At 63.3% G+C, this 230,686-nt stretch carries 204 protein-coding genes, 1 tRNA gene and 5 pseudogenes (2 of these 210 cut by a window edge); 79 read left to right on the forward strand and 131 right to left on the reverse strand.

The genetic code is table 11. The features are described from left to right. The 5 genes from LDZ23_RS26700 to LDZ23_RS26720 form a co-directional block, all read right to left on the reverse strand. Positions 1 to 1,107 carry the 5' portion of an ATPase domain-containing protein gene (locus LDZ23_RS26700; RefSeq protein ID WP_008346736.1) on the reverse strand. Its footprint begins 333 nt before the window's first position, so only the first 1,107 of its 1,440 coding nucleotides appear in the window; the start codon lies at positions 1,105 to 1,107; its stop codon lies off the left edge, out of view. A gap of 168 nt (positions 1,108 to 1,275) precedes the next feature. Next, the gene (locus LDZ23_RS26705; RefSeq protein ID WP_008346738.1) at positions 1,276 to 2,946 is read right to left on the reverse strand and encodes an ATP-binding protein; all 1,671 of its coding nucleotides are present in this window, start codon (positions 2,944 to 2,946) and stop codon (positions 1,276 to 1,278) included. Next, positions 2,943 to 4,442: an ATPase domain-containing protein gene (locus tag LDZ23_RS26710; protein ID WP_008346739.1), complete on the reverse strand. Its 1,500-nt coding sequence runs from the start codon at positions 4,440 to 4,442 to the stop codon at positions 2,943 to 2,945. Before LDZ23_RS26710 ends, LDZ23_RS26705 begins: the two co-directional genes overlap by 4 nt. A gap of 115 nt (positions 4,443 to 4,557) precedes the next feature. After that, entirely contained in the window at positions 4,558 to 5,349 is a 792-nt protein-coding gene (locus LDZ23_RS26715) for an EAL domain-containing protein (RefSeq protein WP_008346742.1), read from the reverse strand. A gap of 136 nt (positions 5,350 to 5,485) precedes the next feature. Continuing rightward, a complete protein-coding gene (locus tag LDZ23_RS26720; protein WP_008346743.1) occupies positions 5,486 to 6,073 on the reverse strand; it encodes a nitroreductase family protein in 588 nt (195 codons plus the stop codon). 248 nt (positions 6,074 to 6,321) lie between these two features. Here LDZ23_RS26720 and LDZ23_RS26725 point away from each other — a divergent pair, with 248 nt between their 5' ends. After that, positions 6,322 to 6,960, forward strand: a complete 639-nt coding sequence (locus tag LDZ23_RS26725; RefSeq protein ID WP_033535800.1) for an NADPH-dependent FMN reductase — start codon at positions 6,322 to 6,324, stop codon at positions 6,958 to 6,960. Between the two features lie 97 nt (positions 6,961 to 7,057). On the opposite strand, the gene LDZ23_RS26730 is transcribed toward LDZ23_RS26725, so the two are convergent. After that, positions 7,058 to 8,389, reverse strand: a complete 1,332-nt coding sequence (locus LDZ23_RS26730) for an LLM class flavin-dependent oxidoreductase (RefSeq protein ID WP_008346746.1) — start codon at positions 8,387 to 8,389, stop codon at positions 7,058 to 7,060. A 183-nt stretch (positions 8,390 to 8,572) separates the two neighbouring features. On the opposite strand from LDZ23_RS26730, the gene LDZ23_RS26735 reads away from it, so the two are divergent. Then, the gene (locus tag LDZ23_RS26735) at positions 8,573 to 9,400 is read left to right on the forward strand and encodes a MetQ/NlpA family lipoprotein (RefSeq protein WP_008346747.1); all 828 of its coding nucleotides are present in this window, start codon (positions 8,573 to 8,575) and stop codon (positions 9,398 to 9,400) included. A gap of 69 nt (positions 9,401 to 9,469) precedes the next feature. On the opposite strand, the gene LDZ23_RS26740 is transcribed toward LDZ23_RS26735, so the two are convergent. Further along, positions 9,470 to 10,111, reverse strand: coding sequence for a peroxidase-related enzyme (locus LDZ23_RS26740; protein WP_008346750.1), 642 nt, complete (start codon positions 10,109 to 10,111; stop codon positions 9,470 to 9,472). 209 nt (positions 10,112 to 10,320) lie between these two features. Here LDZ23_RS26740 and LDZ23_RS26745 point away from each other — a divergent pair, with 209 nt between their 5' ends. Continuing rightward, the gene (locus tag LDZ23_RS26745; RefSeq protein WP_008346752.1) at positions 10,321 to 10,896 is read left to right on the forward strand and encodes a peroxidase-related enzyme; all 576 of its coding nucleotides are present in this window, start codon (positions 10,321 to 10,323) and stop codon (positions 10,894 to 10,896) included. 34 nt (positions 10,897 to 10,930) lie between these two features. Then, complete coding sequence (locus LDZ23_RS26750; protein ID WP_244808296.1) at positions 10,931 to 12,133, forward strand: acyl-CoA dehydrogenase family protein; 1,203 nt, start codon at positions 10,931 to 10,933, stop codon at positions 12,131 to 12,133. Positions 12,134 to 12,216: 83 nt separating this feature from the next. Here the strand turns inward: LDZ23_RS26750 and epsC are convergent, their stop codons facing one another. The 5 genes from epsC to LDZ23_RS26775 form a co-directional block, all read right to left on the reverse strand. Then, positions 12,217 to 13,152, reverse strand: coding sequence for a serine O-acetyltransferase EpsC (epsC, locus tag LDZ23_RS26755; protein ID WP_008346756.1), 936 nt, complete (start codon positions 13,150 to 13,152; stop codon positions 12,217 to 12,219). 75 nt (positions 13,153 to 13,227) lie between these two features. Continuing rightward, positions 13,228 to 13,530: a hypothetical protein gene (locus LDZ23_RS26760; RefSeq protein WP_008346758.1), complete on the reverse strand. Its 303-nt coding sequence runs from the start codon at positions 13,528 to 13,530 to the stop codon at positions 13,228 to 13,230. Between the two features lie 53 nt (positions 13,531 to 13,583). Continuing rightward, positions 13,584 to 14,315 carry an amino acid ABC transporter permease gene (locus LDZ23_RS26765; protein ID WP_008346760.1) on the reverse strand — a complete coding sequence of 244 codons (732 nt, stop codon included), beginning with the start codon at positions 14,313 to 14,315 and terminating at the stop codon, positions 13,584 to 13,586. Next, a complete protein-coding gene (locus LDZ23_RS26770) occupies positions 14,312 to 15,043 on the reverse strand; it encodes an amino acid ABC transporter permease (RefSeq protein ID WP_008346762.1) in 732 nt (243 codons plus the stop codon). Before LDZ23_RS26770 ends, LDZ23_RS26765 begins: the two co-directional genes overlap by 4 nt. A 12-nt stretch (positions 15,044 to 15,055) precedes the next feature. Beyond that, a complete protein-coding gene (locus tag LDZ23_RS26775) occupies positions 15,056 to 15,877 on the reverse strand; it encodes an ABC transporter substrate-binding protein (protein WP_008346764.1) in 822 nt (273 codons plus the stop codon). Positions 15,878 to 16,143: 266 nt separating this feature from the next. Here LDZ23_RS26775 and LDZ23_RS26780 point away from each other — a divergent pair, with 266 nt between their 5' ends. After that, entirely contained in the window at positions 16,144 to 17,130 is a 987-nt protein-coding gene (locus LDZ23_RS26780; RefSeq protein ID WP_008346766.1) for a sulfonate ABC transporter substrate-binding protein, read from the forward strand. Between the two features lie 66 nt (positions 17,131 to 17,196). On the opposite strand, the gene LDZ23_RS26785 is transcribed toward LDZ23_RS26780, so the two are convergent. The 6 genes and pseudogenes from LDZ23_RS26785 to LDZ23_RS26810 form a co-directional block, all read right to left on the reverse strand. Next, on the reverse strand, positions 17,197 to 18,399 hold the full coding sequence (locus LDZ23_RS26785; protein ID WP_008346768.1) for an acyl-CoA dehydrogenase family protein: 1,203 nt from the start codon (positions 18,397 to 18,399) through the stop codon (positions 17,197 to 17,199). A gap of 34 nt (positions 18,400 to 18,433) precedes the next feature. Continuing rightward, on the reverse strand, positions 18,434 to 20,122 hold the full coding sequence (locus LDZ23_RS26790; protein ID WP_008346770.1) for an ABC transporter ATP-binding protein: 1,689 nt from the start codon (positions 20,120 to 20,122) through the stop codon (positions 18,434 to 18,436). 14 nt (positions 20,123 to 20,136) lie between these two features. Next, positions 20,137 to 21,090 carry an ABC transporter permease gene (locus LDZ23_RS26795; RefSeq protein ID WP_008346771.1) on the reverse strand — a complete coding sequence of 318 codons (954 nt, stop codon included), beginning with the start codon at positions 21,088 to 21,090 and terminating at the stop codon, positions 20,137 to 20,139. Between the two features lie 20 nt (positions 21,091 to 21,110). Beyond that, complete coding sequence (locus LDZ23_RS26800) at positions 21,111 to 22,091, reverse strand: ABC transporter permease (protein ID WP_008346772.1); 981 nt, start codon at positions 22,089 to 22,091, stop codon at positions 21,111 to 21,113. 12 nt (positions 22,092 to 22,103) lie between these two features. Next, positions 22,104 to 23,702 carry an ABC transporter substrate-binding protein gene (locus LDZ23_RS26805; RefSeq protein WP_008346773.1) on the reverse strand — a complete coding sequence of 533 codons (1,599 nt, stop codon included), beginning with the start codon at positions 23,700 to 23,702 and terminating at the stop codon, positions 22,104 to 22,106. A gap of 167 nt (positions 23,703 to 23,869) precedes the next feature. Then, positions 23,870 to 24,058 (reverse strand): annotated as a pseudogene (locus tag LDZ23_RS26810) (IS5-like element ISCARN85 family transposase); the annotation flags it as partial. A gap of 165 nt (positions 24,059 to 24,223) precedes the next feature. On the opposite strand from LDZ23_RS26810, the gene LDZ23_RS26815 reads away from it, so the two are divergent. The 3 genes from LDZ23_RS26815 (at position 24,224) to LDZ23_RS26825 (ending at position 25,842) form a co-directional block, all read left to right on the forward strand. Further along, positions 24,224 to 24,772: a PAAR domain-containing protein gene (locus LDZ23_RS26815; protein WP_008346775.1), complete on the forward strand. Its 549-nt coding sequence runs from the start codon at positions 24,224 to 24,226 to the stop codon at positions 24,770 to 24,772. After that, a complete protein-coding gene (locus LDZ23_RS26820; protein ID WP_008346776.1) occupies positions 24,772 to 25,326 on the forward strand; it encodes a M35 family metalloendopeptidase in 555 nt (184 codons plus the stop codon). The genes LDZ23_RS26815 and LDZ23_RS26820 overlap by 1 nt, the downstream gene beginning before the upstream one ends. Positions 25,327 to 25,401: 75 nt before the next feature. After that, positions 25,402 to 25,842 (forward strand): OmpA family protein, encoded by a 441-nt coding sequence (locus LDZ23_RS26825; protein WP_160172872.1) that lies wholly within the window; start codon positions 25,402 to 25,404, stop codon positions 25,840 to 25,842. A 42-nt stretch (positions 25,843 to 25,884) separates the two neighbouring features. On the opposite strand, the gene LDZ23_RS26830 is transcribed toward LDZ23_RS26825, so the two are convergent. The 8 genes from LDZ23_RS26830 to LDZ23_RS26865 form a co-directional block, all read right to left on the reverse strand. Next, the gene (locus tag LDZ23_RS26830; RefSeq protein ID WP_008346778.1) at positions 25,885 to 27,222 is read right to left on the reverse strand and encodes an LLM class flavin-dependent oxidoreductase; all 1,338 of its coding nucleotides are present in this window, start codon (positions 27,220 to 27,222) and stop codon (positions 25,885 to 25,887) included. A gap of 131 nt (positions 27,223 to 27,353) precedes the next feature. Next, a complete protein-coding gene (locus tag LDZ23_RS26835; RefSeq protein WP_008346779.1) occupies positions 27,354 to 28,307 on the reverse strand; it encodes an aliphatic sulfonate ABC transporter substrate-binding protein in 954 nt (317 codons plus the stop codon). After that, positions 28,307 to 29,635, reverse strand: a complete 1,329-nt coding sequence (locus tag LDZ23_RS26840; RefSeq protein WP_008346780.1) for an LLM class flavin-dependent oxidoreductase — start codon at positions 29,633 to 29,635, stop codon at positions 28,307 to 28,309. The genes LDZ23_RS26835 and LDZ23_RS26840 overlap by 1 nt, the downstream gene beginning before the upstream one ends. Positions 29,636 to 29,659: 24 nt before the next feature. Next, a complete protein-coding gene (locus tag LDZ23_RS26845) occupies positions 29,660 to 30,010 on the reverse strand; it encodes a DUF3088 domain-containing protein (RefSeq protein WP_033535827.1) in 351 nt (116 codons plus the stop codon). 165 nt (positions 30,011 to 30,175) lie between these two features. After that, entirely contained in the window at positions 30,176 to 30,397 is a 222-nt protein-coding gene (locus LDZ23_RS26850) for a DUF6566 family protein (RefSeq protein WP_033535802.1), read from the reverse strand. A 141-nt stretch (positions 30,398 to 30,538) separates the two neighbouring features. Further along, on the reverse strand, positions 30,539 to 31,132 hold the full coding sequence (locus LDZ23_RS26855) for a c-type cytochrome (RefSeq protein WP_008346784.1): 594 nt from the start codon (positions 31,130 to 31,132) through the stop codon (positions 30,539 to 30,541). A 25-nt stretch (positions 31,133 to 31,157) separates the two neighbouring features. Next, entirely contained in the window at positions 31,158 to 32,378 is a 1,221-nt protein-coding gene (soxC, locus tag LDZ23_RS26860; RefSeq protein WP_033535828.1) for a sulfite dehydrogenase, read from the reverse strand. 243 nt (positions 32,379 to 32,621) lie between these two features. Beyond that, on the reverse strand, positions 32,622 to 33,089 hold the full coding sequence (locus LDZ23_RS26865; RefSeq protein WP_008346786.1) for a RidA family protein: 468 nt from the start codon (positions 33,087 to 33,089) through the stop codon (positions 32,622 to 32,624). Between the two features lie 288 nt (positions 33,090 to 33,377). On the opposite strand from LDZ23_RS26865, the gene LDZ23_RS26870 reads away from it, so the two are divergent. From LDZ23_RS26870 to LDZ23_RS26920, 11 genes are all read left to right on the forward strand, one after another. Further along, entirely contained in the window at positions 33,378 to 34,571 is a 1,194-nt protein-coding gene (locus LDZ23_RS26870; RefSeq protein WP_008346788.1) for a porin, read from the forward strand. A 288-nt stretch (positions 34,572 to 34,859) separates the two neighbouring features. Continuing rightward, positions 34,860 to 36,800, forward strand: coding sequence for an arylsulfatase (locus LDZ23_RS26875; RefSeq protein ID WP_008346790.1), 1,941 nt, complete (start codon positions 34,860 to 34,862; stop codon positions 36,798 to 36,800). A 7-nt stretch (positions 36,801 to 36,807) separates the two neighbouring features. After that, positions 36,808 to 37,848 (forward strand): formylglycine-generating enzyme family protein, encoded by a 1,041-nt coding sequence (locus LDZ23_RS26880; protein ID WP_033535804.1) that lies wholly within the window; start codon positions 36,808 to 36,810, stop codon positions 37,846 to 37,848. Beyond that, complete coding sequence (locus tag LDZ23_RS26885) at positions 37,848 to 38,636, forward strand: MetQ/NlpA family ABC transporter substrate-binding protein (RefSeq protein ID WP_244808297.1); 789 nt, start codon at positions 37,848 to 37,850, stop codon at positions 38,634 to 38,636. Before LDZ23_RS26880 ends, LDZ23_RS26885 begins: the two co-directional genes overlap by 1 nt. Before the next feature lie 56 nt (positions 38,637 to 38,692). Beyond that, positions 38,693 to 39,496: a hypothetical protein gene (locus tag LDZ23_RS26890; RefSeq protein WP_244808298.1), complete on the forward strand. Its 804-nt coding sequence runs from the start codon at positions 38,693 to 38,695 to the stop codon at positions 39,494 to 39,496. 313 nt (positions 39,497 to 39,809) lie between these two features. Continuing rightward, positions 39,810 to 40,901 carry an ABC transporter ATP-binding protein gene (locus tag LDZ23_RS26895; RefSeq protein WP_008346796.1) on the forward strand — a complete coding sequence of 364 codons (1,092 nt, stop codon included), beginning with the start codon at positions 39,810 to 39,812 and terminating at the stop codon, positions 40,899 to 40,901. After that, complete coding sequence (locus LDZ23_RS26900; protein WP_008346798.1) at positions 40,888 to 42,012, forward strand: ABC transporter ATP-binding protein; 1,125 nt, start codon at positions 40,888 to 40,890, stop codon at positions 42,010 to 42,012. The genes LDZ23_RS26895 and LDZ23_RS26900 overlap by 14 nt, the downstream gene beginning before the upstream one ends. Continuing rightward, entirely contained in the window at positions 42,009 to 42,902 is an 894-nt protein-coding gene (locus tag LDZ23_RS26905) for a carbohydrate ABC transporter permease (protein WP_008346800.1), read from the forward strand. Before LDZ23_RS26900 ends, LDZ23_RS26905 begins: the two co-directional genes overlap by 4 nt. Then, on the forward strand, positions 42,892 to 43,704 hold the full coding sequence (locus LDZ23_RS26910; RefSeq protein WP_008346802.1) for a carbohydrate ABC transporter permease: 813 nt from the start codon (positions 42,892 to 42,894) through the stop codon (positions 43,702 to 43,704). Before LDZ23_RS26905 ends, LDZ23_RS26910 begins: the two co-directional genes overlap by 11 nt. After that, entirely contained in the window at positions 43,704 to 43,985 is a 282-nt protein-coding gene (locus LDZ23_RS26915) for a DUF2160 domain-containing protein (RefSeq protein WP_008346804.1), read from the forward strand. The genes LDZ23_RS26910 and LDZ23_RS26915 overlap by 1 nt, the downstream gene beginning before the upstream one ends. 102 nt (positions 43,986 to 44,087) lie before the next feature. Then, positions 44,088 to 45,827, forward strand: a complete 1,740-nt coding sequence (locus LDZ23_RS26920) for an ABC transporter substrate-binding protein (RefSeq protein WP_244808299.1) — start codon at positions 44,088 to 44,090, stop codon at positions 45,825 to 45,827. A 383-nt stretch (positions 45,828 to 46,210) separates the two neighbouring features. On the opposite strand, the gene LDZ23_RS26925 is transcribed toward LDZ23_RS26920, so the two are convergent. Together LDZ23_RS26925 and LDZ23_RS26930 are read right to left on the reverse strand one after the other, a co-directional pair. Further along, a complete protein-coding gene (locus LDZ23_RS26925) occupies positions 46,211 to 47,371 on the reverse strand; it encodes an L-talarate/galactarate dehydratase (protein WP_033535805.1) in 1,161 nt (386 codons plus the stop codon). A 40-nt stretch (positions 47,372 to 47,411) separates the two neighbouring features. Beyond that, on the reverse strand, positions 47,412 to 48,716 hold the full coding sequence (locus LDZ23_RS26930) for an MFS transporter (protein WP_051078973.1): 1,305 nt from the start codon (positions 48,714 to 48,716) through the stop codon (positions 47,412 to 47,414). A gap of 128 nt (positions 48,717 to 48,844) precedes the next feature. Here LDZ23_RS26930 and LDZ23_RS26935 point away from each other — a divergent pair, with 128 nt between their 5' ends. The 3 genes from LDZ23_RS26935 (at position 48,845) to dctA (ending at position 52,843) form a co-directional block, all read left to right on the forward strand. Then, the gene (locus LDZ23_RS26935) at positions 48,845 to 50,038 is read left to right on the forward strand and encodes a LacI family DNA-binding transcriptional regulator (RefSeq protein ID WP_235366154.1); all 1,194 of its coding nucleotides are present in this window, start codon (positions 48,845 to 48,847) and stop codon (positions 50,036 to 50,038) included. A 532-nt stretch (positions 50,039 to 50,570) separates the two neighbouring features. Beyond that, positions 50,571 to 51,536: a LysR family transcriptional regulator gene (locus tag LDZ23_RS26940; RefSeq protein ID WP_008346814.1), complete on the forward strand. Its 966-nt coding sequence runs from the start codon at positions 50,571 to 50,573 to the stop codon at positions 51,534 to 51,536. Continuing rightward, positions 51,533 to 52,843 carry a C4-dicarboxylate transporter DctA gene (gene dctA / locus LDZ23_RS26945; protein WP_033535806.1) on the forward strand — a complete coding sequence of 437 codons (1,311 nt, stop codon included), beginning with the start codon at positions 51,533 to 51,535 and terminating at the stop codon, positions 52,841 to 52,843. Before LDZ23_RS26940 ends, dctA begins: the two co-directional genes overlap by 4 nt. A gap of 14 nt (positions 52,844 to 52,857) precedes the next feature. Here the strand turns inward: dctA and LDZ23_RS26950 are convergent, their stop codons facing one another. The 8 genes from LDZ23_RS26950 to LDZ23_RS26985 all read right to left on the reverse strand — a co-directional run bounded on the left by LDZ23_RS26950 (position 52,858) and on the right by LDZ23_RS26985 (position 64,193). Next, positions 52,858 to 53,640 (reverse strand): substrate-binding domain-containing protein, encoded by a 783-nt coding sequence (locus LDZ23_RS26950; protein WP_008346818.1) that lies wholly within the window; start codon positions 53,638 to 53,640, stop codon positions 52,858 to 52,860. 50 nt (positions 53,641 to 53,690) lie between these two features. Beyond that, on the reverse strand, positions 53,691 to 54,989 hold the full coding sequence (gene tcuC, locus LDZ23_RS26955) for an MFS transporter (RefSeq protein WP_008346820.1): 1,299 nt from the start codon (positions 54,987 to 54,989) through the stop codon (positions 53,691 to 53,693). Positions 54,990 to 55,157: 168 nt separating this feature from the next. After that, complete coding sequence (locus LDZ23_RS26960; protein ID WP_034470200.1) at positions 55,158 to 57,857, reverse strand: CoA-binding protein; 2,700 nt, start codon at positions 57,855 to 57,857, stop codon at positions 55,158 to 55,160. 11 nt (positions 57,858 to 57,868) lie between these two features. Further along, positions 57,869 to 59,167 (reverse strand): ATP citrate lyase citrate-binding domain-containing protein, encoded by a 1,299-nt coding sequence (locus LDZ23_RS26965; protein WP_008346824.1) that lies wholly within the window; start codon positions 59,165 to 59,167, stop codon positions 57,869 to 57,871. Positions 59,168 to 59,616: 449 nt separating this feature from the next. Next, entirely contained in the window at positions 59,617 to 60,405 is a 789-nt protein-coding gene (locus tag LDZ23_RS26970) for an SDR family oxidoreductase (RefSeq protein WP_008346826.1), read from the reverse strand. Between the two features lie 18 nt (positions 60,406 to 60,423). Next, positions 60,424 to 61,626 carry an alpha-hydroxy acid oxidase gene (locus LDZ23_RS26975; protein ID WP_081851806.1) on the reverse strand — a complete coding sequence of 401 codons (1,203 nt, stop codon included), beginning with the start codon at positions 61,624 to 61,626 and terminating at the stop codon, positions 60,424 to 60,426. 63 nt (positions 61,627 to 61,689) lie between these two features. Then, positions 61,690 to 62,994, reverse strand: coding sequence for an MFS transporter (locus tag LDZ23_RS26980; protein ID WP_008346830.1), 1,305 nt, complete (start codon positions 62,992 to 62,994; stop codon positions 61,690 to 61,692). Positions 62,995 to 63,053: 59 nt separating this feature from the next. After that, positions 63,054 to 64,193 carry a 4-hydroxybutyrate dehydrogenase gene (locus tag LDZ23_RS26985; protein ID WP_008346832.1) on the reverse strand — a complete coding sequence of 380 codons (1,140 nt, stop codon included), beginning with the start codon at positions 64,191 to 64,193 and terminating at the stop codon, positions 63,054 to 63,056. A gap of 178 nt (positions 64,194 to 64,371) precedes the next feature. On the opposite strand from LDZ23_RS26985, the gene LDZ23_RS26990 reads away from it, so the two are divergent. The 6 genes from LDZ23_RS26990 to LDZ23_RS27015 all read left to right on the forward strand — a co-directional run bounded on the left by LDZ23_RS26990 (position 64,372) and on the right by LDZ23_RS27015 (position 71,402). Then, positions 64,372 to 65,310: a LysR family transcriptional regulator gene (locus LDZ23_RS26990; RefSeq protein WP_033535808.1), complete on the forward strand. Its 939-nt coding sequence runs from the start codon at positions 64,372 to 64,374 to the stop codon at positions 65,308 to 65,310. 238 nt (positions 65,311 to 65,548) lie between these two features. Then, positions 65,549 to 66,589 carry a TRAP transporter substrate-binding protein gene (locus LDZ23_RS26995; RefSeq protein ID WP_008346836.1) on the forward strand — a complete coding sequence of 347 codons (1,041 nt, stop codon included), beginning with the start codon at positions 65,549 to 65,551 and terminating at the stop codon, positions 66,587 to 66,589. Between the two features lie 32 nt (positions 66,590 to 66,621). After that, on the forward strand, positions 66,622 to 68,517 hold the full coding sequence (locus tag LDZ23_RS27000; protein WP_008346838.1) for a TRAP transporter large permease: 1,896 nt from the start codon (positions 66,622 to 66,624) through the stop codon (positions 68,515 to 68,517). Between the two features lie 19 nt (positions 68,518 to 68,536). Then, entirely contained in the window at positions 68,537 to 69,598 is a 1,062-nt protein-coding gene (locus LDZ23_RS27005; protein ID WP_008346840.1) for a LacI family DNA-binding transcriptional regulator, read from the forward strand. Continuing rightward, entirely contained in the window at positions 69,595 to 70,602 is a 1,008-nt protein-coding gene (locus LDZ23_RS27010) for a hydroxyacid dehydrogenase (RefSeq protein ID WP_008346842.1), read from the forward strand. Before LDZ23_RS27005 ends, LDZ23_RS27010 begins: the two co-directional genes overlap by 4 nt. Then, a complete protein-coding gene (locus tag LDZ23_RS27015) occupies positions 70,599 to 71,402 on the forward strand; it encodes an amidohydrolase family protein (RefSeq protein ID WP_008346845.1) in 804 nt (267 codons plus the stop codon). The genes LDZ23_RS27010 and LDZ23_RS27015 overlap by 4 nt, the downstream gene beginning before the upstream one ends. Positions 71,403 to 71,408: 6 nt before the next feature. On the opposite strand, the gene LDZ23_RS27020 is transcribed toward LDZ23_RS27015, so the two are convergent. Both LDZ23_RS27020 and LDZ23_RS27025 read right to left on the reverse strand, forming a co-directional pair. Further along, the gene (locus tag LDZ23_RS27020; RefSeq protein WP_008346847.1) at positions 71,409 to 72,398 is read right to left on the reverse strand and encodes a D-2-hydroxyacid dehydrogenase family protein; all 990 of its coding nucleotides are present in this window, start codon (positions 72,396 to 72,398) and stop codon (positions 71,409 to 71,411) included. A 5-nt stretch (positions 72,399 to 72,403) separates the two neighbouring features. After that, on the reverse strand, positions 72,404 to 73,792 hold the full coding sequence (locus tag LDZ23_RS27025; protein ID WP_008346849.1) for an MFS transporter: 1,389 nt from the start codon (positions 73,790 to 73,792) through the stop codon (positions 72,404 to 72,406). 325 nt (positions 73,793 to 74,117) lie between these two features. Between LDZ23_RS27025 and LDZ23_RS27030 the strand changes: the two genes are divergently transcribed. Then, positions 74,118 to 74,771 (forward strand): alpha/beta fold hydrolase, encoded by a 654-nt coding sequence (locus tag LDZ23_RS27030; RefSeq protein ID WP_244808310.1) that lies wholly within the window; start codon positions 74,118 to 74,120, stop codon positions 74,769 to 74,771. Positions 74,772 to 74,785: 14 nt separating this feature from the next. Here the strand turns inward: LDZ23_RS27030 and LDZ23_RS27035 are convergent, their stop codons facing one another. Genes LDZ23_RS27035 through LDZ23_RS27060 form a run of 6 tightly spaced genes read right to left on the reverse strand, consistent with a single transcriptional unit; the run spans position 74,786 to position 82,887 of the window. Further along, positions 74,786 to 75,721 (reverse strand): hydroxymethylglutaryl-CoA lyase, encoded by a 936-nt coding sequence (locus tag LDZ23_RS27035; RefSeq protein WP_008346853.1) that lies wholly within the window; start codon positions 75,719 to 75,721, stop codon positions 74,786 to 74,788. A gap of 13 nt (positions 75,722 to 75,734) precedes the next feature. Further along, entirely contained in the window at positions 75,735 to 77,096 is a 1,362-nt protein-coding gene (locus LDZ23_RS27040; RefSeq protein ID WP_008346855.1) for an MFS transporter, read from the reverse strand. 32 nt (positions 77,097 to 77,128) lie between these two features. Next, entirely contained in the window at positions 77,129 to 77,941 is an 813-nt protein-coding gene (locus LDZ23_RS27045; RefSeq protein WP_008346858.1) for an enoyl-CoA hydratase-related protein, read from the reverse strand. Further along, positions 77,938 to 79,107: a CaiB/BaiF CoA transferase family protein gene (locus tag LDZ23_RS27050; protein WP_008346859.1), complete on the reverse strand. Its 1,170-nt coding sequence runs from the start codon at positions 79,105 to 79,107 to the stop codon at positions 77,938 to 77,940. The genes LDZ23_RS27045 and LDZ23_RS27050 overlap by 4 nt, the downstream gene beginning before the upstream one ends. Continuing rightward, the gene (locus LDZ23_RS27055; protein ID WP_033535809.1) at positions 79,104 to 80,837 is read right to left on the reverse strand and encodes a hydantoinase B/oxoprolinase family protein; all 1,734 of its coding nucleotides are present in this window, start codon (positions 80,835 to 80,837) and stop codon (positions 79,104 to 79,106) included. The genes LDZ23_RS27050 and LDZ23_RS27055 overlap by 4 nt, the downstream gene beginning before the upstream one ends. Positions 80,838 to 80,841: 4 nt before the next feature. After that, a complete protein-coding gene (locus LDZ23_RS27060) occupies positions 80,842 to 82,887 on the reverse strand; it encodes a hydantoinase/oxoprolinase family protein (protein WP_008346862.1) in 2,046 nt (681 codons plus the stop codon). A 185-nt stretch (positions 82,888 to 83,072) separates the two neighbouring features. On the opposite strand from LDZ23_RS27060, the gene LDZ23_RS27065 reads away from it, so the two are divergent. Beyond that, a complete protein-coding gene (locus LDZ23_RS27065) occupies positions 83,073 to 84,026 on the forward strand; it encodes a LysR family transcriptional regulator (RefSeq protein ID WP_033535810.1) in 954 nt (317 codons plus the stop codon). 14 nt (positions 84,027 to 84,040) lie between these two features. On the opposite strand, the gene LDZ23_RS27070 is transcribed toward LDZ23_RS27065, so the two are convergent. Continuing rightward, positions 84,041 to 85,021, reverse strand: a complete 981-nt coding sequence (locus LDZ23_RS27070; RefSeq protein ID WP_008346866.1) for an AraC family transcriptional regulator — start codon at positions 85,019 to 85,021, stop codon at positions 84,041 to 84,043. A 125-nt stretch (positions 85,022 to 85,146) separates the two neighbouring features. Here LDZ23_RS27070 and LDZ23_RS27075 point away from each other — a divergent pair, with 125 nt between their 5' ends. Further along, positions 85,147 to 86,523: an NAD-dependent succinate-semialdehyde dehydrogenase gene (locus LDZ23_RS27075; RefSeq protein ID WP_008346868.1), complete on the forward strand. Its 1,377-nt coding sequence runs from the start codon at positions 85,147 to 85,149 to the stop codon at positions 86,521 to 86,523. Between the two features lie 49 nt (positions 86,524 to 86,572). Here LDZ23_RS27075 and LDZ23_RS27080 read toward each other — a convergent pair whose 3' ends face one another. The 5 genes from LDZ23_RS27080 to LDZ23_RS27100 all read right to left on the reverse strand — a co-directional run bounded on the left by LDZ23_RS27080 (position 86,573) and on the right by LDZ23_RS27100 (position 91,899). After that, on the reverse strand, positions 86,573 to 87,946 hold the full coding sequence (locus tag LDZ23_RS27080; RefSeq protein ID WP_008346869.1) for an MFS transporter: 1,374 nt from the start codon (positions 87,944 to 87,946) through the stop codon (positions 86,573 to 86,575). A 63-nt stretch (positions 87,947 to 88,009) separates the two neighbouring features. Then, entirely contained in the window at positions 88,010 to 88,831 is an 822-nt protein-coding gene (locus LDZ23_RS27085; protein ID WP_008346870.1) for an enoyl-CoA hydratase-related protein, read from the reverse strand. Positions 88,832 to 88,861: 30 nt separating this feature from the next. After that, positions 88,862 to 89,638 carry an enoyl-CoA hydratase-related protein gene (locus tag LDZ23_RS27090; RefSeq protein WP_008346871.1) on the reverse strand — a complete coding sequence of 259 codons (777 nt, stop codon included), beginning with the start codon at positions 89,636 to 89,638 and terminating at the stop codon, positions 88,862 to 88,864. Then, a complete protein-coding gene (locus LDZ23_RS27095; RefSeq protein ID WP_008346872.1) occupies positions 89,635 to 90,876 on the reverse strand; it encodes a CaiB/BaiF CoA transferase family protein in 1,242 nt (413 codons plus the stop codon). The genes LDZ23_RS27090 and LDZ23_RS27095 overlap by 4 nt, the downstream gene beginning before the upstream one ends. A gap of 138 nt (positions 90,877 to 91,014) precedes the next feature. Continuing rightward, on the reverse strand, positions 91,015 to 91,899 hold the full coding sequence (locus LDZ23_RS27100) for a LysR substrate-binding domain-containing protein (protein WP_008346873.1): 885 nt from the start codon (positions 91,897 to 91,899) through the stop codon (positions 91,015 to 91,017). 325 nt (positions 91,900 to 92,224) lie between these two features. On the opposite strand from LDZ23_RS27100, the gene flhD reads away from it, so the two are divergent. Together flhD and flhC are read left to right on the forward strand one after the other, a co-directional pair. Further along, positions 92,225 to 92,542 carry a flagellar transcriptional regulator FlhD gene (flhD, locus tag LDZ23_RS27105; RefSeq protein ID WP_008346874.1) on the forward strand — a complete coding sequence of 106 codons (318 nt, stop codon included), beginning with the start codon at positions 92,225 to 92,227 and terminating at the stop codon, positions 92,540 to 92,542. Between the two features lie 22 nt (positions 92,543 to 92,564). Then, positions 92,565 to 93,173 (forward strand): flagellar transcriptional regulator FlhC, encoded by a 609-nt coding sequence (gene flhC / locus LDZ23_RS27110; protein WP_033535835.1) that lies wholly within the window; start codon positions 92,565 to 92,567, stop codon positions 93,171 to 93,173. A gap of 9 nt (positions 93,174 to 93,182) precedes the next feature. Here the strand turns inward: flhC and LDZ23_RS27115 are convergent, their stop codons facing one another. From LDZ23_RS27115 to LDZ23_RS27170, 12 genes are all read right to left on the reverse strand, one after another. Then, positions 93,183 to 94,655, reverse strand: a complete 1,473-nt coding sequence (locus LDZ23_RS27115; RefSeq protein ID WP_033535811.1) for a mechanosensitive ion channel family protein — start codon at positions 94,653 to 94,655, stop codon at positions 93,183 to 93,185. Between the two features lie 82 nt (positions 94,656 to 94,737). Continuing rightward, positions 94,738 to 95,262: a DUF2889 domain-containing protein gene (locus LDZ23_RS27120; protein ID WP_008346878.1), complete on the reverse strand. Its 525-nt coding sequence runs from the start codon at positions 95,260 to 95,262 to the stop codon at positions 94,738 to 94,740. 2 nt (positions 95,263 to 95,264) lie between these two features. Continuing rightward, entirely contained in the window at positions 95,265 to 96,197 is a 933-nt protein-coding gene (locus LDZ23_RS27125) for an electron transfer flavoprotein subunit alpha/FixB family protein (protein WP_008346880.1), read from the reverse strand. Between the two features lie 2 nt (positions 96,198 to 96,199). Beyond that, positions 96,200 to 96,949, reverse strand: a complete 750-nt coding sequence (locus tag LDZ23_RS27130) for an electron transfer flavoprotein subunit beta/FixA family protein (protein ID WP_008346882.1) — start codon at positions 96,947 to 96,949, stop codon at positions 96,200 to 96,202. Between the two features lie 25 nt (positions 96,950 to 96,974). Further along, on the reverse strand, positions 96,975 to 97,769 hold the full coding sequence (locus tag LDZ23_RS27135) for an HpcH/HpaI aldolase/citrate lyase family protein (protein WP_008346884.1): 795 nt from the start codon (positions 97,767 to 97,769) through the stop codon (positions 96,975 to 96,977). Positions 97,770 to 97,788: 19 nt separating this feature from the next. After that, positions 97,789 to 98,538, reverse strand: coding sequence for a GntR family transcriptional regulator (locus LDZ23_RS27140; protein WP_051078976.1), 750 nt, complete (start codon positions 98,536 to 98,538; stop codon positions 97,789 to 97,791). Between the two features lie 71 nt (positions 98,539 to 98,609). Continuing rightward, on the reverse strand, positions 98,610 to 99,800 hold the full coding sequence (locus LDZ23_RS27145) for a CaiB/BaiF CoA transferase family protein (protein ID WP_008346888.1): 1,191 nt from the start codon (positions 99,798 to 99,800) through the stop codon (positions 98,610 to 98,612). Beyond that, complete coding sequence (locus LDZ23_RS27150; protein ID WP_008346890.1) at positions 99,797 to 100,981, reverse strand: acyl-CoA dehydrogenase family protein; 1,185 nt, start codon at positions 100,979 to 100,981, stop codon at positions 99,797 to 99,799. Before LDZ23_RS27150 ends, LDZ23_RS27145 begins: the two co-directional genes overlap by 4 nt. A 27-nt stretch (positions 100,982 to 101,008) precedes the next feature. Beyond that, on the reverse strand, positions 101,009 to 102,406 hold the full coding sequence (locus LDZ23_RS27155) for an MmgE/PrpD family protein (RefSeq protein ID WP_008346892.1): 1,398 nt from the start codon (positions 102,404 to 102,406) through the stop codon (positions 101,009 to 101,011). After that, positions 102,403 to 103,749, reverse strand: a complete 1,347-nt coding sequence (locus LDZ23_RS27160; protein WP_008346894.1) for an MFS transporter — start codon at positions 103,747 to 103,749, stop codon at positions 102,403 to 102,405. The genes LDZ23_RS27155 and LDZ23_RS27160 overlap by 4 nt, the downstream gene beginning before the upstream one ends. Positions 103,750 to 103,923: 174 nt before the next feature. Next, positions 103,924 to 104,427, reverse strand: coding sequence for a MaoC family dehydratase (locus tag LDZ23_RS27165; RefSeq protein ID WP_008346896.1), 504 nt, complete (start codon positions 104,425 to 104,427; stop codon positions 103,924 to 103,926). A 99-nt stretch (positions 104,428 to 104,526) separates the two neighbouring features. Then, on the reverse strand, positions 104,527 to 104,928 hold the full coding sequence (locus LDZ23_RS27170) for a hypothetical protein (protein ID WP_008346898.1): 402 nt from the start codon (positions 104,926 to 104,928) through the stop codon (positions 104,527 to 104,529). A 193-nt stretch (positions 104,929 to 105,121) separates the two neighbouring features. On the opposite strand from LDZ23_RS27170, the gene LDZ23_RS27175 reads away from it, so the two are divergent. The 3 genes from LDZ23_RS27175 (at position 105,122) to LDZ23_RS27185 (ending at position 108,571) form a co-directional block, all read left to right on the forward strand. After that, on the forward strand, positions 105,122 to 106,159 hold the full coding sequence (locus LDZ23_RS27175) for an amino acid ABC transporter substrate-binding protein (protein ID WP_008346900.1): 1,038 nt from the start codon (positions 105,122 to 105,124) through the stop codon (positions 106,157 to 106,159). Positions 106,160 to 106,177: 18 nt separating this feature from the next. Further along, positions 106,178 to 107,518, forward strand: a complete 1,341-nt coding sequence (locus LDZ23_RS27180; RefSeq protein WP_008346901.1) for an ArsB/NhaD family transporter — start codon at positions 106,178 to 106,180, stop codon at positions 107,516 to 107,518. A gap of 216 nt (positions 107,519 to 107,734) precedes the next feature. Further along, a complete protein-coding gene (locus LDZ23_RS27185) occupies positions 107,735 to 108,571 on the forward strand; it encodes a bifunctional allantoicase/(S)-ureidoglycine aminohydrolase (RefSeq protein WP_008346903.1) in 837 nt (278 codons plus the stop codon). A gap of 3 nt (positions 108,572 to 108,574) precedes the next feature. On the opposite strand, the gene LDZ23_RS27190 is transcribed toward LDZ23_RS27185, so the two are convergent. Beyond that, positions 108,575 to 109,774, reverse strand: a complete 1,200-nt coding sequence (locus LDZ23_RS27190; protein ID WP_008346905.1) for an amidohydrolase family protein — start codon at positions 109,772 to 109,774, stop codon at positions 108,575 to 108,577. 113 nt (positions 109,775 to 109,887) lie between these two features. On the opposite strand from LDZ23_RS27190, the gene LDZ23_RS27195 reads away from it, so the two are divergent. Continuing rightward, positions 109,888 to 110,769 carry a LysR family transcriptional regulator gene (locus LDZ23_RS27195; protein WP_008346906.1) on the forward strand — a complete coding sequence of 294 codons (882 nt, stop codon included), beginning with the start codon at positions 109,888 to 109,890 and terminating at the stop codon, positions 110,767 to 110,769. A 46-nt stretch (positions 110,770 to 110,815) separates the two neighbouring features. Here LDZ23_RS27195 and LDZ23_RS27200 read toward each other — a convergent pair whose 3' ends face one another. Next, on the reverse strand, positions 110,816 to 111,745 hold the full coding sequence (locus LDZ23_RS27200) for a LysR family transcriptional regulator (protein WP_008346907.1): 930 nt from the start codon (positions 111,743 to 111,745) through the stop codon (positions 110,816 to 110,818). Positions 111,746 to 111,802: 57 nt separating this feature from the next. Further along, positions 111,803 to 113,050 carry an MFS transporter gene (locus LDZ23_RS27205; protein WP_008346909.1) on the reverse strand — a complete coding sequence of 416 codons (1,248 nt, stop codon included), beginning with the start codon at positions 113,048 to 113,050 and terminating at the stop codon, positions 111,803 to 111,805. A gap of 238 nt (positions 113,051 to 113,288) precedes the next feature. Here LDZ23_RS27205 and LDZ23_RS27210 point away from each other — a divergent pair, with 238 nt between their 5' ends. Further along, positions 113,289 to 113,585 (forward strand): DUF4148 domain-containing protein, encoded by a 297-nt coding sequence (locus LDZ23_RS27210; protein ID WP_008346912.1) that lies wholly within the window; start codon positions 113,289 to 113,291, stop codon positions 113,583 to 113,585. 50 nt (positions 113,586 to 113,635) lie between these two features. Further along, positions 113,636 to 114,034 carry an FKBP-type peptidyl-prolyl cis-trans isomerase gene (locus tag LDZ23_RS27215; protein ID WP_008346914.1) on the forward strand — a complete coding sequence of 133 codons (399 nt, stop codon included), beginning with the start codon at positions 113,636 to 113,638 and terminating at the stop codon, positions 114,032 to 114,034. Positions 114,035 to 114,070: 36 nt separating this feature from the next. On the opposite strand, the pseudogene LDZ23_RS27220 reads toward LDZ23_RS27215, so the two are convergent. Beyond that, positions 114,071 to 114,781, reverse strand: a pseudogene (locus tag LDZ23_RS27220) (GNAT family N-acetyltransferase); the annotation flags it as partial. Between the two features lie 93 nt (positions 114,782 to 114,874). Between LDZ23_RS27220 and LDZ23_RS27225 the strand changes: the two are divergent. After that, positions 114,875 to 115,093, forward strand: a complete 219-nt coding sequence (locus tag LDZ23_RS27225; RefSeq protein ID WP_404989940.1) for an ATP-binding protein — start codon at positions 114,875 to 114,877, stop codon at positions 115,091 to 115,093. A 64-nt stretch (positions 115,094 to 115,157) separates the two neighbouring features. Beyond that, entirely contained in the window at positions 115,158 to 115,691 is a 534-nt protein-coding gene (locus LDZ23_RS27230; protein WP_008346919.1) for an SRPBCC family protein, read from the forward strand. Between the two features lie 72 nt (positions 115,692 to 115,763). On the opposite strand, the gene LDZ23_RS27235 is transcribed toward LDZ23_RS27230, so the two are convergent. The 4 genes from LDZ23_RS27235 to LDZ23_RS27250 form a co-directional block, all read right to left on the reverse strand. Further along, entirely contained in the window at positions 115,764 to 117,344 is a 1,581-nt protein-coding gene (locus LDZ23_RS27235; protein WP_008346921.1) for an isocitrate lyase, read from the reverse strand. Positions 117,345 to 117,614: 270 nt separating this feature from the next. Continuing rightward, positions 117,615 to 118,424: a DeoR/GlpR family DNA-binding transcription regulator gene (locus tag LDZ23_RS27240; protein ID WP_008346923.1), complete on the reverse strand. Its 810-nt coding sequence runs from the start codon at positions 118,422 to 118,424 to the stop codon at positions 117,615 to 117,617. 54 nt (positions 118,425 to 118,478) lie between these two features. Further along, positions 118,479 to 119,828 carry a GntT/GntP/DsdX family permease gene (locus LDZ23_RS27245; RefSeq protein WP_033537184.1) on the reverse strand — a complete coding sequence of 450 codons (1,350 nt, stop codon included), beginning with the start codon at positions 119,826 to 119,828 and terminating at the stop codon, positions 118,479 to 118,481. Positions 119,829 to 119,887: 59 nt separating this feature from the next. Further along, positions 119,888 to 121,267, reverse strand: a complete 1,380-nt coding sequence (locus tag LDZ23_RS27250; RefSeq protein ID WP_008346927.1) for a homoserine dehydrogenase NAD-binding protein — start codon at positions 121,265 to 121,267, stop codon at positions 119,888 to 119,890. 186 nt (positions 121,268 to 121,453) lie between these two features. On the opposite strand from LDZ23_RS27250, the gene otnK reads away from it, so the two are divergent. Both otnK and otnC read left to right on the forward strand, forming a co-directional pair. Beyond that, positions 121,454 to 122,755, forward strand: a complete 1,302-nt coding sequence (gene otnK, locus LDZ23_RS27255; protein ID WP_034470207.1) for a 3-oxo-tetronate kinase — start codon at positions 121,454 to 121,456, stop codon at positions 122,753 to 122,755. Further along, on the forward strand, positions 122,755 to 123,390 hold the full coding sequence (gene otnC / locus LDZ23_RS27260) for a 3-oxo-tetronate 4-phosphate decarboxylase (protein ID WP_008346930.1): 636 nt from the start codon (positions 122,755 to 122,757) through the stop codon (positions 123,388 to 123,390). Before otnK ends, otnC begins: the two co-directional genes overlap by 1 nt. 132 nt (positions 123,391 to 123,522) lie before the next feature. On the opposite strand, the gene LDZ23_RS27265 is transcribed toward otnC, so the two are convergent. Continuing rightward, positions 123,523 to 124,308, reverse strand: a complete 786-nt coding sequence (locus LDZ23_RS27265) for an IclR family transcriptional regulator (RefSeq protein WP_244808300.1) — start codon at positions 124,306 to 124,308, stop codon at positions 123,523 to 123,525. Between the two features lie 188 nt (positions 124,309 to 124,496). Here LDZ23_RS27265 and LDZ23_RS27270 point away from each other — a divergent pair, with 188 nt between their 5' ends. Continuing rightward, positions 124,497 to 125,780, forward strand: coding sequence for an MFS transporter (locus LDZ23_RS27270; protein ID WP_008346933.1), 1,284 nt, complete (start codon positions 124,497 to 124,499; stop codon positions 125,778 to 125,780). A 4-nt stretch (positions 125,781 to 125,784) separates the two neighbouring features. Further along, positions 125,785 to 126,231, forward strand: coding sequence for a type II 3-dehydroquinate dehydratase (locus LDZ23_RS27275; RefSeq protein ID WP_008346936.1), 447 nt, complete (start codon positions 125,785 to 125,787; stop codon positions 126,229 to 126,231). Here LDZ23_RS27275 and LDZ23_RS27280 read toward each other — a convergent pair. Continuing rightward, positions 126,222 to 126,728, reverse strand: a complete 507-nt coding sequence (locus LDZ23_RS27280; protein ID WP_033537185.1) for an NUDIX domain-containing protein — start codon at positions 126,726 to 126,728, stop codon at positions 126,222 to 126,224. The genes LDZ23_RS27275 and LDZ23_RS27280 overlap by 10 nt on opposite strands. A gap of 55 nt (positions 126,729 to 126,783) precedes the next feature. Continuing rightward, positions 126,784 to 128,331, reverse strand: a complete 1,548-nt coding sequence (locus LDZ23_RS27285) for a methyl-accepting chemotaxis protein (RefSeq protein WP_008346940.1) — start codon at positions 128,329 to 128,331, stop codon at positions 126,784 to 126,786. A 203-nt stretch (positions 128,332 to 128,534) separates the two neighbouring features. Between LDZ23_RS27285 and LDZ23_RS27290 the strand changes: the two genes are divergently transcribed. Together LDZ23_RS27290 and LDZ23_RS27295 are read left to right on the forward strand one after the other, a co-directional pair. Next, positions 128,535 to 128,804, forward strand: coding sequence for a hypothetical protein (locus LDZ23_RS27290; protein ID WP_244808301.1), 270 nt, complete (start codon positions 128,535 to 128,537; stop codon positions 128,802 to 128,804). A gap of 133 nt (positions 128,805 to 128,937) precedes the next feature. Beyond that, positions 128,938 to 129,825: a PTS sugar transporter subunit IIA gene (locus LDZ23_RS27295; protein WP_244808302.1), complete on the forward strand. Its 888-nt coding sequence runs from the start codon at positions 128,938 to 128,940 to the stop codon at positions 129,823 to 129,825. 14 nt (positions 129,826 to 129,839) lie between these two features. Here LDZ23_RS27295 and LDZ23_RS27300 read toward each other — a convergent pair whose 3' ends face one another. Next, entirely contained in the window at positions 129,840 to 130,298 is a 459-nt protein-coding gene (locus tag LDZ23_RS27300) for a septal ring lytic transglycosylase RlpA family protein (RefSeq protein WP_008346944.1), read from the reverse strand. A gap of 125 nt (positions 130,299 to 130,423) precedes the next feature. Here LDZ23_RS27300 and LDZ23_RS27305 point away from each other — a divergent pair, with 125 nt between their 5' ends. Further along, a complete protein-coding gene (locus LDZ23_RS27305) occupies positions 130,424 to 131,017 on the forward strand; it encodes a BPSL1445 family SYLF domain-containing lipoprotein (RefSeq protein WP_008346946.1) in 594 nt (197 codons plus the stop codon). A 6-nt stretch (positions 131,018 to 131,023) separates the two neighbouring features. On the opposite strand, the gene LDZ23_RS27310 is transcribed toward LDZ23_RS27305, so the two are convergent. Then, a complete protein-coding gene (locus LDZ23_RS27310; RefSeq protein WP_008346949.1) occupies positions 131,024 to 133,060 on the reverse strand; it encodes an NADH:flavin oxidoreductase in 2,037 nt (678 codons plus the stop codon). A gap of 122 nt (positions 133,061 to 133,182) precedes the next feature. Here LDZ23_RS27310 and LDZ23_RS27315 point away from each other — a divergent pair, with 122 nt between their 5' ends. Then, on the forward strand, positions 133,183 to 133,806 hold the full coding sequence (locus LDZ23_RS27315; RefSeq protein ID WP_008346950.1) for a TetR/AcrR family transcriptional regulator: 624 nt from the start codon (positions 133,183 to 133,185) through the stop codon (positions 133,804 to 133,806). A gap of 156 nt (positions 133,807 to 133,962) precedes the next feature. Beyond that, the gene (locus tag LDZ23_RS27320; RefSeq protein WP_008346952.1) at positions 133,963 to 134,946 is read left to right on the forward strand and encodes a phytanoyl-CoA dioxygenase family protein; all 984 of its coding nucleotides are present in this window, start codon (positions 133,963 to 133,965) and stop codon (positions 134,944 to 134,946) included. A 46-nt stretch (positions 134,947 to 134,992) separates the two neighbouring features. Here LDZ23_RS27320 and LDZ23_RS27325 read toward each other — a convergent pair whose 3' ends face one another. Then, a complete protein-coding gene (locus LDZ23_RS27325) occupies positions 134,993 to 135,883 on the reverse strand; it encodes a LysR family transcriptional regulator (protein ID WP_008346954.1) in 891 nt (296 codons plus the stop codon). A 97-nt stretch (positions 135,884 to 135,980) separates the two neighbouring features. On the opposite strand from LDZ23_RS27325, the gene LDZ23_RS27330 reads away from it, so the two are divergent. The 11 genes from LDZ23_RS27330 to LDZ23_RS27380 all read left to right on the forward strand — a co-directional run bounded on the left by LDZ23_RS27330 (position 135,981) and on the right by LDZ23_RS27380 (position 148,971). Next, the gene (locus tag LDZ23_RS27330) at positions 135,981 to 137,180 is read left to right on the forward strand and encodes a YbfB/YjiJ family MFS transporter (RefSeq protein WP_008346955.1); all 1,200 of its coding nucleotides are present in this window, start codon (positions 135,981 to 135,983) and stop codon (positions 137,178 to 137,180) included. 74 nt (positions 137,181 to 137,254) lie between these two features. Continuing rightward, a complete protein-coding gene (locus tag LDZ23_RS27335; protein ID WP_034470248.1) occupies positions 137,255 to 138,127 on the forward strand; it encodes a GNAT family N-acetyltransferase in 873 nt (290 codons plus the stop codon). Positions 138,128 to 138,132: 5 nt separating this feature from the next. Continuing rightward, on the forward strand, positions 138,133 to 139,059 hold the full coding sequence (locus LDZ23_RS27340; RefSeq protein ID WP_008346958.1) for a 2-hydroxyacid dehydrogenase: 927 nt from the start codon (positions 138,133 to 138,135) through the stop codon (positions 139,057 to 139,059). 172 nt (positions 139,060 to 139,231) lie between these two features. Continuing rightward, on the forward strand, positions 139,232 to 140,641 hold the full coding sequence (locus LDZ23_RS27345; RefSeq protein WP_008346959.1) for an aspartate aminotransferase family protein: 1,410 nt from the start codon (positions 139,232 to 139,234) through the stop codon (positions 140,639 to 140,641). Between the two features lie 43 nt (positions 140,642 to 140,684). Beyond that, positions 140,685 to 141,182 carry an Lrp/AsnC family transcriptional regulator gene (locus LDZ23_RS27350; protein WP_008346961.1) on the forward strand — a complete coding sequence of 166 codons (498 nt, stop codon included), beginning with the start codon at positions 140,685 to 140,687 and terminating at the stop codon, positions 141,180 to 141,182. Positions 141,183 to 141,277: 95 nt separating this feature from the next. Next, the gene (locus LDZ23_RS27355) at positions 141,278 to 142,342 is read left to right on the forward strand and encodes a tartrate dehydrogenase (RefSeq protein WP_244808303.1); all 1,065 of its coding nucleotides are present in this window, start codon (positions 141,278 to 141,280) and stop codon (positions 142,340 to 142,342) included. A 17-nt stretch (positions 142,343 to 142,359) separates the two neighbouring features. Next, the gene (locus LDZ23_RS27360) at positions 142,360 to 143,832 is read left to right on the forward strand and encodes an NAD-dependent succinate-semialdehyde dehydrogenase (RefSeq protein ID WP_008346965.1); all 1,473 of its coding nucleotides are present in this window, start codon (positions 142,360 to 142,362) and stop codon (positions 143,830 to 143,832) included. Then, the gene (locus tag LDZ23_RS27365; RefSeq protein WP_008346967.1) at positions 143,829 to 144,809 is read left to right on the forward strand and encodes a M14 family metallopeptidase; all 981 of its coding nucleotides are present in this window, start codon (positions 143,829 to 143,831) and stop codon (positions 144,807 to 144,809) included. Before LDZ23_RS27360 ends, LDZ23_RS27365 begins: the two co-directional genes overlap by 4 nt. A gap of 836 nt (positions 144,810 to 145,645) precedes the next feature. Next, the gene (locus LDZ23_RS27370) at positions 145,646 to 145,990 is read left to right on the forward strand and encodes a cupin domain-containing protein (RefSeq protein WP_008346969.1); all 345 of its coding nucleotides are present in this window, start codon (positions 145,646 to 145,648) and stop codon (positions 145,988 to 145,990) included. A 196-nt stretch (positions 145,991 to 146,186) separates the two neighbouring features. Further along, complete coding sequence (locus LDZ23_RS27375) at positions 146,187 to 147,248, forward strand: ABC transporter substrate-binding protein (protein WP_008346971.1); 1,062 nt, start codon at positions 146,187 to 146,189, stop codon at positions 147,246 to 147,248. 7 nt (positions 147,249 to 147,255) lie between these two features. After that, positions 147,256 to 148,971 (forward strand): GMC family oxidoreductase, encoded by a 1,716-nt coding sequence (locus LDZ23_RS27380; RefSeq protein WP_008346972.1) that lies wholly within the window; start codon positions 147,256 to 147,258, stop codon positions 148,969 to 148,971. On the opposite strand, the gene LDZ23_RS27385 is transcribed toward LDZ23_RS27380, so the two are convergent. From LDZ23_RS27385 to LDZ23_RS27410, 6 genes are all read right to left on the reverse strand, one after another. Further along, a complete protein-coding gene (locus LDZ23_RS27385; protein ID WP_008346974.1) occupies positions 148,959 to 150,386 on the reverse strand; it encodes an aldehyde dehydrogenase family protein in 1,428 nt (475 codons plus the stop codon). The genes LDZ23_RS27380 and LDZ23_RS27385 overlap by 13 nt on opposite strands. Positions 150,387 to 150,406: 20 nt before the next feature. After that, on the reverse strand, positions 150,407 to 151,204 hold the full coding sequence (locus LDZ23_RS27390; protein ID WP_008346975.1) for an ABC transporter permease: 798 nt from the start codon (positions 151,202 to 151,204) through the stop codon (positions 150,407 to 150,409). After that, positions 151,201 to 152,112: an ABC transporter permease gene (locus LDZ23_RS27395; RefSeq protein ID WP_008346976.1), complete on the reverse strand. Its 912-nt coding sequence runs from the start codon at positions 152,110 to 152,112 to the stop codon at positions 151,201 to 151,203. Before LDZ23_RS27395 ends, LDZ23_RS27390 begins: the two co-directional genes overlap by 4 nt. Next, on the reverse strand, positions 152,109 to 153,422 hold the full coding sequence (locus LDZ23_RS27400) for an NAD(P)/FAD-dependent oxidoreductase (RefSeq protein WP_008346977.1): 1,314 nt from the start codon (positions 153,420 to 153,422) through the stop codon (positions 152,109 to 152,111). Before LDZ23_RS27400 ends, LDZ23_RS27395 begins: the two co-directional genes overlap by 4 nt. Before the next feature lie 2 nt (positions 153,423 to 153,424). Next, positions 153,425 to 154,138, reverse strand: coding sequence for an HAD-IA family hydrolase (locus LDZ23_RS27405; RefSeq protein WP_008346978.1), 714 nt, complete (start codon positions 154,136 to 154,138; stop codon positions 153,425 to 153,427). 72 nt (positions 154,139 to 154,210) lie between these two features. After that, positions 154,211 to 155,287 (reverse strand): ABC transporter ATP-binding protein, encoded by a 1,077-nt coding sequence (locus LDZ23_RS27410; protein ID WP_008346979.1) that lies wholly within the window; start codon positions 155,285 to 155,287, stop codon positions 154,211 to 154,213. Between the two features lie 100 nt (positions 155,288 to 155,387). On the opposite strand from LDZ23_RS27410, the gene LDZ23_RS27415 reads away from it, so the two are divergent. After that, complete coding sequence (locus tag LDZ23_RS27415) at positions 155,388 to 156,359, forward strand: LysR family transcriptional regulator (protein ID WP_008346980.1); 972 nt, start codon at positions 155,388 to 155,390, stop codon at positions 156,357 to 156,359. Here the strand turns inward: LDZ23_RS27415 and LDZ23_RS27420 are convergent. From LDZ23_RS27420 to LDZ23_RS27470, 11 genes are all read right to left on the reverse strand, one after another. Continuing rightward, complete coding sequence (locus LDZ23_RS27420; RefSeq protein ID WP_008346981.1) at positions 156,273 to 156,689, reverse strand: helix-turn-helix domain-containing protein; 417 nt, start codon at positions 156,687 to 156,689, stop codon at positions 156,273 to 156,275. The two genes, LDZ23_RS27415 and LDZ23_RS27420, sit on opposite strands and share 87 nt — an antisense overlap. Further along, positions 156,686 to 157,855, reverse strand: a complete 1,170-nt coding sequence (locus tag LDZ23_RS27425; protein ID WP_244808304.1) for an NAD(P)/FAD-dependent oxidoreductase — start codon at positions 157,853 to 157,855, stop codon at positions 156,686 to 156,688. The genes LDZ23_RS27420 and LDZ23_RS27425 overlap by 4 nt, the downstream gene beginning before the upstream one ends. Then, a complete protein-coding gene (locus tag LDZ23_RS27430; protein WP_008346983.1) occupies positions 157,852 to 159,240 on the reverse strand; it encodes an FAD/NAD(P)-dependent oxidoreductase in 1,389 nt (462 codons plus the stop codon). The genes LDZ23_RS27425 and LDZ23_RS27430 overlap by 4 nt, the downstream gene beginning before the upstream one ends. After that, complete coding sequence (locus LDZ23_RS27435; RefSeq protein WP_008346985.1) at positions 159,225 to 159,539, reverse strand: (2Fe-2S)-binding protein; 315 nt, start codon at positions 159,537 to 159,539, stop codon at positions 159,225 to 159,227. The genes LDZ23_RS27430 and LDZ23_RS27435 overlap by 16 nt, the downstream gene beginning before the upstream one ends. Next, a complete protein-coding gene (locus tag LDZ23_RS27440; protein WP_008346987.1) occupies positions 159,536 to 161,383 on the reverse strand; it encodes an ABC transporter ATP-binding protein in 1,848 nt (615 codons plus the stop codon). The genes LDZ23_RS27435 and LDZ23_RS27440 overlap by 4 nt, the downstream gene beginning before the upstream one ends. After that, positions 161,380 to 162,312 (reverse strand): ABC transporter permease, encoded by a 933-nt coding sequence (locus LDZ23_RS27445; RefSeq protein ID WP_008346989.1) that lies wholly within the window; start codon positions 162,310 to 162,312, stop codon positions 161,380 to 161,382. Before LDZ23_RS27445 ends, LDZ23_RS27440 begins: the two co-directional genes overlap by 4 nt. Continuing rightward, the gene (locus LDZ23_RS27450) at positions 162,309 to 163,265 is read right to left on the reverse strand and encodes an ABC transporter permease (RefSeq protein ID WP_008346990.1); all 957 of its coding nucleotides are present in this window, start codon (positions 163,263 to 163,265) and stop codon (positions 162,309 to 162,311) included. The genes LDZ23_RS27445 and LDZ23_RS27450 overlap by 4 nt, the downstream gene beginning before the upstream one ends. A gap of 80 nt (positions 163,266 to 163,345) precedes the next feature. Further along, positions 163,346 to 164,968, reverse strand: coding sequence for an ABC transporter substrate-binding protein (locus LDZ23_RS27455; protein ID WP_008346991.1), 1,623 nt, complete (start codon positions 164,966 to 164,968; stop codon positions 163,346 to 163,348). An 80-nt stretch (positions 164,969 to 165,048) separates the two neighbouring features. After that, on the reverse strand, positions 165,049 to 166,323 hold the full coding sequence (locus tag LDZ23_RS27460) for an NAD(P)/FAD-dependent oxidoreductase (RefSeq protein WP_008346993.1): 1,275 nt from the start codon (positions 166,321 to 166,323) through the stop codon (positions 165,049 to 165,051). A 28-nt stretch (positions 166,324 to 166,351) separates the two neighbouring features. After that, entirely contained in the window at positions 166,352 to 167,020 is a 669-nt protein-coding gene (locus LDZ23_RS27465) for a haloacid dehalogenase type II (protein WP_008346995.1), read from the reverse strand. Positions 167,021 to 167,196: 176 nt separating this feature from the next. Continuing rightward, positions 167,197 to 168,675, reverse strand: a complete 1,479-nt coding sequence (locus LDZ23_RS27470) for an aldehyde dehydrogenase family protein (RefSeq protein WP_034470214.1) — start codon at positions 168,673 to 168,675, stop codon at positions 167,197 to 167,199. Between the two features lie 244 nt (positions 168,676 to 168,919). Here LDZ23_RS27470 and LDZ23_RS27475 point away from each other — a divergent pair, with 244 nt between their 5' ends. Beyond that, positions 168,920 to 169,792, forward strand: coding sequence for a GNAT family N-acetyltransferase (locus LDZ23_RS27475; protein ID WP_008346999.1), 873 nt, complete (start codon positions 168,920 to 168,922; stop codon positions 169,790 to 169,792). A 7-nt stretch (positions 169,793 to 169,799) separates the two neighbouring features. On the opposite strand, the gene LDZ23_RS27480 is transcribed toward LDZ23_RS27475, so the two are convergent. Beyond that, positions 169,800 to 171,377: an ABC transporter substrate-binding protein gene (locus LDZ23_RS27480; protein WP_008347001.1), complete on the reverse strand. Its 1,578-nt coding sequence runs from the start codon at positions 171,375 to 171,377 to the stop codon at positions 169,800 to 169,802. Positions 171,378 to 171,428: 51 nt separating this feature from the next. Beyond that, complete coding sequence (locus LDZ23_RS27485; protein ID WP_008347002.1) at positions 171,429 to 173,384, reverse strand: multifunctional alkene reductase/demethylase OYE; 1,956 nt, start codon at positions 173,382 to 173,384, stop codon at positions 171,429 to 171,431. A gap of 168 nt (positions 173,385 to 173,552) precedes the next feature. On the opposite strand from LDZ23_RS27485, the gene LDZ23_RS27490 reads away from it, so the two are divergent. Continuing rightward, positions 173,553 to 174,527, forward strand: a complete 975-nt coding sequence (locus LDZ23_RS27490; protein WP_008347005.1) for a LysR family transcriptional regulator — start codon at positions 173,553 to 173,555, stop codon at positions 174,525 to 174,527. Here LDZ23_RS27490 and LDZ23_RS27495 read toward each other — a convergent pair. After that, positions 174,516 to 175,724 (reverse strand): mechanosensitive ion channel family protein, encoded by a 1,209-nt coding sequence (locus tag LDZ23_RS27495; protein ID WP_034470218.1) that lies wholly within the window; start codon positions 175,722 to 175,724, stop codon positions 174,516 to 174,518. The genes LDZ23_RS27490 and LDZ23_RS27495 overlap by 12 nt on opposite strands. 152 nt (positions 175,725 to 175,876) lie before the next feature. On the opposite strand from LDZ23_RS27495, the gene LDZ23_RS27500 reads away from it, so the two are divergent. Continuing rightward, positions 175,877 to 175,961 (forward strand) — tRNA-Leu (locus tag LDZ23_RS27500). Between the two features lie 50 nt (positions 175,962 to 176,011). Here LDZ23_RS27500 and LDZ23_RS27505 read toward each other — a convergent pair. Then, positions 176,012 to 176,941 (reverse strand): annotated as a pseudogene (locus LDZ23_RS27505) (LysR family transcriptional regulator); the annotation flags it as partial. 112 nt (positions 176,942 to 177,053) lie between these two features. Here LDZ23_RS27505 and LDZ23_RS27510 point away from each other — a divergent pair. Then, positions 177,054 to 178,406: an NAD(P)/FAD-dependent oxidoreductase gene (locus LDZ23_RS27510; RefSeq protein WP_008347009.1), complete on the forward strand. Its 1,353-nt coding sequence runs from the start codon at positions 177,054 to 177,056 to the stop codon at positions 178,404 to 178,406. A 7-nt stretch (positions 178,407 to 178,413) separates the two neighbouring features. Here LDZ23_RS27510 and LDZ23_RS27515 read toward each other — a convergent pair whose 3' ends face one another. After that, positions 178,414 to 178,662: a hypothetical protein gene (locus tag LDZ23_RS27515; protein ID WP_008347012.1), complete on the reverse strand. Its 249-nt coding sequence runs from the start codon at positions 178,660 to 178,662 to the stop codon at positions 178,414 to 178,416. Positions 178,663 to 179,011: 349 nt separating this feature from the next. Between LDZ23_RS27515 and LDZ23_RS27520 the strand changes: the two genes are divergently transcribed. The 3 genes from LDZ23_RS27520 to LDZ23_RS27530 all read left to right on the forward strand — a co-directional run bounded on the left by LDZ23_RS27520 (position 179,012) and on the right by LDZ23_RS27530 (position 182,973). Further along, positions 179,012 to 180,544, forward strand: coding sequence for a complex I subunit 4 family protein (locus LDZ23_RS27520; protein WP_033536446.1), 1,533 nt, complete (start codon positions 179,012 to 179,014; stop codon positions 180,542 to 180,544). 164 nt (positions 180,545 to 180,708) lie between these two features. Continuing rightward, complete coding sequence (locus LDZ23_RS27525) at positions 180,709 to 182,013, forward strand: dicarboxylate/amino acid:cation symporter (protein WP_008347015.1); 1,305 nt, start codon at positions 180,709 to 180,711, stop codon at positions 182,011 to 182,013. A 12-nt stretch (positions 182,014 to 182,025) separates the two neighbouring features. Further along, positions 182,026 to 182,973 carry an amino acid ABC transporter substrate-binding protein gene (locus LDZ23_RS27530; protein WP_008347016.1) on the forward strand — a complete coding sequence of 316 codons (948 nt, stop codon included), beginning with the start codon at positions 182,026 to 182,028 and terminating at the stop codon, positions 182,971 to 182,973. Positions 182,974 to 182,986: 13 nt separating this feature from the next. Here the strand turns inward: LDZ23_RS27530 and LDZ23_RS27535 are convergent, their stop codons facing one another. From LDZ23_RS27535 to LDZ23_RS27555, 5 genes are all read right to left on the reverse strand, one after another. Continuing rightward, complete coding sequence (locus LDZ23_RS27535) at positions 182,987 to 184,639, reverse strand: ATP-binding protein (protein ID WP_008347018.1); 1,653 nt, start codon at positions 184,637 to 184,639, stop codon at positions 182,987 to 182,989. 127 nt (positions 184,640 to 184,766) lie between these two features. Continuing rightward, positions 184,767 to 186,290: a sensor domain-containing diguanylate cyclase gene (locus LDZ23_RS27540; RefSeq protein ID WP_051996395.1), complete on the reverse strand. Its 1,524-nt coding sequence runs from the start codon at positions 186,288 to 186,290 to the stop codon at positions 184,767 to 184,769. Between the two features lie 120 nt (positions 186,291 to 186,410). Continuing rightward, positions 186,411 to 187,550, reverse strand: a complete 1,140-nt coding sequence (locus LDZ23_RS27545) for an acyl-CoA dehydrogenase family protein (protein ID WP_008347021.1) — start codon at positions 187,548 to 187,550, stop codon at positions 186,411 to 186,413. A 12-nt stretch (positions 187,551 to 187,562) separates the two neighbouring features. After that, positions 187,563 to 188,753, reverse strand: coding sequence for an acyl-CoA dehydrogenase family protein (locus LDZ23_RS27550; RefSeq protein ID WP_008347023.1), 1,191 nt, complete (start codon positions 188,751 to 188,753; stop codon positions 187,563 to 187,565). A gap of 35 nt (positions 188,754 to 188,788) precedes the next feature. Further along, positions 188,789 to 190,918, reverse strand: coding sequence for a 3-hydroxyacyl-CoA dehydrogenase NAD-binding domain-containing protein (locus LDZ23_RS27555; RefSeq protein ID WP_008347024.1), 2,130 nt, complete (start codon positions 190,916 to 190,918; stop codon positions 188,789 to 188,791). Positions 190,919 to 191,043: 125 nt separating this feature from the next. On the opposite strand from LDZ23_RS27555, the gene LDZ23_RS27560 reads away from it, so the two are divergent. Further along, a complete protein-coding gene (locus LDZ23_RS27560) occupies positions 191,044 to 191,949 on the forward strand; it encodes a LysR family transcriptional regulator (protein WP_008347026.1) in 906 nt (301 codons plus the stop codon). A 10-nt stretch (positions 191,950 to 191,959) separates the two neighbouring features. On the opposite strand, the gene LDZ23_RS27565 is transcribed toward LDZ23_RS27560, so the two are convergent. Further along, a complete protein-coding gene (locus tag LDZ23_RS27565) occupies positions 191,960 to 192,808 on the reverse strand; it encodes a DMT family transporter (protein ID WP_244808305.1) in 849 nt (282 codons plus the stop codon). A 156-nt stretch (positions 192,809 to 192,964) separates the two neighbouring features. Here LDZ23_RS27565 and LDZ23_RS27570 point away from each other — a divergent pair, with 156 nt between their 5' ends. Next, positions 192,965 to 193,834, forward strand: a complete 870-nt coding sequence (locus LDZ23_RS27570) for a LysR family transcriptional regulator (RefSeq protein WP_008347029.1) — start codon at positions 192,965 to 192,967, stop codon at positions 193,832 to 193,834. Here the strand turns inward: LDZ23_RS27570 and LDZ23_RS27575 are convergent. Then, complete coding sequence (locus tag LDZ23_RS27575; RefSeq protein ID WP_144403714.1) at positions 193,826 to 194,812, reverse strand: FkbO/Hyg5 family chorismatase; 987 nt, start codon at positions 194,810 to 194,812, stop codon at positions 193,826 to 193,828. The genes LDZ23_RS27570 and LDZ23_RS27575 overlap by 9 nt on opposite strands. Before the next feature lie 3 nt (positions 194,813 to 194,815). Beyond that, positions 194,816 to 195,082, reverse strand: a complete 267-nt coding sequence (locus tag LDZ23_RS27580; protein WP_033536447.1) for a YlcI/YnfO family protein — start codon at positions 195,080 to 195,082, stop codon at positions 194,816 to 194,818. Positions 195,083 to 195,253: 171 nt separating this feature from the next. Here LDZ23_RS27580 and LDZ23_RS27585 point away from each other — a divergent pair, with 171 nt between their 5' ends. Beyond that, positions 195,254 to 197,440 carry a hybrid sensor histidine kinase/response regulator family protein gene (locus LDZ23_RS27585; protein WP_144403715.1) on the forward strand — a complete coding sequence of 729 codons (2,187 nt, stop codon included), beginning with the start codon at positions 195,254 to 195,256 and terminating at the stop codon, positions 197,438 to 197,440. A 16-nt stretch (positions 197,441 to 197,456) separates the two neighbouring features. On the opposite strand, the gene LDZ23_RS27590 is transcribed toward LDZ23_RS27585, so the two are convergent. The 4 genes from LDZ23_RS27590 to LDZ23_RS27605 all read right to left on the reverse strand — a co-directional run bounded on the left by LDZ23_RS27590 (position 197,457) and on the right by LDZ23_RS27605 (position 200,754). Then, positions 197,457 to 197,666: a hypothetical protein gene (locus LDZ23_RS27590; RefSeq protein WP_008347038.1), complete on the reverse strand. Its 210-nt coding sequence runs from the start codon at positions 197,664 to 197,666 to the stop codon at positions 197,457 to 197,459. Positions 197,667 to 197,770: 104 nt separating this feature from the next. Then, positions 197,771 to 199,009, reverse strand: a complete 1,239-nt coding sequence (locus LDZ23_RS27595; RefSeq protein ID WP_051078977.1) for a multidrug effflux MFS transporter — start codon at positions 199,007 to 199,009, stop codon at positions 197,771 to 197,773. A 141-nt stretch (positions 199,010 to 199,150) separates the two neighbouring features. Then, positions 199,151 to 199,900, reverse strand: a complete 750-nt coding sequence (locus LDZ23_RS27600) for a DUF2278 family protein (RefSeq protein ID WP_034470221.1) — start codon at positions 199,898 to 199,900, stop codon at positions 199,151 to 199,153. 41 nt (positions 199,901 to 199,941) lie between these two features. Next, positions 199,942 to 200,754, reverse strand: coding sequence for a CHAD domain-containing protein (locus LDZ23_RS27605; protein WP_008347044.1), 813 nt, complete (start codon positions 200,752 to 200,754; stop codon positions 199,942 to 199,944). Between the two features lie 187 nt (positions 200,755 to 200,941). Between LDZ23_RS27605 and LDZ23_RS27610 the strand changes: the two genes are divergently transcribed. Further along, positions 200,942 to 201,304 carry an NUDIX hydrolase gene (locus tag LDZ23_RS27610; protein WP_034470223.1) on the forward strand — a complete coding sequence of 121 codons (363 nt, stop codon included), beginning with the start codon at positions 200,942 to 200,944 and terminating at the stop codon, positions 201,302 to 201,304. 29 nt (positions 201,305 to 201,333) lie between these two features. On the opposite strand, the gene LDZ23_RS27615 is transcribed toward LDZ23_RS27610, so the two are convergent. From LDZ23_RS27615 to LDZ23_RS27625, 3 genes and pseudogenes are all read right to left on the reverse strand, one after another. Next, the gene (locus tag LDZ23_RS27615; RefSeq protein WP_008347047.1) at positions 201,334 to 202,932 is read right to left on the reverse strand and encodes an MFS transporter; all 1,599 of its coding nucleotides are present in this window, start codon (positions 202,930 to 202,932) and stop codon (positions 201,334 to 201,336) included. Positions 202,933 to 202,965: 33 nt separating this feature from the next. Continuing rightward, positions 202,966 to 203,331: a BON domain-containing protein gene (locus tag LDZ23_RS27620; protein ID WP_008347050.1), complete on the reverse strand. Its 366-nt coding sequence runs from the start codon at positions 203,329 to 203,331 to the stop codon at positions 202,966 to 202,968. 92 nt (positions 203,332 to 203,423) lie between these two features. Continuing rightward, positions 203,424 to 203,642 (reverse strand): annotated as a pseudogene (locus tag LDZ23_RS27625) (LysR family transcriptional regulator); the annotation flags it as partial. 151 nt (positions 203,643 to 203,793) lie between these two features. On the opposite strand from LDZ23_RS27625, the pseudogene LDZ23_RS27630 reads away from it, so the two are divergent. After that, a pseudogene (locus LDZ23_RS27630) lies at positions 203,794 to 203,949 on the forward strand (short-chain dehydrogenase/reductase); the annotation flags it as partial. Between the two features lie 9 nt (positions 203,950 to 203,958). Here the strand turns inward: LDZ23_RS27630 and LDZ23_RS27635 are convergent. The 10 genes from LDZ23_RS27635 to LDZ23_RS27680 form a co-directional block, all read right to left on the reverse strand. Further along, positions 203,959 to 204,789 carry a Rossmann-like and DUF2520 domain-containing protein gene (locus LDZ23_RS27635; RefSeq protein ID WP_008347056.1) on the reverse strand — a complete coding sequence of 277 codons (831 nt, stop codon included), beginning with the start codon at positions 204,787 to 204,789 and terminating at the stop codon, positions 203,959 to 203,961. A 23-nt stretch (positions 204,790 to 204,812) separates the two neighbouring features. Beyond that, positions 204,813 to 206,261 (reverse strand): aldehyde dehydrogenase family protein, encoded by a 1,449-nt coding sequence (locus tag LDZ23_RS27640; RefSeq protein ID WP_008347058.1) that lies wholly within the window; start codon positions 206,259 to 206,261, stop codon positions 204,813 to 204,815. A 2-nt stretch (positions 206,262 to 206,263) separates the two neighbouring features. Beyond that, positions 206,264 to 207,367, reverse strand: a complete 1,104-nt coding sequence (locus LDZ23_RS27645; RefSeq protein WP_008347060.1) for a tartrate dehydrogenase — start codon at positions 207,365 to 207,367, stop codon at positions 206,264 to 206,266. A gap of 112 nt (positions 207,368 to 207,479) precedes the next feature. Further along, entirely contained in the window at positions 207,480 to 208,400 is a 921-nt protein-coding gene (locus tag LDZ23_RS27650) for a LysR family transcriptional regulator (protein WP_008347062.1), read from the reverse strand. A gap of 99 nt (positions 208,401 to 208,499) precedes the next feature. Beyond that, complete coding sequence (gene tssF, locus LDZ23_RS27655; protein WP_008347065.1) at positions 208,500 to 210,359, reverse strand: type VI secretion system baseplate subunit TssF; 1,860 nt, start codon at positions 210,357 to 210,359, stop codon at positions 208,500 to 208,502. Then, entirely contained in the window at positions 210,356 to 213,490 is a 3,135-nt protein-coding gene (locus LDZ23_RS27660; RefSeq protein WP_241484845.1) for an ImcF-related family protein, read from the reverse strand. Before LDZ23_RS27660 ends, tssF begins: the two co-directional genes overlap by 4 nt. Continuing rightward, positions 213,454 to 213,870, reverse strand: coding sequence for a hypothetical protein (locus tag LDZ23_RS27665; RefSeq protein ID WP_008347069.1), 417 nt, complete (start codon positions 213,868 to 213,870; stop codon positions 213,454 to 213,456). The genes LDZ23_RS27660 and LDZ23_RS27665 overlap by 37 nt, the downstream gene beginning before the upstream one ends. Next, entirely contained in the window at positions 213,857 to 214,300 is a 444-nt protein-coding gene (locus tag LDZ23_RS27670; protein ID WP_244808306.1) for a hypothetical protein, read from the reverse strand. Before LDZ23_RS27670 ends, LDZ23_RS27665 begins: the two co-directional genes overlap by 14 nt. Positions 214,301 to 214,356: 56 nt before the next feature. Beyond that, the gene (locus LDZ23_RS27675; RefSeq protein ID WP_244808307.1) at positions 214,357 to 215,478 is read right to left on the reverse strand and encodes a M23 family metallopeptidase; all 1,122 of its coding nucleotides are present in this window, start codon (positions 215,476 to 215,478) and stop codon (positions 214,357 to 214,359) included. A 3-nt stretch (positions 215,479 to 215,481) separates the two neighbouring features. Then, on the reverse strand, positions 215,482 to 217,851 hold the full coding sequence (locus tag LDZ23_RS27680) for a type VI secretion system Vgr family protein (RefSeq protein WP_034470226.1): 2,370 nt from the start codon (positions 217,849 to 217,851) through the stop codon (positions 215,482 to 215,484). 504 nt (positions 217,852 to 218,355) lie between these two features. Between LDZ23_RS27680 and LDZ23_RS27685 the strand changes: the two genes are divergently transcribed. Further along, positions 218,356 to 219,684: an MFS transporter gene (locus LDZ23_RS27685; protein WP_008347078.1), complete on the forward strand. Its 1,329-nt coding sequence runs from the start codon at positions 218,356 to 218,358 to the stop codon at positions 219,682 to 219,684. Between the two features lie 41 nt (positions 219,685 to 219,725). Continuing rightward, positions 219,726 to 220,598 (forward strand): NAD(P)-dependent oxidoreductase, encoded by an 873-nt coding sequence (locus tag LDZ23_RS27690; protein ID WP_008347080.1) that lies wholly within the window; start codon positions 219,726 to 219,728, stop codon positions 220,596 to 220,598. 54 nt (positions 220,599 to 220,652) lie between these two features. On the opposite strand, the gene ilvD is transcribed toward LDZ23_RS27690, so the two are convergent. From ilvD to LDZ23_RS27705, 3 genes are all read right to left on the reverse strand, one after another. After that, the gene (gene ilvD, locus LDZ23_RS27695) at positions 220,653 to 222,512 is read right to left on the reverse strand and encodes a dihydroxy-acid dehydratase (protein WP_008347082.1); all 1,860 of its coding nucleotides are present in this window, start codon (positions 222,510 to 222,512) and stop codon (positions 220,653 to 220,655) included. A gap of 106 nt (positions 222,513 to 222,618) precedes the next feature. Then, positions 222,619 to 223,251, reverse strand: coding sequence for a TetR/AcrR family transcriptional regulator (locus LDZ23_RS27700; RefSeq protein ID WP_008347084.1), 633 nt, complete (start codon positions 223,249 to 223,251; stop codon positions 222,619 to 222,621). 1 nt (position 223,252) lies between these two features. After that, entirely contained in the window at positions 223,253 to 223,675 is a 423-nt protein-coding gene (locus tag LDZ23_RS27705) for a nuclear transport factor 2 family protein (protein ID WP_008347086.1), read from the reverse strand. A 237-nt stretch (positions 223,676 to 223,912) separates the two neighbouring features. Here LDZ23_RS27705 and LDZ23_RS27710 point away from each other — a divergent pair. Beyond that, positions 223,913 to 225,021 (forward strand): IS3-like element ISBcen22 family transposase gene (locus LDZ23_RS27710; RefSeq protein ID WP_124633364.1). Its coding sequence is split into 2 segments (ribosomal slippage): positions 223,913 to 224,174 and positions 224,174 to 225,021, totalling 1,110 coding nucleotides; the frame shifts between segments, so codons are not numbered across the junction. A gap of 137 nt (positions 225,022 to 225,158) precedes the next feature. Here the strand turns inward: LDZ23_RS27710 and LDZ23_RS27715 are convergent. The 4 genes from LDZ23_RS27715 to sdhC are packed head-to-tail and all read right to left on the reverse strand — an operon-like array spanning position 225,159 to position 228,445. After that, positions 225,159 to 225,860 carry a succinate dehydrogenase iron-sulfur subunit gene (locus LDZ23_RS27715; protein ID WP_008354056.1) on the reverse strand — a complete coding sequence of 234 codons (702 nt, stop codon included), beginning with the start codon at positions 225,858 to 225,860 and terminating at the stop codon, positions 225,159 to 225,161. 22 nt (positions 225,861 to 225,882) lie between these two features. Then, positions 225,883 to 227,658, reverse strand: a complete 1,776-nt coding sequence (gene sdhA, locus LDZ23_RS27720) for a succinate dehydrogenase flavoprotein subunit (protein WP_008354057.1) — start codon at positions 227,656 to 227,658, stop codon at positions 225,883 to 225,885. Positions 227,659 to 227,663: 5 nt separating this feature from the next. After that, positions 227,664 to 228,032 (reverse strand): succinate dehydrogenase, hydrophobic membrane anchor protein, encoded by a 369-nt coding sequence (gene sdhD / locus LDZ23_RS27725; protein WP_008354058.1) that lies wholly within the window; start codon positions 228,030 to 228,032, stop codon positions 227,664 to 227,666. Between the two features lie 2 nt (positions 228,033 to 228,034). Continuing rightward, entirely contained in the window at positions 228,035 to 228,445 is a 411-nt protein-coding gene (gene sdhC / locus LDZ23_RS27730) for a succinate dehydrogenase, cytochrome b556 subunit (protein ID WP_008354059.1), read from the reverse strand. Positions 228,446 to 228,659: 214 nt separating this feature from the next. On the opposite strand from sdhC, the gene LDZ23_RS27735 reads away from it, so the two are divergent. Continuing rightward, positions 228,660 to 229,556 carry a LysR family transcriptional regulator gene (locus tag LDZ23_RS27735; protein ID WP_008345920.1) on the forward strand — a complete coding sequence of 299 codons (897 nt, stop codon included), beginning with the start codon at positions 228,660 to 228,662 and terminating at the stop codon, positions 229,554 to 229,556. 112 nt (positions 229,557 to 229,668) lie between these two features. Then, on the forward strand, positions 229,669 to 230,418 hold the full coding sequence (locus LDZ23_RS27740) for a carbonic anhydrase family protein (RefSeq protein ID WP_034470037.1): 750 nt from the start codon (positions 229,669 to 229,671) through the stop codon (positions 230,416 to 230,418). Here the strand turns inward: LDZ23_RS27740 and LDZ23_RS27745 are convergent. Continuing rightward, positions 230,415 to 230,686, reverse strand: partial view of an alanine/glycine:cation symporter family protein gene (locus tag LDZ23_RS27745; protein ID WP_008345922.1) — the 3' portion only. The gene runs 1,312 nt beyond the window's last position; 272 of the gene's 1,584 nt are visible here — the last part of the coding sequence; the start codon falls outside the window, past its right edge; its stop codon occupies positions 230,415 to 230,417. The two genes, LDZ23_RS27740 and LDZ23_RS27745, sit on opposite strands and share 4 nt — an antisense overlap.

Consider the following 230,686-nt stretch of genomic DNA (forward strand, 5'->3'; position numbering starts at 1 on the left):
ATGCGGATCGACGGTCGCGCGTTCGAAACCGGCGAGGCCGTCGATGAACAGACGTTCTGCGCGCGTCGTGCGAACCGCGTCGAGCAGCTCGTAGGCGAGCTTGTCGAGAAGATTTTCGGTGAGCGGGCGCCACAACATGCACAGCGCCTTCTTTTCGACGAGCGTTTGCAGATCGAGACCCAGTGCCTTCGCTTTCGCGTACAGCCGCTCCGGCGTTTCATAGAAACCGAAATGCACGGCAGGCCGCTCGACGGTCGCGCAGTTGAGATAGCCGATTCCGAAGGTCGTCTTGCCGCTGCCGGCTGGCCCCACCACGACGGACATCGAGGCGGCAGGCAAACCGCCGCCGAGCCGTTCGTCGAGCCCGCCCGTACCCGTGGCGACCTTCGTCAACCCGACGGTCTCTTGCGTGGACGGTCGAGCGAGAGCGGCTTCGAGGCGAGGGAATACGGCGATGCCGCGCTCCGAAATTTCATAGAGATGCAAGCCGCTCAGCGCACGGCTGCCGCGCGATTTCGCAACGCGAATGTGCCGTACGGTGCGCGACCCGAACAGGTTCTCCTCGAGGTGCAGCACGCCATCGACCATCGTGTGTTCGGGACTGGATTCGTCGATCCGGGCACTGGTCAGGAAGAGAACCGTGCAACCGGTGAACGCAGCATGACCTTGCAATTCCGCGACGAAGGTCTTGATGTCCAGATTGGTTTCGCTGCTTTCGCGGGCATTGAGCAATCCGTCGAGCACGAGAATGCTGGCCTGCGTGCGCGCGAGCTCGGAGCGCAGCAATGCGACCAGCGCATCGAGTCCCTTCTCGCGAAGCGTGCGAAAAAGACTGAGGTAAGTCAGATCCTTGCCGAGGCGGCTTGCATCGTAGAAACTCAGCGCCGATAGCGACTGGAACAGCCGGTCGTGCGATTCCGCGAGCAGCGTGATGTAGAGAACCTTGTGTCCCTGACGGGCTTGCGCAAAGGCAATCTGATTGGCGAGGATGGTTTTTCCCGCTCCCGGCCGTCCCTGCACGATATAAGACGAGCCCGCTATCAGTCCGCCGTCGCAGATATCGTCAAGTCCCGGAACTTCGCTGCGTAGCCGCGCGAGTTTGTCCATTGCGTCGATCCATTATGTTGGGTGGCAAGCCGGGCATCGCTACCCATTTGCCGCCGCCGTTCCGTACCTGTCGGTTCCGATCCCGCCACTTCAGGTCGGCAGTGTACTCGAAATGACAGGGCAAGACGACGCTCCGGACTTCCCGTCTCGCAGGCGACGTCGAGCGCGTCAGTCTTCTGCGTCGATCATGTCGTTGATTTTCAGCACGAGCTCTTCGATCGCAAACGGCTTCGTCAGCAGGTGCGCGCCCTCTTCGACCCTGCCGTTGCCGAACACCGATTTCTCCGCATATCCCGTCATGAAAAGGACCGGCAAGGCAGGTCGCCTGAACCGCGCCCGGTCCACCATCTCCTTCCCGTTCATGCCCGGCATGCCGATGTCGCTGACCAGGATGTCGATCTCCGCGTTCGAATTGAGGATGTCGAGCCCGGACGGACCGTCGCTGGCTTCGATGACATTGAAACCCGCATCCTTCAGCACTTCGGTGCAGCCCAGGCGAATATCGGCTTCGTCATCGACGACGAGCACCGTGCGCTGCTTCCCGACAGCAGGCAGGACGATCGTCGCCGGCAAATCTTCGGCTTCCGGTGTCGAATCCGTCAGTCGCGGCAGATAGATGCTCACCGTCGTGCCCTTGCCGACCTGCGACTCGATCGACACTTTGCCCCCCGACTGACGCGAAAATCCGTACACCATGGACAAGCCCAGGCCCGTGCCCTGCCCCAAGGGCTTCGTGGTGAAGAACGGATCGAACGCCTTGTCGATGATTTCCGCTGCCATGCCGTATCCCGTGTCGGCGACCGCGATCACGACGTAATCGCCATCGCTCAAACCGTGCAGGCGCGCAAGGCGTCCCTTGAAGGAGACGTTGTTCGTGCGGATCGTCAGCGTGCCGCCCGCGGGCATGGCGTCGCGTGCGTTGATGCACAGGTTGAGCACGGCGTTCTCCAGTTGCACCGGGTCGCTCAACGTCGTGTGGAGGGTTTCTTCGAGCCGCGCATTCACTTCGACGGACGGTCCCAAGGTGCGCCTTATCAGATCGAGCATGCCGTCGATCAGGCGGTTCGGCGAGATCGCCTTGGGGTCGAGCGTTTGTCTGCGTGCGAAGGCAAGCAGCCGATGCGTCAGCGCGCCGGCTCGCTGCGTCGCATCGTGCGCGCTTTGGACGAAGCGTTCGATGTCGGCGAAACGGCCCTGGCGCATGCGCAGCTTGGTCAACTCCATGTTGGTGTTGATGACCTGCAGCAGGTTGTTGAAGTCGTGCGCGATGCCGCCCGTGAGCTGACCGATCGCCTCCATCTTTTGTGCTTGCCGAAGCGTTTCTTCGGCCGTCATCAGCTCTTCGGTGCGCTCGGCGACCCGCCGTTCCAGAAGCTGCGCGGCGTCCTTGAGCTCGTCGAGATGCCGTTTCGTCTGAAGCTGCCGTGCGCGCGCGCGAATCAGACCGCGCGCCACGCTTTGAAGCACTTCCGCGGTCAACGGTCGTGCGAGCAACGTGACATTGCCGAGCGCTTCGAAGAGACGCCAGCGTTGCACCGTGCTCGGACGATCGCCCGGCACGGTCAGAATGCAGATAGGAATGTCCGACCACGGCGGCTGTTTTTCGAGGCAGTCGGCAAAATCGCCCGACGGCGCCAGCTCGGAAAGCGACTCTTCGGTCAACAGCAGCCCCGCGATGCTCATGCCGTCGTTTTGCCGAAGCTGTTTGCAGATATCGGCCAATGTGCCGATTTCGAGCGCATCGATGCCGCCGGCGCGCAGCGTCTCGACGATGATCCGCGCATCCTGTCCGACCGGCGCGAGCACCTGCACCGTCGTCGGCGCTTCGTCACGCATCATGACGCGTCAGCCGGTTGGTCGCCCTCGCCGATCAATTCTTCGCGGGCGCCTTCGTAGGTCGGAACGCCGGTGAAAATGCCGCGCAAGGTTTCGAGCGGTGGCCCGACTTCCACGCCAATCGACGAAAGCTGATATTCGTGGATCGCGTTGTCGTGCAGGCCCGTTCGCTGTTTGATGACCGAAAGTGCGCGCCGCAAACGGCCCGCGGCTTCGAAAAAGCGCAGAAGCAACACGGTGTCGCTGAGGAAACTGAGGTCGATCGGGTTCTGGACATCGCCGACCACGCCCTGTTGAGCGAGCACGATGATCGTCACGACGCCGCGCCGATTCAGATAGGTGAGCAACTCATGCAGATGCAGCACGAGCGAACGCTCTTCCGGCATCGTGCTCAGATACGAATTGATGCTATCGATGACGACCACGCGAGCGTTGCGGTCTTCGACATCGCGGCGCACGGCCCACACGAACTCGCCCGGCGAGAGGCGCGACGGGTTCATCCGCCGCCATGAGAATCGCTCGCTCGCCATGGCCTCGTCCGCGCTCAGGCCCAGGCTGTGGCCGCGTCGCAGGAATGTCTCGTAGGTCTCATCGAACGAGAAGTAGGACGCAAACTCGCCGTTGTTCGCGCTCGACAGCGCATAGCTCAAGGCGATCGACGATTTTCCCGCACCCGATGGACCGATCATCATCGTGGTCGTCCCGCGATCGAGTCCGTGGCCGAGAATGCGATCGAGGTCCGCGAAGCCGCTTTCGAGCGGCGCTCCGCCGGGAAGACTCGCATGTTCGTCGGCGATCAGGCTAGGAAACACGAGCACTTCTCCCGGCACGAGCATGTAGTCATGCCATCCGCTCTGGAAGTTCATGCCGCGCATTTTTGCGACCCGCAGCCGCCTGCGCGCGGCGCCGTAGTCGCGCTCGATCAATTGGAGCGTGATGACGCCGTGGACAAAACTATGAAGTTCTCCGTCCTCTCCGCTCAGAAGGTCGTCGAGAAGGATGGCGGTGACCTCCCTTCCCTGCATGAAGCGCTTGAGTTCGAGCATCTGCCGCCGGTAGGCGAGCTTGTTTTGCGCGAGCATGTGCAACTCCGACACGCTGTCGATGACGACCCTCTCGGCGCCTGTCTCCTCCACGCGGCGGATGATCCGTTCGATGGTCCTGTCGAACTCGACCTCCGACGGAAAGAGCACCGTTTGCTGACGCGATGCGTTGGCCTCGTCCGGTATCAGTTCGAAGATATCGATACCGGACATGTCCCAGCCGTGCGTGGCTGCCGCGCTTCGAAGCTCCTGCTCCGACTCCGAAAAGGTGACATACAGGCACTTCGCAGCTTTCTCGACGCCCGCAATGAGGAAGCGCATGCCGATCGTGGTTTTTCCAGTGCCGGGCGCCCCTTCGACGAGATGCAGCCGATGCGTCGGCAGCCCGCCGCGCAGAACGACATCGAGTTCGGGGATTCCTGTCTTCGTGAGCGGCAGTGGAACGATCTCTGGCATAACCGACCTTTGAGTGGTGTTTTTTACCTCCTAGCAATTTTTCGGCCTTGAAGAGTTTGGTCGCCAAGTCAGCTTGCTTTGCGAAAAGCACGGCTGAAACGGCAATTTCGCGCGCTCAGGACTGGACTGTCCAGTCTTCGGTCGGCGCGGGCAGCGAGCGAAACGCGGGCTTCGCGAAGAAATATCCCTGCATCAGCGTGACGCCCTGCGCGAAGAAGAAGTCCCGCTCGCCACGGGTTTCGATGCCTTCGGCGATCACGCGGATGCCGAGATCGCCGCACATGGACAACACGCCCCGCACGATGCTCTGCCGCACCGAATCCGTGTCGATTCCGCGCACCAGTTCCATGTCGAGTTTGATGAAATCTGGCTGGAATTCGGCGAGCAGCGTGAGCCCGGAGTAGCCGGCGCCGAAATCGTCGATGGCGGTCTGAAAGCCGAAGCGTCTGTACGCACGAAATATCTCGACCAGATGCGAGCGGCTGATGACGCTCTCGCCCTCTACGGTCTCGAAGATGATGCGATCGGTCGCGAACTTGAATTTCTCGGCCGCCTCGAACGTGCTGCGGATACACGCTTCAGGCTGATAAACCGCGTTCGGCATGAAATTGATCGACAGGAATCCGCTCATCTCGAGCGACGCGGCCTGTTCGATCGCCACGGTGCGGCAGCGTTGATCGAAATGGTAGCGATTGGCTTCGTCGACCCGCGCGAGCACCGATCCCGCCGATTCGCCGTTCGGGCCGCGCACCAGCGCCTCATGGGCATACGCGACGCCATTGCGCGTATCGACGATAGGCTGGAACGCGAAGGCCAGATCGATGACGTCGCTATCGGGGACGCGGCAACCCGTGCACTTGTGCGACGCATCGCCGTGCGCGAGCTGGATGGCTGGCTTATCTTTCATGAATTTTTCGGATCGCGCACGCGGCGCACGTTTTGACTAGTCTTTATCGACACGAATCGACATGGGCTTTACACCCCGGACGAGAAACCGTGCGCTGCACAGTCGCGCGCCATGTCGCGGCGCGCTCCCGCTTTACTCAGTTCTTCCACCCGCCGAACTGCGCGATGTCGACCACCGGCAGCCGCTTGCGCGGCGCTTGCTCCCGTTCGGCCAACGCGTCGGACAGCACGCCTACATCGCCATGATGCGCAACCGAGATCACGGCGAGCGGCGTGTAGCGCTCCGCGATGCCGAACGCGTCCCGCAAGGCCTTCGCGTCGAAGCCGCTCATCGAATGGGCGGCGAGGCCGCGCGCATGCGCCTCGAGCAGCAGCGCCAGCGCCGCGGCGCCGGTATCGTAGCTCGCGTTCGGATTGACCTCGCCCTTGGCGTTGAGCGTATCCGCGAGCACCGCGATCAGCACTTGCGCGTTCCGGTTCCACGTCTGGTTGAACGGAACCAGCGTGGCGAAGGCGTCCTCGAATGCGGCAGCGTTCCGGGTCTTCTCGAACACGAGAAAGCGCCAGGGCTGCACGTTATACGCCGATGGCGCCCAGCGCGCCGCTTCGAGCAGCGCAAGCACATCGGCGTGCGCGACGGGCTGTTCGCCATAGGCGCGCGGACTCCATCGTCCGGCGAGCAAAGGATGAATGTCGATATCGGTCGGTGCGGGTCGGTGCGTCATGGATTCTGGCGATCGAAATAAAAAAGGGCTTCCAGCATAAGCCGTGCGGCGCGAACGCGATATGACTTCCCGTGCTGATTAAATCGGCGCCGACGATAAGCCGCCTTCCCGCGCCGCGGGCATGTACACGCATATCCTTAGCTCGATTCGTGCTTTCCGCTTGGCGATCCGGGCGACTATCATGGTCAGTCTTAGCCGCCCGCTGAATAGTCGCTGCGCGCTGTTCCGCCTTATCCGGAGTTGTTATCTTGTCCCGTATCGAACCCATTCGCCGGCCGCTCGTGGTCGGCATCGGCGGCACTACGCGCCCTGCATCGTCCACCGAACGCGCGCTGGGCTTCGCGCTCAAAGGCGCGGAAGAATCCGGCGCTCGCGTGCGCCTGTTCGGCGGCGCATTTCTGCACAGCCTGCCCCACTACGCGCCCGAAACGCGCGATCTCACCGACGCCCAGCGCGAACTGATCGAAGCCGTGCGCGACGCCGATGCGCTCGTCATCGCGACGCCCGGTTATCACGGCGGTATCTCCGGGCTCGTGAAGAACGCGCTCGACACACTCGAAGAACTGCGCAACGACGAGCGCCCTTATCTCGACGGCCGCGCGGTCGGCAGCATCGTCACCGCTTATGGCTGGCAGGCGGCGGGCACGGTGCTGACCTCGCTGCGCTCGATCGTGCATGCGCTGCGCGGCTGGCCGACGCCCTTCGGCGCCGCCGTCAACACGCTGGAAACGCGCTTCGAAAGCGCCGACCATTGTTCCGATCCGAAGGTCGTCGAGCAGTTGTTTACCGTCGGACAGCAGGCGTCGAACTTCGCACTCGCGTTCGCTTCGCACCGGCCGGATGCGTGGCATGCAGTGACTCGCGAAGTGGCGCTCGCACAGCGCTGAGGCAGGCAAGACGTCGAAAGCATACGGTCGATCCGTGCGCTTCGACGATGGACGATGCTTGGTATCCCGACGCACGTTCCGCGCGATGCCGAGCGCATCAGCCGCGCGCGAAGAAACGGTTGGCCGGCCTCGGCAAGCCGAGATGCTCACGCAGTGTCGAACCCTCGTAAGCGCGACGGAAAATGCCGCGCCGCTGCAACTCCGGCACCACCTTGGCGACGACATCATCCAGGCCCGCGGGCAGATACGGGAACATCACGTTGAAGCCGTCGCTGCCTTCCTCGACGAGCCACTGTTCCATTTCGTCGGCGATATCCGTCGCGGTGCCGACCATCTGCAAGCCGGAATAGCCGCCGACACGCTGCGCCAGTTGCCGCACGGTGAGCCCCTCCGCGCGCGCCATGTCGATGACGCGTTCGCGCGCACTTCTGCTCGCGTTGGTTTCGGGAATCTCGGGCAACGGGCCGTCCGGATCGAACGACGAGACATCGTGGCCGAGCGCGATCGACAGCGACGCGAAACCGCTGTCGTCATGCACGAAAGTGTCGAGCAATGCGCGCTTTTCCTGCGCTTCGTCACGCGAGTCGCCCACTACGACGAACGCGCCCGGCAGTATCTTCAGATGCTCGCGCGCGCGGCCTGCGCGCTCCATCCGGCCTTTGACATCGGCATAAAAGCGCTTGCCCGCGGCGAGATTCGGCTGCGCGGTGAAGACGGCATCGGCGGTTTCGGCGGCGAGCTGCCTGCCCGCTTCGGACGATCCCGCCTGCACCACGACCGGCCAGCCCTGCACCGGCCGCGCGATGTTCAGCGGCCCGCGCACCGACAGATATTCGCCCTTGTGATCGAGCACGTGCAGCTTGGCGGGATCGAAGAAGAGGCCGCGTTGCGTGTCCTGCACGAAGGCGTCGTCGGCCCAGCTATCCCAGAGACCGGTAACGACATCGTAGAACTCGTGCGCGCGCCGATAGCGCTCGTCGTGCTCCATGTGTTCGTCGCGGCCGAAATTCAGCGCGGCATCCGGGTTCGACGTGGTGACGAGATTCCAGCCCGCGCGCCCTTCGCTCAGATGATCGAGCGATGCGAACCGCCGCGCGATGTGATACGGCTCGTCGAACGTCGTCGATGCAGTAGCGATCAGGCCGATGCGCTCGGTCACCGAAGCGAGCGCGGACAGCAGCGTGAACGGCTCGAACGATGTCGCCGTGTGGCTGCGCTTGAGCGCGTTGACCGGCATGTTCAGCACGGCAAGATGATCGGCCATGAAGAAGGCATCGAAGCATGCTTTCTCCAGCGTCTGAACGAACCGCTTCAGATGTCGAAAGTTGAAGTTCGCATCGGGATACGCGCCGGGATAGCGCCACGCGCCGGTGTGCAGGCTCACCGGACGCATGAATGCGCCGAGATGGAGTTGTCGGGACTGTGGCATCGCGTCGATGAATGAAGGAGTGGCGAACCGCGTCAACTTACTCCAACTCGCGCAAACACGCTCGATCGCGCTGACCATTTGCAAATCATGCGACGGGACATATCCATAGCGCCCGATATTATTTGCCGCGCACGCGCCGCGCCTCTAGCATCGGCTTCTTTCAACCAGCCTGCCTGTCCATTCGTGAAGATCAAGCATTCATTCAAGACTGTCCTGTTCCCGGTCCTGCTCGCGTGCGCCGTCGTGAGCGCGCAGCCGTCGTTCGCGGCGAACCAGACCGTGCGGGTCGGCATCATGTCCGGCGAGGACGAGGATGTCTGGCGCACCGTCGCGGCCAACGCCGCGAAGCGCGGCATCACGGTCAAGGTCACGACCTTCTCCGACTATACGCAGCCCAACGAGGCGCTCGCGCAGCACGATCTCGACGCCAACTCGTTCCAGCACAAGCCTTATCTCGATGCGCAGATCCAGGCGCGCCATTACGACATCGTGCCGGTCGGCTTCACCTATGTGCAGCCGATCGGCCTCTACTCGCGCAAGGTGAAGTCGGTGGACGCGCTGCCGCAGAACGCGTCGATCGGCGTGCCGAACGACCCGAGCAACGAAGGCCGCGCCCTGCTGCTCCTGCAGGCGAACGGCGTCATCAAGCTGCGCGAGAACGTCGGCCTGCTGCCGACCGCTCGTGACATTGCGAGCAACCCGAAGCATGTGCAGATCAAGGAACTGGACGCGGGTATCGTCGGCCGCGCGATCGGCGATGTCGACGCCGCCGTCGTCAATACCGATTGGGCGATCAAGGCGGGCATCCAGATTCCGCAGGAGCGCATCGCGCAGGAAAAGGTGACGAACAATCCGTATCGCAACTTCATCGCGGTGAACGCGAAAGATGCGCAGGCGCCGTGGGTCAAGGCACTGGTCGAGAGCTATCAGCAGGCGAATGTCGCGTCGTCGATTCTTTCCGTGTATCACGGGGCGACGTTGCCGGCGTGGGAAGACGCGCCGCAGCATTGAACGCGACGGCGAAGCATCGCCGATCATCGGGACGCGGGGCCTGTTTTCGGAAGGAAACAGGCCCCGGCTTCATTGTGTCGCCGGATCGCGGCCCGCAAAGAACTGTTCGTCCGGCACCACATTCAACGCGATGGTCAGCCGGTTCGCATAGTTGAAGAACGCCGATATCTCCAGCACTTCGGTCACCGCCTGCTGCGTGAAGCCGATCGAGCGCAGCCATTGCAGATGCTCATCGCGAATGCTGCCCGGCTCGCGCGTGAGGCGCTCCGCGATCTCCGCGAGCGCCGCCTCCTTCACGGACAGGCGCACATGGCGAAAGCCCTGCGCGATGCGCTGCGCACGCACGGTATCGCCCGAGACGGCCGCCAGCGCCTGCGTGTGATTGAAAACGCAATAGCTGCATTCGTTCACGGCCGACGTGACCACCGCGATCAACTCGCGCTCGGCTGCCGTGAGATGGCTGCGGTGCGGATCGAATAGATGCTCGTAGAACGTGACGAGCCGGTACGCGGTATCGGGGTTGACGGAAAGCGCCGCAAGCCAGTTGGGCACGAAGCCATACTGACGGCGAAACTTCGCGTGGATCGCCGCGACGTGCGGCGGCAAGCGGGCCTCGTCGGGCAAGCCGAAACGGGAAACCGGTTCGCGTATTGCATCGGCATCCGAATTCAGCTGATCGGCGAACGGATCTGAAGGTGCAAGAGTGGACATCGTATGGAGTCTCCTGGCGCTATGTTCGGGCATCCAAATTAACGCACTCGCCGACGCGCGGTGTGACTGATTTTTCATAAGCTAATCGGTGTTTGGACACATCGCGCTCGCCGAATTGCAAATCGCAAATCGATATTGGATCGCACGAAAGATCGCTGCGCATAATGAGCCGCAGCTTCTCTTCACTCCTTCCAGGCGAGGCATGTGACATGGCAGAAGTTCTGAGCACTGAGACGCACGTCATCGGACGGCTCGATGTTCCGACGCACGATGCGCTGAGCGACGATCTCCGGCAACTGGTCGAGCAGCACGGCGGCGACAACTGGATTCGGGCGCTGTCCCTGAATGCCGATACCGCGCGCCGCTTCACGCAGTACTTCGAGAAACTTTTCAGCGCGACGGGCGGACGACTGCCGCTCGACGAGCGCGAGCTGATCGCGGTGATCGTGTCGCGCACGAACGGCTGCGGGCTGTGCGCAATCCATCACGCGCATGCGCTCGGCGAGGCGCTCGGCGACCGCGTGCAGGCCCGGCGCATTGCGCTCGACTATCACCTCGCGGATCTGTCCGCGCGGCAACTGGCGCTCGCCGAAATCGCCGAGACCATCACGACATCGCCGCGCGCGATTACCCGTAAGGACTTCGACCGCCTGCGCACGCTCGGCCTCGACGACGCCGATATCCTCGAAGCGATCGAAACCGCGTCGTGGTTCAACCATACGAACCGCATCTTCATCGCGGCCGGCGTCGTGCCCGACGAGAAGTATTTCTCGGCGCTCGCGTAATGCCGATCCCGCATCCGCACACAGGAGAGTTTCGATGAGCGCCGTACTCGAACCCGTCATCGCGTCGCCCGCGCCGGGCGATGCCTCGCATCTGCTGTCCGACGCGCTGCTCGATGCGATCGGCCAGCGCGCCGCCGGTTATGACCGCGAGAATCGCTTCTTCTCCGACGACCTGCGCGATCTTCACGAAGCCGGTTTCCTGCGCGCCACGGTGCCGATCGAATTCGGCGGACTCGGCCTCACGCTGCCGCAACTGCTGCGCGAGCAGGTGCGGCTCGCGGCCCGCGCGCCATCGACGGCGCTTGCGCTGAACATGCATCTGTACTGGGTCGGCGCGGCGCTGCATCTGTATCGGCGCGGCGACAAGTCCGCGCAATGGATTCTCGAGGAAGCGGGCGCGGGCAAGGTGTTCGCGGCAGGCCATGGCGAGCCGCGCAACGATCTCGGTCTCGCGTGGTCGTCGGTGAAGGCGACGCCGTTGCCGGACGGCGGCTATCGCTTCGACGGCCGCAAGATCTTCACCTCGCTCGCGCCCGCATGGGACTGGCTCGGCGTGCATGGCATCGACGACTCCGATCCACAGGCGCCGAAGATCGTGCATGCATTCATCCGGCGTGACGCGGCGGGACATCGCACGGTGCAGACCTGGGATGCGCTCGGCCTGCGCGCGACACGCAGCGACGATACCTGGCTCGAAGGCGCCATCGCGCCGCGCGACAAGGTGATCCGCGTGCTGCCCGCGGGCATTCCCGACGATCCTTTCGTCGATGGCATTCTCGGCGCGGTGCTGCCCGGTCTCGGCGCGGTCTATTACGGCATCGCGAAGCGCGCGTTCGACATCGCGGTGGAATCGGCGAAGCAGCGTGCATCGCCGGCCATCGGCGGCAAGACTTATGCGTACAAGCCGCTGACGCAGCAGGCGGTCGCGCAGGCGGCCATCGAGCTTGCGAGCATCGAGGCGCTCGTCGAGCGCGCGGCCGAGCGCTGGTGGACGGGTTACGGCGAAAGCGAACCGTGGATCGCGCACTTGCTTGCGGCGAAACAGCATGCCGTCGATGGCGCGTTGCGCGTGGTGAACCTCGCGCTGAAGATCGCAGGCGCGGCTTCACTGTCGCGTCATAGCGAGCTGGAACGGCTGTATCGCGATGTGCGCGCGGGCGCGTTTCATCCGCCGAACGCGGATGCGGCGCATGAAGTCATCGGTCAGGCTTGGCTCGGGGTGCTCGGTCAGGCGTGAGCTTCGCGGCGCATGGTTGACTTTTCCATGCGTTGCGCGCTTGAACTTCTGCATTCAGGCTTGCGCTTCGCGAATCATAGTGCTTACCGCGCAACCTCCACTGCGGACGCACGCGCGCCTTCCTCACCGCTTTGCGAAAGCGCCTGCGTCACCGAAGCACCGGGCGCGACGTCGTGCGTGAGCCATACGTTGCCGCCGATCACCGCGCCGCGTCCGAGCGTCACGCGTCCGAGGATCGTCGCGCCCGCATAGATGACGACATCGTCCTCGACGATCGGATGACGCGCGAGGCCCTTCTCCAGATGACCTTCCGCGTCGCGCGGGAAGCGTTTCGCTCCGAGCGTCACCGCCTGATAGACGCGCACGCGATTGCCGATGACCGCCGTCTCGCCGATCACCACGCCCGTGCCGTGATCGATGAAAAAGCCCGAGCCGATGCGCGCGCCCGGATGAATGTCGATGCCTGTTTCCCCATGCGCGAGTTCCGCGACGATGCGCGCGAGCAGCGGCAACCCGAGCCGGTAGAGCTCGTGCGCGACGCGATGGTGAATCATCACGAGAATGCCGGGATAGCAGAGCAGCACTTCATCGACGCTGCCCGCCGCCGGGTCGCCCTGATAGGCCGCGAGGATGTCGCTGTCGAGCAGACTGCGAATGCGCGGCAGGGTTTTCGCGAACGCGCGTATCGCATCGCTCGCGCGCGTTTCGACGGCGTGATCGTCGCGCGGCAGATGACGCGCCTTGTATTGCAGTTCGAGCTTCGCCTGCACGAGCAGCCCTTGCAGCGCGAAGTCGAGCGCGTGGCCGACGTAGAAGTTTTCGCTTTCCTGTCGCAGGTCGGGCGGTCCGAGCCGCATCGGAAAGAGCGCGCCTTTCAGTGCGCCGATGATGTCGCCAAGCGCCTCGCGTGCGGGAAGCTCGCGCCCGCCCGGTTCGAGCGAGCGCTTCTGGGCTTCGCGCCACTGCTGGCGGACTGTCTGAAGCGATTGGACGATGTCGTCGATGTCGAATACAGCCACAGTGCAGTCCTTTCCATGTAATGGGTCAGCTCGCGTGGGCGCGCGATGCGCGAGCGGTAAATTCGTCGCGCGCGCTCATCGATGGGAGCGAGCGGTCGACGCGCCGCCTGCATCGCAGCGAAACAGCGGCGGTTCGACCGGCGGCTGAAACATGTCGACCGCATTGCCCATGTTGAAGTAGCCCGCCTGCGCGAATAACGCGATGTGTTCAAGCCGCTCCGCGCGGCTCGCCTCTCCGTCGCCGCGCGTAGAAGTGCGCGGCGCTTCGCACCCGCACGCATTCATCGCGCGTCTGGCTTCACGCAGAAAGCGGCGCTCGCGCGACCGTTCGAAACGGTTGGACAGCATGTGCCAGCAAGACGTCAGGATATGCGCCATGACTCGCTACCTTCGAATGACGATGACATCAATCTAGGCCCGCGCGACGCGTTTCACAAACGAGCTTTTCTGCGTTGCATTGCAGGCATCGTGCGGACCCGGCTGCGCTCTGCGGAGCGGCGCGAGAGCAGTGCGTGCGCGAGCGCTTGCAGCGCACCGCACAGCATCAGATAGACGAAGCCGACGAACAGGAAGATCTGCGCCGGATAGACCATCAACCGGTTGTTGAGCTGATTGGCGAGGAACGTGAATTCCGGCACGCCGACGATATAGGCAAGCGACGTATCCTTGATGAGCGAGACCCATTGATTGACGAACGACGGCATCATCACGCGCACGGCCTGCGGCAACACGACTTCGCGCAGCGCCTGCCAGCGCGTGAGGCCGAGCGACATCGCCGCCTGCCACTGCCCGTTGCCGATCGACACGATGCCCGCATGGACCGAATGCGACAGATACGCGCCGCCGATCAGCGCGAGCGCGCATACGACGGTCGCGAGGCCCGGCACATTGACGTGCAGCAGAATCGGCATCAGAAAGAAGGTCCAGAAAATCAGCATCAGCACGGGAATCGCGCGAAAGAACGCAACCAGCGCGGTCAGCAGGATCTGCGCGACGCCGCGTGTCATCGAAAGCGCGATGCCGCCCGCGAGCCCGATGATCGCCGCAAGAATCGCGGAGGAAATGGAAAGCGCGAGCGTCAGCGCAACGCCGCCGAGCGGTCCGGAAGGAAACGCGCCCAGCAGGAGATAGCGCAGCGACGCGAACCAGTCGACCTCGTTCATGCGTGGACTCGCCGCAGCGCGCGCACGCCGGTGCGCTGCCACACGACCAGCGCCGCTTCGATGACCGCGATGGTCAGCACATAGAACACCGTGGCCGTGCCGAATGCCTGAAATGTCCTGAAGGACTCGGTATCGACCTGACGCGACATGTACGAAAGCTCCGCGACGCCTACCGCCATCGTCAGCGACGAGTTCTTCACCACGTTCATGTATTGCCCGGCGAGCGGCGGCGTCGCGATGCGCAGCGCCTGCGGCAGGATCACGTAGCGCAGCGCGGCATAGCGGCTCATGCCGAGCGCGGCCGCCGCCTGCTCTTGCGCCGCACTCACGCCACGCATACCCGCACGAAACTCCTCGCCGATGAACGCCGTCGTGTAGCAGGTCAATCCGATCCAGCCCGCGAACAGCTCGAAACTCGGCCAACGCAAAACGAACGGCCCGAACGTCGCGGCATGCGGCGTGTTGAGCCACGTCATCCATTCGGACGGCAGCAACGCGGCCGCCCCGAAATACCAGAACAGCAACTGGACGAGCAGCGGCGAATTGCGAAAGACGAAGACATACGATGCCGCGACGCGTGCGAGCGCCGCATTGCCCGACGTGCGCGCGACGGCCAGCGCGAAGCCGAGCAGCGTCGCGCAGATCGCCGCGCAGGCGGACAACATCAGCGTGACGGCGAAGCCCTGCTCCAGCCACGCGAGATATTTCGGATCGAGCCAGCTATGCATGATCGACGGCGATCAACCGTTCTTCTGCGGATCGCCGATCTTGAAGAGGCGCGGCAGCGGCGCGGCGCTCTTCGGGCCGAACCACTTGTCGTAGATGCGCGTCGCTTCGCCGTCCGTTTCGAGTTTGGTGAGCGTGCCGTTCACGGCGTCGAGCAGGCGCGTCTCGCCCTTCGGCACGCCGACGCCTTCGTAATCGTTGGAGATCGTGAAGGCCGGAATTTCGTAGCTGGCCTTGTCCGGCACGCGCGCGAGCAACGCAACCAGCTTCGGTCCGTCCTGCGTGATCGCCTGCACGTTGCCCGTGCGCAGCGCGGCGAAAGCGAACGGCGTGTCGTCATAGGCGACGATGGTCGCGTTCGGGAATTTCGCCCGCACCTGCTGTTCGTTCGTCGTTCCCTTGTCCGCGCCGATGCGCAGGCTGTTGATCTGATCGGGCGATTTCAGCACGCCCTTCTTCGCGATGAACTGCGTGCCCGATGCGAAGTACGGCGTGCTGAAATCGACTTCCTTTTTGCGCTCGTCGGTGATCGTGAAGTTGGCGAAGACGAGATCGACCTTGCCCGACTTCAGAAACGCGATGCGGTTGGCCGGATTGGTCGGCTGCACTTCCAGCTTGACGCCCAGGCTCTTCGCCACCGCGCGCGCATAGTCGACATCGAGACCGACGAGCTGATTGTCCTTCGGATCGACGAAGCCGAACGGCGGATTGCTGTCGAACGCCGCGACGCGCAGCACGCCGGCTTTCTTGATGTCGTCGAGCCTGTCCGCATGCGCGGCATTCGAAGCCACTGCCAGCAGTGCAGCGAGCACCGCGCCCCAGGTCCTGATTTTCATTGGCGAGTTCCTTGTTCGTTGCGCCGGTGTGCGTCGCCGGGCGGCGGCACGATGGCGAGGCTGGCACTCTATCGGTGCCGCCGCTTCGACGGAACGAAGTTTTTGTCACGAAGAAAGCAGGCGTGGAGATTTGGCGCGACGCCCGCATTGCCGTCGCGTGCACATGCTTATGACTTCCGTTGCCATAGCGATATGTGCATCGCTACGTTGGTCCGAATGGGCGCTCGTCTTAGCATCGGAAGCTTTCGCCAACCAGAGCTTCCGCCATGTCGAAAACAAAAACCACCGATCGCCGCGCTTTTCTCTCCCTGACCGCGCGGGCCGCGACGGGCGCCGCCGCGCTCGCGGTCACGCCGGCATCGTTCGCCCAGCAAGCCGCGCAAGCGCAGCCGCGCGTGTTGCGCATCGGCAATCAGAAAGGCTATCTGAACCTGCTCAAGGGACGTGCAACGCTGGAGAAGCGTCTGGCTCCGCTCAACGTATCCGTGAGCTGGACGGAGTTCTCCGCGGGTCCGGTGCAGCTCGAAGCGCTCAATGTCGGCTCGATCGATTTCGGCGACGTGGGCGAAGCGCCGCCGATCTTCGCGCAGGCGGCCGGCGCGCCGCTCGCCTACGTCGCCGCCACGCCGACGCGGCCGCATTCCGAAGCCGTGCTGGTGCCGGCGCAATCGTCCGTCAAAACGGTGGCGGATTTGAAAGGCAAGCGTATCGCGTTGAACAAGGGCAGCAATGTCCATTACTTCCTCGTGAAGCTGCTGCGCCAACATGGCCTTCAGTATCGCGACGTCGAACTCGCCTATCTCGCGCCCGCCGACGCGCGCGCCGCCTTCGAGCGCGGCTCGATCGATGCGTGGGTCATTTGGGACCCGTACTTCGCCGCCGCGCAGCAGTCGCTGAATTCGCGCGTCGTGGCGGACGCGAGCGGCGTCGTGGGCAACCGCGCCTACTATTTTTCGTCGCAAGACTATGTGGCGAAGAATGCCGACGTGATCCGGATCGTCATCGAGGAGATCAAGGCCGTCGATCAATGGGGCAAGCAGCATCCGGACGAACTCGCGAGCGAACTCGCGCGGCTTTGGGGCCTGCCCAAACCTGTCGTCGATCTCGCGGTGAGCCGGCAGGTCTTCGGTACGGAAGCCATCACGCGGGCGATCATCGCGGAGCAGCAGCAGATCGCCGACACCTTCGTCGAGCTCGGGCTGGTGCCGAAACATGTCGACGTGCTGAGGGCCGCGCCGCCCGGTCTTGCCTGACGGCCGTCGATGCCTTGCGCGCCGCGCCTGAAAGCCGCGGCATCGTGTAGCGATCCGCGCAAGACGTCAGAACACGCGCCCTTCCGTCAGATGCGTCGTCACGCCGTTGAGCGCGTAATCGCCGATCACGCGCGCCTTATGCATCAGCGGATTGTGGCTGAAGATCGTGCGCAGATTGCGCCAGTGGCGATCGAAGTTATGCGCGCGCGCCGTCGCCGATGCGCCGCCCGCTTCGAACATGCGCTCCGCCGCGCTCAACGCGAGCTTGCTGACGACGATCTGCGTGCGCGCCGTCGCGAGCGCGCCTTCCAGCACGAGCGCGTCGGCGCCGGCATCGCCGTTGCGAATCGCTTGCGACGATCGTTCGAGCACGCGCGCGTTGTCGCGCACGAGCGCATCGATCGCGTGACTGTTCGCGCTCAATTCGCCCACGACCTGCTGAATGAACGCATCCTCGCGCGCCGACGGCGCCGCGCTATGCAGCACGGGGCGTCCGTGTTTCAGCACATAGCGCTCCGCATCCGCGACGACGTTGCGTACGATGCCCGCCGCCACCGCCACCAGATGCAACTGACGCAGCGCGCCACCGTGACGGCCCGTGAGCGTCGTCTGCACGCGCGGCGTGACTTCGTCCGCGTACACGATCAGATCGTCGAACTCGAGACTGCCGCTCGCGGTCATGCGCTGCCCCATGCCGTCCCAGTCGTCGAGCACGCGCAGCCCCTCGCGTTGAACCGGCACGACGGCTATGGCGGCCTCGCCGTGTTCGTCCTGCACGTTCAGGCGCGCGTAGTCGGAGAACGCGGTGCCCGTCGCGTAATACTTGCGGCCGCTCAGACGAAAGTGATCGCCTTCGCGCCGAAGTTGCGTCGTGATTTCGCCGGGGCGCGACGTGCCCGCTTCGGTCGATGCGCCGCCGAAGATCGCGCCTTCCGCCACGCGCTTGATCTGCAATGCATTGAACGGCGTGCGCGGCGCAAGCAGCAGCGCTTCGGTCTGGTCGAAGTGAATGCGCAACGCGTGCGCGACGTTGCTTTCGTGCGCGGCAAGCGTTGCGATCACGTCGAAGACGTCTTCGAGCGAGCCGCCGAGTCCGCCCCATTCGAGCGGAAAGCGCAACGTCCCGAGGCCCGATCGACGAAACAGCGCAAAGGCATCGAACGGCAGTTCGCGGCGCACCTCGCGCGCGGCCGCATCTTCGCCGATGGACTGTGCCAGTTCAGGCAGCGCGGCGAGCGCGGCTTCGAGCTTCTGATTTTTATTCGACATATGACGTGACGTTCCTATGGTATTGATGCGTGCTCTACGCGGCCTGCGCGTCGAATCGTTTGCCGGGAATCGCTTCGAGCAGCGTGCGCGTGTACGCATGCTTCGGCGCGCGCCATATCTCGCGATGATCGCCGCTTTCGACGATGCGCCCGCCATGCATCACATGGACGCGGTCGGCGATATAGCGCACCACCGAGAGATCGTGCGAGATGAAGAGATAAGCGAGCCCGAGGTCGCGTTTCAGCTCGACGAGCAGATTGAGTATCTGCGCCTGAATGGACACATCGAGCGCGGAGACGGGTTCGTCGCAGATCAGCAGCGCGGGCTCGAGCACGAGCGCCCGCGCAATGCCGATGCGCTGCCGCTGACCGCCCGAAAACTCGTGCGGATAGCGATCAAGCGCGGCGCTCGGCAAACCGACGCGATCGAGCATCGCGCTTGCGCGTCGGCGGCGTTCGCGCGCATCGGCGATGCCGTTCACGATCATCACCGTATCGAGGATGTCGCCGACGCGGCGGCGTGGATTCAGCGACGCATACGGGTCCTGAAACACCATCTGCACCTGCGCCCGCAGCGGGCGCAACGCGCGTTCGCTCAGGGGCGCCAGATCGACGCCGCGCAGGCGGATCGCGCCACCCGACGCCGGCACGAGACGCAGGATCGCTTTCGAAAGGGTCGACTTGCCGCAGCCGGATTCGCCGACGAGACCCACGGTTTCGCCGCGCGCGATATCGAACGACACGTCGTCGACGGCGCGCAACGCGCCCCTGCCATGCCGATGCACATAATCGACCGTCAGATGTTGCACCGAGAGCAGCGGCGCGTCGTTGTCGAATCGCGTTTCCGGCGCGCTGACGGGCGCAAGCGGCGTCACGTTGAACGCGGGCTTGTCATCGGCGCCTTGCACGTGACGAATCTCCGGCAGCTTCCAGTCGCGGTAATGCAACTCCGTCGCCACGTTCAGCGATGCGCCCAGCAGCCCGCGCGTGTACGCATGCCGCGGCCGCTCGAAGAGTTGACGCACCGGCGCTTCCTCGACCTTTTCGCCCGCGAGCATCACGGCGACGCGATCCGCATGTTCGGCGACGACGCCGAGATCGTGCGTGATGAGCAGCAGCGACATCGACAGATCGCGCCGCAATTCGGCAAGCAGTTCGAGAATGCGCGCCTGAATCGTGACGTCGAGCGCGGTGGTCGGTTCATCCGCGATCAGCAGACGCGGACGGCATGCGACGGCCATCGCGATCATCACGCGCTGGCGCTGTCCGCCCGACAGCTCGTGCGGATAGTCGAAGACGCGTCGATGCGGCTCCGGAATACGCACGAGATCGAGCAGTTCGACGGCGCGCTTCATCGCCGCTGGCTTCGACAGCGCTTCGTGCCGTCGCAAGGTCTCGACGATCTGCGCGCCGACCGTGAGCACCGGATTGAGCGATGTCATCGGCTCCTGAAAAATCATCGAGATGTCGCGGCCGCGCACATCGCGCATTTCACGCGGGCTCAGCGCGAGCACGTCGCGTCCGTCGAAGCGGACGCTGCCCGTCACGCGGCCCGGCTCCGGCACGAGCCGCATGAGCGACAGCGCGGTCGCCGATTTGCCGCAGCCGGACTCGCCGACGAGCGCGAGCGTCTCGCCTTCGGCTATGTCCAGATCGATGCCGCGCACCGCGCGATGCGCGCCGAAACTCACGCGCAGATCGCGCACTTCAAGAAGATTCGCCACGGACAGGTCTCGGGTCAGGAACGTTCGCGCATGCGCGGGTTGAGTGCGTCGTTGAGGCCGTCGCCGAGCAGATTGAGCGCGAGCACCGCGAGCACGATCGCCGCGCCCGGCACGGCGGTCAAATACCACGCGGTGCGCAACGAATCGCGCCCCGCGCCGATCATGCCGCCCCATGTGACGACGTTCGGGTCGCCCATGCCCAGAAACGACAGCGAAGACTCGATCAGGATCGCGCTCGCGACCATCACCGATGCGGTCACGATCACCGGCGGCAGCGCGTTCGGCAAGATCTCGCCGAAAATGATGCGCGCGTCGGAAAAGCCCTGACTGCGCGCGGCGAGCACGAAGTCCGACGAACGCAGCGTGCGGAACTCGGCGCGCACGATACGCGCGACCGTCGGCCACGAAGCGATGCCGATGGCCAGCGCGATCACCGTCACGTTCGGCCGCCCTATCGCGACGATTACGATCACGAGCAGAAACGACGGCACGGTTTGAAACAGCTCGGTGACGCGCACGAGAAGATCGTCGATGACGCCGCCGAAAAAGCCGCCCATCGCGCCGACGAGCGTGCCGATGACGAGCCCGATCGCCGCCGCCGATGCGCCGATCAGCAGCGACACGCGTGTGCCGTGCGCGATGCCGGCGGCGACATCGCGGCCGAGCGAATCGGTGCCGAGGCGATACAGCGGGTCGCTGCCCGGCCATTCGAAGGGCGCGGCGACCATATCGAGCGGATCGCCGGGAAAAAGATACGGCGCACTCAGCGCAAGCGCGATGAACGCAGTCAGCAGCACGATGCCCGCGAGCGCGGACGGATTGCGCAGCAGCGCGCGCCACACGCCGCGCGAGGCGCGAGCGTAAGGCGCACGTTGAGCGCGCCGCGCGCCGAATAGCGCACCGGCGAGCTGGCGCCGCCACGCCGAGCCGTGGCCGGATGAAGCGAGTTCGGTGGAATCGGAAGCCATGCGTTTTCAGGTTCGATGAGTCAGACGATGCGTGGATCGAGCCACGCCTGCAGCAGATCGACCGTCACGTTGGCGACGATCACGAGCAGCGACGAAAGCAGCAACACGCCGAGCAGCACGCTGAAATCGCGCGCCATGACAGCATCGAGCGCAAGACGCCCGAGGCCCGGCCAACTGAACACGGTTTCCGTGACGGCCGCGCCGCCGAGCAGCGTGCCGAAGTGAATGCCGACCATCGTCGTGAGCGGCATCAGCGCGTTGCGCAGCACATGACGCACGGTGACGCGCAGCGGATGCAGCCCCTTCGCGTGCGCAGTACGCACGAAGTCCTGGCGCTTCACTTCGAGCATCGCGGCGCGCGTGAGACGCGCGTAGATGGCGACGAAGAAAGTCGCGAGCGTCACGGCCGGCAGCAGCACATGTTTCGCGACATCGGCGGCATACGCGAAGCCGTGCAAGGACGCGCCGACGGTGATATCGCCGCCGCTCGGCAGCCAGCCGAGATGCACCGAGAACAGCACGATGGCGAGCAGGCCGATCCAGAAGCCGGGCGTCGAATACAGCACGAGCGCGAGCACGGACAGCACGCGATCCGGCCACTTGCCCGCCCAATGCGCCATGACCGCGCCGAGCACGATGCCCGCGGCGATCGCGAGGGCGAGCGCCGTGCCCATCAGCAGCAAGGTGTTCGGCAGCCGCGACAGAATCAGCTGCATGACGGGCGCGTCGTAACGCGGCGAATAGCCGAGACTGCCGTGCGCGAGATGCGACAGATACGCGCCGAGCTGATGCAGCACCGGCTGATCGAGGCCGAACTTCGCGCGCAATGCCTGCAGCGTTTCGGCGGTCGCGGAGCCCGCTTCGCCCGCGAGCACATCGGCGGCGTCGCCGGGCATCAGCTTCAGCAGGAAGAAGTTCAGGACCACGATGGCGAGCATCGTCGGCAGGGCCTGCCATGCGGTGCGCCGCGCGATGGCGGCGAAGCGCGTGCGTCGGTTCATCGGCGTCCGTCCTCAGGCGCTCAGCCACACATCGGCGAGATTGCCTTCCAGCCCCTGCGCCGACACCGTGTGATTGCGCACGCGCCGGTTCGCGAGCGTGACCATGCGCGGCGCGACGAGATTCAGGATCGGCAGGTCGCGATACACGATTTGCTGAAACTGCTGATAGAGCGCCACGCGCTTCTTCTCATCCGTTTCGATCGATGCCGATTCGAGCAGCGTATCGACTTCCGCATTGCTGTAGTGCGGCGCGTTCGAGAACGGCACGCCGGGCCGGATGTTCTTCGACCAGTAGAGACGCTGCACACCCACGCTCGGATCGAACAACGTATTCACGCCGATGCTCGTGAAGTCGAACTGACGGTCCGCATACACGCGCTTGAGGAACGAAGGCAGATCCTGCGAACGCACGGTCACGTCGATGCCCACACGCGCGAGCGCCGACTTCACGTAATCGGCCTGACGCCGGTACATGTCGCCATAAGGCAGGAAATCGTGCGTCAACTGGAAGCGCGGGCCGCCGTTCTTGCGCGGATAACCCGCGGCATCGAGCAGCTTTTCCGCGTTCGCGATATCGAATGCGTAAGGCGCGAGCTTCGCGTCGTGATACGGCGAGGCGGGCGTGATCGGCGTCGGAGAAATGTCGGCGTAACCGTAGGCGATCGTCTTCTGCACGATCTGCGGATTGATCGCATGGGCGATCGCCTGACGCACGCGCACGTCCTTCAGGATCGGATGCGCGAGATTGAAATCGATCTCCGAGAGCGGTTCCAGAAAGCGATAACCGCGCGTTTCCACGGCGAGCTGCGGCAATTGCGTGAGACGCGGCAGATCCGAAAGCGGCACCGGATTCTCGCCGCCGAGATCGAGCGCGCCGGTTTCGAACGCGGCGGAGCGCGCGGCGGCATCGGGAATCACTTTGAACACGAGCGAATCGATATACGGCTTGCCCGCGTCCCAGTAATCCGGGTTGCGCTCGTAGACGATGCTCGCGCCCCGCGTCCACGACTTGAAGCGGAACGGCCCGGTGCCGATGGGCGCGTTGTTATGCGGGTTCGTCAGCGGATCGCCGTTCGCGTAGAGATGCTTCGGCACGATCGGCGATTCGCCCGCCGACAGCGCCTTCAGCAGATACGGCGCGGGCTTCGACAGTTCGATGATCGCGGTGCGCGCATCGGGCGTCGATACGCGCGTCACGTTGGCGAAGGTGCTGCGCCCGCGCGGATGGATCGACTTCAACAAGTCGATGGAAAACGCCACATCCGCCGATGTGAACGGCTCGCCGTCGTGCCACTTCACGTTCTGGCGCAGCGTGAACGTGTACTTGAGACCGTCCGGGCTCACGTTCCACGCGGTCGCGAGCTGCGCCTTCGGCTTCAGATCGAAGTCATAGGCGAGCAGACCTTCGAGCACCTTCGAACTCGCGACGAGCGCGGGGCCCGTCGTCTGGAAGATCGATACGAGCACGGGCGGCTCGGGATTGATCAACATGTTGAGCGTGCCGCCACGCCTGGGTGCCGCTTCCTGCGCGAAGGCGAGCGAAGACAGGCCGGCGGACGCGAGCGCCGCGCCTGATGAGACCAGAAAATCGCGTCGGTTGAAGCCTGCCATGTGATGCCATTCCTCTCTGTTCGTTGTTCGACGGCCGAATATGACGCGCCGCGGCGATCACGATAAAACGGCTGCGCGCGCGCGTGAACGAACGGTTATGCATATGGAAAGCATGGCGGCGCGAAAAGCATGTGACGTCGGGTGCAATGCCGAGAGGCGTGTTCACACTATCGAAGTGTTTCCACGACGAGGGCGAAGTTGATAAAGCCGATGAACATCAGAATGACTTTGTCGAAGCACGAGAAAATCCGACGAAAGCCCTTCAACCGACGGAACAGCCGCGCCACTTCGTTGCGACGTTCGTACATTATCCGGTCGTACTACCAAGGCTCGACGCGCGTGCTTAACGGAGGAATACGTTGAAGTTTGTAGATTCGAAGATTTTTTTACCAGCATCCCGTTGAACTTTTCCAACGAGTTCGTATGCTGACGTCACTACTTCAACCGAGTGGCGTCTTTCCAAAAGCCTGAAAACATATGCCAAAAAGCATGAATAACGAAACAGGTAGCAGGGCCCAATCATGATGCGCCGGTTTGCTGTGGTCGGCGATAAGCTAAGTAACAACGGTGAGATTTGCGATTACAAAGGGCCCTTTTTCACGTTGAGCGGCCATCAAGCCGCGCTTATCAACGGTGCCGCATATTGTCCCGTCTGCAAGACAACCGGCTATATCGCGAAGGAAGGCGGTCGGCGCCGCATGACGTTAGGTGCAAGCGAGATAGCGCTAGAAAATGATGTCGTCATATGCGACTGTCCGGACCATCCGCGCATCTTCGCAAGACTCGCGGGGGAAGCTTGGTACGAAGATCTTGTCGAGAGTCTCGGGGCCATCCGTCATTGCGCGACTGGAAGTGACAACATCGCTGCCGCGCCTTTGGCGTCCGTGTTCGATGAAGCGTACGTTCTTCGCAGCAAGATGAACGGCAAGCCACTCTCTAACGTGGCGTATCGCCTGATTGGCGAAAGCGGAACGCTCATCGAGGGCGTGACCGACGCAGCCGGCAGGACGCAACGCATCAGGACCAATGCGGCCGAGCGTGTGACGGTCGCGGTGGAGGATGTGAAGTAATGGCAAAGGAGTTGTTCGAAGTTCATTCGTCGATGACTAACACGGTCGAGGGTTCGTCCGTGGATGTGTATGTCAACACGGAGCGCATTTGCCCGAATATGACGAATGCGGAATTCAGAAAGATGTTCGCTGCGGCGCAGGACGAAGCAGTTCAGAAGATTGAAATGCGCCTGGCTGCGTTAGATGTCTGGAGCGCCAGCGAAAAGGCTCGTGTATGGCGATGGTTCGGCCGCAACGACGAGGCCACTCATAGGCGGCTTCGAGATGGACTCACGAAAGTCCTTGAGGTAGTGCGCGGCTTCGGGCCCGAAAACGTAGTGCGAAGTGGGAGCGAAGCAGACCATGCAACAGGCTGCCTTCCGAACTCACGCACGGATGGCGTTGCGGCGCACGTATGCGCCCCGGATACCGCCACGCACACAATGGCAATCGATCTGAGCTTTTGCACGATGCGGCCGTGGAGCGGCACAGGTGACTCGCAGGCATCAACTATCATTCATGAGGCGACTCATTTTCTCGACACGATGGCAACGGCGACCCTCAGTACACGATAACTTTCAGGCTAAAGGAATGGGGGCAGGCGCATCCGGATCTTGCAATAGTGAATGCTGACAGCGTGGCGGGGTACTGTGTCTTTTCTGAAAATTAAGCTCCTGATTCCGGCGCTCTTGCTCGCGTGGTTCGGTTCAGCACTGGCCTGTGATGGCCCACAGAATCAACGTGGAGAAAATATCGATGTTCTCTTCGCGCGAAATTCTGCGTCGCTCAGTGTCAAGGAATTGGCACGGCTCTCGGCATGGTCCGCAGAAATGCGAAAGTTTGAATACGCGGACGTTATTCAAGTGGTCGGCCTCGCGGAATCAATCGAGGTTATGCCGAGGAAGCTGGCAGAACAGCGTGCCCAAAAGGTGTGGAGCGCCATGCAGCAGTTCGGCTTACAAAGTTCGCATTTGTGGGTAACTGGGCGCGTTTATACCGTGCGTGAGCCACGAAGGTTTTCCGAGCCGGGTGGGCAGCGGGTGGAAATCACGTTCGGTCCCGGATGCCCGAACAACTGTTGCACGCGCTAGAGGCGATCGCTACGCCACGCGCACCGCTCCCCCACCACCCGCCTAATGCATGTCGAGCACCGCGCCCTCGGGCACCGACAACCCCAGATGGCTGCGCAAGGTCTTGCCCTCATAGGCGCGACGGAAAATGCCGCGCCGCTGAAGTATCGGCACGACGCCTTCCGTGAAGGCTTCGAGACCATCGGGCAGCACGTCGGGCATCAGATTGAAGCCGTCGGCGGCGCCGTTCCTGAACCAGTGCTCGATGTCATCCGCGACTTGCTCGGGCGTGCCGACGATCACGCGATGTCCGCCGCCGCCCGCCAGCGCACGGATGAGCTCGCGCACCGTGTAGCCATGCGTGCGCGCCTGCGCGAGCGTCGCGTTGAAGAACGTGTGATTGCCGTTGCCGCCATTGGGCAGCGGCAAGTCGTCGGGCAAACGCCTGTCGAGCGAAAGCGAATCGACGGGCACGCCGAGCGTGCCAGCGATGCGGTTCAGGCTGTACTGCACCGGAATCAGATCGACGAGTTCGTCACGGCGTCGCAGCGCCTCGCTTTCCGTCGAACCGATGATCGTCGTCAGTCCCGCGAGCACTTTCACCGCGTTCGCGCCGCGTCCGTAACGCGCCGCGCGCGCGTTGAGATCTTCGCGATATGCACGCGATTCATCGAACGATTGCGAGGCCGAAAACACCGCTTCCGCGTGACGCGCGGCAAGCTCGCGTCCGTCGCCCGATGCGCCCGCCTGCACCAGAACCGGATGACCCTGTGCCGAGCGCGGCAGATTCAGCGCGCCGCGCACGCTGAAGAATCGCCCACGATGATCGGCCGGATGCACCTTGTCGAGATCGACGAAGCGCCCGCTCGATTTGTCCGCGATGAATGCGTCGTCATCCCAGCTATTCCACAGCGTCTTGACGAGCGCCGCGAACTCGTCCGCGCGTGCATAGCGCGTTGCATGGTCGGGGACCGTGTCGTGACCGAAGTTGCGCGCAGACGGCAGGTCCGCGGTCGTCACGATGTTCCAGCCCGCGCGCCCGCCGCTGATCAGATCGAGCGTCGCGAATCGGCGTGCGATGTTATACGGCTCGTTGTAACTCGTCGATGCCGTCGCGATCAGCCCAAGATGCGTGGTCGCGGCTGCAATGCTCGTGAGGAGCATCGTCGGTTCGAGCGCCGTGATAGGGCGCATGTCGAGCTGATCGGAGATCGCGGCGCTATCGGCGAGAAAGATTGCATCGAGACACGCGCGTTCCGCCAGCTGCGCCAGGCGCACATAGTGGCTCACGTCGAGGAATACGTTCGGATCCGAATCCGGCAGACGCCATGCCGACGGCACGAATCCGGAATGAAGCGCGTTGATGTTCAGATGCAGTTGGCGCGGGGCATCGCCGCTCATGGAAAGCTCCACAGAAAGGGATAACTCTCCATCTTGTACGGGCGACGCGAACGACGCCACGAACGAATTCGACGAAGCATATGAAAAGCGGCGCTAAACGGATAAGGCTTGCGTAGCGCGCGCGTCGATCCTTACCTGATCTGCAACACCGCCTGGCGCACATCGATGCGGCGCGGAATCACCTTCGTATCGAAAGCCAGATTCGCCGAGTCCTGCTGCGCGCCAAGGACGTCGTCGGGAATCGGATAGCTCGCGCCCCACTCCAGGCGCGAGATCGCCCGGTTCCATACGGCGAGCGGCACGCCCGTATTGGCGGACAAAAAGCGCGCCGTATCCTGCGGATGCGCGAGGCTGTCGTTCGTCTGACGTGCAAGCTGATCGAACAGCAGACGCAGCGCGGCGGGATACTTTTGCGCGAAGTCGCGCGTCGCGATATAGAAGCCGTATTGCGGCACCGACAGATCCCCGATGGTGAGAATGGTCCGCGCGCCGGTGGTCAGTTCGGTGTCCGCGTAACGCGGATCGGGCACGGCCCACGCATCGATGAAGCCGCGCTCGAACGCCGAGCGCGCATCGCCATAGGACAGGTACGTGAACTGCGCGGCGTTCGGGTCCATGTGGGCATCCTGCATCGCCTTCAGCACGAACAGGTGCCCTTGCGAGCCCTTGGCGAAGGCGATCTTTCTGCCCTTCAGATCGCGCAGGTCCTTCACGGGCGAATCCTTCGGCACGACGATCGCATAGCTTTTGACGAGTCTCGGCGCATACGCCACATACACGACCGATGGCGCCGCGCCCGCCTGCGCCATGATCGGCGGCGTCGAGCCGACCGTGCCTACATCGACGTCGCCCGCATTGATGGCTTCGACGAGCGGCGCGCCATACACGAACTCGTGCCACGAAACCTTGACGTGATGCGAAGCGAAGGCCTGCTCCAGCTTGCCCGATGCCCGCAGCGCGACGAGACCGTCGCCCTTCTGGATTCCGATGTTGATCTGCGCGGGATAGCCCTCGTCAGCGTGCGCAGCAAACGCGGCGGCGAAGCAACCGGCGGCGATGATGGATTTCAGGAAGCGGATCGGCATCAAGACTTGAAATAAGGATTGGCGGGACGTGCGAGACCGTAGTGACCGCGCAGCGTGGCGGCTTCGTACTCGCGCCGGAACAGGCCGCGCCTTTGCAGAATCGGCACGACATGCTCGGTGAAGTGCTCGAGCTGCGCGGGCAGTACGGGCGGCATCACGTTGAAGCCATCGGCGGCACGGCTTTCGGTCCAGTCGGCAATGACATCTGCAATCTGTTCGGGCGTGCCGGACAGCGTGAAATGCCCGCGCGCCGCCGCGAGCTTCCTCAACAGGCTGCGCAAGGTCGGACGCTCGCGCGCCACCAGTTGCGTGATGACTGCCGCGCGGCTTTGCGCGGCCTGCACCGTCGACGGGTCCGGAAAGTCATCGACGGACAGCGGCTGATCGAGCGGCAGCGTCGAGAAATCGTAGCCGCCGAAGCGGTTCGACAGGCGGCCGAGTCCCACGCTGACATCGGTGATCGAGTCGAGTTCGTCGAGCAGAGCGCTGGCTTCGGCTTCGGTCGAACCGATCGCCGCGCTGATGCCCGGCAGGATCACGATGTCCTGCTCCGAGCGGCCCGCGGCCCTCGCGCCCGCCTTGAGCTCGGCATAAAAGTCGATCGCGGATTGCTTCGTCAGATGCGCGGTGAAGACGGCTTCCGCATGGCGCGCGGCGAACGCCTTGCCCGTCGCCGACGAGCCCGCCTGCACCAGCACCGGATGCCCCTGTGGCGGGCGCGGCAGATTCAGCGGCCCCGCCACGCGATGAAACTTCCCGCGATAGCCGATCTTGCGCACGCGCGCCGGATCGAGAAAGCGTCCGCTCGACGCGTCATCGATGATGGCGTCATCGGCCCAGCTATCCCACAGTTGCGTGACGACTTCGAGAAACTCGTGCGCGCGTGCGTAGCGCTCCGCATGCTCGATCTGCTGCTCGTAGCCGAAGTTCGGCCCCGCGCCGCCGACCCACGAGGTCACGATGTTCCAGCCGATGCGCCCGCGCGAAATGTGATCCAGCGAAGCGAACTGACGCGCGAGATTGAACGGCTCGGTGTACGTGGTCGATGCCGTCGCGATCAGCCCGATGCGCGAAGTCGCCTGCGAAAGCGCCGCGAGCGTGGTGATCGGTTCGAGCGCGCCGGACGCGACGAATTGCGCGCCATCGCCGAGCGCGAGGGCATCGGCGAAAAACACGGAATCGAACAGGCTTTGCTCGGCCCTGACGGCGAGATCGCGAAAATAGTCGATATCGGTCAGCGCCTGGCGCGTCGCGCCGGAATGACGCCAGCCTGCTTCATGATGGCCGCGTCCGTGAACGAAGAGATTCAGATGTATAGGTCGGGGCATGAGCGAATAGTCTCGTTTGCCGGATCAGTCATGCACTTTGGGAAAACCGTGGCGCTCTGCGAGCAACGCGAGAATGCGGCGCGTATCGGTGACGAAGCGTTTCTCGCCGACGGTTTGCGCGTCGGACGGCGCGGGGTACGCATCGCCCAGCACCAGCACCGGCAGACTTTGATGCGCCTCGCTCAGTGCTTCGACCGCGGCCTTGCGGGGACGCTCGAAGGGCACGCGGCGGATATCGAGGCGCGCGTTGCGCGCCGGATCGCTTGCGAGCAGACCTTCGATCGGCGCACCGTCCGGGCAGATGAACACTTCGCCCGGGCGCTTCGGATCGGTGAAGCCCGGTTCCAGCAGAATGAGTAGATCGCGTTGGGTCATGGTCGGCGTCATGCGTGGTTGAGAGCCGCCACAGCGTAACCATCCCGCGCGGAGATTGGAACGAATTGGATCTGCTAACCAAATCTGCGGCGCGCATGACGAAAGACGGATCGCGGGCGCCTTCCGGACCGACAGCTCATGCGGCTATCCGATGCTTCCTCGACGTTATCCGCGCTTCTTGCGCGCGCTGCGCTGATCGATCCACAGCCGCGCCCAGCGTGCCGCATAGGCGATCGCATGATCGCGCTCGAAGAAGTAATCGAGCGCATCGAAAGTGAAGCTTGCACCGTGCGCGTACCGGCGATGTTCGATCGTCAGGTTGGCCGCATACAAGCCGCTCGGCATGGCCTGAGCGGAGGGTGCAACCTCATAACCTTTGTATTGCATGGAGCGAGTCCTCGCGGCAAATTCAGGCAACATTGCCCGAACCGCTTCATGCTAGGGGCCGACGAACGCATGGCCAACCAATCCTTTTACGTTTGCAAATCACCGGCCGCATCGATTCGTCATTACGTCATGCTATGCATGTCAAAGGCGTCCCGGTCGCGGGTCCGGAACGAATCCATCGCGATTCGGCATGCGGATGGCGGCAAGCGAATGCGCATCGAGGCGGGCGTCGTCGGGAACGATGCCGTTCTGATTCAGGATCCACGCGCTCACGGCATACACCTCGTCCGCGCTCAGCGATTGCGGCGCGTTATAGGGCATCGCGCGGCGAATGTAATCGAACAGTGTCGTCGCGTATGGCCAGTAGCTTCCGACCGTGCGCACCGGCTTCTCGCTCGCGAGCGTGCCACGCCCGCCGATCAGCCGGTCGCCCAGCACGCCCTCGCCTTTCGCGCCGTGACACGAGGCGCACTTGGCCGCGAAGATCCGCGCACCGGTCACCACGTCGCCGCTGCCCGCGGGCAGGCCGCGACCGTCAGGCGCGACATCGATGTTCCACGCGGCGATGTCCGCCGCGCTCACGGGCGTGCCGATCGTGCCGATCGTGCCGATCGTGCCGACAGCCGCGCGATGCGTTGCATCGTCCAACCCGGCCTGCGACGCGCGCCCGTCCCGCCACGGCCCGGAGCAGGCGGTAAGACACAGCGCCGTCAGACCCACGATCAGCGGGCGCACGGCGCGAAGTTGTCGAGTTGATTCCCTATGCATTTTTCACGCTGCCATCGGCGTCGACGCGCCATTGCTGAATGCCGTTGTAGTGGTAGTTCGAGTTCAGCCCGCGCGCGGCGACGAGCGCCTCGCGCGTCGGCTGGATGTATCCGGTCGAATCCGTTGCCCGCGAGAGGATCGTGGCCGGTTCACCGTTCCACACCCATCCCGCATGAAAGCGCGTGAGCGCGCGATCGCCGGGCGTGCCATCGAGCCGCGCCGCTTGCCATGAACGGCCACCATCGACGGATACTTCGACCTGACGGATCGCACCGCGTCCCGACCAGGCGAGCCCCACGATCGGGTAGTAACCGTGAGTCGTCAACTTGTGCCCGGGCGATGGCCGCGTGATGACCGATTTCGCATCCATCTCGAACACGAACTGGCGCGCGCGACCATCGGCCAGCAAGTTCGTGTATTTCGACGTTTCCTCTCGCGTTTCGAGCGGCGCGTCGACGAGCTTCAGCCTGCGCAGCCACTTCACGTTGGTGTTGCCTTCGAAGCCGGGGACCAGAAGCCGCAGCGGATAGCCGTTCTCCGGCCGCAGCCGCTCGCCGTTCTGCGCATACACGACGAACGCGCGATCCAGCACGCGATCGAGCGGCAGGCTGCGCGTCATCGCGGCTGCATCGGCGCCCTCCGCGAGAATCCAGCGCGGCGCGTGGCCGTCGTTCGCAGCGAGCCCGCCGGCCGCCTCGATCAACGTCGAAAGCCGCACGCCGGTCCACTCGCAGCACGACAGAAGCCCGTGCGTGAGCTGAACGGGCAGCCCGCTCGGCCCTTTCCATTCGCTCGCGGTGTTGCCCGAACATTCGAGAAAGTGCACGCGCGACTCGGAAGGCAGCCGCAGCAAATCGTCCATCGTGAAGAGCTTCGGCTCGCGCACGAGGCCATGAATCACGAGCCGGTGCTGGTCCGGGTCGATATCCGGCACACCGGCGTGATGGCGTTCGTAGACAAGCCCGTTCGGTGTGATCGCGCCGTGCAGATCGGCGAGCGGCGTCAGCGACGAAGCCGCTCCCGGCACCGGCCACGCACGCGCCGCGCGACGCACGACCTCCGATTCGCGCGGGGATGGCAGGCCATAGGGATGATCGAGAATCGGCGCGCCAGGCATGCGCGTCCACGGCTCGACGCTGAGCGGCTGCAAGCGTCCGGACGCCGCATTCGCGTGAGGCGCCACGACTGCCGACAGCGCGAGGCCGCCCAGCATCCGGCGTCGCGGCGACGCGGGAGCGTGTTGCTCCGGCTTCGCGGGATCGCCGGGCCGTGTGGCGGAAAACGATGAGAAACGCGGGATTTTCGGCATGCTCGATGAGTCGGGCAGAGAAGACAGGCAGTCGGGCGCCCGATTATAGGTCGCGGTTTCGGGATGCCCAATCGCGATTGCGACTATGCAAATGACAAGGGTTGCTTAAGCGCCATCGTCTAACGCGCTCCTGCGAATGCGATGACATCATGAGTCGCTCACGCCGACGACGGCGCGCAGGATCACCGGCTGCCCGCCGCGCAACGACACGGCGCCGAACACCGAGCGCGCGTGCACGCCGGCATCGCCCAGAACCTCGACCAGCAGATCCGATGCGCCGTCGAGCACCTTCGCGTGGTCTTCGAAGGCGGCGTCGGCGTTCACGAAGCCCTGCACGTCGAGCACCTGCTTCACGCGTTCGAGCGAGCCGAGTTCATCGCGCAGCACGAGCAGCAGTTCCAGTGCCGCCTCGCGTGCGAACGAAACGCCGTCTTCGAGCGTGAGCGTGTCACCCAGCCTGCCTTTGGACGGCTTACCGTCGATGGCGGCGCCCGCCGACTTGCCCGACACGAACACGAGATCGCCCCAGCGGGTGGCATTGCGATAGTTCGCCTTCGGGTTGCTCGAAGTGCGTTCGGGGTCGATCAGACGGTCGAGTCTTTCGTCAGCGCTCATGGTGCTCCTGTCGGTATGAATGCGTGACATCACGCGCAGCCGCTCATGTTATGCAGCAACGGCCGGCGCGCTAACCAACGAAGCCTCATATCGATATGACCGGCCTCGCGCGGCGCGAAGCGTTCGTTGCGCGCCTGCTCGCGATTTCTGCATCGCTTCTCCGATGTAATCCGGAATCCAAATCAGACGCTCCGACCATTACAAACGAAAAATCCTTTGTTGGACTTCGGTAAGCACGACCGTAGTATCCGGCTTCCTCGAACTCATGGTTAATACCTAAGGAAGCGAATGAAACGAGTCGCACTCGCCGGCGCCGCTGGCTTACTGGCCGCCCTTCCGGGCATCGTTCAGGCACAGAGTTCCGTCACCTTGTACGGGATCATCGACGCCGGCCTCGCCTATACGAACAATCAGCGTGGCGCATCCAATGTGCAGGCGACGAGCGGCAAGCTCAACGGCAGCCGCTGGGGCCTCAAAGGCGTCGAAGATCTGGGCGGCGGCTACAAGGCGCTGTTCGCGCTCGAGAGCGGCTATCGCGTCAACGACGGCACACTCGCTCAAGGCGGACGCGAATTCGGGCGGCAAGCTTATGTGGGCGTGGCGAAGACGGGCATCGGCACGCTGACGCTCGGGCGTCAGTACGATCCGAACACGGATCTCGTTGCGCTCTTCGCGGGGCCGGGATTCTGGTCGCCCGCCACGCACGTCGGCGATAACGACAATCTGAATCAGACCTTCCGCATCAACAATGCCGTGAAGTTCAAGAGCGATACCTTCGCGGGCGTGACTGTCGATGCGCTCTACGGGTTCAGCAATCAGGCGAGCAACGGCGCGGGCGCGGGCTTCGGCAACAACCGCGCTTGGGGCGTATCGGCGAGCTACGCCAGCGGGCCGTTGCAACTCGGCGCGGGCTATTTGCTGCTCGATCATCCGAATGTCGCGTCGAACACGAGCGGCGCGGTCGGCGGTGCATCGACCACGTCCGGCGACGACTACAGCGGCGCCTTCTTCTATGGCCTGAACGGCGGCGTCGCGCGGCAGCAAGTGGCGGTCGCGGGCGGCAACTATGCGATCGGATCGGTCGCGACAGTCGGCTTCGCATGGAGCCACACGCAGCTCGACTACAACGATGGCTCGTCGCGCAAGTTCAACAACTACGATGTGAACGGCCGCTACAACATTACGCCGGCGACGACGCTGATCGGCGTGTACACCTTCACCGATGGCCGCGCCAACAGTCTGCCCGGCACCGGCGGCGCGACACTCAAGCCGCGCTGGCATCAGTTCACGCTCGGCGTCGACTATGTATTGTCGAAGCGCACGGACCTCTATCTCTCCGGCGTCTATCAGCTCGCGGCGGGCGATGCCTCGACGCGCGTCGGCAACGGCTATCAGAAGATCGCGGCTATCGCCGACGCGGGCACGCCGTCGTCGACGAACCGGCAAGTGGCGGCGTTCGGCGGCGTGCGCGTGCGCTTCTGAGCTGCGAAGAACCGCATCGAACCGGTGAAAATCCCGCGGCGAAAGCGCGGAACGACACCCTCGATACGCTGCGCTCACACCGTTTCCCTACGCGCCCACGAATCGGGCGCATCCGGAAGGCACGCTCGAAGCCTCGTGCTTCGAGCGTCGCCGAGCGCATTCGCGCGACGCGCAATCGCGGTTCTTTCAAATCTCTGAAGGCGACAAGCAAAGCAGAAATCGATCTTTGGCGGCCTTGAGCCGGTTGCTAAGATCGCCGCTCGCTTTCAACGGACCGCCATAACGACAATGACCTTGCACCGCTCGATCGCTACCCGCCGCGCCGCCGTTGCGCTCGCCGTCGCCAGCCTCTTCGCGCTGGCATCGTGCGGCTCTTCCAGCGACAGCTCGCCGACGACCGCGCCGGTCGCCGCCGCCAAACGGCCGAACATCCTGTACATCATGGCCGACGATCTCGGCTACTCGGATATCCACGCGTTCGGCGGCGAAATCAACACGCCGAATCTCGATGCGCTCGTCGCATCGGGCCGCATCCTCACGAACCATCACACCGGCACGGTCTGCGCGATCACGCGCGCCATGCTGATCTCAGGCACCGACCACCATCTCGTCGGCGAAGGCACGATGGGCACGCCAACCGACGAACGCAAGGGCCTGCCGGGATACGAAGGCTATCTGAACGACCGGGCGCTCTCGGTCGCGCAGTTGCTGAAGGATGGCGGTTATCACACGTACATGGCGGGCAAGTGGCACATCGGCTCGGGAATCGTAGGCAGCACCACAGGCGGCGGGCAAACGCCGGATCAGTGGGGCTTCGAGCATAGCTATGCGCTGCTCGGCGGCGCCGCGACGAATCACTTCGCGCACGAACCCGCAGGCTCGAAAAACTACACGGAAGACGGTCAATACGTTCAGCCGGGACAGCCCGGCCAGCCAGGCGGCGCAGGCGGCAGTCCGAGCGTCTTCTATTCGACCGACTTCTATACGCAGCGCTTGATCTCCTACATCGATTCGAACAAGGGCGACGGCAAGCCCTTCTTCGCCTACGCAGCCTACACGTCGCCGCACTGGCCTTTGCAGGTGCCCGAGCCTTACTTGCACAACTATGCGGGCAAGTACGACGCAGGTTACGACGTCATCCGCAATGCGCGGATTGCCCGGCAGAAGGCGCTCGGCATCATTCCCGCCGATTTCAATCCGTATCAGGGCGCGCCGGAAACGCTGACCTCGTCGCCCGCCACGGCGAACAATGGCACCGCGAACGCGAAATACATCAGCGCCGTGCACAACGCCGCGCAAGGCTACAGCGACTATGGTCCCGGCACGGTCAACAAGTCGTGGAACAGCCTGTCCGCCGCCGAGAAGAAGGCGCAAGCGCGCTACATGGAAATCTATGCCGGCATGGTCGAGAATCTCGATCACAACATCGGCCTGCTGATCCAGCATCTGAAAGACATCGGCGAATACGACAACACGTTCATCCTGTTTCAGTCCGATAACGGCGCGGAAGGCTGGCCGATCGACTCGGGCGCGGATCCGACCGCGACCGATACCGCGAACGCATCCGATGCGGTCTATTCGACGCTCGGCACCGACAACGGTCAGCAGAACGCGCGGCGTCTGCAATACGGCCTGCGCTGGGCCGAAGTCAGCGCGACGCCGTTCCGCCTCACCAAGGGCTACGCGGGCGAAGGCGGCGTATCGACACCGCTCATCGCACATTTGCCCGGACAGACGGCGCAGTTGCCCACCTTGCGCGCCTTCACGCACGTCACCGACAACACCGCGACCTTCCTCGCCGTCGCACAGATCACGCCGCCGACGCAGCCCGCGCCGGCTTCGATCAATACGCTCACGGGCGTCGATTCGAACAAGGGCAAGGTGGTCTATAACAACCGCTACGTCTATCCGGTCACCGGACAGTCGCTGCTCCCGATTCTCAAGGGCGACGGCACCGCGGAAGTGCACACCGCCGCGTTCGGTGACGAAGCCTATGGACGCGGCTATCTGCGCAGCTCCGATGGCCGCTGGAAGGCGCTTTGGACCGAGCCGCCGACCGGTCCCGCCGACGGTCACTGGCAGCTCTTCGACCTGCAGGCCGATCGCGGCGAGAACAACGACGTATCGGCGCAGAATCCGTCGGTCATCGACAGTCTCGTGCAGCAGTGGAACAGCTACATGAGCACGGTGGGCGGCGTCGAACCGCTGCGGCCGCGCGGCTACTATTGAGCGCGCGATGAGTCGTCGATGGACATCCGTTGCAGGCGCCGGCGCCGTGACGCTCGCGTTGTTCGGCGCGGGCTTCGGCGGGGCGCTCGCCGTGAACGCGGAGCACGGCTTCGATCCGCGCAATCTCGCGCGCACGCTGGCGCCGCTCGGCTCCGAGCAGCAATGCGAACGCTATTCGGGCATTCCCGCCAAGTGGCGCGACGATCCGCGCGCGGGCATGGTGCACCTGCGCGGCGGCGAATTCGTCTTCGGCAGCACACTGGGTTATGAGGACGAGCGCCCGATGGGCGATGGCAAGACGAAGGTCGGAGCCTTCTGGATCGACCAGACCGATGTAACCAACGCGCAGTTCGCCGCTTTCGTCGACGCGACGGGCTATGTGACCGAAGCCGAGCGTCAGGGCGGCGCTGTCGTGTTCCATGTCCCGACGCGCGAAGAAATGAACGCACGCGATCTCGCGTGGTGGTCGTGGGTGAAAGGTGCGTCGTGGAAGCATCCCACGGGATCGTCGAGCACATGGAAAGGGCGCGAAAATCGTCCGGTGACGATGGTGACGCTCGCCGACGCCCTCGCCTACGCGCACTGGCTCGGCCGCGATCTGCCGACCGAGGCCGAGTGGGAATACGCGGGCAAGGCCGGGCGGGAAGGCGCGCAGCTCGACGCCGCTCCGCGCGATGCGCGCGGCAAGCCATCGGCGAATTACTGGCAAGGCGTGTTTCCCGTGCTCGACTCCGCCGAAGACGGCCATGCGGGTTTGGCGCCGGTCGGTTGCTATGCGGCGAACGATTTCAGGCTGTACGACATGATCGGCAACGCATGGGAATGGACGAAGGATCCTTACACCGGTCCGCGTCAGCCGCATTCGAACGGCGACACGGCGGCGGTGATCCCAGCGCGCAAGCACGACACGGCCATGGTCATCAAGGGCGGCTCGTTCCTGTGCGCGCAGGATTATTGCGTACGCTACCGGGCGTCGTCGCGCGAGCAGCAGGAAGCGGATTTGCCCGCGTCGCATATCGGCTTTCGCACCGTGCTGAGGGACGGCTGATGCGCGCGCGATTCGTTTTCGCGGGGGCGGTTCTGGCAGCCTCCTTCGTGACGACGGCGCATGCCGCGGAGCAGACGGTTCGCATCGGCGTGATGCCGGGCGAGGAAGCGACGATCGTCGCGCATGTGCGTGAAGTCGCCGCGAAGCAGGGCTTGCCGCTCGCCGTCGTGACTTTCGACGATGCCGCGCGCATCGACGCCGCGCTCGCAAACGGTACGATCGATGCCGCCAGTTTCGAGGACGAAGCCAGCCTCGCCGCCCGCAGCGCGCGCAACGGCTACGCGATCGAAAGCGTCGCCGCGACCGTGACCTTGCCGTTGGCGCTCTACTCGCGCAAGCTCGCATCGATCGCCTACTTGCCGCGCGGCGCGACCGTCGCCGTTCCGGCCGATGCCGCCGGCACCGCGCGCGCATTGATCCTCCTGCAGAACTATGCGCTCATCACGCTGAAGGACGGCGCGGGCCTTCATCCGACGCTCGGGGATATCGCCGGCAATCGCTTCGGTCTGAAGATCCGCCGGGTGGAACGTGCGAAGCTCTACGAAGCGCTCGACACGGCGAGCTTCGTCGCGATGAACGCCGACGACGCCGCGCGCAACAAGCTGAAGCCGGGCCGCGACAGCATCTGCATCGAAGATGCGCGCTCGCCTTATCAGCATGTTCTCGCCGTGCGTACGCGCGACGCGAAGGCCGCCTGGGTCGGGCGACTCGTTCGTGTCTTTCATTCCGACGACGTCGCGCATTTCATCCTCACGCAGTATCAGGATTCCGTGCGCCGGCCTTGGTGAATAGCTACTCGTTCGACTGCACCGCGTGCGGCAAATGCTGCAACAGTCCGCCGGCGATGTCGCTACGCGAACTGTTCGAACACCGCGACGTATTCGTCGGCTGCATCGCGCTCGGACGCATGCCGCGAGGCGCAGACACGCCACTGCACGCGTTTCCCGTCGATGAGGCCAGTGCCATCACCATCGCGACGCTTGCGCTCGATTACCCGTCGCTCGGCCGCTGTTCCGCGCTTGCGCATGACGGGTTGTGCGGCCTTCATGCAAAGGGCAAGCCGGATCAGTGCATCGCGGTGCCGCTCGACCCGCTCGTGCCCGATCACCTGCAACATGCGGTGCTTGCGCAGCGCTCGCATGGCGCGGGATGGATCGGCGCGCAATGCATCCGCCCGGGCGAGCATCCGGGTGCGTTGCTCCTCAGGGCTGGCGAGATCGTGGATGAAGAGGCCAAGGCGGCCGTGCAACGCAGACGGCACGCGCTAGGCATCGAGCGCGAGCTATGGGCCGCGCCGTTGTTCGATGTCCTGAGACGCGACTTCGCCGATCCGCGCCGCGCGCTCGCGATGCTTCCTTCCGACGGTTATCGCACCATTGCGAGCGTGCCGGCGCTCATGGGTATCGGCACGTTATCGACGGCGCTCGCGCGCGCGTGCATCGCCTATATCGATGCGCAGACGGCGCTGATACACCGGAACGTCGCGCAGGCCGTGCAACGCCGCCGCCTCGACGACCGGCCGACGACGCAGACACTGCGCGGTTTCTCCGATGCACTTCAGCATGCACGCGCGCATCTCCGCGCGCTGCCCGAACGCACCGCAGCCTCGCCGCTCGCGAGAGACGCCGAGGCGTGGTTTCTCTTCTGAGGCTCGGCGAATGCGCCGTTCGTGCCGACGGGCAGCATACGAATCCGCCTTTTTGCTACGCAGCAATCGGACCGTCCAACGTGCGTCTAAAGAAATTGAGTCAATGCTCTATTTCAACGTATCTCATGCCGATCGCCCCCAGCCCGCAGCCGGTTTCCGGATTTCATCCTGTCGTAAGGTTTACCCCGATTTAAACGCAAACCAACAAAAGGGACATTCTGCCTGCTGCATGTAATCGAAGCGCAACCCAATTGACGTCATTCTGAAGCGCCAGCTCTGCGGCTGGCGTCGTGCATGCCGAGAGGAGAGCGATTTGGTCCTTGAACTGGAGCGGGTCAGTGTCGTTTCTGGCGGGCAGCCGTATCTGTACGGCGTGGATTTGCGCCTTGTCCCAGGCGCCATCAACGTGCTTCTCGGACCCACGCAGGCCGGCAAAACCACGCTGATGCGCGTGATGGCGGGTCTCGACAGGCCGAACGACGGCCGGGTGCTCGTCGACGGCCAGAACGTGACAGGCGTCAGCGTGCGCCAGCGCAATCTCGCGATGGTCTATCAGCAGTTCATCAACTACCCCGCGATGACGGTGTTCGAGAACATCGCCTCGCCTTTGCGTCTGCAAAAAACCGACCCTGCCGAAATCCGCCGGCGCGTGCACGAAGTCGCGGCCCGACTGCATATCGACCATTTGCTGGAGCGGCGGCCAGGCGAACTGTCGGGCGGACAGCAGCAGCGCTGCGCGCTCGCGCGTGCACTCGTGAAGCGCACGTCGCTGGTGCTGCTCGACGAACCGCTCGTCAATCTCGATTACAAGCTGCGCGAGGAATTGCGCCTCGAACTGGCCACGCTTTTCGCCGACGGCAAGACGACGGTCGTCTACGCGACCACCGAACCGCTCGAAGCGCTGCTGCTGGGCGGCCATACGGCAATCGTCGATAAAGGCCGGGTTCTGCAGTTCGGTCCCACGCTCGATGTCTATAACGCACCGGTCAACGTCGCGGCCGCAGCCGTCTTCAACGACCCGCCGATGAACATGCTGACGAGCGACTGCGGCAACGGCCGCGCGCGTCTGCCGATCGGCGTCGAGGTTCCGGTCCGGCACGGTCTCGCCGCGAACGGCGCATGCCGCATCGGCATCCGGCCGGGGCACGTGCGTCTCGAGGCGAATGCCGCTCATGCGATCGCCGTTGCGTGCCGGCTCGAACTCGCTGAACTGAGCGGCTCGGAAACATACCTGCACTTGCGCACGCTGACCGGCGCGGTCGACCTGGTTGCGCAATTGCAGGGCGTGCATCAGATCGAGCTCGGCACGCAGCTCGATGTTTTCATCGACCCTGACGAACTGTTCGTGTTCGGCGCGGATACCCAACTGGTGTCCAGCCCGGAGGCAGCTCATGGCGTGCATTGAGTTCCAGAATCTCGGGCACGCGTACGGACCGGCCCCCGCGACGCTCGACGACTACGCGCTTCAACCCATGAGCATGGTCTGGGATGACGGCGGCGCTTACGCGTTGCTCGGGCCATCGGGTTGCGGCAAGACCACGCTGCTGAATATCGTGTCGGGGCTCGTCAAGCCGTCGGAGGGCAAGGTGCTGTTCGACGGACGCGACGTGACTGCGCTCGGCGCACGCGAGCGCAACATCGCGCAAGTGTTCCAGTTCCCCGTGGTCTACGACACGATGACCGTGTTCGACAACCTCGCGTTTCCGCTGCGCAATCGGGTGATGTCGACCGCCGAGGTCACGAAGCGCGTGCACGAAGTCGCGGAAATCCTCGATATGACGCGCGATCTGCCGCTCAAGGCGAGCAATCTGGCCGCCGACGCCAAGCAGAAAATATCGCTCGGGCGCGGCCTCGTGCGCAAGGACGTGGCGGCGATTCTCTTCGACGAACCGCTCACCGTGATCGATCCCGCGATGAAGTGGATGCTGCGCCGGCAGTTGAAGAAGATCCATCAGCAACTCAAGCTCACGCTTATCTACGTGACGCACGATCAGGTAGAAGCGCTGACTTTCGCGGATGAAGTCGTGGTCATGACGAATGGCCGCGTCGTTCAGAAAGGCGGAGCCGATGCGCTTTTTCTGCGGCCGGATCACGCTTTTGTCGGCTACTTCATCGGCAGTCCGGGCATGAATCTCTGTCCGATCGAGCTCGACGCAGACGGCGCAAAAATCGGCTCGCAGCGCCTGCCGCTCGACGCGGGCACGCTCGCGACGCTACGGGCCGCGCATCAGCAGACAAACGGCGCGCTCAAGCTGGGGATTCGCCCGGAATTCGTACGGCTTTCGCATGAAGGCGGAGCGGGTGCGCTCAACGCGCGGGTGCTTCGCGCACAGCAACTCGGCAACTATCAACTGGTGACCGCGCAATGCGACGGCCATGTGTTCAATGCGAGGCTCGAACCGCATGTGCGGATTGTCGACGGACCTGCCTGGCTGCATCTGGTTGCGCCTGAGACCGTATTCTTCTGCAACGACGAACGAGTCGAAACACGCATCTCCGAAGAGGCCGCGCGATGAAGCCCGTCAATCAGAAAGCGTGGTTGCTGGTCGTTCCGGTGTTCATCTGCGTCGCGTTCTCCGCGATCCTGCCGCTGATGACCGTGGTCAACTATTCGGTGCAGGACATCATCGGCCCGACGCAGCATGTGTTCGTCGGTACGGAGTGGTTTCGCAACACCATGACCGATCCGGATTTGCGCCAGGCACTCGGCAGACAGGTCATTTTCTCTGCGTGCGTTCTGCTGTTCGAGATTCCATTGGGCGTGGGCCTCGCACTGTCGATGCCGGCTTCGGGATGGCGCGCATCGGCGACGCTCGTCGTGCTCGCCATGCCGTTGCTGATTCCATGGAACGTGGTGGGCACGATCTGGCAAATCTTCGGGCGCCCCGATATCGGACTGCTCGGCTACTGGCTCAATAGTCTCGGCTTCGACTACAACTACACGGCGAGTCCCACCGCCGCATGGCTCACGGTGCTGGTGATGGACATCTGGCACTGGACGCCGCTCGTCGCGCTGCTGTGCTATGCGGGCTTACGCGCGATTCCGGACGCCTTCTATCAGGCCGCGGAGATAGATGGCGCGAGCCGCTTTGCGGTATTCCGCTACATCGAGTTGCCGAAGATGCGCGGCGTGCTGATGATCGCCGTGCTGCTGCGCTTCATGGACAGCTTCATGATCTACACCGAGCCGTTCGTGCTGACAGGCGGCGGACCCGGCGATTCCACGACCTTCCTCAGTCAGTACCTGACGCAAAAAGCGGTCGGCCAGTTCGACCTCGGCCCGGCCGCGGCTTTTTCGCTGATCTATTTCCTGATCATTCTGCTGTTGTGCTTCATTCTCTATAACTGGATGAATCGCGTCGGCAGAGGCGGCCCCGCTGCGCAAGGAGACGACCATGCAGGATAAGCGCCGCTGGATGCGGACGTTGGTGCTCGTCGTCTATATGCTGTTCGCGCTGATTCCGCTTTACTGGATGTTGTCGATCTCCCTGCGCACGAACGAGGAGACCATGTCGACGTTCGCCACGCTGCCGCAGCACGTGACGTTCGACAACTACAAGGTGATCTTCACCGATCCCTCGTGGTACTGGGGCTACATCAATTCGATCATCTACGTGCTGATGAACACGGTGATGTCCGTGCTGGTCGCGCTGCCTGCCGCGTATGCGTTCTCGCGTTATCGCTTTCTCGGCGACAAGCACATGTTCTTCTGGCTGCTCACCAACCGCATGACGCCGCCCGCCGTGTTCCTGCTGCCGTTTTTCCAGCTCTATTCGAGCATCGGCCTGACCGACACGTACATTGCCGTCGCACTCGCGCACATGCTGTTCAACGTGCCGCTTGCCGTATGGATTCTCGAAGGCTTCATGTCGGGCGTCTCGCGCGAGATCGACGAAACCGCGTATATCGACGGTTATACGTTTCCCGCCTTCTTCGTGAAGATCTTTCTGCCGCTCATCAAGTCGGGCGTCGGTGTCACGGCTTTCTTCTGCTTCATGTTCAGCTGGGTCGAACTGCTGCTCGCGCGCACGCTGACTTCGGTCAACGCGAAACCTATCGCTGCCGTGATGACGCGCACCGTGTCGGCCGCCGGCATGGATTGGGGCGTGCTGTCGGCGGCGGGCGTGCTGACGATCGTTCCCGGCGCGCTCGTGATCTACTTCGTGCGCAACTACATCGCGAAGGGCTTCGCGATGGGGAGAGTGTGATGTTCACGTGGATGTACTGGACGCCCGAGGTGGCGATTTTTTTCGGCTGCATCGTCGTGATGCTGGGCGGCATGACGGTATGGGAACTGTGCTCGCCGACTCATGAACGCAAGGGTTTTCTGCCTATCGCGACGACTCGCGGCGATCGCCTTTTCATCGGCCTGTTGACTGCCGCTTATGTGAATCTCGCGTGGCTTGCGATCAGCGCGGAGGGCTCGAGTTCGTGGCCGGGCTTCATAGCCTCGGTGCTGGTGCTGCTCGCGATCATGTGGAAAGGCTAGCAAGCCGACGCATGCAGCGATGACTGACAACTGCCGGTTCCGCTGATGCCCCCAGCGGGCGCCGACAAGATCGAAGGGGCACGGAAGACACAGGAGAAGACCATGCATCAGAGGAGACGGATCGTCGCGCTGGCAGTGGCAAGTATCGTGTCGGGTGCCTTCGCGAACCAGGCTCTGGCGGGAACGCCCGAGGCGCAGAAATGGGTGGACAGCGAGTTTCAACCCAGCACGCTGTCGAAACCGCAGCAGATGGACGAGATGAAATGGTTCATCGATACCGCGGCGAAACTCAAGTCGCAGGGCGTCAAGGAGATTCATGTCGTGTCGGAAACCATCGACACGCACACCTACGAATCGAAAACGCTAGCGAAAGCGTTCAGCGAAATCACCGGCATTCAGGTGAAGCACGACATCATTCAGGAAGGGGACGTCGTCGAGAAATTGCAGACCTCGATGCAATCCGGCCAAAGCATTTACGACGGCTGGATTTCGGACTCGGACCTGATCGGCACGCACTATCGCTATGGCGTGATCGTTCCGCTATCCGATTACATGGCGGGCGAAGGCAAGGAATACACGAACCCCGGTCTTGACCTGAAAGATTTCATCGGCACGAGCTTTACGACCGCGCCGGACAAGAAGCTCTATCAGCTTCCCGACCAGCAGTTCGCGAACCTTTACTGGTTCCGCGCGGACTGGTTCGCACGCAAGGACTTGCAGGACAAGTTCAAGGCGAAATATGGCTACGAACTCGGCGTGCCGGTCAACTGGTCCGCGTATGAAGACATCGCCGAGTTCTTTACGAACGACGTGAAAACCATCGACGGAGAAAAGGTCTACGGCCATATGGATTACGGCAAGAAAGACCCGTCGCTCGGCTGGCGCTTCACGGACGCGTGGCTTTCCATGGCGGGCGAAGCCGACAAGGGCATTCCGAACGGCATGCCCGTCGACGAATGGGGCATCCGCGTGACGCCTGATGGCTGTCATCCGGTAGGCGCGTCGGTATCGCGCGGCGGCGGCACTAATAGCCCGGCAGCGGTCTACGCGACGACCAAATACATCGACTGGCTCAAGAAATACGCGCCACCGGAAGCGTCGGGCATGACCTTCAGCGAAGCGGGCCCGGTGCCCGCGCAGGGACGCATCGCGCAACAGGTGTTCTGGTACACCGCGTTCACGGCGTCGATGCTCAAGCCGGGCAACGTCACGAATGCGGATGGCACGCCGAAGTGGCGCATGGCGCCCTCCCCGCACGGCGCCTACTGGAAGGAGGGCATGCAAAACGGGTATCAGGACGTCGGCTCGTGGACCTTCTTCAAGTCGACGCCGCCGAATCAGCGCGCTGCCGCGTGGCTATACGCGCAGTTCGTGACGTCGAAGAGCGTGTCGCTCAAGAAGTCGATTGTCGGTCTCACGTTCATTCGCGACTCCGACATTCATAGCGACTACTTCACGAAGAACGCGGATAAATACGGCGGCTTGATCGAGTTCTATCGCAGCCCGGCGCGCGTCGCGTGGACGCCGACCGGCAACAACGTGCCCGACTATCCGAAGATGGCGCAACTCTGGTGGAAGAACGTCGGCACTGCTGTCGCCGGTGAGAAGACGCCGCAGGCTGCGATGGATAACCTGGCGAAGGAAATGGACCAGGTGTTGTCCCGTTTGCAGCGGGCGGGGATGAAGGTTTGCGCGCCGGAGCTGAATGCGCAGAGCGATCCGTCGAAGTGGCTGTCCGACCAGCACGCGCCGTGGAAGGCGCTTGCCAATGAGAAGCCGAAGGGGGAAACGGTGAAGTATGAGCAACTGCTGTCCGCGTGGAAGGCGGGTAAGGTGCGGTAGGGGTTTTGATTTTTGGATTGGCGGCACTTGGTTGTGCCGCCTTTTTTGTGGGTTGCTGGACGGGCGCGGTGGGGCTGGAAGCAGCAGCGACGATTCGATGCGGATGCAATCTCTGACGGCCCTTGATGACCATCAGCCGAAATTCGCGGATTACCGCCTCGTTGTTCTGCTACGACCGTGGTCCGAAGGGCTGAAGCCAACCCCTTTCCGCCATTGAGACGGTTGGTCTATGACTGGCTGCTGATGGGCCGGGTACGGCCTATCGTGGAGACCTCGGACGGGTCTTTCGCGCGCTCCTGACAAACTGATCGGGAGCGTCCGAACCTCTGCCAAGCACCTTCCCAGCGACGAGCGGCCATGTCGCCTTGATTGACGGCCTTGCGTCAGCCGCGTATACCGACTTCCGCCTCTTGAGCCGTCCAGCCTGCTACGCGGTCGCTCAGTGTGAGCCCCAGGCCCGGTCGTGTCGGAACCAACATCCGGCCGTCACGCGTCTCCAGCTTCTCGTTGAACAGCGGCTCAAGCCATTCGAAATGTTCGACCCAGGGTTCACGGGAATAACAAGCCGCGAGATGCACGTGCAATTCCATCGCGAAGTGCGGCGCCAGCATCAGCCCCGCGTGATCAGCCAACGTCGCGACCTTCAAGAATGGCGTAATGCCGCCGACACGCGGCGCGTCCGGCATCAGGTAATCCGCGCCGCGCTGACGGATGAACTCCCAGTGCTCGGATACGCTCGTCAACATTTCGCCGGTTGCGATCGGCGTATCGAACTGGGCAGCCAGCGCAGCGTGACCTTCCGCGTCATAGCAATCGAGCGGCTCCTCGATCCAGATCAAATTGAACTGCTCGAAGGTGCGGCACATACGTTGAGCGGTCGGCCGGTCCCACTGCTGATTGGCATCCACCATCAACGGAAAGGCGTCACCCAAATGCTTGCGCACCGTCTGGACCCGGTGAATGTCAATCGCACAGTCTGGTTGCCCGACCTTGAGCTTGATCCCGCCGATCCCCTTCTCGCGCGAGGCGTCGGTGTTGACAAGCAACTGATCGAGTGGCGTGTGAAGGAACCCGCCCGAGGTGTTGTAGCAACGCACCGAATCGCGGTGGGCGCCGAGGAGCTTGGCAAGCGACAGATTCGCGCGTTTGGCCTTCAGGTCCCACATGGCAACGTCGAACGCGCCGATCGCCTGTGCCGCCATGCCACTGCGCCCTACCGATGCCCCTGCCCACGCCAGCTTGTCCCACAATCGAGCGATGTCACTCGGGTCTTCGCCGATGAGCACAGGAGCGATCTCCTTCGCATGCGCGAACTGGCCAGGGCCACCGGCACGCTTTGAATAACTGAAGCCGAGCCCGCGATGACCGTCTGCCGTCTCGATTTCGACAAACAGAATGGCGATCTCTGTCATCGGCTTCTGCCGACCCGTCAGGACTTTGGCGTCGCTGATCGGGTTGGCGAGCGGAAGAAACGTGGATGCAACGCGAATCCACTTGATCGAGTCGTTCGACGGTCCAGCGATGAGCGAAGATGTGGCATTCATGGGAGGGGCTCCTTGCGATAAGGTGTTGGGAGGCGGCGACTCAGTGGCCGTGGCGCGGTTTGAGGGAGGCGGTGGCGCTCTTGCGCGATCCGTCGCCTTCGTCGTCGGTTTCCAGACGCTGGAGTTTTCCGACGATCAGCAGGTATGAGCACGCGCCAAGCAGCGACAGCGCACCGATGTAAGTCAGCGCGACTTCAAACGACCCGGTGCTCTTGATCATCCAGCCGATCGCAAGCGGCGTAACGATGCTCGCGAGATTGCCGCACAGGTTGAAGATTCCGCCGCTGATGCCCATCGCGCGCTTGGGTGAAACGTCGCCGACAATGCACCAGCCCAAATTGCCGACGCCCTTGGCGAAGAACGCAATCGACATGACGAGAATCACAATCGTCGTCGAATGCACATAGTTGGCAACCACGATCGTGCTCGACAGAACGAGGCCGCAGATGATCGGGGTCTTCCGAGAGGCGGTGAGACTGAAACCGCGTTTAAGCATCCAGTCGGACCAGAGGCCACCGACAAGCCCGCCCACGCAACCTGCCACTGCCGGCAGCGCCGCCACCATGCCGACCTTAAGGATCGACATGCCTTTCGCTTCGATCAGGTAGGTCGGGAACCACGTCAGGAAGAACCAGGTGATCGACGTCAGACAGAACTGGCCGATATAGATGCCTATCATCATGCGGTTCGCAGCGATTGCCCTCACCTGTTTCCACTTGAACGGCTGCGGGCTGTCGCCGATGGTCGGCAGACCACCGCCTGCCGCGATGTACTCAAGTTCGGCCGCACTCACGCGATGATCGCGCTGTGGTTCCCGCACCGACCTGAGCCACCAGAATCCTAGAAGAACGCCCACAGCGCCGGTCGTGTAGAAGACGTAATGCCAACCCCACATGCTCACGGTGTACGTCATGACCGGCGTGAACACTGCGAGCGCGAAGTACTGTGCCAATTGGAACACCGACGTCGCGAGACCGCGCTCGGCGCTCGGGAACCACATGACGGTAAGACGACTGTTGCACGGGAACGCCGGCGATTCCGCGATTCCCATCAGGAAGCGCAAGGCAAAGAGCGCCACGAATGCTGACGCAAACAGATGAACGAAACCCTGGGCGAACGTCAGTGCCGACCACAGAATCAGACTGATGCCGAGCACGGTCCGGGCGCCGAAACGGTCAAGAATGAGACCGCCGGGAATCTGCATCGCGGTGTAGGCCCAGCCGAACGCCGAGAAGGCAACGCCCATTGTCAACGCGTCGAAACCGAGGTCGTGGCGCATGCTCGGCGCGGCGATCGATAACGTCGCGCGGTCTACATAGTTGAAAACCGTAACGATGAAAATCATCGCGAGAATGAACCACCGCACTCGCGTGCGCTTGCCATTGTCTGGAATGCTGCTCCGAGTAACCACTGCCGCCTCCGTTTGTCTCGACGGTCGGCGCTCAGTCGCCGCACCGAGCGCCGTGTCTCATCATGATTGCGCAATCATGCTTGCTCATTGATTGCGCAACCATTGTCGTTTACCCTTGCGGCATGGGCCTGCTTGCGTTTCCGCATGGGTTCGATGCGGTTCGTGGTCTAATGCTGTTGCGCACTAATCGTTATATCCAGTACTCTGAAATGGCCAAGAAAAGCGATAACCGGCAAACGACCGAAGCGGGCGTGCTCCAGAGCGTGACGCTTATCGATGTGGCAAGGGTGGCGGGCGTTGCGCCGATGACAGTCTCCCGTGCCCTTCATCGGCCGGAACTCGTTCGTAGCGACACCCAGAAGAAAGTGCTTGAAGCGGTCCAGGCCACCGGGTACGTGCCCAACATGCTTGCGGGCGGACTGGCCAGCAGCAAAAGCCGGCTGGTCGCCATCCTGTTGCCGACCATCGCAAGTTCTATCTTTGCGGAGACCGTGCAGTCGCTCGTCGACAAATTGACCGCGTCGGGTTATCAGACGCTTTTGGGTCTCACCGCTTACTCGACAGCTCGCGAAGAAGCCTTAGTCGAAGCGATTCTCGGCAGGCGGCCTGATGGGATCGTGCTCGCCGGTACAAGCCATACCAAGGCGACAGTCGAGCGGCTCGCCAAAGCCAAGATTCCGGTCGTCGAAATCTGGGATCTCACCAACAAACCGATCGACACCGTCATTGGCTTCTCGCACGAAGAAGTAGGCAAGCAAGTCGCGCGGCACCTTCTCGCGAAAGGTTACAAGCGCTTCGGCGTCGTTTCCATCGATGATCCGCGAGGTTTGCGCCGCTGCAGGAGCCTGATCGCCGAACTCGCGAAACACGGCATTGGCAAAGCTACGTTCGCGATCCTCCCTGCACCGGCCACCGTGCAAGCGGGGCGCGAAGGCGCGGCCCGTCTGTTCGATGAGACGCCGCCGGAAATCGTCGTATGCAGTTCCGATACGCTCGCGCAGGGGGTGCTTGCCGAAGCAGCCAGTCGGAAAATGAGCGTACCTGAGCAGATTGCTGTGATGGGCTTCGGGGATCTAAGCTCTGCCGCGCACATCTATCCTTCTCTTTCGACAGTGCGAGTCGAAGGCGCCGTCATCGGCGTGAAAGCGGCCGAATCATTACTGTCGCGCTTTGCGCAAAGCTCGGCAGCCGGGCATCAGCCTGTGCACGTCAAGATCGATACTGGCTTCACCATAATCGACCGTCAAAGCACCTAGACGTCTACCAGCCGGGGGGAGCCGCATCGCTAACCCTTCCATGGCCGAAAGTCATCCGACGCGCGACGCAATCGTCAAATCCTCTAAAGCGGGCCCCATCGCCCTGGCTTGATGTCGCTAGTCGATGTATTTCGGACGCTGGAATGTCTCGCCGCTTCTGCGAGCGAAGGCCCTTCATGGCCGATAAGCCCCCTTCGAACCAACTTCCGACTCTGATCGACCCGCTTGCTCACTGCACGCTTTTTTGCCCAAACCTCCGCCGTGCGGTCGGGGTTGTAACGATCGACGTCTAGTGCCGAGAGACCCGCCCACCCGCTCCCTGCCGCTTGAAAACGCGCGCCGATCGACAACCGGAAAATAGCATCGAACGCATCAATCGCTATCCGCTCGCCATCATCCCCGGCGCACGGCTTCGCGAAGCCCCACCGCCGCCCTCGTCCGACCAGACCAAGATCACAACCCGCCCCCACAATTAGCCGCCCCCCTCGGCGTAATGCACAATATCGGCATCTAAGAACGCGGAGAATGGCCCGTGGGCGTCAACTTCGACCTCAACGACTTGCAGGCATTCAGAGCCGTGGTGGAACTGGGCAGCTTCCGAAAGGCAGCCGAGGCGGTGAACATATCCCAGCCGGCTTTGAGCCGCCGGATCGACAAGCTGGAGGAAGCGCTCGGCGTGCGTCTCTTCGAACGCACCACGCGCAGCGTGACGCTCACGACTGTGGGCCGCGCCTTCGCGCCGAGCGCGGAGCAGCTGCTGGACGATCTCGATGTCGCCCTGCTCGGCATCCGCGATGTCTCATCGAGCCGATTGGGTCACGTAACCATTGCCTGTGTGCCATCCGTGGCCTACTACTTTCTGCCAAGCGCGGTTGCGAGCTTCCATCGCCGTTTTCCGCGCATCCGGGTGAAACTGCTCGATGCGAGCGCGAACGAAGTGCTTTCCGCCGTCATCAGCGGCGAGGCCGATTTCGGCGTCAGCTTCATGGGAAGCCAGGAGTCCGAGGTAGACTTCAAAGTGCTGCTGCAGGAGCAGTTCGTTGCGGCTTGCCGTCGTGACCACCCGCTCGCGCGCAAGAAACGCGTGACCTGGAACGAGCTCTACGAACACGAATACGTTTCCGTGGACAAGACGTCCGGCAATCGCCTGTTGCTCGATCAGGCTCTTTCGGCCGTATCGCCGCGCGCGCCCAGCGTGTGCGAAACACGTCACGTCACGACCATGCTCGGTCTCGTCGAAGCGGGCCTCGGCGTCGCCGCCGTACCGTCGATGGCCATGCCCGGACGCAATCATCACATCCTCACGAGTGTGCCGCTGGTCGACCCCGTCGTGAAGCGACGAGTGGGAATCGTGAGACGCCGCGGGCGTACGCTGACGCCGGCCGCGCAGGAGTTTCATCAAACGATTCTGGATATGAGAGGCGATGTCAGGAGCAGCGGCACATTAACCGACGACGTCGCTCCAAAAGCGCGCCCGAGCAGGAAGCCCGCGTCGTGAGGGTGGCGAGAACGCTCCGTTTACTCTATGTGCAGGTCGTGCTCGGCATGTTGCTCGGCATGGCGCTCGGGCACTTCTGGCCGCAAGCCGGCTCGCTTCTCAAGCCTCTCAGCGACGGTTTCGTCGGCCTCGTCAGGATGATGATCACGCCGATCGTCTTCTGCACGATCGTATCCGGGATCACGTCTGTCGCGAGCGGAAAAGCCATCGGGCGCGCAATCTTTCGGGCGTTGGGACTCTTCTATTTTCTGACTGCCGTGGCGCTCGCGCTGGGACTCGTCACGGCCTTTCTGATGCGGCCCGGCGCGGGCATGCATATCGACGCCCGAAGTCTCGATACGACGATCCTCGCGCAGTATGTGAAGCAGGCGCATCCGGATGGTCTCGTCGCCTTTGCACTGAACGTCATCCCCGAAACGATGCTCGGCGCCTTCGAGAAGGGCGAGGTGCTGCCGGTGCTGCTGCTCTCGCTGCTATTCGGCTTTGCACTGAATCTGCATCCCGGCGCAGGCAGGCCCGTGCTCGCGCTCATCGATGGCATCGCCCAGGCGCTGTTTCGCATCCTCGCGATGATCATGCGGCTCGCGCCGCTCGGCGCATTCGGCGCGATGGCTTTCACGGTGGGCCGCTTCGGGATTCACTCGGTCGGCTCCCTCGGCATGTTGATGGTGTCGTTCTACGTGGCATGCGTGCTGTTCGTCGCGCTCGTCCTCGCTGCGCTTGCGCGCTTGCACGGCTTCGCGCTTTGGCGGCTCTTGCGTTATCTGCGCGAGGAATTGCTCATCGTACTGGCGACTTCGTCGACGGAACCGGTGTTGCCGCGCCTCATCACCAAGCTGGAGATGCTCGGCTGCGACAAGGGCGTCGTCGGACTCGTGCTGCCCGCGGGCTATTCGTTCAATCTCGACGGCACCGCGATCTATCTGACGCTTGCTTCCATGTTCATCGCGCAGGCGTGCGACGTCTCGCTTTCCGCGCCGCGGATCGCGATGATGCTCGCGGTCATGCTGCTCACGTCCAAAGGCGCGGCGGGCGTGTCCGGGAGCGGCCTCGTGGCGCTCGTCGCGACGCTGACGGTGATTCCGGATCTTCCCGTCGCCGGCGTGGCGCTATTGGTGGGCATCGACCGCTTCATGTCCGAAGCGCGCGCGCTCACGAGCGTCATCAGCAACGCGTGCGCGGTGATCTTCGTTTCGATGTGGGAAGGCGCTTGCGATCGCGCGCGCCTCGCCCGGAGGCTGCGCGCGCCGGCGCCGGGCGACGCCGACGGCGCAGAGGACCACGCGAGCAGCACCTCGAGAAGTTGACGGCGAAGGCTGTATCAATGCGCGGCGACGCTATCGAGTCCCGTCGATTTCACATCTGCCTGAACGCCGGGCGATGCCAGATAGTCGAGGAGCGCCTTCGCTTCCTTCGGATGCTGTGCGCTCACGGGAATGCCAGCGGCAAAACGCGTGACGGACTGCAAAGACTCGGGAATCTTTCCGACGAAGGTCGCGCCCGTGACCGGCAGCAACTCGCTCACCTGCTGAAAGCCGATCTCGTAATCGCCGTTCGCGACGACCGAGGCCACCGGTATGCGCGGGATCATCTTCGCCTTGGGCTTGACCTGATCCTCGATGCCGAGCTTCGTGAACAGCTCCCGCTCGATATAGACACCGCTCGCGCTGTCCGAGTAGGCGATCGACTTGGCATGCAGCAGCGTCTGCCGGAGGCCTTCCGCCGAGCTGATGTCGGGCTTGGCCGCACCGTCGCGCACGACCATGCCGATGCGCGAGTCCGCCAGTTCCACGCGCGATCCGGGCACGACCTTGCCCTGCTTGATCAGCTCGTCGAGCGCGTAACCGACCATGATGACGGCGTCGGCCGGCTCGCCCCGTTCGAGACGGTTGGGAATGGCTTCGGGCGATTTGCCCATCGACGGACCCAGCGCCGTGTCGAGCGTGTTGCCCGTCTCGGACGCGAACCTCGGACCGAGCACCTTGTACGCCGCGGTAAAGCCACCCGAGCTCATGACGTGCAGGTCGGCGGCCTGCACGCTGAACGCAACGGCCGAGGTGGCGATGAGCGCAGCCGCGCATAGTTTCGGAAGCAGATTTTTCATGATCGGAGTCGTGTAGGGTTCGATAGACGCTTGGCGCAACGAGCGACGCGTCAGTGCGCCGGAGTCAGCGTCGCCGCACGCCGGCGATAGAGCGCGAACGTCGCCAGAAGCGCGCAGCCGGCGGCGAAGCTCATCCAGTATCCGGGCGCGGCCTTGTCGCCGGTCATGTGAATGAGCGCCGTCGAGATGGCCGGCGTGAAGCCGCCGAACACCGCCGTCGCAAGGCTGTAAGCAAGCGAAAAGCCCGCCACGCGCACCTGAACCGGCATCACCTCGGTCAGCGCGACGACCATCGCGCCGTTATACATGCCGTACATGAACGAGAGCCAAAGCAGCACGAGCAGCATGTTGATAAAGCTCGGCGCGTGGGCGAGTATCGACAGCGCGGGGTATGCGGTTGCGATAGCGAGCACCGTCATGCCGACGAGCAGCGGCCTGCGGCCGATCTTGTCCGAGAGCGCCCCGCCGATCGGCAGCCACACGAAGTTCGACACGGCCACGCACAAGGTCACGAGCAGACTATCCGCCGTGCTCAGATGCAGGACCGTCTTGCCGAAAGTCGGCGCATAGACCGTGATGAGATAGAAGCTCGAGGTGGTCATCGCCACCAGCATCATGCCGGCGATCACGACGGCCCAGTTCTGGGCCAGCGTGCGGAACACTTCCTTCATGCTCGGGCGATGCTGGCGTGCCTTGAATTCCTGCGTTTCTTCCAGATTGCGACGCAGCATGAAGATGAACGGCACGATCATGCAGCCGACGAAGAACGGCACACGCCATCCCCAACTCGCGATGGCCGTGGTGTCGAGGAATTGGTTGAGCGCGAAGCCGAGCGCCGCGGCCACGACGATCGCGACCTGCTGGCTCGCGGACTGCCAGCTCGTGAAGAAGCCCTTGCGGCCGGGCGTGGCCATCTCAGCGAGATAGACCGATACGCCACCCAGTTCGGCGCCCGCGGAGAACCCCTGCAGCAGACGTCCGACGAGCACGAGCGCGGGGGCCAGAAGACCGATCGTCGCGTATCCCGGCACGAATGCGATCAGGATGGTGCCGCTCGCCATGATGGAAAGCGTGACGATCAGGCCCTTGCGGCGGCCGACATCGTCGATGTACGCGCCGAGCACGATCGCGCCCAGCGGACGCATCAGGAATCCGGCGCCGAAGACCGCGAACGTCATCATCAGCGAAGCGAATTCACTCGATGCCGGAAAGAACACGCCGGCGATTTGCGTCGCGTAGAAGCCGAACAGAAAGAAGTCGAACTGCTCCAGGAAATTGCCGGCCGTTACGCGGAAAACCGCCGCAGCCTTGGAATGTCCCGGCGAAAGGGTGGAAGGTGAGGGATGCATCGATGTGTCTCCTGAAGTCCCGAAATTTGCGGAGTGTCCGCTCTTGTCTTTCGGGAATGATGGCGCGTCGCCATCAAAACGATAAGTGCAATGTTCTGAACGATTGATGTCCTACGGTTATCAATCGCCGGAAACGGTCGGCTCGGCCGACCTCCCGGATGTCGGCGCTCAGGCCACGAAACGGCACTGTGAAGCGGGCGTGCGCGTGTCCATGTTTCGACCGCGGTTCAGGTGATCGTCGATTTCCGCGGCGCAACCGAGCATGCGCGGATACAGAAAGATCGTGAACGCAGCGGTTTCGAGATCCGCCTCGCTGAATGCGCCGCGTTTGAGCGGTTGCCACAGCATTTTCAGCAGCAGCGCGGCGATCACGGCATCGACATTGACGCAGTAGACGTTGCGCGAGACGCCCGCGTCGAACAAGGCCTGCACCAGCGCGCGGTAGTACGCATGAAACGCGTTGTACTCGCCTCGCGCCTCGTACAGATCGGCGATGAACGCCTCGCGCGGATCGTGATTCACCGGCTTGTCCTTGAAAACCGGGTGATTGACGCCCGGCAGCTTGGCGATGTCGAGGCTGCCGGCCTGCTTCTGGCTCGCCTTGTAGCGCGCGTAATGCTCGACGGAACGGCGCGCGAGCGCGTCGAGATCGACGCCGTGATGCGGGTCCGCGGGATCGTCGAGGGCGCTGTCGCGAAACGCATCGTTGAGAAAGGCGATGCCTTCGTAGCCATTGCCGCCGTGCGTATAGCCGGTGTGCGTCAGAAAACCCGTCAACGCCTTGTTCAGTTGCACGCGTTCGGGTGATTCGGGGCCATCGGCGGATACCGCACCCTTTGCGCCTTGCGCCGAGATCGCACCCGGTCCGTTCGTGAGCAGCAATCCGGTCAGCGTCCTGAAAGCGAACAGGTCGTCGGCGGACGGTTCGAGGCCGAGCAGCGCCGCGAACGCAATCTCCGTCAGCGAGCGCTCGCCGAGCAACGCCTCGGTGGAAACATCGCAGAAGCTGTCGGGACGATGGCGCGACGCGTCCGCCGAAGCGCCGATCAGCGTGCCGAACAGCTTCGTCCACCACGGCAGACTCTCCGCCGTCAGACGCGAGATGCGCTTGCGCATGAGCGGGCCCCAGGCGAGTGTCGTCGTGATCGCCGCGAGCACGGCGTCCGCGCGCGGATGGCCCGGGCCGCTGGCAATCCATCGCACGAATACGGAATTCACGCCACGGGCGGCGAGACCGGCGAGCATGGCTTCGGCCTTCGGATCCGGTTCCTCGCAGAACAGTGCCGCGCTGCCCTCGGTGTCGATCGCGTCGATGTCGAAATCGCGATCGAATGCGTCGACGAGTCTTGCTGCGGCGAACCGGTCGATCATCAGCTTGGCCGCCTCGCGCGCCGCGCGCTGGCGATTCGGCCCGACGATGGCGGCAGCAGCCGCGAGCACGGCATTGGGCGCATTGCCGGCCTCGCGCGCCGCCTGCGCCGCCGCCAGTTCGGGCGTGCCGTACAGGTTGACCGCCGCGCCGACCGCGACGTCGATCAGTTTCTCATCGTTCGCGCCGCCGAACTCGTGCAGCAGCGCGAGGCACACGTTCGCTTCGAAGGAATGCGTCGACGCGTCGAGCATCGATACGCCGTGCAGGCTGCTCACCTGAGTCTTCGCATCCATCTGCGAGGCGCCCGATGCGTCCTTCAACGGCTGCCGCGGCGGAATCGCGCCGATCTGGTCGTTCACCCGCGCGACTTGTTCGTCATAGGGCGCGACGGCTTTCACGACCGCAAGCGCGAGATCGTCGGGCAAATCGAGCCCCTGATCGGAGCCGAACCACGGCTTGAGCGCGAGGCTGCCTTCGGGCTCGAAGTCGGGCATCGTCGCGTTCGCCCGCATCACCGCCGTGAGCGCGGCGGGAATATGCGCGATGTTCGTCACCACCGCACCCTTCGCCGAGCAGCATGGATCGCCGGGCGTGAAAAGCCTTTCGACGCCGAATTTATCCTTGAACCAGCGTTCCTTCGCGAGCGCATCGTCGGCGCCGCCCGCCATCGCGCCAGCATGTCCCACCGCGCGCGTCAGACGGCTTTTCCAGCGGCCCACCACGCACGCGACCACGGGCTTCGTGAAGTCCGCGTCGGCTTCGTAATAGCCGCCGGGCTCGCAGTACAGCACGGCAGCCTTGCTGCGCGCATCGTTTGCGAGCGCGAAGGCGAATTCCGGTGCGGCATAGTGGATGTAGACATCCTTCCCGCTGGAAATGACCGTCGAGGTGCCCCAGCCGCTCATGCGCAGGTATTGCGCAATCGTTGTGCTGAAGCCGCCGGAATTCGAGAAGATCGCGATCGATCCCTGGCGCAAGGTCGCGCCCGGATCGTCGCCGCCGAGCGCGCCGCCGATGCGTACGCGTTGCCACGAGTCCGCGACGCCCAGCCCGTTCGCGCCGAAGATGTCGATGCCCGCCTGCTGACCCATCGCGCGAATCTCACGCGCATCGTGCACGGCGATCTTCTCCGTGATGATGAATATCTTGCGCAGATCCGGATTCACGCGGATCAGTTCGGCCACGCCGTCGCGCGCGGCCGAAGGCGGCAGATAGACGACGCCGCAGTTGAACCGATGTCCGGCTTCCAGCCCTTCTCGCACGTTGTTGAAGACCGGAATGTCGCCCGCGGGCGTCGCAAGCATCTGTCCGCCTTTGCCGGGCGCCGTGCCGAAGACGACATTCGCGCCCGAGAAAGCGTGGCTCACCGGCGTCACGTCCGATGATTCGCCGCCCAGGATGTTGAGCACGCAGACGCGGTCTTCGCGCGTCGCGATATCCGCCAGCGACTGTATGCCGACGAAGTATTTGAAACGACTATTGCCTTGCTTGTGCATGTCCGATCTCCTCAAGCCGATGCCGTGTACGATTGCGCGTCGCGCGCGCCGATGCGCGCCGCAACTTGCGCGCGTCCGCCCGATTGCATCCATGTATCGGCACGGCGCGCGTACTGGATCACCTCGCTGATGTCGGAGTCGAAACCGAAAAGGCGATACGGCAGGCCGAGCGAATCGCAGGTGTCGCGCAGCGCGGACATGCCGCGCACGAGGTTCGGGCCGCCGCGTCCGAGCACGACATAGAGCGGCGTCGGTCCGTGCTCGCTGAAGTGCTCGCGCAGCGCATCGGCCATCGCGCGCAGGGTTTCGAAGATGTCGGTGTTGTTGGACTTGCCCCCGATGATGAACAGCACATTCGACTGCTTCAGCCAGTGCCGGAAGCAGATGCGCGCCACTTCCTTCATCTTTTCGTAGGGCGGATTGCCGCCGAAGTCCGACGAGATGATGGCCGCATCGCCGAGCATTTCCGTGACGAGCGAGTTCGCGCCGCCGCCGAAGGTGGGCGCGAGGATCGTGCCCTTGTCGTTGATCACGTAGACATCGCTTTGACCCTGGTGGGTGCGCAACTGGTTGATCTCCTGTTCGAAATCCGAGTAGTCGGCGGCGAACAGATGCGGGGGCAGGCCGAGCCGCGAGAAGCGCGGATCGTCGCGATCGAATCCGCACTTGAAGTCGCACGCGACGGGCGTGAGACGTCCCTTCTTGTCCTCGCGCATGCGGATCGGGTTGAGTTCGAGCGTCGTCATCCCGAAGTCGTGGAACAACTCCCAGAGCTTCGGCAACTGCTGCACGAGCGGCGAGATGATTTCGCGCGGCGCGCCGATCTCGCTCAGCGCATTCGCCACGACGAACGCCTTCAATCCGGTCAGGGCATCGAACGGCACCATCGCGACGTGCTTCGGATCGACTTCCTCGATGTCCATGCCGCCCATGTGCGAAAGCGTCATCGTCGGCGCGCGGAAACGCGTGGAATCGGTGATCGAAAAGTAGACCTCGTGCTTGGCCGGCACGCCCGCTTCGAACGTCACGCCGTTCGCCTTGGCTTTCACATGGCCTACGGCGTGTTCGGCGAAGTACAGTCGTTCCTTTTCGGCGAGCGCCGTCTTGAGATCCGTGGCGCGGCCGAGCAAGCCCGCTTTGCCCTTCTTGCCCACACCGCCCTTGAACACCGGCTTGATGAATATCTGCCCGTGACGGTCGATGAGCGACTTGATCTCTTCTTCGCTGGCGCCCGGGCCCAGCACTTCGCTGGACGGAAAGCCGACGAATTGCAGCAGGCGCGAGCCGTGCAACATTCCGGTGATCTGCATGTGACGTGTCTCCTGATTTGAGCAATGACGAATGAAGCGGATACTGGAAGTGCATCGACTCGCTGCGGCAGGCGCGAGATGCACCGCTGCCGGTAGACGCGCTCGAAAAGCGGCGGCAGGATTCAAGTAGCGAGGTGAGTTACGCGAGATAGGCGTCGATGACTCTTGACGGCAGCCCTGAACGGGCGTGCACCGGGATGCAGCGAAACGCTGTGCTGCGCTTCGTGCCTGTCTCCGACGCGTTCTCTTTTATGAACGTCTTGAGACCAGATACTTGCGCAAGAAGGCTGAAACAAGAAGTGCAATTTTTCGAAGCATTGATGTTCAAACGTTATCAATGCCGAAAAAGGCGGCGACTGGACGACGCGTTGCACGCCGGTAACGCCGCCTGATTTTGGCGCTCGGAGGAGAACGCCCCTCGTGACTGACGGCCGCGATGAAACGATCCGTCAGAACGTCCCGGGAAAAGCGCCCCCATCCATCAGGATGTTTTGACCGGTCAGGTAGCCCGCGTGTCCGCTGCACAGGAAAGCGCACATCGCGCCGAACTCCTGCGCCGTGCCGAATCTCCCTACCGGTATTGCCTGACGTTTCGCTTCGAGCACAGCGTCATATGCCTTGCCCTGCGCGGTAGCGGCCGCTTGGGTGGACTGCTTCAGGCGGTCGGTATCGAACAAGCCCGGCAGCAGATTGTTGATGGTCACGTTATGCTCCGCGATCCGTTTCTGCCGGGCCAGACCCGCGACGAAGCCGGTCAGGCCGGAACGCGCGCCGTTGGACAGCCCGAGCACATCGATGGGCGCCTTCACCGCACCCGACGTGATGTTGACGATCCGGCCGAAGCCTCGCTCGGCCATTGCATCGACGGTGGCGCGCATCAGTTCGATGGCCGTCAGCATGTTCGCATCGAGCGCCGCGATCCAGTCGTCTCGGGTCCAGTCGCGAAAATCGCCCGGCGGCGGGCCGCCCGCATTGTTGATCAGGATGTCGATGCGAGGCGCCGCGCTCAGTGCCCGCTCCCGACCGGCGCTCGTCGTGATATCGCCCGCCACGGCGATCACCTGAACGCGGGGATTCAGTTGCCGAAGCCCGGCTGCCGTCGATTCGAGCGCGTCCTCGCCGCGCGCCGTCACCACGACGTTGACGCCTTCAGCGACCAGCGCTTCGGCGCAGCCCTTCCCCAGCCCCTTGCTCGCGGCGCAAACGAGCGCCCATTTACCCTCGATTTGCAGATCCATTGCGCGTCCAACCTCCAATCAAATGACAGATTCTTCTCGTTGAGTCATGGCCCCGGCCGTGCGCGCGCGGAAAGCCTGTGCAACACGCGGCTCGTGAAAGTTGTGCGGCCCGATCTCCTCGATCGACCGGACGCCGGTCAGCGCCATCGTCACGTCGAGTTCGTTCCGCACAATCTCGAGCATGCGCGCGACGCCGGGTTCGCCCATCGCGCCGAGGGCATACATGAAGGCTCGGCCAACCATCGTGCCCTTCGCGCCCAGCGCGAGCGCCTTCATCACATCCTGGCCGGTGCGGATGCCGCCATCGACCCACACTTCAGTGGCGTCGCCCACGGCATCCACCACGGCGGGCAAGGCCTCGACCGTCGACGGCGCGCCGTCGAGCTGCCGTCCGCCATGATTGCTGACGACGATGGCATCGGCGCCCAGCGAAGCCGCCATGCGCGCATCCTCGGCGCACATGATGCCCTTGAGCACCAGCTTGCCGGGCCAGAGACTGCGGATATGCGCGATGTCGTTCCAGTCGAGGCTCGGATCGAATTGCGATGCGACCCACTTGCTGATCGCGATCACATCGTCACCGCCCTTGATGAAGCCAGCGAGATTGCCGAAGTTGCGTCTGCCCGAAGCGGCGCGCATCACCCAGCCCGGCTTGCGCAGAAAATCAAGCAGGTTCGCCGCCGTCAGGCGAGGCGGCACGGTCATGCCGTTCTTGAGATCCTTGTGACGCTGCCCGTTGATCTGCAGATCGAGCGTGACCACCAGCGCCGAACAACCGGCGGCCTTCGCGCGCTCGATCAACGACTGGTTGAAGCCACGGTCGCGCATGACGTAGAGCTGAAACCAGAACGGCGCCTTCGTATGAGCCGCAACGTCCTCGATCGAACAGATGCTCACGGTCGAGAGCGTGAACGGCACGCCGAAGCGCTCGGCCGCGCGCGCACCCAGGATCTCGCCGTTGGCCCATTGCATGCCCGTCAGTCCGGTCGGTGCGATGGCCACGGGCATTGCGACCCGCTGTCCGAGCATCGTGCTTGCGGTGCTGCGCCCTTCCACGTTCACGCCCACGCGTTGCTTGAGCGTCAGCCGGGCGAACGCGCGACCGTTCTCGCGATAAGTCGATTCGGTGTACGAGCCACTATCGACGTAATCGTAGAACGCCTTGGGCACCCGCTTTTTCGCCATGAGGCGAAGGTCTTCGACACACGTTACTGTTTGCATTGAAGCTCGAACTCCGACAGAAGATCTTTTCAAACGACACGCAACGCCGGCATGGCGAGCGAATCAGGAAAGCGCGCCGACGGCCGTTTCCCCGACGTCTTCGGATACCGCGACTGGCCGGTGCACGAGCAGCAGATACGCCACCGCCGAGAGCAGCGCGATGACCGCGCTCACGATCAGCGAGGCGACGAACGAATGCGTCCGGTCCACGACGATGCCGGTGACGATCGGCGCGGCCGAGCCGGCCAGGAAGCCGCCGAAGTTCTGGATGCCGCCGAGCGAGGCCACCGCCTGACGCGGCGCGGCGATCGAGATCAGCGACCACGCGCCGCCCGATGCCAGATTGATGAAAAACATGGCGCCCGAGATGTAGATCACGGCGAGCGTGGTGGACGGCGTCAGCGCCGCCGGAACGGTGAACGCCGCCGCGCCCACGAGACCGATGCAGATCGGCCACTTGCGGCTCGTGATCGCCTGCAGGCCTCTGCGGTACAGGCGGTCTGCCGTGAAGCCGCTGCTCAGCATGCCGAGCGTGCCGAAGACATAGGGAATCGAGACGACCCAGCCCGCCTTCGCGATGCTCAGGCCGCGTTCGTGTTCGAGATACGCCGGCAGCCATGTGAGGTAGAGCCACACGGTATAGATGACGCCCATGAAGCCGAAGAAGATGCCCCACGTCGTCTTCTGCCGGAACAGGCTGCGCCATTGCGCGCCGCTGAGCGGCTTGCTGTTTTCGTCTTCCTGCGAGTCCTGGTTCAGATAGGCGGTCTCCTCCGCCGCGAGCTTCACTTCGTCGCGATTGCGATAGGCGACATACCAGCCGATCGCCACGATGACGCCGAACACGCCCGTCGCGAAGAACATGTTGCGCCAGCCGAGCGCGAGCATCATGGCGGTGAGGATCGGCGGCGCGATCGCCGGGCCCACGGTCGTCGACGCGACGAAGATGCCGGTCGGCGTGCCGCGGTCGCGCACCGCGAACCACTCGCCGATGACCTTCGCGCCGGCCGGAAACTGCGGCGCCTCGCCGATGCCGAGACACACGCGCGCCAGGAAGAACTGCTGGATATTGCCGACGAGCCCGCAGCAGGCCTGCGCGACCGACCACAGGATCATGCCCCAGCCCAGCATCACGCGCGCGCCGAAACGGTCGAGCATCGCGCCGACCGGTAGTTGCGCGAACGCATAGGCGAGCGAGAAGGCCGACAGCAGCAGGCCCATCTGCGACGCGCTCAGGCCCATCTCGCCGCGAATCACGCTATTCGCAATGGAGAGCGCGCTGCGATCCAGATAGTTGATGCTGCCGGCGAGGGTCAGAAAGAAGATCGAAATGCGCTGGATCCGTACGATCCGTTTGCTCTTGTTCATGCGGTGTCTCCGTCCGTGTCATGCGCGGACGCCTCGTTGGCCGGGCGTCCGTCTCTTCGTCAATACGACGCTTCCAGCAAGCCGAGGTAATCCGCTTCCGATGCTTCGCGCGGATTGGTCTTGTGACTGTGATCCTTGAGCGCGCCCGACACGATGCGCGGAAACATCTCGCGCGTGACGCCCAGCGCCCGAAGGCCGGTCGGCAAGCCGAGGCGTGCCGTCATGTCGCGCAGCGCCGACGAAATCTCCGTGTCCTGACGCAACTGCATGGCGCTCGCCATGCGCTCCATCTTTTCTTCGTCGCGCATGGACGGAGCGCTTCGGTTGAACTCCACGACCGCCGGCAGAAAGATGGCGTTGAGCGTGCCGTGATGCAGTCGCGGGTCGATTCCGCCGAGCGAATGGCTCAGGCTATGGACGCAGCCCAGTCCCTTCTGGAAAGCGAGTGCGCCTTCCATCGAAGCCATCATCATGTTTTCCCGCGCGGTTTGGTCGGTCGGCTCTTTCGTGGCCCGTTCGATATGCGCCCAGGCGCGGCGCAAGCCGTCCAGCGCGATGCCGTCGGCCGGCGGATTGCGCATCGGCGACATGAAGGTTTCCAGACAGTGCGCGATCGCATCCATGCCGGTGGCGGCGGTGAGTTGCGGCGGCAGGCCGACCGTCAGGCCGGGATCGCAGATCGCGACCTTCGGCACGACATGCGGCGAGATCACGCCCACCTTGCGGCCGTCGTCCAGGATCAGGATGGCGCCGCGTCCGACTTCGCTGCCGGTGCCCGCCGTGGTCGGCACCGCGATCACCGGCGCGGTTTTCGCGGTGATCCGGCTCGCGCCGCCCTCGATGACGGCGAAGCTCTGGAGCGGGCCTTCGTGCGTCGCGCAGACGGCCACGCCCTTTGCAAGATCGATCGACGAGCCGCCGCCCACTGCGATGATGCCGTCGCATTCCGCTTGCCTGTACAGCGCGACCGCTTCGCGCACCGCGGCTTCGTTGGGATTCGGCGGGGTGGCGTCGTAGATCATTTCGCCGTCGGCGCGCTCCAGCACCTTCAGCACCGTGTCGAGAATGCCCGCGGCACGAATGCCCCGGTCCGTGACGATCAACGGCCGCCGGATCGAAAGGCGTTCGCATTCGCTCTTCAGCAGGTTCACCGCGCCGAAGTCGAACTGGATCTGCGTAACGTAGTTGATGAGAGACATGATGATGACCTTCCGTTATAGTTTCCGATACTCGACGCGCTGTCGGTTTGCGCTGCCCATCTTCCGGAAATGATCGAGGCGCGCTGTTTTCATGCGTTGTTTCGGCGAAGTATAGAGAGCGGCGCATCGGAGCAAAATTGAGAAGTTCTCATGCTGATATAACTCTCTCTCAAGTCTCATGACACCCAACGTGAATTCGATCGCCTCGCGCCTCCACGTCAGGCAACTCAGGTTGCTTGTTGCGCTGGGCGATCATGGTTCGCTTCTGAAAGCGGCCAATCAAGTCGGCTTGACGCAACCGGGCGCGAGCAAGGCGCTTCAGGAAATCGAAACCACCTTTGGTACAGCGCTGTTCACGCGCACGCGGCGCGGGCTCGAAGCGAATGACGCGGGCCATTGCGCGATCCGGTATGCGCGGCTGATCTACACCGATCTGTCGCACATGCGGGAAGAGATCGCGGGCATCCTGCGGGGACATGGCGGACGTGTCGCGGTCGGCGTCATCATGGGCGCCGTGCCTTTGCTGACCCGGGCCGTGTCCGCGCTGATCGCGCGGCAGCCTGAAATGTCTGTCGAGATCATCGAGGACGCCAGCGAGACGCTGTTGAGTCTCATCGATGCGGGACGGCTGGACCTGGCTATCTGCCGGACCTCGGTCAGCCAGCATCCGGAGATGTACGAGAGCATCAAGCTGCAGGATGAAACGCTCGCGGTCGTGGCGAACGTGCAGCATCCGTTACGCAAGGCGAAGAAAGTGACGCTCAAGGATCTGGCCGCGTACCGTTGGGTGGTCTATCGCGCGAACATGCCCATGCGCGTGCTGCTGGAGCGCGAATTTCAGCAAGCCGCGATTCGCTTTCCGTCGAGCCTGCTGGAGACGACGTCGGCCTTCGCGACGCTGAGCCTGCTTCAGGACAATCCTTCGTTCGTGGCGCTGGTGTCCATTGACGTGGCTCAGTTCTTCGTCAGGCACGAAGCCACGCGCATTTTGCCGCTGTCGTTCACCTCGCGCAGCGAGCCGTATGAGCTCGTGACCACGCGAGGCGCGCCGCTGTCGCCCGGGGCGCGGCTGTTGCGAAACGAACTGGTGGCGGAGAAGGAGGTGTTGGGGGGTTAGAAGCGCTGCCGCGAAAGGATGCGGTGGAGTGCGGTTGCCGCGGCGGTTCGAGTTTCAGCGCTTTCTCCCTCTTCGAACCCACCTCGGCGCGTGATTGCCCGCGGGTATACGCCCATATGACCCACCCACGCTTCCCTTTACTGTATCGATACACTAAATCGATACAGTCGCGCCACGCCTGTCGTGTCGGGCTGCCTATTTCCGCCCGCGCCCAGAGCGGCATCCAGGAGACAACACCATGCAATTCGGTTCAGGCATTTCCCGCCGACGGTTCCTTCAGACGGCCTCGGCGGCAACGCTCGCGGCGGCGGGCGCGGGCTTTCCCGCGATCGTGCGCGCGCAGCCCGCGGCCACGTTGCGGCTGTCGTCATCGATGCCGCCGAACGAAAACGCCGCCCACTACGTCTGGTATCAGAACCTCGCCGCGAACCTGAAGGCGAGCGTCGGCGATCAGATTCGCATCGACTATTTCCCGAACAACCAACTCGGCAAGGAAAGCGACGTCGTCCAGCAGGTGAAAGTCGGCGCGGTCGACATGATGGTGACGGGCTCGTCGATCTGGGCAACCGCGCTGCCCGAGCTCGGCATGCTCGATCTCGGCTATGTGTTCGACAACTTCGATCACGTCGGCCGCGCGATGGACGGTACCGTCGGCAAATCGTTCGATACGCTGCTGCAACAGCGCGCGGGTTGCTCGGTGCTCACGTGGGGCTATTCCTTCGGCGCGCGCAACGTGTTCACCAAGAAGCCCACGCAGTCGCTCGCCGATATCAAAGGCGTGAAGCTGCGCGTGCTGCCCACACCCGCCTTCATGGAAACCTTCAAGCTGATGGGCGCGGTGCCCACGCCGATTCCCATCGGCGAGCTGTATATGGCCGCGCAGACCGGTGTCGTCGATGGCTTCGAACACGATTGCGCAACGGTCCTCGCAAGCAAGTACGACGAAGTCGTGAAGTCGTGCTGGCAGACGCAGCACGTGTTCAGCCCGCTCGTCGTCGTGACGGGCCGCCGCGCGCTCGCGAAGATTCCGGAAAACCTGCGTCCCGCGTTTCAGAAAGCGGCGCAGGACGCGACCGGGAAGCAGCGCGCCGCCGCCATTCAGACCGCCGCCGCCGCCGAGCAGGAACTGAAGAAGAAAGGCATGACCTTCTACCCGATGTCGAAGGCCGATCGCGACACTGCACGCGCTGAAATGCAGTCGCAGCTGTATGCGAGTTTCGCGAAGCAGTATCCGGCGACCGCGCCGCTGTTCACCGCCATCGCCGCCGCGCGCGCTTGAGCGCAGCCAACGACGCCAAAGAGGCCGACACCATGACCACCTTCTCCGCGACGCCCGGACCCGAGGCGCAACTCGCCGCGCCCGGCTTCGGCCATGAGACCGTGCTCGCGCGCGGCCTCGCGCGCCTCATGCACTGGATCGAATACTTCTGCGCGGCCGTGCTCGCGGCCGATGTGATCGTGGTGTTCCTTTCGGTGATCTACCGCTATTTCTTGCACGATCCGTTCGACTGGGCCGAGGAAGTCGCCGGCGCGCTGATGATCGTGCTCGTGTTCTTCGGCGCGGCCACCGTGCTCGGACGCAGCCAGCACGTCGGCGTCGACCTGTTTCGCGGCATGTTGCCGAGGCGCTGGCAACCCGCGCTCGTGCACATCGGACATTGGGTGATCGCGGGCGTCGCGGGCAATCTGTGCGTGTCGTCGTGTCTGCTGCTCGTCGATTCCTACGGCCAGATGACGCCGAGCGGCCTGCCCGCGTGGATCAACGTCTATCCGCTCGTGATCGGCAGCGTCTTCATGACGGTCTTCGCGCTCGCCAACGCGCTGAACGGCGCGCGCAAGACCGTGCTCGGCACCCTCGCCGGCTGCGTGCTGCTCGCGGCAGCCGTGTTCGCGTGGAACGCATTCGTGCCCGCCCACGCGCTCAAGCCCGGCTTTCTGCTGATGGCCGGTTTCATCGGCGGGCTCGTGCTCGGCGTGCCGATCGGCTTCGTGCTCGCGTTCTCGGCCCTGCTCTACTTCCTCGCCGAACCGACCCTGCCGATGCTCGTCTACTCGCAGCAAGTGATGGCCGGCACCGACCACTTCGTGCTGCTCGCGATTCCGTTCTTCGTGCTGGCGGGCTTGCTGATGGAAACCAACGGCATGTCGTCGCGCCTGATCGAATTGCTGCTGCGCATCTTCGGGCGCGTGCGCGGCGGACTCGGCCTCATCACGATCATGGCGACGGCGTTCTTCTCGGGCGTATCCGGCTCCAAGCTCGCGGATATCGCGGCGGTCGGCGGCGTCGTCATGCCTGCCGTGCGCCAGAGCAAGGAAGATCCGAACGAAGCGGCGGCGCTTCTCGCGTGCAGCGCCGTGATGGCGGAGACCATTCCCCCATGCGTGAACATGATCATCATGGGCTTTGTCGCCAACATTTCGATCGCGGGGCTGTTTCTCGCGGGCGTCGTTCCGGCGGCGGTGTTGGCGGTGGCGCTCGCGATCGTCGCGGTGATCTGCGGCCGGCGCATCAATCTCGCCGATGCGCTCACGAACCCGCGCAAGTGGCTGCCGCTCGCCGGCGGCGCGCTGGTCGCGCTCGTCATGATCACGATGATCGGCAAAGGCGTGACCTCGGGCATCGCGACATCGACGGAAGTGTCGGCTTTCGCCGTCGTGTATGCGTTGATCGTCGGCTGGATCGCGTTTCGCGAGCTCACGCCGAAGTCGGTGGCGCGCGTGTTCGTGCGCTCCGCGTCGATGGCGAGCAGCATTCTGTTCATCGTGGCGGCGGCTTCGAGCGTGTCTTTCGCGCTGACCATCGAACAGATTCCCGCGCTCGTGTCCGATTCGATGATCGCCTTCGCGCATCAATACGGCCCGACGATGTTCCTGCTGCTGTCCGTGCTCATCATGATCGTGTTCGGCGCGGTGCTGGAAGGCGCGCCCGCGCTCATCATCTTCGGGCCGCTGCTCACGCCGATCGCGACGCAGCTCGGCATCAACCCGCTGCACTTCGGCACGGTGATCGTCGTCGCAATGGGCCTCGGTCTCTTCTCGCCGCCGGTCGGGCTCGGGCTCTTCGCGACCTGCGCCATCACCGGCACGGAAATGAAAGCCGTCGCGCGTCCTATGCTCAAATATCTGCTGGTGCTGTTCATCGCACTGGTTGCGCTGATTCTGGTGCCGTCGTTTTCGTTGTGGTTGCCGACCCGGCTCGGCCTGTAGCCGGCAGATGTCAAACCTTATGAGCACCATTCAGGATGTCGCCCGCGAGGCCGGTGTGTCCGTAAGCACGGTATCCAACGTGCTGAACGGCCGCACCGACCAGATGCGCCAGGAAACGCTCGCACGCGTGCAGGCCGCGATGAACGCGCTGCAATACCGTCCGAGCACGCTTGCGCGTCAGTTGAAGACAGGGCAGACGCCGATCATCGGACTGCTGGTGCCATCGATCGCCAATCCGATGTACGGCTATATCGCGCGCGAAGTGGAAACGTATGCGCAGGAGCGCTACGGCTATCGCGTGATGATCGGCAACACGTATCGCGATCCGGCGAAGGAAGCGTCGTTCTTCGAGGACTTGCTCTCGCAAGGCGTGCGGCGCGTGATCGTGATCTCGTCGCTCGCGAACGAGCGGCATCTGGAAACCGCCGTCGAGCGCGGCATGGTCGTCGTGAGCTACGACCGGCGCGCGACCGAAGGCGAAGCGACGCGCGTCGAGCACGTCACGCCCGACAACTTCGAAGCGGCGCGCATCGCGACGCGGCATCTCATCGAACATGGCCATAAGCGGCTCGCCTTCGCCACGCTGACCGGCGTGACGATGAGCCGGCGCGACAAGATCAACGGCTTTCTTTCCGCCGCAAACGATGCAGGTCTCGCGCAGACGGCGCGCGTGCTCGATAGCGGCCCGGTGAACGAATACGGCGATTCGATGATCGCCGAAAACGGCCGCGCGCTCGCGCGTCTGCTCGCGCAGGACGATGCGCGCCCGACCGGCATCGTCGCCGTCAACGATCTGATGGCGCTCGGCCTGATGGCGGGTTTGCGCGAGTGCGGCTTGCGCGTGCCGGAAGACGTGTCGATCGTCGGCATGGACGGACATTTTCTGGCGGCGATCTCGAATCCCGCGCTCACGACCGTGCAGCTTCCCGTGCCCGCCATGGCCGCCGCGATGGTCGAGCGCGCGATGCGTCCACACGACGAACCCATGCCGGCATCGGAGCAGGCGCTGTTCACGGATATCACGCTGGTGGAGCGCGAGTCGGTCGCCGCGCCCGCGAAACGAATCAGGACGAGGACATGAACAAGGTATTCGTGAGTCATCCCCGGCACATGCTGGATCATTACTTCGGCGCACGCGCTTCGGCTGCGCTCGCGGCGTTCGCGGACGTCGCGTACAACACTGAAGATCGCGAGCTGACGACCGCCGAACTCGCCGATGCCGCGCGCGATGCCGATGTCATCATCGCGTACCGGCAAACGCCCGCGCCGCGCGCCTTGTTCGAGGCGCTGCCGAAGCTCGCCGCGTTCGTGCGCTGCGCGGTGGATATTCGCACCGTCGATGTCGATGCCGCCAGCGAGCTCGGCGTGCTCGTCACGCAGGCGAGCGCGGGCTTCGTGCCGTCCGTGTCGGAGTGGGTGATCGGCGCCATGCTCGATCTCGCGCGCGGCACGACCGCGTATGCGGAGGCTTATCATCGCCACGAAGCGCCCGCGCCGATGATGGGCCGCGAGTTGCGCGGCAGCACGTTCGGTGTGATCGGCTATGGACAGATTTCGCGCTATCTTTGCGATCTGGCGCTGGCATTCGGCATGCGCGTCGTCGTGTCCGATCCTTACGCGACGATCGACGATACGCGGCTTCATCAAACCGGCTTCGATGACTTGCTCGCGCAGTCGGACTTCGTCGTGTGCCTCGCGCCGGCCAATGCGCAGACGGCGAATCTGATGAACGCGCGCGCCTTCGCCGCGATGAAGCGCGGCGCGTACTTCATCAACGCCGCGCGCGGTGAACTCGTCGATGATGACGCGCTGCTCGATGCGCTCGAGCGCGGCCATCTCGCGGGATGCGCGCTCGATGTCGGACGCGCGGCCGATCAGATGCCCGCGCCGGTGCTCGCGGCGCATCCGCGCGTGATCGCGGCGCCGCATGTCGGCGGGCTGACGCCGGGCGCGATCGAGCATCAATCGATGGAAACGGTCGCACAAACGCAAGCGCTGTTCGAAGGCCGCGTGCCCGCGGGCGCGGTGAACGCGGCGCAAGCGTTCCGTCTCGCCGGTTTCGATGTGCAGGAGCACGCGCGATGAAACTCGAAGGCGCTTGCGACTGCCACATTCACGTCTACGAAGCAGGCTATCCGCTCGCCAAGACCGCGACGTTCGCGCCGCCGCCCGCGCCCGCATCGGCGTATCGGGACGTGCAGCGCACGCTGGGCTTTTCGCGCGCGATCGTCGTGCAGCCGACCGGGTATGGCTTCGACAATCGCTGCACGCTCGCGGCCATCGCGCAACTGGGCGACGGCGCGCGCGGCATCGCGGTGGTCCCGCCGGATATCGGCGATGACGAACTGCAGCGTCTGCACGATGCGGGCATTCGCGGCGTGCGCTTCATGATGCTGCCGGGCGGCGTGCTGCCGTGGGACGCACTCGCGGACATCTCGGCGCGCATTGCACCGCTCGGCTGGAACATCAACCTTCAGCTCGACGGCCACACGCTGCCGCAGCACGAAGCGATGCTCGCGCGTTTGCCGTCGAATCTCGTCATCGATCATCTCGGCAAGTTCCTTGCGCCGGTCACATCGCAAAGCGATGGATTCGCGTCGCTGTGCCGCCTGCTCGACGGGCCGCGTTGCTGGATCAAGCTGTCCGCGCCGTATGAAAGCTCGCGCACCGGCGCGCCCGATTTCGACGACGTGTCCTGGCTCGTGCGCGCGATATCGGCGCGTTTTCCCGAGCGCGGCGTGTGGGCGTCGAACTGGCCGCATCCGAACGTCAAGCCCGTTCCGGACGACGCGCGCATGCTCGACTGGACGATGCGGCTCGTGGAAAGCGACGCGGTTCGCCGCAAGATACTCGTCGATAATCCCGCTGAGTTGTATCGGTTCTAGCGACCGCTATGCGACCCCGCTGACGTAACTGATCTCGCGTTTCTCGGACGTCAGCACGCGAATGGGCGTGCCCGCGATCCATGCGCGAATGTTTTCGACAGACTCGCCGTAGTAGATGCGATAAGAGTCATCGGTGACATAACCGATGTGCGATGTCGCGATCACGTTATCCATCGATCGGAACGGATGATCGGCGGGCAACGGCTCCTGATCGAAAACATCGAGCGCGGCGGCCGCGATTCGTTTCGCGGTCAACGCATCGATCAGCGCGCGTTCGTTGACGATCGGTCCGCGTGCCGTGTTCACGAGCAGCGCGTGCGATTGCATCGTCGCGAGCTCCTTCTCGCCGATGAGATCGCGCGTGCGCTCCGATAGCCGCACATGAATCGAAACGATATCGCTCGATGCGAGCAATTCTTCCTTCGACACGTAGCGCGCGCCGAATTTCGCGGCGGACTCCTGCGTCATGTTCTGACTCCATGCGATGGCGTGCATCCCGAAAGCCTGCGCGACTCGCGCGGTCGCGCCGCCGGTATAGCCGAGTCCTATCAGTCCGATGGTCTTGCCGTGCAGATCGCCGCCCACCGACACCTGCCAGCCTCCCCTTCTGAACGATGCCACTTCGCTCGGGATGTGCCGCGTCGCGGCGAGAATGAGCGCCCATGCAAGCTCGGCGGCGGCCGTCGGCGACGATGCCGTGCCGCATACGGCAATGCCGAGTTCATCGGCGGCTTCGATATCGATGGCTGCATTCCACGGCCCCGTGCTTGCCAGCAATTTCAGATTCGGCAATCGCGAAAGCACGCTGCGCGTGAACCATGTGCGCTCGCGCATCACGCAAAGAATGTCGTAGGGTCGAAGACGTTCGACCAGTTCGTTCTCGTCGCGGATAGGGTCCGTGAAAACGGTAATGTCCGCGTGTTCGCGCAAGCTGTTCCACTCGCCGAAGCGAAGCGCGGTGTTCTGGAAGTCATCGAGAATGGCGATGTTATGCATAGGGTTCACTCTGTTCCTGCCGTCAGCGCGGCGCGCGCCTGCGTTTCGGTATGACGTTTGAAGCCGAGCAGCATCACGAGAATGCCCGCGACGAGTATCGCCGTCATCACGTAGAGGCCGCTGACGAGCGTTCCCGTCGCGGTCTTCAGCCATCCGATGACGAAGGGACTGCAAAAGCCGCTCAACAAGCCGATGCAATTGACGAACGCGATGCTCGTCGCCGCCGCCGGCGATCCGTTCAGATAATCCGCTGCGAGCGACCAGATCAGCACGTTGGTCGCGAAGATGCCGACGCAGGCCACCGTCAGCAACGCAACGGTCAACGCGGGCGAGTTGGTCGGATGCGAAACCATCAACAACGCGGCAGCGCCGATGAAACCCGAGATCGCCGCATGCCAACGGCGTTCGAGCATGCGATCCGAGCTTCGGCTTATCGTGACCATCCCGATCGCGCCCATTCCGTACGGTATGACGGAAAGCCATCCGAGCAGCGAAAGATTCGTAATGCCCGAGTCTTTCATGACGGTCGGAAGCCAGAACGTCACTGAATACGTGCCGCAAACGAAGGCAAAATCGATGAACGCGAGCATATAGACTTTCGGATCCGCGAGCGCCTCGGCGAGCTTCGCGTGACCGTGTTGCCCTGCCCTTCGCTTTCGTTCCATCTCGACATCGAAACCTTGGCGAAGCACGCCCTTCTCCGCTTCGGTGAGCCATTTCGCTTTGTCGATGTTGTCGTCCAGCAGCATCAGCGTGACGAGACCGAGCACGACCGCCGGCAATGCCTCGACGATATAAAGCCATTGCCATCCGGCGAGATGGGCGACGTTCGCGAGGCTCGTCATCGCCCAACCGGAGACCGGACCGCCGACAAGACCCGCGACCGGAAATCCGACCATGAAGCACGCGATGATGACACCGCGCCGTCTCTCCGGAAACCACGAGCTCAGATAGAAGATGACGCCGGGAAAGAAGCCCGCTTCGAACACGCCGAGCAGCAGACGCACGATATAAAACTGCGTGACGTTCGTGACGAACGCGGAGCATGCCCCGACGATGCCCCAGCAGATCATGATGCGCGCGATGGTCTTCTTCGCGCCCATGCGCCGGAGCAGCATCGCGCTCGGCACTTCGAGCAGACAGTACGAGAGAAAGAAGATGCCTGCGCCGAGGCCGTACACGCTGTCGCTGAAACCGAGCGCGTCCTGCATCTGCAACTTCGCAAAGCCGACATTGATGCGATCCAGAAACGCGACGACGTAGCACACGAAAAGCAAGGGCACGATGCGCAGCGTGACGCGCCAGTAGAGCGCCCGCTCATGCGCGAGTGCGGTGGAAGGAACTTGCGAAGAATCGGCTGACGCCGGATCGGATTCCACAACGGACGGGTTCACTCGCGCTCTCCATGATTGACGGCGTGGGCCACGATTCGAGCAATGGAGCCAGTCTAAGAAACATCGATAGACGCGGATAGTGAAAAGATCAGATCAGGTGAGACGCGCGGGTTATATCGGTGATAACCAGTAAGCAGCGGCGATAGTTGCATGCGTAACCGGTTGCGTGGCCGCGCTATCTCTGAGACGATTTGTGCATTCGTGCACATCGATCAGGAGACCGACTTGAAGAGCAGTCCACGGAACGACACGCAGTTCAACTTCGTCCTGATTCACGGCGCATGGGCATGGCGGCTGGGTCTGGCGCTTCGTCGCGGATGAACTGATCGCGCGTGGTCATCGCGTCGTCGCGCCGACCATGACCGGACTCGGCGAGCGCCATCATCTGATTGAGTCGGTCACGTCGCTCGATGTGAACATCGAGGATATCGTCAACGTCATCGAGGCGGAGGAATTGAACGGCGTCGTGCTGGTCGGCCATAGTTATGGCGGACTCGTCGCGTCGGGCGTCGCCGATCGCATCGCGCACACGCTGCGCACCATCGTCTTCCTCGACAGCCTGCTCGCGCAAAGCGGCCAGTCCGCGTTCGATGTGCTGCCCGCAAGCGTCGTCGATGAGCGCATGGCATCGGTCGGCGCAAGCGGCCAGGCAATCGCGATGCCCGTCAACGGACTGAAAGGCACCGGCATTCCGGACGATCATCCGCTTGCCGAGTGGGTTCAACGGCGGCTCACGCCCCATCCGCTCGCGACCTACACCACGCCGCTTCAACTCCAATCGCCGCTCGGCAATGGCCTGCCCTGCACTTACGTGCACTGCGCGAATCCTTCATACGACACGCTCGCGCCGGTGCGCGAGCATGTCAAATCGCAATGCCCGGATTGGGGCTGGGAGCGCATCGACACCGGCCATGACGCGATGGTGCTCGCGCCCGGCCTGCTCGCCGATCTGCTGGAACGGCTCGCGGCGGCATCCTGAGCCGCTGACTGAAGTTACGCGGCGACGGCCTCGCGAGCGACGAAGGTCGCGGGTAGTCCCGCGCGGGCGATCGCGCCCGTGAACGGCTCGCCCGGCAACCATGCGGCGATCGTCTCGCGTATCGCCAGCAGCTTGTTTATCTCGATGCCCGTGCGCAAGCCCTGCGCTTCGAGCATGAACACCGTGTCCTCGGTATTGATGTTGCCCGTCGCGTTGGGCGCGAACGGACAGCCGCCGAGCCCGCCGAGCGATGCATCGAAAGCACGCACGCCTGCATCGAGCGCAGCCATGACATTGGCGAGGCCCAGCCCGCGCGTATCGTGGAAGTGACAGGCGACGGGCACCGCTCCCGCAAGCGACATGACCTGCCGCATCAGCGCGCGCACTTGCGCGGGATTCGCATAGCCGACCGTATCGGCGATGGTGATCTCCTGCGCGCCCGCATCGATGAGCGTCTCGACGAGTTCGAGCACCGTGCGTTCATCGACCTTGCCCGCGATCGTGCAGCCGAACGCGGTCGCCACGCCCGCGCCGAGCACGACATCGCGATTCAGTTCGTCACGCGCCGCCGCGATGCGCTCGAAGTCCGCGACCGATTCCGCCGTGCTGCGCCGCACGTTCTTCAGGTTGTGCTCGTTGCTCGCGGAGAGCACGTAATGCACCTTGTTCAGCCCCACATCGAATGCACGTTGCGCGCCTTTCAGATTCGGCACCAGTGCCGCTGCATGAAGACCGTCGATGGCAAGCGCGCCTGCCGCGACCTCGACCGCATCCGCGAATTGCGGCACGACTTTCGGCGGCACGAACGACGTCACTTCGATATCGACCACGCCCGCATCGACCATGCGCGCGCACCATTCGAGCTTTTGCCCGCTCGTGAGGATCGTTCGCACCATCTGCAAGCCATCGCGCAAGCCCACTTCGCGAATCTGCACGTCTCTTTCTTTCATGTCTGCTCCGGTTTCAGATGGTCGCGTCCGCGACGGCATCGCTGCCTTCATCCGTATGTCCTGCGCCGCTTGCGACCGCCGATGTCGACGGCGCAAGCACCACGGCTGCAATTGCGCCGAGCACCATCAGAAGCGCGATCGCGCCGAGTCCGCCCGCCATGCTGTTCGTCATCGTCTTGATCGAGCCGATGATCATCGGACTCACGAAGCCGCCGAGCAGGCCGACGCAGTTGATCACCGCGACGCCGCCCGCCGCGCCGCTGCCGCGAATGTAATCGGTCGAGATCGCCCAGATCAGCGGATTCGGCGCGAGGATGCCGGCGGTGGCCACCGACAACGCCGCGAGCGACAGCGCAAGGTTGCCCGTCGTGAACGCCGCGACGACGAGACCGGCCGCGCCGAACACCATCGCGATCGCGCAGTGCCAGCGCCGCTCCATCGTGCGATCCGAATGACGGTTCAGCGCGATGAGCGCGATCCAGCTCACGAAGTACGGGATCGCCGAATAGCAGCCGATCTGCAACGCGCCCGACACGCCCGCGCTCTTGATGAGCGTCGGCAGCCAGAAGCCGATCGCGAATACGCCGGCGATCTGCGTGAACCACACGAAGCCCATCACGTAGACGCGAAAGTCCTTCAGCGCGCGGCCGAACGTATGCTCCGCGTGCTTCGTCGAGACGCTCGAACTCTTGCGGATGTCGTCGAGCACGATCGCCTTTTCGTTCTCGGTGAGCCACTTCGCCTGTTGCGGGCCGTCATCGAGAAAGAAGAACGCGATCACGCCGAGCACGCTCGCGGGCAAGCCTTGCACGATGAACATCCACTGCCAGCCGTGCAGGCCGCCATAGCCGTCGAAGTAAGTCATCAGCGCGCCCGACAGCGGCCCGCCGAACAGGCCCGCGATGCCCGTCGCGCAAGTGAAGATGGCGATGACCTTCGCGCGCCGCTCGACCGGATACCAGCGCGTGAGATAGAAGATCACGCCGGGATAAAGCCCCGCTTCCGCGAGCCCGAGAAAGAAGCGCACGGTATAGAGATGCGATGGCAGCGTGACGAACGCCGTGCCCGCCGCGATCAAGCCCCACAGAATCATGATGCGCGAGAACGTGCGCTTCACGCCGATACGCGCGAGCAGCAGATTGCTCGGCACTTCCATCAGCACGTAGCCGAGAAAGAAGATGCCCGCGCCGATGCTGTAAGTGAGATCGCTGAAGCCCACGTCGTGCTTCATGTCGAGTTGCGCGATGCCGATGTTGATGCGATCGAGAAACGCAAACACATAGCACAGGAACAAAAAGGGGATGAGCCTGCGCGTGATCTTGCCGTAGGTCGCTTCGGCCTTGGGTCTGTCGAAGCTGCCGATGTCGGGTGTCATGTCTGTCTCCTCCGGTGAGTCCGGGTTTTGATCTAGCGGCCTTTGAATCGCGGCGCGCGCTTCTCGTTGTAAGCGCTGATGCCTTCGAGACGATCCTCGGTCGGAATCAGCCGGTTATACGCTTCGATTTCCAGATAGAGCCCGGTGCGCAGATCGCCCTGCATGCCGAGGTCGATCGCCTTCTTCGCCTGCGCGACCGAAAGCGGCGCGCTCGTGCAGATGTCGCGCGCGGCGTCGATGGCGTCGGCGAGCACGCGCCCCGGCTCGCACAGCCGGTTGACGACGCCCCACGCGAGCGCTTCCTGCGCCGTGAACTTGCCGCCGCGCAGAATCAGCTCTTTCGCGCGCCGCACGCCGATCGCGCGCGGCAGTTGCTGCGTGCCGCCGCCGCCCGGCATGATGCCGCGTTTCACTTCGGTGAAGCCGAACGTCGCGTGGCTGACGGCATAAGCGAAGTCGCACGCGAGCAGCAGTTCGAGTCCGCCCGCGACCGCCGCGCCGTTGGCCGCGCAGATGACCGGCACCGGGCAATACGTGAGCGCGCGGTTCATGCGCTCGAACAGATAGTGCTGCACGCCGAACTGCTCGTCGGTCATGCCTTCGCGCTGCTTGAGGTCCGCGCCGCCGCAGAACGCGCGTTCGCCCGCGCCCGTCAGGATCACGCAGCGATACAGCGCGGGGTTCGCTTCGAGCGCACCGAATACGCGGATGATCTCGTCGCCCATCGTCGTGCTGATCGCGTTCGAGACTTCCGGACGATTCAGCTTGACGATGAGAATCTGTTCGTCGATTTCTTCGAGCGTCAGCGTGTCGAGCGCGCCGACCAGTTGCGATGCAAGTTTCACGATGTCTCCAGTGTTTTCTTCGCCAGCAGATGATTGTGTTCGCCGAGTTTCGGCGTGACGCCGGTGCGCGCAGGCCGCACGCCGCCGAATGAAATCGGCACGCCGACGACCGTCGCCGCGCCGTCGTCGGTGATGCGCAGCAGATCGAGCGCCTTGGTCTGCTCGTGTTCGACGACCTGATCGATGGTCTGAATCGGTCCGCACGGAATGCCCGCCGTATCGAGCGCTTCCAGCCAGTGCGCGGTGCCCCGCTTGCGGAACTCGATATGCAGCAAGTCGATCAGCGCGACGCGATTGGTCACGCGCGCGCCGTTGGTGACGAAGCGCGCGTCGTCGGCGAGCGCGGCGATATCGAGCACGTCGCACAAGCGGCGGAACAGGCGGTCGTTGCCCGCGGCGACCATGATGGTGCCGTCCGCGCATTCGAAGGCCTGATGCGGCACGATCGCGGCCGTCCCCGATCCCCAGCGTCCCGGCAACACGCCCGACGCGAGATAGTCGGCGATCTGGATGCCCGCCCAACTGATCGCCGTCTCGTACAGCGACACGGACACGATCTCGCCCGCGCCCGTCGTCTGGCGCCGGAAGAGCGCGGCGAGCACGCCGATCGCGGCCCAGAGTCCGGTGCCCATGTCGTTCACCGAAACCGGAATGCGCGACAGCGGCTCGCCCGGCTGACCGAGAAAGCTCATCAGGCCCGAAAGCGCCTGCACGAGCGGATCGTAGCCGGGCTTGTCGCGCAGCGGCCCGGCCGTGCCGAACGCGCCGAGATTGCAATAGACGAGCGACGGCTTCATGCGCAGCATCGCCTCGCCGCCGAGACCGTATTTCTCCGTGCCGCCCGCCTTCAGGTTTTGCAGCACGACATCGGCGCGTTGCGAGATCAGCTCGCGCAACGCCTGTGCTTCGTCCGGATTCGACAGCGACATCGCGATGCTTTTTTTGCCGTGATTCACCGCATGAAACAACGCGGCCGCGCCATCGACGAAAGGCGGGCCCCAATCGCGCGCGTAGTCGCCGTGTTCCGCGCTTTCGATCTTGATGACGTCCGCGCCGAGCGACCCGAGGATCATGCCCGCATACGGCGCGGCGAGACTGTGGCCGATCTCGATCACGCACACGCCCGCGAGCGGCAAAGGCTGGTTCATGGCTTCGCTCGCGCTCATTCGGCGGTGACTTCGAGCGGTGCGTCGATGGTTTCGCGCGTGCGGCCGTAGACTTGCGCGGCGGCATCGGCGCTGATGTAGCCATCGGCGACATCGGCATCGACGCGCTTCTCATCGCGTTCGCGCGGATCGCCATAGCCGCCGCTGCCCGCGGGCTGCACGGTCACGCGATCGCCGCGATACACGACCGTCTGTCCGCCCTTCGCCGCGACCTCCTGCGTGCTGCCGTCCGCGCGTTCGACGACGCACAGAAAGCGCGTGCCGGCCTGCCCGCCGAAGTGACCTTCGGGGGCGGAACGTCCGCGTTCGCCGGACACGGTGAAGGTGGCTTCGTCGTATTCCACGCGATACACGCGCCGCGATGTCAGCCCGCCGCGCTGTCGGCCCGCGCCGCCGCTGTCGGTGACGAGCGACCATTCCTCGACCATCAGCGGCGAAGTCGCTTCGATCATTTCGATCGACTGACTGCCCGCGTTGCCCACGTAGACGCGCACGCCGCTCACGCCGTCCTTCTCCGCGCGCGCGCCCATGCCGCCCGCGTGGACGTCGTGCATGGTGACGAACTCCTGACCGGTTCGGGCGATGCGCGCGGCATCGGTATCGCGTCCGCTGAAAATGCCCGCGCACGACGCGCAGTTGCTTTGTCCGGTGATGCGCTCCGGCACCGCGGGCGCAAGCGCCTTGAGCAGCAGATCGATCACGCGCGGCGAGGTCTCCGTGTTGCCCGACACCACCGACGCCGGATAGCGGCAGTTCAGCACGCTGCCCTCGGGCGCGATGATCGTCACCGGCCGATAGCAGCCCTGGTTGGTCGGAATGCCCGGATCGGTCAGCGCTTTCACGGTGAACCAGGTGCTGTTGCACGTCACCGAAAGCGGACAGTTGATGCCGCCGCGCGCCTGCGGCCCGGTGCCGGTGTAATCGAACGTGATGTGATCGCCCGTCTTCGTGATCTTCACCTTGAGCAGCGGCCGCTCCTGTTTCCAGCCCGGCGCCTCGATCGGATCGAGATACTCCTGCGCTTCGTACACGCCGTCCGGAATGCGTGCGATCTCCGCGCGAATGAGCTTCTCCGAGTGATCGAGACTCTGGCTCATCACGTCGCGCAATGCATCGGCGCCATACTTCGCCACCAGTTCGCCGATGCGCCGGTCGCCGACGAACGTGCCCGCGTATTGCGCCTGAATGTCGAGCAGCAGTTCGTGCGCGTTGCGGCTGTTTCGCGTGAGCAGGTTGAGCATGTCCTGCACCGGCTCGTCGTTACGATACAGAAACACCGGCGGAATGCGGATGCCTTCGGCGAACACGTCCCACGTCGTGACGGTATAGCTGCCCGGCGACTGTCCGCCGATGTCGGTCCAGTGGCCGCGCGTCATCACGAAGGCGACGATCCTGCCGCCCGCGAAAACGGGCCGCGTGAACTGCACGTCCGGTTGATGATTGCCGCCGCCCACATAGGCGTCGTTGCTGACGATGACGTCGCCGGGACGCAGGTTCTCGCGCCCGACCGCTTCCACCGACACGCGCGTCGAGATGACGGCCGAGCCGAGCATCGTCGGGATGTCGTTGCCTTGCGCGACGAGCTGCATGTCGGCGTCGAAAATGGCCGCCGACGAATCGCCGCTCGCGTGCATGAGCGGGCTGCCGGCGGTGCGCATCATCGCGATCTTCATTTCACGGGCGATCGCGAAGAGACTGCTGCGGATGATTTCGTAAGTAACGATGTCCATGAATTCAGGCTGCCAGTTCGATGACGAGATTGAGATCGGGATCGACGCGCGCGACATGCGACGCCTTCAGCACCGCGCAACTGCTGTGTTCTTCGATGACCGCCGGCCCTTCGATCGTCGCGCCGACCGGAATCTGCGTGCGCGCGAACACCGGCAGCGTGCGCGCGTGGCCATCGAAATACACTTCGCGGGTGCGAACCGGCTGCGGCAGCGCGCCACCATCGGCGCTCGCGACCGAGCCGCGCCAGCCGGTCGTCGTCACGAGTTGCAGACGCACGTTGGCGACCACGACCGGCTTGTCCTTGCTGATGAAGTTCCATTGCCGCAGATGCGCGTCCTCGAAGGCTTGCGCGAGCGCCGCGCGGATGCCCACTGCGTCCGCCTGCACTTCGACCGTGATGACATCGGGCTGGCCGGCGTAGCGGCAATCGGCGAGACGCACGACCTTCACGCCCTGCGCTTCGACGCCGTGACGCTGAAGCTCTTCCATGCCAAGCGCTGCCAGTTCATCGAGCGCGGCGTTCAGAGTCGCGTCGTCGATCATCGCGAGATCGCTTTCCAGCGGACGCTGATAGTCGTATTGCTGATCCGCGACCGTCATGCCGAACGCGCTGAAAAGACCCGGCAGCGGCGGAATCACCACGCGCCGGATACCCATTTCGTGGGCGAGATCGACCGCGTGCACCGGCCCCGCGCCGCCGTAGCAGATGTACGAGAACTCGCGCGGGTCGTAGCCGCGCTCGACTGTCATGATGCGGATGGCCTGCGCCATCAACGCGTTCGCGACCGAGCGCACGACCTGCGCGGCTTCGGGCACGGAGACGCCGAGCGGCTGCGCGATGACTTCATCGACGACGCGCCATGCCGCCTGCGCATCGAGCTTGAATTCGCCGCCGAGGAAGCTGTCGGGATCGATATAGCCGAGAACCAGATTGCAGTCCGTGACGGTCGGGCGCGTGCCACCGCGCCCGTAGCACGCCGGTCCGGGATCGGCGCCCGCGCTCTCCGGTCCGATGCGCACGCCGCCGCCCGCGTCGATCCACACGATCGAGCCGCCGCCCGCGCCGACCGAATCGATGTCGATGCTGGGCGAGCGCACGGTGTACGTGTGCAGCAGGCTCTTGTTGCGCAGTTCGGGGCGCGAGTCGCGGATCAGCGAAACATCGAAGGTCGTGCCGCCCATGTCGCCGAGAATCGCGTTCTTCAGCTCGCTCTTCTCGCAGTTGCGGATCGCCGCCGAGACGCCGCCCGCCGGGCCGGATTCGAGCAGCACGATCGGCTTGTCGGCGACCATGGCCGGACTCGCGAGCCCGCCGTTCGACTGCATGAAAAGGAATTTTCCCGCGAAGCCATGCTGCGCCAGCGCGCTGATGAGCCGGCCGATGTAGCGCCCGCAGACCGGACCGAGCATCGCGTTGATGACCGTCGAGCTCGCGCGCTCGTATTCCATCGATTCGGGATTCACTTCGTGCGATGCACACACGAAGCGCTCCGGCAGCAGACGGCGCAGCGTTTCGACGGCTTCGCGTTCGTGCCGCGGATTGACGTGCGCGTGCAGAAAGCACACGGCGACGGCTTCGATATCCGACGCGCGAATCTCTTCGGCGAGCGCTTCGAGCTGCGCGTGATCGAGCGGCGTTTCGATGCTGCCGTCATGGCGCAGGCGCTCGTTCACTTCGAGCCGCCAGCGCCGCTCGACGAGCGGACGCGGATTCTCGAACAGCAGATCGTAAAGATCGGCGCGGTCGTGACGCGACACGCGCCTTAGTTCGAGGATGTCGCGAAAGCCGCGCGTGGTGACGAGCGCGGTCTTCGCGCCGGTGCCCTCGACGACCATGTTGGTCGCCATCGTCGTGCCGTGGCCGATGAACGATACGTCGGCGCTGTCGGTGCCCGAGAGTTCGAGAATCTTGCGAAAGCCTTCAATCGTGCCGATGACGCGATCCTTCGGCGTCGTCGGCACCTTGGTCGACCAGATGCGCCCTGCTTCGTCGTCCACCATCACGACATCGGTGAAGGTGCCGCCGACATCGAGTCCGATTCTTTTCAATTTGCCTCTCTCCTGTGGATGCGTGATTTCTGCTGCGCTTGCCGAGGCCGCGTGAGTTCCGGCATGATCGAGCCGCGCCGTCGAGCGCCCGGCTGTGACGAACATCGACCGAGCCAGTTTAAAGAGGCATCGGCGCGGCCAGATAATGAAACGTTCCGATCAGGTGAGACGTTGGAGTTATATCGGTGATAACCAGTATCGATGCGATATTGAGGCGGCTGCGCGGCAATCACGTCGCGCTTTTGATCGCGCTCGACGACCATGGCTCGCTGCGCAAGGCGGCGCAACAGGTGTCGCTCTCGCAGCCCGCGACGACCAAGTCGCTGCGCGAAATCGAGGCGATGTTCGGCACTGAACTGTTTGCCCGTTCGCCGCGCGGCATCGTGCCGAACGAACTCGGGCGCTGCGTGATTCGTCACGCGCGCGCGGTGCGTTCGGAGATCGGCGCGCTGCGCGACGAGCTTGCGGCCATCATGCGCGGCGGCGGAGGGATGCTTGCCATCGGCGCGGTGATGGGTTCGATGCCCGAGTGGCTCGCGCCCATCCTGCGTGCGCTGCGGCAAGTGCAGCCGGACGTGTCCGTCGAGGTCTGGGAGGACAACAGCGCGCGTTTGCTGTCGATGCTCGATCAGCGTCTGCTCGATCTCGTCATCGGGCGGCCGAGCATCAGCGTTCACCCTGAGGCTTACGATTTCATTCCGCTCGAAGTGGAGGAAGTGTGTCTCGTGGTCGATGGCGCCGATCCGCTCGCGAGCGTGCAGCGCCTGACGCTCGAAGCGCTTGCGGACAATCCGTGGATCGTGCCGCAAGCCGCCCTGCCGATGCGCTCGCTGCTCGAACAGCTTTTCGACGACGCGGAGGTTCCTTTTCCGCGATACGCGATCGAAACGTCATCGACGTTCGCGACGTTGTCGTTATTGCGCGCCAGCGCGGGGACCGTTGCGCTGATGCCACTGAAGGTCGCGCAATACTTTCAGGCGCACGGCATGATGGCGGTGCTGCCGATCCGTATCGAGCGACGTGGCGCGCCGTACGGGATCGCAACGCGTCGCGGCGCTACGCCGACGGCGCCGGTGCAGAGGTTCATCGAGTTATGCAAAGAGAAGCGCGACGAGCAGCTTCGACGCAATGAGCTTTAACGAGGAATGTCGGTTCAATGCGACGACACATAAGGCGACGGCCCCGCCTCCGGCACCGCGAAATGCCGCTTCATTCGTCGTAATTCTTCCGAAGGCGTGCCGCCGAAAAGCCGCTTGAATTCGCGGCTGAACTGCGATGCGCTCTCATAGCCGACTCGCGCGCTCGCCGCCGCAGCCGTCATGCCTTGCCGCGCCATCAATAGCCTCGCCTGATGCAGTCGCGTCGACTTGATGTACTGCAGCGGAGAAGTATTGGTGGCCGCCTTGAAGTGCATATGAAAGGACGGCACGCTCATGGCCGCTTCCCTTGCGAGCGTTTCGATCGTCAGCGCCTCGGCATAGCTCGAATGGATCTTGCGCAGCACCTTGGAAATGCGCCCGAAATGTCCATCGAGGTCGAGCGCGGCGCGCATCGAAGCGCCCTGCTCGCCGATAAACACGCGAAAGTAAATCTCGCGCACCAGCGTCGGCCCCAATAGCGCGGCTTCGAGCGGATCGCGCATTGCGTCGAGAAAGCGCAGCATGGTTTCGCCGAGCGCCAGATCGAGCCGCGTCGTGGCCATGCCGCCCGGCTCGCCGGGCACCACGCCATTGCGCTCGTCGATCTGCAGCAATACATCGGCGGCGAGCGTCGCATCGAGACGCACGTACACCGCGAGCAACGGTTCGTCGGCGGTGGCGTCGGTTTCCATCGAGAACGGCAGCGGCAACGCGACAGCCAGATAGTGCTGCGCATCGTAGACATACACCTTGCTGCCGAGGTAGCCGCGCTTGCGGCCTTGCGCGATGACGACGATACCCGGCTCGTACAGCACCGGCGTACGCGTGAGCGGACGGTTAGATCGCAACAGGCGAATGTCCGGCATCGGCGTCGCGTTATAGCCTTCGTTCGGCGCGAGTTCCAGCAGCCGGCTCACCATCGAAGCGTGCACGCGAGCGAGTGCGGCGGCTTCGGTTTCCATCGTCGGCAATTTGGGCGGGCGGTGCGTTTTCATGCGTCGAGTTCGATAAAGGCGTGTTCATAGAATCGGGCAAGCTTTGCAGACGATCACGCGTTCTCGTCGCGTTGCCATATGCCTAACATTCGATCATGCAAGTCAACTCACCTCGGAGAACAAGCATGATCGATGTACTCAATCCCGCCGACGGCACGCTCGTCGGGCAAGTCGAACATCATTCGGAAGCGCAGGTGCGCGCCGCCATCGACCGCACATGCGCGGCCTTTCCGGCGTGGTCACGCACATTGGCACGCGAACGAAGCGCACTGCTGCGCGCATGGTTCGACCTCGTCAGCGCCGACAAGACCGCGTTCGCCGAACTGATGTGCCGCGAGAACGGCAAGTGCATGTCGGAAGCCTTCGGCGAAATCGACTATGGCCTGGGCTTCGTCGAATGGTACGCGGAGGAAGCGAAACGCGTGTACGGCGATACCATCCCCACGCACGCGAAAGACGCAGCGGTGATCGTCACGAAAGAGCCTGTCGGGCCGGTTGCGTCGATCACGCCGTGGAACTTCCCGTTCATGATGATTACGCGCAAGGTCGCGACCGCGCTCGCGGCGGGTTGCACGATCCTCTTGAAGCCTGCCGAGGAAACGCCGCTGACCGCGTACAAGCTGCTCGAATACGCGCGCCGCGCCGGCATTCCGGAAGGCGTGTTCGAAATGGTGACGGGCGACCCCGTTCAGATCGGCAAACTCATCACCGACGATCCGCGCATTCGCAAGATCTCGTTCACGGGTTCGACCGCGGTCGGCAAGCTGCTCGCCGCGCAGTGCGCCGGCACGCTGAAGAAAATGACGATGGAACTCGGCGGCAACGCGCCCTTCATCGTCTTCGACGATGCCGATCTCGACGAAGCCGCGAAAGCGCTCGTGTCCGCGAAGCTGCGCAACAGCGGACAGGTCTGCATTTCGCCGAACCGCGTGTATGTGCAGGCGAGCATCCACGATGCGTTCGTTCAGCGCGTCAAGGCGCTCGTCGAAGCGATCCCGGTCGATCAAGGGCTGCAGGACCGGTTTGTCGTCGGTCCGCTGATCAATCGTGCGGCCATCGACAAGGTCGGCAAGCTCGTCGACGATTCGCGCGAACGCGGCGCCAAGGCCGTGCTCGGCGGACATGCGCACGCGAAAGGCGGACTCTTCTATGCGCCCACGATTCTCGTCGATGTCGCGGACGATATGCCGATCGCATCGACCGAAATCTTCGGTCCCGTCTTTCCGATCTATCGCTTCTCGACCGAAGCAGAAGTCATCGCACGCAGCAACGACAGCGAATATGGACTCGTCGCCTATGCGTTCACGCGCGATCTGGGCCGCTCGTTCCGGCTGTCGCGCAACATCGAGGCGGGCATGGTGATTCTGAATTCCGGCTCGGTCGGCACGGCTTCGGTGCCGTTCGGCGGCGTGAAGCAATCCGGTTACGGACGCGAAGGCAGTCATCATGGAATCGAGGAATATGTGCATGTGAAATACACGCTGATGGCCGGTCTCGCCTGAACCACGCGAGGCGCGGCATCGCGATGCCGCGCTTCGTGTCATCGCCGATTCAACGTACCGGCAATTGAGCCGTGTCGGCAGGGCTCGCGCACTGCACTTCGTAATGACGCTGACGAATGAGCCGATCCTGCCGCAGTCCCCAAAAATAGGTAACGGCAAGGCAGGGCAACAGCGAAACGATCGAATACCCGACGCCCGCAAGCGGGTTGCCCGTGAGATTGACGAGCGAAAGACTGATGAGCGGAAGAAACCCGCCGAACAGCACATTGCCGAGTTGTTGCGACAATCCGAAGCCCGTGGTCCTGCTTTGCGGTGGAAAACATTCGGCGATAAACGCGGGCAGCGGCGCCATGATCATCGCGGTCAACACGGCGAGCAGCGCGACGAGCAGCGTCACCGTGACCCAGCCGCCCGCGAGCGCATTCGTCCTGATGCCCGCGAATGCCGGATACGCTGCGACTATCCAGAGCACGATGCCGATCAGCATCACGCGCGCCCGGCCGATCGCATCGGACAGACGGCCGAACGCCGGATAAAGCGGCGCGGCCACGACGATAGCGACGCCAAGGCAGAGATTCGCGCGCGACGGATCGACCTTCAACACGTTCTGCAGGAAGTACAGCATGTAGACGATCGACGTATAAAGCGATACCGACGTTCCGCCTTGCGCGCCGAACATCGCGACGAGAATCGCCTTCCACGACGTCGCGCTCGACAACGTGTCCTGCAGCGGCGATTTCGACAGACGGCCCGCCTCTTTCATCTCCGCGAACACGGGCGTTTCCTTCATGCCGAGCCGGATCCATGTCGCCACCGCGACGATCGGCGCCGAGATCAGGAACGGGACGCGCCAGCCCCACGATTCGAATGCGGCTGCATCGAGCGCGAACTTCAGCGCCGACACGATAGCGAGCGCGAGCAAAAGGCCGAGGCTCGCGGTGCTTTGCAGCACGCTCGTCGCCATGCCTTTGCGGCCCGCGGGCGCATGCTCCATGACGTAGACGACCGCGGAGCCATATTCGCCGCCGAGCGCGATGCCCTGCACCACGCGCAGCGCGATGAGGCCGATCGGCGCAAGCAGGCCGGCCATCGCGTAGGTCGGCAGACAGCCGATGCCCACCGTCGCGATACCCATGATCGCGAGCGTGATGACGAAGGTCTTCTTGCGTCCGATGCGGTCGGCCATCGGGCTGAAGATGATCGTGCCGAGCGGCCGCGCGACATACGCGATGCCGAACGTGGCGACGCCCGCCATCGCGGCGACCGTGCGATCCGTCGATGGCAGGAACAAGTGCGTCAGCGTCGATGTCAGCGCGACGTAGACGAAGAAATCGTAGTACTCGAGCATCGTGCCGAGGCTCGATGTCGCGATGATCCGCAGCATGCCGGGCTTTGAATGTCGCGCGCCGGAAGTCGTGGACATGGTCGTCTCCTGTGATTCAGTTCGTGAGGCCCCGCGCGATCGACGCAGTGGCCGTAAGGCGCATCACATGTGCGTGCGCTTCTTCGCCGCTTGCTGCGCGAGAAACCGGTCGACAGCCTCCTTGTGCTCGCGGCCGCACAACAGAATGGCCTGCATGCTCGCCGCCATTTCGAGCGTCGTTTCAAGCGATGCATCGGCCGCTTCGCGCACGAGCCGCTTCGCCATGCGCAGTGCAGTCGGCGGGCTGTGCGCGATGCGTTTCGCCAGCGACAACGCTTCGGTGTCGAGCGCATCCTCCGGCACGACCTTCGAGACGATGCCGAGCTTGAGCGCCGCTTCAGCATCGATGAACTCGCTGGTCAGCGTCAGTTCGAGCGCCTTCGCATAGCCGACGATGCGCGCGAGAAACCACGATCCGCCGATGCCCGACACAAGTCCCAGCCGCAAGAAGCTCTCTGCGAAAACGGCTTTCGTGCTCGCCACGCGGATATCGCACATCAACGCGAGATCGCAGCCCGCTCCGACTGCGGCGCCATTGACCGCGCATACCGAAGGCACATCGAGACCGCTCAATGCGCGCGTGATCCGGTGCAAGCTGCGATGCAAGCGGTCGCGCACGTCTTCGACGCTGCCGCTCATCAGATCGCTGCCGCTTTGCATGTCCTTCACGTTGCCACCCGTGCAGAAATGCCGCGACGACGAACGCAGCAGGACGCAATGCATGTCGCGCCGGTCGTTGATCTCTTCGAGCGCATCCGACAGCGCCTCTGTCATCGCGACGTTCAGCGCGTTGCCGTCGCTTGCGCTGTTGAGCGTGAGCACGAGCACGCCGTCGTCGAGGGATGACTCGACGAGCGAACCCGAATCGTTTGAATAAGCTGACACGACAAAGTCTCCTGATAGTTTCGCCGGCAACTACCGGTTCTGGAATGCGGCCTGACGACGTTCGAGAAACGCGGCCATGCCTTCTTTCTGATCGGCGAGCGCAAAGCCCGCATGAAATAGCCTTCGCTCGAACAACAGACCTTCCGACAGCGAGGACTCGAACGCACGATTGACGGCTTCCTTGATCGCGACGATCACCGGCAGCGAATGACGCGCGATCTGCTCGCCGACGCGCATCGCTTCGTCGATCAAGCGCTCGCGAGCGACGACCATCGACACGAGTCCATATGCCAATGCCTCGCTTGCGTTGAAGGATTCGCCGGTCAGGCACGCGAGCATCGCGGTCGATTTGCCCACCGCGCGCGGCAGACGCTGCGTGCCGCCCGCGCCCGGCACGATGCCGAGCTTGATTTCGGGCTGGCCGAAGAGCGCATCGTCCGCGGCGATGACGATGTCGCACATCATCGCCAGTTCGCAGCCGCCGCCGAGCGCATAGCCGCCTACCGCAGCGATGATCGGCTTGCGGGCCATGCGGATGCGGTCCCAGCTTCGTCCGATGTAGTCATCCGAGAATGCGCTCGCGTAATCGAGCTTCGACATCGCGACGATGTCGGCGCCGGCGGCGAAGGCCTTGTCGGACCCTGTCAGAACGATTGCGTGAATTTGCGGATCGGCTTCGTTGCGCAGCAGGACGTCGATGAGCTGATCCATCAACGCGTCGGTCAGCGGATTGAGCGGGTTATCCGACGCGAGACGCACGAGCGCGACCTGGCCGCGTCGTTCGCTCCGTATCATCGCGGCGCTCATGCGCTCACCTTGCGGTCTTCATCGCAGGTCTCGCGCGTTGCGCGGCCCAGGCGGATCACGCCCGCGTTCAGCAGTTCCGCGATCTCGCTTTGGGCGAAGCCGTATCGCTCCAGCATCTGCAGCGTGTGCTGGCCCGTCAGCGGCGCTGGCACGTCGGGCACGCTTGCGCGGTCGGATGGACCGAGCGCGAAGCCGTGCGTACGCATGATTCCCGCGACCGGATGATCGATCGTCTGCGCCAGTCCGCATTCGGCGTATTCCGCCGTTTCGATGACATCGCCGTAGGTTGCGACGGGCGAACACAGAATGTCCCGCGCTGCGAGCCGTTCCATCCACTCCGCGGTCGGGCGTTCGACGAAACGCGCCGCGAGCATGTGATGCAGCGCCTTGCGATGGCGCACGCGATCGTCGTTGGTGGCGAAGCGCGGATCCGCTGCGAGTGCGGACGATGCGAGCACCTCGCACAGCGCGCGCCATCGTTCCGGATGATAGGCGACGACCATCATCCAGCCGTCCTGCGTCGCGAACGCTTCGTTCGGGCACGCATAAGGCGCGGCGCTGCCGGTTTTTTCCGGCTCGCGGCCGGACGCGAAATACGCAGCGAAGCCGATCTGCTGCAGCATCAGCGTCGCGTTGTAGAGACTCACGTCGAGATGCTGGGCACCGCCGCCCGCGCGAACCTGATGCAGCGCGCCGAGAATCGCGATCGATGCGAGATAGCCGCCCATCATGTCGGCAACGGGAATCGGGACTTTCAGCGGCTCGGCGTTCGTCGTGCCGAGCGTGCTCATCAGACCGCTGACAGCCTGGATCACGCCATCGACGCCCGGCCGCTTGCGATTCGCGCCCGTCTGACCGAAGGCGGAGATCGAGCAGTAGACGAGCCGGGGATTCAACTGACGCAGTGCGTCGAAGTCGAGTCCCATCGATGCCATCACGCCCGGCCGAAAGTTTTCGACGAGCACGTCGGCCTCGCGCAACATGCGGCGAACGGCTTCGCGCCCCGCGTCGGTTTTCAGATCGATCGCGACGCTGTACTTGTTGCGGTTGACGCTGATGAAGGCCGGGCTTTCACCGCTGATCCACGGCGGGCCGATGCGCCGCCCGATCTCGCCGTCGGGCGGCTCGATCTTGACGACGTGCGCGCCGAGATCGGCGAGCGTCATCGAGCAGACCGGACCGGCGAGGACATGCGAGAAATCGATCACCCGCACGCCGTTGAGGCTGTCTCTTGGCATTTGTGATTGTCCTGTCTCGTGACTCGTCACCGCGACGAATCATGCCGACGAGAATAGGTACTCACCGGCCTTCCGGACAATCGACAATTTAGAAACGAGCCTTTGACTTTTTGTTAAAGGGTCGGCGATTCGTGAGCGCTATTCGTTGAGCAACGAGTGCAGCCATCGGCGGAAAATCTTCAGTGCATCGGATTGCGGACGCGCCGTCGGCCACGCGAAGTAGTACGTGTGATTGCCGCGGTCCAGCTCGAATGAAAACGGAGCGACGAGCAGACCGCTTTCGAGTTCGCTGCGCACCAGCGCCTTCTGCGCGATCGCGACGCCGTGCCCTTCGATCGCTGCCTGATACGCGAGCAGCGACGTTTCGTAGCGCATCTCGCGGCGTCGCCCGCTCAATGGAAGGCCCGCAGCCTTCAGCCACAAGGTCCAGTCTTCAGGGCGTGCGAGCGTGTGCAGAAGCGTTTCGCCCTGTAACTGCGAGCGCGCCTTGACCTGTCTCGACGGCGCGGCGACAGGCACCAGTTCGTTCGCGATCAGACGTTGCACGCGCAGACCGGGCCACTTGCCGTCGCCTAGCTGAATGCCGGCGTCGATATCCTCACGCGCGAAATTGAGCGGAGCCGGTGATGTCGTCAGTTGCACGTCGATGTTTTCATGCAGCCGATGAAAGCTCGCGAGACGCGGAATCAGCCAGCGCACCGCGAATGTGGCGGGCGAGCGGATCTTGAGCACGCGGGCGCGCCGTTCCGACGAACGCAGACTGTCGGTGGCTTCGCGCAGCGCTGCGAAGAGCGGCATCAACTCCGCCAGATACCGCGCACCCGCCGAGGTCAGCTCAAGCCGTCCTTTCACACGCTCGAACAGATCGACGCCCAGATAGGCTTCGAGCGTGCGTACCTGCCGGCTGACGGCGGCGGGCGTCACGGCCAATTCGTCGGCGGCCTTGGAAATACTCAGCAGGCGTCCGGTCGCCTCGAACGCCCGGGTCGGATTCAACGGGGGAAGCAGTGCGCGACGTTCCATAGCCTGTCCGTGTGGAAGCATGTCGGGATTGTGGCGCGAAAATGGTCGAGGTTCGGTAGGCGGCCACTCGCCGGATAGTTGAATACTGAAGCGCCGCCGGTATCGACTGCCGCTCGATCATCGTGAGCAAAGCCGCTTTCCTGTGCCGACAAGGCCGCCCCGCAGCGCATATTCCGTTCCCGGAGAACGGGATAACAATCCTTTAACGGTGTTGCTAATCGATTAATTAAAATCAATCTTCTGACGATTGATCCGGTGGAGACGCGCGCCTAGACTGAAATCATTGAAGGCAACGAAAGCCTTGGAGACATCAAGGCCTAAAAAGATGAGCACCTTCGAAATCCAAGAAAGCATTCGAGAGATCAATCTTTCCTATCTCATCCTGGCGCAGCGAATCTTGCGCGAGGACCGCGCGATCGGCATGTTTCGCCTCGGGCTATCCGCCGAGGTTGCCGATCTGCTGATGAGCCTCTCGCTGCCCCAAGTCGTGAAGCTCGCCTCTTCCGATCAGCTGTTATGCGCGTTCCGCTTCAACGATCACATGCTGCTCTCCGCGCTGACGCAACCTCCGAAGCACGCCGACATCGCTTCGACGCATGCTGCCGTTCTATTGGCAGGTCAGCCCGTCAAACTGCTGATCTAAGGCGCCGTCCTCCATGAACCTCATTGCAAAGAAAAGCCTGACCGAAGAAGCGCAAGAGGTGTTTCGCGCAGTCGCGCTCATCGAACTCGGTGCGCGCATGCAGGTCCTCGAAAGCGAACTCACGCTCTCGCGCGAACGTCTCATCCGTCTTTATCGTGAAGTGCGAGGCGTGTCGCCGCCAAAGGGAATGCTGCCTTTCTCCGCGGACTGGTACATGCCGTGGCTTTCGAACATTCACGCGTCGCTATTCTTCAACACTTATCTGTTCCTCAAGAACGAAGCGAGCTGCTCGCACCTCGATGCGCTGACCAAAGGATATCGGCTGTATCTGGAGCACTGCACGCGCAACGACGCCGAACCGGTGCTCGACCTGACGCGCGCCTGGACGCTCGTGCGTTTCTTCGAGGCGGAGATGCTGCAATTGACGCCCTGCTGCCGCTGCACCGGCAAGTTCGTCGCGCACAAGCATGACTTGCAGCACGGCGTCGTGTGCGGCGCCTGCCAGCCGCCGTCGCGTGCGGGCAAGACGAGGAAAGCGGCGGCACGCGCGGCCGTTCAGGCTTTTGCGTCGGTGACTGACGAGAATGTCATCGATCCGGCCGCGCTACCCATCTCCGCTGAAGCAGCTTGAGCCGTATGTTCAATCGCTTCGGGAGTCGTGATTCAGCGAATGCGCGTTCCATACTTTCCCGATCAACCACTGGAACAGCGAGTGGCCTTGTTCGTGCTCGGCGGGCATCGGAGTCGCGAGCTTGCCGAGCTTATCCTGCCGATACGCCAGAAGCTCGCACATTTGCTTCGCTACTTCCGGATGATCTTTGAGAAACGACGTCATGTCGTCCTTGGCCAGCTGAAATAGAACCGATGGCGTGAGCGTCGAGATCGATACTTGCATCGCGATTCCGGCGAGCAATCCCGCTTCCCCGAATGCTTCGCCCGGCCCGATGCGAGCAACCTCGCGAGCGCCTGCCGCTTCGACGACCGCGACCGAGAGCACGCCCGAATGCACGATCGACAAGCTATCGGGCACGGTGTCGGGCGCCAGGATCTGATGATTCGCCTGATATTCGTGTCGCGACAAACGCTTCGCGAGCCGCGTTATTTCCTCGCCTGAAAGGCTGTCGAACAAGTCGACGCGTCTTAACAAGGCTTCTTTTTCATCTCTCGATGCAAGCGCGGGCGCCGCTACGCCCAGCGCGCGCCATGCCACGCCAGCCGCGGTGAGATGGCGGTAGCAGAGGTCGAAGAGCTCGTTGCATACGGCGAGCTTTTTGTTCATGTCGTCGACGAAGGCCACCACTTCATACTGGACCGAGTTCGTCGTCGTGCGCTTCATGCGCGCGTATGGGGCCGGCGTCGCGAGAATCAGATTACAACCGGTAAGCGCGCGCCCGAGTCCGTCCAGCACGGTCTTCGGCCGCGCCTCGGGTTCGATCTCGAGGACGATCGATATGCCGTGGACGTCGCCCGGTCTGCTGTTATTGGTGATTTTCGCCTTCGCCGCGACAGCGTTGGGGACGATGAGCGTATTGCCTTGCCCCGTCAACAGATGTGTCGCGCGCCAGTTCATCTCGACGACCTTGCCCTCGACGTCGTCGATCGTCACCCAGTCACCTATCGCGTAGGGTTCCGTCGTGTTGATGACGATGCCCGCGAATACATCGCTGAGCGTGCTCTGGATAGCGAGGCCCAGCACGATCGCCAGTGCGCCCGATGTCGCAACGAGGCCGCGTACCGGCAGTTCGAGCACGAAGCCAAGCGCCGCCACGGCCGCCGCGAGAAACACCACGGCACCGAAAACGTCCGAGAACAGCCGCTGTTTTCTCCAGGCGCGTGGAAGCAGCAGCGTGTCGAGTGAGAGCGTGAGCAGGCGCGCGCCCATCAACCACCAGATGATTTCGAGAATTTGCCCCGCCCAGTGCAATTCGACGACGTCGGCGAACGGCGCCTGCGTGAACGGACTCAGACCCGACGAAAAGAGTACCCAGCTCAACAGAAAAAAGAGCGCGAGCCGTATGAAGAGCCGGGCCAGGTCATTGTCGGGCAATCGCGCGCGCCACACGATCACGTCGATTGCGACGATGCCGAAGCCCAGAAGCAAGGGGTATTTCACGGATGCTCCTCTCGAGGAACGACTTCGAGAGAATACACATTTGCTGGCAACGCGCGCTAGCCACGGCTCGCACGCCGATGCGTCACAGGCGCTTCGGCGCCTCGTACCACTTCGGATGAAATGCCTTCACGAGCGGACCATCCGTACGAAGCGCGTGACAGCCGTCGAGCTGGAACGGCCGCATGGTGCCGCTCGCGTTGATTTCCTCGCTCATCGTCTGAAATGCGGCGGTGGCCACCGCGCCGATGAGTTCGGTCAGATGCGTGCAGCCGCGCAAGCCGCCGAACACGTTTCTGATTTCGCGCATGAAGCCCGGCGCGAGCTTCATGCCTTCGAGCTTGCGATAGTCGGGCGCGATCGTTTCGCAATGGCCGACATACGGCACGATGATCGATTCGGCCTTCGCCTCGCGGATGACGAAATCGACGCCGATGGTCATGCGCAGCATCATCTCGTGCACCGGATCGCCCGCCTTGACGATCACGCCATGGGAATCGCGATCGTATGACTTCGTGTCGCGCAGATGGCCTTCGATGTCGTAGAGGCCATCCGCGCGTCTGAAGCCTTGCAGCGTGATCTGGCGCGTGTGCAGCGGCACTCGATCCATCGTCACAGCGTGCTCGCGAGATCCGGCACGACCGAGAACAGATCGCCGACGAGACCGTAATCGGCGACGCTGAAGATCGGCGCTTCGGGGTCTTTGTTGATGGCGACGATGACCTTCGAGTCTTTCATGCCGGCCAAGTGCTGAATCGCGCCCGAGATGCCGACTGCAACGTACAGTTGCGGCGCGACGATCTTGCCGGTTTGACCGACCTGAAAGTCGTTCGGGACATAGCCGGCATCGACTGCCGCGCGCGATGCGCCCAGCGCCGCGCCGAGTTTGTCGGCGAGCGGTTCTAGCGTCTTCGTGTAGTTCTCGCCGCTGCCCAGACCACGGCCACCCGACACGATGATGTGCGCGCTCGTCAGTTCCGGACGATCGAGCTTCGTCACTTCACGGCTCACGAACTGCGAGATGCCTGCATCGGTTGCGGCTTCGATCTTTTCGACCGATGCGCTGCCGCCTTCCGCCGCAACCGGATCGAAGCCCGTCGCGCGAACGGTGATGACCTTGATCGGATCGCTCGATTGAACCGTGGCGATGGCGTTGCCTGCGTAGATTGGGCGTTCGAAAGTATCGGCGCTATCGACGGCGGTGATGTCGCTGATTTGCGCGACATCCAAGTGTGCAGCGATACGCGGCGCGATGTTCTTACCGTACGCGGTCGCCGGAGCCAGAATGTGCGAATAATCCTTCGCGATGTTCAACACCGTAGCTTCGACGTTCTCCGCCAAGCCTTCAGCGAGTTGCGGCGCATCGGCGAGGAGCACTTTCGAAACGCCCGCGAGCTTCGCCGCCGCATCCGCCGCGCCCTGCGCGTTCGAGCCCGCGATCAGCACATGCACATCGCCACCAATCTTCGATGCCGCCGCAACCGTGTTCAGCGTCGCTGCCTTGATCGACGCATTGTCGTGTTCTGCAATTACGAGAATCGTCATGTTCAGATCACCTTCGCTTCGGTTTTCAGTTTTTCGACCAGCGTCTTCACGTCGGGCACGGTGATGCCCGCGCTGCGCTTCGGTGGCTCGACGACTTTCAGCGTCTTGAGACGCGGCGCGACATCGACGCCGAGATCGGCGGGCTTCACCGTCGTCAGCGGCTTCTTCTTCGCCTTCATGATGTTCGGCAGCGTCACATAGCGCGGCTCGTTCAGGCGCAGGTCTGTCGTGATTACCGCGGGCAGCTTCAACAAAAGCGTCTCGGCGCCGCCATCGACCTCACGCGATACAGTCGCTCTACCATCGGCGATAACGACCTTCGATGCGAACGTCGCTTGCGGCAAACCCGTCAATGCAGCAAGCATCTGACCGGTCTGATTCGAATCGTCATCGATAGCCTGCTTGCCGAGGATCACGAGTTCAGGCTTCTCCTGATCGACCAATGCCTTCAACAGCTTCGCCACCGCCAACGGCTGCAATTCCTCTGCGCTTTCGATCAGCACAGCGCGATCCGCACCGATAGCCAACGCCGTCCGCAACGTCTCCTGACATTGCGTAACACCACACGACACGGCGATCACTTCCGTAGCGACGCCCGCTTCCTTCAATCGCACCGCTTCCTCAACAGCGATTTCATCGAACGGGTTCATCGACATCTTCACGTTCGCGATATCGACACCCGTGTTATCCGATTTCACGCGGACCTTCACGTTGTAATCGACGACGCGCTTCACTGGAACCAATATCTTCATTCGGTTGTTCTCCGTTGAACCGCGTTCACGCGGCTTGAATTCTTCGCGCGCGATCGACGATCGGCTTGTCGACCAGTTTCCCGTCCACCGAGATCGCGCCGCGCGGATTCGCTTCCAGCGCAGCGAGCACGCGTGCCGCCCATTCGCGTTCGGCGGCGCTCGGTGCGAAGCCGTCATTCACGGCGTCCACCTGCTTCGGATGAATGCATAGCTTGCCGCCGAAACCGAAGCGGCGCGCATCGAGCACGTCGGCGTTGATCGCGTCGAGGTCGCCCGTCGCGAGCGTTACGCCGTCGATCGGCGGCGGCAGGCCCGCAAACCGCGACTCGATCACGAACTGCGAACGCACATAGTCCAGTTCGCGCCCGGTGCCGTCGATGCCCGCGTCCACGCCGAAATCGAACGAGCCGAACGCGAGCCGCGCAACGCGCCCGCATTGCGCGATCTCGCGCATACGCACCACGCCCGCAACGCTCTCAACCAGCGCGATCAACTCGACGTCATCGGCGCAACGTGCCGCGATATCCGCGAGTTGCGCCGCATCTTCGGCCTTCGGCACCATCACGGCGCGCACGTTCGCCGCGCGAATCATCGCGACGTCTTCTTCGTGCCATGGCGTACCGAAAGCGTTGACGCGAATCACGACGCGCTCATGCGTCTCACGTAACCAATGCGCGATCTGCGCGCGAGCTTGCGCCTTGGCATCGACGGCCACGGCATCTTCCAGATCGATGACCACGCGATGCGCGTGCGTCGCCAATGCCTTGTCGAACCGTTCCGGACGATCGCCCGGAACGAACAGAAAACTGCGTGCAATCATGCGGATTTCCTCGAATGCGTCAGGTGCCGCTCCAGCCGCGCTGGAACGTCTCCGAATAACTGAAGCGGTCGGCGGGATGAATGCTGACCGCCGCTTCGACGATCTCGCCGCGCTTGTTGAAGTAGCGGCGCGACAGCCATAGCGCGGGCGAACGCGCCTTCGCGTTGACGAGACGCGCGATGTTCGCGGGCAGCGCCACCGCGCGAATCTCCTGCTCCACGCGCGCGATCTGCTCGCCGAACTGACGCTCGATCATCGTGAAGATCGGCGTGTGTGGATCATCCTCGATGCCTGTCAGCGAACGAAACGCCGGCTGGATATAGACCTCGGTATGACAGATCGGATCGACGCTCTCCGGCGAACGACGAATGCCTTCGAGACGCAACCACGTTTCGCCGGGCTTCGCCTGCAACATCTTGCAGAGCGACGCATCGCTCACTTCGACGGTCTCTTTCTTCAGGACCTCGAGCGCGGTATCGGCGGAATAGCGATGCAGGTCGCTCAACTGCTGCATGACCTGCCGATAGCTGCCTTCCGAATTCACGGCCTTGACGGTCGTGCCGATGCCCGCCTGCCGCACGACCATGCCGAGCTGCACGAGCTGCTTGACTGCCTCGCGCACGGTCGAGCGGCTCGCGCCGAACTGCTCGCAGAGTTCGAATTCGGTGGGAATGGTGGAGCCCACCGGAAAGCGCCCGCTCTGTATTTCGTTAATGAGCGTCTGCGCCAATTGCAGATAGCGCGGCTGCTGACCGAGCACGTTGACCATCTTTTGCACGCACGATGAAGGATTGACGGAGGGATCCGCCTGTCGCGCGACATCATCCGGTGCGAGCATCGTCATTGCACCGCACCGCTCTCGCGCAACCGGGCGATCCGACCAGCATCGTAACCGAGTTCGGCGAAAAGCCTCGCGTTGTCCTGTCCCAGTTCGGGCGCCGAACGCGCGGGCAAGGTCTCGTTCACGCGAACCGGCGCCGCCACGTTGCGCACCTTGCCGAAGCGCGGATGCTCCGCTTCGGTCACGCCTTGCCGCTCCGCGACGAACGGATTGTCGAGCGCCTGCTTGATGTCGTACACCGGCGCGGCGGGCACGCGTCCGCCCAGACGTGCGAGCCATTCGGCGGTCGTCGCGCGCGAAAGCGCCGCATCGAGTTCCTGTTCGACGAGATCGCGATTCGCGAGCCGCGCCTTGAAATTGCAGAAGCGTTCATCGGTGATCCACGAAGGCTTGTCGAGTATCTCCGCCAGCACGCCCCAGAACTTTTCCTTGTTGCACATCAGGAAGATCCAGCCGTCCTTCGTCTTGTACAGCTGGCTCGGCGTCAGCGACGGATGCGCGGAGCGCCGGTCCCGTCCTGTCACCGTGCCGCCGTTCAGATACCAAGTGCCGACATACGCGAGGTTATGCAGCGCGACATCGAAGAGACTCGTGTCCATGTCGCGGCCGATGCCCGTCGTGCGCGCCTGCACGAGACCCGCGAGCAGCGCCATCGCGGCGGTGGTGCCCGTCATCAGATCGATGATCGACAGACCGAAGCGCGCCGGCGGACTGTCCGGCTCGCCAGTGACCGAGAGATAACCCGCTTCCGCCTGCATCAGATAGTCGTAGCCGGGCCACGATGCGCGGCTGCCGGTGCGTCCATATGCCGACAAATGCGCGCATACGATAGCCGGATTCGCGTCCTTCAACTGATCGTAAGTGAGACCCAGCTTCACGGGCAGATCGCCGCGCAGATTGTTGAAGACGGCATCGCTCGACTTGACGAGATCGAGCAGCACGTCGCGCCCTTCGGGCTTCTTCAGATCGAGCGTCAGACTGCACTTGTTGCGATTGAACGCTTCGAAGAAGTGGCTATCGCCTTCGCCGAAAAAATGCGGTCCCACGTTGCGGCCCACATCGCCGCCTTCGCGGAAGTTTTCGATCTTGATGACTTCCGCGCCGAGATCGGCGAGATGTTGGGTCGCGAACGGACCTGCGCCGTATTGTTCTATGGCGACGATGCGTACGCCGGAAAGAGGCAGGCTCATGCAGGGTTCCTCGCAATCAGCATCTTGGCGATGATCAGGCGTTGCATCTCGTTGGTGCCTTCGCCGATGGTCAGAAGCGGCGCATCGCGATACAGCCGCTCGACGTTGTATTCCTTCGAATAGCCATACGCGCCATGAATGCGCATTGCTTCCATGCTGTTCTCGACAGCCGCTTCGGTTGCGAAGTACTTCGCCATGCCCGCTTCCATGTCGCAGCGCAGACCTTTGTCGTATGCGCGCGCGGCCGAGTCCGTCAGAAGGCGCGCGGCTTCCACGCGCGTCGCCATTTCGCCGAGCTTGAGCGCAATCGCCTGATGCTCGCAGATCGGCTTGCCGAAGGTCTTGCGCTGCTGCGAATACGCGACCGCTTCATCGAGCGCGGCTTGCGCAACACCGACCCCGCGCGCGGCGACATTGATGCGGCCCAGCTCCAGCCCGCTCAGAATCTGCTTGAGGCCGAGCCCTTCCTGCCCGCCGATCACGCTCGACACCGGCACGCGAAAATCGGTGAACGTAAGCTCGCACGTATCGATGCCCTTATAGCCGAGCTTTTGCAACTGACGGCTCACTTCGAAGCCCGGTCCCTTCTCGACGATCAGAAGGCTCATGCCCTTGTGACGCGGCTGCGCTTCCGGATCGGTCTTCACGAGCAGCGCGAGGATGTTGCCGTACTTGCTGTTCGTGATCCACGTCTTGCTGCCGTTGACGACATAGTGATCGCCGTCGCGCCTCGCGACCGTGCGGATCGCCTGGAGGTCCGTGCCGCAATCCGGTTCGGTCAGGCCGATGCCGCCGCGCAACTCGCCCGTCGCCATGCGCGGCAGGAACTCGCGCTTCTGCGCTTCGGTGCCGTTGCGCTGGATCGTCATCGCCATGATGAGATGCGAATTGATGATGCCGCTCACCGACATCCATACCGCGGAAATGCGATCGACGATCTTCGCGTACGTCGAAGTCGTGAGACCGAGGCCGCCGTACTCGGGCGAGATCAGGCAGCCGAAGAGTCCCATGTCCTTCATCTTCTCGACGATCTCGTGCGGATACTCGTCCTTCGCATCGAGTTCGTGCACGTAGGGTTTCACTTCCGTCTTGAGGAAGCGGTCGAGCATGTCGAGAATGAGCGTCTCGTTCTCTTCGTAATTGCTCATGTCCTGCTGTTGATCGGCGTCGATGGTGGCCATTGCTTCTCCTGTATTCGTGTGTACGTCTTATGCGAGCGCTTGCGCAAGCGTGCGCGCCGGTCGCGTGTCGAGCGAGAGCACCGCTTCGCAGATGCGCTCGGCGGCATCGCGCGAAACGTTGCGCTGCGCGTTGTCGAAGAACTTCGCGACGATGTCCTCATTCGTGAGCGGCCTGTCGGACGAGCCGCGATTGATCGACTCGCGATGCGTCAGCATGCGGCCGTCCCGCGTATGGACGATCACTTCGCCGGTGTAGTGACGCGGAAACGTCGAGTCCTGATCCGCTTGGTGCGTGACGCGGGCCGCGACGGCGCGCACGGTTTCATCGGCGAGCGCTTCGGCTTCGAGATCGTCGAGCGTGAAGCGGCCGCGCAACAACCCCGTCGCGACGATGTACGGAATGCTGAACTGCGCGTCATAGCTGTTCGACGGCCTTTGCTTCGGCGCGACCGGCTCGCACACGATGGGAATCGTCGGGCCGGGCACGCGCACGATCACACGCTCGATGTCGTCGGCTTGCAAACCATGTGCGCGATGAAGCGCGATGGCCGCATCCGACGAAGCATGCGTGAAGTGACACGCGGGAATCGGCTTCAACGCAACGCCGTCGATCTCCCATGTCTCGCCGAGGCCCGCCGTTGCGATATCGATATCGCCCGCTTCGAGCGGCGTCTTCATGTAAAGCGCATAGAGACCGAAGCGTCCTTCATAAGCCGCGCCCGGACCGATATAACCATGCTTCGCGAGCGTCGCCGAAGTCGCGCCCGCTACCGCCGCCCATCCCGGATGCAGACGCTTGGTCCACGCGCCGTCCTGCAGGAACTCGAGATTGCCCGATGCCATCGACAGCACGATGCCTTGCGCATGCTGCGCCGCTTCGATCGGCAGACCCAGAAGACGCGCCGCGCCGAGCGCGCATCCGAATGCGCCGACGAGTCCCGTCGGATGAAAGCCCGCGTGATGAAAGCCGCTCTTCGCCGCCGAGCCGACGCGCGTCGATACTTCCATCGCGCAGAGATACGCGGTGAGCAGATCCGCGCCGCTCGCGTTCTCGCGCTCGGCGAGATTGAACGCGACCGGAAACGCGCTCGCCGTCGAGTGGATCACGCCGCGTGCATGCGTGTCGTCGAAGTCGAGGCTGTGAATCAGAAGGCCGTTGAGCAGCATCGCATCGCGCAATGCGAGCTTCTGCGTGTGGCCGAACACCGTCGCTTCGCCGCTGCCGAGCTCCTGCATCGCGGCGAGCGTCGAGGTCGCGTACGGCAGTTTCAAGGTCGCATAAGCCAGGCCGATGCTGTCGAGAATCAGATGCTTCGCGCGCTCGCGCACGCTTTGCGGCACGTCGCTCAATTGCAGATGCGTCGAAAACGATGCAAGGCGTTGCGATACGGTTTGCGCCTGCTGCATGTCGTTGCGTGCGTTCATCGCGTGGCTCCCTGATGGTTGAGCGGCAGATCGTCTGCGTTGGCTTCTTCATCGGGCGAGACTTCTTCCAGCGAGAACTGGTTCGCATCCACGCCGAGACTCAGCACGGCGATCACGAGCAGGATCAGAACGCCCGCGACCATGCCGAGCACGCCGAACAGCCCGAGTTGCGCATACAGGATCACGGCGGCATACGACGTGAGCATCGACGCGATACGTCCGCACACGCCCGCCACGCCGGTGCCGCGCAGGCGCAGCGCGGTCGGGAAGAGCTCGGGCACGTAGCCGAAGAGACCCAGCGTGACGATGCCGAAGATGCAACTGACGAGCGTGAAGCCGACGATGGCGATCGCCGCGTTGGCCGTCATCTGCGGATAGACGAAGCCCAGCACGATCGCGATGACGCTATAGAACACGAGACCTTTCGCGCGTCCGAGGCGGTCGGCGGTGAGGTAGCCGAGCACTGCGCCGAACGGTGCGCCGAACGACATCAGCGTCGTGAAGCCGAGCGACGTGACAATATCGCGCCCTTCGTGGACGAAGAACGTCGGCAGCCACGCGACGAAGCCGTACACCGCGACGTTCACCGCGATCGCCGTCAATGCGGCCGTCAGCGTGCGTCCGATCATGCCGCGGCGAAACAGCGCCGACAGCGGCGCGCGCGGCACTTCGAGATTCTGCGTGCGCGCACAGTCGGGCAGCGGTCCCTTCTGATGCGCGACTTCCGCTTCGATCGCGCTCACGGTGTCCTCGGCTTCCTGCGTGCGTCCGACCGATTCGAGCCAGCGCGGCGATTCCGGCATGCGATGACGCAGCGCCCATACGATCACCGCGCCGATGCCCGCGATGCCGAACATCCAGCGCCAGCCGAGATGCGGAATCACCACGTAACCGACACTCGTCGCGAGCACGAGACCCGAATTGACGATGAGACCGAGCAGCGAAATCCAGCGTCCGCGATACGCGGGCGGAATGAACTCGCACAACGTGCCCGCCGCGACGACCAGCTCCGCGCCCAGCCCGATGCCCATGACGAAGCGCGCGCCGATCAGCCACTGGATATTCGGTGCGAACGCGGCGACGAAGGACATCAAACCGAAGAGCGCGAGATTGAACTGATACGACGAGCGGCGTCCGAAGCGATCGCCGAGATAGCCGGACAAGCCCGCGCCGATCACCATGCCGAAAAAGCCCGACGACACGAACAATGCGTTGAGCTGCATCGTCGAGAAACCCGCCTTGAGCATCGCGGCGGATACGCCGCCCGCGAGATAGACGTCGAACGCGTCGAGGCACGCGCCCGCGCTGATGAGGCCCAGAATCTTCCAGTGAAAACGCGACATCGGCAGCCGGTCCAGCCGGGCGCCCGAGCTAACGTAATGACTCACAGTTGTCTCCAGTACTGTGACGATGAACCGTCTCGCCGCCGTGCGCCGATGCATCGATGCAATCGAACGGTCTTGTATGCGAAACGGAAACGGGACGCCGGCGCGCGACAACGCCGGCGATATGTGCGGTCAGTCTTCGGCGGTGCCGTGGCCGCGCTTGGCGATCAGCGCGGTACGGATGAAATCCATGACGGGCTTGCCGTCCTGATTGAACGCGCGCGTGTGCACCGTGACGATGCCCTGCGTCGGGCGCGATTTCGATTCGCGCACTTCGAGCACTTCCGACTCCGCATAAAGCGTATCGCCCGCAAAAACAGGGCCCGTCAGGCGAATTTCCTTCCAGCCGAGATTGGCGATGGCCTTGCCGCTCACGTCGTTCACCGACATGCCGAGCACGATCGCGACCGTGAGGCCGCTGCTCACGAGAAGCTTGCCGAACTCGCTCTTCGAGGCGTGATGCGCGTCGCAGTGCATCGGATGAAAGTTCATCGTCAGCAGCGAGAACTGAATGTTGTCCGCGTCTGTGATCGTGCGGCCCGGGCGATGCTCGTATATATCGCCGACTGTGAAATCCTCCAGATAACGGCCGTAACTCGCCCGATATCGCTGCTTGCCTACTCTGTCCGAATGCATTGCGTCATGCCTCCTGTCTTAAACATCACTTTGTACGGACAAAGTATCAGGCGCAGCGCAGCCGACGTCAAGCAGGAATGGATTGCGGTAAACCCTCGCTTACTTAGCGGGGCTGGCGGGCGGCGGCGGCGGGCACTGCATGTCCGCGCCTTTCGCGCCATCGAGATTCTTCAGCGATACGAGCAGCCTGCTTCCCGTGTTCGCCGTGATGATGTGCCCGTAACTGACGGTCGGGATGAACTTGATATCGGGCGCGACGGCGACGGGCGGAGTCTGCGCGCCATCGACGGTCAGATCGAGTTCGACGGTGATCGAATCGATCGCCACGCCGTAGTTCTGCTTGCGCTCGGCCTGCGTCTTCCGGAAGTTGCACACGCCATCGAGGACGTTCTGAAGCGCCGTGGGTATGTCCACCGATTTGCCCGGCGGAATCGGCGGCGTGTTGCACGCGGCGAGAAGGATCGGCAACGCAAGAACCGGCAGCGAGACGAAGGCGCGCATCGAATTCTCCCAGCCCCTGGCGGGGCAACAGTATCCGGTAAATGACCGCTTGAACTGAATCCGTTTTCGTCTACAACCTTATTGTCACGTGTCTCTTCGAACGGGTAGAAACAAGCAATATCACACGCTCGCCTTTCGAGCATGAACTGCGTGGCAATACGCCGTGAACGGAAGTCTTCAACAAGAGAAGACGATGGCAAACGCATCGGGGAGATTCATCGCGATCGTCGGCGCCGTGCTGCTCGCGCTGCTGACATCGGGCGCGCCCGTCCTCGCGGCGGGATCGGACACGCTCGCGCAAGTCAAGGCGCGCGGCGTTCTGCGATGCGGCGTCAGCGACGGCATCGCGGGCTTTTCACAGCAGGATGCGTCCGGACACTGGTCGGGCATCGACGCGGACTTCTGCCGCGCGGTGGCCGCCGCGACGCTCGGCGACGCGAACAAGGTCGCCTTCGTTCCACTCAGGACGTCCGCGCGTTTTCCGGCGCTCAGGACGGGCCGCGTCGATCTGCTCGCGCGCAACACGACCTGGACGCTGCTGCGCGAAGGCACGCTCGCCGTGCAGTTCGCGGGCGTGCTGTTCTATGACGCTCAGGCGTTCATGGTGCCGGCGAAGAGCGGCATTCGCACGCTCGCGTCGCTCAGGGGCGCCACGGTCTGCGTGCAACGCGAGACCACGAGCGAAAGCAATCTCGCCGGCTATTCGAATGCGAACGCGCTCGACCTGAAGCCGCTCGTGCTCGGCTCGGTGACGGAACTGGAGCACGCGTTCGTCTCCGGCCGATGCGGCGCCGTGACCGCCGATACCTCCCTGCTCGCCACGCTGCGCAGCCGCGCGCCGGGCGGCCCGTCGTCCATGACGATCCTGACCGAGCGAATCTCGAAGCAGCCGCACGCGCCCGCCGTGCGCGGCGACGATCACCGCTGGCTCGTCATCGTCCGCTGGGTGCTCTTCACGCTCATCACCGCCGAAGAAGTCGGCGTGACGCGGAGCAACGAAGCGGAGCGCGTCCGCGATCCGATCGTGGCCCGCGCGCTCGTGCCGGATGCGAGCGTCACCGCGACGCTCGGCATCGACCCCGGCTGGACGATTCGTGCGCTGAAAAGCGCCGGCAATTACGGAGAAATGTTCGACCGCAATCTCGGCACCGGAAGTCCGCTCAAACTCGAACGCGGACTGAACGAACTCTACCGACGCGGCGGCCTGATGTACGCGCCGCCGATGCAATAGCGCCCGCGCGAGCCCATCATGAGCGATTGGCAAATCTATCTCGTAGTCGGCGTGTTCTCGGCGGTGATCCTCGTGATCGCCTTCGATCTGATCGACATGGCCGTCGCCGCGCTCGTCGGTGCAAGCGTGCTGATCGCGCTCGGCATCATCGACGAGCAGGATCTGATCGCGACCGCGCGCACCGCGGCAGGACCGATCAGCCTGCTGTTCGGCGGCATGATCGTCGCGCGGATTCTTTCGACGACGGGTCTCTTCGATCTCGTCGGCGAATACTATCTGCGCGCGACGGCGGGCAGCGGCAAGCGCTTCCTGCTTCTCTTGATCGTGATCGTCGCGCCGCTATGCGCCTTGCTTCCCAACGCGACGACGGTGATCCTGCTCGCGCCGATCATCGTTCGCGTCGCGCGCGCGCTCGAACTCGATATCGTGCCGCCGCTGATCCTCACCGCCCTGCTCAGCAACGCCGCCGGCCTGCTGACGCTCGTCGGCGATCCGGCGACGTTTCTCGTCGGCAGTTCGATCGGCATGAGCTTCGGCGAGTATCTGCGGCGCGCGAGCCTCGGTGGTCTGCTCGCGATCATCGTCGTGATTCCGCTCTTGCCGATCCTCATGCGCGGCATCTGGCGCAGCGTCACGCCGCTACCGCCGCGCAGCCCGGGAACGAAGCTCAAGCGGCCCGTGTACGCGGCGCTCGCCGTCGTCGTGCTCGCGCTGATGATGGTCCTCTTCGTGCTCGGCGAAGAGTTGCCGACGCGCATCGTGCCACCCGTCGTCGCCGTGATCGCGAGTGCGCTCGCGCTGCTCGTCGCGTATGCGTTCAGGGTCGAGCCGACCGATCGCGTGCTGCGCGACGTCGACTGGAAGACGCTGCTGTTCCTCACCTGCATTTTCTGTCTCGTGCAGGGCATGGCCAAGACGGGACTGCTGCAAGTCATGTCGCTCAAGCTGTATGAAGTGTTCGGCACGCGACTCGCGCTCGTCGCGCTCGCGATGATCGGCGGCATCGGCCTGCTCTCTTCCGTGCTCGCGAACGTGCCGGTCGCGGCTGCGTCGATCGTGATGGTCAAGGGCTATCTCGTCACGGCGGAATTCGTGCCGGAGGCCGCGCTCTCCGACCAGTTCACGCAGTGGCCCGACGCGGTGATTCCGGTCTTCATCGGCATGATGTACGGCGCGACGCTCGGCGGCAACGCGACGCTCGTCGGCTCGGCGGCGAACATCGTGGCAGCGGGAATCTGCGCGCAGGAAGGCGCGCCGGTCAGCTTCGGGCGCTTTCTGCGCTATGGATTGCCGTTCACCTTATGTCAGCTTGCGATCACGGCGGTGTATGTGATCGTGCTCGGGCATGTTCTTCGCTGATCTTCGTAAGCGTCTGCATAAAGAATCGTTCGCTGCCCCATTCAGGAAATGGATACCCTGCATTCGAACATTTAATTTGTCGATAGCGCGCATCTCCGATATTTTGTATGTGTTCTGCCGGGTAAATTCGTCGCGCCTGTCATTCGCGTCCGGGAAAGCCGGACGACCAAGGCGTCGAAATCACGACGACGGCGTGAACCTAACGGAGACTTTCGTATGTCAAGCAACACGTACTACGCGCCGCACGGCGGTCATCCATCGCAGACCGAGCTGCTCACCGATCGCGCGATGTTCACTGAAGCGTATGCCGTCATTCCCAAAGGCGTGATGCGCGATATCGTCACGAGTCATCTGCCGTTCTGGGACAAGACGCGTCTCTGGGTGCTCGCGCGTCCGCTTACCGGATTCGCCGAGACGTTCTCGCAATACATCATGGAAGTGGCGCCGGGCGGCGGCAGCGAAAAGCCCGAACAGGACCCGAATGCCGAAGGCGTGCTGTTCGTCGTCGAAGGCGAGATCGAACTGACTTTGCAAGGCACCTTGCATGTTCTGAAGACAGGCGGGTATGCGTTCATTCCGCCCGGCACGAACTGGCAGTTGCGCAATCGTCATAAGGATGCGGCGCGTTTTCACTGGGTTCGCAAGCACTATGAAGCCGTCGATGGCGTGCCGCTTCCCGAAGCGTTCGTCACGAACGAGCAGGACATCGAGCCGATTCCGATGCCGGGCACCGAAGGCCGCTGGGTGACGACGCGTTTCGTCGATACCAGCGACATGCGTCACGACATGCACGTCAACATCGTTACGTTCCAGCCGGGCGGCGTGATTCCGTTCGCAGAAACGCACGTGATGGAGCACGGCCTGTATGTGCTCGAAGGCAAGGCGGTGTATCGGCTGAATCAGGACTGGGTCGAAGTCGAAGCCGGCGACTTCATGTGGCTGCGCGCATTCTGTCCGCAAGCCTGTTATGCGGGCGGACCGAGCCGCTTCCGCTATCTGCTGTACAAGGACGTGAACCGCCATATGAAGCTGACGCTCAACGCACCGCGTTGAGCGTCATGCGCGAGGCGGCGTCAGCACGCCGTCGCGCGCGACGATACGTCCGTTCGCAACGACGAGCTTGCGCACGGGCCGCGTCACGACCGCATGGGCGACGGTCTCGGCATCGACGAGCACGAGATCCGCGCGCGCGCCCACGCGCAGGCCGTAGTCCGCGAAACCGCAGCCGCGCGCTGCCGCATCGCTCACGCAATCGAACGCGATCGTGAGATCGTCGTCGCGCCGCAAGTCGTAGCGCATGCCGATCAGCATCGCGCGTTCGAGCATGTCGGGCACGCCGTACGGCGTCCATGTATCGCGGATGCCGTCGTTGCCGCCGAACATCGTGATGCCCTTCTCGCGGCATAGCTTGAGCGGCGGCACCGTGCACGAAGGCGGCGCGCTCGTCAGCAGCGCCACGCGCAAATCAGCGATGCGATCGAGCAGCACATCGCGCTCGCGCTCCGGCAGCGCGCCAAGACAAAAGCCGTGACTGACGACGACCTGTCCCTGCATGCCCGACGCTTGCACGCGATCCAGCAGCAGTTTCAGCGTGAACGCGCCGATCTCGCCCGGTTCGTGCAGATGGATGTCGATCGGCTTGCGATAGCGTTGCGCGAGCGCCAAGGTCGCGTTCAACGATGCGACCGGATCGCCGTCGATCAACGCGGGATCGAGCGCGCCGAGCACATCGGCGCCTTCTGCGAGCGCTTCGCCGAGCAGCTCGACGGTGCCCGGACGAATCAGCATGCCCGACTGCGGAAACGCGACGATCTGCATGTCGAGCGTATCGCGCATCGTCTGCCGTGTTGCGAGTACGCCTTCGAGATGGCGCAGGCGTGCGTCGGTGTCGATATCGACGTGCGTGCGCAGACGCGTCGTGCCCGCAGCCACGAATGCACGCGACAGCGCGAGCGATTGCGCGGCCGCATCGTGTCCCGATGTCCTGCGCCATTCGCGTTCGTTGCCGATGCGATCGGTGAGCAGCGGGCCGACTTCGTTGCGATACCACGGACGCCCCCAGTTGCTCTTATCGACATGCGTATGACCTTCGACGAAGCCCGGCAGCAGCAACGCGCCGCCGCCGTCTTCGATCTGCGCATCGCGTGGGGCGGCGGCATCTGCGCCGAGCGCGTCGATACGACCATCGACGATGGATACGGAAACCTGTTGGCCATCGGCCAGGCGGACATTGCAGAGATAGAGAGAACGAGTCATGTCGGCGATATCGGTAAGCGGACGCACTGCCCTACCGGAACACTATCACGCGATTGCCAGCGCCCTTCGCGCGTGATAGAAGTCGATGTCCCATTCGAAGATCCATCGGGTCGATGAAACACCTTCCCAACGCACGCACGCCGCTGTTCGACCTCGACTTGTTGAAGGCCATCGTCATGGTGGCCGATTGCGGCACCTTCACCGCCGCATCCGCGCGGCTTCATTCGACGCAATCGACGATCAGCCAGAAGGTGCGCCGGCTCGAGGACATGGCGGGGCACAAGCTGCTCGAACGCGGCAGCGGCGATGTTCGCCCGACCGACGCCGGTGAAACCCTGCTCGCCTACGCGCGCCGCATGCTCGCGCTCAACGACGAAATGATCGAGGCGCTATCGGGCGCGAACGTCGGCGTGACGGTCCGGCTCGGCGTGCCGGAAGACTTCGTCGGCGGACCGACGACGCACATGCTCGCGGCCTTCAATCGCAAGCATCCGCAAGTGAAGCTCGAAGTGACGAGCGGACTGGTCCGCGATCTGAGCAACAGCTACGATCGCGGCGATCTCGATCTCGTCCTCGTGAAGCAGCGGCGCAATAGCCGCGAAGCCGTCGCGACATGGCCCGAGCAATTGCGATGGATCGACAGCGCGACGAATCCGTCGATTCAACTCGATCCGATTCCGCTCGTCGCGTTTCCGCCGCGCGGGCTGTATCGCGACGACATGACCCATGCGATCGAAAGCATCGGCCGACGCTGGCGGCTCGCGTTCATCTGTTCGAGTCTGAGCGGCATCCAGGCGGCCGTCGCCGATGGTCTGGGCATCAGCCTGCTTCCGGCGCGCGCCGTATCGCCGGATCACGTCGTGCTGACAGCGAAAAGCGGCTTGCCCGCCATCGAGACAATGGATATCGCGCTGCTGCATCACCCGACTGCCGATGCCGTTGTGAAGGAACTCGCGCGGGCCTTGTCGCGCATGTTCGGGCCGCAGCGTCGTTGAGCGCGTTGTTCAAGGGACGGGCGCGAAAGGACAGTTAGTTGCATGGCTAACTAACCCATCCTCGTTCGATGAGCGGCACGTCCCACGCCGGCTCCGGACCCAGCCGCTCGGCGAGAAATTCGACCAGCGCTTTCACCTTGAGCCCTTGCCGCTGCGTCGCGGGATAGACGGCTGCGAAGTTCATCGGAGAGAGCGCGTAGTCCGGCAGAATCGGCACGAGCGAGCCATTGAGCAGCGACGCGCTCGCGACGAGCGTCGGCAGGCACACCACGCCGCCGCCCGTCAGCGCGTAGTCGTGCAGCAAGTGCACCGAATTCGAACGCACGATGCCCGGCAGTTCTATTTCGACGACCTCGCTGCCGCGCGTCATCGTCCAGCGATTGCGCGACGGATAGCCCGAGTAAAGCGCCGTCCTGTGATCGAGCAGTTCGCGCGGATGCCGGGGCGCGCCATGTTCGTTCACGTAGGAAGGCGCGGCGCAAAAGAGCCGCCGGACGGTGAAGAGACGCCGCTCGATCAGCGATTCGGAGATCGCCGGAAAGATCTGGAACGCGACGTCGAAGCCCTCTTCGATCGGATCGACGACACGGTCGTTGACGATCACGTCGAGCTGGATGCCGGGATACCGTCGATTGAATTCGGCCAGCGATGCGCCGAAGTGACCCAGCGCGAAGCCCGGCAACATCTGAATGCGCAGCCGCCCGGTCGGTGTCGCGCGCAACTCGCGCATCTGGTCGGTCAGTTCGTTGACGCGCCCCACCACTTCCGCGCAGTCCCGATAGAACGCCTCGCCGACATCGGATAGCCTGACGTGCCGCGTGCTGCGATGAAACAGCGGCACATTGAGGAATTTCTCCAACTGCTGAATGCGCGTGGTGACGACCGAACTGGCGACGCCGAGCTGCCGCGCCGCTTCCGCGAAGCTGCTGGTCTCCGCCACGCGCACGAAGGCCTCTATGCTGAGAAAACGATCCATGCTGGTCCCTTTCGAGCGTGTCCAGCATGTCAGTGTATCCGCAGCGCGCGTATGCGCTTACTCGGGCTGCTCGCCTCCGACGAGCCCCACGCCGCGCGCTTTTCCGCGCACGCGGGCGGGCGCGGTCTCTTCGAGCAGCAGGCTCACGCCGATGCCCAGAATCACCGCGCAAATCGGGAGCCAGAGAATATTCTGGATTCCGAATCGTGTAGCGACGAAACCCGCGATCGCGGGCGCCACGCCGCCGCCGAAGATCTCGCCCGCGCCGACGACGATGCCGATCGCCGTCGACACCATGCCGATCGGCGCCGCTTCCGTCGCGACCGGCCCTGACAGCAGCGAAACGAGGCCGAGCGTGAAGAACGACGCCACGAACAGCACGATGAACAGAACGAGCGGCTGCGCCCCGACGCCGCGAAACACGTACAGCATGACGGCCGTGCCCGCGAAACCGGCGATGCTCGCAAGCCGCCGTCCGACGAGATCGGAGAGTCCCGGCAACGCGAACTGGCCGACGAATCCGCCAAAGCCAATCGCCGATACGACGATGCCCATGCGCTGCGTGTCGAGCGCGAGATAGTCGGTGAGGTAAAGCGGCAGCATCGCGCCGAGCACGAAGACGCCCGTCATCGCGCAGAAGAGCGCGACCATCGCGACGGGAATGTTGCGGCTCTTCAGCACGTCGCGCCAGTTGCCCTTCGCGGCCTGCTGTTGCGCAGGCGCCGACGCCGGTTCGCGAATCACGAAGAACATCAGCACGCCGAGTATCAAGCCGGGAATGGACACGAGCGCGAACACCCAGCGCCACGACACGACGTTGAGCAGTTGCGTCGCGATGATCGGCGAAAGCGCAAGCCCGAAGAGCGCGAATCCGCTTTGCTGCAGCCCGAGATTGAAGCCGCGCCGCTTCGGATGCGAGGCGTCGGCGGTCGCGGCGAAACTCGTCGGACAGAACGAGCCTTCGGCGACGCCCATCAGCGAGCGCACGGCGAGCAGGCTGGCGAGGCCGCCCGCGACGCCCGAAAATCCGGATAGCAGCGAAAACGCGATGATCGCGGGAATCAGCACTTTGCGACGTCCGATCTTGTCGGAGATGCCGCCCATCAGCGCGGCGAACACGCCCCACGACAGCCCCAGTATGCCGATGCAGTTGCCGACATCCTGCGCGGTGAGATGCAGGTCCTTCATCATTGCCGGAAAGAGCGGCGCGATCAGCCATCGATCGAGGCCGACAAGGCCGAATCCGAGCGCAAGCAGCGTCACGGCTTTCCATTCGTAGGACGTATCCCACCGGTTCGAGGTCATCTTTGTCTCCTGAGTCAGAATCGCGCGCCGCGTGGTTGAAATGCGGCATCGTCGACGCAACAGAGGGTGACTCAGACGCGCTTCGAAAAGAACGGGCGAACCGCCGAATGCGTCATTCGCGATTCGCAAACAATGGCGCGGCTGCAGCGCTCGCCGGGCTGCGCGAAGCAGTTCGAGCGGATTTCCGCTCAACTAGGGATACTTCCGATAGACGCCCCGAACCGGAGGAAAACGCAACATGAAAACACTATCGATGATCCCGGCGCTCGCCATTGCGCTCGCCGGTTGTGCCGCAGGCGGCTCGCAGCCAGGCGCGCCGAATCTGAGCGCTGCGCAATGCCGCGATCTCACCGCGCTCAGAAACCACGCGCCGCTGACGCGCGAGCGCAATCTGAGCGAACTGGCCGCGCTCGAACGAGCGGGCTACGTTCCGTCGAAATTTTTCGACCCGTACTATCCCGACGATCTGCATGCGGCGCAACGTCAGGTCGATATCTGGTACCGGACGGAATGCCCGGAGGCGCGGACGAATTGAGGCCAAAGGGCTGTCGATATAATGGCCCTTCCGTTCAACGAGGTTATCGCATGAAATCAGTCATCGCTCTGCTCGCCGCATCCGCCATCGCAACCACCGCGTTCGCCGCCAACACCACCGAGAAGCTGCCGTCGGGTGTCGTCGTCGAGCACCTCAAGCAAGGCACCGGCGCGCAACCCACCGCCGACGACACCGTGAGCGTCAACTATCGCGGCACGCTCGCCGACGGCACCGAATTCGACAGCTCGAGCAAGCACGGCGGCCCCGCGACCTTCCCGCTCAACCGCGTGATTCCGTGCTGGACGCAAGGCGTGCAGAAGATCAAGGTCGGCGGCAAGGCGAAGCTGACCTGCCCGGCCGCAACCGCCTACGGCAGCCGCGGCGTCGGCACGATTCCGCCGAACAGCGACCTGACGTTCGAAGTCGAACTGCTCGAGATCAAGAAGTAATCGAAGCACGCGCAATCGCGGACGATGCGCTTTCTAAGCGGCCTCGTCCCGCAATTGCGCGAGCGATGCACGCTGCCTGCCGTTCACGTCGAAGTTATCGTCGGCGAGCCAGCGTTCGAAGCCGCGCCGGATGCGCGGCCAGTCCTTATCGATGATCGCGTACCACGCCGTATCGCGATTGCGTCCCTTGTAGACGATCGCCTGCCTGAAGATGCCTTCGAACTCGAAGCCGAGCCGAAGCGCCGCCTTGCGCGAAGGCGCGTTCAGGCTGTCGCACTTCCATTCGTAGCGCCTGTAGCCCAAATCGTCGAAAACATGGCGCATCAGCAGATATTGCGCTTCCGTCGATATGCGCGTCTGCTTGAGCAGGGGCGAGAACGTGACGCTGCCCATTTCGATGACGCCATGCACAGGCTCGATCCGCATCAGCGCGAGCGTGCCGACCGCCTTGCCGCTCGCCGAATCGATGACCGTGTAATGCAGCGGATCGGCGGACGCGGCGGCTTTCGCCAGATAGTCGCGAAAGGTTTCGAAATCCGCGAACGGCCCGACGAAAAGATAAGTCCAGTCGCTGCCGTCCGGTGCGCGGCCGTAGGCATCGAAGAGATCGGCCGCGTGGCGATCCAAGTCGAGCGGCTCGATGCGGCAATGCCTGCCGTCGATGCCGATGCGCGCCGGGCGCTCACGCGTTTTCCAGTCCGTTACCGCTTCGCCGATCGGCTGCTGATATTCGTTGGTTCTCGTCATGCGTGAAGCGCTCCGTTGCGTGAAAGGGCAACTCGCAGTCTAAAAGCTCGGCCATCGAAAATCGAGCGATTCTGAAATTTCGGAATGCGGCGCGTGCCGCGAACCTCGCCTTCGGAAAACTTCGCGCATCTGTTCGATCCGCTCGTCACGACCAAGCCGCGCGGACACGGACCCGGCCTCGGGCTCGCGATCACGTCGCCCATCGTCGACGGATTCGGCGCGCGGATCGCGGCTGTCAATCGCGAAGAAGGTGGCGCACAATTCACCATCGCATTGGTGGCGGCGAACGGCCGGAGCATCGACAGTGCATGAAAGCATGAACGTTTCGACGCGCTGGACACGGTCATCGAGGAACTCGAACGCAAGGAGAAACGTGATGGTCGCAAGCAGAGAAAATGAGTCCGCCCGCACGAACAACCGCACGAGCAACCGCACCGCATCGGAGCGCAAGTCCGAGCGCGAGATGGTCATCACGCGAATCTTCGACGCGCCGCCGCGGCTCGTGTTCGAAGCGTGGACCACGCCCGAGCTTTTCCGGCAATGGTGGGTACCGAAGTCGAGCGGTGCGACCCTGCTCTCGTGCGAACAGGACGTGCGTGTCGGCGGGCGCTATCGGCTGGCGTTCGCTCATCCCGAGGCATCGGCGCCCATGGCGTTCTTCGGCAGATACCTCGACGTGGTTCCGGATGCGCGCCTCGTCTGGACCAACGAGGAAAGCGACGATGGCGCCGTCACGACCGTGACCTTCGAAGAGAAGGATGGCAAGACGCTGCTCGTGATGCACGAGCTGTATCCGTCGAAGGAAGCGCTCGACGTCGCCATCGAGGGAATGGACGAAGCAATGCCCGAAACGTTCGAGCAACTGGACGAATTCCTGATTCAGCGCGGCGCGTTCCCCGGTAGGTCTTGATGAACGCAAATATGGCCCGATCAGCGCAAGCCGATCGGGCCATTTGTCATTTCGCGTGAAGTACGAGCGCGATCAGAACTGGTTCATCGTGTTGTCTTTCCCCGCCGCCTTCAAAGCCGCTTCGCCGCTGAAATACTCCTTGTGATCGTCGCCGATGTCCGAGCCGGACATGTTCTGGTGCTTCACGCACGCGATGCCCTGACGGATTTCCTTGCGCTGCACGCCCGCCACATAACCCAGCATGCCCTGGTCGCCGAAGTATTCCTTGGCGAGATTGTCGGTCGACAGCGCGGCCGTGTGATACGTCGGCAGCGTGATCAGATGATGGAAGATGCCCGCTTCGCGCGACGCGTCGGCCTGGAAGGTGCGGATCTTTTCATCGGCGAGCTGCGCGAGTTCGGTCTGATCGTATTCCACGCTCATCAACTGGGCGCGGTCGTAGGCCGAAACATCCTTGCCCGCGGCCTTCATCGCGTCGTACGCCTGCTGGCGGAAGTTCAGCGTCCAGTTGAACGACGGGCTGTTGTTGTACACCAGCTTGGCGTTCGGAATGACCTTGCGGATCTCGCTGACCATGCCGCCGATCTGCGCGATATGCGGTTTCTCGGTTTCGATCCACAGCAGGTCGGCGCCGTTCTGCAGCGCGGTGACGCAATCCAGCACGCAGCGCGCCTCGCCCGAGCCGGCACGGAACTGGAACAGGTTGCTCGGCAGGCGCTTGGGACGCAGCAGCTTGCCGTCACGCTTGATGATGACGTCGCCATTGCCCAGTTCGTCCGCCGTCAGTTCTTCGCAATCGAGGAACGAATTGTATTGATCGCCCAGGTCGCCCGGTGTGCGCGTCACGGCAATCTGCTTGGTGAGGCCCGCGCCGAGCGAATCGGTACGCGCCACGATGATGCCGTCGTCGACACCGAGTTCCAGGAACGCGTAACGGATCGCGCGAATCTTGGCGAGGAAATCCTCGTGCGGCACGGTGACTTTCCCGTCCTGGTGACCGCACTGCTTCTCGTCGGACACCTGATTTTCGATCTGGATGCAGCACGCGCCCGCTTCGATGAACTGCTTGGCAAGCAGATACGTCGCTTCCGCGTTGCCGAAACCCGCGTCGATGTCGGCGATGATCGGCACGACGTGCGTCACGTGGTTGTCGATCTTTTCCTGAATGGCGGCCTTGGCAGCGCCTTCGGCCGCATCGAGCTGACGGAACAGGCCGCCCAACTCACGCGCGTCGGCCTGGCGCAGGAACGTGTACAACTCGCGGATCAGCGCGCTGACCGAGGTTTTTTCGTGCATCGACTGATCCGGCAGCGGACCGAACTCGGAGCGCAGCGCGGCGACCATCCAGCCGGACAGATAAAGGTAACGGCGCTCGGTGCTGTTGAAGTGCTTCTTGATGGAGATCATCTTCTGCTGGCCGATGAATCCGTGCCAGCAACCGAGCGACTGCGTGTACTTCGACGGGTCGGCGTCGTAGGCGGCCATGTCGGCACGCATGATTTTCGCCGTGTACTTCGCGATGTCGAGGCCCGTCTTGAACTTGTTCTGCGCACGCATGCGCGCGGCATATTCGGGATTGATGGCACTCCACGCGCTGCCGTGATTCTCTTTCAAACCGGCAACTGCCTTGATGTCGTCTTGATACTGGGCCATGTGACTCTCCTAAGAACAAAGCGCGTTAGATGAATAGTCGAAGCGAAACCGCATGACTACATGGTAACGCCCTTTCTTTGCTGGCGAGCCAAGTCTTATATAAGACACAAGACAGTATTTATCGTTTTAAATCAACGAGATGGCCGATCGTTTTTGCGATGCAAAACACGCTTTCAAGCCGCGAAAAGTCGAAGCGCCGCACGCGCGACGCGTGTCCCGCGATGTGAAACGCGCTTTCGAAAAATGGATGCGTGCGGCGAGCCGCCGGGATCACTCGACTGCGGCCAGCGCCAGATCGATTCCCGATTGACGGATGCCCGTTGCGGCAGCCGGGGCGAGGCCATCGTCGGTGATGACCTGATCGAAGCTTTCGAGACTCGCTACCTTGTATAGCCCGACCGTTCCGTATTTCGAACTCGCGACCGTGAGCACGTTGCGCGAGGCGGCTTCCATCGCAGCGAGCTTGACTTCGACTTTCGGCGCGGAAGGCGTGGTCACGCCACGGCGCAAGTCCCACGAACTCGCCGAGATGAACGCGACGTCGAGCACGACCTGGCGCAGCGTCGCCGCCGCGAGCGTGCCGACGCTCGACAGGTTCCGGTGATCGAGCTGTCCGCCGATGTGTATGACGTTCACATGCGTCGCGCTGGCGAGTTCGCGCACGATCTGGAAGTCGTTGGTCACGACCGTCATGTCCGACAGCTCGACGATATGCGGCACGAACGACAGCATGGTCGTGCCGGCATCGAGATAGATCGACATGCCGGAGCGCAGACCTTCTGCGGCGCGGCGCGCGATGGCCTGCTTCTGCGGCTGTTCGACGACCGCCTTCGACTGATGGCTCGGCTCGCTGTTCAGATGACTCGCGATCCGCACGCCGCCCGGCACCGTATAGACGAATCCGGCTTCCTCGAGTGCGGCGATATCGCGCCGCACCGTCATGTGCGAACAGTTGAACGATTCCATCAGCTGATGCACCGACAGCACCTTGTCCCGGCGCAACTGGCGCAGCATGGCCTCGCGCCGCTGATCGGGAATCAGCGGGACATCGGATGCATCGGGTTTGGCCTGGCTCGACATGAGAAAACCTTCATTAAGCGCCCCGGCGCGCGGGCTCGCCGGGGGTCGCTTATCTTAGCCGATGAACATGTTGATGAGCAGCACCCCCGCGAGCCCGACCAGCGACTGCACGCACAGCATCAGCGTCCACGTCCGCAGGGTCTGCGAGACCGTCAGCTGGAAATACTCCTTGAAAAGCCAGAAGCCGGAGTCGTTCACATGCGACAGCATCACCGCGCCGGATGCGGTCGCGAGCACCATCAGTTCCGGCGAGACGCCCGGATGCGACATAAGCAGCGGCGCGACGATGCCCGAAGCCGCCACCGTCGCGACCGTCGCCGAGCCGACGCACACGCGCAGCAGCGCGGCGATCACCCATGCCAGCACGAGCGGGCTCACGGCCCAGCTCGCCGTGTGCGTGACGATGATGGTGTCCAGATGGATCGATGTCAGCATCTGCTTGAAGCCGCCGCCCGCGCCGAGAATCAGCAGGATCGCCGAGAGCGGCGCGATGCCCTTGCCGATCATCTTCTGCATGTCAGCGAGCGGGAATCGCGCCTTGATGCCGAGCGCGAAGAACGCGAAGATCACCGCGGCAAGCAGCGACAGGATCGGATCGTTGAGCGACTGGAAGAACACGTATTGCCCGGTGCCCTTCGTGCTGTAGTCCATCCCGACGGTGCCCGCGAGCATCAGTCCGGGCGGAATCAGCAGGCACAGCACGGACAGCGCGAGCGACACGTCGGTGGCGTTCTCCGCATCGGTGCGCGTGCCGCCGGGGCCCTTCGAAAGATCGGGCGCCGGGCCGAAGCTGCGTCGCGCGAACGCGGTGAAGAGCGGACCGGTAATCACCGCCGCCGGAATCGCGATGATGAGACCGTAAAGCAGCGTGAGGCCGGTGTTGGCGTGATACGCGGTCACGGCGAGCGTCGGCGCCGGATGCGGCGGCAGCAGACCGTGCGACACGTAAAGGCCGGCTGCGAGCGGCAAGCCGATATACAGCAGATGGCTGCCGGTGCGCCGCGCGATCGTATAGACGAGCGGCGCGAGCATGATGAAGCTCACGTCGAACAGATGCGGCATGCCGATCAAGAGCGCCGCCGCGCAGACCGTCCACGGCGCGAGCCACAACGGCCGCTTGCCGACGAACGCATTCGCGATGCGGTCCGCGCCGCCCGTGCCGATCATGATGCCGCCCAGCACCGCGCCCAGACCCACGACCGGCCCGGTGCGCGCCAGCGCGCCGCCGAAGCCCTTCGTGAAGCTGTCGATCGCGTGCTCCGGCGTCACGCCCGCCGCGAGCCCGAGTCCGAGCGCGACCAGCGTCAGCGCGATGAACGGACTCAGCCTGTATCGCGCGATCAAAACGATCAGCACGACAATCGCGATCACGGCCATCGTGATCGTCCCGAATTCTCCCCGCATGGTGTCCCCTTCCTGATTCAGTGTTCGAATGATTTCGTCGTTATCGGAACGTGCGGCGCTCAGGCGCAGCCCGTCGTCCATGCGCTCAACAGCGCTTCGTCGGGGTTGTATAGATCGGCGATCGTGATGAGTTCGCCCGCCTTCACATCGCGTGCGAGCGTCGTGTGAGCCGCGAGATACAGCGGCGCGACATCGGCGGGGGCGTTCCTGCGATCGAGCAGCACGGCCTGCACGCCGGTCACGTCGTGATGATGGCCGCCCATGTGCAGCACCGTGCCCGCGGCGATATCCACGTTCGCGCGGCCCGCCAGCACGACGCATTGCGCCGGCTTCGCCGCGCCCGACGGACGCCCGTGCAGCACCGCGTCGAGCAGCGTGATCGGCGTCTCGACGCCCATGAAGTGATACGGCAGATACAGGCACGCGTAGCGGCCGTTGCGGCTCACGACGTGGCCCTTTTGCGCGAGCAGTTCCCACGTCGGCGCATCGAAGGTACGCACGACGACGAACACGCCGCCCGCGAAGCTCGCCTCGTCGGGACGGCGCAGCATGTTGAACACGTCGATGACGCCCGAGCGCGACAGCACGCCGCCGTCTTCGCGCAGCGCGTAGATGTCGGCAAGTTCGGTCGTGCGCGCGACCGGGTAATGCAGCAGTTCGACGTCGGATACGAGGTTCGTGTTCGTCGCGACGACGCTCATCTCGCAGTAATCCGCCGTCGCCGATGTCTTGCGGCCGCGCAGCGCTTCGCGGCGCGCGGCGAGCGTCGCGGGAATGTCGTCGCCGAGCGACATGAGGCCGGCGAGTTCCGGCGCTTCGAACGTCTGATCGAGCTGTGTGACCTTGCCGGTCGCATCGTCGAACACGAGGTCGTATTCGCTCGACTTGCCCGCCGCGACGACATCGAGCCCCAGCACGCGCGCCCACGTCACCCAGCCGATCAGGTTCGACGGCTGATCGCCGTCCGCCGTCGTGTAGACGACGCCCTGGCGCTGGGCGAGCCGCGCGAGCGACACGCCCGCGACCGAATCGACTTCCTTGCTCACCATCGCGACGTGGCGCTTCGCGATGAGCGCCGCGACCGCCACGCGATAGCCCACCGACGGATTGCCGGTCGCTTCGACGAGGATGTCGTACTGCGCCGAGGCGATCAGCGCGACGTCGGCGACGAGCGCGATCTTGCCGGCGTCGAGCGCGGCGACGCTCGCGGCATCGGCGCATTCGACGAGCGCGGCTTCATCGAAACCCAGCTCGATGCACATCGCGCGCAACCCGGCGACGTCGAGATCGCACAGGACCGCCGGAAAGAGGCGCGCCATCAGCCGCGTCTGCGCGAGCAGCGTGCGGGCGAAACCGCCCTTCGCGCCGGTCAGCGCGTAACGCACCGGCTGGCCCGCGTGCGCCGACGAAGCCGGGGAAAACAGAAGTTCGAAGTTCATCTTGGGATCCGCGCAAAAAAGCGTTGCCGACGCACGTTAGCCGGCGAACGGGGTGACAGGTCGCGGACACAGCCCGCGCCCAATGGAGCAGACGTTAACGCTCTTTATCATTACAGTCAATTTTTTTAACATCGATTAACACGGAATGTTCACTGCGCCGTACAATCGGCCGCCGGAGGGAACACCATGCAAACAAGCCATCGCCGTCCCGTTCTGGGATGCATCGCCGACGATTTCACCGGCGCCACCGACCTCGCCAGCACGCTGGTGCGCGGCGGCATGCGTACGATCCAGACCATCGGCGTGCCAGCATCCGCCGTGCTCGACGATGTCGACGCGCTCGTCGTCGCGCTCAAATCGCGCACCATCGCTGCGGACGACGCCATCGCGCAGTCGCTCGCCGCGCTCGACTGGCTGCGCGGCCAGGGCTGCCGTCGGTTTTTCTTCAAGTACTGCTCGACCTTCGATTCGACCGATGCGGGCAACATCGGACCGGTTGCCGAGGCGCTGCTCGATGCGCTCGCCGACGGCGGCGAAGGCGACTTCGCGATCGCCTGCCCGGCGTTTCCGGAGAACGGGCGCACCGTGTATCGCGGACATCTGTTCGTCGGCGATGCGCTGCTCAACGAATCCGGCATGGAGAACCATCCGCTCACGCCGATGCGCGATCCCAACCTCGTGCGCGTGCTGCAGCGTCAGTCGAAGTCGACAGTCGGCCTGATCGCGAGCGCGACGGTCGCGGCGGGCGCCGATGCCGTGCGCGACGCGATCGCGAAGCTGCGCGCCGACGGCGTGCGCCTCGCCATCGCCGATGCGCTCACCGATGCCGACCTGCGCACGCTCGGCGAAGCGTGCGCGGAGTTGCCGCTCGTCACGGGCGGCTCGGGCGTCGCCATCGGATTGCCGGAAAATTTCCGCCGCGCGGGACTGATCGAGCCGAACGACAAGGCCGCCGATCTTCCGGCCGTCAGCGGCCCGGCGCTCGTTCTGGCAGGCAGCGCGTCGAAGGCAACCAACGCGCAGGTCGCGGAATGGCTCGAGACGCGCCCCGCGTACCGCATCGATCCGCGTGCGCTCGCGCGTGGCGAAGCCGTCGTCGAGGCAGCGCTCGCTTTCATCGATACGCACGCGACGCAGCCGGTGCTGGTCTATGCGACCGCCGCGCCCGACGAAGTGAGCGAAGTGCAACGCGAGCTGGGCGTCGCGGCGGCGGGCAAGCTCGTCGAGGATGCGCTCGCCGCCATCGCCCGCGAGGCGAAGGCGCGCGGCGTGCGCAAGTTCGTGGTGGCGGGCGGCGAGACCTCGGGCGCGGTGGTGCAGGCGCTCGGCGTCGACATGCTGCAGATCGGACCGCCGATCGATCCGGGCGTGCCCGTCACGGTCGCGCTCGGCGAGACGCCGCTCGTGCTCGCGCTCAAGTCGGGCAACTTCGGCGCACGCGATTTCTTCGCGAAGGCCCTGCGCTATGCCGAAGGAGAACGTTCGTGATGACCGACGCGAAATTGCGCGAGGAAATCTGCGCGGTCGGCGCGAGCCTCTATGCGCGCGGCTATACCGTGGGCAGCGCGGGCAATATCAGCGCGCGCTGCGACGATGGCTGGCTCATCACGCCGACCGACGCCTGTCTCGGGCGGCTCGATCCGGCGGACATCGCGAAGGTCGATGCGCAAGGCCGGCATGTGTCGGGCGCGCGGCCATCGAAGACGCTGGAACTGCATCGCCGAATCTACGAAAACAACGCCGATACGCGCGGCATCGTGCATACGCATTCCACTTCGCTCGTCGCGCTGACGCTCGCGGGCGTATGGAGCGATGAAGACGTGCTGCCGCCCATCACGCCGTACTACGTGATGAAGGTCGGGCATGTGCCGCTCGTGCGATACCGGCGTCCGGGCGACCCGCAGGTGGCCGCGGAAATCGCGCGGCGTGCGTCGTCCGTGCGGGCCGTATTGCTCGAACGGCTCGGGCCGGTAGTGTGGGAACGCAGCGTCTCGCACGCTTCGTATGCGCTCGAGGAACTCGAAGAAACCGCGCGTCTGTGGCTCATGACGACGCCGCGTCCCGCTCCGCTGGATCAGTCCGCCATCGCTGACTTGTGCGCGGCTTTTGGCGTGCGCTGGTAGCGGCGCAGCAAGCGAATCGGTGAGATGTGCGTTCGATCGTCGACAGAACGCCGTCGCGATCAGAACTTGTGCACCAGGCCGATCCCGATGCCGCGCGAGTCGCTGCCGGGCGCGACCGAAAGGGCCGAACGCTCATCCCTTGCCGAGCGGCGGCCGGCTCGGAAATCCCGCGAGATTGCTCAACTGGGCCAGCTCATTGGAAGCTTCGAGCAGCAGGACCGAATACTCGTGAATCTTCTCGGCGGTCAGCCGCACGCGCGGACCGGCCAGGCTGATCACGCCGACGCAGCGCGAGCCGCTGACCACAGGCACGGCCACCGCCGACATGCGCGGCGCAAACACCTCGTCGATCATCGCGTAGCCACGCGCGCGCGCCGCGTGCAGGAAACCGAGTAGCGCCTTGAGCGTCGTCGGCGCATTGGGTCCGAACTCGTTCGGCTGCCCGAAGCCCTGCTTCAGCACGAGCGCGGCCGCGCGTTCATCGGACATCGTCATGAGCCATGCGTGTCCGGTCGATGTGCACGAAAGCTGCGCTGCCTGGCCCATGTCGGGATCGTAGCGAAAGCCGGTGCGTTGCCCGTCTGCCTTCCCTACCCAGATGATCGCTTCACCGTCCACCAGCGACAGACGCGCCAGTTCGCCGGTCCGCGCGGCGACGCGTTCGATGATCGGCTGGGCGATATCCGCGATGCCCGTGAGACTCAGGAATTCCAGCCCGTTCGATGTCATCCGCATGGTCAGGATGTAGCGGCCGTGATCGGCCATCTGCCTGACATAGCCGCCTTCGACGAGCTCGACGAGCACGCGGTGGCATGTGCTGCGCGGCAAGCCGAGCGCATCGGCGATGGCCAAAAGGCCCGCGCCTTCGCCTTGCGACGCGAGAAAGTCGAGGACACGCAGACCGTTTTTCAGCGACATCGTTTGGCTATTTTCGTGATATGAAACGCAGTTCCGGTGCGGAACGCCTCGCTTTGGCAGCGCAAACAATAGCATCTGTTCGTCACCAGAAACGAACGTTTGAAGATACCGAAAATTCAGGAGACGTCATGTCAGTCATCGCTGACCCAAACATTGCCGCGAGCGAACGATCCGCACAGGCTCACTTGATGGCGCGTCGCGCGGTGGCGGGCGCCACCGTCGGTACGGCGCTGGAATGGTTCGACTTCGCGTTGTACGGCGTGGTCGCGGCCACGATCTTTCCCAAGCTGTTCTTCCCGTCCCTCGACCCGACCGCCTCACTGCTCGCATCGCTCGCGAGCTTCTGGGCCGGGCTTGCCGCGCGGCCCCTCGGCGCGGTGATCTGCGGCATGCTCGGCGATCGCTGGGGACGCCGCAACCTCATGCTGATAACGGTCTCGGTGATGGGCGCGTCGTCGTTCCTGATGGGACTGCTGCCCACTTATCAGCAAGTCGGCATCCTCGCGCCCACGTTGCTGGTCTCCTTGCGCATCGTTCAGGGTTTCGCGCTCGGCGGGGAATCGACGGGCGCGCAATTGATGGCCGTCGAACACGCATCCGCTTCGAAGCGCGGGCTGTATTCGGGCCTGCTCGGCATTTGCTCGCCGCTCAGCCAGATACTCGCCAATCTCGCGCTCTTCACGTTGTCCGCCTTGCTGTCGGCCGATGACTTCGAATCGTTCGGATGGAGAATCCCGTTCCTCGCGAGTTTCGTGCTCGTGCTGCTCGGCATCTATATCCGCATGAAGGTCAGCGAGACGCCGGCATTCGAGGCGCTCAGGAAGAAAGGCGAAGGCGCGCGCGCCGCGAATCCCCTCGGCGTCGTATTCAAGTTCCACTGGCGCACCGCGCTGCGCCTCACGCTGTTCTTCTGCGGCCCGGCTGCGCTGTTCTATCTGATCGTGGTGTTCTCGCTCAGCTATCTGACGAAGAACCTCGGCGTGCCCAAACAGACCGGCTTCATGCTGCTGATGGTCGCCAATGTCTGCGCCATCGTGGGCGCTCTGGCGGGCGGCTATCTGAGCGACCGGATCGGGCGCAAGCGCGCGCTGATGATCGGCTCCTTCTGCACGCTGATCTGCTGCCTGATCTACTTTCCGATCCTCAATCAGCACTCCATCGCCATGACGATGGCCGTGATGGGCGCCTTCCTCGGCTTCACACAGTTCCAGAGCGGCATTCAGCCGGTGTGGTTCGCAGAATCGTTTCCGACCGAAGCGCGCTACACGGGCTCCGCGCTGTCCTACTCCGGCGCCAATCTGCTCACCGGCGGACCGATGCCGATCGTCGCGGTCGCGCTGCTCAATGCCTTTCACGGTTCACCGTGGGCCATCGTCGCTGTCTGCGGCTCGCTGAACCTGCTTTCCTTCCTCATGATCGCGACGTCGCGGGAAACCAAAGACACGTCCCTCGAACGCAGCGCTACCCACTGACACCATGGCTCGCAAACTCTACATTCTCAACGGCTCCAATCTGAACATGCTCGGCGCACGGGAGCCGCACATCTACGGGCATACGACGCTAAAGGACATCGAACAGAACTGTCTCGCGCTCGGCGAGACGCTCAAGTTCGACTGCGTATTCCGTCAGACCAACAGCGAAAGTCAACTGATCGACTGGATTCAGGAGGCGTTCTTGCAGGACGCCGCGCTGATCATCAACCCGGCAGGTTTTTCGTTCGGGCGGATTCCGGTGCTCGACGCGGTCAAGCTGATTCGCCGGCCGGTGGTGGAAGTGCACATCACGAACATTCATCGGCGCTCAGAGGAGTATCGCCATTCGACGATCTCGGTGGCCGCCACCGCGGTCATCTGCGGAGCCGGCGCGAACGGCTACTTGCTCGCGATCCGCGCGGTCGACGACCTCTGGGGCGATCAAAGCTGAGTCTCGCAATACGCGGCCGCTGCGTCCGTCAACGCAAGGCCGCGCAATTCTTCCGGCGACGCCCAGTGCACGGCGATGATCTCGCGATTATCGAGCCGCAATCCGGGCATCGCATCGAGATGCAGCTCGAAGAAATGCACGGTGTCGCGCCGTCCGTCCCATATGCCGCACGCGCTGCCCGCAGGGCGTAGCGGATGCGACGTGAGGCCGATCTCTTCTTCGAGTTCGCGCAGCGCCGCGGCATGAGGCGTCTCGCCCGGGTCGATACTTCCGCCGGGCAAGTTCCATTCGAGCCGATACGACGGCTTCACCAGGAGGAGCATCGATCCGACGTAGATCGCCACGAGCGCGCCTTCGTGCTCAGGCTGTCGAAGGCTCCACCACGCGCGCGCGAGCCGGAACGCGACGCGAAGCATCACGCGCCAGACAGAGTCGATCAGCGTGGCCGGCCGCGCCTGGTCGTGATTGCGCGTGGGGGCTCGCTCCTTTCGTTGCATCGTCAGAGAGTCTTCCGTTTCGTTGCGTTCATGCGGCACAGTTTATCGCGCGTGCTCATGCAGCCTGAACCGCGTCACCGCGCAATCTGAACACCGCCACCGCGTCACGCAGCGACGCGGACTGTTCCGCCAGCGCGTGCGCGGCCGCGGACGCCTGCTCGACCAGCGCGGCATTCTGCTGCGTGACTTCGTCCATTTGCGTCACGGCCAGATTGACTTGCTCGATGCCGCTGCGCTGCTCTTCCGACGCCGCCGAAATCTCGCCGACGACGCCCGTCACGCGTTGCACCGAACCGACGATATCGGCGATGATCGCGCCCGCATCGCGCACCAGCGCCGCGCCGGTTTCGACGCGGCCCGTCGACTGTTCGATCAGCACCTTGATCTCCTTCGCCGCCGACGCGCTGCGTTGCGCGAGCGAGCGGACTTCGGCCGCGACGACCGCAAAGCCGCGCCCTTCCTCGCCGGCGCGCGCTGCTTCCACGGCCGCGTTCAACGCGAGGATGTTGGTCTGGAACGCGATGGCATCGATGACGGCGATGATCTCGCTCACCTTGCCCGAGCTTTCGGAGATGCCTTGCATGGTCTCGATGACCTGCTCCATCGTGTCGCCACCGGACGCAGCGGTTTGCCATGCGGTTTGCGCGAGCGACGACGCAGCGGCCGCGTGCTCCGCGTTCTGCCGCACGGTCGCCGTGATTTCTTCCATGCTGGCCGCGGTTTCCTGCAGCGATGCGGCCTGTTCCTCGGTACGCGAGGACAGATCGAGATTGCCCGATGCGATCTGCGCGCTCGCGGTCGCGACGCCTTCCGCGTTATGACGCACCTGCCCGACCACCTTCGCGAGACTCGTCTGCATGTGCTTGAGCGCGACGAGCAGTTCCGCGATTTCGTCCTTGCCGCGCGCATCGAACTCGAGCGACAGATCGCCCGTTGCAACAGCCTGCGCGCAGCCCAGCGCACGATTGAGCGGACGCGACACGCTGCGGCTGAACACGTATCCGCCGATGAGCGCGAGCGCCAGCACGACGAGCATCAACGCGATGCTGGCGAACGATGCCTGCCGCGCATCGGCGTCGGCTTGCGCGGAGACGCGGGCGCTGTCGGCGGCGATTTTCCTCGCGGCCTGTTCGAGCAGCTCGGCCGGTTCACGGTCGACGCCTGCAACTGCGCTATCCCCGGCAGATGCCTCGAATCCCGCCGACTTGAACGCTTCGAAGCCGCGCCGGTATCCGGTGCCCATCGCGAGGTGCGCGGACGCGAATCGCTCGATCAGATCGCGGCCTTCTCCTGCGGGCAGCGTGCGCTTGAGTTCGTCCGCGAGCTTGTTGACGGTGCGCTCGCGGGTTTCGAAAGCGCTCCAGTACTTCTGCAGCTTCTGCGGATCCTTGCCGCGCAGGAGCGTGTCCTTCCACTCCTGCACCTGCAGCTTGAACGTGACGAGCATCTCCGAAACCATGCGCTCGCTGGCGACGTTGGCCGCGACTTCGGTGCGGTACGCGTCGATGGAGCCGTTGAGCGCGAAAATGCCATAGAGGGCGCCGGCGAACATCAAAACGAGCGCGGCGGCGAATGCGAGGGGAATCTTGAGACTGAGTTTCATCGGGAAAGTGTGGATAGACGCTGCGAGCGCTTTGGGACGCGGATCGCTGGTTTATCGGCAACCCCGGCCGGAACTGGAGGGCGGCGAGCCCGAAAAACGCCATGAGCCGCCCGTTTGGGATCAGTTACGGACGGCCATTCCATCGACGAACCCGGCTATTCTGAAATGGCGCTTTGGCCCCCGCCTCAGCGCGCTCGCAACGCATGGCCCGCCCTCTCTCAGGGCGGGCTTTTTCTCGTATCGGTGACAGATTGAGCAAAGAATTGACGGTAATCGACCGCCATATTCAAGACTGCAAGGGGATGATCGCCCGGCAGCAGACGCGCCTCGCAAAGCAAAGGCAACTCGGACGCGAAGATCAGTCTTCCGCGTATCTTCTACGCTGCCTGCAACATAACCTGCATGCACTGATCGGCGCGCGCGTCGCGTTTTGCTCTTCCGACGTGCGCGATTTGTCCCTTCCGTCCCTCTGATCACGATGCAAAGCGCCGTGAGCGCTTCATACGAGTCTCGCTCTCCACACGCCTGAGCATTTTTACGTCGTCTTCATGTGCGCGGGTTTATGCTGAAGTGCTTGCTTCGCCACGCGTCCGTAAAGGAGTCGACATGGTCAGCGCGCTGTCAGCCTTCATCGCGCGATTGGGCTTCGCGAGAACCGCGCCGGGCCGCGTCGCGCCATTCGGCGAGAGCCGTCATGTGATGGTTCACGTAACCATCGACGCAAAACATGCCACGCCGCTGCGCCGCTCGCTCGTGCGCGACTGCGTGGGCGAACCGTTGACGATACGCGTCACGCCACTGCACGAACGCGATCGCGTCCGGCTCACGCTGATCCTGCCGCGAACGGCCCTTCACGGCGCGATCGATCGTCTGTCCGACGTCGCGCCATCGGCAAAAGTAAGCGGCTTGCTCGAAGTTCCGGACACGCCTTCCGATGCCTGGCGCAACCTCATGGAACACAGCGTTTCGATCGGCGGTGATTCGGCGGCGCATATCGTCAAGCCGCGCGACGAACCGACTTCGCTATCCGGCCTGCTGACGCCGGAGCACATATTGCTCGGCGCGGATATCGCGAATCGGGACGCGCTTTTCAGCACGATCGGGCGCTTCGTCGACCATCGATATGGATTCGCGGCGGATCAAGTCACGTCATGCCTCGCGGCCCGCGAGGCGCTCGGTTCGACCGCGCTTGGCGAAGGCGTTGCCGTCCCGCACGGACAACTCGAAGAAGTGAATCAGGCGATGGCGCTGTATATCCGCCCCGCAGCGCCGATTCCCTACGCCGCGCCCGATGGAAAGCCGGTGACGGATGTGATCGCCCTCTTCGTTCCCGAGCGCGTGAGCATGACGCATCTGCATTTGCTCGGTGAAGTCGCGGAGCACTTTTGCGATCATCGGTTCCGCGAGCAACTTCATCTCTGCCGCAATGCGACTGCGGTATGCAGGCTTTTCGCGGATTTCCCCGTCAGCGGACCCGCGCGAAGCGCGACGTGATTTATTTCGCCATCCTACTTTGTTTCCGCCTGCGGAACTTCGATCGGCTTTACTTCGACGGGTGCGGTGCCATCCTTTTTGATCCCGAGCTTGTCCGCCGTCTTCGGCGATACATCCACGATCCGGTTCTTCGCATAAGGACCGCGGTCCTTGATCTCGACGACATCGCTGTTGCCGTTCTCGAGATTCGTGACGCGCGCCTTGGTGCCGAGCGGAAGGGTCTTGCTCGCGGCCGCGTTGGACTGCGGATCCATGTGTGTGCCATCGGCCATTTTTTTCTTGTAGAACTTGCGGCCGTAGTACGAAGCCTCGCCCTTGCGCGGCTTGCCTGAGCGATCGATCCCGCTTGCATGCGCGGACTTCGCCTTGGCGTGATGACGATGATGATTCGGCGATGCCGTCTCGTGCGCCGCATAAGCGCTGCTCAAACACGTCGACATCAACACGCATACGAATGCCCGAAGCCGCTTCATGTTCTTATCCTCTCGAATCCGATGTCCCGACTTTGCATCGGCGTAGCAGACTTCGGACCGTTTCCCTCTGCGCAATACGCTTGTATAGTGCGAGAGCCCACGATACTGTCGATGAGAGGAACCGTATGAATCAGAAGAACAAGAGGCGTCTTTTGCTCACCGGCGGCATGGCGGCGGCGGCGCTGTGCATTGCCGGATGCACGACCACGGGTCCGTCGTCCGGCGAAACCGCAGCCGGCACGGCCGATCGCGATCGCGCCATCGACGCCGCCGTCGATGCGACGCTGCAACGGTTATATGTTTCCGTGAACGGCTCGCGCGAACTCGTGAGCAAGGCGCGCGGCGTGCTCGTTTTTCCTCGCGTGATCGCGGCGGGCTTCTGGTTCGGCGCGCAATATGGCGAAGGCGCATTGCGTATCGATGGCCGCACCGACGGCTACTACAGCACGGCGGGCGGCTCGTTCGGCTTGCAGATTGGCGCGCAATCGAAAGCGATCATCTATGTGTTCCTGACCGACGATGCGCTCGCGCAATTCCGTCGGCGCGACGGCTGGGCGGCCGGCACCGATGCGACCGTCGCGGTCGCCAGGCTCGGCGCGAACGGCCAGCTCGATACGACCACGGCCACGAATCCCGTCGAGGTCTTCGTGCTGACGAATGCCGGTCTCATGGCCGGCGTGTCGCTCGAAGGCACGAAGGTCAGCCGGCTGAGTCCGTAACCGCGCTCACAGATCCTTCACCAGACGAAGTGCGTCATAGATCGCGGCGTGCGTGTTGCGCGCCGATACCGCATCGCCGATTCTGAAAAGCTGGAACTGTCCTTCGGGATTCGTCTCTCCGCTCTGCGGCCTGCCGTCGATGAGTTCGTCGTAATTCACCGCGCCGCGGTTTTTCGATAGCGGCTTGAGCTCGAAGTAAAGCTCGTCCATCGGAATCGTGCCGTGATTGACGACGATCTGATCGTGACGCTGCTCCTTCGTCACGCCGCCGTAATCGCTGCCGATGGTCGCCACCAGTTCACCGCCTTCGCGACGCACCGATTCCAGCCGGAACGTCACCGTGAAGGTGGTCGCGAGCTTTTGCAGCGAGCGCATGTAGGGCACGAGATTCATGCTCATGACTTCGGGCGAGAACGAGCGGTCGGGCGTCATCACTTCCACCTTGCCGCCCGCCTGCGCGATCGTTTCGGCAGCCTGAAGCGCGGCGTGATCGCCGGCATCGTCGAAGATGAGCACGTTCGCGCCGGGCTTCACGTCGCCGGAAATGATGTCCCACGACGAGACCACATGCTCGTTGCCTTCGCTGCAAACCTCCGTGTGCGGCATGCCGCCGGTCGCGACGATCACTACATCGGGTTGCGCCGCGAGCACCGTTTCCGTATCCGCCCACGTGTTGAACTTGAACCGGACGCCGAGCTTTTCGCACTGCGCCATGCGCCAGTCGATGATGCCCATCATCTCCTTGCGGCGGACGTTCTGCGCGGTGAGACGAATCTGGCCGCCGGGATCGTTCATCGCTTCGAGCACGACGACGTCATGCCCGCGCTCGCCCGCGACGCGCGCCGCTTCGAGTCCCGCCGGCCCCGCGCCGACGATGACGATCCTGCGCTTCGTCGCGGCCGGCGCGATGGTGTGCGGCATCTCGAGTTCGCGGCCCGTCGCGGCATTGTGGATGCACAGCGCCATGCCGCCCTGATAGATGCGATCGAGACAATAGTTCGCGCCCACGCACGGACGGATGTCGTCCTCCCTGCGCTCGATGATCTTGCGCACGATATGCGGATCGGTCATGTGCGCGCGCGTCATGCCGACCATGTCGAGCTTGCCGGCTTCGATCGCATAGCGCGCCGTGGCGACGTCCTGAATGCGCCCGGCATGAAACGTCGGAAAGTCCGTTGCCCGCCTGATCTCGCCCGCGAACTCCAGATGCGGCGCGCTCTTCATGCCCATGATCGGGATTACGTCGGTCAGGGCGGCATCCGTTTCCAGATGCCCGCGAATGACGTTGAGAAAATCGACGAGACCGCTGTTCTTGAGGCGCATCGAAATCTCGATGCCCTCTTCCTTCGTGATGCCGCCCGCGAGCATTTCATCGGCCGTATAGCGAAGGCCGACGAGAAAGCGCTCCCCGACGCGCTCGCGAATCGCGCGCAACACATCGAACGTGAAGCGCATGCGGTTATCGAGCGAACCGCCATATGGACCTTCGAGCGTATTCGTCAGAGGCGACCAGAACTGGTCCATCAAATGACCATACGATTCGATCTCCATCCCGTCGAGCCCGGCTGCTTTCATGCGCTCGGCGGCATCCGCGAAATCGCGCACGATGCGTTCGATGTCCCAGTCTTCCAGCTTCTTCGGGAAGGTCCTGTGCGCAGGCTCGCGGCAATGCGAAGGCGACACCGCGGGCAGCCAGTCGCCCGTGTCCCAGCGCGTGCGCCGGCCCAGATGCGTCAGCTGGATCATCACCTTCGCGCCGTGCTCGTGACATTCGTCGACGAGATCCTTCATCCACGGCACCACTTCGTCCTTGTACGCGAGGATGTTGTTGAAGACCGGCGGACTGTCCTTCGAAACCGCTGCGGAGCCGGCTGTCATCGTCAATGCGATTCCCGCTTTCGCCCTTTCGACGTGATACGCCCGATAACGCTCCTTCGGCATCCCGTCGTCGGCGTAAGCCGGTTCATGCGAGGTCGTCATGATCCGGTTTCGAAACGTGAGATGTTTCAGCGTATAGGGCTGCAGCAGCGGATCCGTGGACATGAGCGCCTCTTCGAAGCAAGTGGGAACGAACGCCGGTTGTGAATCAAGCGTAGAAGCTCTGTACACATGTGTCAAGTAGAGAGACAATGGTGTACAGCCGAACGCATACAGGAAAAAACGAAATGGATCAGACCCTCGACGCGGTGCGCGGCTCCGCCGACATGTGGCTGGACGCGGCGTACGAAGGGCTTGTCGAAGGAGGCGTGGATGCGGTCCGCATACTTCCGCTCGCAAAGAAGCTGAATCTTTCGCGCACGAGTTTTTACTGGTTCTTCAAGGACCGCGAGGAACTGCTTGCCGCGTTGCTCGGCCGATGGAAGCAGAAGAACACCGGCCACTGGATCGAACGAACCGAGGCATACGCGGACAGCGTGTGCGAAGCGATGCTCAACGTCTTCGACTGCTGGTTCGACGATTCGCTCTTCGACTCGCGCTTCGAAGCCGCGATGCGCAGTTGGTCGCAGCAATCGCAGGAGATCGCGGAGCAGATGGCGCAGGACGATGCGCAACGCATCGCGGCATTGACGGCGCTGTTCGTGCGCTTCGACTATGAACCGCGCGCCGCCGACGTCCGCGCGCGCGTCGCGTATTACACGCAGGCCGGCTATGTGTCGATGAAGCTCCACGAAGACATGGCGGTGCGCATGTCGCGCATTCCGGAATACGTCGAAGTTTTCACCGGCGTGCGGCCGCAGCAACACGAGCTTCAGCGCTTCTACTCGCGGCGCAACTTCGAGTTCGAGTGAGCGGCCGCTTATTGCCGCTTATTGCAGCTTATTGCCGCTTGAGGCCATTCCCTTGGCGGAATCGGTCAGGTGCGACGTGAGTCCGATCGCCCGGCATAGGCTTGTGCGGAACATTCAGTCCGCGTGCAGCCGGTCTGTTCCGCCTTTGGGGCCATCATGTACAAAATCCTCAGTCCGATTGGAACCGAGATAGAAATTCCGGAAACGGTCGAAGAAAATTCGGCCACGTTCGACCTGACCGACCTCGCTGGCGCAAAGCAATACTACGAGGAAAACGGCTATGTGGTCGTGCGCCGCGTCGTGGACGGGGCCGCGTGCGATTCGATCCGCAATGCATTCGATAAAACGGTCAAGCAGTACCCCGGATACATCTACCGGCAGGCCACTGCGAATCCGGAAAAAAACCGGATCAACGAATACGGCTTCGTGATGAATCCGCTGCTCAACCTTCAGTCGCTCGGCGACGTAGCGTTCGCGCCGCTCAAGAATCTCGCGGTGAAGGCGTTCGCGAGCACGCCTGTCAAAGCCATTACACGCGAGATTTTTTCGGAAGAAGGCAAGCTCGTGCAGAGCATGTATTTCGAAGGCAACGCGGAGACGTGGCCGCATCAGGACACGTATTACCTCGATAGCGAACTGATCGGCACGATGGTCGGATGCTGGTACGCGCTCGAAGATATCGACGCGGGAGCCGGGCGTTTCTTCGTCGTGCCGCAAAGTCATCGCATCGACATGGTGAAGAACGGAAAAAACTTCGACGTCGCGTTCAATCACGGCCAGTACAAGGAGCTGGTCAAGAAGATCCTCTCCGAACAACGGCTCGAATTTCGCGCGCCATTCCTGCAAAAGGGCGACGTGCTTCTATGGAATTCGAAAACGATTCACGGCAGTCTGCGCACGACGCGTCCGCAATTTTCGCGCAGCTCTCTGACGTCGCATTTCATTCCGGTTTCTCACCGCTTCCTGCAGTTCCAGTCGAAGATCAAGCCGCTGAATCTGCGCGAGTTCAACGGCATGGCGTTCAATTGCCCGAAGGACATGGAGCGGTTATCGAGCCGCGTCGTGCTGGGCATCGAAACGACCTTTCCCAAGACATTCCAGATGGCAAAGAAACTGGCCATCAAGGCGCTCGTGAAATGAGCTTCGCCCGCGTCATTCGATAGCTAACTGATGTCAGACGACATCGTCACGCCGCCTTTGCGTCATCGGGACGTTCCGCCAGAAGCTCGCGCATCGCGTTGAGCGCGGCCGAAAAATGCCCCTTGCGCCAGACGAGCAAGGTGTCGATGCGACCGAATTCGCCCATCGGATGCAGATCCACTTCGTCATCCAGACGCGCGAGTTCGAGCACCGAGCGCGGCGCCACCGCGACGCCCGCACCGGCCGCCACGCACGCGACGATCGCGTGATACGAACCCAGTTCCAGCACCCGCGCGGGACGGATGCCCTGCTGCTCGTACCAGCGCGTCGCGTATGAGCGATACGCGCAGCCACGCTCGAACGCGATGAGCGTGAGGCCGGCGCTCGCCTGCGCCATCGTCGACGGATGCTGCCCGCGCGGCGTGACGAGCGTCAGTTCCTCCTCGAACACTGGCACGGACTCGAATTGCTCGGCGGGCAGCGTGTCGGGCTCGATCGGCCGCGCCATCACCGCCGCGTCGACTTCGAACGCACGCACGCTGTCGATGAGCGCGCGCGTCACGCCCGTCGTCAGTTCGAGCGTGACCTGCGGCCAGCGCTGGTGATACGCGGCCAGCACGCGCGGCAGACGGCTCGCGGCGGTGCTCTCCATCGTCCCGAGCCGCAGCCGCCCCTGCGGACGATTCTCGCTGACCGCATGACGCGCCTCCTCCGCGAGCGCGAGCAGACGTTCGGCATACGGCAGCAGGGTTTCGCCGGCGGGCGTCAGCACGAGACGGCGGCCATCGCGGATGAAGAGATCGGTGCCGAGCGTCTCCTCCAGTTGACGGATGCGCGTCGTCACGTTCGACTGCACGCGATTGAGCTTCGCGGCCGCGCGCGTCACGCCGTTTTCGCGCACGACGGCCCTGAAAATGTTCAATGCAGACAAATCCATGATCTTTTCCGAAGATTGATCTCATCTCGATTATTCATTTTTCAAGATGGATCGGTCAAGCTACGATGGGGTTTATCCCTTCTTCGCCGACCGACTCATGGCCTCGCACGCTCACGCTTCGCCGCTGCCCGCGCATCACGCCCGAAACGCCGCGCTCGCGTGCGCCGTCGTGCTGGCGGTGGCGCTCGGCGTCGGCCGGTTCGCCTTCACGCCGCTCCTCCCGCTGATGCTCAACAGCGGCGCGCTCGATATCCGGCACGGCGGCTGGCTCGCATCGGCCAATTACGCCGGCTATCTGATCGGCGCGTTGTCGTGCGCGGCGATCCGCATCGATCACGCGCGCATGGTGCGTCTCGCGCTCGCGTGTACCATCGCGCTGACGCTCGCGATGGGCGTCATCCATCTCTTCTGGATGTGGGCCGCGATACGTTTCGCGGCGGGCGTCGTCAGCGCGTGGGCCTTCGTGTTCGCGTCGCAATGGGGATTGCGGCGGCTCGCGGAACTCGATGCGCACGGTCTCGCCGGCGTCATCTACGCGGGGCCGGGCGTGGGCATCGTCGCGACCGGTTTGCTCGGCGCGGCCGCCGCGGCGCTCGGCGTGCCCGCGCCATCGGTATGGATCGGATTCGCGCTCTGCTCGGCGGTGGCGGGCGTGTTCGTGTGGCAGGCGTTCGCGCATCGGGCGCCGGTCGCGCGCAGCCCGGCGCATGCCGCCAAAAGCGTGGCGAACGCATCGGCGCGCGTCGATTCGACCGGGCTCGTCGGCCTTTACGGTCTCGCGGGATTCGGCTACATCATCACCGCGACGTTTCTGCCCGTCATCGCGCGACAGGCCTTGCCGGGCTCGCCGTGGCCCGATCTCTTCTGGCCTGCCTTCGGACTGGCGCTGATCGCCGGCGCGCTGGTCGCCGCGCGGCTGCCGCTGTCGTGGGACAACCGGCTGCTTTGCGCTGCGTGCTATCTGATTCAGGCGCTCGGCATCTTGCTCGGCATCGTGTTTCCGAGCGCGCTCGGCTTCGGCATCGGCAGTTTGCTGCTGGGCTTGCCGTTCACCGCCATCACCCTGTTCGCGATGCGCGAAGCGCGCCGCCTGCGTGGCGAAGCCGCAGCCGGATTGATGGGATACGCGACCGCCTCATACGGGCTCGGTCAGATCGCGGGACCGCTCGTCGCCGCACCGATCGCCGCGCACACCGGATCGTTTTCCATCGCGCTGTGGATCGCGGTCGCGGCGCTCGGATTCGGCGCGGCCGGATTGACGTGGCTCGGAATGCGCAACAAGGCAAGCGCCGCGTAAGCAACAGGATCGTCCTATCCGCGCGCGAGGGCCGCGTGTCACAGTGGCGGGCATCCTCTGACGTGGAGCATGCCGTGTCCGCTGCCGAAACATCCACTCTGCTGTATCGCCCTTTCACCGCCGATGACATCGCCGCCGCTCACGCGCTTTCGGTCGAAGTCAAATGGCCGCATCGCGCCGACGACTGGCGCTTCGTGCTCGACGCCGGCGCGGGCTTCATCGCGCAGGAAGGCGAGCGTGTCGTCGGCACCGCGCTGTGCTGGAAGTACGGCGACGATGGCGGATCGCTCGGCATGGTGATCGTCGCGCCGGACTGCCAGGGCAAAGGCATCGGCCGCAAGCTGATGGAACTGCTGCTCGAAGCGCTCGGCAAGCGCATCACCGTGCTGCACGCGACGCCCGCAGGCGAGCCGCTTTACGCGAAGCTCGGGTTCGCGCGCATCGGTGCGATTCATCAGCATCAATCCGCCGATTTCGCCGTGCCGCGCATCGATCTCGCGCAAGGCGAGCGCCTGCGTGCGATCGATCCGCGCGATACGGATGCACTCGTCGCGCTTGCATCGCGCGCAAGCGGACTCGATCGAAGCACGCTCCTGCCTGCGCTGCTGAAAATTGCCGACGGCATCGTGCTCGAACGCGACGGCGAAGTGCTGGGCTTCGCGCTGATCCGCGAATTCGGGCGCGGCCATGCGATCGGTCCGGTGGTTTCCGTCACCGCCGACGCGCAGCACGCGCGCCGCGCGCAAGCGCTCATCGCCCATTGGCTCGCGCATGACGAAGGCAAGTTCACGCGCATCGACACGCCCGATGAAAACGGCTTGTCGGCGTGGCTCGAAAGCATCGGCATGAAGCGCGTCGATACCGTCATCAAAATGGCGCGCAATGGCACGCCGCCGCATGACGCATCGGTAGCGCAGTTTGCGATCATCAACCAGGCGCTGGGTTGAACACGATGACGATCCTCTATAAAGCCGATCCCGAACGCGGCAAGCAATGGGCCACGCACTTCGCGCTGAAAGCGCCCGACGTGCCGTTTCGCGTATGGCCCGATATCGGCGATGCCAATGCCGTGCACTATCTCGCCGCGTGGCAGCCGCCCGCGGATGTCATGCAGACATTCCCCAATCTCGACGTGATCTTCTCGGTCGGCGCGGGCATCGATCAGTTCGATCTGTCCGGCGTGCCGCCGCATGTCGCGGTCGTGCGGATGACGGAGCCGGGCATCGTCGAAGGCATGGTCGAGTATGTGACGCAAGCCGTGCTCACGATTCATCGCGATCTTTTCGATTACGCCGCGCAGCAACGCGAGCGCGTGTGGCGCGAGATGCCGGTGCGCGCGGCTTCGACGCGGCGCGTCGGCGTGCTCGGTCTCGGCATGCTCGGCACCGCCGTGCTGAACACGCTGCGTGCGTTCGGCTTCGATTGCGCGGGCTGGAGCCGTTCGCCGCATGAGATCGAAGGCGTCGAATGTCATGCGGGCGCGGCATCGCTCGATGCGTTTCTCGCGCGCACCGATATCCTCGTGTGCCTGCTGCCGCTCACGGATGCGACGCGCGGGCTTATCGGCAAACGCGTGTTCGAGACCTTGCCGAAGGGCGCATCGTTCATCAATGTCGGGCGCGGTCCGCATGTGATCCAGCAGGATCTGCTCGATGCGCTCGATAGCGGGCATCTGAACGCCGCGATTCTCGACGTCACCGATCCCGAGCCCTTGCCGCGCGAGCATCCTTTCTGGACGCATCCGCGTGTGCGTCTCACGCCGCATATCGCGAGCGCCACGCGGCCCGAAACCGCCGTCGAAATGGTGCTGGAGAACTTGCGCCGTCATCGCGCGGGCGAGCGCATGATCGGCGAAATCGACCGCACGCGCGGCTATTGAATCGTCGGGCAAAGACCGCGAAGGCCGCAGCAGAAAATGCTGCGCGCCCCCCGCAAAACGCTGCGGATTCGCTTTTTGGCGATTTTTTTGGCGATGCACGCGATGCGGCTCTGCCGATAGTATGAAACGGTCAAGAGCCATTCCGCCCCCTTCGCGAAGAGAGAGCCGCATCATGTCGATCAAGTCGCTTGTCGAGTCCGACCGTAAGCATCTGATTCATCCAGTCGTCAGTTATCGCGCGCATGAAGCGCGCGGCGTCACCGTGCTCGATTCCGCCGATGGCGTGTTCCTGCGCGACATCGAAGGCCGCGAACTGCTCGATGCGTTCTCCGGCCTGTGGTGCGTGAACACGGGTTATGGACACGCGAGCATCGTCGAGGCCGCCGCGAAGCAGATGGCGAAACTGCCCTACGCCACGGGCTATTTTCATTTCGGCTCGGAGCCTGCCATCGAACTCGCCGCGAAGCTCGTCGAGCTCGCGCCTGCTTCGCTGCAACATGTGTACTTCACGCTCGGCGGCTCCGATGCCGTCGATTCCGCGCTGCGCTTCATCACGCACTACTACAACGCGACGGGCCGTCCGTCGAAGAAGCATTTGATCGCGCTGCAACGCGGCTATCACGGATCGTCGTCGATCGGCGCGGGCATGACCGCGTTGCCTGCGTTCCATCGCAACTTCGATTTGCCGCTGCCGACGCAGCATCACATTCCTTCGCCGTACGCGTACCGCAACGATTACGCCGATGACGCCGCGCTCATCGCCGCTTCGGTGCAAGCGCTCGAAGCCAAGGTCGCGGAACTCGGCGCGGACAACGTCGCCGCATTCTTCTGCGAGCCGATTCAAGGCTCGGGCGGCGTGATCGTGCCGCCCAAAGGCTGGCTGAAGGCGATGCGCGAAGCGTGCCGCAAGCTCGATATCCTCTTCGTCGCGGATGAAGTCATCACGGGCTTCGGCCGCACTGGCCCGCTCTTCGCGTGCGAAGGCGAAGGCGTCGAGCCCGATCTGATGACGGTCGCGAAGGGACTCACCGCGGGTTATGCGCCGATGGGCGCGGTCCTCATGTCCGATGCGGTCTACCAGGGCATCGCGGATGGCGGAGATGTGTCGGCGGTCATCGGTCATGGACATACGTATTCGGCGCATCCGGTGAGCGCAGCGATCGGCCTCGAAGTGATGCGGCTGTATCACGAAGGCGGCCTGCTCGCGAATGCGCAATCGCTGGCGCCGCGTTTCGCGCAAGGGCTCGATGCGTTGCTCGATCATCCGCTCGTCGGCGATTCGCGGCATCGCGGCTTGCTCGGCGCGCTCGAACTCGTCGCCGATAAAAACAGCAAGCGCGGCTTCGATGCATCGCTCAAGCTGCCCGACCGCATTGCCGCCGCAGCTTATGCAAACGGCCTCGTGTTCCGCGCATTCGGCGATAACATTCTCGGCTTCGCGCCCGCGCTTTGTTATACCGAAGCGAACTTCGACATGCTGTTCGAGCGCCTCACGAAGACACTCGACGATGTACTCGCGCAAAGCGACGTGCGCGATGCATTGAAAGGCGCATCGGGCTTTAGTTCGCGCGCGGCTGCGTGATAACATCGACCGACCGCCGACATGCGAGACCGAACCCGCCGCGATGAGCACCGACAGCAAGCTGGACCGAATCGATCTGCGTATCCTCTCGCAATTGCAGAAGCGCGGGCGCATCACGAACGTGGAACTCGCCGATGCGGTCGGCCTCTCGCCCAGCCCTTGCCTGATTCGCGTGAAACGGCTGGAAAAGGCGGGTTATATCGTCGGTTATGGCGCGCAGATTCAGCTCGAAAAGCTCGGCGACGTGCAGGTGGTCTTCACCGAAGTCACGCTCGCCGATCATCGCCGCGAAGACTTCATCAACTTCGTGAATGCCGTGAAGGATGTCGACGAGATCGTCGAATGTCATCTCGCGAGCGGCGGTTACGACTATTTGCTCAAGTTCGTCACGCGCAGCGTGAGTCACTATCAAAGTATTATCGAAGGGCTGCTGGAGCGCGGCATCGGCATCGAGAAGTACTTCAGCTACGTCATCATCAAGACGTCGTTCGTGAAGACGCATTACCCGCTCGAAACGCTCTTCTCGCAGAACCATCACTGAGGCGCGCGCCTCTCATTCTCATGCATTCAACGGACGCACGCGCTTTATGCACGTGCGTGCTTTTTATCGTCGATCATTTTCACGCGGAGTAGCACATGTCCAGCAAATATCGTATTGCCGTGATTCCGGGCGACGGCATCGGCAAGGAAGTGATGCCCGAAGCAGTGCGCGCGCTCGACGCGGTGAGCAAGCGCTTCGGTATCGAACTGGCGTACCGGCATATCGAATGGGCAAGTTGCGATTACTACGCGCAGCACGGCCAGATGATGCCGGACGACTGGAAGGCGCAGTTGCAAGATGCCGATGCGATCCTGTTCGGCGCGGTCGGCTGGCCCGATACCGTTCCCGACCATATCTCGCTGTGGGGCTCGCTGCTCAAATTCCGGCGCGAGTTCGATCAATACATCAATCTGCGCCCCGCTCGTCTTTTCGACGGCGTGCCCTCGCCCCTCGCGAATCGCAAGGCGGGCGATATCGACTTCATGATCGTGCGCGAGAACACCGAAGGCGAGTATTCATCGGTCGGCGGCACGATGTTCGAAGGCACCGAACGCGAGTTCGTATCGCAGACGTCGATCTTCACGCGCAAGGGCGCGGAGCGCGTGTTGAAGTTCGCATTCGATCTTGCGCAAAAGCGCGAGAAGAAAGTTACGGTCGCAACTAAAAGCAACGGCATTTCGATCAGCATGCCGTGGTGGGATACGCGTGCCGCCGAAATCGCCGCGCAGTATCCCGAGATCAAGTGGGACAAGCAGCACATCGACATTCTGTGCGCGCGCTTCGTACTGAGCCCGGATCGCTTCGATGTGGTCGTCGCCACCAATCTCTTCGGCGACATTCTTTCCGATCTCGGTCCGGCCTGCACGGGCACGATCGGCATCGCGCCTTCGGCCAACATGAATCCGGAGCGCAACTTCCCGTCGTTGTTCGAGCCGGTGCATGGCTCCGCGCCGGATATCGCGGGCAAGGGCATCGCGAATCCCGTCGCGATGATCTGGTCGGCGGCGATGATGCTTGACTTCCTCGGCGAACGCGAAGCACACGATGCGATGCTTGCCGCGATCACGGCGGTATTGAAGGAAGGTCCGCATACGGGCGATCTCGGCGGCAAGGCGAAGACGACGGAAGTCGGCGCGGCCATTGCGCAAATGCTCGCCTGACTTTTCTGGAGACCACCATGACGCAACGATATGAACTGAGCGATCTGATTCGCGCCGATAACTTCATCGACGGCAAATGGGTTGCCGCTGCAAGCGGCCGACGCTTCGCCGTCACCGATCCCGCGACGGGCGACGTCATCGCGCAAGTGGCCGACAGCGGCCCCGCCGATGCCCGCGCCGCCACCGATGCCGCCGCGCGCGCCTTCCCCGCGTGGCGCGATACGCTGCCGAAAGATCGCGCCGCGGTCCTGCATCGCTGGCACGCGCTGATCGTCGAGCATGCCGATGCGCTCGGACGTCTCATCTCGCTCGAACAGGGCAAGCCCTTCGCGGAAGGCCGCGGCGAGGTGATGTACGGCGCGTCTTACGTCGCGTGGTTCGCGGACGAAGCCACGCGCATCTACGGCGACATCATTCCGCAGCAGCAACGCGGCAAGCGCATGAGCGCGGTGAAGGAACCGGTCGGCGTCGTCGCTGCGATCACGCCGTGGAATTTCCCGCTCGCGATGATTGCGCGCAAGATCGCGCCCGCGCTCGCGGCGGGTTGCACGGTCGTCGGCAAGCCGGCCGAAGATACGCCGCTCACGGCGCTCGCGCTCGTGATGCTCGCCCATGAAGCGGGCGTGCCGGCGGGCGCGTTGAATCTCATCAGCGCATCGCGCGAAAACGCGCAGGACGCGGTCGCCGACTGGCTCGAAGATGGCCGCGTGCGCAAGATCACCTTCACCGGCTCGACGCCGGTGGGCAAGTATCTCGCGCGGGAATCGGCGGGCACGTTGAAGAAGCTGTCGCTGGAACTCGGCGGCAATGCGCCTTTCATCGTATTCGACGATGCCGATCTCGATGCCGCCGTCACCGGATTGATGGCATCGAAATTCCGCAATGGCGGACAGACTTGCGTGTGCCCGAATCGCGTCTATGTGCAGTCGTCCGTGTATGACAAGTTCGCTGACCTGCTCGCGAAGCGCGTCGCCGCATTGAAAGTTGCGCCTGCAACTGATTCCGATGCGCAGATCGGCCCGATGATCAACGCGCGCGCGGTCGAAAAGATCGAGCGTCATGTAAACGACGCGTTGAAGCGCGGCGCACGCGCGCTGACGGGCGCCAAGCGTCTCGCGGAACTCGGCCCCAACTATTACGCGCCGACCGTGCTCGCCGATGCAACGTCCGACATGCAGTTGAGCTGCGAAGAAACCTTCGGCCCGGTCGTGCCGCTGTTTCGCTTCGACGACGAAGCCGAGGCGATCCGCGCCGCCAATGACACGCCTTTCGGCCTCGCAGCGTACTTCTATAGCCAGAACCTGAAGCGCATCGATCGCGTATCGCGTCTGCTCGAATCGGGACTCGTCGGCATCAACGAAGGCGCGATTGCGAGCGAGGCCGCACCGTTCGGCGGCGTCAAGGAATCGGGCTATGGTCGCGAAGGCTCGAAGTACGGCCTCGACGATTACCTCTCGATCAAATACCTCTGCCAGGGCGGGCTCGAATGAACGCGCATTCAAACGCATACCCGATCGAGATCGCGTTCCCCGATATCGGCGCGCATGCCTCGGGCAACGCGGGCGTGCCGTATGTGCATACGTTCGATTCGGGCATCGACGGTCCGCATGTGATGATCAACGCGCTCACGCACGGCAACGAAGTGTGCGGCGCGATCGTCGTCGATGCCTTGCTGCGTGCCGGACTGCGCCCGCGGCGCGGCAAGCTCACGCTCGCGTTCGCGAACGTCGATGCTTACGCGCGTTTCGATGCGAGCAAGCCCGATGCATCGCGCTTCGTCGATCAGGACTTCAATCGCGTATGGACCGCGCAAGCGCTCGATGACATGTCGCGCGATTCGAGCGAGCTGCGCCGCGCCCGCGCGATGCGGCCCGTCATCGATACGGTGGACCTTCTGCTCGATCTTCATTCGATGCACGAGAAGAGCAAGCCGTTGATCGTCGCGGGACCGCTCGATAAAGGCATCGACTTGTCGGCGAGGCTCGGCACGCCTGCGACCGTGATCTGCGACGAAGGTCATCCGGAAGGACGGCGCATGCGCGATTACGAAGGCTTCGGCGATCCTTCGAGCGACAAGAACGCGTTGCTCATCGAATGCGGACAGCACTGGGAAGCGAATGCCGTGACCGTCGCGCGCGACGTGACCGCGCGCTTTCTTTTGCTATCCGGCGTGATCGACGAAGAAGACTTGCCCGCCGGATGGGTTCAGCCATCGCCGCAGGAAATGCTCGTTGTCCGTGTGACGGAACCGGTCGTAGCCAGGAGCATGGACTTCCGTTTCGCCGATGCCTACACGGGGCTCGAAGTGTTTCCGAAAGCGGGCAGCGTGATCGGCTGGGCGGAGGGCGTTGCGGTCGAAACGCCCTATGACGATTGCATGCTCGTGATGCCGTCGCTGCGGCAGTTGCGTCCGGGCGTGACGGTCGTGCGGCTCGGCAAGATCGAACGGCGCATTCGAGCTGTTTAGAACCGTGGCAGGTGGTTTGGCTCGTTGAAGCACTGTTCTACGGTTGTGATGTGAGGTCGCCGGATCCCGTGTACTTGTCGGTCTATCAGCGCTGCCCCTGTGCGGGGCGGCACTCACTTTCCTTCCAGTAGTCGCCGGATCCCGCTTTCGCGTCGGTCTATTAGCGTTGCCCCTGTGCGGGGCGGCACTCACTTTCTTTGCTGCTGCAAAGAAAGTAAGCAAAGAAAGCAGCTTTTCAGGCCCGCGGTCACACGCAATTTGGGTAGTTCTCTCGTCCTCGATGGCACTCGCCTAAAGAGTGCCCTCATCACAATAACCGGGCTTGGCTCGCGCACGGTCCGCCGCCCGAAAACGCTGAGGACACTGGTTCAGCACGAAAGAGCTTCGGCACAGCGCTACGCGCTGCCGCCGGGTCTGCAAGGGAAACCAAAGGGCGGCGATTGCAGCGAGATGGAGACGTTAGTAGAGAAGCACGCGCATTCCCGATGGACCCATCGGCCGCGAAGCGAGCCGGAGCTATTTGGTGCTGAACCAGTTTGTTGTGTGGTGCGATGTGGCAGACCGTGCGCGAGCCAAGCCCGATGGGGCCTATGAGGGCACTCTTTAGGCAGCCCACGAACGACGAGAGGACTACCCAAACTGCGTGTGACCGCGGGCGTATCGGAAGCTGCTTTCTTTGGTTGCTTTCTTTGAAAGGACCAGAGTAAGCGCTAAAGCGCTAACTCTGGTCGACGGCAAAGAAAGTGACTGCCGCCCCGCACAGGGGCAACGCTAATAGACCGACGCGATAACGGGATCCGGCAATCACCCAAAACCATCAAGAGGCAAGAAAGCAAATGAAAGTACAGCAACTCAAACAGAGCATAGCAATCGAAGGACTGGAAGACTGGGGCACGGCGGGACTTCCCGGCACGCAGGAAATAAAGATATCCGGCGTGCAAAAAGTGATTCCCGGCAGCGAAGCAATCGATACGGGCGTATTCGAATGCACGCCGGGCACGTACCGGCGTTCGGTGAAGGAAGCGGAGGTCATGCATTTTCTGGCCGGCCGTGGCCGCTTCACGCCCGATGGCGAGGACACGATCCACTTCACCGGCGGTGATACGCTCTTCTTCGCGGCCAACACCGAAGGCACATGGGAAGTCGATGAAACCATGCGCAAGGTCTACGTGATCTTCTGAACGTGCATCGGACGTGGCCATTGCGCTGACATAACATCAGGTCATGGTCACTCCAACAATTCCGGCGTTGCCCCCGCGTATTTGACTCAATATATTTTTAGTCATCCGCGCGCCGTCCTCGTCTTCGCTCGAAGCCGGACGGGACCGCGATCTGCAGGACGTCCACTGCTTCAATCTTGTCGAGGAAAACGCCGTGATGAAGATTGCAAGATTCCGCTGTCCGCACTTTCCCGTTCGTCCGCTGGCCATGACATTGCTGCTCTCCATCGCGAGCGCGGCGCCGTCGTTCGCAGCGGGCAAGATCACGTTCGTATCGCAAGGCGGCGCGTATCAGGAAGCGCAAACCAAGGCGATTCTCGATCCCGCCGCGAAAGAGCTCGGCATCACGATCAACCAGGACAGCATTCCGGATGCGTGGCCGCAGATTAAGGCGCAAGGCTCAACCGGCAAGCCGATCTGGGACGTCGTCGATACGCCCACGTCGAACTGCTTGCGCGGCGGGCGCGAAGGGCTGCTCGAAAAGCTCGACTTCTCGAAGTTACCCAACGCCGCAGCCATTCCCGAAAAATACCGCACGCCCTATTCGGTGGCGTACGAGTTCTATTCGACGGTCATCGGCTATAACAAGAAGTCGCTGAAGAAAGTGCCGCAAAGCTGGAAGGACTTCTGGGACGTCAAGAACTTCCCCGGCACGCGCGCACTGCGCAACGATCCGATGACGGTGCTCGAAGCCGCACTGCTCGCGGATGGCGTGCAGCGCGACAAGCTCTATCCGCTCGACGTGGATCGCGCGTTCAAGAAGCTCGAAGAGATCAAGCCGAACGTCACGGTGTGGTGGACTTCGGGCGGACAGTCGGCGCAATTGCTGCACGACGGCGAAGTCGACATGACGATGATCTGGAACGGCCGCGCGAGCGCCGTGATGAAGGACAATCCGGATGTCGCCTTCACGTTCAACGACGGCATTCTGCAGAACACGCAGCTTTGCATCCTCAAGAACGCGCCGAACATGAACGAAGCCGTGCGCTTCCTTAACGCGGCCGTATCGCCGGAATTGCAGGCGAATCTGCCGCTTTATATCGATTACGGTCCGGGCAATCCGGCTGCATTCAAGACCGGCAAGATCACCGACAAGCGCGCATCCGAATTGCCGAGCGCGCCCGCGAATGCGGCGAAGCAGGCGTTGCTTTCCGAAGAATGGTGGGCTTCCGAGTCCGGCATTCAGGCGAAGGCGCGCTGGCTCAAGTTCATGCAATAACGCCGACGTGTTCGACTTTCTGATTCTGGGCGGCGGCTCGGCCGGCTGCGTGCTGGCCGCACGCCTTTCCGAAGATGCGCGCGCGACCGTGTGTCTCGTCGAAGCGGGCCGCGACATCTCCGCGCGCACGATGCCCGATGCCATCCGCAGCCGCTATCCGGGCCGCGCATATCTCGACACGCGCAACATCTGGCAGGCATTGAAAGCGCGCATGAGCGAACGCGCCGCGGCGCTGCGACGCTATGAACAGGCGCGGCTTCTCGGCGGCGGCTCGGCGATCAATGCGTTAATGGCCAATCGCGGCTCTCCATCCGATTACGATGAATGGGAAGCGCTTGGCGCCGATGGCTGGAACTGGCAAGCGTGTCTGCCCTACTTTCGCAAGCTGGAAACCGATTGCGATGTCACCGGCCCGCTGCACGGCAGCGATGGCCCGTTACGCATTCAACGCACGGCATGGCCGCGCATTTCGCCGTTCGTGCGCACGGTGCTCGCCTCGCTTGCCGATAGGGGCCACGCCTTGCGCGACGATCAGAACGGACCTTGGGAAGACGGCACGTTCATCGGTGCGATCGCGGTCAGCGCGAACGCAGAACGCATACCGACCTCGGTTTGCTATCTCGACGATGCCGCGCGCGCTCGCGACAATCTGACGATACGCACCGGCGATGTCGTCGAATGCATTCTGTTCGATGGCAAGCGCGCGATCGGTGCGCGCATCGTTCGCGCCGACGGCACGCGTCAAGACTTGCGCGCGCATCGCGTGATCGTATCGGCGGGTGCGATTCACAGTCCCGCATTGCTGATGCGAAGCGGCATCGGCCCCGGCGATGAACTCGCCGCGCTCGGCATCGACGTAGTGACGGATCGTCCCGGCGTCGGGCGCAATCTGATGGAACATCCTTCGATAGCGGTCTCCGCGTTTTTGCCGCGCGCCGCACGCACGCCGTTTCCGGATGAACATCACGAGCAGGCGATCGTGCGCTTTTCATCCGGCCTGGCCGACACCGTTCAAGGCGACATGCACGGCGCGATCCTGTCGCGTTCGGGCTGGCATTCGGTGGGTTATCGGCTGGGCACGATCTTCTTCTGGGTCAACAAGTCCTATTCGCGCGGACGCGTCACGCTGGCATCGGCGAATGCATTCGATGAACCCAACGTCGACTTCGCGATGCTCTCCGATTCCCGCGATCTCGAACGGCTCAAGCTCGCGCTGCGTTTCGGCGCTGCAACGCTTGCATCGGCTTCGATGGATGCGATCTTTCCATCGAGCTATTCACCGCGCGTTGCAGCGGTGGCGGTGCCGGGAACATGGAATGCGCTCCAGCGCGGCGCGTTGAGCGCGCTGCTCGATATCGCCGGGCCGTTGCGTGGTGCGTTGATCAAAGGCGTCGTGACGCAAGGCATTACGATCGACGAACTGCTCGCCGATGATCGCAAGATGACTGAGTTCGTCATGCGCCATGTCGGCGGGACATGGCATCCGTCGGGAACGTGCCGCATGGGTTCATCGAGCGATCCGCTGGCCGTGACCGATGCGCGCGGCGCGGTGCATGGCATCGAAGGTCTGCATGTATGCGACGCGTCGTTGATGCCGTCGATTCCATGCGCGAATACGAACGTGCCGACGATCATGATCGCCGAGCGCGTGGCGGATGCATTGCGCGGCACGGTCCTCGACAAGCATGAACCGGCCGCGCACGCCGTGACTCAGGCGCCGTAACCCACGATGCCCTTCACTTCGAGAAACGCTTCCAGTCCCCACTCGCCATATTCGCGCCCATTGCCCGACTGCTTGTAGCCGCCGAACGGCGAGCCCGGATCCCACGCCGGATAGTTCACGTAGACACTGCCCGCGCGCATTCTCATCGCCACGCGGCGCGCGCGCTCCTGATCCTGCGATTGCACGTAAGCCGCCAGGCCATAAGGCGTGTCGTTCGCGATGGCGATCGCTTCTTCTTCATCGCGATACGGCATGATCGCGAGCACCGGGCCGAAGATTTCCTCGCGCGCGATGGTCATCGAAGGATTCACGTTAGCGAACACGGTCGGCTTCACGTAATAACCGCGTTCGAGTCCAGCGGGACGCCCCGCGCCGCCCGTCACCAGTGCAGCGCCCTCTTCTATGCCGACATCGATCATCCGCTGAACGCGTTCGAACTGCACGTCGCTGACGACGGGGCCCATCGTCGTCGCCGGATCGCTCGGTGAGCCGACGCGCTGCTTCTGCGCCGCGCGCAACGCGATCTGCACCGCTTCGTCGTGCCGCGATGCGGGCACGAGCATTCGCGTCGGCGCATTGCAGGATTGACCGCTGTTGCTGAAGCACGAATTCACGCCGGCCGTGACGGCTACTTCGAAATCGGCATCGTCCAGCAGGATGTTCGCCGACTTGCCGCCGAGTTCCTGATGCACGCGCTTCACGGTCGGCGCGGCCAGCTTCGCGATCTCGATGCCCGCGCGCGTCGATCCGGTGAACGACACCATGTCCACATCCGGATGCGCGCTCAATGCCGCGCCGACGGTCGGACCATCGCCATTGACGAGATTGAAGACGCCTTTGGGCACGCCGGCCGCATCGATGATTTCGGCGAAAAGCACGGCGTTCATCGGCGACACTTCGCTCGGCTTCAACACGACCGTGCATCCCGCCGCGAGCGCAGGCGCGACCTTGCAGACGATCTGATTGATCGGCCAGTTCCACGGCGTGATGAGCGCGGCCACGCCCACGGGCTCGTGATTGACGAGCGTCGTGCCCTTCTTGCGTTGCCATTGAAAGCGTTCGACCGTGCGCAGCGTCTCTTGGATATGACGCTTGCCGAGCGCGGCCTGCCACGCATGAGCGAGCTTCGCCGGTGCGCCGATCTCGCGCGAGATGACATCGGCCATCTCGTCGTAACGCGCGACATACGCTTCGAGCAAACGCTCGAGCAACGCTACGCGCTCTGCGACGCTCGCCCGTGAAAACGATGAGAACGCACGCCGCGCCGCCGCGACCGCGCGATCGACATCGCGCGCATCGCCGAGCGCGACCTCGCCGATCGCTTCTTCAGTCGATGGATCGATGACCGGCAAACGTGTATCGCCGTACGGTTCGACCCATTCGCCGTCGATATAGAACTGCTGTAGATGTCGCATGGTTTTTCGTTGTGAAAGATTCAGGCTCGCGCCGCAGCCGAAGATCGCCGGCTCACGACGACGATCATCACGAGACACAAGGTCAACGCCGTCAGCATCGTGCTGATGGCGGCGATGGTCGGATCGATTTCATCGCGCAGCGTGACGAACATGCGGCGCGTGAGCGTCTGATTGTTGCCGCCCGAAATGAAGAGCGCAACGACGGTTTCATCGAGCGCCTGAATGAACACGAACACGGCACCCGAGATCACGCTCGCCTTGATCTGCGGCAACGTCACCGCCATGAACGCGCGAAAGCGATTCATGCCGAGACTGCGCGCGACCATCTCCTGCGTGCGATCGAACGTGCGCAAGTCCGCGCCGACGGAAATGAGCACATACGGCAGGCCGAGCATCGTATCCGCGATGATGAGACCGCCAAGCGTGTTCACATAACCCATCTGCGTGAAGACGAAGAACACGCCCACTGCAACGATGATGATCGGCACCATCAGCGGCAGCATCAGCAATGTGCGCAGATAGCGCAACGACCAGTGCGATCCATACTGGATGCCGTATGCCGCCGCGATGCCGACCGGCGTCGCGATCAAGGCCGCGCACGTCGAGGCCGCAAAGGTGGTCTTCGCCGCATCGATCCACGCGGGATTATCGAAGAACGCGTGATACCAGCGCAACGAATACGCAGGCGGCGGAAACGTGAGGAAACGCGCATCCGAGAAAGACAGCGGCACGACGATGACCACGGGAATCATCAGAAACGCGAGAATCAGCATCACCGATGCACCGAGCGTCACGCGGCCGAACGATAAGGTATTCATTTCGCCCCCAGTGTCTTTTCGAGCGGAATCACGCGGCTCACGCAATAGAAGATCGCGCACACGCAAATAAGCAGCACCACGCTCACCGAGCTTGCCGCGCCCCAACTGTTGTAGATCTCGACGTTGCGGCTCACGATCATCGACACCATCATCGACTTGCCGCCGCCCATCAGCTCGGGCGTGATATAGAAGCCGAGGCACAGCACGAAGACGAGCGTGACGCCCGCGAGCACCCCGCTCATCGACAGCGGCAGAAACACGCGCAAGAACACATGCAGCGGCGAACCGCCGAGACTCGCACCTGCTTGCGAGAGATTTGGCGGAATCTTCTGCATCGCGGAGTAGAGCGGCAGCACCATGAACGGCAACAGGATATGCACCATCGCGATGATCGTGCCGAACTGGTTATACGAAAGCTGTAACGGGCGCTCGATCAGACCCATGCCGAGCAGCGCCTTGTTGATGAGACCGGTGCGTTGCAAGAGCACGAGCCACGCATACGTTCGCACGAGCACGCTCGTCCAGAACGGAAGAATCACCATGCCGAGCACGAGCGCGCTCCATCGCGGCGATATCGATGCCGCGAAATACGCGACGGGATAGCCGAGCAGCAGCGTAATCGCCGTCACGATGAAACTGAGCTTGAACGTCAGCAGAAAGGTGTCGAGATAGGCACCGGTAAAGACACGCTTGTAATTGACGAGCGAGAACACGCCGTCGTGATAGAACGATTGCCACGACAGCCACGCGAGCGGCACGACGAGCAATACGACGACCACGAACAGCGCGGGCGCCATCAACAGCAGCATCGCGCGGTCTTCGCGTCGCTGATGCCGCACCGATGGATCGATCGTCGCGGGTTGCATCACGGCGGGGTCCTGGAGAATCCGTTTGGCTGTCGTCATCATGCACCTACTGCATCGAGGAACTGATACCACGCAGCGACGAGCCGCACACCCGGCGCGCGCAACGCATGAAACGGTACGGGCCGCAAGCCGTCTTGCGCGAGCAGCGCGAGTTCGGGCTTCTCACCGAGCGCAAGCGCAGCGGCATGCTGACCGATCAGGCTCGCCATCGCGACACCGGCGCCGTTATAGCCGAGACAGAACGTGGTCGCATCGTCGCTGCGGCCCACGTGCGGCAATGCGTTGAAGGTCATCCCGACATAACCCGACCAGCGAAATTCCACCGGCACGTCCTTCAATTGCGGAAAGAGCGCGACCATCGCGCGTTGCAGCGCATCGAAGCCGGTCGGCTCGCCTTCCTTGCCGAACGCGTCGCGGCCGCCGAACAACATGCGGCCATCGACGTTGCGGAACCACTTCATCATGCGGCGCGTTTCGGTGTAGCTGCGGCGGTTCACCATCAACTGCGCATCGAGTTCCGGAGATAAGGGCGCGGTCGCGATCATCGCGCTTCTGAACGGCACGAGCTCGCGATGATATGAAGCGGTTGCCTCGGTCAGATTCGAATAGGCGTTCGTCGCGACGATGACCTGCTTCGCGCGCACCGTGCCGCCGGGCGCCGTCAACAGCACGCGGCCGTCCTGTTCGCGCGACATGTCGATGACAGGCGTCGCTTCGTAGATCGGCACGCCGCGCGCGTTCAGACCGGCCGCGATGCCGCGCACGTATTCGAGCGGCAGGATCGTGCCCGCGTCCGCGCTCAACACGCCGCCGACGAAGCCCTTCGAGCCTGTCTCATGTTCGACTTCAGCACGAGATTGCACGCTCATCGACGTATCGTTGAGCGTCGTGCGAACCCAGTCCGCCTCGGCGCATATCGATGCGAGCGCACGTTCCGTATGCGCGCAACGCAGGCTGCCCGTATGTTCGAAGCGCGCGCGTTCGAGCTTGAACTCGTCGACGAACGCCTCGACGGTGCGCACGCCATCGTGCGCGAGCCGATGCATGCGCTTCGCGACATCGATGCCATGCGTGCTCGCGATCGTCGGAAACGAGAGACGAAACTTCGACGACACCACGCCGCCATTGCGTCCGCTTGCGCCCCAGCCGATCGGATTCGCATCCAGCACCGCGCATTCGACGCCGCGCTTTTGCAGCGCATACGCGGCGCTCAAGCCCGAATAGCCCGCGCCGATGATCGCCACTTCGACATCGATATCGCGTGCGAGCGGTGCGCCGGTGCTCATCGGCGCGGCTATCGCCCGCCACAACGAGTCCGGTTGCGGGCGCAGCGGTGTCGTCGGGGCGCGCATGGTCAGGCGGCGGCGCGGAGTTCGTCGTCGACGGCATCCGCGAGCGCGGCGAGCGTCGCGAACTTCCACGTCGGCGTCGTCACGCTCTCGGGCACGGGTGTCGCGCCGAAGCCCTTCATGCCCTGGCGCCGCTCGATCCAGCATGTCGAATAACCGAGCTTCGTTGCGATGCCGATGTCGTGATACTGGCTCTGCGCCGTATGCAGGATCTCTTCGAACTTATAGCCGAACGCCGCCTGACGTCCACGGTTATAGGCAAAGAATTGCGGATCGGGTTTGGCGACGCCGGTCTCATCGCAGCAGACCGTATCGTCGAACGGATTGCCGAGCGTGTGAGCATAGGCCGACAACGCAACGCGATCCGCGTTGGTCATCGCGACAAGACGAAAGTGCTTGCGCAGACGCTTCAATGCCGCCACCGAGTCTTCGAATGCGGGCCATTCGAGCACATCGCGCTGGAATGCCGCGGCGGATTGCGCATCGTCGGGCAAGCCGAGTTTGCTCGCGAGATGCAGATACACGTTCGCCATTTCATGACTCGATCTGCCCGGATACTTCGCGCGCCCTTCCATGTACGGCTCGAAGATCTGATCGTCGGTCAGGTCCTTTGCCTTCGCTCCGCCCAGCCGGCGCACGGAATCGAGCACGCCTTTTTCGAAGTTGATCAGCGTGCCGACGACATCGAAGGTCAGGACCTTGAAATCGGTGAGATTCATTGCGTCATCCTTTTCGGGTTGCGTATCTACGTTTGCAGTCGAAATCGCCCGTGCACAGGCGGTGAGAAGAAATCAGGCCGACACGACGATCGTGTCTTGCGGATCGAGCGCGACCGTCATCGATGCGCCCGGCTCGGGGATGCGCTTGCGCGCGTCGTGGCTGCCGGGTTGCCGAAGACTGATCGCCGTGCCGTCGGCGAGCGCGGCGAACACGCGCAGGCTCTCGCCTTGATAGAGCACTTCGGTCACGCGGCATGAAAGACGGTTCGCATCCGCATGACGGTTCTCGCCGTCGATGACGAGCTTTTCCGTTTGCACCGCGAGCAATAGCTTCTCGCCGCGCGGCAATGGATGCGCGGTGCGCAGAATCGTATCGCCGAGACGCACGGCATCGTCGCCGGCGCGCGTGACATCGAGCATCGTCGCTTCGCCGATGAAGCTCGCGACGAACGCATCGCAAGGACGGTCGTACAGGCGCTCGGGTGTGTCGATCTGCACGAGCCTGCCGTCCTTCAACACGGCGACGCGATCGCTCATCGTGAGTGCTTCGCGCTGGTCGTGCGTCACGTTGACGATGGTCGCCCCGAGCTGCCGATGCAGCCTGCGCAATTCGATTTGCATGGTCTCGCGCAGTTGCTTGTCGAGCGCGGACAACGGCTCGTCCATCAGAATGAGTTGCGGTTGAAACACCATTGCGCGGGCAAGCGCCACGCGTTGCTTCTGTCCGCCTGAAAGCTGATGGATGCTGCGGCTTTCATAACCTTTGAGTTCGACCATGGCGAGTGCTTCGGCGACGCGCTTCGCCCATGTCGATTTCGGCTCGCGCCGCGCACGCAGCGAGAACGCGACGTTCTCGCCTACCGTCATGTGCGGAAAGAGCGCGTAGTTCTGAAACACGATGCCGATATCGCGCTTGTGCGGTGGCGCAAATGTAATGTCACGCTCGCCGACCCACACGCTGCCCGAGCTCGGCTGCACGAAGCCGCCGAGAATGCCGAGCAGCGTCGTCTTGCCCGAGCCAGAAGGCCCGAGCAGCGAGACGAATTCGCCCGGCGCGATATCGAGCGATACGTCATCGAGCGCCGTCACCGCGCCATAGCGCTTCGTCGCGGACCTGATCGACACTCCCGTTTTAGCGCGTGCGTCCATGTCGTTCGTCTCGTCGGAAATAGAGGGGTTGGGAAAATACTAAGTCGCGATGTTTTTGACGGCAATTCCAAAATTGTTGGATCGGGCATAACATGAAGTCATGCCAAACCTTCGCAAGAAACTGCCGAGCGCCAATGCGCTTTTCGTATTCGAAGCGGCCGCGCGCTGCGGTAATTTCACGCGCGCCGCGCAGGAGCTTTATGTGAGTCAGCCCGCGGTGAGCCGCATGCTCGCGCGCATGGAGGACCATATCGGCGTGCGGCTTTTCGAGCGCGTGCGCGGCGGCATCGAACTCACGGAGAGCGGCGAGATTCTTTATCGCAAGATTTCCGAAGGCTTCAGCGGCATCGAAAGTGCGATCCGCGAAATCGAGGCGCGCGCGACGGGCATCGAGACCGTCACGCTTTCCGTATCGACCGGCTTCACCACGCATTGGCTCATGCCGCGCATGAGCCGTCTGAATCAGGCGTTTCCATCGGTCGATCTGCGGTTTCAATTGATATCGGGGCGCATCGGCGGGCCGCTCGTCGATGTCGATCTCGGCATGCGCTTTGTTCACGACGAAGAGATCGACGAGCACGCGGTGCTCGTGATGCCCGAGATGCTCTTGCCGCTTTGCAATCCGCGTTATCACGAACTCGCAGAGACCGATGCGGCGCGCGCGCATGGCGATACCGTCATCGTGATGGACGATGAAGAACGCGGCTGGCACGAGCGTTTTCATGCGTTCGCTTCAAAGGAGCGCCATGCAGCGGGCATGTTGCGTTTCAACGATTACGCGATCGTCGTGCAGGCGGCGTTGCTCGGACAAGGCATCGCGCTCGGATGGCTCAACGTGACGTCGCACTGGCTCGCGCAAGGCGCGCTCGTGCCTGCCGAAGAAGAACTGGTGGTCACGAGCCGGCGTTGCTGTCTGCTCACGCCGCCGAACAAGTCGATGCGGCCCATCGTCGCCAGCGTGCGCGAATGGATCATCCAGGAAGCGCTAAGCGACATGCGCTCCGTCGAAAGCAAATACCCGCGGCTGGGCTTGCGTGACGCGCTTGCCCAGACCGGCATCGAGCTCGGCTGAGCGCGCTTTTCTGCGCGCGCGCTCGACGAACGCGCTCGGCGTCATGCCGCACAGGCGCTTGAAATGCCGCGCCAGATGACTCTGATCGAAGAAGCCCACTTCCGTCGCGACGACCGATCCTGGCACGCCCGCGAGCAATAACGTCTGCGCGCGCCGCACGCGCAACTCGCACAGGTACTTGTACGGCGAAAGTCCGAATTGCTCGCGAAACACGGTCGCGAAGCGCGACACGCTCAGCGCCGAAAGATCCGCGAGTTGCGCGAGGCTCACGGTCTTGTCGAAATTGGATTCGATGTAGGCGAGCGCGTCGACCAGATTGGCTTGGCTCATGGCGAAGTCTCGGAAGTAAGCGATTGCGCGTGCGTCAACGAAGCGCGCTGAAATCGTCTGATGGAAAACGAAGAAAGATCGATCGGCGTGCTGCCCGCATCGAGCAATTCGGCAAGCGTCTCGCCCACGCCCGGTCCGATCTGAAAGCCCGATCCGCTGAAGCCGAACGCGTAGAACAGGCCATCGGCTCTCGAACTCGGACCGATCACCGGCTCCGAATCCGGCAGATAGCTTTCCACGCCGCTCCACACGCGAATCACATGCAGCGGGCGCATCGCGGGCACCATGCGACGGAACTGCGCCAGTTGCGCGACGGTGTTCTCGGCCAGGACCGAAGCGCGTCGCGTGTCTGCGTCCGCGGGTCCGGGCGGTCCGCCCCCGAGCACGATATTGCCCCGCTCCACTTGCCGGAAATAAACGCTCTCTTCCTTGATCGACGTGTACACGCCCATCGAAGCCTTGAACACGTAAGGCACGGGTTCGGTCACCGCCATTTGCGGGCCGCGCGCGACGAGCGGCACGGGTTCGCCGAATTGCGTCGATAGCGTATTGGCCCACGCGCCCGCGCAAATCAGCACTTGCTCCGCCCGATACACATCGCCCGCCGCGCTTTCCACGCAAAAGCCGCCCGCTTCCTTTTCTACGCGCACCACTTCCGTGTTCTCGACGACGCGCGCGCCGAGCCGCGCGGCGGCACGCCCGAACGCGGGCGCGGCAAGACGCGGATTCGCGTGGCCGTCGAGCGGCGAGATGGATGCGGCGATCACGTCGCGGCCCAGAAAAGGAAAGCGCTCGAACATGGCCGCGCCTTCGAGCACTTCTAGATCGAGGTCGTAAGCGCGCGCATCGGCGGCATAGCGATGAAAGTATTCCGCGTCATGCGCGTGATAGCACACGCGGGTATGCCCCGATGGCAAGAACTCGACATCTTCGCCGAGCAGTTCGCGGGAACGCCGCCACGTTTGCAGCGCGCGATTCGACATTGCGAGTTGCTCCAGCGCGCGGCCTTGGCGACGCACGCCGCCGAAGTTCACGCCGCTCGCCTGTTGTCCGGTCAAGCCGCGTTCGAGCAGGATCACGGAACGCTTGCGACGGCGCAAAAAGAAAGCGGTCGTCGTGCCGACGATGCCCCCGCCGATCACGATCACATCGGCGCGCTCGTTCATTCGCTGGTCTCCAGATCCTTGTGCGGCGCGAGCGCCATGGGCAGAGGTTTCACCGGTGCTTGCCCGCGCAAGCGGCCGACCGCTTCCAGCGGCACGCGTGCTTCGGCTGCAATGACTTCCGCGCCCGCATGTGCGCAGAAGCGGCCTTGGCACCGGCCCATGCCGACGCGCGAAAAAGCCTTCGCGCGATTCGCTTCCTTTGCGCCCATGTCGTTCACGACGCGCCTCAGGTCGCCTGCCGTTATCGCTTCACATCGGCACACGATGGTTTCATCCGGCAAGGCGGCGGCAAAGCGCGCGGGCCACGGAAACGCGGTGCGCAAGCCGGAAGCAAAACGCGTGAAGCGATTTAGTTGCAAGCGCAACTTGTTGGCTTCGTCTTCGCTGCACGTCATGCCGATGTCCTTCAACGCCGCGAGCGCCGCAAGACGTCCCGCGCGCTCGGCGGCATCCGCGCCGCGCACGCGCGCGCCATCGCCGGCAAGATAGATGCCTTTCACGTTGCTGCGGCCATCCACATCGGCGATGGGAAGCCACTGTTGCAACGCCTGATCGAAGCGGAACTCGCAGCCCGCGAGATCGGCTAGCTGTGTTTCAGGGCGCAAGTGATAGCCGAGCGCGACGGCATCGCATCCGACTTGCAGCATCGCGCCATCGGCTTGCCTGACGCGCACGCCTTGCACGCCATGCTCGGGCGTGCCTCGAATCTCGACCGGCGTGATGCCGCGATGAACCGGCACGCGCGCATCTTTCAGCACGCGCATCAACGCGACGCCCTTCCTTAACGCCGATGGAATCGCGAGCAGTTGCGGCAACGCGCGCAGACGTTGCGCGAACGTCGATGTATCGAGCACCGCACTTACTGTCGCGCCCGCCTTCACGTATTGCGCGGCGACGAGATAGAGCAACGGACCGGTGCCCATCATCACGACGCGCGAACCGATCGCGCAGCCCTGCGATTTGAGCGCGACCTGCGCGCCGCCGAGGCTATACGCGCCCGCGTGATGCCAGCCGGGAACGGGCATTAGCCTATCGGTCGCGCCGCTGCAAATGATGAGCGCATCGAACGCGAGCTTGCGATGACGCGTGCCGCTCACCGTGTGCAGTGCATTCGGCTCGATGTTCCAGACGAGCGTATCGGGCACGTAGTCGATCTTCGGGCGCAACGCATCGAACGCATCGTGCAATGCACGCGCGCGCGCTGCTTCCGTACCGTACAAGGTCTCGTACGTGCGCTTGAATCCTTCCGGCTGACGACGATAGATCTGCCCGCCGTCGCGTCTGCCTTCATCGATAACGACGGGACGCAAGCCCGCTTCGACGAGCGCCTGCGCCGCACGCACGCCGGCCGGTCCTGCGCCGATCACGATCACAGTCGCGGCCATACGCCCTCCTGCGCTTCTGCAAGACGCGTGACGATCGACATGCCTTCGGCCGCCTGCGTCGTGCACGCGCGCACGCGCTCGCCGTTAGCGGTCCACACCCAGCAGTCCTGGCATGCGCCCATTACGCAGAAGCCCGCGCGGCGGCCATCGCCGAACTCGGAGTCGCGCAATGCTTCCTGCGATGTGAGCAGCGCGACCATCAGCGTGTCGCCTTCGGCTGCGAGCGCGCGCTTGCCGTCGATGACGATCTCGAACGTCCTGCGTCCTTTCTCGGCGACTCTCACGAAGCGTCCGCTCATGCCGTCACCGTTTCCATCGACTGCATGCGCGCGAGATCGTCGGCGCTGTGATGACACAGGATGTGCGCGCCCGAAGGCAAAGTCTTCTTCGCGGGCGGCGTCACGTTGCACTTGCCGTCGATGCGCGCCGCACAGCGCGAACGGAAGCTGCACAACTCGGGCGCATCGCTTTCCGGACCGAGCGCGGGCAATGCGCCGAGCGCCATCGCACGACGTGAATCGAGCCAGCCGGGACGCAACGCAGGAACCGAATCGACGAGCAAGCCCGTATAAGGGTGATACGGCGGATGCGAAAGCGCATCGCGCTGGCCCGCTTCGACGCACTGGCCCGCATACAGCACGATGACTTCATCGCAGATGGCGCGCACGGTCGAGATGTCGTGGCTGATGAACATGTACGACACATTCAGTTCGCGACGCAGCTCGGCGAGCAGATCGAGAATCGCCGCGCCGACGACCGTATCGAGCGCGGACGTCACTTCATCGCAGAGAATGAGCTCGGGATTCGCCGCGAGCGCGCGTGCAAGATTCACACGCTGCTTCTGCCCTCCCGACAGGCCGCCCGGCTGACGCTTCGCGATCGATGCAGGCAGCTTCACGAGATCGAGCAGCTCCAGCATGCGCTTTTGCGCGGCCGCGCCCCGCAGACCGTGATAGAAGTTCATGGGCCGCGCGAGAATATCGGCAATGGTGCGGCTCGGGTTCAACGCGGTATCGGCGTTCTGAAACACGATCTGCACGCGACGATATTGATCCAGCGTGCGTTCCGATAGTTTCGCTGGCAACGATTCGCCGTCGAGCAGCACGTCGCCGTGCGCGCGATCGACGAGACCCGCGATCACGCGCGCGAGCGTCGTCTTTCCCGAGCCCGATTCGCCGATCACGCCAAGCGTGCTGCCGCGCGCGATCTTCAGGCTCACATCATCGAGCACGCGCACGGCGGGCACGCCGTTCGCATCTATGCGTCCATAGCCCGCGCTCAGATTGCGGATTTCGAGCAGCGGGACTTTGCGCGCATCGTCGGGCGTTGCGCGTTCCACTTCGGGACGGCGCGTTGCCGCGAGCAACTGGCGCGTGTACTCGTCGGCCGGCGCGTCGAGCACTTGCGCGGTCGCGCCGTTCTCGCGCACGCGTCCACCGTTCAACACGACGATGCGATCCGCCATCTGCGCGACGACCGCGAGATCGTGCGACACATACACGGCCGTCGTGCCCAGCTCGCGCACCACGCCCTTGAATGCGGCGAGCACTTCGATCTGCGTGGTCACGTCGAGCGCGGTGGTCGGTTCATCGAACACGACGACGGCGGGATCGGTGATCAGCGCCATTGCCGCCATCAAGCGCTGCAACTGGCCGCCAGACACCTGATGCGGATAACGATCGCCGATGGTCTCGGGATTCGGCAACGCGAGCGAACGAAACAGGCTGATCGCTTTCTCACGCGCGACAGCGGGCGTCATGAGTTTGTGCAGCAGCGCGGGTTCCGTGACCTGATCCATGATCGTGCGCGCCGGATTGAAGCCCGCCGATGCGCTCTGCGCGACATACGCGACGGTGCGCGAACGCAATGCGCGACGGCCCTTCGCGTCGAGCGACAACACATCGGTATCGCCGATCTTCACCGAGCCGCCCGCGATAGAACAACCACCGCGCGCATGACCGAGCAGCGCGAGCGCGATGGTCGTCTTGCCCGATCCCGACTCGCCGATCAGCGCGAGCACTTCGCCCTTCTTCACCGTGAAGTCGACGCCCTTCACGATCTCGACGACGGGATCCGGCGCCGCGCCAGCAACGACGCGCAAGCCTTTCACTTCGATCATGTTCGTGCCTGTGTTCGATGTCATTGGCCGCCTCCATGCGAACGCGCGCCATGACGACGCAAACTGTCGATGAGCAGATTCACGCCTACAGTCAGCGTCGCGATCGCGACTGCCGGCATCAGCACCGCGGGCGCGCCTTCCGCCAGCCCGCCGATGTTCTCGCGCACGAGCGAGCCCCAGTCCGCGTTCGGCGGCTGCACGCCGAGACCGAGAAAGCTCAGGCCCGAAAGCAGCAGCACGATGAACACGAAGCGCAGGCCGAAGTCCGCGAGCATCGGGTGAATCATGTTGGGCAGCACTTCGACGCGTGCGATATAGAAGAGCTTCTCGCCGCGCGCCTTCGCGACCTGCACGTATTCGAGCGTCATGATGTTCACCGCGAGGGAGCGCGAGATGCGGAAGGCACCGGGGATATAGGCGAGTGCGGCGACCATCATCAGCATCGGAATGGACGAGCCGAATGCGGCAATCACGACGAGCGCAAGAATCTTGCTCGGGATCGAAATGAGCGCATCGAACAGGCGGCTCAGCACTTCATCGACCCAGCGTCCCGACACGGCGGCCACGAGACCGAAGAACGTGCCGATGACGCTCGCGGCCACCGTCGCGGCGAGCGCGAGGCCGACCGTGTACTGCGTGCCGTAAAGAATGCGGCTCAGCATGTCGCGGCCGAGATAGTCGGTGCCGAGCAGATGTGCCGCACTATACGAGCCGAACACTTCCGTCGATGTGAACGCGCCGCCTTTATAAGGCGCGACAACCGGCCCGACGAACGCGATCACGAGCCAGAACACGACGATGAACAGACCGATGAGACCCAGCACCGAAAAGCGGTTGACGAGGCGGCTCATGAGGCCGCGCCTGACGACGACGGGCGCTTGCTCCTGCGGGGCATCGGCGGGCGGCTGATCGTATAGCACGGTCGTGGCGTGAGAAGTGACGTTCCGATTCATCGTTGACGCAGCCTCGGGTTGGAGACGATCTGAGCCAGATCGGCGATGAGCACGAGCGCGAGATAAGCCGCGCAGAACACCATCACGCAGCCCTGCACGAGCGGCATGTCGCGATTGGTGACGGCGTCGACCATGAGGCTCGCGAGACCGGGATAGTTGAAGATCGATTCGACGATCACCACGCCGCCGAACAGATACGAGAGCGAGAGCGCAACCGCATTTGCAATCGGCCCGATGGTGTTCGGCAACACATGCCGCAACACGACGCGCATGGGCGAGGCGCCTTTCAGGACCGCCATCTCCACATACGAAGCGTTGAGCTGATCGAGCACCGCCGCGCGCGTCATCCGCGCCATCTGCGCGACGATCACGCAGCAGAGCGTCATCACTGGCATCGCATAGGTCCGCACCAGCGCGCCGAAAGACGATACATCCGACAGATACGACAACGCCGGCAGCCAGCGCAGCTTCACCGCGAAGATCAGCACCGCGATGGTCGCGACCAGAAACTCGGGCACCGCCACCGTCGAAAGCGTGAGCACGTTGAGCACGCGATCGACGAGCGAGCCGCGATACATCGCCGAGAGAATGCCGATGAACAACGCGATCGGCACCGACACCAGCGCGGTCAACCCCGCGAGCACGAGCGAATTCGGCAGACGCGTCGAGATGAGTTCACTGACCGGCAGATTGTTCGACAGCGACGTGCCGAAGTTGCCCGTCACCACATGCAGAAGCCATTGCAGATAACGCGTGACGGCAGGCTGATCGAGGCCGAACTGATGCCGCAGCGCCGCCACCTGTTCGGGCGTCGCCGCCTGACCGAGCGCCTGTTGCGCGGCATCGCCGGGCAAGAGACCGGTGATGCCGAACACCACCATCGACACGATCAGCAGCGTGAGCAGCGCGAGGCCGAGGCGCGCGGCGACGAGTCGTTGCGCATGAGCTTTCATCGGATAAACGCCTCTCTCTCGTTGAAGGTTTGACTGCGCGCGCCATCGGAAGATGGCGCACATCCCGCTTCAAAGCATGCTCATGCCTCGAGCCACACGTTCTCCGCGAACATCCAGCCCATCAGGCCCGCGAGCGGAATGCCGCCCAAGCCCTTCAGCTTCGTCGTATGCGCGTCGAGCGAACTCTGGAACATCGGAATGCCGATGCCGCCGTCCGTATGCACGAGCTCCTGCATGTCGCCGTAAATCTTCTTGCGCTTCGCATCGTCCGGTTCGCCACGCGCGGCGACGAGCATCTGGTCGAACTGCGGGCTCTTCCAGTTCGCTTCGTTCCATGGCGCATCGGATTTGAAGAACTGCGTGAAGATCACGTCCGCACTCGGGCGCGCGTTGATGTTGCCGAAGCCGAGCGGATGCTTCATCCAGTGATTCGACCAGTAACCATCCGCCGGCACGCGCGTCACTTGCAGATTGATGCCCGCTTGCGGCGCGACCTGCTGCATCAGCACGGCCATCTCCACGGAACCTTCCGCCGCCGGCGATGCGTACAGTTGGATCGGCGTGCTGCCGAGCTTCGCCTTCTGGAAGTGGAACTTCGCTTTGTCCGGATCGAAGCCGCGTTGCGGCAGACCCGACATGTAGTACTTGTTGCTCGGATCGATAGGCTGATCGTTGCCGATCGCGCCATAGCCGCGGAAGATCGTCTTGCGCATCTGCTCGCGATCCATCAGGTACATCATGCCGCGGCGGAAATCCGCATTGCCGGTGATGCCGCCATCGTCGCGCATGATGAGATCGGTGTACTGGCCCGTCTTCGTTTCCAGCACCGCGAAGCCCGGCGTGCCCTTGATCCGCTCGGTCGAGCGCGCGCTCACTGCATTGATGAGCTGCACGTCGCCGGACATCAGCGCGTTCACGCGCGCGGGTTCGTCCGCGATGCCGATCAGCTCCACTTCGTCCAGATGCGGCATGCCCGGCTTCCAGTACTTCTCGTTGCGCACGCCGACGGTACGCACGCCCGGCGAGAACTCCTTCAGCTTGAACGGGCCCGTGCCGACCGCCGTCTTGAAGTCCGTCGTGCCGTCCTTGATGATGAGGAAGTGCGAGTCCGCGAGAATCACGGGCAGGTCCGCGTTCGCGCCCGTCAGCGTGATCGTGAGCTCGTTCGGGCCGGTCGCCTTGATTTCCTTGAACTGATCGGCGAGCGTCTTCGCCTTCGAGCCGACCGCCGGATCCTTATGGCGCATCAGCGAATAGATGACGTCCTGCGGCGCGAGCGATTTGCCATCGTGGAACTGCACGCCGCTGCGCAGCTTCACGACCCACACGGTCGCGTCTTTCGTTTCGAGCGATTCGGCGAGCGCCATCTTCGCGCCGAGATGATTGTCGAGTTCGGTCAGGCCGCTGTAGAACATGAAGCCGCGCGCGTAGTCCGTGCCGAGCGCGCCCTTCGCCGGATCGAGCGTATCGGCGGCTGACGACGACTGCGTCGCCACGCGAATGCGTCCGCCCTGCTTCGGCTTGTCCTGCGCGAAAGCCGCGCCGCTCGCGGTGAGCAGACCCGCGCCCGTCATTGACATGAGTCCGCCCGCGGCCATCGCGCGAAGGACATTGCGCCGGGACGCGCCACGGCGCGTCAGTTCTTCCAGGCGTTTGCCGGCATCGGCGTGAACGAGTGCTTCAGGCGATTTGTCGATGCTCATGAACTTCTCCGCGATAGGGACTGTGAATGTTCGACGGCTTGGTTATTGGATGAAGGCCGTCTGTCTTTGCTTTCGATGCTTCAATAGAAAACGTCTTTGATCGAGTAATACGCGCCGACGAGCGGCAGGAACCACGGCTTGCCCGTATGGCCCGGAATCGCGGGCCAGTCGAAATCGCGCCACGGGTTCGCATCGGCGTTGCCGTTCATCACGTCGGCCATGATCTGGCCCATGTGCGTCGACATCTGCGTGCCGTGGCCGCTGTAGCCCATCGAGAAATAGATGCCATCGTGCTGGCCCGCGCGTGGCAGGCGATCCGCGGTGATATCGACGAGACCGCCCCAGCAATAGTCGATGCGCGCACTGGCGAGACTCGGGAAAATAGCTGCGAGATTCGCCTGCAGAATGCGTCCGCTCTTCGCGTCCGATGGACGTTCCGACGCGGTGAAGCGCGCGCGGCCGCCGAGCAGCAAACGTGAATCGGGCGTCACGCGAAAATAGTTGTGCATCAGGCGGCTCGTCGTGTACGAGCGGCGCTGCGGCAACAGTTGCTTCAGTTGTTCCGCTGGCAGCGGCTCCGTCACGATGATGAACGAGCCGACCGGTGCAAGCCTGCGCCGATACCACGCGAACGGTCCATGCTTCGAAGGCCCTGTCGCGATCAGCACTTGCCTTGCGCGCAACGTGCCGCGCTTCGAATCGATTCGATAGGCGCCGCCTTCCTTCGCGATCGCCGTGACTTCAGCGTGCTCATAGAGACGCGCGCCTTGCCTCGCCGCTGCATTCGCGAGGCCGACGGCGAACTTGCCCATATGCATCTGTCCGCCGTGACGTTGCAACAGCCCGCCGTGAAAGGCATCGGACTGCACTTCATTGCGGACCTGCTCGCGATCGAGCACATCGATATCCGGATCGACTTCGCGCCGGATCAACTCGGCGGTCGTCGCGATATGGTCGAGATGATGCGGCTTCGCGGCGAGCTTCAGCTTGCCCGACGCGAGATAGTCGCAATCGATGTTTTCTTCGCGGATCAAACGTTCGACCGTGCTCACCGCCGCCGCATACGCGCGATAACAGCCTTGCGCGCGCTCCGCGCCGAGTTGCGAGCGCAGCGCCGCATAATCCTGCGCGACGCCCGTATTGCATTGACCGCCGTTGCGTCCCGACGCGCCGCCGCCTATGCGCCCGGCATCGAGCACGACGACCGACGCGCCGCGCTTCGCCAACGCGAGCGCCGCCGACAAACCGGTGAACCCGCCGCCGATCACGGCGACATCGGCCTGGCCATCCGCCGGGCCTTCGCACGTCGAGATGATCGAAGGCGCGGTATCGAGCCAGTAGGAGTCGAGTTTCATCGGCATTGCTCGCGTGAAGTGGCTTCGATTACAGACCGAGTTGACCGGCGAGATCGCCGATGGTGTCCACTTCGTAATACTCGTAGTACGGCGTGCCCGGCTCGTGGCCGCGCTTCACGAACGCCTTGTGCTTGATGCCCATGTCGTGCGCGGTCATCAGGTCGTAGCGCAGGCTCGACGACACATGCAGCACGTCTTCCGGATTGCAGTTCAATTGGTCGAACATGTACTCGAAGCCCTGCATGCGCGGCTTGTACGACTGCGCCTGCTGCGCCGTGAACACGCGATGAAACGGCGCGCCGAGCTTGTCGACGTTGCTCTGAATCTGATCGTCCGATGCGTTCGACAGAATCACGAGCTTGTACTTCTTCGCGAGACGCGAGAGACCTTCCGGCACATCCGGATGCGGGCCCCACGTCGGCACGGCGAGGTAGTATTTTTCGGCTTCGGCTTCGTTGAATTCGACGTTCATGCGCTCGCACGCGCGGCGCACCGAATTGACGATCACGTCGCGATACGGCTTCCACGCGCCGAGCACTTCGTCGCGGCGATAGCCCGCGAAGAACTTGACGAATTGTTCGAGGTCGTCGCCCTGCAGGCGGTCTGCGTACATCTCGCGGGTCATGTCGGCCATGCGGAATTTCGTCAGCGTGCCGTAGCAGTCGAACGTGATGTACTTCGGCTCGAAATCGATCATGATGTCAGTCCTGTCGTGTGTTGGTTGAAACAAGAAACAGCGAAGTGTCGATAAAATTTAAACAAGGCAAAAATGACTGATGGCGTTGAATGCGTGCCTCGCGACGATACAAGTCATGCGTTTTGAGGCGTCGCCACAGCAGAAAATGCGGCGCACGTTTGGAACGATCGTGCGCTTCAGACTTCCGTATCGATGAGCACGCTCTTGAAGCGCAGATTCGCTTCGTAAGCCTGCCGTCCGAGATCCTTGCCAATGCCCGAGCGCTTGTAGCCGCCCGTCGGAATCACGAAATCGCTGGTACGTCCATAGCGATTCACCCATACCGTGCCCGCTTCGATGCCGCGTACCATGCGCAACGCGCGACCGATGTCCGCGGTATGCACGCCCGCAGCAAGGCCGTAGTCCGGATGCGCTGCGAGTTCCAACGCTTCTTCTTCGGTGTCGAACGACTGCACGGTGAGCACCGGGCCGAAGATTTCATTGCGCACGGCGTCGCTCTCCTGCGTGACGTCGCACAGCAACGTTGGCGAATAGAACGCGCCGGGCGTCGCGGCATCGGCACGCTTTCCGCCGCAACGCACGGTCGCGCCGTTCGCGATGCTGCGCTGAACGATCGCATCGATGCGCTGCGCCTGCGGCTCCGAAATGATCGGCGGCAAGGTCGTGCCCGCGGCCCAGGTCGCGCCCGCTTTCAGTTCGCCGAATGCTTGCGCGATGCGATCCGTCAGTTCTTCGGCGATGCCGCGCTGCACGAGCAGCCTCGATCCCGCGACGCACACTTGCCCCGCATTCCCCGTGATGGCGCCCGCGATGCGACGTGCGACCTCATCGATGCGCGGTGCGTCGGCGAACACGATCTGCGGGCTCTTGCCGCCCAGTTCCAGCGTGACCGGCTTCGTGCCGCTTTGCGCGCATGCGGCCATGATCGCGGCGCCGGTGTGCGTCGATCCGGTGAACGTCACTTTGCCGATGCGGGGATGACGCACGAGCGCATCGCCGGTGGTGCGGCCATCGCCCTGAACGACGTTGAAGATGCCCGGCGGCACGCCCGCTTCGAGCGCGAGCTCGGCGAGACGCAACGCGCTGAACGGCGTCATCTCCGAAGGCTTCAGCACGACCGCGTTGCCCGCCGCGAGCGCGGGCGCGGTCTTCCATATGCCCATCACGAGCGGAAAGTTCCACGGAGCAATCGCGCCGATCACGCCATACGGCTCCGCGATCGTCATGCCGAGATGTCGATGATCCGTTGCCGCAACATCGCCGCCGATCTTGTCGGCAAGCTCCGCATAGAAGCGGATGCTCTCGGCGGTGAACGGCACGTCCCAGTTGTATGCGTCGCGCACCGGCCGCGTCGAGCCGATCGCTTCGAGCGGCGCGAGATTCGCAGCGTCGGCAGCGACGAGATCGGCGAACTTGCGCAGCACGCGTGCGCGCTCGCGTGGTGCGCGGCGGGCCCAGTCGCTCTTCTTGAACGCGCTGTAGGCGTTCTGCACCGCGTAGTCGATCATCGCGTCATCGGCGACGGGCACCGAGGCATACGCGACGCCATCCGACGGACGCGTTACCTCGATACGCGACGCGCCCGCATCGATCAGTTCGCCGCCGATGAAGTGCCCGCTTCTGATGACGATGCTGGCAGGATCGAACCGGTCCATATGCGTGAGTCCTCCTCGGCATGTTGCGTTGACATGACTCCATCGTAGGGCCAGCGCGCCGGCATATTTCGCCGACAAAATTGCCGATTCAGCACAGCGCGCGCGTTCTTGCCGCGATAACCTGCGGTTTTGCGTTGCACCACGCGGCGGAATCTCGCGCCGTCCGGGACAGGAAGATCGTCCTAGCCATGCGCGCTGCGCGGTGTCAAAGTCACGGTAAATGTCTTCAAACTGAGGAGGCCGCGTGCCTGACTCGAACAATAACGAAGTGGTCGAATACCGGGCTTTCACGCTCGACGACCTTCCTGCAGCGCACGCGTTGTCCGCGTCCGTGAAATGGCGGCATCGCGCGGACGATTGGCGTTTCGCGGCGCGTATCGGCAGCGGCTTCGCGGCGGTCGATCAGAACGGTGCGCTCGTCGGTACGGCGCTCGCGTTTCAGTTCGGCGCGGATGCGGCGACGCTCGGCATGTTCATCGTGTCGCCGGAACATCAGCGGCGCGGCATCGGGCGCGGACTGCTCGACCGCCTGCGTGCGAAGCTCGGTCCGCGCATGCTGCTGATCCACGCATCGAACGAAGGCAAGCCGCTTTGCGTGGAACGCGGCTTCGAAACCATCGACACCATTCATCAACATCAGGGCGCGGCCTTTCAGCCGCCGCTCGTTTCGCTGCCGCCGGGCGAACGGCTCCGTCCGATCGGCGCGAAGGATACGCCGCGTCTTGCCGCGCTGGCATCGCGCGCAAGCGGGCTGGATCGCACGGAACTCATGCCGCAATTGCTCGATGTCGCGAGCGGCATCGCACTCGATCGCGATGGCGAACTGATCGGCTTCGCGCTCTTCCGACGTTTCGGCGATGGTCACGTGATCGGCCCGGTCGTCGCGCCCGAGTCGGCGGACCAGAGCCGCGCCAAAGCGCTGATCAGCTATTGGCTCGCGCTGAACGCGGGCATGTTCGTGCGCATCGATACGCCCTTGCGTTACGGCCTTTCCTCGTGGCTGGAAGGACTCGGCCTGCCGCTCGTCGATACCATCGAGCAGATGGCGCTCAACGGCAAGCCATCCACCGATGCGACGTTCACGCAATTTGCGCTGACGAGCCAGGCCGTGTGGTAATCGATCGTCACGCCTTCGCGAGCCACGCGAACTCCGCGAACCGATAGCCCATCACGCGTCCTGACGGCGTCCCCTTCAAGCCGCGCAAGTTCGAGCTTTGCGCGTCGATGAAGTTGATGAAGGCCGGAATCACGAGACTGTTCTTCTCGTAGACGATGGTCTGCATGTCGCCGTACATCTGCTTGCGCTTCGCTTCGTCGCGTTCGCGGCGCGCCTGTATCAACAGTTGATCGAACTGCTCGTTCTTCCAGCCGGACTCGTTCCAGTTCGCGTTCGAGCGAAAGAACTGCGTGTACAGCAGATCGAGCGTCGGGCGCGGCAGGATCGAGCCGTAGGTCATCGGATACTTCATCCAGTAGGTCGTCCAGTAACCATCGGCGGGCACGCGGCGCACGTTGATGTCGACGCCCGCCTGTTTCGCCGCCTGCTGGATCAGCATCGCGGAATCGAGCGCGGTCTCGACGGATGGCGGCGCGATGATCTCCGCACGCGCGCCCGGCGTGCCGGCCTTCTTGAAGTGGAACTGCGCCTTGTCCGGATCGAACGTGCGCTGAGGCAATCCCTTCATGAAGTATGGATGCCACTCGGGCACCGGATGATCGTTCGCGAGCGTGCCGTGTCCGCGCAACATCACGTTCACGATGCGCTGGCGATCATGCAGATACTTGATGCCTTCGTTGAAGTCCGCGCTCTTCGTCGGCAGCATGTCCTGCCGCAGCGCGAGATCGGAATAGAGTTGCGACGGACTTTCGAGCACGGTCACCTTGCCGGTCTGCTTCACGCGGTCGACATCGCGCGCGGGCAGTGGCGAGATGAGCTGCACATCGCCCGCGAGCAGCGCATTGGTGCGCGCTGCATCATCGCCGATGCCGATGATCTCCACTTCATCCAGATACGGACGCCCCGGCTTCCAGAAGTTCGCATTGCGCGCGCCGATGCAGCGTTGCGCCGGCGTGAACTCCTTGCATGTGAACGGTCCCGTGCCGTTGCCCTTCGAAAAATCGGTCGTGTTCGCGGCGACAATCACGAGATGCGGAATCGCGAGCAGCGCGGGAAGATCGACGTTCGGCTCGGTCAGCGTGATCTCGACTTTCAACGGTCCCGCCGCCTTCACCGAGCTGATGCCATCCGCTATCGATTTCGCTTTCGAGCCGGTCGCCGGGTCCTTGTGGCGCATCAACGAGAACACGACATCGTCGGATGTCAGCGGCTTGCCGTCGTGGAAATGCACGTTGGGCCGCAGTGTGACGGTCCATGTCGTGAAGTCGTCCGATTCGAGCTTCTCCGCGAGCGCGTTCTGCGTCTTGAAGTCGGCGTCGAGTTCGGTGAGGCCGCTATAGAACATGTACGCGCGAGCGTAATCGCCGGTATGCGTTCCCTTCGCGGGATCGAGCGAGTCCATCAACGACTGATTCGCGAGCGCCACGCGGATGCGTCCGCCGCGTTGCGGCGCGGGCTCGTTCGCGGCGAATGCAAGCGACGATGCGCCCGGCAAGATCAGCGTCGCCGCACCCGCCGCGGCAAGCGTTTTGATCGCCTTGCGGCGGCTCGGATCGGCAACTACGAAGTCCTTCGGCAATGTCATGTGAGCCTCGCTCGTTCATTGTCGTTTCAACGGATGAGATGCAACCTGCCTTCACAGCGCCATGCAAAGCCGATAGGCGTCATAGATGGCCGTATGGATATCGCGCGACGCGCTGGCATCGCCGATGCGGTACAAGTGGAACTGTCCTTCCTCGCGTTCCTTCGCTTCGGGTTGCGGCTTGCCTGTCGCGAATGCTTCGAGATCGGTGTAGCCGTCATTGGCCGAATACATGCGCGCCGCTTCGAAGAGATCCTCGACCGCGAGCATGCCGCGCTCGACCACGACATGATCCGCTTCCATCTCGACGAGCTCGTTCGTCAGATGATGACGGAACACGGCGCGGCGCCTGCCGCCATCGGTCGCGCTCACTTCGATCAATTCGATGTTCGTGCGGACCGGCACATCCCAGCGCGCGATATTGCGCATCCAGACCTGATCGTCGCCGCGTCCGCCGGTTTCCTGCGCGGGCACGCTGTCGATGAGCGCGAGCGATACAGCAAGGCCCGCATCGACATAACGCTCGGCGCAGAGATACGCGTTATGCCGGCCCGTGCCGTCGTAGACGAGCACGCTGCCTTCGCGCGGCGGCGTTTCGGTGAGCGCATCGAAGACGGACTTGCAGAGCTCGCCGCCCGGCAACGCATCGAGATTCGGCAGGCCGCCCGTCGCGACGATGACCACATCCGCGCCATGATCGAGCACGTCGCTCAACTCGGCGTAGTGGTTGTAGCGCACATCGACAGCGAGCTTGTCGAGTTGCGCCACGCGCCAGTCGACGATGCCGATAAGATCGCGCCGCCAGCTTCCCGTCGCCGCGAGCAACGTCTGTCCGCCCGCCTCCGAGTTCGCCTCGAGCACGGTGACGTCATGGCCGCGCGTCGCGCAGATGCGCGCGGCTTCGAGGCCCGCAGGTCCCGCGCCGACGATGAGCACGCGCTTCTTCTGCTCGGCCTCCGGTATGTCATGCGTGAGATACGTCTCGCGCGACGTCGCCGGGTTATGAATGCACGTCGCGCGAAAGTTGCGGCAGAACGATGCGCCGACGCACGGCCTCGCTTCATCCTCCTTGCCTGCTTCGACGAGCTTCACGAGATGCGGCTCCGCGATATGCGCGCGCGTCATGCCGACCATGTCGAGCAGACCTTCGCGTATCGCATAACGCGCCGTGGCGAGATCGGCGATCTTCGCTGCGTGGAAGACGGGCAGATCGACCGCGCGCTTGAACGCGGCCGCTTTGGGCAGCCACGGTGCAGACGGCACGAACATGCCCGGCATCGAGTTGACCGCGAGCGACATCTTCGTGTCCATGCGCCCGAACGTGACGTTGAAGAAATCGAACAGACCCGTGCTCTGCAGGATGCGCGACATCTCCAGCCCTTCCTCGAAGCTGCATCCGTCTTCGAGCGCGAAGCGAAAGCCGACGATGAAATCGTCGCCCACCTGCTTGCGTATTTCTTCGTGAACCTCGATTGCGAAGCGCACGCGATTCGCCGTCGAACCGCCGTATTTATCGGTGCGCAGGTTCACGGTCGGGTCCATGAACTGGCCGATGAGATGCCCGCCCGCATGCGTTTCGATGCCGTCCAGACCGCCATCGCGGCAGCGCTTCGCCGCAAGGCCGAAGTCGCGGATCACGCGTTTGATGTCGGCATCGTGGATAGCCTGCGGCATCGCCCGATGCAGCGTTTCGCGCACGGCCGATGGCGCGATCATCGGCAGCCACGGTTCCGTGTATGCATCGCCGCGCCGCCCGAGATGTGTGATCTGGCACATGAGCGCTGCGCCGTGCGTATGGACGCGATCGGAAAAGCGCCGCAGATGCGGCACCACGGCATCGGTCGAGACGTTGATCTGCTGGAACGTATTGGGACTGTCGAGACTGACGTTCGACGAGCCGCCGAACATCGTCAGCGCGATACCCCCTTTCGCCTTTTCCTCGTGATACCGTTGATAAACCTCCTGAGGGAATTCATCACGCGTGAGACGGCTCGCGTGACTCGTGCTCATCACACGGTTTCTGAGTACGAGATGCCTGAGGGCAAAGGGCTGAAGCAACGGGTCCGACGAAGCAGTGGTCATGGCCTGCGAGAAGAAGTAAGCGTCGGACTCAAGGTAAGGAGGTCAATATGCGCCGTCAAATTACAAATGGATGCACGCCCCTTAACATGGTGTTGTATGAGTCTGCGACTTCCGTCCCTTCAGGCACTGCTCGTCTTCGAAACATCCGCGCGGCTCTTGAGTTTCACCAAGGCGGCCGGCGAACTCAACGTGACGCCCGTCGCCGTGAGCCGCATGGTGGCGCGTCTCGAAGACGCGCTCGGCTTCAGGCTCTTCGATCGCACGAAGCTAGGGCTTACCCTGACCGATCGCGGCGCAACATTGCAGCGCGCCGTTGCATCGGGTTTCGGGCAGATCGGCGATACCATCGATGAACTCAAGCGCGATCATGCGCAAGGCGAGATCGTCACGCTGTCGCTCGCGAGCGGCTTCGCCGCGTTGTGGCTCTTGCCGCGTTATGCGGGGTTTCGCCGCGCGTTTCCTTCCATCAATCTGCGCTTGCAAGTGATGGCCGGGCGGCTCTACGGACCGCTCGAAGATGCGGACCTCGGCATCCGGCTGCATGGTCCGGGTTCGGAGAAGGAACCGCTTCTTCTTTGTCCGGAGATCATCGTCCCTGTCTGTAGTCCGAACTATCGCGCCGAATTCGGCCCGCTCGATACGCCGGCGAGCATCGAAGGTCACGCCTATATTCATCTCGACGTGACCACGCTTTCCTGGGCGGATTTTCATCGTGCGACGGGGCTGTCCGACAAGGGCATCGGCGAAGCGGTGCATCACACCGATCCCGGACTCGCCGTGCAATGCGCGATGCTCGGACAAGGCGTCGTGCTCGGCTGGCTGCTCGCGATCGCGGCGCCGTTGAACGAGGGCAAGGTCATTCCCGCGTGGGACCGATACATCGAAACGGGCTGCAATTACGTGCTCGAACATCGCTCGTCGAATCCGTCGGAGAGTACGCGCGCGGTGGCGCAATGGCTCATCGACGAGATGAGGAAGGAACTCGAGGATGCTCGTCGCGTGCTCGCGCCGCTGAAAGCGGTGCCCAAGCACCGCGCCGATCACGCAAGCATGGTTCGATCACCTTCCTGAGGGCGCGGACACCGAACGCTCGCGCTGCCAGCAGCGCAGGCCGAAAAACGGCACGACGCCATAAGCGTGATCGAGCATGTCCGATAGCAACGCCTCGTAGCGCTCCCAGCGAATCTCGTCGATGAACACGCAGATCTCCAGTGCCACGACCGCCGTCGTGGACTGGACGTGGCGAATCACGAGCGGCATGTCGCGACGCACGGCCGGGTGCGCGCGCAAATATCCGCTGAGATAGTGCCGATACAAACCGAGGTTCGTGCGGCGCTCGCCTTCGACGGTCACGAGCGGCTGTTCTATCGCTGCGTGCAATTGCGCGAGCAACGCGTCGTCGGGATAGCGGATCGTGTCCACGTCGAAGTGAATCGCATGCCGCAAGCGTCGCGCGCCCGACGCGACCATGCCGCGCCAGTTCTTCACGCTGTTCGTCAGCAGCAGTTGGCTCGGCAACATGACGACGGTGTTGTCGAAGTTGCGCACCTTGATCGTGTTCAAGGCAATATCGATGACGATGCCATCGGCTACATATCCGGGCACTTCGATCCAGTCGCCCACGCGCAGCATGTCGTACGCGGCGAGCTGGATGCTGGCGACGAAGCCGAGCAGCGAGTCGCGAAAAATGATGATGAGCAGCGCCGTGATCGCGGAGAGACCGGTGAGCAGATAAACGGGCGAACGCTCGAGCAGCAGCGAAACGACCGCGATGAGCGCGACGAGATACACGACGATCGTGGCGATCTGCAGAAAGCTCTTGATGGGCCGCTCGCTCGCCGAAGGAAAGTGGCTATAGCGCTCGTCGATGCTGTCGCGCAATGCAAGCGCCGCGCGCACCATCGTGTAGACCATGTAGCAGGCCGCGAGTATGGCGAGCGGCTTACCGAGCGCCGGGATCACCGGAAACGTGAGCCCCGTGAGCAACGGCGCCGCGGCATAGACGATAGCGGCAGGCACGAGCGGCGCAAGCCGATGAAACACGCGATGTCGCTCCGCCGCGATCAGCCACTTGCGCCCTTCCTTGCGTGCGAGCCGGTTGACGATCACGAGCATGATCCAGCGCGTCAGGTAGTAGCAGATGACGCTCGCGAGGAAAATCGCCAGCAGCATGGCGATCACGAGAAGCGTCGCGATGAGCCAGCTATCGGTGGCGACGTTGACTTGCCAGTCGGGTCCCACTTCGAAACGCAAGCTGTTGCCGAACATGGACGCTCCCGTATGGGCGAACCGATGTGATTATTCAGGCGAATCGGACGAGACCGTTGCTTTGCCGAATATTGTAGTAGCGTCGCGACGATGCACGCGATGATCGAAGCCCTTCGCATTTCCCGATTTTCCCGCTACAATTCGGTCCCCTTGCCCAGGTGGCGGAATTGGTAGACGCACTATCTTGAGGGGGTAGCGCCGCGAGGCGTTCGGGTTCGAGTCCCGACCTGGGCACCAGTTGCATCCGCAACGACTTCTGTTTTCTTCTCTCTGCGCGTCGAACGCAGCTTGTGCGTTTCCGGCGGCGCAGTCAGGCCCGCGACGGCCGCTCCCGACTGAATCAAGAATTCCCTGAACGCATTGGCGACCTGAGGCAGGCGTCGCTCCGACATATGCACGACATGCCAAGCGCGCTCGATCGGCGTCGAAGGCACGGGAAGCGTCGCGAGCAAGCCCGCCTGCATTTCGAGCGCGCACGCGTGCAGCGAAAGAAACGCCACGCCGAGTCCCGCTTCGACGAGCTGCTTGATCGCTTCATTGCTCGATAACTCGGACGCGGCATGCAGCTTCAGACCCGCTTCCTTGAACAGCCCTTCGATCGCGACGCGCGTGCCCGAGCCGCGCTCTCTGACGAGCAGATTCGCCGATTCGAGATCGGTCAGACGCAGGCGCTTCGCGCGCATCAGCGGATGCGAAGGCGCGGCGACGAACGCCATCGGATGCTTCGCGAATGCGGCGGCGCTCGTGCGCAGTTCGCGCGGCTGCCGTCCCATGATCGCGAGATCGATTTCATTCGTCGCGAGCATGCGGACGATGTCATCGCGATTGCCGATGCGAAACTGCAGCTTCACGCCGGGCCGCTCCTTCGTGAAGCGCACGAGCAGCGGCGGCACGAGATATTCCGCCGTCGTGATCGCACCGATGCGCAACGTGCCGCCCAGTTCGCCGCGCAACGCCGCCACTTCTTCGCCCGCTTCGTTCCAAAGGCTCAGGATTTCGTTCGCGTAACGCGCCATTACTTCGCCCGCAGCCGTGAGCTGCACTTCGCGGCCGACGCGGCGCAAAAGCGGCGTGCCCGCGGCTTCGCCGAGCAACGAGATTTGCAACGAGACCGCCGGCTGCGTGAGATGCAGTTCATCGGCGGCGCCCGAGATGCTGCCCACGCGCGCGACGGTCTGCAGCGTGCGCAACTGACGGAAGGTCGTGGTCTTTAACATTAGTGAAAACTTATGAGTCGGCGATAAATACTAAATAGCGCATATGTTTTCGGGACCTTATATTTTTCCCAACGAGGTCGTCAAGCATCCACACAGCACTTCCGGGAGAGCCATGATGTTGAATCCTTACGCGCAACGGCAGGTCGATTCGCCTCATCGCATCGTGATCGTCGGCGGCGGCGCCGCGGGGCTGGAACTCGCGACGCGTCTCGGCAATAGCGTCGGCAAGCGGCGGCGCGCCGAGGTGATCCTCATCGACCGCTTTCCGACGCACTTCTGGAAGCCGCTTCTGCATGAAGTCGCGTCGGGACAGATCGATGCATCGAGTCATCAGATCGATTACGCCGCGCACGCGAAGTGGAATCACTTTCGCTTCGAGCAGGGCGCGCTCGCGAACATCGATCGTGGACGCCGCGAGATCGTCATCGACGAGACGACCGATATCGACGGACGTCCGCTCCTGCCGAAGCGAACGCTCGCCTTCGATTCGCTCGTGCTCGCGCTCGGCAGCGTGACGAACTTCTTCTCGATTCCCGGCGCGGCGCAGCATGCGCTGACGCTCGAAACGGTGGAGCAGGCGGAAACGTTCCGGCGGCGTCTTTTGTCGAGCCTTCTGCGTTCGAGTCATGCGCGGCAGGCGACGCCCGGCGCGGCGCGCACGCCGGTTTCGGTGACGGTGATCGGCGGCGGCGCGACGGGCGTCGAACTGGCCGCCGCGCTGCGCGGATCGGCGGAAATGCTGCGCGAGTATCACCTCGCGTCGATCGACCCGGCCAGCGACATCCGCATTCGTCTGCTGGAAGGCGCGCCGCGCGTGCTGCCCGCGCTGCCCGAACGCATTTCGACGCGCGCTCAGGACGTGCTCGCCAAGCTCGGCGTGGAAGTGCGGCTGGGTTGCCGCGTGCGTTCGGTGGACGAGCACGCCGTATCGACCGCGGATGGCGAAACGCTCACAAGCGACATCACGATCTGGGCCGCGGGCGTGGAAGGCGCGCCGGTGTTGCGCACGCTGGAAGGATTGCCGCTGAACCGGCTGGGACAGGTGATCGTCGATGCAACCTTGCAGGTCGAACCCGGCTCAGGCATCTACGCGATGGGCGACTGCGCCGCGTGCGCCGCAGCGAAAGGCGACGCGCTTGTGCCGCCGCGCGCGCAGGCCGCGTTTCAGCAGGCCGTCTATCTCGCCGATGCCCTCGCGCGCCGCCTCGACGAACGCGCCGTGCCGCTCTTCGCGTACCGCGATCAGGGCACGCTCGTCTCCTTCGGACGCGCAGGCGCGGCGGGCGCGCTGATGAGCGAGTTGCTGCGCCGGCCGCTGTTCATCGACGGATGGTTCGCGGCGTCGTGCTACCGGCATCTGTATCGCCGGCACATCATGGGGCTGACGGGCGTCAAGCGGGCGCTGATGTACGCCGCGAGCCAATGGCTGCGCGAGCGCGTGCGGCCTACCGTGAAGCTGAACTGACGCCGTTTCAGCGCATTGCGACGGCCGTGCCGGACTCGGCGCGGCCCGACACGAGGCATTGCGACCGGAACGCGTCGCGCTGGCTGCTCGCGGCGGCGTGGCTGAAGCCCTTGCTCAGGGCGTCGAATTCGATCTGCGCCGCGCTCTGCACGCACGACGACGCGGCCAGGTCGCGTCCCTGCGCGTGGAGCATGGCGCGATCGGCGACGAGATACGCGACGAGCGCAAAGACGACGGCCTTGAATGTTTTCTTCATGCTTGTCTCCTTCCTTGCGTTCTAGGCTAAGGGCCACGCGGCTTCCGGCAAATCAGGGCAAGCCCGAAGCGAACGAACGATTCATTCACGTCGACGTGCCGCCGAGCCGGAATCGGTAAAAAAGTCAAGGCCGTTCGGCGCAATGAATTTGATACGCCGCAATGCACAAAAAACTATTCTTTTGAGTTATCCTCGTTAACCCTTAGGAATACGCCTAAGTCATTCGGGCTGCGCGCCGGATTCAAGCCTCCGCGCACTCGTCCTGCCTTACATTCCACTGTCAGCGCCTTTCCAGCGAGCACGTTTCTTCGCGTGCTGGCCGTGCTTTGCGCCCGATTTCGACCGAGCTATGCATCTGCCGTCAGTTCTCAGTTTTCTTATCTGGATTCCAGTGGTGTCGGGCATCTTCGTGCTGACGTTCAGCGCATCCGCGACGCTCTCGCGCGCCGTCGCCCTGTTCGGCGCGATTCTCAGCCTGTTGCCCGTCGTGCCGCTGCTCTCCCGCTTCGACGCGTCGTCCAGTGCGATGCAGTTCGTCGAGCGCGTCGAGTGGCTGCCGCAGTTCGGCATTTCGTACCATCTGGGCGTCGACGGCATTTCGCTGTGGTTCACGGTGCTGACGGCCGTCACCACGCTCATCATCTTCGTCGCGTCGTGGCGCTCGGTCACGAAGCAGGTCGCGCAATACTACGGCGCGTTCCTCGTGCTGTCGGGCTGCATGCAGGGCGTGTTCGCGTCGCTGGATGGCATGCTGTTCTTCGTGTTCTTCGAGGCTTCGCTGATTCCGCTGTATCTGCTGATCGGCACGTGGGGCGGCGAGCGGCGCGTGTACGCGGCGATTCGCTTCTTCTTTTTCTCGCTGCTCGGCTCGCTTGCAATGCTGGCCGCGCTCGTTTATCTGTGGACGCAGGCGCATACCTTCGATATCGACGCATGGCGCAACCTGAAGCTCGGCTTCACGCCGCAGATCGTCGTCTTCGTCTGCTTCCTCGCGGCCTTTTCGGTCAAGGTGCCGATGTGGCCCGTCCATACGTGGCTGCCCGACGTGAACTCGGAAGGCCCGACGGGCGCGGCGGTGCTGCTCGGCATGCTGAAGATCGGCGGCTACGGCATGTTGCGCTACGTGTTGCCGATCGTGCCCGACGCATCGCACTTCTTCGCCCCGGCGATGATCGCGCTGTCGCTCGTCGCGGTGATCTACGGCAGCCTCGTCGCGCTCGCGCAGACGGACATGCGCAAGCTGCTTGCCTACTCGGCAGTCGCGCACATGGGTCTCGTGACGCTCGGCCTCTTTACCTTCGACCGCCTCGGCACCGAAGGCGCGGTCGTGCAGATGCTGTCGTACGGCATCGTGTCCGGCGCGATGCTGCTGTGCACCGGCGTGCTCGTCGAGCGCACGAAAAATGGCTCGATCGATGCCTACGGCGGCGTCGCCAACACGATGCCCCGCTTCGCGGTCTGCGCGATGCTGTTCGCGATGGCCAATGTCGGCCTGCCGGGCACCTCGGGTTTCGTCGGCGAGTTTCTAGTGTTGATGGGCGCGATCCGCCTGAACTTCTGGATCGGCGCGGCTGCGGCCACGTCGCTGATCCTGAGCGCGGCCTATACGCTGTGGATGGTCAAGCGTGTGATTTTCGGCGCGGTGAAGAACGAGCGCGTCGCCGGTCTGCGCGATCTCGGCAAGCGCGAACTCGTGCTGTTCGGCGCGATGGCCGTGCTGGTGCTGGGTATCGGCGTGCATCCGAAGACCTTCACGGACGCGATGGGCCCGTCCGTCGAAAGACTGCTCGCGGCGGCGCAAAGCTCGACGCTGCCCGACGACGGCAGCGCGCCGTCCTACAACGCGCGCCGCGAAGCGGTTTCGGAGCGCACGCCGGGCTGAGTTCCGGCAAAGATGGAACTACGCCGCTAACATTTCGAGTGTTCGCGGACACACGCCGCGGCGCCGCTCTATACTGAGCGGCGCCGCGTTCGTTTTTGCATCGCCTGATCCATCCGAAATTCGCCATTGCATTCGTTCGATATGCAGTCAATGGAGGCCTGGACATGAAGAAGAACTCCGCAGCCATCTGGATTCTCGGCGCGATGGTCATCGGCATAGTGGTTGGCTACATGATCTTCACGAGCTTTCCCGACAAGAAAACCGCCACGGAGATCGCCGGCTACATCTCCCTCGTGTCCGACGTGTTCCTGCGCCTCATCAAGATGCTGATCGGGCCGCTCGTGTTCTCCACACTGGTCGTCGGCATCGCGCACATGGGCGACGCCGCCTCGGTCGGACGCGTGTTCGCCAAGGCGCTCGGCTGGTTCCTCACCGCGTCGCTCATTTCGCTGCTGCTCGGCCTCGTGATGTCGAACTTGCTCAAGCCCGGCGATAACCTCGGCTTGCCGCTTCCCGACATCGGCGCATCGGCGAATCTCGCGACATCGAAGTTCACGCTGAAAGACTTCGTCAGTCACATGGTGCCGCGCTCGTTTGCCGAAGCGATGACCAACAACGAGATCCTGCAGATCGTCGTGTTCTCGATGTTCTTCGGCGTCGCGCTCGCCGCGCTCGGCGAACGCGGCAAGATCCTGCTCGCCGCGATCGATCAGCTGTCGCACGTCATGCTCAAGATCACCGGCTACGTGATGAAGCTCGCGCCGCTAGCCGTGCTCGCCGCGATGGCCGCGACCGTCGCGGTCAACGGGCTGACGATCCTTCTGAAGTTCGCGGTCTTCATGGCCGACTTTTATATCAGCCTCTTTCTGCTGTGGGGCCTGCTCGTGCTCGCGGGCTTCCTGTTTCTGCGGCGGCGCGTGTTCAAGCTGCTGTCGCTCATCAAGGAAGCGTTCATGCTTTCGTTCGCGACCGCGAGCTCGGAGGCCGCGTATCCGAAGATCCTCGACGCGCTCGATCGTTTCGGCGTGAAGCGCAAGATCTCCAGCTTCGTGATGCCGATGGGCTACTCCTTCAACCTCGACGGCTCGATGATGTATTGCACGTTCGCGACGCTCTTCATCGCGCAGGCGTACGGCATTCATCTGCCGATCAGCACGCAGATCACGATGCTGCTGATCCTCATGCTGACATCCAAAGGCATGGCCGGCGTGCCGCGCGCGTCGCTGGTCGTGATCGCGGCCACGCTCAATCACTTCAACATTCCCGAGGCGGGACTGCTGCTGATCCTCGGCGTCGATACCTTCCTCGACATGGGGCGCTCGGCGACCAACGCCGTCGGCAATTCGATCGCGAGCGCGGTCGTCGCGAAGTGGGAAGGCGAGCTGCTGACGGAATCGGAGGCGGCGAAGAATGCGGCGCGCATCGAGGCCGAACAGGACGCGTCGCTCGCGCATCCCGCGCAGGTCTGACGGAGGCGAGCCATGAAGACGCAGCGCTTCTGGTCGGCGCTGGCTGCGGCCAGCCTGATCGCGATCGCTCCGAACGCGCGCGCGGCCGACGACGTGCAGACACCGCCGCCCGACAACGACGCCTACGCGCCCGCGACGCTGACCGGCACGCTCGCCAAGGCGCGCGACACGGGCACGATCGCGATCGGCTATCGCGATGCCTCAGTGCCGTTCTCGTATCTGAACGCGCGCAAGGAGCCGATCGGCTATTCGATCGAACTCTGCAAGTCGATCGTCGCCGCGATCGGCAATGCGGTGCATAAGAACCTGAACATCCGGTGGGTGCCCGTGACGCCGGAGAATCGCATCGAAGCGGTCGTCGATGGCCGTGTCGATCTCGAATGCGGCTCGACCACGAGCAACGTCGAGCGGCAGAAACGCGTGGCCTTTTCGCCGATCTTCTTCGTGGCCGGCACCAAGGTGATGGTCAGGAAAGGGTCGCCGATCCGCTCGTTTCGCGATCTCGCGGGCAAGAAGGTCGCGGTGACGGCAGGCACGACGAACGAGAAGGCGCTGCGCGATCTCGACCGGAAGTTCGCGCTCGGCCTGCAGTTGCAGATCGTGCCGGATCACGCGGAAGGCTTCGCGCGCGTCGCGAACGGCGAGGCCGATGCCTTCGCCACCGACGACGTGCTGCTCTACGGCCTCATCGCGGAGAACGCGGCGAAGGGCGGCGCGTATCAGGTGATCGGCGATTATCTGTCGTATGACCCGTACGGCATCATGTATCGCAGGGACGATCCCCAGCTTGCGCAAGTCGTGAAGGATACGTTCCAGAACCTCGCCGCCGATGGCGAAATCGAGCGTCAATACAAGCGCTGGTTCCTGCAACGTCTGCCGTCGGGAAAAAGCCTCGACATGCCGATGAGCGCGCAACTCGAGAGCATCATCGAGTCGATGGCGGGCGGCGAGGCGCAGTAGCGCGCGGGCGTCCTTACTCGTCGACGAGCTGGCGCACGCGCGCGGCCAGCGTTTCGATCGCGAACGGCTTGGTCAGCACTTGCATGCCGGGCTCCAGGCGTCCATTGCCGATCACCGAATTCTCCGCATAGCCGGTGATGAAGAGCACTTTCAGATCGGGACGCGCCTCGCGCGCCGCATCGGCCATCTGGCGTCCGTTCATGCCGCCGGGCAAGCCGACATCGCTGATGAGCAGATCGATCCGCACATTCGACTGCAACAGCTTGAGGCCCGCGATGCTGTCGGCGGCTTCGATCACCGCGTAGCCGGCCTCTTCCAGCACATCGACGATAAGCATGCGAACGCTCGGTTCATCGTCGACGACGAGCACGGTTTCGCCCGACTCCGCGCCCGAGATCGGCGATGCGGATTGATCGGCGGCATCGTCATCGACACCGCCATAGAAGCGCGGCAGATAGATGCAGACCGTCGTGCCCTGCCCGACTTCGGAATAGATCCGAACCTGGCCGCCCGATTGCTTCGCGAAGCCGTAGATCATCGATAGACCGAGGCCCGTGCCCATGCCGATCGGCTTGGTCGTGAAGAACGGATCGAACGCATTCGCGATGACATCGGGCGTCATGCCGGTGCCGGTATCCGTCACGCACAGCGACAGGAACTGGCCTTCGGGCATGTCGTGGCTTTGGGCCGCGCGGTGGTCGATCCACTTGTTGGCCGTTTCGATGGTGATGCGCCCGCCATCGGGCATCGCGTCTCGTGCATTGATGCACAGGTTGAGCAGCGCGTTTTCCAGTTGTCCCGAATCGACGAGCGCGGGCCACAGGCCCGTCGCGCCGACAGACTCCACCTTGATGCCCGGGCCGACCGTGCGCTGGATCAGTTCGGTCATGCCGTTGACGAGCGCGTTGACGTCCGTGGGACGCGGATCGAGCGTTTGCCGCCGCGAAAACGCCAGCAGCCGATGCGTCAGCGCCGCCGCGCGCCGCACCGCGCCTTGCGCCGCGACGACGTATTTGTCGACCTCCGCGATCCGTCCTTGGCTCAGCCGAATGCCGAGCAACTGCAGCGAGCCCGACACGCCCGCCAGCAGATTGTTGAAGTCGTGCGCGAGGCCGCCCGTCAACTGACCGACCGCTTCCATCTTCTGCGCCTGACGGAGTTGTTCTTCCGCGCGCATCAATTCCGCCGTGCGCTCGGCGACGCGCTGCTCCAGCGTTTCGTTGAACGCGCGCAGCGACGCGATCGCGCGATCGCGTTCCTCCTCCGCTTTCTTGCGCGCGGAGATGTCGCGAAAGAGGATCGACACTTGCCGCAGGCTGGGCGGTTCGACGCGCGACGCCGACACCTCGATATGCCGCCCCGCCGACAGAAAGTAGCGCTCGAAACGCGCGGTCGCGCCGGTGCGCAGAACGTCGCCGTAGATTTCGACCCAGCCGTCGGCATCGGTCGGATCGATCTCGCGCAAGGTCTTGCCGACGATGTCGCGAATGCCCGAGTGCCGCTCGTATCCCGGATTGGCCTCGACGTGCAGATAATCGCTGAGCGGTCCGTGCGGGCCATCGATGAATTCGATGATGCAAAAGCCGTCATCGATCGCGTTGAAGAGCGTGTGGTAGCGCGCCAGCGTGGCGAGGCGGCGGGCTTCGGGATCGGGCGTTTGGGTCATCGGAAGAGTTCGGGTCGGTCGCGTCGTGGGCGGGCGGCCCGCGCGGCGTCGAGAGCTTACGGCAAAACAAGCATTTTGCGTGCACGCACATGCCCGGCCGTTGCGCGACGAACTTTCGTCCACCGTCTCAGACGAAACTTGCCTGCATGATGCGGTTGCGCCCGCGCGCTTTCGCATCGTAGAGCGCCTCGTCGGCCGCGCGAATGAGCGCGCTTACGTCGTCGTCGCGTTCCGGCCGCCAGCTCGCGAGACCGATGCTCGCCGTGACGCGGCCGAACTCGCTGCCCGCGTGCTCGATCGACAGATCGCTGATGGCCGCGCGAATCTTCTCGGCGATTTTCGCGGCGCCGTCGGCGGGCGTGTCGGGCAATACGACGACGAACTCCTCGCCGCCGTAGCGCGCGGCGGTATCGACGGGCCGCCGTATGTTGTCGCCGATGCAGCGTGCGACGGCCGCGAGCGCGTCGTCGCCGGCCTGATGGCCGTAGGCATCGTTGAAGGCCTTGAAGCGGTCGATATCGACGAACAGCAGCGAAAAGAGACTGCGCGTGCGGCGCGCCCTGCGCCATTCCTGATCGAGAATCTCGCCCAGCGTGCGGCGATTGTGCAGCCCGGTGAGTCCATCGGTGCGCGCGAGCAACTGTAGCTCCGACTCCGCGCGCATGCGCCGCCTGAATTGCGCGGCGAGCACGAACGACAACGCGATGAATCCGATAGCGAGCACGCCCATCGACGAGCCGATGATGATCGCGCGCCGCCGCCATGCCGCGTAGATGTCCTCTTCTCCTTCGGCCACCATGATGATGAGCGGCAGATTCGGGAAGTTGCGGAAGTAGTAGAGGCGGCGCCTCCCGTCGATCGACGATGTTTCGCTGAAGCTGCCCTGCTCCGCCGCCCGAAATTTCTTGAAGGTATCGGCCTGGCTGATGTCGCGGCCGATCACGCGCGGATCGAACGGCTGACGCATGATCATCAGGCCGTCGTGATTGATGAGCGACACCGCGCCGTGCGGCCCGAGCGAAAGCCCCGCGAAAAGATTGCGGAAGTATTCGAGGTTGATGGCGAGCATCGCGACGCCCGCGAAGGACCCGTCGGGACGCGAGAGTCTGCGGCTCAACGCGATGCTGGGCGCGCCGCCGCGCAATCGCGACGCATACGGGCCGCTGATGTAAAGCCCGGCGTCTGGCCGGTCGCGTTGGACCGTGAAATAGCCGCGATCCGCGAAATCGCCCGGCCGGGGCACGAGGCTGCCCGAATCGATGATGATCTTGCCGTTCTCGTCGAGCACGAGGATCGACCCGAGATCGCGCGCTGTGGCCGCCCGGTCGAACAGCACGTCGTTGCGCAGGCGGGGCGGAAGGCTCATTACGTCGTCGCGTTCGACGCCTTCGACGACCGCTTGCAGCGACAGTTCGTAGAGTTCGAAATTGCGCTCGATGTCGCGCTCGGCGAGCAACGCGAGATTGCGGGACGTGTCGCGCGCGCGATCGAGCGCATCGACCCGGCCCTGATACAGGACCAGCGCGCAAAGCGCCACCATGAGAAGCGCGATGAGCGTGCCGCACAGCACGATGACGTTCGGCGTCGAGCTTCGCGCGCGTGCCGGGGCGGGTGCGTTGAGACTCGGGTTGTAGATATTTTCGGTTGCCACTATCTGGAGGTCCGGGAACCTGGCTCGCGAGTTTATCTGTTGCTCTGCATGGTCCTTGGGTTGCGAGCTAGGGCGTCATTGTCTCCTATTTGTATGATCCCGGCTTGAAGTAGTGAAGCTTCAGCGAAGCGCCCCCCGCCCCAGCGCGATATACCGCGCGAGATGATGATCCTCATCGCCCAATTGATGATCGATCATCACGAGCCGCTTCGCGTAATGAGCAAGCGGCAGCTCCCACGTCATGCCGATGCCGCCATGCATCTGAATGGACTCTTCCGCGACGAGCGTGCCGATGCGCCCGACCGAATGCTTCGCCGCCGACAACGCTCGCTCGCGCGCAACACCCGATGCGCCGACCGCCGCCGCCGCATTGATCGCAGCGGAACGCGCCTGCTCGATCTCGAGCAGCACATCGGCCATGCGATGCTGCAACGCCTGAAACGCGCCGATCGGCACGCCGAACTGCCTACGCGTGCGCAAATATTCGAGCGTGTGCTCCTTCGCGACATCCATCGCGCCGACCGCTTCCGACACGAGCGCGACGAGACCATATCCGATCGCATGCGCGAGCGTCGCGTAGGCATCGCCTTCATTGCCGACGAGCGCATTGGCATCGAGCGTCACGTTTTCGAGCGATACTTCCGCCACGCGTCCGCCATCGATCTTGCGATAGCCGCGCATCTTCACGCCCTGCACATCGCGCGGCACGATAAAGAGCGAAATGCCCGCTTCGTCGTACTCGTTGCCCGACGTGCGCGCCGACACGAGCAGCACGTCCGCATGTTCGCCCTGCTGCACGACGCCCTTCGCGCCGTTGAGCATCCATCCATCGCCATGCCGGGTCGCGCGCGTGTTCACGCGTGCAAGCTCGTAGTGCGAGCCGGGTTCGTCATGCGCGAATGCTGCGATCGCCGTCCCGTCGATCATGCTCGCAACGATCTCGCGCTGCCGCTCATCGCCCGCGAAGGCAAGTGCGCGCCCGACGATCAACGTATCGAGAAACGGTTCGACGACGAGCCCGCGACCGAGCGCTTCGAACACGACGGACACATCGAACCCGTCGCCGCCGAAGCCGCCGATCGATTCATCGAAGAACGCGCCGACGATGCCAAGCTCGCAAAACCGTCGCCACATATCGCGGCTGAAGCCCTCTTGCGAACGCGCGATCCTGTCGCGCACATCGAAGCCATATTGCTCGGCGATGAAGCGGTTCAGCGAATCCGCGAGCATCCGCCGGTCTTCCGTGTGCTGGAAATTCATCGTGCGCGTCCTTTAAAGACCGAGGATCATCTTCGAGATGATGTTCTTCTGTATTTCGTTGGAGCCGCCGAAGATCGACAGCTTGCGATTGTTGAAGTACTCCGACGCCGAATCGAATGTTTCGTCATCCTTGTCATCTTCGAATGCTTCGTCTATCAACGGCTGCGCGTACGGACCCATCGCGCGACGCATCAGCGAAGAGATTTCCTGGCGAATCTCCGTGCCGCGAATCTTCAGCATCGAGCTTTCCGCGCCTGGCGCGCCGCCGCCCGCGACCGCCGCGATCACGCGCAGATTCGTCGTCTTCATGTTCTCCAGATCGATCTCGACACGCGCGAGACGCGCGGCGAACAAAGGATCGTCGATGAGCGCGCGGCCGTTGCATTGCACCTTGCCCGCAACAGCCTTCAGCCGGCTCAGCGCGGCCACTGAAAAGCCCACGCCCGCGATGTTCGTGCGCTCGTAGGTCAGCAGATACTTCGCATACGTCCAGCCCTTGTTCTCCTCTCCGACGAGATGCGCAACGGGCACGCGCACGTCCGTGAAGAACACTTCGTTGACTTCGTGCTCGCCGTCGAGCGTGATGATCGGACGCACGTCGACGCCCGGCGTATTCATGTCGATGAGCAGAAAGCTGATGCCTTCCTGCTTGCGCGCATCCTGCGACGTCCGTACGAGACAGAAGATCATGTTCGCGAAGTGCGCGAGCGTGGTCCACGTCTTTTGTCCGTTGACGATGTAATACTCGCTGCCGTTCTCCATCGTGCGAACGGCTGTCGTACGCACCGATGCGAGATCGGAACCCGCGCCCGGCTCCGAATAGCCCTGACACCACCAGTCCGAGCCATCGAGAATACGCGGCAGCCAATGACGCTTCTGCGCCTCGCTCCCGTATTTGATGAGCACCGGCCCGAGCATGTTCACACCGAAAGGCACGATGCGCGGCGCGCCCGCAATCGCACATTCGTTCTCGAAGATGAACTTCTGCACCGCGGTCCAGCCCGGGCCGCCATACTCCTTCGGCCAGTGATTCGCGAGCCAGCCCTTCGCGTTGAGCGTGGCGTGCCATTGCGCCATGTCGTCGCGCGTCAGGCGCTCGCCCGTGCGCGCCTTCTGCGCAACATGCTCTGGCAGCGATGTGCGCAGAAACGCTAGGACTTCGGCGCGAAAGGCTTCTTCGTCTGCGTTGAATGTCAGGTCCATGACTGCGATTCCATGAGTGATTGAAAGGCCACGCGTCAGGCCGTCTGATTCAGGCTCGCGAAATTCCTCCCGCGCGCCACGAGATCGACGATCAACGGCGACGCGCGCCAGAAGAGCGGATCTTCCTGCGCGAATGCGCGGATATCTGCGAGCACGTTGTCGAGACCCACGGTATCGGCATAATGCATCGGGCCACCGCGATAGCGCGGGAAACCGAAGCCGTGCATCAACGTGGCATCGACATCGAGCGGACGTTGCGCAATGCCTTCGTGCACGATATTCGCGCCCTCGTTGATCATCGCGGCCAGGTAGCGGCGCACGATCTGCTCATCGGTGAATGGTCGCGGCTTGACGCCCGCACGCTCGCGCTCGGCATCGATGATCGACTCGACTTCCGCATCCGGCGTGCCCGTGCGCGCACCGTCTTCGTAACGATAGAAACCGCGTCCCGTTTTCTGGCCGAACCAGCCGCGCTCGCACAGTTCATCGCCGATACGCACGTAACGCGCGTTCGGATCGCGCGTCGCGGCGCGGCGCTTTCTCGCGGCCCAGCCGATATCGCCGCCAGCCAGATCGATGACCTGATACGGTCCCATCGGAAAGCCGAAGTCGCGCACGGCCCGATCGATCTGATACGGCGACGCGCCGTCTTCCATCAGATGATCCGCCGCCGCGCGATACACCGCGAGCATGCGATTGCCGATGAATCCATCGCACACGCCCGCACGCACCGCCACCTTCTTCAGCTTCTTCGCGAGTTCGAAACCGGTCGCAACGACATCGGCGCTCACGCGCGCGGGCACGACCACTTCGAGCAGCTTCATGATGTTCGCGGGCGAAAAGAAGTGCAGCCCGAGCACGTCCTGCGGACGCGAGATGCTCGCCGCGATCTCGTCGATGTCGAGATACGACGTGTTCGTCGCGAGCACCGCGCCCGGCTTGCACACGCGATCGAGTTGCGCGAACACGGCCTTCTTCGCGGCCATGTCCTCGAACACGGCTTCGATGACGAGATCGGCATCGGCGAGCGCGTCGTATTTCGTGTCGCCGTGAAAGCGTTGCAGCGCGCGTGTTTTCGATTCGTGCGTCAGGCGGCCCTTCGCGATCAGCGCGTCGTACACCTTCTCGACATGCGCGCTTCCGCGTTCGAGCGAGGCTTCGTCGCGCTCGATCATCGTCACCGCGAGACCCGCGTCGAGCAGCGCGACGGCGATGCCCGCACCCATCGTGCCGCCGCCGATCACACCGATGCGATCGAGCGCGCGCGGCTGTGCGTCGCGCGTTTCGGGCGACTTCTGCGTTTCGCGTTCGACGAAGAACGCATGCACGAGACCCGCGCGTTGCGGGCTCTCGCGGCATTCGAGGAATTGCTCGCGTTCGAAGCGCAAGCCTTCGTCGAAGGGCAGATTCAACGCCGCTTCCACGCAATCGACGATCTTCAGCGGCGACAGCAATCCGCGCGACTTCTTCTGCGTCTCGGCGCGCGCGGCGGCGATCGCTGCCACGCTCGCTTCCTTGTCCGCGAGTCCGCGCGCGTTCTTCGTGCGGCGCGGCGCGGCCTTCGTCGCGATGAGTTCGTGCGCGAAAGCAAGGCCTTCGGCGAACACGTCGTCGCTCTGGCCGACGCGGTCGACGAGACCCAGACGCAGCGCTTCCTCCGCGCCGATGTGATGGCCACTCAACATCATCGACAACGCGGCCTGTGCGCCGATCAGACGCGCCGAGCGCTGCGTGCCGCCCGCGCCCGGCAAGAGTCCCAGTTGCACTTCGGGCAGGCCGAGCTTCGCGCCGGCGACCGCGATCCGGTAATGCGACGCCAGCGCGACTTCGAGTCCGCCGCCAAGCGCCGCGCCGTGTATCGCCGCGACGACGGGCTTCTCGCAACGCTCGATGCGGTTGCACACCTCCGGCAACGACGGCGGCACGGCGGGCTTGCCGAACTCGCGAATGTCCGCGCCCGCGATGAAGTTCCGGCCCGCGCCGACGATCAGCACCGCGCGCACGGAGGCATCTGCATCGGCGGCTTCGATTGCATCGATGAGACCGCGCCGCACGGCAGCGTTGAGTGCGTTGACGGGCGCATGGTCGATCGTCACGACAAGGACGCTGCCGCGTAATTCGTGTTGAACCGCGGATGCGGTTTCGGGCGCGCTCGAAAGCGTCATGGATGAAGTCTCCTGAGTCGATGTTCCTGTTTTACGTGGAAGCATTCTCGCGGGGACAGGCATCCTTGACAATCACAGGCTCGATTGACAGACTGTCAAATCTCTTTTGACAATCGAGCCATGCCGTGGACGTCAACGAGCTGACGCTGCTGGTCGAAATTCTCGATGCGGGTAATCTGAGCGAGGCGGCGCGCCGCCTCAAGATGACGCGCGCGAATGTCAGCTATCACCTGAATCAGCTCGAAAAGTCCGTCGGCCTGCAGCTCGTGCGGCGAACCACGCGACGCGTCGAGCCGACCGAGCTCGGCCTCAAGCTCTATGAGCACGGCCGTTCGATCCGCAACGCGCTTTTCGCGGCGCAGGAATCGGTATCGACGCTCGGGCAAGGATTGCAGGGGCGCGTGAGGTTATCGGTGCCGAGCGGTTATGGACAGCTCGTGATGTCGGAATGGCTGATCGCGTTCAAGCGCGAGTACCCGGATATCGTGCTCGACGTGATGTTCGAAAACCGCGTCGAAGACCTGCTGCGCGACGAAGTCGATATCGCCGTGCGCGTGATGCCCGAGCCGCCGCCGAGTCTCGTTGCGCGCGACATGGGGCCGGTGCGGTACGTCGCGTGTGCATCGTCCGCGTATGCCGAAACGCACGGCATGCCCACGCGGCTCGAGCAACTGGGCGTCGTGCCGGTGATCACCGCGACGGTCGTCGGCAAGCAGACGCGCGTCGCCGCCTATCTCGACGATGAACGTCACGAAGTGCTCCTCGAACCGAGCCTCATCTCCGAGAACTTCCTGTTTTTGCGCGATGCGATCCTCGCGGGTCTCGGCGTCGGCATCGTGCCGGATTACGTCGTGTCGGAAGACATGCGGCGCGGCGCGATCGTCACCGCGCTCGACGAATGGCGGCTCAGCATCTTCGGCACGCACATGTACATGCTCTACATGCCGAACCGGCATCACACGCGCGCGACGCTGGCGTTCATCGAGTTCATGCTCGACCGCGCGCGAAAGGCGGGGCGCGGGCGTCATTGAAGGATCTGCGTCACGCCTTGCGGACGCGCTCCGCAAAGCCTATCGCCACCGACATCAACGCAATGCCCGTCATCTGCGCGCCGCTCAAACGCTGATCGAAAACCAGCCAGTCGATGACGATGGTCACCGCCGGGTAGACGAACTGAAGCACGGCGACGCGCGCGGTGTCGAGCCGCGCCATGCCGATATACATCAGTGTGTACGCAAAGCCCGTGTGAATCAGCCCGAGGCCCGCGAGCCACGCCCACGACATGCCCCATGCGGGCCACCCGTGCTGCATCGGCCAGATCCATAACAACAGGGTGCCGATGGCGCACTGCCACCACGCGAGCACGCCCGCAGGCAGATCGCGCAGCCGTCGCGCGGTGATCGTCACGCCCGCCATGCACAGCGAACCGGCCAGACATGCGGCCACGCCCGTCCAGTACGCGGGCTGCAAAGAGCCGTCCGACGCGTGTCCGGCGATGCCCGTCGCGAGCACGAGTCCGCACATCGCGACTGCCACGGCCATGACGCGCTGCCCGCCGATCGCCTCTTTGAGCCACAACGATGCGAATAGCAGCACCCACATCGGCTGCACATGAAACAGAACGATGGCGACGCCCGCCGATATGCGCTCGACCGCGCTGAAGAAGAGCGCCCAGCTCGACACCATCAGCAGGCTCGCCGCGAGCACCCAAAGAACGTTGCTGCGCGTGAGGCGCAGAAAGCGGGTCTGTCCGCGCGAGATGAGCCACGCGCTCATGCCCAGAAGCCCGAAAGCGCAGCGAAACCATGTCGCGGTCAGCGGATCGGCATTCGCTTCGTGCAGGAAAACACCGATCGTGCCGAGCAGCGCGCAGCCGACGATAAAGGGCAACGCGCCTGCCGCAGATCGTGCTTCACTGCGCGCGGTTGTACGGGAAGAGGATGACGCGTTCGTGTTCATGCCCCAAGTGTGTGCCGCGATCGATAGAACGAAAAGCGCATAATTCGAAGATCATCCATTCGATTTTCGAAATCGCCGATCAGACCCATGAAACAACACGATTTGCAGATGGACTGGCTCAAGTGCTTCGTCGCCGTCGTCGATGCGGGTTCGCTGTCGAGCGCGGCGGGCGAAGTGCATCGTTCGCAATCGGCGGTGAGCATGCAATTGAAGAAGCTCGAAAGCGCGCTCGGATTGCGGCTCATCGAACGCGGCTCGCGCGCGCTCGAACTGACTCACGACGGGCAAACGCTGCTCGGCTATGCACGGCGCATTCTCGATCTGCATGCCGAGGCGCAGGTCGCGCTTCAGGGCGAGCAACTCACCGGCCGCGTGCGCCTCGGCGTGCCCGACGACTACGCGGCCAAATATCTGACACCCGTGCTGAAGCGCTTTGCGCCGCGGCACAGCGGCGTCGAGATCGAGTTGATCTGCGAGCAATCGACATCGCTGATTCCGCGCATCGCGAATAGCGAGCTCGATATCGCGCTCGTATCGCGCGATCACGGCCGGCGCGGCACGCTGCTGTTCCATGAGCCGATGGTCTGGGTCGGCGCGGCGCAATTCGAATTATGGAGACGCGATCCGTTGCCGATCGCCGTCTATGAAAGCGCGAGCCTCGCGCGGCGCAGCGCGATTCATTCGCTCGCGCAGCAAGGCCGCCGCTACAAGGTGGTCTACAACAGTTCGAGTCTGGCCGGGCAGATTGCCGCCGTCGAAAGCGGTCTCGCGGTCGCGGTGCTGACGCAATGCAGCGCGCCGGACCATCTCCGCATTCTGGGCAACGATGAAGGCCTGGGTCCGCTCGAACCGATGGAAGTCGCTGTCTATCGCAGTCGCGATTCGCGCGGCTCCAAAGCGGTGGACGGCCTGTATAGCCTCCTCGTGAAGACGCTCAGGCAATCGGCGTCAGTCTGATCGACGACGATATGAAGCAATGCCCTCGATCTCGACGAGCAAATCGGCGCGGCAGATATCGGCCTTGACATAGCGGATGTTCGCATCCGCATGAAACGCGGTCTGCGCGAGTTTCATCACGCGCGGCAAGTCCGCCGCATGACGGTAATACACCTTGATCTGATCGAGGTCGCGCAGCGTATAGCCGCCGCTCACGTTCTGCGCTTCGAGATTCTCGATGCCGATCAGATGCGCGATATTGCCGATCGCGACATGCCATTGCTTGTCGAGATCGCCTTCGTGCACGGTCTCGTGTCCGAGAATGCTCGCGGTGCCCGAGACGTACAACGTATCGTCCAACAAGGTGCCGCGCGCGAAGCTCGGCGACTTAGGACCGTATCGCTGCGGATATTCATACGCGGGCGTCTGTCGCGAGTTCTCGATATGCCGCGGCGAATTTGCGCGGCACGCCAGAAAATAGAAGCCGACGCCATCGCCCGACGTGCCGATGCCGGTCGCCGCCGGCATACCCGATGCGCCCGTGTAATCCTGCTCGAACGCGATGGCGCGTCCACGGCAGAAATCGCGATACACCTCGAGCCCTTCCCGATTCGCCCCGTTGATGTGCGGGATGAAATTCCACATGCGGAAAATCTTCGGGAAGTCCCGCTCGCCGACGAGCGCGAACGCATCGCCATAGGCTTGTCGCGTGGCTTCGGTATAGCGGCCGGACGACGCGATGAAGCCCGCGCAAAAGAGAAACTCGTCGTCGTGCGCGAAGACGAGATCATTGAAGCGTCCGCTGTGGATCGGCCCGTTGCCTGTCCAGATTTCGGCGAAGCCGTCGTGAGAGTCGTCGCACATCGCGAGGCGCAGCGTCGGCACACCGCTTTCGATGCACGGCCCGCCGCTCGCCGCACCGAAGACGATGCGCGCGAGCACATCGTCTTCGCATGTCGCGTCATGCGCGATGAAGCGCGATCGGGGCGTCGCCATCATCGATCATTCATCGGCCTGATCGCCGAAGAGGTCCGCGGTCGAGACGCGATCCTGCTGCAACGGCGGCAACGCACCGCTCCTCACTTGTTCGAGCACGTCCGGCGGCAGCCAGGTTTCTTCCATTGCGCCGATGCCGTTCTCGATCATCTGCTGGAGGAAGAACGATTGCTTGCGCCCCGTCACTTCCGCCAGAAGTCGCAGCCGTTGTTCGAATTGTGGATCGACCCGCACTGCGACCACCTTTAGCTTGTTTTCGGCGGTCCTTCTCACTGCATGCTCCTGTTACGTTCGTTGCGCGCCGCGAGCGGGCGCGCGCATGCGGTGCTTATACCACAGCCTGATTGCGCGACGACCGATGCGCACTCATGCATGGCGATGACAGACCTGCGTGCTACCATCGAAACGAGCGTTTCGGCGCTCGCGCACGCCTTGCAACGCGCCATGAACGAATCTGAAGAACACTCCGCTTCAGGCACCGCAGAGACCCTGCCCTCTCTGCCACCGCTCGACTTTCGCGCGGCGCGCAGACGGCTCTTCGCTGCACTCGTTGCGTCGATCGTCATTCCCTTCGCATTTTTCTGCCTGTACGGTTACTACACTTACGGACGCACATTCGCCGAAACCGGCGAGTCGCTCGAACGGCTCGTGCGTATCGTCGACGAAAAGGCCAACACCGTTTTCAGCATCAACCGCGAACTGATCTCGCGCATCGACGAGATGCTCGGCAGCGGCGACGCGGATTTCATCGCGCGCAGCCAGTCGGAGCTGCACGACAAGCTCGCGCGTCTCGCGGCGGCTCATGAACAGATCGCGGCGCTCTCCGTGCTCGACAGTCGCGGCAGGCTCGTGCTCAGCAGCCGCTTTTTTCCCGCGCCCGATGTCTCCGTCAGCGATCGTGCGGATTTCATCGCGACGCGCGATACGCATTCGAGCTTTCATGTTTCCATGCCCGAGCGCGGGCGCGTGAAGAACACGGACATCGTCAACACGCTGAGCGCACGCTATGCGAAAGACGGCCGCTTTCTCGGCGAAATCGCGATTGCCGTGCGGCGCGATTATCTGTTCGATTTCTATCGCGAACTCATTGTGAGCGATCCCGCGCTCACGCTCGCGCTACATCGCGACGACGGCGCCGTGCTCGCGCGTTTTCCGCCGGCGTCCGCACCCAATGCGCCCGATCGCCATTCGGTGCTGGCGAGCGCATTCGCGCAAGGCAAGCCCACGGGTCTGATGCGTTACATATCGCCGCTCGACAACGATGAAAAGCTCGCGGCGTGGCGGCGTGTCGGCGACTATCCCGTCTACGCGGCGGCGGGCTTTTCGATTCATGACGTGCGCCTCGCATGGTGGCGGCGCGATGTATCGATCGCGTCGATCGCACTGATTCCGTGCATCGCGCTGTGGGTGCTGATCGGCTTCTCGCTGCGACGCCTCAAAGCGGAAGAAGCGGCATGGCACAACTGGCGCGGCGAACTTGCGCTGCGCCGCTCGGCCGTCGCGGCCACGCGGCGGCTTCAACGCATGGGCGCGCTCGGCAATCTCGTCGCGAGCGTCGCGCACGACTTCAATAACCTGCTGATGGTCGTCACGTCGAACATGGAACTGGCGCGGCGCAAGGGCTTCAACGGCCTCGAAAAGGAAGTCGCGGCGGTGGAGCGCGCATCGAAGAATGCGCAATCGCTCGCACGCCGCCTGCTGAGCGTCGCGCGACGTCAGCCGCTTCAGATGCAGGTCATCCGCCTCGATCGCTGGATGATGGACTCCGAGCCGCTCGTGCGCGCGTCGGTGGGCGACAAGGTCACGTTCGGCTCGCGCGTGCCGCCATCGACGTGGACCGTGCGCGTCGATGCGACGGAGCTGACCTCGGCGCTCATCAACATCGCCGTGAATGCGAAGGACGCGATGCCTCACGGCGGCGACTTTCGCATCGAGTGCAACAACGTGCGTTATACGTCGACGCATGAAGGTCTCGGCGCCGGCGAATACGTCGTGATCTCGTGCAAGGACAGCGGCGTCGGCATGCGCACCGACGTCGCAAAACAAGCGTTCGAACCGCTTTTCACCACCAAGGGCGCGGGCGCCGGGACTGGGCTCGGACTCGCGCAAGTGCTCGCGATGTCCGAGCAGGCGGGCGGCACGGCGCGCGTGAATTCTGCATGGGGCTTCGGCACGACAGTCGACATCTATCTGCCGCACTGGACCGGCGAAGTCGATGCGCCTGCGGATGCGCCGCCTGTGGAGACGGTCGATCGCGAAGCGCCATCGTCCACCGTGCTGATCGTCGAAGACAACGAGGAAGTCGCGGCGGGCCTGTGCGCCGTGATCGACGTGCTCGGCTGGCAAGCGCGCCACGCATCGTCAGGCGACGCCGCGAGACAGATGCTCGAAGCCGGCGATGAATTCGATCTCGTGCTTTCCGACATCCAGATGCCCGGTAGTTACGACGGCATCAAGCTCGCGGAATGGATCAAGTCGACGCGCCCGAATCAGCCGGTCACGCTGATGACGGGTTACGCCGATCAGCTCGACGAGGCGCGCCGCACCGGCTTTACCATACTCGCGAAGCCTTTCAATATCGACGAGTTGCAACGGCTGCTGAACGGCCTGTCGATGCGCGCCGCGCGGTGAGTCTCGTTCGTGCGCTTCAGTGCAGCGGCGATTCTCCGGGCAACTGAAACGCATCCACGGTATAGCCCATGTTGAAATATCCCGCGCGCGCGTAGACGGAAATGTGCTCGAGCTGCTCGGCGCGCGTGGTTTCGCTCGCGGCGTGAGCGTCGTTGGCCGAACGCTCACGCGCACGCTGCGAAGGGCCCGAAAGCGCCTGCCAGTAGTGAGTCAGGAAGTGCGGCATGGCTCGCCTCCTCGATGCATGAACAGCTCGAATCTAAGCCTTCAAAAAGACTTGGACAAACAAGCTTTTCTGCAATGCATTGCAGGCCGCACCGCTTTGGCGCATCAGGCTGCGTCGACGCCTTCCCGCACGGTGCCCGTGGCCTGCGACTGCTCCAGATGGCGCAGCAGCAACGTCACCATCGCGACGACGGTGAACGCGAGAATCACGAAGAACGCCGCGAGGGGCGTGAGAATCTGCACCGACACGAAGCCCGCGAGACCCATCATCACCGACGACACGAGCAAGAGCGAGCAGCCGAGAATCGCCGCGGTAAGGCCCGCGATATGCGGAAAGAGCGAATTGCCCTTTGCCATCAGCGTCGGGTACATCGCGCCGGCGCAGAAGCCCATCACGAGCACCGGCGCGGACAACGTCCATACGGTGAGGCCGACCGTCAGCGAGAGCAGCAGCATGACGACCGATGCGCCCGCCATCACGCGCGCGCCGATGCGCAGCCGTTGCTCCGCGCTCGGCAGACGCGCGCCATGCACGCGGTTCGACAGCCCGCCGAGGAAATACATCATGCCGATGGCGAGCGCGAGATAGCCGAAGTACGTCGGCGGCTTGTGCAGCGTGTTCTGCACCATGAAGGGGCCGACGATGTTGAATACGAGCAGGATGCTATAGCACAGCCCTTGCGCGAGAAAACAGCTCTGGAAAACGCGGCTCGACAACACCTTGCCCGCATTCGTGAACAGCGTGCGCGGCGCGAGACGCACCGGCTTCTGCAAGGTCTCGCGATAGCGCCATATGAGCGTCCACATCACGATCGAATAGATGAGCAGAAAGACGAGGCACGACTTCCAGCCGAACCATTCCTGCAAGTGCGCGCCGATCACGGGCGCCACGATCGGCGCGAGCCCCCACGCGATCGACATGTAGGTGAACGCGTGCAGCAGCGCCAGGCCCTTGAACGAATCGGTGATGATCGCCTTCGCAAGCAGGTTGGTCGCCGCGATGCCGAAGCCTTGCAGGCACCGCGCGAGCAGGAAGGTTTCGAGGTTCGTCGCCGCGAGCGACAGTAAGCAGCCGAGCGTGAAGACGACGAGCCCGAACGCCAGCACTTTTTTGCGCCCGTACGCATCGGCGATGGGGCCGAAGACCAGTTGACCGATCGCATACGCCGCCATGTAGCCGGAGACGCTCGACTGGATCGCCTGGGGCGACGTGGCGAAGTAACGCGCCATCGCGGGCAACGCGGGCACGTAGATATCGATGGCGAGCTGCCCCGCCGACGCGAACAGGCAAACCAGAAACAGCAGGAATTGCGGGGAATTCTTCGAAGGATGAGCGTGGTTCATGACAACGACGAATGAGCGAAGGCCGGCGGCCTCTGCGGGCCAATCCGGATGGGGATTCATCGTATTGTGCCTGTCATCGCGCGAATCGGCTCAAAGCCCTCGTCGCGCGTACGTCAACCTGCGCGTTTCCCGCGCGATCGATCACGTCTTGCCATGCAGAATGGGATGCGACTGGCCCGGTATCGGGCGGCCACGGCTGTCCGTCGGCACGAGCTGCGTCTGGAACGCGACGAACAGCGCCTGAAACTTGCCGTCCACTTCGATCATGACCGCGCCGTCCTGAAACACGCCGTTCTCGTTCGAGTGGTCCTTGACATGCGTGCCCTTGCCCGGCTTCGGGTTGCCCTGATTCATATGCGTCTCGTGCAGCCCGTCCTTCCCCGGCTCGAACAGGAAGCCAAAGCCATAGACGGTCACGTCTTTCGTCGGCTTCCATCCGAGGCGATCGTCGCTATAGCTCGGCGTTTCATAGACGTAATCGACGCCGTTCGCCGACATGTCCAGTTGCAGCATCTCGTTGAGAAGCGCATTGATATCGTTCTTCTCGTCCTTGGTGTCGAGCGGGATCGGGCGCATCGCGTCGAGATCGACGAGTCGCGAATCGTGTACATAGTCGAGCTTCGGGAAGTTCGCTGTCGACACACCCGCCGACAGCTTGTCGAGATCGGCCGTCATCGGATGATCGAAGTATCGATTCCAGACATACAGCACGAGATAACCCGCTGGCCCCGTCAGCGAGCTATCGGATTTCACGTTGGTGACGATGTCGAATGGCTTGCCGTTCGCGTCCTCGCTGACGATCACGTAATGCGGATCGCCCTTATAGCCCTGAAGAAAGGGGACGCCTAGCTTGACCGTGCCCTTGAAGACAACGTATTCGTTGCGCGCCATGATGACAACATCCTTTCGGCCAATATGCGATCACGACGATATCAACGAATCGCTTTTCTCGCAGCTTTGAAGCGATGTTTCTGCTCCGCCTTCAGCGCACGTAACGCGTGCTTTTCGCTGGCATCGTCGGCGAATTCGCCTCGTGAATTCGAAAGCAAATCGCGGCTCGCAACGACATCGTTCAACGCGCCGAAGCGCTTTTGAAGCCGCTTGAGGCTCTTCACCTCGGCGCGCAGTTTCGCCGGGATATCCGGCTCGAAAAACTCGATCAGATAACGCACCTTCTTTCCCGCCTTGCGCACTTCGTGATACGCAGCATAGTCTGACTGTTTCGCGCGCAACGCCCGCTTGATGCGCTTCTTCAGCTGACTGCGCGCCGCGCCGATGCGCTTCTTCGCGAACCGTTCGACCGGCACGCGTTGCGGTCCCGTGTTGAGCTGATGATTCGCTTCCTTCAATCCGCTCAGCAGCACATGCTTCATGTCCGCGTTGGCGAGATTTTCGATGCTCGTCGCGAGCACGTTAGCCCGATGCGCCTTCACCGTTTCGTCGAATCCTTCGACATCGAGTTCATGCAGCAATTCGATCAGAATGTCCCAGTCCCGCGCGCTGCCCGCCGATGTCGCGAGATACCTGAACAGGGCGCGCTGACGCGTATCGAATTCTTCGTCCAGCAAAGGCCGGTATGCCCAGAACAAAGTGCGCAGCCTGCGCAACGCAACACGCAGCTTGTGAAGCACTTCCGGGTCCGTGTTTCCGTCGAGCGTGGCAGCGTGCTGCATCGCCTCGTCGATCAGCGGCGACGCGAGATCGCCGAATCTGGCTTCGGCCGTGATGCGCGTTCGATCGTCCATGATCGCTCCCTGTTACCGAATGACCCGGTTACGCAACATGCATACCCGCTGCGCGGGGCGAGCGGAACATGTCTTGCTTCATGCCCAATACGGAAAATGCCGCTGTCATCGGATGCTCCACAATGAAAAAACGGTTGGGTACACTGGGTCCGTTGACAGGACATAGCTTATAGATTACGGAGTCGGTTTGAGGAAGCGAGCCACCGTCATTTGTCGGAAGGGCAACCGGATACTTCTGGTGGCGCGACGTCGCACCAAGTGGGCGCTGCCCGGCGGCATGCTCAAGCGAGGCGAGCATCTTTCGGACGCCGCGCTTCGCGAACTCAAGGAAGAAACGCGTCTCGCGGGCAAGTCGGCGAAATTCCTGTTTCAGCATCGTGGAAGGCAGAAGCATCATCACGTCTTCTTCTGCGATGTGCCGAAGAACGCAAAGCCGCGCGCGAGCAATGAAATCTCTCGCTGCCGCTGGGTTCATATGTCGGAAATTTCACGACTCGCGACCACCGAGCCGACGAGACACATTGTGAAGGCGCTCGGCGGCAAACGCTGACACCGTTTCGCATGGTCGTTCGGCAAACGTCACGCGCTTTGTCCTTTCGCATCGCCATAATCGACGCGCACCGCAGGCACGAACCACGCGAGACAGAGGCCGACGAACGCCGCCATCGCGGCGACCACGAGCCCGACGTGAATCGACGCGACGAGCGCCATGCGCGCCGAGTGCATCATCGTCATCGCATCGGCCGCTTGGCCCGCCGCGACGAGGCGTTCGATCAGCGCAGACTGTTCCGCACGGTCGATCAGCAGGTCCGGGCTCGCGAACGATTTGAGCCACTGCGTCGCCTGATACGAATCGAGCGGACGATGCACGTTTTGCGCATAGAGATGCCCGAGCAGCGCGCCGGTGATCGCGGTGCCCAGCATGCCGCCGAAAATGCGCAGCGATTGCAGCAACGCCGTGACCGCGCCGATCTGCTCGCGCGCGACGATCTGTTGCGAGCAGATGGTGAGATTCGTCGCGACGAGCCCGAGGCCGAGTCCGCTCGCGCCCATGCACGCCATCCAGACGGCATGCGGTTCGTGACCATCGAGCGAGACGAGCGCGAGACAGCCGGCCACGGAAAGCGCGAAGCCCGCATACATCAGCACGTTCGCACGCGGGATGCGCGTGACGATGCGGTTGTTGATCATGCTGCCGACGGTCGTGCCGAGCAGCAGCGGCGTGATGAGCATGCCCGAATCGTGCGGCGACATGCCATAGCCGCCCTGAAACAGCAGCGGAATGTAGAAGGCCATCGAGAAGAGCGCGAAGCCGCCGAGCACGGAGATCGCGAAAAGCGCGGCGAGCTTGCGGTCCATCAGCACGTCGACGGGCACGACGGGATAGCCCATGCGCTTTTCCCAGAAGTACAGTGTCGCGCCGAACAGGAGCGTGACGAGCGCAAGCACGATCGTCGTGCGCGAGACGCCTTCTTTCGGCAGCAGTTCGATCAGCAGTTGCAATGCGCCGAGCGTCACCGCGACGACGCACGCGCCGAGCCAGTCGAGCTGAATCCGTCCACGCGTCTTCGCATGATGCAGGTTCGGCACGAACATCAGCACGAACATTAGCGAGACGATGCCGATTGGCACGTTGACGAAAAACACGAGCCGCCAGCCGCGCATCTGCGTGAGCATGCCGCCGAGCGTCGGGCCGATCACGTTGGCGACGCCGAACGTCGACGTGACGAGCACGAGCCAGCGCAGACGCAGCTTCGGATCGGGAAAGAGATCGGCGACGGCGGCGAACACCGTGCCGAGCAGAATGCCGCCGCCGATGCCCTGCACGCCGCGCGCAATCACCAGGAACAGCATGCTGTCGGCGAATCCGCACAGCACCGACGCCAGCGTGAACAGCACGATCGCCGCGAGCAGAAACGGCTTTCGTCCGTAAAGGTCGCCGAGCCGCCCGAAGATCGGAATCGTGATGACGGACGCGAGCATGTACGACGTCGCGACCCACGCGTACAGATCGAAGCCCTTGAGTTCGGCGACGATGCGCGGCATCGCGGTCCCGACGATGGTCTGATCGAGCGCGACGAGCATCGTGACGAACGCGATGCCGAGCATCGCGAGCAGCGATTCGCGAAACGGCAGGCGTTGCCGTTCGCGATCGCCGACATCCAGGAACGAGTTCATGACATGCGCGAGCGCGCGCTCAGAGGCAGTGTGTTACTGCCCGCCTTCCTGAATCGTCAGAACATTCTTCACCGACTTCACGCCGTCCACGCCTTTCGCGATCGACGCCGCCTGGTCGATCTGCTCGCCATCGGCTGCGTGACCGGCGAGCGTGATCGCGCCGTTCTTGGCGATCACATTCATGCCGTTCGTGTCGATGCCGCCTTTTTGCAATGCCTGAGACACCTTCTTGCTGAGCGCGCGGTTGGCTTTGCGCGCCGTCGATTTGGAGCTTCCCGTGCTCGCCGAAGGCGTCGCGGACTGGGTCGATCCCGCATCGCTGGTCTGCGACCATACGTTGACGGAAAAGGCTATCGCTGATGCAACGGCGGCAAATCTGAGCGCATTGATCATCTTCATTGCGTGGCTCCGGTAGCTTGCGTGAAATGGAGGATGCAAAGGCAAGATGGATTCTAATCGGCGCTTCGCGATATCGCAGGGAATCGGGCCGTTCATTTCGCTAGCGCGCGCAATTGCGTCGGCGTAAGGCAGAAATCGGCGTTTCCCGCGAGCTTTGCGATCGTGAAGTCGATGAACGTTCGCACGCGAAGCGGCCGCTCCGTTCGATGCCGATAGTAGATGTAGATCGATTCGCGCTGCGTCATTTGACGCGTGAGCAAGGGTACGAGACGTCCTTCGCGGATATGCGCGACGGCGAAAAAACTACCGAGCGCTTTCGGCGCGCTGATGCGCAAGGGCCCGGCGATCTCTTCCTTCGCGTTCTTCGCATCCGCGATGGCAGACGTGAGCATCGCAAGCGCCGGTTCGACGCTCTGCAACAGGCGCTGTGGCTTGCGGCGATATCCCCTGATCAATGACCGCACGCCGCTCATCACGCTCGCCGTTGCGCAAACGCCGCCGCTGCGCCTCGCGCTCGGCACCGACACGCTGAAGGCCATCGCGGAGAAGAACGCGCATGTCGAAGCCGAAACGGACGCGTGGCGTGAGTCATCGAGTTCGACGGATTTCGCTGTTTGATCGCGTCAATTACCCTCGCACCTTGCCCGTCAGCGCGAGGCGCGTGGCGAGCGTCGAGAGCGCGTCGTAGGCATCGCGCGATACCGTGTCCCACGCGCCGATCGCCTGCGATTGCACTTCCACGACCGCGCGATCGCCGCGCGCCGCCGGACCGGTCAACGCATCCTTCGGCCCGAGCGAAACGACGTTGGTGGCGGCATTGCGCGTGAGCGTGTGCATCATGTCTTCGATGAGCGCTTGCGGAATGCCGGCCGCCTGCCACATCTCGACGGACATCGCCGCGAGTATCGGCAGAAAGTTCGATGCGACGACCGCCGCCGCGTGATAAAGCGCCTTGCTGCCCGGCTCGATATCGAAGCAGCGCGCGCCGATGGCCGCGAGAATCTCGCTCCATGCATCGCGGGCGGCGCGATCGCCTTCGAGTCCGCATGGCGTGCCTTCGAACTGGAACACGGCCGTGCCGGGCTTCGCGAAGCTCAGCATCGGATGCGCGCTCGCGACGCTCCAGCCGAGCGCGCGCAAGGGCGCGAGCGTGTCGGCGTCGAGCGCGCCGCTGCAATGCACGGCAATCGTCGGCGCATCATGCTTGCGATGCGCCGCAAGCGCTTGCGCCACGTCCGCGATGCGTGCATCGGGCACCGAGAGCAGCCAGATATCCGCGGGATGCATCGCGGCGATGTCGTCGAGCGCGCGGCCCGCGCCGATGAAATCGACCGCTTCATGCGCATGCGCGAGATCGCTGTCGCATACATCGCCGATATCGAGCACGCGGTTCGCGACGATCAGATTGCCGAGCGTCGCGCCGACCCGCCCCGCGCCGATGATGTTGAGAGTCGCCATGATGATGTGAACCCGCGCGAGACTCAGCCGTGCCTGATCGCGATGGTCTTCAGGCTCGTGAAGCCGTACAGCGCTTCGAAGCCCTTCTCGCGTCCATGCCCGCTCGCCTTCACGCCGCCGAACGGCAACTCGACGCCGCCGCCCGCGCCATAGTTGTTGATGAACACCTGGCCCGCCTGCAGCTTGCGCGCGAGTCGCAGGCCGCGCGAACCGTCGCGCGTCCACACGCCCGCGACGAGACCGTAGTTCGTGCCATTGGCGAGCTTCACGGCTTCGGCTTCGTCGTCGAAGGGCATTACCGCGAGCACCGGGCCGAAGACTTCCTCCTGCGCGAGCCGGCTTTGCGGCGGCACGTCGCGAAACAGCACCGCTTCCTGGAAGAAGCCATTGCGCGACGCTTCCACGACGATCTTGCCGCGCGCCGCGACGCGAATGCCTTCACCTTCCGCCTGCTCGACGATGCTGCGCACACGCGCATGTTGCTTCGCGTTGACGAGCGGACCCATGTCGAGGTCCATCGCGGGCGGCCCGGAACGCAGCGCTTCGAAACGCTGCGCGAGACGTTCGATCACGGTTTCGTAGATGCCGCGCTGAACCAGCAGACGGCTGCCCGCCGAACACGTTTGTCCGGCGTTCTGCACGATCGCGTTCTGGATCACGGGCAAGGCTTCGTCGAGATCGGCATCGTCGAAAACGAGTTGCGGTGACTTGCCGCCGAGTTCGAGCACGCTCGGGCAATGACGTTCCGCCGCCGTGCGTCCGACGAGCGCGCCCGTCGCGGTCGAGCCGGTGAACGAGACATGACCGATGCCTTCGTTCGCCGACAGCGCCGCGCCCGCCTCGCTGCCGAGTCCGGTGACGACGTTGATCGCGCCAGCCGGAAAGCCGACGTCGGCGGCGATTTCTGCGAGCCGCAGGATCGACAGACTCGCGTCCTCCGCGGGCTTCACGACGCACGCATTGCCCGCCGCGAGCGACGCGCCGACGCTGCGGCCGTAGATCTGCATCGGGTAATTCCACGGAATGATGTGGCCCGTCACGCCGATCGGCTCGCGTACCGTCAGCACGGTAAAGCCGGTCGTATAGGGCAGCGTTTCGCCGTGCAGCTTGTCGACGCAACCCGCGTAATACTGCAGATAGCGCGCGAGCACGGCCGCATCGGTGCGCGCGGTCTTGAGCGCCTTGCCGGTGTCGCGCGCTTCGAGTTGCGCGAGTTCGTCGGCGTGTTCGAGAACGGCGTTCGCATAGGCGAACAGCAGGTTCGAGCGCTCGACAGGCGAGAGCTTCGCCCACGGACCGTCGAGCGCATCGCCCATTGCGCTGCGCGCTGCGTGGACAGCCGTGGCGATATCGGCGGCGTTGCCGCGTGCAATCGCCGCGAACGGCTCGCCGGTGCTCGGATCGATGACATCGAGCGATTCGCCGTTGTCGCCCGCTTTCCACGCGTTGCCGATGAAGTGACGGTATTCCATGCTTACTCCGTGATCAGTGCATGTTCGGTGACGGCTTCGGCGATCGCCTTGCCGACTTCGATGGTGTTCGCCGTGCCGCCCATGTCGGGCGTGCGCGGGCCGTTTTCGAGCACGCTTTCGATGGCCGACAGGATGGTCTTCGCCGCCGCTTCGTAGCGCGCGTCGCCGCGTCCGAGATGCTGGAGCATCAGCGCGGCCGACCAGATCTGCCCGATCGGATTGGCGATGCCCTTGCCCGCGATATCGGGTGCCGATCCATGTACCGGCTCGAAGAGCGATGGAAAGCGCCGCTCGGGATTCAGGTTCGCCGAAGGCGCGATGCCGATGGTGCCCGTGCATGCGGGACCGAGATCGGAAAGAATGTCGCCGAAGAGATTCGACGCGACCACGACATCGAAACGGTCAGGATGCTGCACGAAATGGGCGCACAGAATGTCGATGTGAAACTTGTTCGTCGCGATGTCCGGATAGCGCTTCGCCGCTTCGGCAAGGCGCTCGTCCCAGTACGGCATCGTGATGGAGATGCCGTTCGATTTGGTCGCGGCGGTGAGCTGCTTCTTCGGACGGCTCTGCGCGAGCTTGAACGCGAAGTCGAGAATGCGATCGACGCCCGTGCGCGTGAAGACCGCCTGCTGCGTCGCGAACTCGCGCTCGGTGCCTTCGAACATGCGTCCGCCGACCGACGAATACTCGCCTTCGGTGTTCTCGCGCACGACCAGAAAGTCGATGTCGCCGGGCTTGCGATTGGCGAGCGGCGAAGGCACGCCGGGCATCAGCCGCACGGGACGCAGGTTCACGTATTGATCGAACTCGCGGCGAATCCTGATGATCGATTCCCACACCGCCGTATGGTCCGGCACGATGTCGGGCGTGCCGACCGCGCCGAAGAAGATCGCGTCGTGCTTGCCGATCTGCTTGTCCCAGTCGGCGGGCATCATCGTGCCGTGCTGCACGTAATGCTCGGTGCACCATGATGCGAACTCGTCGAAATCGAGCGCGATGTCGTAGCGCGCGGCGGCGGCCTTCAGCACGCGCAGCCCTTCGACCATGACTTCCTTGCCGATGCCATCGCCCGGAATGACGGCGATGTGATGTGTCGTTGCCATTGCGCTCTGTCTCCTCGTTTTCGACGTTTGATCTGAGGGGAAATCTAGCGGAGGCGTTGTTGCTGCGGAAGTGCGAATCCGGAAACGGGAGTCTTCGAATATCCGCAAGGGCTCAGCTTGCGGCGCGTTCCCCGCCGGGCGCGACGAGCGATGCGGGCGCGAGTCCGCTCAGATAATCGAAGAGCCTGCGCGCGGGCAAAGGCGCCGCGCCCACGCGTATGCCGACCGACATCACGCGCTCGGCCCACGGATTCGTCAGGCGAATGAAGCGCAGACGCATGGGTTCGCGAAAGAGCCGCACCGCGCCTTCGGGCAACACGCCGATGCCCTGCCCCGCCGCGATCAGCCTGCACATGCCTTCGAAGCTTTGCACCTGTACGCGAAAGCGGATCGCGCGGCCCGCGAGCGCGGCTTCCTTGACGAGCATGCGCGTGACTTCGGCCTTATCGTCCAGACCGACGATATCGTGCTCGAGCAGCGCGGCGAAATCGATCTGATCGCCTTGCAGAACGTGATCTTCGGGCACGACGACGCTGATGCGATCCGTGCAATACGGCGCGAGGCGAATGCCTTCCATGCCGCTCTGCGACGTCACCACGCCGACATCCGCGCGCCCTTCGCGCAGCGCCTGAAGAATGTCCATGCTGCGCAATTCGCTGATATGCAGCTTGATGTCCTGATAGCGCTGGGAGAACGCACGCAGATGATCGGGCAAGTCCTGGCTGATCGCGGAGATATTGGCGAACACGCGCACGCGGCCGACGGAGCCTTTCGTGTAATCGGATAGCTCGCTATAGATCGCGTCGGTCCTGAGCAGCAGTTCCGTGGCGTGACGCGCGAGCGCTTCGCCGGCCGGCGTGGGCTCGACACCCGCCGACGTGCGATTCAGAAGCCCCACGCGAAAGTGATGTTCGAGCAGCGCGATGCGCCGGCTCGCCGTCGATAGCGACATATGCGATTGCTGCGCCGCCTTGGACAGGCTGCCCATTTCGACGGCGCGCAGAAAGAGAGCCAGCGACGTGAGATCGAACAAAACCGGATGCTCCGTGGAAATTTATTCCGGGGAGTATGGCATTGGGTTGGGATTGCTGTGGCGTGGAGGGATACAGGAAAACCCTGAGCGATGCGGCTGTTAGAAAGGCGCACCCTCGAATTCCATGAGCGGAAAAAGCGTGTCCTTGCCGTCGATATCCAGCACGAGCCGCGTCGCGTGATGGAAGCTTGCATAGCGGCCAACGAAGCGGCTCAGCACATCGCCGAAGAGCGTCGCATCGCCGGGTCCGTCAAACGCACTCGCATCGAGCCGGACGTGAACGCGAATCTCGAAGCGCATATGCCCCTTTCCCACGCTTTCATGCTCGGACAGCCGCACGTCTCGAATCGCATCGATGCGTCGCGCGATGCTTTCGTCGTGTGACCAGTCGTAGAGCTCCAGCGCCTCACGGAGCACCACCACGCCGCCCATCCCGATCATGTTCAACTCATTCGCGCCGCCTGCCGTGTAGTGCCCGAGCACGCGCCAGTCGTACTCCGGGTGATAGCGCGGAGGATAGAGCGGCAAAGTCGGCGCTGTCAGATTGCGCACGGAAGCGATGCCGGTAAAACCCGACACGGTCTCGTTGATCGTCGCCTCGGACAGCGCCATGCGCGGCAGGCGTCCGTTGTTCGCGAGCGCGCGAACCGTCAGGTAGCCGTCCGGCTTTGGACGATTCTCATCGTGTCGGGCATCCGCATGGAAGCGCTCCCAGAGCGAACCGGAAAGCGTCACCCAGAGTTCGCGGCCGGTTACGCCAAAGCGCATCGAGGTATGGAAATACCGCTCAGGCTTCTCGTAGCGCAGCGTCCAGCCGCGATGGCGGAAGCTCGTGAATGCGCCGTAGGCGTGGCGCGCGCTGTCTTCCGGATCGGCCGCCGTCACCGCGAGCACGTGATACGGCTCGACGTGCCCCGCCACATCCTGCTGCAGACGTACGCGATGCTCGCGGTCATGCCGGTCTGTCGGCCGCAGCGGCAACGCGTCCACTTCGAACAGATTGATCACGGGCGTGCAGAAGAGACGAAAGCTGTCGCGACTGACCGGATAGTCGCCAGGCACGCGAGCGTTCAGTTCGATCTCGAAGGTCATTTGCGATTCACCCATCGGCAGCATCGACGCATCGAAGCCGCATAGATCGACGAAGTTGAATTTCTGCGGGAACACGAAGTATTCCAACAGCGTCTGTTCGCGATCCAGCCCGCGGTCACGCTCGGGCTCCGTGACCGGCCACAGCCGCGCGGACGGACCAAAGCCTGCCGCTTCGAAGCGCACGTCTTCGAGCGGTTGCAACTCGCCATCGCGCACTGTAGGCAGGCGCAGGCTGATCGATTCGACTTGGCGCGTCAGCGCCGCGTACAGCGCGGAGGCGGCAGGCCGGTCGCCGTGCAAGTAAAGACGGATGCGCGACAAATCAACCGCCTCGCGTTGCTCGCCAAGCCACAACCGGAACGTAAGGCGAATCACGGTGCGTCCGCCATCGCGGACCGCGATCTCTGCATCTTCGACCGAAAGTGGCAACAACTTCACCGTCTGCGTCGTCCGATAGAGACACTTGACCTGATCCGGACCGACAGGCGTCGACCGCACGGCGGCCCCCGCGGGAATCTGCGTTGCCGAAGCAACTCCGCGACCAATCGGCGTGCATTCGATGATCGACAGCGATGGAATCGCGCGCGCCGCATGTTCGTACAGGTTGTCGATCAGCGTTTCCGTGAATTCCGGAGCGCCGTCATCGAGCTTCATACGTAGACGCGCCGTGAGCAGCGCAAAGCCTTCGAAGGTCGCGCGCGCGCTGTCGCCCACGTCGCCATAACGCATGTCCAGGCGACGCGCGGCGTCGGGATGTGCTTGAGCGAACTCCGCCGATGCCGCGCGCAAGTAGCGCATCTCCGCATCGAAGTACTTCAGGAACGGATTCTCGTGTTCCAGCGCCGAACGCTTCCACGGCGCGGTCACGGCTGTATCTCCGCTGGCAAGGGCGGCAACGACGGCGCGCCCGCGTACACAGCGCTCTTGCCGGCGATGAAGACACGCTGCGGCATCTTGAAGCCGCGCAGCTTGAGCAGATCGAGCGGTCCCGCGCCGACCTGCGTCTTCATCACGTAATGCAGCGGATAGTCATTGTCGTGATTGAGTGTCAGCGCGTAGTTCGTGCTGTCGAGCGGCTTGATGTTCGCCGTGCCCAGCAATCGAAGGAATGCCCAGTCACCGACGGCACTGAACGCGACGCGCGTCCCGGCAGTCAGCGATTCCCACGTCAGCATCGCCTGCCCGTCGCGACCATTTCCCGGCCAGACGATCGGCGTGAACGATTCACGTTGATTGAAATACTCGATCTTCGTCTGATCGACCGTGAGGATGCTGCGCACGACTTCTGGCGTCGGGGTCGCCATGATCTGGATGCGGTAGCTCGCATCGCCTTGTGCATACAGTTGCGCGCCGAGCGTCGACAATTGACGCAGCGCCGATAAAAACTCCGGATCGAATTGCAGCGCTTGCGGCGCGAGTTCGTTCGGGGTCCACGCGTTGCCCTGCGGCTGCAGCATGCCCGCGAGTTGCGTCGTGACGAAGCGCGCGATCAGACCCGTCTCCGGCTTGATGTAGCGGCCGAGCTCGACGAATGAGGCGTCGGATGCGGTGTCGGCGAATGGATAGTGACCGTCGAAGGCGCTCGCGAACGGCGCCGCGACTGACGCTCGCCATGCGTCGTTCAGGCTCGCTGCTGCGGGCTGAAGGATCGTTTGCCATGCCACATCGAGCGGTTTGGCGAAGAGCGCATCGCCGAAGCCCGACCACTGCGAGCCGAGGCTCGCGGCGGTCAATGCTGCATCGTCGCGCGCTTGAGTGAGTTCCGAGAGTTTGCCCTGAAACACGGCTTGCGCCATCTGACGGGACATCGCCTGTGCGTCCGCGCTGGCCGCGATCTGCTGCAACTTCAGGCGCATCGTTGTCGCTACGGTCAGAAAGTGCGCGAGACTCACGCCGCTGAAGTCCGCCGCGTTCTTCGATTTCGTGCTGGACTTGCCGTGGCCAGTCACCACATCGTCGCCCATGAGCGCGAGCAGCGGACCGAAGGGTTTATCAAGCGGATTGATTTCCGGCGCGGCTGCAACGCCGGTCTTGTTAGCGATCAGATCCTGCGCCTTGCGCACGAGCGTATCGGTCAGCGCCTGCGACGCACGGCCCGCCTGCGCCTGATATTCGACTGCCTTCATCAGCGCGATCAGCGGTGACGTTTGCGCATCCGTCAGACGCGTCAACTGGCTGATTGCATCGCTCAGATTCGATGCGCTGCGCCACTGGATGCTATTGAGCATCGCCTGCCATGCGGCGGTGTAATCCGCGAAATAGCGCGCATGCAAGCGCCGCTTCGCTTCTTCGATGTCCTGTTGCGCTTCGAGCGCCGCACCCGGTATGCGGGCGGCGCGTTCATCGGCGAGCACCCAGTCGGCGGCGACGCGCCCTTCCTTCGCCGCCTTGTCGATTGCATCGCCGATCATGCCGTCCCATGCAGCGCGCGTGTAGATGCCGGAGACGGTCTGGCTGGTCGTGAAGAGACCACGCGCATCCGCGCCGTCGATGAGCGATGCCAGCGTGATGTCCGCGTACTTTCCCTTGGCCTGTTCGAGCACGGATTGGTAGAGCGTGTCGTCGGAATTCTGCAGGCCGATCTGGTTGACGAGCATATTGCGCGCGGCGATGGTCAGATCGTTCGATGCGTTCAAGCGCCACTCCGGATGGGCGCGCAAATGCGACGCGTAGAACGACGACAAGCGCTGCGACGTATCGAGCCATTCGCCTGTGCTCATGTCCGTCACAACCGGCCACGCTGCGGGCAGTCGCTTGGTCAGATACGCGGCATCGGCGTGCTGCGGGTGCGCGAGCATCAAATAAGTCTTCAGCGCGTTGTAGTCCCGCTGCTGCTCTTCGTTGCTGGGCAGCGCGTCGGCGCGGGACTGCGCGAGTTGGGCTAGCGTTGCTTCAAGTCGATGCGCGGCCGGATCGCGTAGATTGCGCGCCGACACGATGGCGTAAGACGGCCACAGCGCGGCGAGGATGTCATCGTTGTGGTTCAGGCCCGCGCGCAGATACCACGGCGCGCCGTGCTGCTGACGATATTCAAGCGTGTCGATTCTCTGTTGCAGCGCGAGTTGCGCGCGCAACGCCGCCGCGGTGCCTGGCTTTGCTGCGAGCGCGGCGTCGCTTGCTGATTGCGCATCGTTCATGATGGAACGATTGCCGATGAATGACACGCTCATCGTCACGCACCAGCCGATCGCCGTCACCAACACCAAAGCTGCGAGCGCGTTGGGCCAGTAAAAGCCGACACGGCGACCGTCGTGCTTCTTCATGTGCGCGACGATTTCCGGCCAGATCGATTGCAGCGCGCGAGGCTGCTCACGTGATGCCCCGGCGTGCTGTCTAGCGCGCTCGGCGGCATCTTTGGCGACATCGTCATGATCGGCTGGCACGGGTGTCGGCACAACTGGCCCGGCGAATACCGGCGCGAACATCATGCCCGCGAGCGGCGCGCGCCGCCATTTCGATATCGAATGTGCCCGCCATGTCGTCAGCACGCGTTCGCGATGCGCGGTGAGGTATTGAGAGACCTGCGCGAGCCAGACAATCGGCTTCGGGCGAGCGCATAGCATGATGCTCGCGTGGGCCGTCATCTCTTCGAGTACGTTCAGTTGCCGATTCAGTTCGTCGGTCGCGACCCGTGCATCGGCGCGTTGTGAAGCAATAGTGAATGCACCGACAGGACGAAAATCGTTCTGATGCATGCCGCTCGCTTCGACGGCATGCAGAAAGACGACCGGCGCGGCCCAACCGAGATCGCGCGCGAGGTTCGACAGCGTGCGGGGCAGTTCATCGTCGGAGGGCGATTGCTCGCTTGTTCGCAACACAGGGATAACGGCATCGATCGGATGCGCGCGACACATACGGCGAAGCTGATGACGCCACGTTTGCGCATCGATGCCGTTCGGCGCGGCGTGCACCAGCACGATCTCACCCGTGCGCAACACGGCGGTCTGTTTGAGATCCGGAGCTACCGCGTCGATGAGGGCATCGTCGCCAGTGAGCATGAGCCACGTATCGCGCGACGCCAGCGCCAACCAAACGATGTGCGCAGTTCATCGCGCAAATATTGCAGGCGCGCGTCTCGTTGGATCGTCGCGGACTGCTTTTCGCTGCTCAATCCGTCGAGGCGCGCCATCACTTTCTCATAGAGACCGAACAGGATGGCAGCGAAGTGCGCGCCCAGCACGATGATGAGTACGCCCAGGATTTTGAGCAGCGCGGACACACGCATCTCGAGGGTGGTCAAGTGCGTGAAGTCGGGGCGACCCCACCACGCCACCGCGGCCGACGCCACGGCGACGAGCATAGCGGCCAATGTAAAGCCCCAGATCTTGAGAAAGCCGGAGTCCGTGCGTTTGGATATTTGCGAGTCAAGCGCGTTCAAATTGCTGCTCGGGGTTGTCATGCGATACGGTAGGTTGAACGTAGAGGATGGCAGCCTGCGCCCGGTCGAGGATCAAATGGGGGCCGGCTTCGCCGGATTCGATGGCCGCTGCGATGCAAAGCCACGGCGTCGCGGCGCCAGTGTCACCGACGATGCGATCGGGTCGCCGGTGTGTTTCGTGCGTGGCGATGCCCGCAAACCCGGCGCGCTTGAGTTCATCGAGCAGCGTGCGGTCGTGCTCGGCGTTCAGGCGCGTGAGCCAGGCGTGAGTGATGTTGCTCGCATCGGTCTTGCCCCAGAGCGCCGCATTGAGCGCGAGGTCGCGAAGCGTGGCGACGTCGGCTTGATCTTCGATCGGACGATGCAACGTCGCGAGTGCCTGCACGGATTCCGGCAGTTGATAGAAGCCCGCGTTCAGAAGCACCGCCACGGCGGCCTCGCTGCTTCGCTCGGGCGGGTCGGTGTCGTGCCAGGCGTAGGCGAGGATCAGCAGCGCGCGGCGTTCGCGGGTGTCGAGCCATCCGTCAGCTTCACGATCGCACTATCGCTCACGTCGATGTAGCCCTCCTGTCCGGCCGCGAATGTCATCCTTATCCAGGTGCTGCATTCCGCAGGCGTCCTCAGCGTGGGAGACGGCGAAAGAATTCGACCGAAGCGCAGCAACTCATAGCCATCGCTTGCGCATGCCGGATACAGGGCCGTGGCCCGCTTATACATGTCGTACTCGTAGTCTCTTTCCTTCACCGGCGAGGATGTAAGCAAAGTACGCCTTCCGTCACTCGCTATCTTCCAAACATTCGTGTACTTGTCGCCCTTGTGGAAGTAGATCTCCACAAAAAGCGGCTCGACGTTCGATCCTGCATCTAACGCCGTGAAGACAATGCCTCTGAGCTTGCCATGTGAGTCTGCACCCGTCGGCAACCTGAGAAACGATCGGCCCGCGGGAATTACGAAGTAGTTATGGCCCCAGCAGTCGCTGCCCGTGGCCGTGCTCGCAGTCAGACTTCCGAGTTGAGTGCGTCCGAAACACGCGTCGTGATCCGATTTGGTCATGAAGATTTCGAAGTGCAAATGCTGCTGACCGTGGCATCCGCCGATCCAGCCAAGCACATCCTTTCTGCGCACTTTTAGGTTGCCGCCGGATTGAGCAGGCGCCGGCTCCTGATCGCCGCCCGGAGAAGGCAGGCGCAGGAACTCGGGAAGCTGCCTTCCGTCCGCGTTCATCGAGCCGTAGCTGTCAAGATCCAGCAGGTGCATATACAGCGAGTAGAACGTCAACGTCCGGCCTTCGCCCGTCTCGGTCGTGTGCTTGAGCAGCACGAAGCCCGCGTGGCTATCACGTCGGCCGTCTCCGCCATCGTAGGGCTTCTGGCATACGCGATACGCCACAACGTCACCGTCGGCGATGGCGCGAACCTTCTCGTTCTGCATCGTCGGCATCAGATGCACGCCACAATGCCAGCGCCGGTCGAACGCGATCGGGTAAGTGCCGTGCGCAAGTTCAAAGGTGTCGACCAGATCCATCATCGGATCGAGCCTCGGCAGGTTCGCTGCGTTGTCGGCAGCGGTCAGGCCCGCCGCCGGAAGGAAGGGTGGGCTGATAATCATGAATCAACGCGTCAGTGGATAAGAATTGGTCGGCTTAAAATCGCTCGCAGGCAGCCCGGGTAATGGCTTATCGGCGTTCTCCGGCCCCTCGAACGTAAACGACCCCGCCTTGATCCTGAAGTCCCCCGGACAAATCACCTCGACACTTCCGTTCTCGATCTTGATCGCCGCGCCGCCGCTCGCCAGCACCGCCTTCGTCTTGCCATTGACCAGCACGTTCGCGTTCGCGCTCGACAGGTGCAGTTGCTGATCGGCGAACACATCCATGGGCGCATCCTGCGCTTGCACCTCGATCTTCCCCTTCGAAAAGACCTTGATGCCCAGTCGAAGCGCGCATAGCGAAATCAGTTCGCCCGCCACCATGCGCAGTCGCCGCGTAATACTCACGTCCATGTCCTGGCCCGCGCTTACGATCACGTTCTCACCCGCTGAATGCTGCGTCGACTTCGGCGTCACGAACGCCATACCGCCCGGGGCGCTAGCCAGCAGCCCCGCATCGCGAAGCTGATCGAGCGCTTGCAGCAAGGCCGATTGCGTGGCTCGATCAGCCGGATCGGCTTTCGCCTGCGTGGTCGCCGTCGCCAGATCCGTCACACGTTGCAGTGCGGCCTTCAACTGCTGTATTGCCGCGGGCATTTCAAGGTGCGGCGTGTCGACTCCGGCGGCCGCGTCCGCCGAGAGAAACAGTCCTTTCGCCGCGCGCATCGTGCCCCACGCCTGCGTCGTGATTTCGAAGCCCTCTCCGCGAGGAAGCTTCTTACTGTTGAGCAGATAGCCCTGGTTCACCGCCGACTGGCAGTACACCGTGGCGATGCGCGCACTTTCCTTACCTTGCAGATCGTTGAACACGACTTCCGCGCCGAGCAGCGGCGAGCGCCAGATGGCGTAACTGAACAAGGAATCCGTGCCCCGCACCAAGTCAGGATGCGAATAGTCATGCAACGCGCCGGAAATGTGTAGGCGATCGATGTCAGCATGCGCGCCCGAGAGCAGAACTTCCGTGGACGGAAGCAAGGGCGAATGAAAGCCGCCTTGATACGACGAGAACGGACGCAGCAGACGCAGCTTCAGCAGTTGCTTGTCAGTATTGCCCGTTCCTTGCAGGAACTTGGGCAGAACGGGATACCGGCCGTGTTCATCCATACAGCCGTAAGGCGACGAGTCGAACGTCGTGACCACGCCGACGACCGGACCCTTCAGAAACCGCCAATCGCGCTCGTACACGAATTCGGGGCGGTAGGCGAGATGCGCGGGCATTGCCTTGAAGCGCACGAGCGCCGGTTTCGTGCGGCTGCCCGTCATCGTCATCGTTTCGATCACGAAGCCGTATGGCGCGCTGGCAAGCTTCGTGTTGATCAGCCTCACCACGATGCCCGGCGCCACGCCCTTCGCATTGGTCTTGCCGGAGATCTTCGCTTGCTTCGCGATCTGCTCGTCGCGCCGCGTTTGCGCGAGCGCTTCGCCCTGCTGCCGCGTCAGATGAAACTCCGCGCTGCGGTTGATCTGACCGAACACCGAGCGATCGTCAGCCGTGCCTGAAACCTTCGCTGTGGCCCGCAGAGGATCTTCGGGCGTGCGGTAATTGCGCTCCCATACTTCTATCGATGCCGGCACCAGCGCGCGTGCCTCACTAATCGACAGCACCGCTTCGTGCCAGTTGTTGTTGAGCCCGGAATCCGGCATCAGCGGTATGTCGATTGAGCGCACGTAACCGCGCGGATTGTCCGTGAACACCAATGTGTCCAGTTGCCCGTCCTGGCCGCGCGCCTGTTTATAGAACCACGCAATGCCTTTTCGTTTCGCGTGACGAGTGATCATGTCCCAAACGGACTCCTCGTACATCACGATCTGTTCCATCTTCTCCTGCGCGCCTTCCAGATGGAACTCGACATCGAAGGCGTCGAAGTTCGTCCGGTCGATCAGCAGTTGCGTGACCAGCTCCTGAAACGTCACGTTGCTGAAGACATCCGATTTCTGCACTTGCTTGCAAAGGGCGGCGAACCTTGGCTCGATGCGGATTTTATAAGTGGCCTCGTCCCGGTTTGTCCCGATGCGTTTGCATCGGGTGACGACGCCATTGAACGTCGCGGCCTCGTGATTGACAGGCGCGACGTAGTCGACCGAGGGCACGGCCACCCGCTCGTCGATCTGCAGCCCTGCACGTCGCCCGACCACGGTCTTGCCGTCGATGTCGAGCTGCGGCGAGGTCACCGTCACATCGACCTTATAGTCCTCGCACAGGCCCGCTTTTACTTTGAATTTCAGAACATCCAGATCGAGATCCAGCGTGCCGATCCACACGTTCAAAATCTGCGCAAGGCGCGCACTCGGATGGCGCAGCGCGTCGGTCAGATTTTTCGTCACAGCATTCATACGCGATCCTTATTCTGTTCAACGAACTCAAGCATTAATCGTTTTTCTTTGGACCGATGAATTTAGGATTGCATCACAAATAGGTCAACCCGGCTGATCGGTATTTGTTTGACATTCACGACCTATTGATTAAAGAAATCAGAATTCGGACATCGCCCATACCATGAGATCGAAGCGCGTGATTGAAAGAATGAGAAATTGCCTTTGAGCAGCAGACTTGAAGAATCGAGAGAAAATTCAACTCTTCTTCACCGATCCGATCGGGGTGAGGAAGCCGGATCGCACATTCTTTCAACTCGCTGTCCAGAGCGAACACTCGCTGCGTCGCGGGCCATACAGGAAAACCCGGATCAAATCCCGCCCCGCCCTCCACCCCGTGTTCGAACTATTCGAAAGCCCGCTTCAACGATTTCGCATATCACTCGCGCTCAGCAGCCGCTACATTTCTTCTGTCCCGCCGCGTCCCGCGCGAGCAGGGACGCAAAAACAAATACGGAGACAGACGTGGAAATCGATGCGACCAACATGCCGCAAGGCGCGGCATCGCCCGCTGCGTCACACGATGCGGCCACTGCGGACCGGATCTTTCGCCGCCTCGCGCTGCAAATCCTGCCGATCCTGATGTTCGCGTACATCACGTCGTACATCGATCGCGTGAATGTGAGCTTCGCGAAGCTGCAGATGGCGCAGCAACTCGGTTTCTCCGATGCCGTGTTCGGCTTCGGCGCGGGCATCTTCTTTCTCGGCTATGTGGTCTTCGAAGTGCCGAGCAACATCATCCTGCAACGCGTCGGCGCGCGCCGATGGATCACGCGCATCATTCTGTCGTGGGGCATCGTGTCGGGCCTCACGGCCTTCGTCTCCACGCCCATGCAGTTCTATGTGATGCGCTGCCTGCTCGGCGTCGCGGAAGCGGGCTTCATTCCGGCGATCGTCTTCTATATCGGCCAGTCGTTTCCGCGCAACCGCCGCGCGCGCATCCTCAGCATGTTCTATGCGGCGCTCGCGCTGGCGGGTCTCATCGGTTCGCCGCTGACCGGGTTCATCATGCAGTACTTCGATGGTCTCATGCAGTTGCCAGGCTGGAAGTGGATCTTCATCGTCGAGGCATTGCCCGCGTTTCTCGCGGCGGTCTATACATGGAAGGGACTCGACGACGACGTCACCCAAAGCCCGCGTTTCAGCGAAACGGATCGCGCGTTGTTGTCGCGCGTGCTCGCCGAGGATCGCGCGGTAACGGCGCAATCGAATCACAAGGGCCTCTTCACCAGCGCGCTCGTGTGGGCGTTCTGCCTCATCTATTTTCTCGATGTCTTCGGCATCTACGGCTACACCTTCTGGGCCCCGACGATGATCAAGTCGATGGGCATCTCCGGCGACTTCGCGATCGGCGCGCTCGCCGCATTGCCGAACGCGGTCGCGGTCGTCGTGATGGTCATGTTCGGCCGCAGCGCGGACAAGCGCGGCGAGCGGCGCTTGCACGTCGCGGCGCTGCTGCTGATGGGCGCGGTGGGCTTGTCGCTGTCGGTGCTCTGGCATGACAACCTGTGGCTCGGCATGATCGCGCTGTGCATCGCGAATGCGGGATTGCTGTCGTTTCCGCCGCTCTTCTGGAGCATGCCGACGGCCGTGCTCGGACAGGCCGCGGCGGCGGTCGGCATCGCATGGATCAGCGCGTTCGGCAATCTCGGCGGCTTCTTCGGCCCATATGTAGTCGGCTTTCTGAAGCAGGCTTCCGGCAGCATGACGCTGCCGATCTTCTCGATGGTCGGCTGCCTCGCGCTCGGCATCGTTCTCACGATGCTGCTGCCCAAGCGCCTCGTGAACCGCTGAGCATTTTCAAACTTACACGACAACATGAAGAGAGACACAGCATGAAGCAACGCATCGGCATGATCGGTGTCGGCCTGATGGGGCACGGCATCGCGCGTAACGTGATGAAGCATGGTTATCCGCTGACGGTCGTCGAGCATCCCGGCAATCAGCCGCTCGACGAACTGCTCGCGGGCGGCGTGAAGACCGTCGCGAACGGCGAGGCGCTCGCGCGCGCATCGGACATCGTCATTCTGTGCGTGACGGGCTCGCCCGAAGTCGAAGCGGTACTGACCGCACCCGATGGCGTGCTCGCGGGATTGCAGCCGGGCGCGATCGTCATCGACTGCTCGACGGCGGTGCCCGCATCGACGCAGCGCATGGCGGCGCTCGTGAAGGAAGCGGGCGGCCTCTTCGTCGATGCGCCCATGACGCGCACCGCGAAAGAAGCGCATGAAGGGCGGCTGAATCTGCTGGTCGGCGCTTCGGCCGAGCTGTTCGCGCGCATCGAGCCGTTGCTGCGTACCTATGCGGAGAACGTGACGCTCGTCGGCGATGTGGGCGCGGGACACAGCATGAAGCTGCTGCACAACTTCGTGTCGCTCGGCACGATCGCGCTGATCTCGGAAGCGGCGGCCTGCGCGAAACGCGCGGGCGTCGATGCGCAGACTTTCGTCGATGTCCTCGCGAAAGGCGGCGGTGGTGGCGCGGCGCTCGAGCGGCTGCGTCCGTCGCTTATCGACGGCGATCCGTCGGGCATGCCGTTTCACATGTCCAATGCGTTGAAGGATCTCGGCTACTACGTGACGATGGCCGGCGACAACAACGCCGTCGATGCGATCGCCGGCGCCGTGCGCGCGACGTATGCGGATGCGGTCGAGCAAGGCGGCGCGCATCGTACTTTGCTGGAGTTGCCGAGGTTGCTGGGCGATTGAAGTTGCGATAAAAAAAGCCGCTCATCGAGCGGCTTTCCCTGGCGCTTTAAAGCCTCAATCGTCGAGCAAGGACAAGTCGCGCACCGCGCCCTTGTCCGCCGACATCACCTGCTTCGCATACGCCTTCAGCGCAGCCGACACCTTGCGCGGACGCTGCTTCGCGGGCTTCCAGCCCTTCGCGTTCTGCTCTTCGCGACGGCGCGCGAGTTCATCGTCGGAGAGCAGCACGTCGATCGTGCGATTCGGAATGTCGATGCGAATCTTGTCGCCGTCGCGCACAAGGCCGATCGCGCCGCCCGCCGCCGCTTCCGGCGAGCAATGACCGATCGACAGGCCCGATGTGCCGCCCGAGAAACGTCCGTCCGTCAGCAGCGCGCATGCCTTGCCGAGACCCTTCGACTTGATGTAGCTCGTCGGGTACAGCATTTCCTGCATGCCGGGCCCGCCCTTCGGACCTTCGTATCGAACGATGACGACATCGCCCGCCTTCACCTTGTCATTGAGGATGTTCTCGACGGCTTCGTCCTGCGACTCGGTGACGTGCGCCGTGCCTTCGAACACGAGAATGCTTTCATCGACGCCCGCCGTCTTCACGACGCAGCCATCCAGCGCGATGTTGCCCGTCAGCACCGCAAGGCCGCCTTCCTTCGAGAACGCGTGCTCGTACGAGCGAATGCAGCCTTCGGCGCGATCCGTATCGAGGCTCGGCCAGCGCGTGTTCTGGCTGAACGCGACTTGCGTCGGCACGCCTGCGGGACCTGCCATGTAGAACGTCTTGACGGCTTCGTCGTCGGTGAGCTTGACGTCCCATTGCGCGAGCGCGTCTTTCAGCGTCGGCGCGTGCACGGTCGGCACGTCGGTATGCAGCTTGCCCGCGCGATCCAGTTCGCCGAGGATCGCCATGATGCCGCCCGCGCGATGCACGTCTTCGATGTGATACTTGTTCGTGTTCGGCGCGACCTTGCACAGCTGCGGCACGGTGCGCGACAGACGATCGATGTCCTTCATCGTGAAGTCGATCTCGGCTTCGCGCGCGATCGCCAGCAAGTGAAGAATGGTGTTGGTCGAGCCGCCCATCGCGATATCGAGCGTCATCGCGTTCTCGAACGCCTTGAAGCCGACCGAGCGCGGCAGCACGCGCGCCTCTTCCTGCTCGTAATAACGGCGCGCCAGTTCGACGATGCCGCGTCCCGCGCGCTTGAACAACTGCTCGCGGTCGGCGTGCGTCGCGACGACGGTGCCGTTGCCGGGCAGCGAGAGACCGAGCGCTTCGGTGAGGCAGTTCATCGAGTTGGCCGTGAACATGCCTGAGCACGAGCCGCATGTCGGGCACGCGGAGCGCTCGACTTCGGCGACTTCCGCATCGGAATACGACTGGTCGGCGGCGATCACCATCGCATCGACGAGATCGAGCTTCTTCAGTTCGATGGCCTTCGTCTTCGGATTCGCGAGGCGCGTCTTGCCCGCTTCCATCGGGCCGCCCGAAACGAAAATGACGGGAATGTTCAGGCGCATCGCGGCCATCAACATGCCCGGCGTGATCTTGTCGCAGTTCGAGATGCAGACCATGGCGTCGGCGCAATGCGCGTTGACCATGTATTCGACCGAATCCGCGATGATGTCGCGGCTCGGCAGCGAGTACAGCATGCCGTCGTGACCCATCGCGATGCCGTCGTCGACCGCGATCGTGTTGAACTCCTTCGCCACGCCGCCCGCGGCTTCGATCTCACGCGCGACGAGCTGGCCCAGGTCTTTCAGATGAACGTGCCCCGGCACGAACTGGGTGAACGAGTTGACGACGGCGATGATCGGCTTCGAGAAATCTTCGTCTTTCATGCCGGTGGCGCGCCAGAGGGAGCGCGCGCCCGCCATGTTGCGTCCGGCGGTGGAGGTTTTGGAACGGTATGTGGGCATCGTGGTTGCGGTTGGAATGTCGCGAATGAAAGCGGGCCACGAGGGGTGAGGGCCCTTGCGCGCGGCATCCGCGACCTTTTGGGTCGGGTGGGCGCGAATTTTGGGATTATCCCATACCTGCTTCGTCCATTCCGCTTCGACGCGCCGCCTGCACCAGCGCGCGAATCGCCCAGCGTCTGACCTTGCGCGCGCGTGCGTCGTCGAGTTGCAGCACGTCCTTGCAGACGATCATCGCCTCCGTGCCGATGACGAGCGCGAGCGCCTGCGTGAGCGTGTCGAGCGCGGCGGGACTGAACTCGTCTTGCGCGGGTTCGAGCGCGGACTCGATCAACGGTGTGCGGCGATTCTGCCGCAGCGGCATGTCGTCCTGCGATTCGCCCTTCGCCGCCCGCTCCAGCGAATGCGCGAGCATCATGCGCAACGGTGCTTCGTTCGCAAGAATCATGTCGTTGAGCGCGGCGTCGACACGCAACAATCGCGCGACCGGATCGGCCGATGCGCGCGCCGAAAATAGCTGGCTCGCAACGGGCGTGTCGACATCGAGCGATGCTTCGAGTAAGAGCGCATCGATGCTCGGGAAATGCCGATACGCCGTCGCACGCGACACGAGCGCTTCTGCCGCGACCTCTTCCAGCCCGGGCTTGCGCCCTTGCTTCATCAGCGCCGATGCCGCCTTCAGCAGATCCTTGCGCGTGCGCTGCTTCTGATTGCCGCGGGTCTTCGGTTCGGACTTCGCCATATCAAGCCTGCGGCAACTGACCGATGATCGCCGCGAGATCGACCCACACGTTTTCACGGCGAATCTGTCCGCTTTCGCTGAATTCGACGACATGCAGCATGCGAAATTCCAGCGGACGCCCACGGCCTTCGAGCCCGAACGGCCGGCCCGGCGCCTTGCCGCGCCACAACGACTCGTCGATGACAAAGCCGTCGCCATACAGACGGCGCAAGCACTCGACCCGGCTCTCCGACAGATCGGCAAACAACGCTTCGTAGAACGGCCGCGCGCGCTCGCGTCCGTGCGCCGGACCGGCAGGCCAGCCAACGACATCGTGCTCGACATCGTCGGTGAGCGTGGCGAGCACGCCTTCGACATCGTCGCTTCGTTCAAAACCGAAATGCTCTTCGATCTTGCGGTCCATCTCGACAGCAGTCAGCGTCATGATTGCCTCCTTGCACAGGTCACGCTTTCCAATTCATTCTAGTGAGACGACAGTCTCATTACAAGATTGAAATATCGTCTGGTGCGAGATGGTTAGCTATGCAATCACTTCAATGCATCGGCGCATATCGCAGATAAAAAAAAGCGCAGCCTCTTTTGATCTGCTCTAGAAATCCTGGACACAAATGAGTGTTAGTGTTTCGGAGGCAATTTTCCCAATAGGAACGGGAGGTTGGCGATGAAGCGCAAGCAATATTCGGTGGAGCAGATCGTGGCCGCGCTCAAGCAGGCTGAGCTGGGCATGCCGGTGGCGGATCTGGTTCGGCAGCTCGGGATATCGGAGCAGACGTATTACCGATGGAAGAAGCAGTACGCGGGTCTGGAGTCGAACCAGGTCCGCGAACTGAAGCAACTCCAGGATGAGAACGAGCGGCTCAAGAAGCTAGTTGCGGAACTGAGTCTGGACAAGGCCATCCTGCAGGATATCGCCACAAAAAAGTGGCCGCGCCCGCGCTGAAGAGACAGGCAGTGAGCTACATCGTGGATCACTACGGTCTTCCGACGCAGCGGGCGTGCCGGCTGGTCAAGCAAGCTCGCAGTACCCACTACTATCGCAGCGTCAAGGACCCGCAAACGGCACTGCGTCAACGCATGCGCGAGATTGCGCAGACGCGCGTTCGATATGGCTACCGGCGCGTGCACGTGCTGCTCAAGCGTGAAGGTTGGCGTGTGAGCCGTAATCGGGTCTATCGGCTCTACGCCGAAGAGCAGCTTCAACTGCGTTCGAAGCTACCCAAGCGCCGCAAGATGGTGGTATCGCGCCGCGAGCGTTGCGTGCCGGTTCGTCCCAATGAAGTCTGGAGTCTGGACTTTGTGGCGGACCAGTTAGCCGACGGCACCCGCTTGCGCGCCCTGACGGTCGTGGACATCTTTAGCCGTGAAGCGCTGGCCATTGAAGTAGGCAAGCGCTTGCGTGCCGAGGACGTCGTGTCAGTGCTGAATCGTTTGGTGGCTCAGCGCCGCGCACCGAGGTTCCTGTTCGCCGATAACGGCAGCGAATTCTCGGGTCGCCTGCTGGACATGTGGGCCTACCACTACAAGGTGCAGATCGACTTCAGCCGGCCAGGCAAGCCCACCGACAACAGCTTCATCGAGACATTCAACGGCTCGTTCAGGGACGAATGTCTGAACCTGCACTGGTTCGAATCGTTGGCGGAAGCCAAACGAGAGATCGAGGCTTGGCGCCGCGACTACAATGAGACTCGACCTCACATGGCGCTCAAAGAGCTAACACCGGGTGAATTCGCCCGGCAATACAGCCTCCGGCCCACGGCCGAAGGCTCATGAAAGACCGAACACTAACGCTCGGCACTGTCCAAGAAATCCAAGCGGTTCAAAAAACACCCCAATCGTTGAACGGGTGTCCAACTTTTGGGGTGCAGTTCACTTTCGAGACTGCGCTTTTTTTCCTTACGGTGCGGGGATCAAACCGCCCGTCGCACCATCAATTCCTTGATCTTGCCGATCGCCTTGGTCGGGTTGAGCCCCTTCGGGCACACGTCGACGCAATTCATGATCGTGTGGCAACGGAACAGACGATACGGATCTTCCAGGTTATCGAGGCGTTCGCCCGTCGCCTGATCGCGGCTATCCGCGATGAAGCGATACGCCTGCAGCAAGCCCGCCGGTCCCACGAACTTGTCCGGGTTCCACCAGAAGCTCGGGCACGACGTCGAGCAGCTCGCGCACAGAATGCACTCGTACAAGCCATCGAGTTCATCGCGCTCGACGGGCGACTGCAGACGCTCCTTCTCGGGCGGCGGCGTATCGTTGATCAGATACGGCTTGATCGAATGATACTGATTGAAGAACTGCGTGAAATCGCAGATCAGATCGCGCACCACCGGCAGACCCGGCAGCGGACGCAGCACGATCTTCTGCGGCAGTTCGTTCAGATTCGTCAGGCACGCGAGGCCGTTCTTGCCGTTGATGTTCATCGCGTCCGAACCGCACACGCCTTCGCGGCACGAGCGACGGAACGACAGCGTCTCATCGACTTCCTTCAGCTTCACCAGCGCGTCGAGCAGCATGCGTTCATGCGTCAGATCGAGCTCGTAGCTCTGCATGCGCGGCGCTGCATCCTTGTCCGGATCGTAGCGATAGACTTCAAAAATTCTCTTTGCCATTTTCGATTTCCTTGCGCTTTCCTTAGAAGGTACGCGCCTTGGGCGGCACCGATTCGACCGTCAGCGGCTTCATCTGCACCGGCTTGTATTCGAGGCGATCGCCTTCGCTGAACCACAGCGTGTGACGCATCCAGTTCTCGTCGTCGCGATGCTCGTAGTCGCTGTGCGCGTGCGCGCCACGGCTTTCCTTGCGCGCTTCGGCGGAGACCATCGTCGCGCGCGCGACTTCGATCAGATTCGCCAGTTCGAGCGCCTCGACCTTCGCGGTGTTGAACACCTTCGACTTGTCCTTCAGATGCACGTGCTTCACGCGCTCGGCGAGTTCGGCGATCTTGCCGACGCCTTCTTCGAGCAGCTTCGACGTGCGGAACACGCCCGCATGCGCCTGCATCGATGCGCGGATGTCGTTGGCGATGTTCTGCGTGTATTCGCCCGACGTCGACTTCTCCAGCACCGCGAGACGTTCCATCGCGAAGTCGGCGGCATCGGCCGGTAGCGGCTTGTGCTCCTTCAATTCCTTCGCGTGCTTGATGATGTGATTGCCCGCCGCGCGGCCGAACACGACGAGATCGAGCAGCGAGTTCGTGCCCAGACGATTCGCGCCGTGCACCGACACGCACGAGCATTCGCCAACAGCATAGAAGCCGTTGACCGGATCGTTGTAGCCCTTCGCGGTGCCCACGACCTGACCATGCATGTTCGTCGGAATGCCACCCATCTGATAGTGGATGGTCGGCACGACCGGAATCGGCTCCTTGATGCAATCGACGTTCGCGAACTTCAGCGCAATCTCGCGAATCGACGGCAGACGCTTCATGATCGTCTCCGCGCCGATGTGCGACAGATCAAGCAGCACGTGATCCTTGTTCGGACCGACGCCGCGGCCTTCCTTGATCTCCTGATCCATCGAACGCGAAACGAAGTCGCGCGGCGCGAGATCCTTCAGCGTCGGCGCATAGCGTTCCATGAAGCGATCGCCATTCGAGTTACGCAGAATGCCGCCTTCACCGCGCACGCCTTCGGTAATCAGCACGCCCGCGCCGGCGACGCCGGTCGGGTGGAACTGCCAGAACTCCATGTCCTGCAGCGCGATGCCCGAACGCGCGGCCATGCCGAGGCCGTCGCCCGTATTGATGAATGCATTCGTCGATGCCGCGAAGATACGGCCCGCGCCGCCCGTGGCGAACAGCGTCGTCTTGCCTTCGAGGATATAGACCTCGCCCGTTTCCATTTCGAGCGCGGTGACGCCGAGCACGTCGCCATCGGCGTCGCGGATCAGATCCAGCGCCATCCATTCGACGAAGAAGTGCGTCTTCGCAGCCACGTTCTGCTGATACAGCGTGTGCAGCAACGCGTGACCGGTACGGTCGGCGGCCGCGCAGGCGCGTTGCACGGGCTTCTCGCCGTAGTTCGCCGTGTGGCCGCCGAACGGACGCTGATAGATCGTGCCATCCGGATTACGGTCGAACGGCATGCCCATGTGTTCCAACTCGTACACGGCGTTGGGCGCTTCGCGGCACATGAACTCGATCGCATCCTGATCGCCGAGCCAGTCGGAGCCCTTGATGGTGTCGTAGAAGTGATAGTGCCAGTTGTCTTCGCTCATGTTGCCGAGCGATGCGCCGATGCCGCCTTGCGCGGCCACCGTATGCGAGCGCGTGGGGAACACTTTCGAGAGCACCGCGACGGACAGACCCGCGCGCGCGAGCTGCAGCGATGCGCGCATGCCCGATCCGCCCGCACCGACGATGACCACGTCAAAGCGACGACGCGGCAGGGAAGTCTTGATTGCAGCCATGTTCTTTAAACTCTCCAGAGAATCTGTGCAGCGTAGCCGGCGCATCCGACGAGCCAGAGGATCGTCAGCACTTGCAGCAGCAGGCGCAGACCCATGGGCTTCACGTAGTCCATCCAGATGTCGCGAATGCCGACCCACGCGTGATAGAAGAGGCAAAGCAAGGCTACGAAAGTCGCAAGCTTCATCCACTGGGTCGCGAAGATGCCCGCCCAGCCTTCGTACGAGAAGTTGTGCGCGGCGAAGAACCAGAAGAGAAGAATGACGGTGTACACGGCCATCACGACCGCGGTGATGCGTTGCGCGAGCCAGTCGCGCAGACCATAGTGCGCGCCGACGACCAGGCGCTTGGGGCCGACCCGATTTTGCGTTGCCATGTTTAGAACACTCCGAAGATCTTGAGAGCCATCGCGAGCGTGAGCAACAGCGAGACGATCAGCACGATGAGCGCGCTTTGCTTGCCGCCTTGCTTGTTCACGCCGACGTGCGTGTCGAGCAGCAAGAAGCGGATACCCGCGCAGAAGTGATGCAGATACGACCACGACAACACGAGCGTGATGATCTTGACGATGGGGTTGGCGAGAAAGCCCTTGAACGCGTCGAACGAAATTTCCGACGTGAGGCTCTGATCGAGCAGATACAGGATGAACGGCAGACACACGAAGAGCAGCAGGCCGCTCACGCGATGCAGGATCGATACCTTGCCCGCCAGCGGCAAGCGATACTTCGCGATCTGACCGATCCCGATGTTCCGGTATTCCGGCCTTGGTTTTTTTAATGCTTCAGCCACATTAGACCCCTTCCCAAACTGATTGACGATTCGCGCGCCGTCGACGATCGACACGGGCGCGACCCGCCCTGCCGATTCGCTTTGACGAGCAACCGGCAACGTATTCGGGGATAGTTCTAGCCCGCGCACTGCGCGATAGCGGTATTTTGTCGCGCGATTGATATACTGTCCAATATCTATCTCGTCTTTCTGAAATAGCTTTTTCATATATCGCATGGAATTGCGACATCTCCGCTACTTTCTGGCCGTCGCCGAGGAACGCAATGTGACGCGCGCGGCCGAGCGGCTCGGCATCGGACAGCCGCCGCTCAGTCAGCAGATTCACGCGCTCGAAGACGAACTCGGCGTGCGGCTCTTTCGCCGCACGGGGCACGGCGTCGTGCTGACGGAAGCCGGCGAAGCGTTCGCCGCCGACGCGAAGCGTCTCGTCGACGACGCGCGTCTCGCCGTCGAGAAAGCGCAGAGCGCGGGGCGCGGCGAGATCGGGCAGCTCAATATCGGCTTCACGGGATCGGCGGCGTTCAATCCGGTCGTGTCGAAGCTCATACGGTCGTATCGGCAGGCTTATCCGAACGTCATGCTGACGCTGACCGAAGGCAATACCGCGCAACTGCTCGCGCATCTCGACGCCGGCCGCGTCGATGTCGCGTTCGTCCGTCTCGGCAGCCAGTCGCCCGCGGGCGTGCAGATCAATCACATCGCGATCGAGCCGATGAAAATCGTGCTGCCCGCCACGCACAAGCTCGCGAAAAAGCGCAAGGTGCCGTTGGCGACGCTGGCGGAGGATCCTTTCGTGATGCTTCCGCGCGAGGCAAGTCCGACATTGCACGACGTCATCATCGGTGCGTGCCGTGAAGCGGGATTCGAGCCGGTCGCCGGCCAGCAGGCGCCGCAGCTATCATCGGTCGTCAATCTGGTCGCGGCGGAATTCGGCGTGTCGCTGGTGCCGGCGTCGGTGTGCCAGATTCAGGTCGATGGCGTCGCCTACACCGATGCGCTCGGCAGCGCGATCACGATTCGTCTGGCGCTTGCATCGCGCATCGATGCGACAGCCGCCAAGACCGCCAACTTTCTCGATATCGCGCGGCAGATCGTTACGTCATCGACCTGACATTGTCATCAGAACAAGCGTGCATTGCATTCGACGATTTTTCGTCCAACACTTCATGTCGCAAGAAGAGCGTTGAGGAAGGCCGATTCCCGTCAGGTCGAGGAGCAAGGTCATGCGCGAAGATCTGAAGCATCCGCTGCAATGCACGCCCGCGTGCCGCCGGAGCTTTCTCAAATCAGTTGCGTCTGCAACTATCGCCGGGCTCGCGGTTCCGCCGCTCCTCATGACATCCGCTCACGCCGACGCGTTGACGCACGCGCAGCGCGACGCGATGTCGCCCGAGCAGATTCTCGATGCGATGAAGCGCGGCAACGAGCGTTTCCGCAGAGGCGAACGCAAGGCGCGCAACTACCTTGCCGAACAAAAGACGAGCGCAAAGGGACAATATCCCGCGGCCGTGCTGCTCAGTTGCATCGATTCGCGAGCGCCCGCCGAGGTAATCATGGATCTGGGCATCGGCGATATCTTCAACTGCCGCGTCGCGGGGAACATCGAAAACGACGACATTCTCGGCAGCATGGAATTCGCGTGCAAGCTGATGGGCGCGAAAGTCGTGCTGGTGATGGGACATACGTCTTGCGGCGCGATCAAAGGCGCGATCGCCAATGCCGAACTAGGTCATCTCACGGCGTTGCTCGCGCGCATCAAACCCGCCGTGGAAGCCACGAAGTACGACGGCGAGCGCACGGCGACCAATTACACGTTCGTCGACATGGTGGCGCGCAAGAACGTCGAGTCGACCATCGCGCAGATTCGCCAGGAAAGCGCCGTGCTGAGCGACATGGAGAATCAGCACGCCATCAAGATAGCCGGCGCGATGTACAACCTCGGCACCGGCGCGGTGGACTTCTTCGGCTCTTAACTGTCGACGCGCTCGCGAAGTTCTTCCGTTTGCCTGACGACACCGCGCTTCGCGGACCAATACTCGGTTCGCACGCCGATGTCCTCCGACACGAACGGTCCGCCGCGCGTCGAGCGGTAGTGCGCGAGCGCCTTGTACACGAGACGTTGCCCGATCAGCAGAATCGGCACGTTGAGCAGCACCATCACGATGTTCATCAGATCGGAAAGCGCCCACAGGTTAGGCAATTCGAGTCCCGCAAGCACGGTGAGCGCGCCGAACGGCACGA

Source organism: Caballeronia zhejiangensis, assembly GCF_022879815.1.
Taxonomy (GTDB): domain Bacteria; phylum Pseudomonadota; class Gammaproteobacteria; order Burkholderiales; family Burkholderiaceae; genus Caballeronia; species Caballeronia zhejiangensis.

Coding starts and splice junctions, on each gene's coding strand:
- LDZ23_RS26770 (WP_008346762.1), bottom strand. CDS start 15,043: ATGCATAGCTGGCTCGATCCGAAATATCTCGCGTGGCTGGAGCAGGGC.
- LDZ23_RS27120 (WP_008346878.1), bottom strand. CDS start 95,262: ATGGATCGAGTGCCGCTGCACACGCGCCAGATCACGCTGCAAGGCTTC.
- LDZ23_RS26930 (WP_051078973.1), bottom strand. CDS start 48,716: ATGATTTTCATCGTTACGGTTTTCAACTATGTAGACCGCGCGACGTTA.
- sdhD (WP_008354058.1), bottom strand. CDS start 228,032: ATGGCAACGCAAAATCGGGTCGGCCCCAAGCGCCTGGTCGTCGGCGCG.
- LDZ23_RS27620 (WP_008347050.1), bottom strand. CDS start 203,331: ATGAAGATGATCAATGCGCTCAGATTTGCCGCCGTTGCATCAGCGATA.
- LDZ23_RS26780 (WP_008346766.1), top strand. CDS start 16,144: ATGTCGAAAACAAAAACCACCGATCGCCGCGCTTTTCTCTCCCTGACC.
- LDZ23_RS27590 (WP_008347038.1), bottom strand. CDS start 197,666: ATGCCGCACTTCCTGACTCACTACTGGCAGGCGCTTTCGGGCCCTTCG.
- LDZ23_RS26750 (WP_244808296.1), top strand. CDS start 10,931: ATGAGCGCCGTACTCGAACCCGTCATCGCGTCGCCCGCGCCGGGCGAT.
- LDZ23_RS27385 (WP_008346974.1), bottom strand. CDS start 150,386: ATGCGACATCTACAGCAGTTCTATATCGACGGCGAATGGGTCGAACCG.
- LDZ23_RS27330 (WP_008346955.1), top strand. CDS start 135,981: ATGGCCTCGCACGCTCACGCTTCGCCGCTGCCCGCGCATCACGCCCGA.
- LDZ23_RS27740 (WP_034470037.1), top strand. CDS start 229,669: ATGCGCGAAGATCTGAAGCATCCGCTGCAATGCACGCCCGCGTGCCGC.
- LDZ23_RS27400 (WP_008346977.1), bottom strand. CDS start 153,422: ATGCGCGCCCCGACGACACCGCTGCGCCCGCAACCGGACTCGTTGTGG.
- LDZ23_RS27295 (WP_244808302.1), top strand. CDS start 128,938: ATGGTCAGCGCGCTGTCAGCCTTCATCGCGCGATTGGGCTTCGCGAGA.
- LDZ23_RS27005 (WP_008346840.1), top strand. CDS start 68,537: ATGAGCACCATTCAGGATGTCGCCCGCGAGGCCGGTGTGTCCGTAAGC.
- LDZ23_RS27150 (WP_008346890.1), bottom strand. CDS start 100,981: ATGGCCACCATCGACGCCGATCAACAGCAGGACATGAGCAATTACGAA.
- LDZ23_RS27070 (WP_008346866.1), bottom strand. CDS start 85,021: ATGAAAACGCACCGCCCGCCCAAATTGCCGACGATGGAAACCGAAGCC.
- LDZ23_RS27430 (WP_008346983.1), bottom strand. CDS start 159,240: ATGGCCGCGACTGTGATCGTGATCGGCGCAGGACCGGCCGGCGTGCGT.
- LDZ23_RS27550 (WP_008347023.1), bottom strand. CDS start 188,753: ATGGACCTGACATTCAACGCAGACGAAGAAGCCTTTCGCGCCGAAGTC.
- LDZ23_RS27435 (WP_008346985.1), bottom strand. CDS start 159,539: ATGAGCGGACGCTTCGTGAGAGTCGCCGAGAAAGGACGCAGGACGTTC.
- LDZ23_RS27570 (WP_008347029.1), top strand. CDS start 192,965: ATGAAACAACACGATTTGCAGATGGACTGGCTCAAGTGCTTCGTCGCC.
- LDZ23_RS27090 (WP_008346871.1), bottom strand. CDS start 89,638: ATGAGCGCCGCGATGATACGGAGCGAACGACGCGGCCAGGTCGCGCTC.
- LDZ23_RS26950 (WP_008346818.1), bottom strand. CDS start 53,640: ATGAAAAATCTGCTTCCGAAACTATGCGCGGCTGCGCTCATCGCCACC.
- LDZ23_RS26870 (WP_008346788.1), top strand. CDS start 33,378: ATGAAACGAGTCGCACTCGCCGGCGCCGCTGGCTTACTGGCCGCCCTT.
- LDZ23_RS27615 (WP_008347047.1), bottom strand. CDS start 202,932: ATGAACTCGTTCCTGGATGTCGGCGATCGCGAACGGCAACGCCTGCCG.
- sdhA (WP_008354057.1), bottom strand. CDS start 227,658: ATGGCTGCAATCAAGACTTCCCTGCCGCGTCGTCGCTTTGACGTGGTC.
- LDZ23_RS26805 (WP_008346773.1), bottom strand. CDS start 23,702: ATGGCAGGCTTCAACCGACGCGATTTTCTGGTCTCATCAGGCGCGGCG.
- LDZ23_RS27230 (WP_008346919.1), top strand. CDS start 115,158: ATGGTCGCAAGCAGAGAAAATGAGTCCGCCCGCACGAACAACCGCACG.
- LDZ23_RS27205 (WP_008346909.1), bottom strand. CDS start 113,050: ATGACCTCGAACCGGTGGGATACGTCCTACGAATGGAAAGCCGTGACG.
- LDZ23_RS27040 (WP_008346855.1), bottom strand. CDS start 77,096: ATGACACCCGACATCGGCAGCTTCGACAGACCCAAGGCCGAAGCGACC.
- LDZ23_RS26920 (WP_244808299.1), top strand. CDS start 44,088: ATGCATCAGAGGAGACGGATCGTCGCGCTGGCAGTGGCAAGTATCGTG.
- LDZ23_RS27265 (WP_244808300.1), bottom strand. CDS start 124,308: ATGTCGCTGAAAAACGGTCTGCGTGTCCTCGACTTTCTCGCGTCGCAA.
- LDZ23_RS27520 (WP_033536446.1), top strand. CDS start 179,012: ATGCATCTGCCGTCAGTTCTCAGTTTTCTTATCTGGATTCCAGTGGTG.
- LDZ23_RS26775 (WP_008346764.1), bottom strand. CDS start 15,877: ATGAAAATCAGGACCTGGGGCGCGGTGCTCGCTGCACTGCTGGCAGTG.
- LDZ23_RS27410 (WP_008346979.1), bottom strand. CDS start 155,287: ATGGACGCACGCGCTAAAACGGGAGTGTCGATCAGGTCCGCGACGAAG.
- LDZ23_RS27035 (WP_008346853.1), bottom strand. CDS start 75,721: ATGAAAGAAAGAGACGTGCAGATTCGCGAAGTGGGCTTGCGCGATGGC.
- LDZ23_RS26760 (WP_008346758.1), bottom strand. CDS start 13,530: ATGGCGCATATCCTGACGTCTTGCTGGCACATGCTGTCCAACCGTTTC.
- LDZ23_RS26910 (WP_008346802.1), top strand. CDS start 42,892: ATGCAGGATAAGCGCCGCTGGATGCGGACGTTGGTGCTCGTCGTCTAT.
- LDZ23_RS27605 (WP_008347044.1), bottom strand. CDS start 200,754: ATGGACGATCGAACGCGCATCACGGCCGAAGCCAGATTCGGCGATCTC.
- LDZ23_RS27365 (WP_008346967.1), top strand. CDS start 143,829: ATGAACGCGCATTCAAACGCATACCCGATCGAGATCGCGTTCCCCGAT.
- LDZ23_RS27340 (WP_008346958.1), top strand. CDS start 138,133: ATGACGATCCTCTATAAAGCCGATCCCGAACGCGGCAAGCAATGGGCC.
- LDZ23_RS26800 (WP_008346772.1), bottom strand. CDS start 22,091: ATGAACCGACGCACGCGCTTCGCCGCCATCGCGCGGCGCACCGCATGG.
- LDZ23_RS26980 (WP_008346830.1), bottom strand. CDS start 62,994: ATGAACAAGAGCAAACGGATCGTACGGATCCAGCGCATTTCGATCTTC.
- LDZ23_RS27015 (WP_008346845.1), top strand. CDS start 70,599: ATGAAACTCGAAGGCGCTTGCGACTGCCACATTCACGTCTACGAAGCA.
- LDZ23_RS27370 (WP_008346969.1), top strand. CDS start 145,646: ATGAAAGTACAGCAACTCAAACAGAGCATAGCAATCGAAGGACTGGAA.
- LDZ23_RS27445 (WP_008346989.1), bottom strand. CDS start 162,312: ATGAATCGGAACGTCACTTCTCACGCCACGACCGTGCTATACGATCAG.
- LDZ23_RS27270 (WP_008346933.1), top strand. CDS start 124,497: ATGGCGCGTCGCGCGGTGGCGGGCGCCACCGTCGGTACGGCGCTGGAA.
- LDZ23_RS27350 (WP_008346961.1), top strand. CDS start 140,685: ATGAGCACCGACAGCAAGCTGGACCGAATCGATCTGCGTATCCTCTCG.
- LDZ23_RS26830 (WP_008346778.1), bottom strand. CDS start 27,222: ATGAGCGGCGATGCCCCGCGCCAACTGCATCTGAACATCAACGCGCTT.
- LDZ23_RS27235 (WP_008346921.1), bottom strand. CDS start 117,344: ATGGCCCAGTATCAAGACGACATCAAGGCAGTTGCCGGTTTGAAAGAG.
- LDZ23_RS27515 (WP_008347012.1), bottom strand. CDS start 178,662: ATGAAGAAAACATTCAAGGCCGTCGTCTTTGCGCTCGTCGCGTATCTC.
- LDZ23_RS27405 (WP_008346978.1), bottom strand. CDS start 154,138: ATGAATCTCACCGATTTCAAGGTCCTGACCTTCGATGTCGTCGGCACG.
- LDZ23_RS26835 (WP_008346779.1), bottom strand. CDS start 28,307: ATGCCGATCCGCTTCCTGAAATCCATCATCGCCGCCGGTTGCTTCGCC.
- LDZ23_RS27690 (WP_008347080.1), top strand. CDS start 219,726: ATGAAGCAACGCATCGGCATGATCGGTGTCGGCCTGATGGGGCACGGC.
- LDZ23_RS27355 (WP_244808303.1), top strand. CDS start 141,278: ATGTCCAGCAAATATCGTATTGCCGTGATTCCGGGCGACGGCATCGGC.
- LDZ23_RS26745 (WP_008346752.1), top strand. CDS start 10,321: ATGGCAGAAGTTCTGAGCACTGAGACGCACGTCATCGGACGGCTCGAT.
- flhD (WP_008346874.1), top strand. CDS start 92,225: ATGAGCACCTTCGAAATCCAAGAAAGCATTCGAGAGATCAATCTTTCC.
- LDZ23_RS26975 (WP_081851806.1), bottom strand. CDS start 61,626: ATGCAAACAGTAACGTGTGTCGAAGACCTTCGCCTCATGGCGAAAAAG.
- LDZ23_RS26705 (WP_008346738.1), bottom strand. CDS start 2,946: ATGATGCGTGACGAAGCGCCGACGACGGTGCAGGTGCTCGCGCCGGTC.
- LDZ23_RS27215 (WP_008346914.1), top strand. CDS start 113,636: ATGAAATCAGTCATCGCTCTGCTCGCCGCATCCGCCATCGCAACCACC.
- LDZ23_RS27700 (WP_008347084.1), bottom strand. CDS start 223,251: ATGGCGAAGTCCGAACCGAAGACCCGCGGCAATCAGAAGCAGCGCACG.
- LDZ23_RS27635 (WP_008347056.1), bottom strand. CDS start 204,789: ATGGCGACTCTCAACATCATCGGCGCGGGGCGGGTCGGCGCGACGCTC.
- LDZ23_RS27395 (WP_008346976.1), bottom strand. CDS start 152,112: ATGATGACGACAGCCAAACGGATTCTCCAGGACCCCGCCGTGATGCAA.
- LDZ23_RS27275 (WP_008346936.1), top strand. CDS start 125,785: ATGGCTCGCAAACTCTACATTCTCAACGGCTCCAATCTGAACATGCTC.
- ilvD (WP_008347082.1), bottom strand. CDS start 222,512: ATGCCCACATACCGTTCCAAAACCTCCACCGCCGGACGCAACATGGCG.
- LDZ23_RS27510 (WP_008347009.1), top strand. CDS start 177,054: ATGATGTTGAATCCTTACGCGCAACGGCAGGTCGATTCGCCTCATCGC.
- LDZ23_RS27020 (WP_008346847.1), bottom strand. CDS start 72,398: ATGCATAACATCGCCATTCTCGATGACTTCCAGAACACCGCGCTTCGC.
- LDZ23_RS27420 (WP_008346981.1), bottom strand. CDS start 156,689: ATGAGCCAAGCCAATCTGGTCGACGCGCTCGCCTACATCGAATCCAAT.
- LDZ23_RS27285 (WP_008346940.1), bottom strand. CDS start 128,331: ATGAAACTCAGTCTCAAGATTCCCCTCGCATTCGCCGCCGCGCTCGTT.
- LDZ23_RS27660 (WP_241484845.1), bottom strand. CDS start 213,490: ATGCTCACTGGCGACGATGCCCTCATCGACGCGGTAGCTCCGGATCTC.
- LDZ23_RS27360 (WP_008346965.1), top strand. CDS start 142,360: ATGACGCAACGATATGAACTGAGCGATCTGATTCGCGCCGATAACTTC.
- LDZ23_RS26840 (WP_008346780.1), bottom strand. CDS start 29,635: ATGCCCCGACCTATACATCTGAATCTCTTCGTTCACGGACGCGGCCAT.
- LDZ23_RS27595 (WP_051078977.1), bottom strand. CDS start 199,009: ATGAACCACGCTCATCCTTCGAAGAATTCCCCGCAATTCCTGCTGTTT.
- LDZ23_RS27455 (WP_008346991.1), bottom strand. CDS start 164,968: ATGAGCATCGACAAATCGCCTGAAGCACTCGTTCACGCCGATGCCGGC.
- LDZ23_RS26985 (WP_008346832.1), bottom strand. CDS start 64,193: ATGTCTCTCATCAACTACGTTACGCAGATCCAGTTCGACTTCGGCGCG.
- LDZ23_RS27190 (WP_008346905.1), bottom strand. CDS start 109,774: ATGACTCGTTCTCTCTATCTCTGCAATGTCCGCCTGGCCGATGGCCAA.
- LDZ23_RS27140 (WP_051078976.1), bottom strand. CDS start 98,538: ATGGTCAACGTGCTCGGTCAGCAGCCGCGCTATCTGCAATTGGCGCAG.
- LDZ23_RS27680 (WP_034470226.1), bottom strand. CDS start 217,851: ATGAATGCTGTGACGAAAAATCTGACCGACGCGCTGCGCCATCCGAGT.
- LDZ23_RS27305 (WP_008346946.1), top strand. CDS start 130,424: ATGAATCAGAAGAACAAGAGGCGTCTTTTGCTCACCGGCGGCATGGCG.
- LDZ23_RS27320 (WP_008346952.1), top strand. CDS start 133,963: ATGTACAAAATCCTCAGTCCGATTGGAACCGAGATAGAAATTCCGGAA.
- LDZ23_RS26765 (WP_008346760.1), bottom strand. CDS start 14,315: ATGAACGAGGTCGACTGGTTCGCGTCGCTGCGCTATCTCCTGCTGGGC.
- LDZ23_RS27585 (WP_144403715.1), top strand. CDS start 195,254: ATGAACGAATCTGAAGAACACTCCGCTTCAGGCACCGCAGAGACCCTG.
- LDZ23_RS27735 (WP_008345920.1), top strand. CDS start 228,660: ATGGAATTGCGACATCTCCGCTACTTTCTGGCCGTCGCCGAGGAACGC.
- LDZ23_RS26850 (WP_033535802.1), bottom strand. CDS start 30,397: ATGCAATACAAAGGTTATGAGGTTGCACCCTCCGCTCAGGCCATGCCG.
- LDZ23_RS27240 (WP_008346923.1), bottom strand. CDS start 118,424: ATGTCGAGCCAGGCCAAACCCGATGCATCCGATGTCCCGCTGATTCCC.
- LDZ23_RS27465 (WP_008346995.1), bottom strand. CDS start 167,020: ATGATCGATTTCGAGCCGAAGTACATCACGTTCGACTGCTACGGCACG.
- LDZ23_RS26890 (WP_244808298.1), top strand. CDS start 38,693: ATGTCGCTACGCGAACTGTTCGAACACCGCGACGTATTCGTCGGCTGC.
- LDZ23_RS27415 (WP_008346980.1), top strand. CDS start 155,388: ATGCCAAACCTTCGCAAGAAACTGCCGAGCGCCAATGCGCTTTTCGTA.
- LDZ23_RS27250 (WP_008346927.1), bottom strand. CDS start 121,267: ATGAACTTCGAACTTCTGTTTTCCCCGGCTTCGTCGGCGCACGCGGGC.
- LDZ23_RS26925 (WP_033535805.1), bottom strand. CDS start 47,371: ATGAATGCCACATCTTCGCTCATCGCTGGACCGTCGAACGACTCGATC.
- LDZ23_RS27470 (WP_034470214.1), bottom strand. CDS start 168,675: ATGGACCGGTTCGATCCTGCCAGCATCGTCATCAGAAGCGGGCACTTC.
- LDZ23_RS27575 (WP_144403714.1), bottom strand. CDS start 194,812: ATGATGGCGACGCCCCGATCGCGCTTCATCGCGCATGACGCGACATGC.
- LDZ23_RS27390 (WP_008346975.1), bottom strand. CDS start 151,204: ATGAATACCTTATCGTTCGGCCGCGTGACGCTCGGTGCATCGGTGATG.
- LDZ23_RS27185 (WP_008346903.1), top strand. CDS start 107,735: ATGTCAAGCAACACGTACTACGCGCCGCACGGCGGTCATCCATCGCAG.
- LDZ23_RS26720 (WP_008346743.1), bottom strand. CDS start 6,073: ATGACGCACCGACCCGCACCGACCGATATCGACATTCATCCTTTGCTC.
- LDZ23_RS26965 (WP_008346824.1), bottom strand. CDS start 59,167: ATGCAGATCACCGGAATGTTGCACGGCTCGCGCCTGCTGCAATTCGTC.
- LDZ23_RS26960 (WP_034470200.1), bottom strand. CDS start 57,857: ATGCACAAGCAAGGCAATAGTCGTTTCAAATACTTCGTCGGCATACAG.
- otnK (WP_034470207.1), top strand. CDS start 121,454: ATGCAAACAAGCCATCGCCGTCCCGTTCTGGGATGCATCGCCGACGAT.
- LDZ23_RS26900 (WP_008346798.1), top strand. CDS start 40,888: ATGGCGTGCATTGAGTTCCAGAATCTCGGGCACGCGTACGGACCGGCC.
- LDZ23_RS27440 (WP_008346987.1), bottom strand. CDS start 161,383: ATGACATCGAACACAGGCACGAACATGATCGAAGTGAAAGGCTTGCGC.
- LDZ23_RS26740 (WP_008346750.1), bottom strand. CDS start 10,111: ATGTCCACTCTTGCACCTTCAGATCCGTTCGCCGATCAGCTGAATTCG.
- LDZ23_RS26845 (WP_033535827.1), bottom strand. CDS start 30,010: ATGACCCAACGCGATCTACTCATTCTGCTGGAACCGGGCTTCACCGAT.
- soxC (WP_033535828.1), bottom strand. CDS start 32,378: ATGCTGGGCGGCCTCGCGCTGTCGGCAGTCGTGGCGCCTCACGCGAAT.
- LDZ23_RS26990 (WP_033535808.1), top strand. CDS start 64,372: ATGACACCCAACGTGAATTCGATCGCCTCGCGCCTCCACGTCAGGCAA.
- LDZ23_RS27300 (WP_008346944.1), bottom strand. CDS start 130,298: ATGAAGCGGCTTCGGGCATTCGTATGCGTGTTGATGTCGACGTGTTTG.
- LDZ23_RS27495 (WP_034470218.1), bottom strand. CDS start 175,724: ATGTTCGGCAACAGCTTGCGTTTCGAAGTGGGACCCGACTGGCAAGTC.
- LDZ23_RS26795 (WP_008346771.1), bottom strand. CDS start 21,090: ATGGCTTCCGATTCCACCGAACTCGCTTCATCCGGCCACGGCTCGGCG.
- LDZ23_RS27375 (WP_008346971.1), top strand. CDS start 146,187: ATGAAGATTGCAAGATTCCGCTGTCCGCACTTTCCCGTTCGTCCGCTG.
- LDZ23_RS26820 (WP_008346776.1), top strand. CDS start 24,772: ATGGCAAAGGAGTTGTTCGAAGTTCATTCGTCGATGACTAACACGGTC.
- LDZ23_RS27535 (WP_008347018.1), bottom strand. CDS start 184,639: ATGACCCAAACGCCCGATCCCGAAGCCCGCCGCCTCGCCACGCTGGCG.
- LDZ23_RS27075 (WP_008346868.1), top strand. CDS start 85,147: ATGATCGATGTACTCAATCCCGCCGACGGCACGCTCGTCGGGCAAGTC.
- LDZ23_RS27645 (WP_008347060.1), bottom strand. CDS start 207,367: ATGGCAACGACACATCACATCGCCGTCATTCCGGGCGATGGCATCGGC.
- LDZ23_RS27195 (WP_008346906.1), top strand. CDS start 109,888: ATGAAACACCTTCCCAACGCACGCACGCCGCTGTTCGACCTCGACTTG.
- LDZ23_RS27200 (WP_008346907.1), bottom strand. CDS start 111,745: ATGGATCGTTTTCTCAGCATAGAGGCCTTCGTGCGCGTGGCGGAGACC.
- LDZ23_RS27485 (WP_008347002.1), bottom strand. CDS start 173,384: ATGAGCACGAGTCACGCGAGCCGTCTCACGCGTGATGAATTCCCTCAG.
- LDZ23_RS26715 (WP_008346742.1), bottom strand. CDS start 5,349: ATGAAAGATAAGCCAGCCATCCAGCTCGCGCACGGCGATGCGTCGCAC.
- LDZ23_RS27080 (WP_008346869.1), bottom strand. CDS start 87,946: ATGTCCACGACTTCCGGCGCGCGACATTCAAAGCCCGGCATGCTGCGG.
- LDZ23_RS26865 (WP_008346786.1), bottom strand. CDS start 33,089: ATGAGCGCTGACGAAAGACTCGACCGTCTGATCGACCCCGAACGCACT.
- LDZ23_RS27640 (WP_008347058.1), bottom strand. CDS start 206,261: ATGGAATACCGTCACTTCATCGGCAACGCGTGGAAAGCGGGCGACAAC.
- LDZ23_RS27345 (WP_008346959.1), top strand. CDS start 139,232: ATGTCGATCAAGTCGCTTGTCGAGTCCGACCGTAAGCATCTGATTCAT.
- LDZ23_RS27675 (WP_244808307.1), bottom strand. CDS start 215,478: ATGATTATCAGCCCACCCTTCCTTCCGGCGGCGGGCCTGACCGCTGCC.
- LDZ23_RS26905 (WP_008346800.1), top strand. CDS start 42,009: ATGAAGCCCGTCAATCAGAAAGCGTGGTTGCTGGTCGTTCCGGTGTTC.
- LDZ23_RS27545 (WP_008347021.1), bottom strand. CDS start 187,550: ATGAATTTCCAGCACACGGAAGACCGGCGGATGCTCGCGGATTCGCTG.
- LDZ23_RS27325 (WP_008346954.1), bottom strand. CDS start 135,883: ATGGATTTGTCTGCATTGAACATTTTCAGGGCCGTCGTGCGCGAAAAC.
- LDZ23_RS27310 (WP_008346949.1), bottom strand. CDS start 133,060: ATGTCCACGGATCCGCTGCTGCAGCCCTATACGCTGAAACATCTCACG.
- LDZ23_RS27160 (WP_008346894.1), bottom strand. CDS start 103,749: ATGTCGCGTTTTCACTGGAAGATTCTGGGCCTCATCAGCGCGGGCGCG.
- LDZ23_RS26875 (WP_008346790.1), top strand. CDS start 34,860: ATGACCTTGCACCGCTCGATCGCTACCCGCCGCGCCGCCGTTGCGCTC.
- LDZ23_RS27290 (WP_244808301.1), top strand. CDS start 128,535: ATGGCCCGCCCTCTCTCAGGGCGGGCTTTTTCTCGTATCGGTGACAGA.
- LDZ23_RS27555 (WP_008347024.1), bottom strand. CDS start 190,918: ATGACGCTTTCGAGCGCGCCCGAAACCGCATCCGCGGTTCAACACGAA.
- LDZ23_RS27600 (WP_034470221.1), bottom strand. CDS start 199,900: ATGGCGCGCAACGAATACGTTGTCTTCAAGGGCACGGTCAAGCTAGGC.
- LDZ23_RS27210 (WP_008346912.1), top strand. CDS start 113,289: ATGAAAACACTATCGATGATCCCGGCGCTCGCCATTGCGCTCGCCGGT.
- LDZ23_RS27490 (WP_008347005.1), top strand. CDS start 173,553: ATGAGTCTGCGACTTCCGTCCCTTCAGGCACTGCTCGTCTTCGAAACA.
- LDZ23_RS26935 (WP_235366154.1), top strand. CDS start 48,845: ATGATTGCGCAATCATGCTTGCTCATTGATTGCGCAACCATTGTCGTT.
- LDZ23_RS27180 (WP_008346901.1), top strand. CDS start 106,178: ATGAGCGATTGGCAAATCTATCTCGTAGTCGGCGTGTTCTCGGCGGTG.
- LDZ23_RS27425 (WP_244808304.1), bottom strand. CDS start 157,855: ATGAACGAGCGCGCCGATGTGATCGTGATCGGCGGGGGCATCGTCGGC.
- LDZ23_RS26730 (WP_008346746.1), bottom strand. CDS start 8,389: ATGCCACAGTCCCGACAACTCCATCTCGGCGCATTCATGCGTCCGGTG.
- LDZ23_RS26710 (WP_008346739.1), bottom strand. CDS start 4,442: ATGCCAGAGATCGTTCCACTGCCGCTCACGAAGACAGGAATCCCCGAA.
- LDZ23_RS27145 (WP_008346888.1), bottom strand. CDS start 99,800: ATGAGCCTGCCTCTTTCCGGCGTACGCATCGTCGCCATAGAACAATAC.
- LDZ23_RS27450 (WP_008346990.1), bottom strand. CDS start 163,265: ATGAAAGCTCATGCGCAACGACTCGTCGCCGCGCGCCTCGGCCTCGCG.
- LDZ23_RS27705 (WP_008347086.1), bottom strand. CDS start 223,675: ATGACGCTGACTGCTGTCGAGATGGACCGCAAGATCGAAGAGCATTTC.
- LDZ23_RS27525 (WP_008347015.1), top strand. CDS start 180,709: ATGAAGAAGAACTCCGCAGCCATCTGGATTCTCGGCGCGATGGTCATC.
- LDZ23_RS27130 (WP_008346882.1), bottom strand. CDS start 96,949: ATGAAGATATTGGTTCCAGTGAAGCGCGTCGTCGATTACAACGTGAAG.
- otnC (WP_008346930.1), top strand. CDS start 122,755: ATGACCGACGCGAAATTGCGCGAGGAAATCTGCGCGGTCGGCGCGAGC.
- LDZ23_RS27175 (WP_008346900.1), top strand. CDS start 105,122: ATGGCAAACGCATCGGGGAGATTCATCGCGATCGTCGGCGCCGTGCTG.
- tcuC (WP_008346820.1), bottom strand. CDS start 54,989: ATGCATCCCTCACCTTCCACCCTTTCGCCGGGACATTCCAAGGCTGCG.
- LDZ23_RS27000 (WP_008346838.1), top strand. CDS start 66,622: ATGACCACCTTCTCCGCGACGCCCGGACCCGAGGCGCAACTCGCCGCG.
- LDZ23_RS27170 (WP_008346898.1), bottom strand. CDS start 104,928: ATGCGCGCCTTCGTCTCGCTGCCGGTTCTTGCGTTGCCGATCCTTCTC.
- LDZ23_RS26915 (WP_008346804.1), top strand. CDS start 43,704: ATGTTCACGTGGATGTACTGGACGCCCGAGGTGGCGATTTTTTTCGGC.
- LDZ23_RS27050 (WP_008346859.1), bottom strand. CDS start 79,107: ATGAGCGCGAGCGAAGCCATGAACCAGCCTTTGCCGCTCGCGGGCGTG.
- LDZ23_RS26880 (WP_033535804.1), top strand. CDS start 36,808: ATGAGTCGTCGATGGACATCCGTTGCAGGCGCCGGCGCCGTGACGCTC.
- LDZ23_RS27135 (WP_008346884.1), bottom strand. CDS start 97,769: ATGATTGCACGCAGTTTTCTGTTCGTTCCGGGCGATCGTCCGGAACGG.
- LDZ23_RS27100 (WP_008346873.1), bottom strand. CDS start 91,899: ATGGAACGTCGCGCACTGCTTCCCCCGTTGAATCCGACCCGGGCGTTC.
- LDZ23_RS27125 (WP_008346880.1), bottom strand. CDS start 96,197: ATGACGATTCTCGTAATTGCAGAACACGACAATGCGTCGATCAAGGCA.
- LDZ23_RS26970 (WP_008346826.1), bottom strand. CDS start 60,405: ATGGATCTGCAAATCGAGGGTAAATGGGCGCTCGTTTGCGCCGCGAGC.
- LDZ23_RS27460 (WP_008346993.1), bottom strand. CDS start 166,323: ATGAAACTCGACTCCTACTGGCTCGATACCGCGCCTTCGATCATCTCG.
- LDZ23_RS27280 (WP_033537185.1), bottom strand. CDS start 126,728: ATGCAACGAAAGGAGCGAGCCCCCACGCGCAATCACGACCAGGCGCGG.
- LDZ23_RS26785 (WP_008346768.1), bottom strand. CDS start 18,399: ATGTCGAATAAAAATCAGAAGCTCGAAGCCGCGCTCGCCGCGCTGCCT.
- LDZ23_RS27530 (WP_008347016.1), top strand. CDS start 182,026: ATGAAGACGCAGCGCTTCTGGTCGGCGCTGGCTGCGGCCAGCCTGATC.
- LDZ23_RS27095 (WP_008346872.1), bottom strand. CDS start 90,876: ATGCCAAGAGACAGCCTCAACGGCGTGCGGGTGATCGATTTCTCGCAT.
- LDZ23_RS27010 (WP_008346842.1), top strand. CDS start 69,595: ATGAACAAGGTATTCGTGAGTCATCCCCGGCACATGCTGGATCATTAC.
- LDZ23_RS27155 (WP_008346892.1), bottom strand. CDS start 102,406: ATGAACGCACGCAACGACATGCAGCAGGCGCAAACCGTATCGCAACGC.
- LDZ23_RS26995 (WP_008346836.1), top strand. CDS start 65,549: ATGCAATTCGGTTCAGGCATTTCCCGCCGACGGTTCCTTCAGACGGCC.
- LDZ23_RS27715 (WP_008354056.1), bottom strand. CDS start 225,860: ATGGCAAAGAGAATTTTTGAAGTCTATCGCTACGATCCGGACAAGGAT.
- LDZ23_RS27315 (WP_008346950.1), top strand. CDS start 133,183: ATGGATCAGACCCTCGACGCGGTGCGCGGCTCCGCCGACATGTGGCTG.
- LDZ23_RS27245 (WP_033537184.1), bottom strand. CDS start 119,828: ATGCGGGGAGAATTCGGGACGATCACGATGGCCGTGATCGCGATTGTC.
- LDZ23_RS27165 (WP_008346896.1), bottom strand. CDS start 104,427: ATGCATTCGGACAGAGTAGGCAAGCAGCGATATCGGGCGAGTTACGGC.
- LDZ23_RS27480 (WP_008347001.1), bottom strand. CDS start 171,377: ATGACATTGCCGAAGGACTTCGTAGTTGCCGATCCGAGCCGCCGCAAG.
- LDZ23_RS26885 (WP_244808297.1), top strand. CDS start 37,848: ATGCGCGCGCGATTCGTTTTCGCGGGGGCGGTTCTGGCAGCCTCCTTC.
- LDZ23_RS26815 (WP_008346775.1), top strand. CDS start 24,224: ATGATGCGCCGGTTTGCTGTGGTCGGCGATAAGCTAAGTAACAACGGT.
- LDZ23_RS27055 (WP_033535809.1), bottom strand. CDS start 80,837: ATGGACATCGTTACTTACGAAATCATCCGCAGCAGTCTCTTCGCGATC.